Source organism: Pseudomonas paraeruginosa, assembly GCF_003025345.2.
Classification (GTDB): domain Bacteria; phylum Pseudomonadota; class Gammaproteobacteria; order Pseudomonadales; family Pseudomonadaceae; genus Pseudomonas; species Pseudomonas paraeruginosa.
Genome location: NZ_CP020560.1, coordinates 3,539,045 through 3,761,837, shown reverse-complemented (window position 1 = coordinate 3,761,837; position 222,793 = coordinate 3,539,045). Strand labels below are relative to the sequence as shown.

The window sequence follows — 222,793 nt, the reverse complement described above, 5'->3', positions numbered from 1 at the left end:
GCGTCACCCTTGCGGTAGAAGCGGGTGGTTTCCCCGGCGTGGCTGAAACGCACGTCGGAGAAGTCGCCGAGGACGCTCCCGGGGCTGGCCGGCTGCATCGCCAACTGGTGGTGCGAGCCGCGCCACTGTTCGCCCTGCCGGGCGTGGCAGGCCTGGCAGGTGCCTTCGTCGACCAGGCCGGCGGTCGCGCCGGCCGCGATCGCCGGGGTCCATGCCAGCGCCGCGCTCCAGAGCAGGCCCGCGCAGTAGCTGGCGCGGCGGCGGGGAAGGGGTGGGCGGGCGTCTCGCCGGTCGGGCACGAAGGGCATGCGCATGGGCTTCCGAAGTCGTTCTGCGCGGACCCTACCCAGCTTCCCCGGAAGCGTCCATCCCCGGTCTCGCGCACACTGCCGGCGCCCTGACGGCGAGCGCTCTGGCACGCGCCCGGAAGAGATTGTTCGAGTTCCGCGAACGCTCAGTTTGCCGCTGCGCTTATTGTTGCGCGGCCGCGGCGCGGTCTAGTTTGCGCTTGCCGCTTCCGCCCGGCGGAGGGTCGGCAGCCACCGTACAAGTCCAAGAAGAAGGTAGCTTCATGAGCGCAATTTCCCGCAAGGCCCTGGGCCTGTTGTTCCCCTTGCTGTGCTGCGTGGCCCAGAGCCAGGCTGCGGCACCGTCGCGTCCGAACGTCCTGCTGATCGTCGCCGACGACCTCGGCTTCTCCGATACCTCGCCCTTCGGCGGGGAAATCTCCACGCCCAGCCTGCAGGGGCTGGCCGACGAGGGCGTGCGCCTGACCAACTTCTATGCCGGTCCGACCTGCTCGGTGAGCCGTTCGATGCTGCTCACCGGGGTCGACAATCACCAGGCCGGTCTCGGCACCATGGCCGAATACCTGCAACCGGAACAGAAGGGCAAGCCGGGCTACGAAGGGCAGCTGAATCGCCGCGTGGCGACGCTCGCCGAGCTGCTCCGCGACGTCGGCTACAACACCTTCATGAGCGGCAAGTGGCACCTCGGCGCGACCCCGCAGAGCAACGCCGCGGCGCGTGGCTTCGAGCGCTCCTATACCCTGATGCCTGGGGGCGCCAGCCACATGGACAAGACCCAGATGTTCCCCGGCAACTACAAGGCGCGCTACCTGGAGGACGGCAAGGACGTCTCGATCCCCGACGATTTCTACTCCAGCGACTTCTACACCGACCGCCTGCTCGGCTACCTGGAGCGCGACCGCCAGCCGGGCAAGCCGTTCTTCGCCTACCTGGCGTTCACCGCGCCACACTGGCCGCTGCAGGCGCCGGACGAGTACCTGGACAGGTATCGCGGCAACTACGCGGACGGCTACGAAGCGCTGCGCCGCAAGCGCCTGGCGCGGATGATCGAACTGGGGATACTGCCGGCCGGGACCCGGCCCAACGATCCGCTGGCGGACAAGCTGCCGACCTGGGAGCAGTTGACCGAGGCACAGCGCCAGGAACAGACGCGGATCATGCAGATCTATGCGGCGATGGTCGACAACATGGACCACAACATCGGGCGCGTGCTCGAGCACCTGCGCAAGCGCGGCGAGCTGGACAATACCTTCGTCCTGTTCATGTCCGACAACGGCCCGGAGTCGGCCAGCCCAGAATCGCTGGGCACTACCGCAGACCGCAACGGCATCCGCGAATGGGTCGATGCGACCTTCGACAACAGCCCGCGGAACATGGGCCGCAAGGGCTCGTACGTGACCCTCGGACCGGGCTGGGCGCAGGTCGGCGCCACGCCGTTCCCGTACTTCAAGAGCTTCACCGCGAAAGGCGGGATCCAGGTACCGGCGATCGTGCGCTATCCCGCGGCGACCCCGAAGGGGGCGATCAGTGGCGAGGTCCTGCACGTGAAGGACTTCGTGCCGACCATCCTCGCCCTGGCCGGGGCGAACTATCCCGCACGGTACCGGGGAGAGGCGCTGTTGCCGCTGCAGGGACGCTCCATGCTCCCGGCCCTGCGGGGCCGGGAGCAGCCGGCGCGGGTGCTGGGCTGGGAGTTCAACGGTCGCCGGGCCCTGTACAAGGGCCAATGGGCCGCGCAGATGCAGAAGCCGCCTTATGGCAGCGGCCGCTGGGAGCTGTATGACCTGGTGCGCGATCCGGCCTTCAACCGCGATCTCTCCGCGAGCGAGCCGGGCAAGGTCGCCGAGCTTGCCGCTGACTGGAATGACTACGCCAGGGACAATGGCGTGGTGCCGGCGCCGATCCGCTACAAATACGGGCAGATGACCTGCCTGTACAGCCACTGCATCCAGTAGCGCGGCAGGGCCCCGCCGCGCGCCGGGGCCGCCGTTCCCTTCGCCTTCATCCGTAGCGCCTGTCTCCCGCCGTTCCGTGCAGCGAGCGGTGGGATGGCCGCGCGCGGGGAAAACCACAAGAGACCCGACGATGACCGGATATCCGATCCCACTCTCGTTGCGCGGCCTGTTCGGCGGCGTCCTGGTCGGCCTGCTGGCGCCGCTGGTCGACGTCGTCGCGGCCGATGGGCTGGAACAGCAACGACCACTGCGCCCCGGCCTGCCACGCTGGCTGGAGGACTACCGTTTTCTCGACGACCCGCGCCAGCGCAACGATCCGTTCGATGAATTGCGCTATCGACGTCTCTCCGAATCAGCCTGGTTGCAGCTTGGCGGCGAGTTGCGCTATCGCGCGGACGCCGTCGGGGAACCGTACTTCGGCATGCGTGGCGACGCCGACGATTCCTATCTGATGCAGCGCCTGCAGGCGCACGCCGACCTGCACCTGCTGGACGGCCGGCTGCGCCTGTTCACCCAGGTGCAGAACACCCGGGCCTGGGGCAAGGACACGCTGGCGCCGCCGGACGAGAGCCGCACGGACGTCCAGCAGGCGTTCGTCGATGCGCGCTTCGAGGTCGCCGGGGCCGATCTGACGACGCGCGTGGGCCGCCAGGAGATGGCCTACGGCGCCCAGGTGCTGGTGACCTACCGCGACGTGCCCAACGTTCGCCAGGCCTTCGATGGCGTGCGCCTGAGCGCGAGCTGGTCGGCGGACACCCGCCTCGATGCCTTCGCCATGCGCCCGGTCCGGCTCGGTCGCGATGCCTTCGACGATGGTTCCAGCAATCAGGTGAAGTTCTACGGCCTCTACGCCAGCCTGGCGCTATGGCGGGCCTGGCATGTCGATCTGTACGCCTTCGGCCTGGATACCCGTCAACGGAGCCTGGCCGGGCTGAGCGGCGCGGAGAAGCGCTATACCCTGGGTAGCCGGTTGTTCGGCAAGCAGGGCGCGCTGGACTGGAGCTGGGACCTGGCCGGTCAGTTCGGCCGGCTGGCCGGTGCCGACATCCGTGCCTGGGCGCTTTCCAGCGATAGCGGCTATAGCTTTGCCGCGCCCTGGAAGCCGCGCCTGGGCCTGCGCATCGACGCCGCCAGCGGCGACCGCAAGGCCGGCGACGGACGGGTACAGACCTTCGACCCGTTGTTCCCGCGTAACGGCGTCTACGGCGAAGCGGCGCTGATCACTCTCTCCAACGTGATTGTCGTCGGTCCGGTGCTGGGCTTCTCGCCCTGGTCGCAGGTACGTATCGAGCCCGGTCTGTTCAAGGTCTGGAAGCAGCAGGCCGGCGACGCCATCTACTATCCGGGCATGGGCGTCGCGGCGAGCGCGCAACAGAGCGCTGGACGCGAGGTCGGCAATATCCTCCGGGCGAACCTGAAATGGTTCGCCTCGCGGAACCTGACCGTCGACCTCGACTACAAGTACTACAAGGTCGGCGGCGCATTGCGCAGCGCCGGCGCCGACGATAGCCAGTTCGTCTCCCTGCGCGGGACCTATCGCTTCTGAGCCCGGACCGTTCCCCGCGCTGTCTTTTTTCTTTAGGATGGCGCTCCCTTCCTTTCTCGCCGCCGCCGCTGTGCACCGTCCATGCGTTGATTCGCGCCACGGGCATCCAGGCGCCGAACCTCAGCGCGGCGCCCGGTCGAGCGGCCGTCGGCGCCGTTCCGTTCCTCCTGGAAACTTTCAAGGAGTCCGGCATGCACATTCGCAAGCGAGTCGCCGCCGACAACACGGCATTGGTCGACCTGTGGGAGCGTTCCGTCCGCGCGACCCACGACTTTCTCAGTGAAGCGGACATCGTCGAGCTCTACCCGCAGGTCCGTGATCTTTACCTGCCGGCTGTCGAGGTCTGGGTGCTGGTCGATGACGAAGGCATGGCCCAGGGCTTCATCGGCCTGAACCAGACGCACGTCGAGATGCTCTTCGTCGAGCCGGGGCAACGCGGCCGGGGTATCGGCCGACGCCTGCTCGACCATGCGCGGAGCCTGCATCCGCGCCTGAGCGTCGATGTCAACGAACAGAACCCGCGGGCCTGCGGGTTCTACCGCCACTATGGGTTCCGCCAGACCGGCCGTTCGTCGACCGACTCGGCGGGACGGCCCTTCCCGCTGCTGCACATGAGCCTGTGACGGTGCCGCGCCTCGTTCTGCCGGGCGAGGCGCGGCGCAACATCCGGAAAACTTTTCCCGGCCCGATAGTTTCAACTGCAAGCATCCGCTTGAGACAGGTCAAGCGTTGCCTGGGAGGCCTGCCCGATAGTCCTGCTCATCGGAACGAGGCGCAGGAATCCCATGAACGACTTCCCCTACCTGTCTTCCCGCGACGCCCATGCCAGCCCGCCGCAACAGGTGCTGGAAAGATTCCACAGCAGCGCTGCCGGCCTCGACGCCGGCGAAGCCGCCCGGCGCCTGGCGGCGCACGGCCACAACCGGTTGCCCGCGCCGAAACGCCAGGGACCGCTGCTGCGCCTGCTACGGCAGTTCCACAACGTTCTCCTGTACATGATGCTGTTCGCCTCGCTGGTCACCGCGCTGCTCGGTTTCTGGGTGGACAGTGCGGTGATCCTCCTGGCGGTGGTGGTCAACGCGCTGATCGGCTTCGTCCAGGAAGGCAAGGCGGCCAACGCGCTGGATGCGATCCGCGGCATGCTGTCGCTGCACGCCATGGTCCTGCGCGACGGCCAGCGCCAGGCGCTGGACGCCGAGTGCCTGGTGCCGGGCGATGTGGTCCTGCTGGCTTCCGGCGACCGGGTGCCGGCCGACCTGCGCCTGTTCGAGGTGAAGAACCTGCATGTCGACGAATCGGCATTGACCGGCGAATCGCTGCCGGTGGAGAAGGGCATCGCCGCGGTGGCGATCGACGCGTTGCTCGGCGATCGCCGCTGCATGGCCTATTCCGGCACGCTGGTGACCAGCGGCCAGGCGCGCGGGGTGGTGGTGGGCACCGCCGCGAATACCGAGCTGGGCCGGATCGGCACGCTGCTGCGCGAGGTGCGCAGCCTGGCCACGCCCTTGCTGCGGCAGATCGCCCGCTTCAGCCGCTGGCTGGCCCTGGCGATCCTGCTGCTGGCCGGCGCGACCTTCGTCCTCGGCACCCTCTGGCAGGGCCAGCCGGCGGTGGACATGTTCATGCTGGTGGTGGCGTTGACCGCCTCGGCGATTCCCGAGGGCCTGCCGGCGATCATGACGGTGATCCTCGCCCTCGGCGTGCAGCGCATGGCGCGCCGCAACGCCATCGTCAGCCGCCTGCCGGCGGTGGAGACGCTGGGCGCGGTGACGGTGATCTGCTCGGACAAGACCGGCACCCTGACGCGCAACGAGATGACCGTGCAGCGGATCGTCACCGCCGGCCAGGTGATCGAGGTCAGCGGCGCCGGCTACGCGCCGCTCGGCGGCTTCTTCCATAATGGCGAGAGCCTTGCTCCGGAAGGTCGCGACGACCTGCTGGAAATCGGCCGCGCGGCGCTGCTGTGCAACGAGGCGCGGCTGCACCAGGAGGAGGACTGCTGGCGGCTCGAGGGCGATCCGACCGAAGGCGCGCTGCTCAGCCTCGGTCTCAAGCTCGGTCTCGATGCGCAGGCGCTGGCTGCGGAGCGGCCGCGCAGCGACGCGATTCCCTTCGAGTCCGAGCACCGCTTCATGGCCACCCTGCACCACGATCACGCGGGGCAGGCGATGGTCTACCTGAAGGGCGCGCCGGAGCGCATTCTCGAGATGTGCGAGGCGGAGCGCATCGGCGATTCGGTGCGGCCCGTGGATCCCGACTACTGGCGGCGCCTGGCCACCGACACCGCCGCCCGCGGCCTGCGCCTGCTGGCCATCGCCCGCCGGGCGATGCCGGCGGAACAGCGCACGCTGGATTTCGCCGACGTGGAACACGGTTTCACCCTGCTGGCGCTGGTGGGCATCATCGACCCGCCGCGCGAGGAAGCCGTGGCCGCGGTCGCCGAATGCCAGGCGGCGGGTATCGCGGTGAAGATGATCACCGGCGACCATGTCGACACCGCGCGGGCGATCGGCGCCATGCTCGGGATCGGCATCGACCGGCCGGCGCTGACCGGCGCGGAGATCGAACTGCTCGATGACCGGCGCCTGCGCGAAGTGCTGCCGGGCGTCGATGTGTTCGCCCGCGCCAGCCCCGAGCACAAGCTGCGCCTGGTGCAGGCGCTGCAGGCCAGCGGCGAGGTGGTGGCGATGACCGGCGACGGGGTCAACGACGCGCCGGCGCTGAAGCGCGCCGATGTCGGCGTGGCGATGGGCAACAAGGGCACCGAGGCGGCCAAGGAGGCGGCCGAGGTGGTTCTCGCCGACGACAACTTCGCCACCATCGCCAACGCCGTGCGCGAGGGCAGGGCGGTCTACGACAACCTGAAGAAGTTCATCCTCTTCATGTTGCCGACCAACGGCGGCGAGGCGCTGATCGTGATCGCCGCGGTGCTGTTCCAGCTGACCCTGCCGATGACCCCGGCGCAGATCCTCTGGATCAACATGGTCACCTCCAGCACCCTTGGCCTGGCGCTGGCCTTCGAACCGGCCGAGCGCGGCCTCATGCAGCGGCCGCCGCGTCCGCCGGCGGAGCCGCTGCTGTCGCTGTTCTTCGTCTGGCGGGTGCTGCTGGTCTCGCTGCTGATGATGGCCGCAGCGCTGGGTCTGTTCCTCTGGGAGCTGGAGCATGGCACCGGCCTGGAGCGCGCACGGACCATGGCGGTGAACAGCGTGGTGGCGTGCGAGATGTTCTACCTGCTCAACAGCCGGCATATCCGGGACTCGGTGCTCAGCCGCGAAGGCCTTTCCGGCAACCGCCAGGTCCTGCTGGCGATCGCCGCCTGCTTGGTGTTGCAGCTGCTCTACACCTATGCACCGCCATTGCAGGCGCTGTTCGGTTCGGTCGGCCTGGCGCCGGGCGAATGGGCGCGGGTACTGCTGGCCGGGCTTGGCCTGTTCTGCGTCGCCGAACTGGAGAAGTGGGCCTGTCGCCGGCTGCGCGTCGCACGGGCCGGATGGCGGCCGCTTCGCCTCGCTCCGGGCGCTCGGAAATGGGGGCCGGACCCGGGAGTGGGAGGCGGACCCGTCGGGAGACTGTGACCGGGTATTCAGTTCGCATAAAATGTGATGCAGATCACATTTAAACGTTTGCTTGGCCTCTAGGACGGGTATCGTACTAGGTGCATCAAACGGCGCGGTCTATTGTTAAGTGGGACTGAAATGTGCCTTTCCGGCACATCGCCAACTCTATAGAGTGGGCTGACTGGACATCTTCAGGGGTCATCGGGCACGGGCGCATGCGCCTCGGCAGGAAGCCGGTCTCTCGGACTGCCGCACAACGTGCCGGATATCGGGTGCCGAATCCATATTTGGCTGATTGTTAATAGTTTAAGAAGAACGTAGCGCTATGGCCTTGGTTGACGGTTTTCTTGAGCTGGAACGCTCAAGTGGGAAATTGGAATGGAGCGCCATCCTGCAGAAGATGGCGAGCGACCTGGGGTTTTCGAAAATCCTGTTCGGCCTGCTACCGAAGGACAGCCAGGACTACGAGAACGCCTTCATCGTCGGCAACTACCCGGCCGCCTGGCGCGAGCATTACGACAAGGCCGGCTATGCGCGGGTCGACCCGACGGTCAGCCATTGTACCCAGAGCGTCCTGCCGATCTTCTGGGAACCCTCCATCTACCAGACACGCAAGCAGCACGAGTTCTTCGAGGAAGCCTCGGCCGCCGGCCTGGTGTACGGGCTGACCATGCCGTTGCACGGTGCGCGCGGCGAACTCGGCGCCCTGAGTCTGAGCGTGGAGGCGGAGAGCCGGGTCGAGGCGAATCGCTTCATGGAGTCGGTGCTGCCGACCCTTTGGATGCTCAAGGACTACGCACTGCAAAGCGGCGCCGGACTGGCCTTCGAACATCCGGTGAACAAGCCGGTGGTATTGACCAGCCGGGAGAAGGAAGTCCTGCAGTGGTGCGCCATCGGCAAGACCAGTTGGGAGATATCGGTCATCTGCAACTGCTCGGAAGCCAACGTGAATTTCCATATGGGAAATATCCGGCGGAAGTTTGGTTTCACCTCCCGCCGTGTGGCTGCCATTATGGCTGTTAATTTGGGTCTTATTACTCTCTGATCTTGCCTCTCAAGTCGGCGAGCTGGCGATCGGTAATTTGCCCTTCTATATAGAAATGCAGTAGCAGGTATATAGGGAAGGGCAGGTTCTCGCCATTCTCGAAACGACTGCCGCAGGATTGGCTTATCCCGAAGCGGCTCCAGAAAGTTTCCTGGCTTTCCCGTCGGGCGGTGCGGGTGGCCTTTGCCCGGAAGGCCATGTTTTGGGGCTGTGTTCTCTCGTGTGAAGCCATTGCTCTGATCTTTTCGGACGTTTCTTCGAGCCTAGCAAGGGACCGGGACGACCGAAATCTATCTCATTTGCTAGTTATAAATTTATGAAATTTGCATAAATTCTTCAGCTTCCTATTTGGAGGAAGTGAAGATGATCGTACAAATTGGTCGGCGTGAAGAGTTCGATAAAAAACTGCTGGGCGAGATGCACAAGTTGCGTGCGCAAGTGTTCAAGGAGCGCAAGGGTTGGGACGTTAGTGTCATCGACGAGATGGAGATCGATGGTTATGACGCGCTAAGTCCTTATTACATGTTGATCCAGGAAGACACTCCCGAAGCCCAGGTTTTCGGTTGCTGGCGAATTCTCGATACCACCGGCCCCTACATGCTCAAGAACACCTTCCCGGAGCTGCTGCATGGCAAGGAAGCACCATGTTCGCCGCATATCTGGGAGCTGAGCCGCTTCGCCATCAACTCCGGGCAGAAAGGTTCGTTGGGCTTTTCCGACTGTACCCTGGAGGCGATGCGCGCGCTGGCCCGCTACAGCCTGCAGAACGACATCCAGACCCTGGTGACCGTGACCACCGTAGGCGTGGAGAAGATGATGATCCGTGCCGGCCTGGACGTCTCGCGCTTCGGCCCGCATCTGAAGATCGGCATCGAGCGCGCCGTGGCCCTGCGTATCGAGCTCAACGCCAAGACCCAGATAGCGCTGTACGGAGGGGTGCTGGTGGAACAGCAACTGGCGGTTTCATGACGGTGGAGCATCGGTCCGCGGCGGGGCGTTCTCTGTCGGAGAGGGGGCGCCTGGCGTCGATGCCGTGAAGCGAGTCCGACCCGCTCCGGACTCGCTATCAGGTATCCCCGGACCAGGGTGCCGGGCTACCGAACAGGCGTCCCATGGCGCCACGCAAGCCCATTTCCCGCAGCACCTCGAGTTCACCGGGGGTTTCCACCTGCTCCGCGATCAGCGGCAGGTCGATGCTGTGGGTGGTGCGATATACCGCCTCGATGAACAGGCGCTTGTCGCTTTCCCGATCGACGGCACGCAGATAGCAGCCGTCCAGTTTCAGATAGGCCAGCCCCAGGTGGGTGAGGTTGCCGATCAGGCTGAAACGCCCACCGAAATGCTGCAGGCCAAGGCCGCAACCGACCTCGCGCAGGGCCTGGCTCAGGCGTTCCAGCTCGGCCGCCGGCGGCAGGTGCCGCTCGTCCAGTTCCAGGGTCAGCAGGCGCGCCTGTTGCGGGTGCGCCTCGAGCAGCGCCAGCAGCGGGGCGAACGCCTGGGCGTTGCGCACGCTGCTGGCCGACAGGCTGAGCGCCAGCGGGTGCGGATGCCGCTGCAAGTGTTCCAGGCTCTGTCCGAGCATCGCCAGGTCGAGCCGCGACGCCCAGCCGAAGCGCTCGATCCAGGGCAGGAAGCGTCCGGCGGCGATGGCTTCGCCTTGAGGGGCGAGCAAACGCGCCAGGACTTTGTGATGGAGGATGCGCTGGGTATCGAGGCATTCCACCACCGGCTGGAAGTGGAGCAGCAGCCGGCGTTCGGCCAGCGCCAGGTCGATCCAGTCGTGCCAGTCCTGGCTGTCGTTGAGCGCCGCGCGCGCACTGCCGTCCTGGCTTGCCCAGGGCTGGCCGGGCTGGCTTTCGGCCTGGGCCAGGGCCTGGTCGGCGCGGGCCAGGACGTCCGCCGCCGAGTCGCCTTCGGCGAACGCGCTGATGCCGAGGTGGGCGACCGGCGAGCGGTCGCTGGCACCGGTGCGGGCGAGGCTCTCCAGGTCCGCGCAGAGTTCGCCGGCCAGTTGCTCGGCCTGTTCGCGGGAGCAACCGGGGGCGAGCAGGGCGAATTCCCCGCCGCGGCTGCGGGCCAGCAGCCAGTCGGCGCGGCCATGCTGGCGACAGGCCTCGGCCAGCGATCCGGCCACCGCCTGGATCAGGCCGTCGGTGCGTTGCCCGCCGAGCCGCTGGTTGAGGCCGTTCAGGTCGTTCAGGCGCACCACCAGCAACTGGCCGGCATGCGCGTGCTCGCCGGTGCCGAGCTGTTCGTTGAGGCGTGCGTCGAACAGGCGCCGGTTGGGCAGGCCGGTAAGGCTGTCCTGGTAGGCCTGGGCACGCAGCTTCTCGCTGCGCGCGGCTTCTTCGGCGAACAGCGCACGGAGCTTCTCCACCATCTGGTTCATCGCCTGTACGACCCGGCGCAGTTCCGGCGTGCGTGGCAGCTTCGGCAGGCTGAGGAACTCCCGCCGGCTGATCGCATGGGCCTGGAACACCATCTGGTCGAGCGGGCGCAGCTGGCGACGCAGCAGCCAGCCACCGAGCAGCAGGCTGATCGCGCCACAGGCCAGCAGCCAGTAGAGACTGCCCAGGGCGCTGTCCCACAGGCGCGCCAGGGCGAACTGCGGGTGGCTGACCACCTCGACCCGCGCCGCCTGTTCCCAGCCGCGCATGATCAGCGCGTCGCCACCTTGCGCCTGGATGTCCACCAGGCGCGCGAACCAGCCTGGCACCGTGCGCTCGGCATGTGCCTGCACGCGCTCGACCAGCGGTTTGCCGCTCCGGATGTCGATCACCCGGATGCTGGCGAAGTAACCGCTGTCGAAGATCGAGCTGACCATCAGTTGCACCATCGCCGGGTCGTCCACGTGCGGCGTCAGCGACAGGCCGAGGGCGGTGGCGGCGTCCTGCGCGTGGGAGCGCAACTGGCCGCGCAACTGCTCGCGGGAGTTCTCCACGCTGCTGACGAAGCTGCCGCTGAAGGCGACCACGAGGAACAGGCAGATGGCGAGGAACAATTGCTTGAGCAGTGACATTCAGTCCTCCTTGGGTGCGTCGAGGTCCAGGCCCTCGGCGCGCATCTTGGTCAGCAGGTCCTGCCAGCGCGACAGCTTCTTGCTGTCGCCGGTCCGACGCCCGCCGTCGGGGCCGGGCAGCCACAGGCCCTCGGCGTTGAAGGCGTACACCGGGAGCAGGTCGTCGCGTTGCGAGGCGGGGCGGATCTCGCCGATCAGGTTGTCCAGCACCAGCGGGTCGGCAGCCGGGCTGGCGTACCAGGTCAGCACCATGTGCGCCTGGTTCAGGCGCAGGGCCTTGACGTAGGTGATGCGCAGCCTGTCGCTGGCGACGCCGAGACGGCGCAGGGTCACGTACTTGGCGATGGCGTAGTCCTCGCAGTCGGCGGCGCCCTTGACCAGCGCCTCGACGGGCGTCGCCCAGTAGTCTTCCTGTTGCCAGATCCCGATGTCGTCGGTGAAGCGTAGCGACCGGTTGAAGAAGTCGTTGACCGCGCGCAGCTTGGCGGCCTCGTCGAGCGTACCGCCCTGTTCGAGCAGGCTGCCCCAGTCGCTCAGTCGCGACTTCGCCGCGCCCAGCTCGCCGTAGCGCTGCTCGGCCCGGCTCAGGATCGACTCCAGGTCCCACTGCGCCAGGGCTGCGCCGACCGCCAGGAGCAGGATCGCGGCCAGCGGCGGCAGCCAGGGGGCGTATGCCCTGGAGCAGGGCCGGCGGGCGGCTGGGGGTGGCGACATCGAGCGGGCTCCGGAGATGGTCGGGGAAGTCTACGAGAGCGCCGTGCGGCCCGCCAGCGCGGGGTACGCGGCGAAACTGACAGGATTGTCATGCGCGGGTCAGGGTGGGGTCCCGCTGCGCTGCTTATAAAGAAGCCTGAAGCCGGCCGCGCGGGACCGGATACCTGGGGATGGATGGCAGATGCAGGCGTTGCGCAGTGGTGGGGGGCGGATTCTGGTGGCTGTGCTGGCCGCCGGTCTGGTCGGGGTCGGCGCCTGGGCGCTGTTGCGCGGCGACGGCGCGCCGAACGCGGCGCCGGCACCGGCCAAGGTGCCGGTGAGCGTGGCGGCGGTGGAACGCCGTGACGTCGAGCAGCGGGTCAGTGGCATCGGCACGGTGACCTCGTTGCACAATGTGGTGATCCGCACCCAGATCGACGGCCAGCTGACCCGCCTGCTGGTGAGCGAAGGGCAGATGGTCGAGGCGGGCGAGTTGCTGGCGACCATCGACGACCGCGCCATCGTCGCCGCCCTGGAGCAGGCGCAGGCCGCCAAGGCGAGCAACCAGGCGCAATTGAAGTCGGCCGAGCAGGACCTGCGGCGCTACCGCAGCCTGTACGCCGAGCGCGCGGTGTCGCGCCAGCTGTTCGAGCAGCAGCAGGCCACGGTCGCCCAGCTGCGCGCGACGCTCAAGGCCAACGACGCCACCATCAACGCCGAGCGGGTCCGCCTGTCCTATACCCGGATCACCTCGCCAGTGGGCGGCAAGGTCGGCATCCGTAACGTCGACGTCGGCAACCTGGTACGGGTCGGCGATAGCGTCGGGCTGTTCAGTGTGACCCAGATCGCGCCGATCTCCGTGGTGTTTTCCCTGCAACAGGAGCAGTTGCCGCAGCTCCAGGCGCTGCTTGGCAGCGAGGCGGCGGTGCGGGCCTTCAGCCGCGACGGCGGCAGCACCCTGGGCGAGGGGCGCCTGCAGACCATCGACAACCAGATCGACAGTTCCACCGGTACCATCCGCGTGCGCGCCACTTTCGACAATCGCCAGGCGCGGCTCTGGCCCGGCCAGTTCGTCGCGGTGAGCCTGCATACCGGCGTGCAGCGGGACCAGCTGGTGCTTTCCAGCAAGGCGGTGCGCCGCGGCCTGGAAGGCAACTTCGTGTATCGGGTGGCCGCCGACCGGGTTGAGGCGGTTCCGGTGCGGGTGCTGCGCGATGTCGACGGCATCAGCGTGGTGGAAGGCCTGGCCGCGGGCGACCAGGTGGTGGTGGACGGCCACTCGCGGCTGATGCCCGGCGCCCTGGTGGATGTCCAGGCGCCGCGTCCAAGCGTGGCGCAGGCGACGGGGGCACGGCCGTGACGCCGCGCGCCGGGATTTCCGGCTGGTGCGTCCGCCATCCGATCGCCACCGTGTTGCTGACCCTGGCATCCTTGCTGCTGGGCCTGCTGGCGTTCCTCCGGCTGGGAGTGGCGCCGTTGCCGGAGGCCGACTTCCCGACCATCCAGATCAATGCCCTGCTGCCCGGCGGCAGCCCGGAAACCATGGCTTCGTCGGTGGCCACCCCGCTGGAGGTGCAGTTCAGCGCGATCCCGGGAATCACCGAGATGACGTCCAGCAGCGCCCTGGGCACGACCACCCTGACCCTGCAGTTCAACCTCGACAAGAGCATCGACGTTGCCGCCCAGGAGGTCCAGGCGGCGATCAACGCCGCGGCCGGGCGGCTGCCGGTGGACATGCCGAACCTGCCGACCTGGCGCAAGGTCAACCCGGCCGACAGCCCGATCATGATCCTGCGGGTCAATTCGAACATGATGCCGCTGATCGAGCTCAGCGATTACGCCGAGACCATCCTCGCCCGCCAGCTCAGCCAGGTGAACGGGGTGGGGCAGATCTTCGTGGTCGGCCAGCAGCGCCCGGCGATCCGCATCCAGGCCCAGCCGGAAAAGCTCGCCGCCTACCAGCTGACCCTGGCCGACCTGCGCCAGTCGCTGCAGTCGGCCAGCGTCAACCTGGCCAAGGGCGCGCTCTACGGCGAGGGCCGGGTATCGACCTTGGCGGCCAACGACCAGTTGTTCAACGCCAGCGACTACGACGACCTGGTGGTCGCCTACCGCCAGGGCGCGCCGGTGTTCCTCAAGGACGTGGCGCGCATCGTCTCCGCCCCGAGGACGACTACGTGCAGGCCTGGCCGAATGGCGAGCCGGGGGTGGCACTGGTGATCCTGCGCCAGCCGGGGGCGAACATCGTCGACACCGCCGATGCGATCCAGGCCGCGCTGCCGCGCCTGCGCGAGATGTTGCCGGCGACCATCGAGGTCGACGTGCTCAACGACCGTACCCGGACCATCCGTTCGTCGCTGCACGAGGTCGAGCTGACCCTGCTGCTGACCATCGGCCTGGTGGTGCTGGTGATGGGCCTGTTCCTCCGCCAGCTGTCGGCCACCCTGATCGTCGCCACGGTGCTGGCGGTGTCCCTGAGCGCCAGCTTCGCGGCGATGTACGTGCTCGGCTTCACCCTCAACAACCTGACCCTGGTGGCACTGATCATCGCCGTCGGCTTCATCGTCGACGACGCCATCGTGGTGGTGGAGAACATCCACCGGCACCTGGAGGCGGGCGCCTCGAAGGTCGAGGCGGCGCTCAAGGGCGCGGCGGAGATCGGCTTTACCGTGATTTCCATCAGCTTCTCGCTGATCGCCGCGTTCATCCCGTTGCTGTTCATGGGCGGGATCGTCGGCCGGCTGTTCCGCGAATTCGCGGTCAGCGTCACGGTGGCGATCCTGATCTCGGTGGTCGCTTCGCTGACCCTGGCGCCGATGCTGGCCTCGCGCTTCATGCCGGCGCTGCGGCATGCCGAGGCGCCGAGAAAGGGCTTCGCCGAATGGCTGACCGCTGGCTATGACCGTGGCCTGCGCTGGGCGCTCGGGCACCAGCGGCTGATGCTGGTCGGCTTCGCCTTCACCGTCCTGGTGGCGGTGGCCGGCTATGTCGGGATTCCCAAGGGCTTCTTCCCGTTGCAGGACACCGCGTTCGTGTTCGGCACCACCCAGGCGGCCGAGGATATTTCCTACGACGACATGATCGCCAAACACAGGCAACTGGCTGGGATCATCGCCCGGGACCCGGCGGTACAGAGCTACAACCACGCGGTGGGCGTCACCGGCGGCAGCCAGAGCCTGGCCAACGGGCGCTTCTGGATCGTCCTCAAGGACCGCGGCGAGCGCGACGTCTCGGTCGGCGAGTTCATCGACCGGTTGCGCCCACAGCTGGCCAAGGTGCCGGGGATCATGCTCTACCTGCGCGCGGCGCAGGACATCAACCTCAGTTCCGGCCCCTCGCGGACCCAGTACCAGTACGCCCTGCGCAGCAGCGACAGCACCCAGCTGGCGCTCTGGGCGCAGCGCCTCACCGAGCGCCTGAAGCAGGTGCCGGGACTGATGGATGTGTCCAACGACCTGCAGGTCGGCGCCAGCGTCACCGCGCTGGACATCGACCGGGTGGCGGCGGCGCGCTTCGGCCTCAGCGCCGAGGACGTCAGCCAGACTCTCTACGACGCCTTCGGCCAGCGCCAGGTCGGCGAGTACCAGACCGAGGTCAACCAGTACAAGGTGGTCCTCGAGCTCGATGCGCGCCAGCGCGGCCGCGCGGAAAGCCTGGACTGGTTCTACCTGCGCTCGCCGCTGAGCGGAGAGATGGTCCCGCTGTCGGCCATCGCCACGGTCGCGCCGCCGCGCTCCGGGCCGTTGCAGATCAACCACAACGGCATGTTCCCGGCGGTCAACCTGTCGTTCAACCTGGCCGCCGGGGTCTCGCTCGGCGAGGCGGTACAGGCGGTGCAGCGGGCGCAGGAGGAGATCGGCATGCCCTCGACCATCATCGGTGTGTTCCAGGGCGCGGCGCAGGCCTTCCAGAGTTCGCTGGCCTCGCAACCGTTGCTGATCCTCGCCGCGCTGATCGCGGTGTACATCATCCTCGGCGTGCTCTACGAGAGTTTCGTGCATCCGCTGACGATCCTCTCGACCCTGCCCTCGGCGGGGATCGGCGCGGTGTTCCTGCTCTGGGCCTGGGGCCAGGACTTCTCGATCATGGCGCTGATCGGCATCGTGCTGCTGATCGGCATCGTCAAGAAGAACGGCATCCTCATGGTCGATTTCGCCATCGCCGCCCAGCGCGAGCAGGGCCTGAGCGCCGAGCGGGCGATCTACCAGGCCTGCCTGACCCGTTTCCGGCCGATCATGATGACCACCCTGGCCGCGCTGCTCGGCGCCGTCCCGCTGATGATCGGCTTCGGCACCGGCTCCGAGTTGCGCCAGCCGCTGGGCATCGCGGTGGTCGGCGGGCTGCTGGTGAGCCAGGTGTTGACCCTGTTCAGCACGCCGGTGGTCTACCTGGCCCTGGACCGGCTGTTCCACCGTCGCGAGGCGATGTCGGCGGGCGAGTCCGGCCAGACGGCGGCGACATGAAGGGATACCAACGGAACTTTCCCCGGACCTGCCGCATGACTAGGATGCAGGCAGGCGCGCGGGGCGCCGGAGCGAGTGGAGGAGCGGGCGACAGATGCGGGTACTGATAGTCGAGGACGAGGCGAAGACGGCGGACTACCTGAACCGCGGCCTGACCGAGCAGGGTTTCACCGTGGACCTGGCGGACAATGGCATCGATGGCCGCCACCTGGCGCTCAACGGCGAGTACGACGTGATCGTGCTCGACGTGATGCTGCCCGGGATCGACGGCTACGGCGTGCTGCGGGCGCTGCGCGAGCAGCGGCAGACACCGGTGATCATGCTCACCGCGCGCGAGCGGGTGGAGGACCGCGTGCGGGGCCTGCGCGAGGGCGCCGACGACTATCTGATCAAGCCGTTTTCCTTCCTCGAACTGGTCGCTCGCCTGCAGGCCCTGACCCGACGCGGCGGCAACCACGAAAGCGCGTCGCAGATGCGCGTCGCCGACCTGTCCATCGACCTGCTCAGCCGCAAGGTGTTCCGCGGCGGCAGCCGCCTGGAACTGACCGCCAAGGAATACGCGCTGCTCTGCGTGCTGGCCCAGCGCAGCGGCGAGATCCTGTCGAAGACGGCGATCGCCGAGCTGGTCTGGGACATCAATTTCGACACCGACACGAATGTCGTCGAGGTCGCGATCAAGCGCCTGCGAGCCAAGCTCGACGGGCCCTTCGAGAACAAGCTGCTGCATACCATCCGGGGCATGGGCTATGTGCTGGAGAACCGCGCGCTGGCGGAGCCGGGCTGAGATGGGCATGTCCTTGTCGACCCGCCTGGCGGGCATGTTCGCCGGCGCCGCGCTGGTGATCTTCGCCCTGATCGGCAGCATGCTCTACTGCATCCTCGACCGGCAGACCGAGCGCTTGCAGCAGGGCGAGGTGGACGTGCGCTTCAATATGGTCTCGCGGATGCTCGACCACCCCGACCTGGCCGAGCGCTGGCCCTACCTGCAGGGCAAGCTGGACAACCTGAGCCAGGAGTACGAACTGATTCGCTTCTGGATCGACAGTGACGATCCGCGCTACCGCTACGGCCGCTTCAGCGAGCCGGTGCAGCGCCTGATCGCCAGCGGCGCCGGGCGCTACGAGTTGCAGTTGCCGGAACACCGGTACGCGCTGACCGCGCGGGTCGGCGTGTTGCCGGCGCGCGAGGGCCGGCCGCGGCTGACCTACGTCACCGCCATCGACAGCGCGGCGTTCCACGAGGCGCGGACTTCCACCGTGAAATGGCTGCTCGGCCTGTCCGCCCTCGGCGTGCTGCTGGCCTCGCTGCTCGGCCACTGGATCGCCCGCCTGGGCCTGTGGCCGGTGCACCGGCTGTCCGAGGAAACCCGGCGGATCAGTCCGCGACAATTGTCGCTGCGGCTGCAGATGTCGCCCTTGCCGGCCGAACTGCGCGAGCTGGTGGGGGCGTTCAACGGCGCGCTGGACCGCCTGGAACAGGCCTATGTGCGCCTGGAATCGTTCAACGCCGACGTCGCCCACGAGCTGCGCACGCCGCTGACCAACCTGATCGGCCAGACCCAGGTGGCGTTGTCCCGCGAGCGCAGCGGCGAACACTACGAGGAAGTCCTGCAATCCAACCTCGAGGAACTGGAGCGGCTGCGAGCGATCGTCAACGACATGCTGTTCCTCGCCCGCGCCGACCAGGGTCGCCTGGCCTGCGAGCGCGAGGACACCTGGCTGGCCGGCGAGATCGCGACCACGGTGGAGTTCCTCGAGGTGATCTTCGACGAGGCCGGGGTGAGCCCCCAGGTACAGGGCGACGCCCGGGCGATGGTCGAGCGCGCGCTGTTCCAGCGGGCGGTGACCAACCTGCTGTACAACGCCGCCCAGCACACCGCGGCCGGTGGCGAGGTGCGGGTCGCGGTGGAGCGGCGCGGCGACGAGGTGCGGGTGGCGGTGAGCAACCCCGGCGCGCCGATCGCCGTGGAGCACCGCGTGCACCTGTTCGAGCGCTTCTACCGGGTCGACGCGGCGCGCAGCAACAGCGAGGCCAACCACGGCCTCGGCCTGTCCATCGTCAAGGCGGTGGCGAGCATGCACGGCGGTTCGGTGTTCGTCGACAGCGCGGGCGGCTGGAACACCTTCGGCTTCAGCGTGCTGAGCCCCGAGCGACGCGGGCCCGGTGACCGCCTGCCGCTGGGCGAGGGCGATCCGGCGCTGTCCTGAGCGGGCCCTTCAGGCGCCGCGCGGCGGCCGGGTCTTCTGGCGGAGGATATAGATGCTGACCAGTACCGCGCTGGTCAGCATGAAGCCCTGGGCCCAGGGCCGACGGACCAGGTAGCAGGAGAGGGCGATGCTGGCCCACATCAGGCCGATGGCATAGACCTTGCCCTTCAGCGGGATGCCCTCGCCGTCCAGGTAGTCGCGGATCCACGGGCCGAGCCGTGGGTGGTTGACCAGCCAATGGTAGAAGCGTGGCGAACTGCGCATGAAGCAGGCCGCCGCGAGCAGCAGGAACGGCGTGGTCGGCAGTACCGGCAGGAAGATGCCGATCACGCCGAGGGCGACGCTGAGGAAACCCACTCCCTGGAGGCTGTAGCGCACCCAGGCGCGAGCGCTCGGGCGAATCTCCCGCTGCGCCACCGCGGGGCTCCTCAGTGCGGGCGTGGCTTGAGCAGGGCGGGCTTTTCTTCCGGCGCCTGGCAGAGCAGGAACAGGTTGGTCAGCAGGTCGGGAATCTGCGCGACCATGTCGTCCACCAGGTGGCGGTCGCGGGCGATCTCGTCGAACTCGGGCTGCTCGTCGAACAGGCCGGAGCCGACCATGATCGGCAGCAGCAGCTCGCTGACTTCCTCCTCGGCCTGCTCGAACCAGACTTCCTCGCGGAGGAACACGCCTTCCATGAAGCCGATGCACCAGCCGCGCAGGTCGGAATCGTCCGGCTCGTCGCCGAGGTCGAGGTCGCAGGGCAGCTCGAGATCCTCATCGCTGGCGAGCATGCGGGTGATGTGCGCCTTGAGCTGTTCGAGGGAACCCTCGATCTCCTGGCGCTCCTCGTCGCTGCGGTAATGCGGCGGCTCGGCGAACAGCGCGTCGATCCACTCCCGCTCCGGCACCTGCTCCGGGCAGATGGACAGGGCGGTCAGGTAGCCGTGGGTCGCCACGTAGTCCAGCGCTTCTTCATGCAGGTCATCGGCATCGAGGAAGGCTTGCAGACGGGACAGTTTTTCGGCGAAGGACATCAGGGTACTACCTCGGGAGGGATGCGGCTCTGGATTGTAGTCCAGACGGGCCCTGCGGGCAAAGCGGGCGTGCCCGGCACAGGGCCTGGCGCAGGCCTCGCGGAGGGGACCGGCGAAGTTGGCCCGGACCTTGCTGAGTCCCCTGCGCAAGCCACGATGCTATCCCTTCGCAGATGGAGAATTCCCATGGCCGTCGCCCCTGGTGTGTTGTTGCCGCCGACGCCTGATGTAAAGCCCAAGTCTGCCGCGCCGAAGAGCCCGCAGAAAACGCCTGAGCCCAGTAACGACAAGACTTCCAGCTTCTCCGATGTCTACGCCAAGGAGACCGCGAGGAAGCCGGCCGAGCGCACCGATGGCCCGTCGAAAGGTTCGCGGGACAAGCCGCGGGACGCCGGTAAGGACGCAGCCGAGGCACCGCCGGCGGATGCCGCCAGGCAGCCGGCCGTTGCCGAAGACGGCAAGTCTTTGCCGGCAGACGGCCAGGCCAGCGCCGATGACGGGGAAAAAACCGAAACCCCCGCCGATCCGCTGCAACTGCTCGGCTTGGGCGGCGCCGTGCCGCTGCTCGACGAATCGACCCAGGCGGCCCTGCTGCCGCCCGCCGTGCCGTCGGCCAGCAGTGCGCCGGCCAGTCTTACCGAAGCCAGCAGCGACCCGACCCTGGTCAAGCTCAACGGCGTGCCGGCGGTGAGCATGGCCCTGGAGCAGGGCGCCCAGGACGCCGCGCAGGCGGCGAAAGGCGGGCCGGCGAAGAGCACCGATCCACGCCAGGCGGACCTCGGCGATGCCCTTGCCAGCCTGACCTCCGATTCCTTGACCAGGGCCGTCGACGGCAAGGCGCTCGAGGCCCAGTTGCAGCAGACCGCCGAGCCGGCCCTCGCCAGCGCCGCCAGCGAGAGCCTGCTGGAGAGCAAGGCGGAGCCGCGCGGCGAGCCCTTCGCCGCCAAGCTCAACGGCCTGACCCAGGCCATGGCGCAGCAGGCCCTGACCAACCGCCCGGTGAACGGCACGGTGCCCGGCCAGCCGGTGGCGATGCAGCAGAACGGCTGGAGCGAGGCGGTGGTGGACCGGGTGATGTGGATGTCCAGCCAGAACCTCAAGTCGGCGGAGATCCAGCTCGATCCGGCCGAGCTCGGGCGCCTGGATGTGCGCATCCACATGACCGCGGACCAGACCCAGGTGACCTTCGCCAGTCCCAACGCCGGCGTCCGCGACGCCCTGGAAAGCCAGATGCACCGGCTGCGCGACATGTTCAGCCAGCAAGGCATGAACCAGCTCGACGTGAACGTCTCCGACCAGTCGCTGGCGCGCGGCTGGCAGGGCCAGCAGCAGGGCGGTGAGGGCGGCTCGGCGCGTGGCCGCGGCTTCGCAGGCGAGGCGGCGGGCGACGAGGAGACCCTGGTTGGAGTCAGCGAGATCCGCGGCCGGCCCGGTTCGGCGGCGGCCCGTGGGTTGGTCGACTACTACGCCTGAGACTGGCGTCCGTGCTTCCCCTTTGGGCCTCCTATGAGAGGCCTTTCTTTTGCTTTTTTCGCGCAGCCGTAAGGTCGGGCTGGATGGCTTGCGTCAAAATACCCCGCCCTTGTAAGAAACGTCTGCTTCACCAGGGTGGTACTGCCCTCTGATCTACCTGCGCCGGCAATATGATGGCCCTCGCATTCGGCACAGGTGGAACCATGAAGCGCTACCACATCACCCTGGGCGCCCGCACCACGGCGGGCGGCACCGTCACCGGCGCCTGGGAGCACGCCAGCATCGAAGGCAAGCCCATGGCCCGCGAGGGTGACAGTGTGTTCTGCCCCGCCTGCGGCAGTGCCGGGGTCATCGTCTGCGTCGGCCCGCGCCTGGACGAGCGGCTGGAAACGCGCAGCACCGCCCTGGACGGCGATCTCTGCATGTGCCGCTGCGATCCGCCGCCACGCCTGCTCGCCGACCAGACGTTGCGTTGCCAGGTACTCTCATCCGAGGAGTCGGCGGCCAGGTCTTTCGCCTCCCGCGTGCCCTCTCCAGGCCGTTCGACGGCGCGACCTCCGACCAATGCCTGGCGCTCGCCAACAGTCTCAGCCCCCGGTGCGGGTCTGGAAGAAGAGGAAGAGGAGGAGGAACAGACCGGCATCACCCTGCGCCTGGGGTTGTTCTTCGACGGCACCGGCAACAACCAGGCCAACAGCGCCGCCGCCGCTGGCTGCCATCCCCTGGCAGTGGGCCTGAGCGACACCGCCGCCGAGGACATCCGCCAGCACTGCGCCGCCTATGGCTACGATGGCGAGGGACGGGTGCCGGACAACAGCTATGGCAACGATGTGACCAATGTGGCGCGGTTGTACGAGTTGTATCCAGATCAGACGGGCGAGCCGTTAACTTCGCACGTTGAAGAGGTGTACCTCAAGGTCTATCTGGAGGGCGTCGGCACCCGCAGCGGCGGCGAGGACTCCCTCTACAGCCAGGGAACGGGCCAGGGCCCGACCGGGGTGCTGGCGCGGATCAGGCAGATGCCTGCTCTGGTACTGGAGCAGTTGCGTCTGTTGCAGGATAACAATCCCAATCTCCTGATCGAGCGCATCGAAATCGACCTGTTCGGCTTCAGCCGCGGCGCGGCGGCCGCGCGGCACTGCGCCAACGAACTGCTCAAGGGCCCGGACAGCCCGCTGGCCCGGGCCCTGCCCGGCGGGTCGCCATTGTTCGCCCGGCGCTTCGCCTGGCGCCGCGGAACCGACTTCGCGCTGAACTTCATCGGCCTGTTCGACACCGTGGCCGGCATCGTCGCGCCGCTGCGCGGCGATTTCAGTCCGCACGACGGGCGCAACGCCGACCTCGCCCTGGGCCTGGCCCCCGGCTGCGCGCGGCGGGTGGTGCAACTGGTGGCGGGCAACGAGTACCGCCACAACTTCTCCCTGGTCCGCAGCGACCACGACATCCGCTTGCCCGGCGCCCACTCGGACATCGGCGGCGGCTACCTGCCCGAAGCGGTGGAGAAGGTTCTGCTCAGCCGGCCGGACAGCAACCTGGTCAGCCAGGGCCAGGCCGACGAGCATACCGAGGCCTACTGGCGCACCCGCCAACGCCTGGAGCGCGAGTTGCCGCACTGGCGGCCCTATGTGCAGCGCCTGGGCATCGCCACCTGGTCGGTGGCGCAGCCCCAGCGCCGCGGCGAACCGCCGGAGAAGCGGGTCTACGCGGCGCTCAGCAGCGAGCGGCGGGTGCGCGGCGAGCTGTCGCGGGTCTACCTGCGGATCATGCGTGAACTGGCGGTGCGGGCCGGGGTAGCCTTCAAGGCGATCGAAGAGCGCGACCCCGCGTTAGCCCTCCCGGACGAACTACGGCCCATCGCCGCCAAGTTGCAGGCCTATGCCCTGGGCGAGCCCTTCGCCGGCCTCAGCGAGGAGGAAATCGCCCTGCTGTGTCGCCGCTACATCCACCTGTCCGCCCATTGGAATGCCGCCAAGGGCAAGCACAATAGCGTGCTGGCGGTGATGTTCATCAACCGCCCCGCGGAGGGCGGCAAGCGCAAGGAGTATCCCAATGCCTAGGTTCATGCTCGCCCTGCTGCTGGCCCTGGTCTGGTTGCCGGCGGGCTGCGCCCGCGGCGGCAATGGCCTGCCCTACGACGCCTGGCGCCTGGGCTTTCTCGCGCCCAGCTACATGGAGGTGTGGATCGAGACCGCCGATGCGGTGGATATCCACGACCGGGTGTTTCGCCGCGCCATGAGCGGCGTCGCGGCGATCCAGACGCCGAAGAACTTCAAGGGGAATCCGCGAGGCTGGCCTAAACGCCCCGGTTGGGGGGCCGGCAAGCATGTCCGTGGAGCGGCCCTGCCGCGACTGATCTACGTGCGCTGGCAGTCGCTGGTGGAACCGCAGACCTACCAGGCCTATATCGTCATTCCCGAGGCCATCCGGCAGGCCATGGTCAAGGGGGAGAAGGCTTACTGCCGGGCCGATGACAAGTGGATCACCGGCTACCGCGAAGGCCTGGCCATCGGCCTGGCCCCCGGCGGCATCGCCAAGGCCTGGATCATGGGGCCGTGCCTGAGTCCCATCGAGGTCACCCGAGTGCAGGGAGAAGTGGTGAAGAAGGGGCCCTATGGCGGTGGGTCAGGCGGACATCACTATCCCTTGAGCGATATTTCCAAAGCCTACATTGAAAGAAATGGCATTCCGTATGGTTCCTGGTGACGTCACGACGGTGGGCTGAGGTCCTGAAGGCCGGGCACACTTTTTAGCTGGCATGTTGCCCATTCTGCGATGATTCCGGTTGGGCGGCGTTTCACAGGCCGTTGAGCCGAAGATACTTTTCGTTTCCAGGGATGACTTCCGCCGGCCAGCCTGTAATATCCGCGCCGTCTATCCTCAGGGCGGGGCCGGGACGACGCTGAAAAATGGCACAACCCTTGCTCTCACCCCCTGAAACACTTCATTTGACGCTATAGCGACGGATTTTTGGCATGGCTAAGAAAGAGGCGACACCCGCCGAGGCGGGGGCTCCGGGCGGCGGCAAGAGCAAGCTGAAGCTGATCCTGCTGATCGTGGTCGGCCTGCTGCTGGCGATCGGCCTGTCGGTGGGCGGCACCTGGTTCTTCCTCAGCAAGTCGCTGAAGGCCGAGAAGACCGAGGAAGTCGCCAGCGAGGCGGCGAAGCCGGGCAAGCAGCCGGCGTTGTACGAGATCCTGGCGCCGGCCTTCGTCGTCAACTTCAACCAGAACGGCCGCCAGCGCTACATGCAGGTGGGCGTCGCGCTGATGGGGCGCGACAAGGCGCAGATGGACGCATTGCGCGAGCACATGCCGCTGGTTCGCAATAAACTGGTGATGCTGTTCTCGAGTCAGAATTTCGACTCGCTGGTGACCCCGGTGGGCAAGGAGATGCTCCGCCAGCAGGCGACCGCCGGGTTGCAGGAGCTGGCCAAGAAGCAAACCGGCCAGTTGGCCGTCGAGCAAGTGTTGTTCACCAATTTCGTGTTGCAGTAGGTATCCCATGGCCGTGCAAGATCTGCTTTCCCAGGATGAAATCGACGCGCTGCTGCACGGCGTCGACGATGGCCTGGTGGAAACCGAAGTCGAGGCGACGCCAGGTTCGGTCAAGTCCTACGACCTTACCAGCCAGGACCGCATCGTCCGGGGGCGGATGCCGACCCTGGAGATGATCAACGAGCGTTTCGCCCGCTACACCCGCATCAGCATGTTCAACCTGCTGCGCCGCTCCGCGGATGTCGCCGTGGGTGGCGTGCAGGTGATGAAGTTCGGCGAGTACGTGCACTCGCTGTACGTCCCCACCAGCCTCAACCTGGTGAAGATGAAGCCGCTGCGCGGCACCGCGCTGTTCATCCTCGACGCCAAGCTGGTGTTCAAGCTGGTGGACAACTTCTTCGGCGGCGACGGCCGCCACGCCAAGATCGAGGGCCGCGAGTTCACCCCGACCGAGCTGCGGGTGGTGCGGATGGTGCTGGAGCAGGCCTTCGTCGACCTCAAGGAGGCCTGGCAGGCGGTGTTGGAGATGAACTTCGAGTACGTCAACTCGGAGGTCAACCCGGCGATGGCCAACATCGTCAGCCCCAGCGAAGTGGTGGTGGTCTCCACCTTCCACATCGAGCTGGACGGTGGCGGCGGCGACCTGCACATCACCATGCCCTATTCGATGATCGAGCCGATCCGCGAGATGCTCGACGCCGGCTTCCAGTCCGACCACGACGACCAGGACGAGCGCTGGATCAAGGCCCTGCGCGAGGACGTGCTGGACGTCCAGGTGCCGCTCGGCGCTACCGTGGTCCGCCGCCAGCTCAAGCTGCGCGACATCCTGCACATGCAGCCGGGCGACGTGATCCCGGTGGAGATGCCGGAACACATGGTGATGCGCGCCAACGGCGTGCCCGCCTTCAAGGTCAAGCTGGGGGCCCACAAGGGCAACCTGGCGCTACAGATTGTCGAGGCGGTCGAGCGCTCGCGCTGACCGCTTCCCCCGGAGGAAAGACGAACCATGGCAGACGAAGAAAAAGTGACCACCGAGGAACAGGCCCTGGCCGACGAATGGGCGGCGGCGCTGGCCGAGGCGGGCGACGCCAGCCAGGACGACATAGACGCGCTGATGGCCCAGGGTGGCGCCACCCCGGTGGCGGAGCCGAGCACTCCGCGGGCGCCGATGGAAGAGTTCGGCGCGGCGCCCAAGGCACCGACCATTTCCGGCCTGGAGGGGCCGAACTTGGACGTGATCCTGGACATCCCGGTGACCATTTCCATGGAGGTCGGGCATACCGATATCAGCATCCGCAACCTGCTGCAGCTCAACCAGGGCTCGGTGATCGAACTCGACCGCCTGGCCGGCGAGCCGCTGGACGTGCTGGTCAACGGTACGCTGATCGCCCACGGCGAGGTGGTGGTGGTGAACGAGAAGTTCGGCATCCGCCTGACCGACGTGATCAGTCCCAGCGAACGCATCAAGAAGCTGCGCTGACATGCGTCGCCGCCTGTTCGCCGGGATACTGCTGCCGGGGCTCGCCGCGCTCGGTGCGCCGCTGTACGCCGCGGAGGGTCCGGCCGGTGTCGCCGCGCCGGCGGTGGGTGGCGCCTCCGGCGCAGCCGCCCAGCTGGCGCAGCTGGTGCTTGGCCTCGGCCTGGTGATCGGCCTGATCTTCCTGCTCGCCTGGCTGGTGCGCCGGGTGCAGCAGGTCGGTCCGCGCAGCAACCGCCTGATCCGCACCCTGGCCAGTCAGCCGCTGGGGCCGCGCGACCGGCTGGTGCTGGTGCAGGTCGGCGAGGAGCAGATCCTGCTTGGCATCACGCCCGGTCGGATCACGCCGCTGCACGTGCTCAAGGAGCCGGTGCACCTGCCGGACGGCGAGCCGGCCACCCCGGAATTCGCCCAGCGCCTGCTGGAGCTGCTGAACAAGGACCCCAAGGGCAAGCCATGACCCCGCGCATTTCCCTGGCCGGCGCCTGTGCCGCGCTCTGTCTACTGCTGCTGGCGCCGTGGCCGGCGCTGGCCGCCGACCCGACCTCGATCTCGGCGATCACCGTGACCACCAATGGCCAGGGCCAGCAGGAATACTCGGTGAGCCTGCAGATCCTGCTGATCATGACCGCGCTGAGCTTCATCCCGGCGTTCGTCATGCTGATGACCAGTTTCACCCGGATCATCATCGTCTTCTCCATCCTGCGCCAGGCGCTGGGCCTGCAGTCGACCCCGTCGAACCAGGTGCTGGTGGGGCTGGCGCTGTTCCTGACCATGTTCGTCATGGCCCCGGTGTTCGACAGGATCAACAGCCAGGCCCTGCAGCCCTACCTGAACGAGCAGATACCCGCCCAGGAGGCGCTGCAGCGGGCCGAGGTGCCGCTGAAGGCGTTCATGCTGGCGCAGACCCGCACCTCCGACCTGGAGCTGTTCGTGCGTCTCTCCAAGCGCACCGACATCAGCGGCCCGGAAGCCACCCCGCTGACCATCCTGGTCCCGGCCTTCGTCACCTCCGAGCTGAAGACCGCGTTCCAGATCGGCTTCATGATCTTCATCCCGTTCCTGATCATCGACCTGGTGGTGTCCAGCGTGCTGATGGCGATGGGCATGATGATGCTGTCGCCGCTGATCATTTCCCTGCCGTTCAAGATCATGCTGTTCGTCCTGGTGGATGGCTGGGCGCTGATCATCGGGACGCTGGCGGGCAGTTTCGGCACCGTCTAGCGGAGCCGCCGGCTTGACGCGCCATGGGCGCGCTGGAGAGAGACATGACCCCTGAAGTGGCGCTGGACCTGTTTCGCGAGGCGTTGTGGCTGACCGCGATGATCGTCGCCGTCCTGGTGGTTCCGAGCCTGCTGGTCGGTCTGGTGGTGGCGATGTTCCAGGCCGCCACCCAGATCAACGAGCAGACCCTGAGCTTCCTGCCGCGCCTGCTGGTGATCCTGCTCACCCTGATCGTGCTGGGCCCCTGGCTGCTGCGGCAGTTGATGGAGTACACCCAGGCGCTGATCGGCAACATCCCGCTGTTGATCGGCTGATGCTGGAACTGAGCAACGCGCAGATCGGCGGCTGGATCGCCAGCTTCGTGCTGCCGCTGTTCCGGGTCGCGGCGCTGCTGATGACCATGCCGGTGATCGGCACCCAACTGGTGCCGGTGCGGGTGCGCCTGTACCTGGCGCTGGGGATCTGCGTGGTGCTGGTGCCGAACCTGCCGCCGATGCCGCAGGTGGACGCGCTGAGCGTGAAATCCATGCTGCTGATCGGCGAGCAGATCCTGGTCGGTGCCTTGCTCGGCTTCTCCCTGCAGTTGCTGTTCCACGCCTTCGTGATCGCCGGACAGATCATTTCCATGCAGATGGGCCTGGGCTTCGCCTCCATGGTCGACCCGGCCAACGGCGTCTCGGTGCCGGTGCTCGGGCAGTTCTTCACCATGCTGGTGACCCTGCTGTTCCTGGCGATGAACGGTCACCTGGTGGTGTTCGAGGTGATCGCCGAGAGCTTCGTCACCCTGCCGGTGGGCGAGGGCCTGAGCGGCAACCACTTCTGGGTCATCGCCGGCAAGCTCGGCTGGGTGATGGGCGCGGCGCTGCTGCTGGCGCTGCCGGCGATCACCGCGCTGCTGGTGGTTAACCTGGCGTTCGGCGCGATGACCCGCGCGGCGCCGCAGCTGAACATTTTCTCCATCGGCTTCCCGCTTACCCTGGTGCTGGGCCTGGGGATCCTCTGGATCGGCACCGCCGACCTGCTCGGCCAGTACCAGGTGCTGGCCGGCGAAGCCCTGCAATTCCTCCGTGAACTGGTGCGGGCGAGGTAGCCATGGCCGAGAGCGAGAGCGGGCAGGACAAGACAGAGGAACCCACGGAGAAACGCCGCCGCGAGGCGCGCGAGAAAGGGCAGTTGCCGCGTTCGCGGGAGCTGAACACCCTGGCGATCCTGATGGCCGGCGCCAGTGGTCTGCTGATCTACGGCGCCGACCTGGCGGCGGCCATGCTGCGCCTGATGCGCAGCAGTTTCGAGCTGTCCCGGGAAACCGTGCTGAACACCGAAAGCATGCTGCAGTTGCTCGGCGCCTCGGGCTACCTGGCGGCACAGGGCCTGTGGCCGATCCTGCTGATGCTGCTGGTGGCGGCGATCGTCGGGCCGATCGCCCTCGGCGGCTGGCTGTTCTCGATGGACGCCCTGCAACCCAAGTTCAGCCGTCTCAACCCGCTGTCGGGGCTGAAACGGATGTTTTCCGCCAAGTCGCTGCTCGAGCTGAGCAAGGCGCTGATCAAGTTCCTGGTGGTGCTGGCGGTGGCCCTGCTGGTGCTCTCCGCCGACCGCGATGCGCTGCTGGCGCTGGCCCACCAGCCGCTCGAGCAGGCGATCCTGCACAGCGCCCAGGTGGTCGGCTGGAGCGCCTTCTGGATGGCCTGCAGCCTGTTGCTGATCGCCGCGGTGGATGTGCCGTACCAGATCTGGGACAACCGCCAGAAGCTGATGATGACCAAGCAGGAAGTCCGCGACGAGTACAAGGACTCCGAGGGCAAGCCCGAGGTGAAGTCGAAGATCCGCCAGATGCAGCGCGAGATGGCGCAGCGACGGATGATGGCGGCGGTGCCGGAGGCCGACGTGGTGATCACCAACCCGACCCACTTCGCCGTGGCCCTGAAATACGACCCGGCGGGCGGCGGGGCGCCGCTGCTGCTGGCCAAGGGCAACGACTTCCTGGCCCTGAAGATCCGCGAGGTGGCCCGCGAGCACAAGGTCATGGTCATGGAGTCGCCGGCGCTGGCGCGGGCGGTGTACTACTCCACCGAGCTCGACCAGGAGATTCCCGCCGGCCTCTACCTGGCTGTCGCCCAGGTGCTGGCCTACGTCTACCAGCTCAAGCAGTACCAGGCCGGCAAGGGCAAGCGCCCGAGCCCCCTGAAGGACCTGCCGATCCCGCCGGACCTGCGCCGCGACGAATGACCGGGCTGGAGCTGCGCGCCGCGCTGTGGCAGCCTTGGCCGCTACTCGCTCGGGATGAGAGCTCTGCCGTTCATGGATCGAACCCTGTCTGATCGTATTTTCCCACGCTTGCTCCTGTTGCTCGCCCTGGCCTGGCTGGTGCCCTGGATGCCCGCGCACGCCGAAGCGCCGGCGGAATGGGTCGCCTTGCCCCTGTCGGAGCGGGTGGTGGATACCACCAACACCCTGGACGAGGCGACGCGCCTGCGCCTGGTGGAACGGCTCGAGGCGCTGGAGCGCCGCCGCAGCGCGCAGATCGCGGTGGTGATGCTGGCGACTACCGGCAGCCTGGACATCGAGACCTTCGCCGACAAGCTGTTCCAGGCCTGGAAGCTCGGGCGCAAGACGGTCGACGACGGATTGCTGCTGGTGGTGGCGAAGGACGACCGACGGATGCGCATCGAGGTCGGCTACGGCCTGGAGGGCGCGGTGCCCGACGTGGTCGCCGGACGGATCATTCGCGAGCGGATGGCCCCGGCGTTCCGCCAGGGTGACTACGCCGGCGGGGTCGAGGCCGCGGTGGCCGAACTGATCCGCCTGGTCGACGGCGAATCGCTGCCGGTTGCCGTGGCGGCGTCGGATGCGTCGGATGCGCCGGGAGTCTCGCTGGGACAAGTGCCGGCGGAAGCCTGGGCGCTGCTGGTCGCCTTCGTCTACGGGGCGCTCGCCGGGGTGCTGTTGACTGCCCGGCCGGCGCGCTGGCCCTGGCTGCTCGGCGGTGCGCTGTGCTGCTGGGCGCTGGGTACGCTGGCCGGCGCCTCCGGCGAATGGCTGAGCGTGCTGCTGGTCGCTCCGCTGTGCATGCTGGTCGGCGGCGCGACCTTCGGCGCGTTGTGGACGGTGCGCCCGGTGTTCCATCTGGTGATCGGCGTACTGGTCTATATAGCCCTGCTCGGGCTGGCGGCGCATTTCTTCAGCGCGGTGTCTTTCATCTACGGCCTGCTGTGGCCGGCCGGGGTGCTGATGCTGGCGACGCTCGGCTGGCTGAACTACCGCCTGATGCGTTCCCTGTGGCGCGAGCGGCGGAAGGGTTTCCAGCGCCGGCTGTGGGCGTGGCTGGCGGCCTACCCGCTGCTCGGATTGCTGTCCGGTGGGCTGGACGCGCCGCTGGCCTGGCTGGCTCTGATACCGTTCCAGCTCATGCTGGGATTGCTGGTATTCGGCCGGGTGCGCCTGGGCGGGAGTGGCGGAGGTTCGTCGGGAGGTTCCGGCGGCGGTTCGTCTTCTTCCTCTTCGTCGTCCGGCGGATTTTCCGGGGGTGGCGGCTCCAGCGGTGGAGGCGGTGCCTCCGGCAGCTGGTAGTGGCTTCCCGTTCATTGCATTCGGAGACAAGGATGTCTGCAATCATGCGTTATCTCGTCATGTTTCGCCTGTTCGGCGCGCTGCTCTGTGCCGTTGCCGTTAACGTTCCGTCCGTTTCCGCCGTGGCGGCACCGGTCAGCGCCGCCGCGCCGGCGTCCGCTGCCGCCGAGGACGCTGTCGACGGGATGGAGGGGGCGGCCGATGCGACATACGAACCCGCCGAGGTCCCCGTGTTGACCCGGCGGGTCACCGACCTTACCGCGACCCTCGACTCCAGCGAGCGCGCCCGCCTGGAGGCGTCCCTGGCGACGCTCGAGACGCGCAAGGGCGCGCAGGTGGCGATCCTGATGGTTTCCAGTACCTATCCGGACAGCATCGAGGCCTATGCGGTGCGAGTCTTCGAGGCCTGGAAGCTGGGACGCAAGGGCGTCGACGATGGCGTCCTGGTGCTGGTGGCGAAGAATGACCGGCGCATGCGCATCGAAGTCGGCTATGGCCTGGAGGGGGCGATCACCGACGTCGATGCCGGGCGGATCATTCGTGAATACATGACCCCGGCGTTCCGCCAGCAGGACTACGCCGGCGGCCTGGAAGCGGCGGCGCAGCGCCTGGTCCGCCTGATCGACGGCGAGGCGTTGCCGCCGCCGCCGCGCGACCCGATCGATCCCGACAGGGTGCAGCGAACCCTGGGCATCGTCTTCCTGCTCGGCGCCTTCGGTGGCGTGCTGTTGCTGGTGCGCCCGCGATCCTGGTACTGGATCCTCGGGACGCTGGTGGCGCTCGGCGCGGCGCTGGCGCTGGGGCGCCACTGGCCGGTGTGGGCGATGGTGCCGGTGGCGCAGCTGGTGGCGTTCCTCGGGGTCGGCTTCGGCGCCCTGCTCAAGTATTCGCGCGGCGCGCGCTGGTTCTTCGCCGTTCTCACGCTCTATGCGCTGGGGTTGTTCTGGGCCTATGGCCGCTACGGCGTGGCGGTGCTCCACTACGGGCTGGCCGTTCCGCTGTCGCTGGGGTTGACGCTGCTGATGCTGGCCGGGGCCTGGCAGGGGTTGCGCAAGGGGCGCCGCCGGGCCTGCCTGCCGGGTCTGCTGGGACTGCTGCTGACCCTGGCCCTGGAGTGCCTGCTGTTGCTGGTGGACGACCCCCTGAACAGCATCGAGGCGCTGATCATCCTGCCCGCCGCCTGCCTGCCGCTGTTCATCGGCTGCAACGTCGGTTCCGGCGGTCCGGGCGGACGGCGCAGGCGGGGCGGCGGATACCAGGGGGCGTCGAGTTTCTCTTCTTCGTCGTCATCGTCGAGTTCGTCGTCCGACTCCTTCTCCGGCGGCGGCGGCTCGAGCGGCGGTGGTGGCGCCTCCGGCAGCTGGTGATAGGGAAAAGCCTTTTTCAATCAAGCAATTGAAAAGTTGGAACGGTTCCTGCACTGACCCGCTCGACGCGCATTCCGGCGTCAAAAGTTTGTACGGCGCCTGTCTTCGGGCGCCACACGCAGGGCAGGGGAGTCGAGAGTGGACCGCACGCAACTGATCAGCAATGTGCGCAGCAACCTGGCGGGACTGGGCCGTGGCAGCCTGGGCGTGCCGGTCCTGTTGCTGGCCATGCTGGCGATGATGACCCTGCCGATCCCGCCGTTCCTGCTTGACGTGCTGTTCACCTTCAACATCGCCCTGTCCATCGTGGTCCTGCTGGTCTGCGTGTACGCCCTGCGGCCGCTGGACTTCGCCGTGTTCCCGACCATCCTGCTGGTGGCGACCCTGCTGCGCCTGGCGCTGAACGTCGCCTCGACCCGCGTGGTGCTGCTCCACGGCCACGACGGCCACGGCGCCGCGGGCAAGGTGATCCAGGCCTTCGGCGAGGTGGTGATCGGCGGCAACTACGTGGTCGGCGTGGTGGTCTTCGCGATCCTGATGATCATCAACTTCGTGGTGGTGACCAAGGGCGCCGGGCGGATTTCCGAAGTCAGCGCGCGTTTCACCCTGGATGCCATGCCCGGCAAGCAGATGGCCATCGATGCCGACCTCAACGCCGGCCTGATCGAGCAGGAGGAAGCCAAGAAGCGCCGTAGCGAGGTGGCCCAGGAGGCCGACTTCTACGGTTCGATGGACGGCGCCAGCAAATTCGTCCGCGGCGACGCCATCGCCGGCCTGCTGATCCTCTTCATCAACCTGATCGGTGGCATCGCCATCGGCATGATCCAGCACTCGATGTCCTTCGGCGACGCCGGCAAGGTCTACGCCCTGCTGACCATCGGCGACGGCCTGGTGGCGCAACTGCCGTCGCTGCTGCTGTCGACCGCCGCGGCGATCATGGTGACCCGGGTGTCCAGCTCCGAGGACATGGGCCAGCAGGTCAACCGGCAGATGTTCGCCTCGCCCAAGGCGCTGGCGATCTCCGCGGCGATCCTGATCGCCATGGGCGTCGTCCCCGGCATGCCGCACGTCTCCTTCATCGGTCTCGGCGCCCTGGCCGGCGGCGCCGCGTACTGGATCTGGCACCGCCAGAACAAGGCCAGGCAGGCCGCCGAGCAGGAGGTCCAGCGCCAGCAGGAGCTGCTGCCGGCGCAGCGCGCCCAGGAGGTCAAGGAACTGGGTTGGGACGACGTCACCCCGGTGGACATGGTCGGCCTGGAGGTCGGCTACCGGCTGATCCCGCTGGTCGACCGCAACCAGGGCGGGCAACTGCTGGCGCGGATCAAGGGCGTACGCAAGAAGCTGTCCCAGGAGCTGGGCTTCCTGATGCCCTCGGTGCATATCCGCGACAACCTCGACCTGCTGCCCAACGCCTACCGCCTGACCCTGATGGGCGTCAGCGTGGCCGAAGCGGAGATCTATCCGGATCGCGAGCTGGCGATCAACCCCGGGCAGGTGTTCGGCAGCCTCAACGGCATCGCCGGCAAGGACCCGGCCTTCGGCCTGGAGGCGGTATGGATCGAGCCCGGCCAGCGCGACCAGGCGCAGTCGCTGGGCTACACCGTGGTGGACGCCAGCACCGTGGTCGCCACCCACCTGAACCAGGTGCTGCACAAGCACGCCCACGAGCTGCTCGGCCATGAGGAAGTGCAACAGCTCCTGCAACTGCTCGCCCGCAGTTCGCCGAAGCTGGCGGAGGAGCTGGTGCCGGGGCTGATTTCCCTGTCCACCCTGCTCAAGGTCCTGCAGGCACTGCTTCAGGAGCAGGTGCCGGTGCGCGACATCCGGACCATCGCCGAGGCCATCGCCAACGTCGCTCCGCGGAGTCAAGATCCCGGCGCGATGGTCGCGGCGGTACGCGTCGCGTTGTCCCGCGCCATCGTGCAAAGCATTGTCGGGCTTGAGCCGGAGCTGCCCGTGATCACGCTCGAGCCGAGGTTGGAACAGATCTTGCTGAACAGCATGCAGAAGGCCGGGCAAGGCTCCGAGGACGGCATGTTGCTGGAGCCGGGGATGGCCGAGAAGCTGCAACGCTCGCTGATCGAGAGCGCGCAACGCCAGGAGATGCTCGGCAAGCCGGCGATCCTGCTGGTTGCCGGGCCGATCCGTTCGATGATGTCGCGCTTCGCGCGAATGGCGGTGCCCAGCATGCATGTGCTGGCCTACCAGGAAATCCCGGACAACAAGCAGGTCACCATCGTCGCGACGGTGGGACAGAACTGAACGAGGGCTGCGCCGGCTCCAGGGCCGGCACACCGGGCAACCAGAGGTTGCCGGCAAGACTACTGAACTGAGGGGTTCGGGCAATGCAAGTCAAACGCTTCTTCGCCGCCGATATGCGTCAGGCCATGAAACTGGTCCGCGACGAACTGGGTCCGGACGCCGCGATCCTCGGCAACCGCCGGGTCGCCGGCGGCATCGAGCTGACCGCGGCGCTGGATTACCAGGCCCCGCCGGCGCCGAGCAAGCCCAATCCGGCGCTGGAAGTGGAACTGCGCAAGACCCAGGCGCGGATCGCCGAGGCACGCGCCGAATTGACGGCCCGGCCGGCGGAAAGCCAGCGCAAGGATCGTCAATTGTTCGCCGAGCAGAAGCCGGCGCGGCCGACCCTCGCCGAGTCCATGGCGGCGCCGCAGGCCAAGGCCGCGGCGGGCGGACAGACCCTGGAGGCGATGCGCTTCGAGCTGAACGGCCTGCGCGAACTGATCGAGGTGCAGCTGGGTTCGATCGCCTGGGGCCAGTTGCAGCATCAGCGCCCGCAGCAGGCCAATCTTTGGCGCCGCCTGCAACGCATGGGCCTGCCGGCGGAGCTGAGCAAGCCGCTGCTGGAGCGAGTCGCCGCGGTGGGCGATACCCGCCAGGCCTGGCGCATGCTCCTGGCACACCTGTCGCGCGCCGTGCCGACGCCGGACCAGGACCCGCTCGACGCCGGTGGCGTGCTGGCCCTGGTCGGCCCGGCCGGTGCCGGCAAGACCACCACACTGGCGAAGATGGCCGCGCGCTACGTCCTCAAGTACGGCGCGCAGAGTCTGGCGCTGGTGAGCATGGACAGCTACCGGATCGGCGCCCAGGAGCAGATCAAGACCCTCGGGCGGATCCTCAACGTGCCGGTGACCCTGGTCGACCCCGGCCAGTCGCTGATCCAGGCCCTGGCGCCGCTGGCGCGCAAGCGCATGCTGCTGATCGACACCGCCGGCCTGCCGGCCAGCGATCCGGCCCTGCGCATGCAGCTCGAGGCCCTGGCGTCGCCGAGCCTGAACGTGAAGAATTACCTGGTGATGGCCACCACCAGCCAGAGCCAGGTGCTCAGGTCGGCCTACCAGACCTATCGGCACTGCGGGCTGGCGGGCTGCATCATGACTAAGCTGGACGAGGCGGGCAGCCTCGGTGAATCGATGGCGCTGGCTATCGCCCAGCGACTCCCGGTAGCCTATCTGGCGGACGGGCCGCGGATTCCGGACGATCTGCAGGTGGCGCGCAGCCACCAGCTGGTCAGCCGGGCGGTCAGCCTGCAGGCGCCGGAAGAACCCAGCGAGGACGCCATGGCCGAGATGTTCGCCGGGCTCTATCAGCAACCGGCGCGGCGTGTCGGCTGAGATCGGTGAGTGCCGCGCGTGGCGCGGGTGACGGAAGCGAAGGTGGCTTCCGCCGGGCCGGGACCGATGGTGCATCGGCCCCGCCAATACCGGAAGACCCTGGAAGGGTTTCCCGGGAAGACGACAACACAAGGTATGAAGCAGATGGGTAGCATGCATCCCGTACAGGTGATCGCAGTAACTGGCGGCAAGGGCGGCGTCGGCAAGACCAATGTGTCGGTGAACCTGGCACTGGCTCTGGCCGATCTCGGTCGTCGCGTCATGCTGCTGGATGCCGACCTCGGCCTGGCCAACGTCGACGTCCTGCTGGGGCTCACGCCCAAGCGCACCCTCGCCGACGTGATCGAAGGACGCTGCGAGCTGCGCGACGTCCTCCTGCTCGGTCCCGGCGGCGTGCGTATCGTTCCCGCGGCCTCCGGCACGCAGAGCATGGTGCATCTCTCGCCCATGCAGCACGCCGGCCTGATCCAGGCGTTCAGCGATATCAGCGACAACCTCGACGTGCTGGTGGTGGACACCGCCGCCGGGATCGGCGATTCGGTGGTCAGCTTCGTCCGCGCGGCGCAGGAGGTGCTGCTGGTGGTCTGCGACGAGCCGACCTCGATCACCGATGCCTACGCCCTGATCAAGCTGCTCAACCGCGACCACGGCATGACCCGCTTCCGGGTCCTGGCGAACATGGCCCACAGTCCGCAGGAAGGGCGCAACCTGTTCGCCAAACTGACCAAGGTCACGGACCGTTTCCTCGACGTCGCACTACAGTATGTAGGTGTCATCCCCTACGACGAGTCGGTACGCAAGGCCGTGCAGAAACAGCGAGCCGTATACGAGGCATTCCCCCGCTCGAAGGCGTCACTGGCCTTCAAGGCGGTCGCGCAGAAGGTCGACAGCTGGCCGCTGCCGGCCAACCCGCGCGGGCACCTGGAGTTCTTCGTCGAACGACTGGTCCAACATCCCGCGACAGGCTCGGCCGTATGACAGCGGCCTCTGGAGTGCGTATGTACAGCAAGGCGCAAGCGCAGAACTCCCAGGAGCAACTGATCCAGCGTTACGCACCACTGGTCAAGCGCATCGCCTACCACCTGCTCGGCCGCCTGCCGGCCAGCGTGCAGGTGGAGGACCTCATGCAGGCCGGCATGATCGGCCTGCTCGAGGCAGCGAAGAAATACGATGCCGGCAAGGGCGCCAGCTTCGAGACCTATGCCGGCATCCGCATCCGCGGCGCCATGCTCGACGAAGTCCGCAAGGGCGACTGGGCGCCGCGCTCGGTGCACCGCAACACCCGCATGGTGACCGACGCGATCCGCGCGATCGAGGCGAGAACCGGCCGCGACGCTAAAGATCACGAGGTTGCTGCCGAACTCCAATTGAGCCTCGAAGATTACTACGGCATCCTCAGCGACACGCAGGGCAGCCGCCTGTACAGCTTCGACGACCTGTTGCAGGACGGCGAACATGGATTGCCCGAAGATACCAGCCTCAGTCACAACGAGCCGATCCACGGCCTGCTCGACGAACGTTTCCAGGCGGCCCTGGCGGATGCCATCGCCAAGCTGCCGGAACGCGAGCGCCTGGTCCTGGCGTTGTATTACGACGAGGAGCTCAATCTCAAGGAGATCGGCGAGGTGCTGGGCGTCAGCGAATCGCGGGTCAGCCAGTTGCACAGCCAGTGCGCCGCGCGGTTGCGCGCGCGCCTGGCGGATTGGCGGTCGGCCTGAAGCGGCCTCGACCGCGGCTTGTAAACGTTAACGCAAAAGAATGTATGGCGCGTCCCGCTGGGACGCGTCCTGGTCTGTACGGAGGTCTACTTGGACAAGAACATGAAAATTCTCATCGTGGACGACTTTTCCACGATGAGACGCATCATCAAGAACCTCTTGCGGGACTTGGGCTTCACCAATACCGCCGAGGCCGACGACGGCACCACGGCGCTGCCGATGCTGCACAGCGGCAACTTCGATTTCCTCGTCACCGACTGGAACATGCCGGGCATGACCGGCATCGACCTGCTTCGCGCGGTGCGCGCCGACGAGCGCCTCAAGCACCTGCCGGTACTCATGGTCACCGCCGAGGCCAAGCGCGACCAGATCATCGAAGCGGCCCAGGCCGGGGTCAACGGCTATGTGGTCAAACCCTTCACCGCCCAGGTCCTGAAGGAAAAGATCGAGAAGATTTTCGAGCGGGTCAACGGCTGAAGCCGGCCAAGAGGGTGTCATGGTGCTTGGTAACGATTCCACGGGCGATGAATTCGAATCGACCCTGAAAAAACACGCGCGCGAACTGGTGGACTGCCTCGAACGGGGACATTTCCAGCAGGCGGTGCAACTGATCCAGGAGCTCAGCCAGGCCAGGGACCGCGGTCTGTACCAGGAAGTGGGCAAGCTGACCCGCGAACTGCACAACGCCATCGTCGATTTCCAGATCGACCCGCATTCCCCGCACGCGCAGGAAATGTCGCAGATCGCCGACGCCACCGATCGTCTTTCCTACGTGGTGGAGATGACCGAGAAGGCCGCCAACCGGACCATGGACCTCGTGGAGCAGAGCGCCCCGCTGGTCAACCAGATGGGTGACGATGCACGGGCACTGCAGCAGGACTGGCAACGCTTCATGCGCCGGGAAATCGACGCCGACGGTTTCCGCGAGCTGGCCAAGCGCATCGATCAGTTCCTCGTGCGTAGCGGCGAGCACGCCGGGCAGTTGTCTTCCCAGCTCAACGACATCCTGCTGGCTCAGGATTACCAGGACCTGACCGGCCAGGTGATCAAGCGCGTCACCAAGCTGGTCACCGAGGTCGAGAGCAACCTGGTGAAGCTGGTCTGGATGGCCGGGCAGGTGGACCGCTACGCCGGCATCGAGCACGACCACGTGAGCATGCGCCACCAGGCCGCGCTGGAGCGCTCGGCCAAGGGCGAAGGGCCGCAGGTCGCCGCGAGCAAGCGCGAAGACGTGGTGTCCGGGCAGGACGACGTGGACGATCTGCTGTCCAGCCTGGGTTTCTGACCCGCCCGGCTCAAGACTGCGGCGTAGCTGCCGTTAAGTATGCATTGAACGCTGGCGTCGACGGGACGCCGGCACAGCCTTCGTCATGCCGGTGATCCCGGCGCGGACGAAGGTCGGTCCGCAAGGCGCGGACCGGTATTTCCGGCAGGACCGCGGTCTTGCCGACCCTTTCGAGTAACACGTCTCTGGGAGCAGCCGAATGAGCTTCGACGCCGATGAAGAAATCCTCCAGGACTTCCTGGTTGAGGCCGGCGAGATTCTCGAGCAATTGTCCGAACAACTGGTCGAGCTGGAGAGCCGGCCGGACGACATGGACCTGCTCAATGCCATTTTCCGCGGGTTCCATACGGTCAAGGGCGGTGCCGGCTTCCTCCAGCTGAACGCGCTGGTGGAATGCTGCCACATCGCGGAAAACGTCTTCGACATCCTGCGCAAGGGCGAGCGGCGCGTCAGCTCCGAACTGATGGACGTGGTGCTGCAGGCGCTGGACACGGTCAACGCGATGTTCGACCAGGTGCGCGAGCAGTCCGAGCCGACTCCCGCCACCCCCGAACTGCTGGCGGCGCTGGCGCGCCTGGCCGAACCTGAGGGCGCTGCGCCCGCGCAAGCGCCGGCTGTCGCGGAACCGGAGCCCGAACCCGAACCGGCGCCGGCAAGTGCGCAGGCCGGCTCCAGCGATATCACCGACGACGAGTTCGAACAGTTGCTCGACGCCCTCCAGGGTGGCGAGGTGCAGGCGGCGCCCGCCGAAGCAGCCGTCGAGGCGCCGGGCGGCGACGAGATCAGCGACGCCGAGTTCGAGGCACTGCTCGACCAGTTGCATGGCAAGGGCAAGTTCGTTCCGCCGGCGGCATCCGCCGCGCCGGAGCAGGCCCCGGCGGAGCCCGTGGCAGCCGCCGCGGCTGGCGGCGATGACATCAGCGACGATGAGTTCGAAGCGCTGCTCGACGAACTGCATGGCAAGGGCAAGTTCGGCGAGGCACCGGAAGCTGCGGCTGGGCCCGTCGCGACACCCCCCGCCAGCGCTCCCGCCGAGACGGCAGGAGCGGGCACGGCGCCAGCCGCCGCGACTGGCGAGGATATCAGCGAAGACGAATTCGAGGCGCTGCTCGACGAGCTGCACGGCAAGGGCAAGTTCAATGGCGCTTCCGAAGCTGTCGCGGCCGCCGCCGCGGTAGTCAAGAACATCGCGGCGAAGAGTCCCGCGGCGAAACCGGCGACGCCCGCCAAGGCCGCCGCGCCCAGGCCGGCGGCGAGCGAGCGGCCGGCGGCCAGCGAAGCGGAGACCACCGTGCGCGTGGATACCGCGCGCCTCGACGAGATCATGAACATGGTCGGCGAGCTGGTGCTGGTGCGCAATCGCCTGGTACGCCTGGGCCTGAACAGCGGCGACGAAGCCATGGCCAAGGCCGTGGCCAACCTCGACGTGGTCACCGGCGACCTGCAGATGTCGGTGATGAAGACCCGCATGCAGCCGATCAAGAAGGTCTTCGGCCGCTTCCCGCGCCTGGTCCGCGACCTGGCGCGGAACATGAAGAAAGAGATCAATCTGGAACTGGTGGGCGAGGAGACCGACCTCGACAAGAACCTGGTCGAGGCCCTGGCCGACCCGCTGGTGCACCTGGTGCGCAACGCCGTCGACCACGGCATCGAGAGCCCGGAGGAGCGCGAGGCCGCCGGCAAGCCGCGGGTCGGCCAGGTGGTGCTGTCGGCGGAGCAGGAGGGCGATCACATCCTCCTGATGATCACCGACGACGGCAAGGGCATGGACGCCGAGGTGCTGCGCAACAAGGCGGTGGAGAAGGGCCTGCTGGAGCGCGATGCGGCGGACCGCCTGACCGACCTGGAATGCTACAACCTGATCTTCGCCCCGGGTTTCTCGACCAAGACCGAGATTTCCGACGTGTCCGGCCGCGGCGTCGGCATGGACGTGGTGAAGACCAAGATTTCCCAGCTCAACGGCACGGTCAACGTGTTCTCGCAAAAGGGATCCGGCTCGAAGATCGTCATCAAGGTGCCGCTGACCTTGGCGATCATGCCTACCCTTATGGTGATGCTGGGCAGCCAGGCGTTCGCCTTCCCGCTGGTCAACGTCAACGAGATCTTCCATCTCGACCTGTCGCGCACCAACGTGGTGGATGGCCAGGAAGTGGTGATCGTCCGCGACAAGGCGCTGCCGCTGTTCTACCTCAAGCGCTGGCTGGTGCCGAGCGCGGCCCACGAGGAGCAGGGCGAGGGACATGTGGTGATCCTGTCGGTCGGCACCCAGCGTATCGGGTTCGTCGTCGACCAGTTGGTAGGACAAGAAGAAGTGGTGATCAAGCCACTCGGCAAGATGTTGCAGGGCACCCCCGGCATGGCGGGCGCCACGATCACCGGGGACGGGCGCATCGCGCTGATCCTCGATGTGCCGAGCATGCTCAAGCGTTACGCACGGCGTATCTGACGCCGCGTATGGATTTCCGGCGACGCGGGAGCGTCGCCTTCTGAGGAGTAGCTATGGCAGTCAAAGTCCTGGTGGTGGACGATTCGGGGTTCTTCCGCCGCCGTGTCTCGGAGATTCTCTCGGCCGATGGGCAGATCCAGGTGGTCGGCACCGCCACCAATGGCCGCGAGGCCATCGAGCAGGCGCTGGCCCTGAAACCCGATGTGATCACCATGGATTACGAGATGCCGCTGATGGACGGCATCACCGCGGTGCGCAACATCATGCAGCGCTGCCCGACCCCGGTCCTGATGTTCTCCTCGCTGACCCACGAGGGCGCGCGGGTGACGCTGGACGCGCTGGACGCCGGGGCGGTGGACTACCTGCCGAAGAATTTCGAGGACATCTCGCGCAACCCCGACAAGGTTCGCCAACTGCTTTGCGAGAAGGTCCTGACCATCGCCCGCAGCAACCGCCGCTCGATCAGCCTGCCGCCGTTGCCGTCGAGCCCGGCGGCCAGCCATGCGCCGAGCGCCTCCGCCGGCCTCGGGACGAGCGCCCGGACCGCGGGCTCGGCACCGGCAGCCGCATCGGCGGGCTCCGCCGCGCCGAAGCGCAAGGCCTACCGCCTGGTGGCGATCGGCACTTCCACCGGCGGGCCGGTCGCCCTGCAGCGCGTGCTGACCCAGTTGCCAGCCAATTTCCCGGCGCCGCTGGTGCTGGTCCAGCACATGCCGGCGGCCTTCACCAGGGCCTTTGCCGAGCGCCTCGACAAGCTCTGCCGGATCAACGTCAAGGAGGCCGAGGACGGCGATGTCCTGCGCCCCGGCCTGGCCCTGCTGGCGCCGGGCGGCAAGCAGATGATGATCGACGGTCGCGGCACGGTGCGCATCCTGCCCGGCGATGAGCGCCTGAACTACAAGCCCTGTGTCGACGTGACCTTCGGTTCGGCGGCCAAGGCCTACAACGACAAGGTGCTGGCGGTGGTCCTCACCGGCATGGGCGCCGACGGCCGCGAGGGCGCGCGCCTGCTCAAGCAGGGCGGCAGCCAGGTGTGGGCGCAGGACGAGGCCAGCTGCGTGATCTACGGGATGCCGATGGCCGTGGTCAAGGCCAACCTGGCCGACGCGGTGTACAGCCTCGATGACATCGGCCGGCACCTGGTCGAGGCGTGCCAGTAAGGCGTGGATAGGGGAATGAAGAGAATGCCGTCGATGGCCAGCCGCATGCCGAACAGCGAACGCTCCCGCCAGCCCGGAGGGGCGCGCTGATGGATGTGCTCAGCCTGGTCGGGATCATCCTGGCGTTCGTCGCCATCGTCGGCGGCAACTTCCTCGAGGGTGGCCATGCCGGCGCCCTGCTGAACGGGCCGGCGGCGCTGATCGTGATCGGCGGCACCCTTGCCGCGGCGTTGCTGCAGACCCCGGTGAACGTGCTCAAGCGCGGCCTGGGCATGCTCGGCTGGGTGTTCTTCCCGCCGCGCGAGGATCTCGCCGGCGGCATCGACCGGATCGTCGCCTGGAGCATGACCGCGCGCAAGGAAGGCCTGCTGGGCCTGGAAAGCATCGCCGATGCCGAGGCCGATCCCTACGCGCGCAAGGGCCTGCAATTGCTGGTGGACGGCGCCGAGCCGGAGGTCATCCGCAGCATCCTCGAAGTCGATCTGTTCACCCAGGAGGGCCGCGACCTGCAGGCCGCCAAGGTGTTCGAGAGCATGGGCGGCTATGCGCCGACCATCGGCATCATCGGCGCGGTGATGGGCCTGATCCACGTGATGGGCAACCTGGCCAACCCGGCGCAACTGGGTAGCGGCATCGCCGTGGCCTTCGTCGCCACCATCTATGGCGTCGGCTTCGCCAACCTGCTGCTGTTGCCGATCGGCAACAAGCTGAAGACCCTGGTCCTGCGCCAGTCGCGCTACCGCGAAATGCTCCTGGAGGGCCTGCTGTCCATCGCCGAGGGCGAGAACCCGCGCTCCATCGAGCTGAAGCTGCAAGGCTTCATGGACTGAGCGGAGCCGATCATGCCGCGTCGCCGTCGCCACCATGAAGAACACGAGAACCACGAACGCTGGCTGGTTTCCTATGCCGACTTCATCACCCTGCTGTTCGCCTTCTTCGTGGTGATGTACTCGATTTCCTCGATCAACGAGGGCAAATACAAGATCCTCTCGGAAACCCTCACCGGGGTGTTCAACCAGCCCGATCGCTCGCTGAAGCCGATCCCCATCGGCGAGGAACGCCCGCGCACCACCGAACCGGAACGTACCAGCGTCGAGGAGCAGCCCAGCGACAACGCGGCCAGCGCCGATTCGCTGCAGCAGATCGCCGACAGCGTGCGCGGCGCCTTCGGCGACCTGATCGCCTCCGACCAGTTGAGCGTGCGCGGCAACGAACTGTGGATCGAGATCACCCTCAACTCCAGCCTGCTGTTCCCCAGCGGCGACGCACTGCCCAACGATGCGGCGTTCGGTATCGTCGAGAAGGTCGCCAAGATCCTGGCGCCCTACAAGAACCCCATCCATGTCGAGGGCTTTACCGACGATGTACCGATCCACAGCCAGCGCTATCCCACCAACTGGGAGCTGTCGGCGGCGCGGGCGGCGAGCATCGTCCGCCTGCTCGGCAACGATGGCGTCGAACCGTCGCGGATGGCCGCGGTGGGCTATGGTGAATTCCAGCCGGTGGCGGATAACGCCAGCGCCGCTGGACGGGCGAAGAACCGCCGGGTGGTGCTGGTGATCTCGCGCAACCTGGAGGTGCGGCGCAGCGTCAGCGGTGTCGGCAGCGGCAAGGCGCAGCCGGATTCGGCGTTGCGCCATGCGGGTTCGGCGGCTGGCACGCAAGCTGCAAATACTGGCGGTACGCCGGCGCCCGCGCCGGCAACCGTCAATTCCCCGTCGCCTTCGCCATGAGTGGGCGAAACGTGGTTTCCGTCCGGGCGCCGGGGCCGAACCGGCCAGTAGCGCGGCCCCAACCGGGTAGTCCCATGCCAGGAAGAGTAGAGCAATGAAAGTCTGGGCAGTCGCCAATCAGAAAGGAGGGGTCGGCAAGACCACCTCGTCCATCGCCCTGGCCGGCCTGCTGGCGGATGCCGGCAAGCGCGTGGTCGTGGTCGACCTGGACCCCCACGGCTCGATGACCAGCTATTTCGGCTATGACCCGGACACCCTCGAGCACAGCGCCTTCGACCTGTTCCTGCACCAGGGCAACGTTCCCGAGGGGCTGCCGGCCTCGCTGCTGCGCAGCACCAGCAGCGAACGCATCTCGCTGCTGCCCTCGAGCACCGCGCTGGCGACCCTGGAACGCCAGTCGCCAGGCAAGAGCGGGCTCGGCCTGGTGGTCTCGAAGAGCCTGGCGCAGCTCTGGCAGGACTTCGACCACGCGATCATCGACAGCCCGCCGCTGCTCGGCGTGCTGATGGTCAACGCGCTGGCCGCCAGCCAGCACCTGGTGATCCCGGTGCAGACAGAGTTCCTCGCGGTGAAGGGGCTGGAGCGGATGGTCAACACCCTGGCGATGATCAACCGGTCGCGCAAGCAGGCGTTGCCCTATACCATCGTGCCGACCCTGTTCGACCGGCGGACGCAGGCATCCTTGAGTACCCTGCGGATACTCAACGAGAACTACCCGGACAACCTGTGGCAGGCATTCATTCCCATCGATACCCGCCTGCGCGATGCCAGCCGGGCGGGTGTCACGCCGTCGCAGCATGACGGCAAGAGCCGCGGGGTGATCGCCTATCGCGCCCTGCTCAAGCACCTGCTGGCGCAGCAGCCGGCCACCCGGGTGGCCTGATGACGCGCCGGCGAGCGCGCCGACAGGCGCATTCAAGCCGCACCGGGGTGCGGCCGATAACCGTTGTAGACCCTTGTCGCGGAATACCCACATGAGCGCCGCTACCGCCACCCGTTCGCAACTGGCCTTGCAGTCCTACCTGGACGCGCTGCTCCAGGAGGCCACTTTCGAAGAACTGGAAACGCCCGTCGAGGCGCCGCTCGCGCTCGCGCCGGCACCGGTGACGCCGCTTGCCGTTCCGGTCGTCCCGGTCGAGGCGCCGATCCCGGCGGACCAGACGGTGACAGCGGCGATCGATGAGCATTTCGACGAATTCGAGGCCGCGGTGCTCGAGGAGCAGGTCCGCGATGCGCGCCTGGCGCCACCGGTAGCGCTGCGCGAGGTGCCGGCCCCGGCAGACGGGCTGCCGGTCGAGACCGGCAACCACGAAATCATCGAGCTGCGCGTGCCGAACGCCCCGGCGAGCATGGGCGAAACGCCGTTGCTCGATCTGCCGTTGCTCGACGACGGCCGTCCGGCCTGGGCGGCGGAACCCTTCGAGTGCCTGCTGTTCGACGTCGCCGGGCTGACCCTGGCGGTGCCGCTGGTGTGCCTGGGTTCGATCTATCCGCTGGAGAACCAGGAGCTGACCCCGCTGTTCGGCCAGCCCGACTGGTTCCTCGGCATCCTGCCGTCGCAGGCGGGTAACCTGAAGGTGCTGGACACCGCGCGCTGGGTGATGCCCGAACGCTACCGCGACGATTATCGCGACGGCCTCAAGTACGTTATCTCGGTCCAGGGCTACGAATGGGGTCTGGCGGTGCACCAGGTGAGCCGCTCGATCCGCCTCGACCCGGCCGAGGTGAAATGGCGCAGCCAGCGCAGCCAGAGACCCTGGCTGGCCGGTACGGTCATCGAACACATGTGCGCGCTGCTGGACGTGGCGGCGCTCGCCGAGCTGATCGCCAGCGGCGCCGTCAAGCGCCTGCATGGCGACCGTTGATAGACAGTTTCCGCCGGTTGCGGCGGGTTTCGAGAGGTTAGGGGAATGAGCAAAGCCACCGCGCAAAGTGCCGAAGATCCGATCCTGCAGTGGGTCACCTTCCGCCTGGACAACGAGAGCTACGGCATCAACGTGATGCAGGTCCAGGAGGTGCTGCGCTACACCGAAATCGCCCCGGTGCCGGGGGCGCCGAGCTACGTGCTGGGTATCATCAACCTGCGCGGCAACGTGGTCACGGTGATCGACACCCGCCAGCGCTTCGGCCTGGACCCGGCGCCGATCAGCGACAACACCCGGATCGTGATCATCGAGGCGGACAAGCAGGTGGTCGGCATCCTGGTCGACAGCGTCGCCGAGGTGGTCTACCTGAAGCAGTCGGAGATCGAGACCGCGCCGAACGTCGGCAACGAGGAATCGGCCAAGTTCATCCAGGGCGTCTGCAACAAGAACGGCGAACTGCTGATCCTGGTCGAGCTGGACAAGATGATGACCGAGGAAGAGTGGTCGGAGCTGGGCAGCATCTGATGCGTCCGATCGCTACGAGGGCTCGCTGAGATGGAGATCGTCGCGCTGGCACTGGCGGCCGTCGCCTGCCTCGGCCTGGCGGCGGCGTGCCTGTGGTTGCGCCGCGAGCTGCGCCGGCTGGAAGCCCTGCTGGCGCAGCAGGCGGAACAGGGCGTCGCCCGCGACAGGCGTCTCAAGGAGTTGAGCAAGCGCATCGAGTCCTACCAGCAGGTCAACATCCGCATGGGCGAGGCCTTGCAGGACCTGGGCAAGCAGCTGGCGCCGCTGCCCGACCGGGTCGCCCGCCTGGAGCAGCGCGATCCCACCACGCTGTCGTTCAGCCAGGCCGCGCGCCTGGTCGGGCTAGGCGCCAGCGCCGAGGACCTGACCCAGGCCTGCGGTCTCTCGCAGGCCGAAGCCGAACTGGTGGCGCGCCTGCACGAAGCCAGGGACAAGTGAAGGCCATCCGGCCTTCATCGCGCCGTTTCAGGCGAGCAGCCGGCTCGCCACGTCTTCCAGCGCAACCTCACCCCTGAACTCTCCGCTGCTTTGCGCAGGCAGCCCGTCCTCGATGGCATGGGCGAAGCGTACGGCGGGGTCCTGCTCCAGTTTCTCCAGGTGCCGGTGCAGCCGCGGGAAGTCGCTTGCCAGGTCGAAGTAGCCCAGTTCCCGGCCCCAGCGCGCGGTACCGGCCAGGTAGGCGTCGGCGACGCTCGGTCCTTCGCCGGCCAGCCACTTGCGTTCGCCGAGCAGGCTTTCGACCCGCCCGTAGGCCCGCGCGGCGCGAGCCAGCGCGCCGGCCTGGGCGGTCTGCCCGGCGCCGGCGAGGTAGAACAGCGCGCCCCAGGCCGAATGGCATTCGGTATGCAGCAGGGCGAGGACGAAGTTCAACTCGTCGAACTCGGCGCTGCCCTGCGGATAGCCCAGCTTCCTGCACAGGTCGCGCGCCGCCAGGTGCTGGAGAATCGCCAGGCTCTCGTTGAGTACGCGGCCGTCCTCCAGCAGCAGCGCCGGTGTCTGTCGCGCCGGGTTCAGGCGCACGTAGGTGCGCTCTTCGGCATCCACCGGCATCTCGATCCGGCACAGGCGGTAGGGTCGCCCCAGCCATTCGAGGGCGACGATCGAACCAAAGGAGCAGCCGTGGGGTACGCCATAAAACAGTACAGGTTCCATTTTCCATCTCCGTTCAGGTAACGCACGGCGCGTATCGCGACCGTCCTGAACACAGGGTAGGGGCTATATAGGCTATATTCGGTCCTGATTTATTCGACGGAAGAAAAAAATGTCCAGGCCCACCGTGCGCGTGCTCGCCCTGCTCGAACTGCTGCAGAGCCATGGCCAGCTCAGCGGCAGCGAGCTGGCCCGACGCCTGGAGGTGGATGGCCGGACTCTGCGGCGCTACATCGTCGCCCTGGAAGAACTGGGCATCCCGATCGCCAGCGAGCGCGGACGCCATGGCGGCTACCGGCTGGTGGCGGGTTTCAAGCTGCCACCGTTGATGTTCAGTGCCGAAGAAACCCTGGCCGTCTCCCTCGGCTTGCTGGCGGTGCGCGGCCTCGGCCTGGGGGAGAGCGAACTCGCCCTGGAAAGCGCCCAGGCCAAGCTGCGCCGGGTGATGCCCGACGCCTTGCGACGGCGCCTGGGCGCGCTCAGCGAAACGGCCAGCCTGGACATCGCCCGCAGCCGCGGGGTCGCCAGCGTGTCGGCGCTGGCAACCCTGGCCGAGGCTGCCCAGACCCGCTCGCGGGTCGAGTTCCGTTACCAGGGACCGCAGGCTGGCGCGACTTTCCGCCAGCTCGATCCCTATGGCCTGGCCTATCGCAATGGTTGCTGGTACGTGAGCGGTTTCTGCCATCTGCGCCAGGAGCTGCGCTCGTTCCGCCTCGACCGGCTGGACCGCCTGCGCCTGCTGGCGGAGCGCTTCGAGCGTCCGGCGGACTTCGATACCCTTCGCCATCTGCGGGAAAGCCTCGCCCGGGTGCCACGTGCCTATCCCCTGGAAATCATCCTGCGGGCCGATCCGGAGCGGGTCATAACGGCGTTCGGCGAGCCGCTCGGCCTGCTTTCGGAGGAGGAGGACGGCGCCACGCTGTTGCGTGCCCGCACCGACGACCTGGACTGGTTCGCCCGCCGCCTGTGCGGCCTGCCCTTCGGGTTCGAGATCAGGCAGCCGGTGGAGCTGCGCGAGGCGCTGCGGCGGCACCTCGAGCGGCTCCTGCAGGAACTGGCAGGGGCAGCTTCGGATCACAGGTAGGCATTTAGAGGAAAAATCCTATTAATTGTGCGCCACCCGCTTCCTAGAATCGATGCCGGTCAATGAGCACGTTTCCAGGAGGCCACACGGATGCCTGCAATACCCCGGCGCGCCATGGTGCTGTGCGCCAACCCCGGCCGTCTGCTCAGGTACGGAGCGCTGTTCAACTGCTGCGGCTATTTCCACCTGAGCCTGTGCCTGGACCAGCAGGAGCTGCGCCGCTCGCTGGATCAGGGTTTTCCATACGACTACTTTCTCCATGACGGTTTCCGTCTCGACCCGGCCTGCAAGAGCACCCTGGCGATGCTTGGGCGCAGTGGCAAGGTCGAACGCTTCCTGCTGGTGGGGGAACTCGACTGCCGGGAGAAGCGCCTGCTGTTCGAGTGGTCCACCGGGCATAACCTGAGCATCCGCTCCCTGTCCGACCGGCCCCTGGGTCATGCCGCGCTGGCGGCGCTGATGGCCCGCGATCGCAGTGGCCTGGACCTGCGCGGCATCGCGTGAGCGCTGTAGGTGGGAAGGTGACGCTCATTGCGCTATGGTCGAGGCCCAACCTTCCGCAGCGAGGCGTCGCATGTCCGTCCAGGCCCGGATCCTCAAGTCGATCGACACCATCGACCATGCCTTCCTGCCGGCGGGCGAGGCGCTTTCCGAGCGGGTGTTCCGGTGCCGGCAGGTGCATGGCGCCGGCATCGTCGAGGCGCGTTCGCTGGAGGAGTCGGGACGGCATGCCGCCGATGGCGTGTTCAGCGAGGGACCGCTGGCGGTCGCGGTGGTGACCGCGGACTGCCTGCCGATCCTCATGAGCAGCGCCGATGGGCGCCTGGTCGCGGCCCTGCATGGTGGCTGGCAAGGCCTGGTCGCCGGCATCGTCGGCGCGGCGGTGGCCCGCTTCAACGCCCGGGGTGTGGCCAGCGCGGACCTCCGGGTCGCCATCGGTCCCGGTATCAGGGCCTGCTGCTACGAGGTGGGTTCCGACTTCACCGAGGCGTTGCAGGTGCGTCACGGCGGACTCTGGATCGACGCGCAGCGGCCCTGGAGCCATTCTCGCCCGCTTCCCGAAAGGGCGCCCCGGTTCGACCCGCCCGAGCCAAGACAGGCGGGGCGGGGCGCCTGGTTCGACCTGGCGATGTTCTGTCGCCAGTTGTTCCGGGCCGCTGGCGTCGATCCGGCACAGATCGAGGCCAGCACCTTCTGTACCTACTGCTCCGGGGATACCTTCGCCAGCCACCGTCGACGCCAGCGCCTGGGCGAGGAGAAATGCCAGCAGTACGCCTGGATCGGGCGCAAGAGCGACGCTGGCTGATGGCGATATTGTTCGTGGTTCCTGGATGGTCATGGCGCAACGATGCGGTTTATCCGGCCTGGACCTGCTTCTAGACTGTTGCCAACGATTCGTGGCCGTCGCCGCGTGCATTCCAGGAGAGTCCCGCCATGCCTGACATCATCCAAGCCGCCGTCGTCACCGGCGCCTCCCGCGGCATCGGTCGCGCCATCGCCCGGCGGCTGGCCGCCGACGGCTTCGCGGTCGCGGTCAACTATGCCGGCAACCAGGCCAAGGCCGACGAGGTCGTGGCCGAAATCGTCGCCGCCGGCGGCGCGGCCATCGCCGTGCAGGGCGACGTGGCCAGCCCGGAGGACATGGACAAGCTGTTCGAAGCCACCAGGGGCGCCTTCGGCCGCATCGACGTGGTGGTCAACAGCGCCGGCGTGATGCCCTACCTGAAGATCGCCGATGGCGACCTGGAGGGCTTCGACCGGGTGATCCGCACCAACCTGCGCGGCGCCTTCATCGTCCTCGGGCTGGCTGCCCGGCATGTCGAGCGCGGCGGGCGGATCATCGCCCTGTCCACCAGCGTGATCGCCCGGGCTCTGCCCAGCTACGGTCCGTACATCGCTTCCAAGTCCGCCGTCGAGGGTCTGGTGCACGTGCTGGCCAACGAGTTGCGTGGCCAGGACATCAGGGTGAACGCGGTGGCGCCCGGCCCGGTGGCCACCGAGCTGTTCTTCGACGGCAAGAGCGCCGAGCAGATCGACCAGATCGCCCGGCTGGCGCCACTGGAGCGCCTCGGCGAACCGGACGAGATCGCCGCGGCGGTGTCGTTCCTGGCCGGGCCGGATGGCGCCTGGGTCAATTCCCAGGTGGTCAGGGTCAATGGCGGGTTCGCCTGAGTCTCGGGCTGCCGGTCGAAGGTTTCAGTCTTGACGTCTAGCGGCTCTTCTCGCCGCTGTCCGCCTGACGCGAGTCGGCGTCGCGCCTGCGCCAATAGTCGTCCTCATCGGTCTGGCGCTCGCTCAGGCGTTTCCCGCTGCGTGCGTCGAACTCCAAGATCCAGAAGGTGGCAGGCTCGTTCTGGTCGTCGCGAAGGTAGCTTCGGTAGGTGAAGCGGTTCCCATCCCGAATCAGGACTACCCGGTCGATAGCCCCCTCGTGATGGCGTACCTTGGCTTGCCGATTGACGCGGAATTCCGGGGTCAGGCGGTGCCGATCGATGACCGCATCCTTTTCCCCGTCGCCGAGAATGGCCGGGCTGGCCTGGGCATGGCTGATAAGCAGCAGGGCGGCGGTGGAGAGGGTTCTTGGCGAGCGCATGGGAAGGCCTGCGAAGTGTGGACGGGTTGTGCTGGGACAGCTCCCGTGATGTCTGGTTCCGGCATTTCGGCTCCGACCTGTAGCGGGCTTCGTTCAGTCGTCCGGACCTGCCAGCAGCAACGGCATGGACTGCGTCGTGGCGGATGGGTCGGGTTCCGTCGGGCACTTGCCCTTGAGGTGCCAGGCGAACGCGATGATCTCGGCGATGGTGCGATACAGCGCTTCCGGAATGGCGTCGCCGAGCTCCAGGCGGGCGAGCAGGCGGACCAGTTCGGCGTTCTCGTAGATCGGCACCTCGTAGTCGCGGGCGATGGCCAGGATCGCCTCGGCCAGTTCGGCGTCGCCCTTGGCGGAAAGGGTCGGCGCGGCCTGGCCGTCGTAGCTCAGGGCGATGGCCTGGCGCGGGGCGGGCGGCTGTTTTCTGCTCATGCGGTTTCGTCTACCCAGCGTTGTTCGATGGTCGCCCGCGGCCCCTGGGGCGGGCGGCCGCGCTGGCAGGTGATCTCGCCAACGGTCAGGCCGGCATCGCGCAGGCGCTGGCGCAGATGGCCGAGTTCATGCTCGACCAGCCGGGCGGTCGCGTCGCGCTCGGCCCACAGCTGGCTGGACAGGCTGCCGCGCAGCAGGGTGGCCTGGGCGTGCAGCGGTCCCAGTGGCTCGAGGTCGAAGGCCAGTTCGACGCGCCAGAGGCTTTCGCGGGCTTCTTCGCCGGTCTTGCGCTGTTCTTCCTGGAACTTCACCTGCAATGGCACCACCGAATGTTGGTGGCGCATCGGCACCTCCATCTGCCAGGTGGCCAACTGGGTGCCGTCGGGCAGTGTGCTGGTCTGCGCCAGGCTCGACAGCTGGTGGGTCTGCAGGCGGGAAATCGCCGCGGCGGCAAGGCGCAGCAGCGACTCCAGCTCCATGTCCTCGTCGAATAGCTGGAGAACCTTGCTCGGCAGGGGAAAGTTCAGCGCCTGGGTCTTGTTGGCGCTTTGTCCCAGGTTGCCCAGGGCGTTGCGGACGAAGGCCGGCAGCGCCTGGGCCAGGTTCGGCGTGTTGCCGGCGAACATGCCCGGCGCCTGTGCGGCGGCCTGCGGCAGCGGCGCGAGCTGGGCGAACAGGCGCAGCAGGTTGGCCTTCAGGTCCTGGCCGAGATGGTCGGTGGCGCCCTGCATCAGGCGCGCCTCGAGGAACAGTCCGCTCTGCTGCAGGGCCTGGCCGAGCAGCTTGGCGTCGCCCATTTTCTGCGCGTCCGGCAGGCCGGCGAAGAGGCGCTCCACGGCCTGGCGCAGATTGTCCGGCAAATCGTTGCGACCGGCCAGTCCGTGCAGGCCGGCGAACAGGCCTTCCAGGGAAGCCTGGCGGACATTCTGCCCGGCCAGTTGCTGGCCCAGCGCGAGTTGGTCGAGGCGTCCGCTGAGCGGCAGGAAGTCGATCTGCTGGCTGTTCCGCACCAGCGCCGTGAGCAGGCTGCCGACCGGCAGCGCCTGGGGCGAGTCGAGGCTCAGCTTGCTGCCGGCGAGCGGGGTGTTGAGCAGGTTCAGCAGGACCCGGTAGACCACCTGCTGGGCCTTGTCAGGCGGCAGCGCGGTACTGGACAGGACCTTGCCCTGGAGCAGGGTGCCGGGCGGCAGTTGCTCCAGATCGAGGCTGGTCAGCGGGCCGGCGCCGGCCATGCTGTCGAGCAGGGTGGCGACCACGCTGGCATTGCTGGTGGCGCTGACGTTGAGCAGGTTGCCCGGCACCAGCGGCCGGTTGCTCTGCACTTCCACCAGGCTCTGCCCGCTGTTCGCCAGGGTGAGCTTGAGCAGGACCTGGAAATTGTTCGCCAGGCCTTCCTTGACCGCCAGCACCTCGGCCTTGCCCGAATCGCCTTCGCCCAGCAGGCCGGCCAGGGTCTGCACCAGCTTCAGGGTCATCTCGGCGTCGGCCTGGGCGCTGCCCTGCGATTGCGCCGGCGGCAGAGGGCGCGGGGCGGAAACCGGGGGTAGTGGCGGGGAGGCGCCTATCTCGGCTGGCATGGGTAACAACCTGTCTTAAACGACCCTGCGGAGGCTGGGGAAGGGCGTGTATAATGCCGCGCCTGTCAAACAGGCTGGCCGCGTCGTCACCAGTATAGCGGCCGTGTTTATCCCGACTTTAGGGTCTGTTCCGTGAAGGCCTCCGGCGCCGCGACGAGGAGAGACGCTTGGCGATGTTGTTCGATGTCCGATCCTGCTGAAGTCCCCACTGCCAGCCCCTTGCTGGAAACCCTCGGGCTCGCCTGCGAGCGCGACTGGCGCATGCTGTTCGAGCGCCTCGACCTGCGCCTGGCGGCCGGCGAGATGCTACAGGTGGTCGGACCGAACGGCAGCGGCAAGACCAGCCTGCTGCGCCTGCTGTCCGGGCTGATGCAGCCGACCGCCGGGGAAGTCCGCCTGAACGGCCGGCCGCTTGCCGAACAGCGCGGCGAACTGGCCCGCAGCCTGCTGTGGATCGGCCATGCGGCGGGCATCAAGGGCCTGCTCAGCGCCGAGGAGAACCTCACCTGGCTCTGTGCGCTGCACCAGCCGGCCAGCCGCGAGGCGATCTGGCGGGCCCTGGCCGACGTCGGCCTGCGCGGCTTCGAGGACGTCCCCTGCCACACCCTTTCCGCCGGCCAGCAACGTCGCGTGGCGCTGGCCCGCCTGTACCTGGACGCACCGCCCTTGTGGATCCTCGATGAACCCTTCACCGCCCTCGACAAGCAGGGCGTGGCGCAACTCGAAGCGCACCTGGCCGGGCACTGCCAGCGCGGCGGGATGGTGGTGCTGACCACCCACCACAGCTTGCAGCAGGTGCCCGCCGGCTATCGCGAACTGGACCTCGGCGCGCTCAAGGCGGCCGGCGGTGCGACGGGCGAGCCGGTGCTGGCGGGCGATCCGGCATGAGCAACGTCTTCAGCCTGCTCCTGGCGCGCGAGGCGCGCCTGCTGTTCCGCCGTCCGGCGGAGCTGGCCAACCCGCTGGTGTTCTTCGCCATCGTCATCGCCCTGTTCCCCCTGGCGGTCGGGCCGGAGAGCCAATTGCTACAAACCTTGTCGCCCGGCCTGGTCTGGGTGGCGGCGCTATTGGCCGTGCTGCTCTCGCTGGAAGGGCTGTTCCGCAGCGATTTCGAGGACGGATCTCTGGAGCAGTGGGTCCTTTCGCCGCACCCCCTGGCTCTTCTGGTGCTGGCCAAGGTACTGGCACACTGGCTGTTCTCCGGGCTGGCCCTGGTCCTGATGTCGCCGCTGTTCGCGCTGATGCTGGGCCTGCCGGCCCGTTGCATACCGGTGCTGCTGCTCTCCCTGCTGCTCGGTACGCCGGTGCTGAGCCTGCTCGGCGCCGTCGGCGCGGCCTTGACCGTGGGCCTCAAGCGCGGCGGCCTGTTGCTGGCGCTGTTGATCCTGCCGCTGTACATCCCGGTGTTGATCCTCGGCAGCGGGGCGCTGCAGGCCTCCCTCCAGGGCCTGCCCGGCAGCGGACATTTGTTGTGGCTGGCGAGCCTGGCGGCGCTAGCATTGACACTCACGCCATTCGCCATCGCTGCCGGCCTGAAGATCAGCGTAGGCGAATGAGTCCACCCGCCAAGGCATCGGCGGGGGTGCGGTACCGGGCGGCTGCGTCGCCCGCGCTTGACCCGGGTTGGCAGCGCAAGGCCTTCCCGGTATTTCCAAAGAGCCCTGTAAACAGAGCCTGATGATGAATTGGACATGGTTTCACAAGCTTGGGTCGCCCAAGTGGTTCTACGAGATCAGCGGCCGCTGGCTGCCCTGGTTCGCCGTGGCGGCGGCGCTGCTGATCGTCACCGGCTGCGTCTGGGGGCTGGCCTTCGCGCCGCCGGACTACCAGCAGGGCAACAGCTTCCGCATCATCTATATCCATGTGCCGGCGGCGTTCCTCGCCCAGTCCTGCTACGTCATGCTGGCCGTGGCCGGTGCCGTCGGGCTGATCTGGAAGATGAAGATCGCCGACGTGGCGGTGCAGTGCGCCGCGCCGATCGGCGCCTGGATGACCTTCGTCGCGCTGCTCACCGGGGCCGTCTGGGGCAAGCCGACCTGGGGCGCCTGGTGGGTCTGGGACGCGCGCCTGACGGCGATGCTGATCCTGCTTTTCCTCTATTTCGGCATCATCGCCCTCGGCCAGGCGATCAGTAACCGCGACAGCGCGGCCAAGGCCTGCGCGGTGCTGGCCATCGTCGGCGTGGTGAACATCCCGATCATCAAATACTCGGTGGAGTGGTGGAACACCCTGCACCAGCCGGCCACCTTCACCATCACCGAGAAGCCGGCGATGCCGGTGGAGATGTGGCTGCCGCTGCTGATCATGGTCCTCGGCTTCTACTGCTTCTTCGCCGCCATGCTGCTGGTGCGCATGCGCCTGGAAGTGCTCAAGCGCGAATCCCGCACCGCCTGGGCGAAGGCCGAGGTGAAGGCCCTGGTGGAGAAGGCAAGATGAGTTTCGAATCGTTCGGCGACTTCCTCGCCATGGGCCACCACGGCCCCTACGTCTGGTCGGCCTATGGCATCAGCCTCTTGGTGCTGGCGATCAATGTCGCCGAGCCGCTGCTGGCCCGGCGTCGCTACCTGCAAGAAGAGGCGCGTCGCCTGCGCCGGGAGGCCCAGCAGTGAATCCGGTGCGCAAGAAACGTCTGATCATAGTCCTCGCCATCCTGGTGGGCGTCGGTGCCGCGGTGGGCCTGGCGCTGTCGGCCCTGCAGCAGAACATCAACCTGTTCTACACCCCGACCCAGATCGCCAACGGCGAGGCGCCGACCGACACCCGCATCCGCGCCGGCGGCCTGGTGGAGAAGGGCTCGCTGCAACGCAGCGCGGACTCGCTGAACGTGCGCTTCGTGGTCACCGACGGCGCGAAGGAAGTGACCATCGCCTACCATGGCATCCTTCCCGACCTGTTCCGCGAAGGGCAGGGCATCGTCGCCCTCGGCAAGCTGGGCGGCGACGGCGTGCTGGTGGCCGACGAAGTGCTGGCCAAGCACGACGAGAACTACATGCCGCCGGAAGTCACCAAGGCGCTCAAGGACAGCGGCCAACTGAAGCACTACGAGAATGGCAAGGCCGCCGGCGAGACCTCGTACAACCAGGAGGGCAAATAGATGATTCCCGAACTCGGCCACCTGGCCCTGATCCTCGCCCTCTGCCTGGCCCTGGTGCAGTCCAGCCTGCCGCTGGTCGGCGCCTGGCGCGGCGATCGCCAGTGGATGAGCCTGGCGCGCCCGGCGGCCTGGGGGCAGTTCGCCTTCCTCGCCTTCGCCTTCGGCTGCCTGACCTGGGCCTTCCTGCGCGATGACTTCTCGGTGGCCTACGTCGCCGGCAACTCCAACAGCGCGCTGCCCTGGTACTACAAGTTCAGCGCCGTCTGGGGCGCCCACGAAGGCTCGCTGCTGCTCTGGGCACTGATCCTCGGCGGCTGGACCTTCGCCGTGTCGATCTTCTCCCGGCAACTGCCGGAGGTGATGCTGGCCCGCGTGCTGGCGGTGATGGGGATGATCAGCACCGGCTTCCTGCTGTTCCTGATCGTCACCTCCAACCCCTTCAGCCGCCTGCTGCCGCAGACGCCGATGGACGGCAACGACCTCAACCCGCTGCTGCAGGACGTCGGCCTGATCGTCCATCCGCCGATGCTCTACATGGGCTACGTCGGCTTCTCGGTCGCCTTCGCCTTCGCCATCGCCGCGCTGCTCGGCGGCCGCCTCGACGCCGCCTGGGCGCGCTGGTCGCGGCCCTGGACCCTGGTGGCCTGGGCCTTCCTCGGCGTCGGCATCGTGCTCGGTTCCTGGTGGGCCTACTACGAACTGGGCTGGGGCGGCTGGTGGTTCTGGGATCCGGTGGAGAACGCCTCGTTCATGCCCTGGCTGGTCGGCACCGCGCTGATCCACTCGCTGGCGGTGACCGAGAAGCGCGGCGTGTTCAAGAGCTGGACCGTGCTGCTGGCGATCGCCGCCTTCTCCCTGAGCCTGCTGGGCACCTTCCTGGTCCGCTCCGGGGTGCTCACCTCGGTGCACGCCTTCGCCTCCGACCCGGAGCGCGGGGTGTTCATCCTGGCCTTCCTGCTGCTGGTGGTCGGCGGCTCGCTGACCCTGTTCGCCCTGCGCGCGCCGGTGGTCAAGAGCCAGGTCGGCTTCGCCCTGTGGTCGCGCGAGACCCTGCTGCTGCTGAACAACCTGGTGCTGGTGGTGGCGGCCTCGATGATCCTCCTCGGGACCCTCTACCCGCTGCTGCTCGACGCACTCAGCGGCGCCAAGCTGTCGGTCGGCCCGCCGTACTTCAACGCCATGTTCCTGCCGCTGATGGCTGCGCTGATGGCGGCCCTGGCGGTCGGTGTGCTGGTGCGCTGGAAGGACACCCCGAGCCGCTGGCTGCTCGGCATGCTGACCCCGGTGCTGGTGGCCAGCGCGGTACTCGCGGCGGCCGGCTCGATGCTTTTCGGCGACTTCAACTGGGCGGTGCTGGCGGTGTTCCTGCTGTCCGCCTGGGTGGTCCTGGCCGGCTTCCGCGACTTCCTCGACAAGACCCGCCACAAGGGCGTGCTGGCCGGTGCCCGCAGCCTGACCCGCAGCTACTGGGGCATGCAGCTGGCGCACCTGGGCATCGCCGTGTGCGCCATCGGCATCGTCCTCAGCAGCCAGTACAGCGCCCAGCGTGACCTGCGCATGTCGCCCGGCGACACCGTCGAACTGGGCGGCTACCACTTCCTCTTCGACGGCGCGAAGCACCACGAAGGGCCGAACTACACCTCGGACAAGGGCAGCATCCACGTCAGCCGCGACGGCAAGGAGATCGCCACCCTGCATCCGGAGAAGCGCCTGTACACCGTGCAGAGCTCGATGATGACCGAGGCCGGGATCGACGCCGGCTTCACCCGCGACCTCTACGTGGCGCTCGGCGAGCCGCTGGAGAACGGCGCCTGGGCGGTGCGCGTGCACGTCAAGCCGTTCGTCCGCTGGATCTGGTTCGGTGGCCTGCTGATGGGCCTGGGCGGCGCCCTGGCGGCGCTCGACCGGCGCTACCGGGTGAAGGTGAAAACACGTGTGCGCGAGGCCCTGGGCCTCGCCGGTCAGGGAGCCTGAGTCTTGAAACGAGCGATTCTGCTGCTGCCGCTGGGGATCTTCCTGATCGTCGCGGTGTTCCTCTTCCGCGGCCTCTGGCTGGACCCCAGCGAGCTGCCTTCGGCGCTGATCGGCAAGCCGTTCCCGGCCTTCGACCTGCCCAGCGTGCAGGACCCGGCCCGGCGCCTGACCGAGGCCGACCTCAAGGGCAAGCCGGCGCTGGTCAACGTCTGGGGCACCTGGTGCCCGTCGTGCCGGGTCGAGCACCCGGAACTGACCCGACTGGCCGAGCAGGGCGTGGTGATCTACGGGATCAACTACAAGGACGACAACGCCGCCGCCATCAAGTGGCTGAACGAACTGCACAATCCCTACCTGCTGAGCATCAGCGACGCCGACGGCACCCTGGGCCTGGACCTGGGCGTCTACGGCGCGCCGGAAACCTACCTGATCGACAGGCAGGGCATCATCCGCCACAAGATCGTCGGGGTGGTCGACCAGAAGGTCTGGCGCGAGCAACTGGCGCCGCTGTACCAGCAACTGCTGGACGAGCCGGAGGCCCGATGAAGCGTCTTCTCGCCGCCGCGCTGCTCGGTCTCGCCCTCTGCGGCGTGGCTCGGGCCGCCATCGACACCTACGAGTTCGCCAGCGACGCCGAGCGCGAGCGCTTCCGCAACCTGACCCAGGAACTGCGCTGCCCGAAGTGCCAGAACCAGGACATCGCCGACTCCAACGCACCGATCGCCGCCGACCTGCGCAAGCAGATCTACGGCCAGCTGCAGCAGGGCAAGAGCGACGGCGAGATCGTCGACTACATGGTCGCCCGCTACGGTGACTTCGTTCGCTACAAGCCGCCGGTCAACGAGCGTACCTGGCTGCTCTGGTTCGGTCCGGGCGCCTTGCTGCTGTTCGGCGTGCTGGTGATCGGCGTGATCGTCCTGCGCCGCCGGCGCCCCGCCGCCAAGGCGCAAACCACCCTGTCCGCCGAGGAGCAAGCGCGCCTCGCCAACCTGTTGAAGAACGACAAATGATCGATTTCTGGCTCGCCGCCGGCCTGCTGCTGCTGGCGGCCCTGGCATTCCTGCTGATTCCGCTGCTGCGTGGCCGTCGCGCCCAGGCCGAGGAAGACCGTACCGCCCTCAACGTCGCGCTCTACCAGGAGCGGATCGCCGAGCTGGCCGGCCAGCAGGCCGCCGGCACGCTGACCGCCGAGCAGCTGGAGAGCGGCCGCGCTGAGGCCGCCCGCGAACTGCTCGCCGATACCGAAGGCAGCGGCGAGGAGCGCAACTCGCGCCTGGGCCGGGCGCTGCCAATGGTTGCGGCGCTGCTGGTGCCGCTGGTCGCACTCGGCCTCTACCTGCACTGGGGGGCCAGCGACAAGGTCGAGCTGGCCCGCGAGTTCGCCCAGGCCCCGCATTCGATGGAAGAGATGACCAGGCGCCTGGAGCGCGCAGTCGAGGCCCAGCCGGACTCTGCCCAGGGCTGGTACTTCCTCGGTCGCACCTACATGACCCAGGAGCGCGGCGCCGACGCGGCGCGTGCCTTCGAGCGCGCCGCCGAACTCAGTGGACGGCAGCCGGAAGTGCTCGGCCAGTGGGCGCAGGCGCTGTATTTCTCCGGCGGCAAGAAAATGACCGCGCAGATCAAGGCCCTGGCCGACGAGGCGCTGAAGGGCGACCCGGCCGAAGTGACCACCCTCGGCCTGCTCGGCATCGCCGCCTTCGAAGAGCAGCGCTACGCCGACGCCATCGGTTTCTGGGAGCGCCTGGTGTCGGTGTTGCCGAACGAGGACCCGGCGCGCTCGGCGATCCAGGGCGGCATCCAGCGTGCCCGCGAGCGCATGACCGAGGCCGGGCAGACCCCGCCGGCGCCGGCCGCGCCCGCCGCCCAGGTGACCCTGACGGTGAAGGTGGATATCAGCGACGCGGTGAAGGGCCAGGTCAAGGCCGACGACAGCGTGTTCGTCTTCGCCCGTGCCGTCGGCGGTCCGCCGATGCCGTTGGCGGTGAAGCGCCTGACCGTCGCCGACCTGCCGGCCGAGGTCAGCCTGAGCGATGCCGACGCCATGATGCCGCAGCTCAAGCTCAGTGGTTTCCCGCAAGTCGAGCTGGTGGCGCGGGTATCCCGCGCCGGCAACGCCATCTCCGGCGAGTGGATCGGACGCGGCAAACCGTTGTCTACTGCGCAGTCGTCGGCGCAAGCGCTGACCATCGACGGCCCGGACCAGCCTCAGGCGGCCCGGCCATAACGACAACCGGTTGGGGGAGGTGCGGTGGTGAAGGCGAAGTATCTGGGTCTGGCGATTCTCCTCGGTGGGCTTGGCGGCTGCGTGGTCCATCCGCCGCAGACCAGCGAACCGGCGCCACCGCTGCCGCCGCAGAGCCAGCCTGGTCCGAGCACCGCCCCGGGCCCGACGCCGCCGCGCATCATCCCGCAACCGCAGACTCCGGCGCAGCCCAGCCGCTCGCGTCCGCAGTTCGCCCCGCCGCCAGGCGGCAAGGGCGTCTGGGACGGCAGCCTGGGGGTCTACGTGATCCGCGGCGAGCGCGATCTCTACTACCGCCAGCGCACCTACTACCGCTGGGACGGCGGCTGGTTCTGGTCCACCAGCCCGCAGGGGCCCTGGACCGAGACCGACGCCCGCGGCATCCCGCCCGGTCTCAGCCGGCGCTACGCTAATCCATGACCCCTAGGGGTTCTCCGGGTCGTGCCCGAGCGACTGGATGAACAGCGAGAACAGCTCCGGTTGCGAGGAAATGTCCAGCTTGGCGTACAGGTGGCGCCGATGGACCTTGATGGTCTCCGGCGAGATCGCCAGGCGCTCGGCCATGGCCTTCGACGAGTAGCCGCGGAGGATCAGGCGGGCGATCTCCAGTTCCCGTTCCGACAGTACGCTGGCGCCGAAGTGGCTGAGGGCGTCGCGGATCTGCGTGGCCATCTCTTCCTGCGGCGCGGCCGGCAACAGGCGCTGGCTGCGCTGTTGCCAGTGCTGCTGCATCAGCGCCAGGACCCAGCTCGCGAGCAGCCCGAGCATCCCGCATTCCTCGTCGGCGAACATCCGCTGCATGCCCAGCGACAGCGACAGCGCGCCCTGGCCGGGCACCTGGAGGATGAACTGCACCTCGTCCTCCAGCACGTTGTCGTGGAAGTAGCTGAGGTAATACTCGCTCTGCCGGAAGTGGTCCGGGGCGATTTCCTCCAGGCGGTACAGGCCGCTCGGCAGCCCCTCGCGGCAGGCCTGGTAGAAGGGGTCGAGCAGGTACAGGCCGTTCAGGTAGGCAAGCATCGAGGCCGGCCCGGCGTGCGGCTCGGCATCGTATTCCTCCAGCGCCACCGGCAGCCCGCTGGCCGGGTAGAAGATCGCCAGGGCGTTGTCGAACGGCAGGTGCTGGTGCAGCAGCAGGACCAGTTGCTTCCAGAAGCGGTTGCCGCCGATCTGCTCGATGGCGCGACCCAGGCTGGCGTGCATGCCGATGTCCCGGAACAGGGTGTGCATCCGTATTCGCTCCTCGGTGGTTTTTCGCAGGCACCGGTTTGCGGCTTTTCCACTCGCCGCGTCAAGGGGCGTAACCCCAAAGGGTGATTGGCCCGCCAGCACCGCGCTCCTAAAGTCGCCGCATAACCAGCGCCCCGGCAAAGGACCGCCGCGAGTCTCCGTTACTGCCTCAACTTCAATAACAATCAGAGGACAACGACATGAGCTCTTCCCCGCGCCCGAGGGCGCGCTGAAACCCACCCTGGGCGTGTTCGACGTGGTCGCCATCACCGTATCCGCGGTCACCCCCGCCAGTTCGGTGTTCGTCATCGCTCCCTTCGCCATCCAGCAGGCCGGTACCGGCGCGTTCTGGGCCTTCGCCCTGGCCGCAGCGCTGGCGCTGATGTTCGCCTGCTGCTACGCCGAACTGGGCCGGGCGCATAGCACCGCCGGCGGCGAGTACGTCTACGCCAAGCGGGTATTCGGCGGGTTGGCCGGCTACGCCACCTTCCTCACCGTGCTGGCGATGCTGCTGTTCATTCCGCCGGTGCTTGCCACCGGCGCGGCGACCTACCTGAACGCCGCTCTCGGCACCCGCTTCGACGCGCAGACCGTGGCTCTGGCGATCGTCGCCTTCAGCTACCTGCTGGGCATCCTCAACATCCGCGTCAACGCCTGGGTCACGGGCACCTGCCTGCTGCTGGAAGTGGCGGCGCTGCTGGTGATCGTCGGCCTCGGCTTCGGCCATGCGCAGCAGCCGGCGAGCGTCCTGCTGCAGCCCCAGGTGGTCGGCGACGACGGCATGCTGGCGGTCGCGCCCTGGGCATTGGTGATCGGAGCGGTCGGCACCGCGCTGTTCTCCTACAACGGTTTCGGTGGCGCGGTGCTGCTCGCCGAGGACATGAAGGACGGCGGCCACAGCGTGCACCGCGCGGTGCTCTGGTCGCTGGCGCTGGTGGTGCTGATCGAGATCGTCCCGCTCGCCGCGCTGCTGATCGGCGCGCCGTCGCTCCCGGCGATGCTCGCCAGCCCCGACCCGATCGGCTACCTGTTGAACAGCCACGGCAACGAGACGCTGTCGCGCCTGGTCAGCGCCGGGATCTTCCTCTCGGTGTTCAACGCCATCGTCGCCATCGTCATCCAAAGCGCCCGGGTGATCTTCAGCAGCGGTCGCGACGCGCTCTGGATGCCGGCGCTGAACCGTGCCTTCACCCGTATCCACCCGCGCTGGGAATCGCCCTGGCTGGCCACGCTGTTCCTCGCCATTCCCTCGGCGGCGCTGAGCTTCAGTTCCAACCTGGCCGAACTGACCTCGTTCACCGTGCTGCTGATCGTCATGGTCTACCTGATCGTCGCCCTCTGCGCGCTGTTCAGCCGGGTGCTGCGGCGCGACCGCGAACATCCCTACCGGATGCCGCTGTGGCCGCTGCCGGCATTGCTGGCGGCGAGCGGCGCGGGGTACCTGCTGCTCAACCTGTTCCTGGCGGCATCGGCCAGGGACGTGATGATCATCGTCGGATTGCTGGCGGTGTCGGTGATCCTCTACTGCACCTACGGCAAGCTCAGTCCGGCATTCCAGAAGCTTTGACACAGGAGTCCGCATGCGCGCTCGACAACTTGGCATCACCCTCGGCCTGGGCACTCCCGGCCCGTTCAACGCGATCACCGACGTTCCCGGCGTGCGCGTCGGCCACAGCACCCTGAACCAGCGGAGCGACGGCAGGCAGGTTCGCACCGGCGTCACCCTGGTCCAGCCGCGCGCCGGTGCGGCGCGCCTGCAACCCTGCTTCGCCGGCTGCCATGTGCTCAACGGCAACGGTGACGCCACCGGCCTGGAGTGGATCCGCGAGGCCGGCCTGCTGACCACCCCGATCGCCATCACCAATACCCACAGCGTCGGCGCGGTGCGCGACGCGCTGATCGCCGAGGAGCGCGCCGAACTCGGCGACAGCGGGCTGTACTGGTGCATGCCGGTGGTGATGGAAACCTTCGATGGCCTGCTCAACGACATCTGGGGCCAGCACGTCGGCGCCCGCCAGGTCGGTGAGGCGCTGGCCTGCGCCGAGTCCGGACCGGTCCGCGAAGGTTCGGTGGGCGGCGGCACCGGGATGATCTGCCACGAGTTCAAGGGCGGCATCGGCAGCGCCTCGCGGCGACTGCCGGCGGAGCAGGGCGGCTGGACGGTGGGTGCGCTGGTCCAGGCCAACCACGGCCAGCGCCGCGAGCTACGGGTCGATGGCTACCCGGTCGGCCGCCGACTGGGCGAGATCCCCTCGCCGTTCCGCGAGGAAGGCACCCCGGGCATGGGCTCCATCGTGGTGATCCTGGCCACCGACGCGCCGCTGCTGCCGCACCAGTGCCAGCGCCTGGCGCAGCGCGCCTCGATCGGCATCGCTCGCACCGGTGGCGGCACCGAGGACTCCAGCGGCGACGTGTTCCTCGCCTTCGCCACCGGCAACCAGGATCTGCCGCCAGCCGACTATGCGCGCAAGGAACTGCCGCAGAGCACGCCGCTGCGGATGCTCAACAACGACCACATCTCGCCGCTGTTCGCCGCGGCGGCGGAGGCGGTGGAAGAAGCCATCGTCAACGTGCTGTTGGCCGGCGAGGACATGCGCACCGAGGACGGCCGGCTGGTCCCCGCGCTGAAGGGGGAGACGCTCCTGGCGGCGCTGCGCGAGACCGGCTGGCCAGGGCGCTGAAAAGACTCTGCGGCCAGGGGCACGAATGACAAAAGCCGGAAACGCGCGAGCGCTTCCGGCTTTTTTCGTCGAGCGGCCAGGAATCAGTCGGGACTGTAGATCTGGTCGAACACGCCGCCGTCGATGAAGTGGGCCTTCTGCACGCTGCGCCAGTCGCCGAAGGTCTTCTCCACCGAGAAGAAGTCGACTTTCGGGAAGCGGTCGGCGAATCTGGCGAGGATCTCCGGGTTGCGCGGGCGCAGGTAGTTGTTGGCGGCGATGGTCTGGCCCTCGTCCGACCACAGGTACTTCAGGTAGGCCTCGGCCTGGGCGCGGCTGCCTTTCTTCTCGACCACCTTGTCGACCACCGCCACGGGAGGCTCGGCTTCGGCGGACACGCTCGGGTAGACCACCTCGAAGCCGCCGCGGCCGAATTCGCGGGCGATCATCTCGGCTTCGTTCTCGAAGGTCACCAGCACATCGCCGATCTGGTTCTGCATGAAGGTGGTGGTGGCGGCGCGGCCGCCGGTGTCGAGCACCGGAACCTGCTTGAACAGCTTGCCGACGAACTCCTTGGCCTTGTTCTCGTCACCGCCGTGCTTCAGCACGTAGCCCCAGGCGGAGAGATAGGTGTAGCGGCCGTTGCCGGAGGTCTTGGGGTTCGGTACCACTACCTGGACGCCGTCCTTGAGCAGGTCCGGCCAGTCCTTCAGGGCCTTGGGGTTGCCCTTGCGGACGATGAACACGGTGGCCGAGGTGAACGGCGCGCTGTTGTTCGGCAGGCGGGTCGCCCAGTCCTTCGGCAGTAAGCCGCCGTTGTCGGCGAGGGCATCGATGTCGGTGGCCTGGTTCATGGTGATGACGTCGGCGGGCAGGCCGTCGATCACCGAGCGCGCCTGCTTGCTGGAACCGCCATGGGACATCTGGATGGTGATGTTCTCGCCTTTCTCCGCTTTCCAGTATTTCTGGAAGGCCGGGTTGTATTCCTTGTAGAAGTCGCGCATCACGTCGTAGGAGACGTTGAGCAGGGGCTGGGCGGCGTGAGCGGCGCCGCCGAGCGCCAGGCCGGCGGCCAGCAGGGAGGCGCTGAACAGTCGTTTCACAGGGCAGTTCCTTTGAGCATGTTGTAATGGCTCGACTATAACGTCGGGTTATAATCAGGGTAAATATCAAAAACTGCTTTGCTTATTACCCACTCGCGCCTATGCCGCGGCCGGCGCTAGTCGAGGCCGCTGACCGCCAGGTCCCTGGGATACTCCACGCTGAACTTGAGGGTGGCGCTGCGTTTCTCGCCGGGTTGCAGGGACCAGTCCCACTTCAGCTTGCCGTCGTCCTCGCGCTTGACTTCCTGCGCCTTGGGTTCCAGCAGGGTGACCTGGATCTGCTCGTTGCGCGAGACCGGCAACTGGTCCTCGAACTGCACGCGTTCGGCGTTCTTGTGGTTGTTGCGCACTTCGATGCGGAATTCGTAGTTGACCCGCGTGCGGTTGCCGATCAGGCCACTGCTGTCGGTGTAGCGCTTGACCAGCTTGCGTTCGATGCCGATGCCCTCGTCGGCGCCCAGCGCCAGTTCGAAGCTTTCCCCGGGCATCACCCCGCGCAGATGGCCACTGGCGACGAAGCTGTTGCCGAGAAAGGTATTCAGGGTTCCGGGAAGCAGCGGGTAATCGCTGTCGTTGCGGGTCTCGGCTTCCAGGTAGGCGGTCTCGCGCAAGGCCGGGGCCGCCAGGTAGCGCAGCCTGGCCGGCATTTCCAGGCGGGCGATGGTGACCTTCTGCGCGCTGCCGTCGCTGTTCAGGGTCGCCGGCACGGGGATGTGGAACGACGCGCTGGCGGCGCCGCTGCTGACTTCCGCGGTGGCGAGCCGTGCCTCGGCCAGCTTCGGTGCCGGGGCCGGCATGGCCATCTTCGCCGAGGTCCTGGCGATGGGCGCGGCTTGCGGCATGGGCGCCGGAGCGTCCTGCATGGCCATTTCGGCGCCGTAGTAGGCGTTGGGCGCGTCGATGTCGACGATCCAGGGATTCAGCCGCGGTACGTTGCCGCCCAGGGCCGGACGGGCGGTGGAGAGCGTCAGGTCGACGTCGGTCCAGTCCTCGCCGCTGCTCTGCCGGACCAGGCCCTGGTAGGTCAGTTCGATGGTTTTCGCGCCGTCGCGCAGGCGCGCGTCGTAGGTCGGCTGCCAGGAGGCGTCGCGCAGGGTGTAGTCGAGCTTCACCTCGACCTGCGCCGGTTGCTCCAGGGCGACCCGCAGGATCGCGCGCTTGAAGCGCTTGCCATCGCCGTTGAGGGTGCCGCGCTGCTCCTGCAACTGCTGCTTGCGCTGCTCCAGTTCGGTGGCGCGGTCGTCCAGCTGGCGCTGTTCGGCGAGCAGGCGTTCGAGATTGCCTTCGGTCAGCTGCAGCAGGTTCTTCAGCTCGTCGATGCCGGGCAGGGGCCGATCCTTGCCCGGCTGGGTGCTGCCGCTCTGGATGTCGGCGAGGAACTTCTTCTGCGCTTCGAGCACGCTGCCGCGATCATGGATTTCCCGCAGTTGCCGGTCGATCTCGTGCAGTTGCTGGTCGAGTTGCTGCACACGGTTGTCGTTCGGGCGCTCGACCCGTTGCGCGGCGCTGCTGACGTCGAGCAGGGTGGCGGCGGCGCTGGCTTCGAGAGAGGCGCGCAGGCTGGCGTCGTCAAGCTGGAAGGGCAGTTGCTCGAGGGCGATCTCGTGCTGGCCCTTGGGCAGTTGCAGGCGTGCGGTGCGGGTGACCACGGCACGGTCGGCGTAGACGGTGACCGCGCTGATGCGGCTGTCGACCGCTTGCGGCGCGGCCAGCAGCGGAGCGCTGGCGAGCAGGCCGGCGAACAGGAACGGAGAGGCGGCGAGTCGATTCACGATATCTCTTCCTTGGGCGAATGGAGGGCGAGGGACGCGTGCGTGCGGTCCCTTCCTGCTGCCTGAGACGCAAGAGCGGTGAAAGACGGGTTAGGCGTCGCGAAGAAATTTTCCCCGTGGCCGTCAGCCCGGGCGTTCCAGGCGCTCCAGGGCGCTGCGCAGGTTGGCGCGGGCAGTGGCTTCCCAGCGTTGCCGCAGCGGCTCGCAGTGGTACAGCGCCGGTTGCTCCAGCAACTGGCGCAGCAGCTTGCCGCGCCCGGCGCGGAACAGCGGCTCAGGCACCCAGGCGTATTCGGCGCGGATGTCCGCCTCGTAGCGCGCGTAGACCGGCGCCGGCGCGGCGAGGATGGCGAGGTCGAGGTCCACCAGCAGGGCCGCGTCGGCGTCTCCCGGCGGCGCCTGGTGACAGGTGGCCATGATCAGTTCGCGCAGGGCCGGCCCCAGCGCCGCCAGCCCGGCCTGGTCGAGCCAGCGCTCGGTGCGGGTGGCGCTGGCGGCCTCGTTGTCCTGACGATGGGTGTCATAGACCAGGTCGTGGGTCCACAAGGCCAGTTCCACCAGGTCCGGCCGGCGCGCCAGGTGTCGCCAGCGGTCGAAGTGCTCCAGGCAGGCGAGGATGTGGCGATCGCTGTGGTAGTGCCGGTCGGCGCCGGTATAGGCCGCCAGCAGGGCGTCGAAGGCGTCCGCCGGCGGGCTGCCGCCGAAGCGTTGCCAGAGGGCGTCCCAGCGCTGTCTATCAAGTGTCCGCATGGGCGCTTTCCTCGCGGGGGAACAAGGGGTTGCCGCAGCGGCAGCAGAACGCCGCCTGCGTCTCGTGGGTCGCCTTGCCGCATACCGGGCAGTCCCGGTGCAGCAGGCTGGCCGGGTCCTGGCGCATGGCGGTGGCGAGTTCGGCGGTGAAGATCCCGGTGGGCACGGCGATGATCGAGTAGCCGGTGATCATCACCAGGCTGGCGATGGCCTGGCCGAGCGGGGTCTTCGGTGTGATGTCGCCGAAGCCGACCGTGGTCAGGGTGACGATCGCCCAGTAGATGCCGCGGGGGATGCTGGTGAAGCCGTGTTCCGGGCCTTCGACCACGTACATCAGCGCGCCGAACACGGTGACCAGGGTCATCACGGTGAGGAAGAACACGATGATCTTCTGCTTGCTGCCGCGCAGGGCGGTGAGCAGGAAGTTGGCCTGGCTCAGGTACTGGCGCAGCTTGAGCACGCGGAAGATCCGCAGCATGCGTATGACCCGGACGATCAGCAGGTACTGGGCGTCGGGATAGAGCAGGGCGAGGAAGCCGGGGAGTATCGCCAGCAGGTCGACCAGCCCGTAGAAGCTGAAGGCATAGCGCAGCGGCTTGGGCGAGCAGTACAGGCGCAGCAGGTATTCCACCAGGAAGATACCGGTGAAGCCCCATTCGATATAGGCCAGCAGGTCGCCGTAGTCCTGGTGGATCTCGTCGATGCTGTCGATCATCACCACCAGCAGGCTGGCCAGGATCACCAGCAGCAGCGCGCTGTCGAAGCGCCGGCCGTCGCGGGTATCGGTCTGGAAGATGATGACGTAGAGGCGTTCGCGCCAGCTGTCGGGTGCGCTCATCGTGGCTCCTGATGATGGATGCGGCACCTTACCAGACTAGCTGGCCGGCGCCAGCGTTCCCCGCCTCAGGAACGCCGACGGCCGAGGCGCGCGCCGAGGCCGCCGGCCAGGCGCAGGTACAGGCGCTCGCCGCCGATGCAGAGCAGGCAGGCGAGGATGAACGGCGCGGTCAGCGCCGGCAGGCCGAGGAGCCCGAACAGCGGCTGCAGCGCCACCGCCAGGCCGATGCCGAGCAGCGCTGGCCATGGCGTGCGGTAGCGCAGCGCCAGGGCCAGTCCGGCGAGGGCGGCGTTCAGGCCGTAGAGCCCGGCCAGGGCGCTCGGCCAGTCGTAGCCGAGCAGCCAGGCCAGCGGCAGGCTGGCCGCGGCGCCGGCCAGCGCCCAGGCGGCGGAGGGTCGCGAGACCAGCAGCAGGCCGAGCCAGACGAGCAGGCCGGCGAGTGGTTCGCCGAGGAAGATGATCTCGCCGATCCCCAGCGGCAGCGCCGCCAGCTCCGCCGTGCCGCTCCAGGCGCAGCTGAAGCAGCCGCCAGGAACCGCCGGGGCCAGGCCGAGCCAGGTGCCGAGGGGCACCAGCCACCAGCCGTTGAGGACGAAGCCCAGGGTATAGGGCGGTAGCCAGCGGCGTTGGCGCAGCCCATGCAGGAACAGCCATTGCAGCGCCACGCTGGCCAGGCAGCCGAGCGCCACCAGCGCCAGCAGGCCCGGCGACCAGGCGAAGCGGAATGCCAGCAGCATGCCGATCAGCACCGCGTTGTAGCCGTACAGCCCGGCCGCGATGTCGCTGTCGGGGCAGCGCAACAGGCGCGCCAGGAGCGGGCCGAGGGCGCCGCCAAGGAGGGCGCCGGCGAGCAGCGGCGGCGCGCCGACGGCGATCGCCAGCAGGCAGGCCAGGCCCAGGCGTGGGTCGCCCTGGAGGAACACCTGGCTGATGCCGCGCAGGAGGATTCGGGATGCATTGAGGACAGGTTGCAGGTGCATGGCGGTCAGCGCGGCAAGGGCCGCTCGGCAGGCACGGAGATGCCGGGCCTGCGCGAGAGGCGGGGTTGATCATTGTACGGCCGGGAGCGGAGTCGACGCATCCCGCGCGACGTTGCCGGGCGAGGAGCATGCAAGCAGGGCGTCCCGGGAAGAAAAAAAGACCTCCGGCAGGAGTTGAACCGGAGGCCTTGAATGTCCATGGCCTGCATGGGAGTGCGCGAGGGAGGCCATGGTCCGACAAGAAGGTCTTTCCCGGATGGATGGAGACGCGGCCCCGTATTTCCGGCCCCATCCATCCGAGAGAGACAAGGGTGGCCCGACCCGCATGCCCGGGGGACGGCGCGGGCCGGACCGAACTCGTTTGCTTCAGAGACCTCCCAGCGGCGGCGCCACGGTCTCGATGCGCAGCATGTTGGTCGATCCGGGGCGACCGAACGGCACGCCGGCGGTGACCACCACGGTGTCGCCGCGGCGCGCCATGCGCTGGGCCAGGGCGATGTCGAGGGCGGTGGAGCAGATCTCGTCGACGTGCGCCAGTTGCTCGTTGACCACCGAATACACGCCCCAGGCCACGGTCAGGCGCCGCGCGGTGCGCAGGTTCGGGGTCAGGCTGAGGATCGGCGCCTTGGGCCGCTCGCGGGCGGCGCGCAGGGTCGAGTTGCCCGATTCGGTGTAGTTCACCAGCACCGCCACCGGGAGGATCCGGCTGACCCGGCGGATCGCGCAGCTGATCGCGTCGGAGACGGTGGCGTCGGGCTGCGGGCGGTTGACTTCGAGCTGGACGTGGTAGTCCGGCTCGGCCTCCACCTGGCGGACGATCTTCGCCATCATCTCCACCGCCTCGCGCGGGTATTGCCCGGAGGCGGTTTCCGCCGAGAGCATCACCGCGTCGGCGCCGGCGCCCACCGCGGTGGCCACGTCGGTCACCTCGGCGCGGGTCGGGGCGGGGGAGAAACGCATCGACTCGAGCATCTGGGTGGCCACCACCACCGGCTTGCCGAGCTGGCGGCAGACCTGGACGATGCGCTTCTGGATGCCCGGCACGCTCTCCGCCGGCACTTCCACGCCGAGGTCGCCGCGCGCCACCATGATCGCATCGGCGCGCTCGGCGATCGCCTCGATGGCGCTCACCGCGCTGGGCTTCTCGATCTTGGCCATGAGGAACGCCTTGTCGCCGATCAGTCCACGAGCCTCGTCGATGTCCTCCGGGCGCTGCACGAAGGACAGCGCCACCCAGTCGACCCCCAGTTCCAGGCCGAAGGCCAGGTCGCGGCGGTCCTTGTCGGTCAGCGGGCTGAGCTGCAGCACCGCTTCCGGCACGTTGACGCCCTTGCGATCGGACAGCTCGCCGCCCACCGCGACGCGGGTTTCGATGGCGTCGCTGTGGCAGTTGACCACTTCCAGGCGGATCTTGCCGTCGTCCAGCAGCAGGCTCATGCCCGGCTCCAGGGCATGGATGATCTCCGGGTGCGGCAGGTTGACCCGCCGCTCGTCACCGGGGGCGTCGCTGAGGTCGAGGGTGAAGGTCTGCCCGCGCTGCAATTGCACGGCGCCGGCGGCGAAGCGGCCGACCCGCAGCTTCGGACCCTGCAGGTCCATGAGCACGCCGATCGGGTAGTTCAGTTCCGCTTCCACCTCGCGTACCCAGGCGAAGCGCTGCGCGTGATCGGCATAGTCGCCGTGGCTGAAGTTCAGGCGGAACAGGTTGGCGCCGGCCTCCACCAGGGCGCGGATATCGTCGCGGCTGCGGGTGGCCGGGCCGAGGGTGGCGAGGATCTTGGCTTTCTTGTCGGCTGTCATGTCAGGACTCGAGGATGAGAATGGCGCGGAAGTCGTTCACGTTGGTCCGGGTCGGTCCGGTCACCAGCAGGTCGCCGAGGGCCTGGAAATAGCCGTAGCCGTTGTTGTCATCGAGCTCGTCGCGGATCTTCAGCCCGGCCTTCTCGCCGCGGGCATGGGAGCAGGGCGTCATCAGCGCGCCGGCGTTGTCTTCCGAGCCGTCGATGCCGTCGGTGTCGCCGGCCAGGGCCCAGATGTTCGGTTCGCCCTTGAGCTCGGCGGTGAGGCTGAGGAGGAACTCGGCGTTGCGTCCGCCGCGGCCGTTGCCGCGCACGGTGACGGTGGTCTCGCCGCCGGAGAGGATCACGCAGGGCGCCGCCAGCGGCTGGCCGTGCTTGCGGATCTGCCGGGCGATGCCGGCGTGGACCTTGGCGACTTCCCGCGCTTCGCCCTCGAGGTCGCCGAGGATCAGCGTCGAGAAACCGGCCGCGCGGCACTTCACCGCTGCCGCGTCGAGGGCGTTCTGCGGCGTGGCGATCAACTGGAAGTGGCTGCGCGCCAGGCACGGGTCGCCGGGCTTGACGGTTTCCGAGCGCGGGTCGGCGAGCCAGTCGAGGACGTTCCGCGGCACGTCGATGGCGTAGCGCTTGAGGATCGCCAGGGCGTCGGCGGAGGTGGTCGGATCGCCGACGCTGGGACCGGAGGCGATCACCGTGGCCTCGTCGCCGGGAACATCGGAAATCGCGTAGGTATGGACGCTGGCCGGCCAGCAGGCCTTGGCCAGGCGGCCGCCCTTGATCGCCGAGAGGTGCTTGCGCACGCAGTTCATCTCGCCGATGGCGGCGCCGGACTTGAGCAGCGCCTTGTTCACCGCCTGCTTGTCCGCCAGGGCGATGCCTTCGGCCGGCAGCGAAAGCAGCGCGGAGCCGCCGCCGGAGAGAAGGAAGATCACCCGGTCGTTCTCGTTCAGGTCGCTGATCAGTTCCAGCACGCGACGGGCGACGCGCTCGCCGGCGTCGTCGGGCACCGGATGGGAGGCTTCCACCACCTCGATGCGACTGCATTGCGCGCCGTAGCGGTAAGGCGCCACTACCAGGCCCCGGATCTCGCCCTGCCAGTGCTTCTCCACCACTTCGGCCATGGCCCCGGCGGCCTTGCCGGCACCGATGACGATGGCGCGCCCGCTGCGATCTTCCGGCAGGTGGTCGGCCAGCACCTGGTAGGGGTGGCCGGCCGCCACCGCGGTATTGAACAGCTCGGTGAGAAAGGCGCGTGGGTCGGTACTCATGACAGGCTCCGAATTTCTTGTTGTCGTGCCGCCGGTCGGGCCGGCGGTCGCAGCGTGGTCGACGCTTCCATTGCGCAGCACCCGCACCGGCGGGAACTGTGCAATGGAAGCGAGGCGCCCGGACGCAGAGGCCGTGAATCTCCCGGCCGGGCGTTCGCTTCCTTTACCCCGCCTTGTGGGCGGGGAAGGAAGAGGGCGGCGGCGAACACCGGAGTTCGTCGACCGTTCCTCTCCCCGATCCCTTCGAGAAGGGTTTCGTCGCTCCGCGCGGGGTGACGGGCCCGCGCGGACTGCGGATCACTCGTCGCGGATCGAGAAGTTGGCCATGTGTTCCAGGCCCTTGATCAGCGCCGAGTGGTCCCAGTTGCTGCCGCCGATGGCCGCGCAGGTGCTGAACACCTGCTGGGCGTTGGCGGTGTTGGGCAGGTTCAGGTTCAGCTCGCGGGCGCCGGCCAGGGCCAGGTTGAGGTCCTTCTGGTGCAGGCTGATGCGGAAGCCCGGGTCGAAGGTGCCCTTGACCATGCGCTCGCCGTGCACCTCGAGGATCCGCGAGGAGGCGAAGCCACCCATCAGCGCCTCGCGCACCTTGGCCGGGTCGGCGCCGTTGCGGGCGGCGAACAGCAGGGCCTCGGCGACCGCCTGGATGTTCAGCGCGACGATGATCTGGTTGGCCACCTTGGCGGTCTGGCCGTCGCCGTTGCCGCCGACGCGGGTGATGTTCTTGCCCATCGCCTGGAACAGCGGCAGGGCGCGTTCGAAGGTGTTCGGGCAGCCGCCGACCATGATGCTCAGGGTCGCCGCCTTGGCGCCGACCTCGCCGCCGGAGACCGGGGCGTCCAGGTACTGCGCGCCGGTGGCCTTGATCTTCTCGGCGAAGCCCTTGGTGGCGGTGGGGGAGATCGAACTCATGTCGATCACTACCTTGTTCGGGCCGACGCCTTCGGCGATGCCGTCCTTGCGGAACAGCACGTCCTCGACCTGCGGGGTGTCCGGCACCATGACGATGATGAACTCGGCTTCCTGGGCCACTTCCTTCGGGTTGGCCAGGGCAATGGCGCCGGCCTCCAGCAGGTCGGCCGGAGCGGCGTCGTGGTGGGTGGAAAGGAACAGGCTGTGGCCGGCCTTCTGCAGGTTCTGCGCCATGGGCTTGCCCATGATTCCGGTGCCGATGAATCCGATCTTGGCCATGCGGGTGTCTCCTGGTTCTGTCTGTCGAGTGGCTCCGCGCAGAGAGGCGGGAGCGTCTTGTTCGTAGGGGCGGGTCAGACGACGTTGTGCGTCTTCATCCAGCCGAGACCTGCTTCGGTGGTGGTGGCCGGCTTGTACTCGCAGCCGATCCAGCCCTGGTAGCCGATGCGGTCCAGATGCTCGAAGAGGAAGCGGTAGTTGATCTCGCCGGTGCCCGGTTCGTGGCGGCCTGGGTTGTCGGCCAGCTGCACGTGGTTGATCGCCGCCAGCTGGTTTTCCAGGGTGCGCGCCAGATCGCCTTCCATGATCTGCATGTGATAGATGTCGTATTGCAGGAACAGGTTGGCGCTGCCGACCTTGTCGCGGATCTCCAGGGCCTGGCGGGTGTTCTGCAGGTAGAAGCCGGGGATGTCGAGGGTGTTGATCATCTCCATGACCAGGCGGATGCCAGCGGCTTCCAGCTTGTCGGCGGCGTAGCGCAGGTTGTCGACGAAGGTCTGCTCGACACTGGCGCAGTCGTGCCCCTGCGGCCGGATCCCGGCGAGGCAGTTCACCTGGCGGTTGCCCAGCACCTTGGCATAGGCGATGGCCTTGTCGACCCCCTCGCGGAACTCCTGGACCCGGTCCGGGTGGCAGGCGATGCCGCGCTCGCCCTTGGCCCAGTCGCCGGCCGGCAGGTTGAACAGCACCTGCTCCAGGCCGTTGGCCTGCAGGCGGGCCTTGATCGTCTCGGCCTCGACGTCATAGGGGAAGAGGTATTCCACGCCGGCGAAGCCGGCCTTGGCGGCGGCGTCGAAGCGGTCGAGGAAGTCCACCTCGGTGAACAGCATGGACAGGTTGGCGCAGAAACGGGGCATGTCTTGCTCCTATCGTTCGGTCAAACGTTCGGGAGGCCTTTCGCCAGGGGTGGGGTGCCGCACGCACCGTCCGCGCCCCCGGGAAAGGCCGACGATCAATCGAGCAGGGAGATGGCGGTCGGCGCGTCGGCGCCTTTCTCGGCCAGTTCCTCGAACTCGTTGATGGCGTTGATCTCGGTGCCCATGGAGATGTTGGTGACGCGCTCCAGGATCACCTCGACCACCACCGGCACCTGGTGTTGCTGCATCAGTTCGCGGGCCTTGGCCAGGGCGGCGCCGATCTCGTTCGGGTCGAACACCCGGATCGCCTTGCAGCCCAGGCCCTCGACCACCGCCACGTGGTCGACGCCGTAGCCTTCCAGCTCGGGGGCGTTGATGTTGTCGAAGGCCAGCTGCACGCAATAGTCCATGTCGAAGCCGCGCTGCGCCTGGCGGATCAGGCCCAGGTAGGAGTTGTTCACCAGTACGTGGATATAGGGCAGCTTGAACTGCGCGCCGACCGCCAGTTCCTCGATCATGAACTGGAAGTCGTAGTCGCCGGAGAGCGCCACCACCTGGCGGCTCGGGTCGGCCTTGACCACCCCCAGCGCGGCGGGAATGGTCCAGCCCAGCGGGCCGGCCTGGCCGCAGTTGATCCAGTGGCGCGGCTGGTAGACGTGGAGGAACTGCGCGCCGGCGATCTGCGACAGGCCGATGGTGCTGACGTAGCAGGCATCCTTGCCGAAGAACTCGTTCATCTCTTCGTAGACGCGCTGCGGTTTCACCGGCACGTTGTCGAAGTGGGTCTTGCGCTGCAGCGTGCGCTTGCGCTGCTGGCAGCTTTCCAGCCAGGCGGCGCGCGACTTCAGCTTGCCGGCCGCCTTCCACTCGCGGGCCACTTCGAGGAACGCGTCGAGGGCGGCGCCGGCGTCGGAGACGATACCCAGGTCGGGCATGAACACCCGGCCGATCTGGGTCGGCTCGATGTCCACGTGGATGAAGCGACGGCCCTCGGTGTAGACCTCGACGCTACCGGTGTGGCGGTTGGCCCAGCGGTTGCCGATGCCGAGCACCAGGTCGGATTCCAGCAGAGTGGCGTTGCCGTAGCGGTGCGAAGTCTGCAGGCCGACCATGCCGGCCATCTGCGGGTGGTCGTCGGGGATCACGCCCCAGCCCATCAGGGTCGGGATTACCGGGATGCCGGTCAGTTCGGCGAACTCGCGGAAGCGCTCGGCGGCGTCGGCGTTGAAGATGCCGCCACCGGCCACCAGCAGCGGGCGCTCGGCTTCGTCGAGCATGGCCAGGACCTTCTCGGCCTGGACCCGGGTGGCCTTCGGCTTGCTCACCGGGAGCGGTTCGTAGGCGTCGATGTCGAACTCGATCTCGGCCATCTGTACGTCGAACGGCAGGTCGATCAGCACCGGGCCGGGCCGGTCGCTGCGCATCAACTGGAAGGCCTTCTGGAACACGTAGGGGACCTGGGCCGGTTCCAGCACGGTGGTCGCCCACTTGGCCACCGGCGCGGCGATGCTGGAGATGTCGACCGCCTGGAAGTCTTCCTTGTGCAGGCGGGCGCGCGGTGCCTGGCCGGTGATGCAGAGAATCGGGATGGAGTCGGCGGAGGCGGAGTAGAGGCCGGTGATCATGTCGGTGCCGGCCGGGCCGGAGGTGCCGATGCAGACGCCGATGTTGCCGGCCTTGGTGCGGGTATAGCCCTCGGCCATGTGCGAGGCGCCTTCGACGTGACGGGCCAGGACATGGTCGATGCCGCCGATCTTCTTCAGCGCGGCGTACATGGGGTTGATCGCGGCACCGGGGACGCCGAACGCGGTATCCACGCCTTCGCGGCGCATCACCAGGACGGCGGCTTCGATTGCTCTCATTCTGGCCATCGTTTTGTTCCTCGTTCTTATACTAATTGTGTACAAAAGTTGGAGCGATTCTAGGCAGAGGGTGAGCGCAAGGTCAAGATGGGTTGTATACGCTGGGAAAAGCCGCTGAAATTCATTTTTATCTAATTAAAACAATAACTTAGTCTCTACGTTAGCAGGCTTATAAAACCATCGTTTGAAAAAATGTATACAAAAATATGTTCAGATTGTTCTGATGTGTTGCTTTCGGAAAGCCGGTCGGCTACTAGATTGGGTACAAATTTTCGAACGCACCCGCCTTGCGGGTGGCTTCCCGATTTCTACCCTTATCAACTCGAGAGGAACGACCATGACCACCATCAGTCTGGAAACCGCGCTGGGCATCACCCGCCAGGCGCTGGCGCTGGGGCGCGAACTGTCCACCGCGCCCCTGACCATCGCGGTGCTGGACGCCGGCGGCCACCTGGTGGCGCTGCAGCGTGAGGACGGGGCGAGCATGCTGCGACCGCAGATCGCCATCGGCAAGGCGTGGGGCGCGGTGGCCCTGGGCAAGTCGTCGCGAGTGCTGGCGGCGGACGCGCAGCAGCGACCCTCCTTTATTTCGGCGGTGAATACCCTGGCCCATGGCAACCTGGTACCGGCCCCGGGTGGAGTGCTGATTCGCAACGATAAGGCCGAGGTGGTCGGCGCGGTGGGCATCAGCGGCGACACCTCGGACATCGACGAGCAGTGTGCGATCCAGGGCGTGCTGGCGGTCGGGCTGGTGCCCGACGCCGGCTGATCGCCAGGCCCGGCCATGGCGGCCGGGCCTTTCCTCGCTTCTTCAGCTGGCGTGTGTCGCCGTCCGCCAGGGGCTGGGTGCCGTGCCGGAAGCAGGATTCCTCGGCGTGGCAGCGATGCTTGGCAACGGTTCCCAGCAGGCATCCCGGCGGCTCGGCCGCCACCGGCGTACCAGCGGTACGGGGCCAGCCTGATCCCGGCTGTTGCCAGGGCTCGACAGGCGCGCCCTGAGCGGGTCAGAGCGGCAGCGGCCGCAACCGGCCGGCGCTCTTGCCGGATTGGCCGTCGGGCGTACAGCCTTTCAGGACCAGGCGGGTGATGGTTTCCACCGCCGCGTCGTAATCGGCGTCGCTGAGCTGTTCCTTGCCGGTGACGATGGAGATCTGCCAGTCGAAATCGGCATAGGTCTGGGTCGCCGCCCAGATGGCGAACAGCAGGTGATGCGGGTCCACCGGGGCGAGCTGACCACGGTCGATCCAGGTCTGCAGGCAGGTGACGTTGCGCTGGGCCTGGGCGTTCAGTTCGTCGAGGTATTCCTTCGGCAGGTGCGGCGCGCCGTGCATGATTTCGCTGGCGAAGACCTTGGAGGCATGCGGCAGCTCGCGGGAGATGCGGATCTTCGAGCGGATGTAGGCGGGCAGGGCGAGCAGCGGGTCGTCTTCCACGCGGAACGGCGCCGATGCCTGCAGCAACGGCTCGACGATGCTCTCCAGCACGCAGCGGTAGAGGTTTTCCTTGGACTGGAAGTAGTAGTAGACGTTGGGCTTGGGCAGGCCGGCGCGGGCGGCGATGTCGCTGGTCTTGGTCGCCGCGAAGCCCTTGTCGGCGAACTCCTCGCTGGCGGCGCGGAGGATCAGGCGCTTGTTGCGCTCGCGGATGCTGGTCATCAGTCCTTGTTCTTCATTGCTGCAACGGCGGCAGGAAGCCGAAGATGGTAGCACCCGCCCGGAGCGCCCCTCAAGCAAGGTGCGAACGAGACGGAGCCCTGGAAAATCCTGACCCGCTGGTTCATTTGCGCTATACATTTTCCGCTATTTGGAGTATTCGTTGAGGGTATCGAGTCGCCCGCTCGCACTCACCCACCGAGCGCCGGGCGAGCCCCCGGAACAGAACGAGTCACCATGTCCGATTCCCGCCTGGTCGATCCCTTCGGCCGCCGCATCACCTACCTGCGCCTGTCGGTGACGGATCGCTGCGATTTCCGCTGCACCTACTGCATGAGCGAAGACATGCAGTTCCTGCCGCGCGACCAGGTCCTCAGCCTGGAAGAGCTGTACGCGGTGGCCGACGCTTTCATCGGCCTCGGCGTGCGGCGCATCCGCATCACCGGCGGCGAGCCGCTGGTGCGCAAGGGCATCGCCGGGCTGCTGGCGCGCCTCGGCCAGCGCCCCGAACTGGAAGACCTGGCGATCACCACCAACGGTTCGCAACTGCGCGAGCGTGCCGGGGAGCTGAAGGCTGCCGGCGTGCGCCGCCTGAACGTCAGTCTCGACTCGTTGCGCCGCGAGCGCTTCGCCGCCTTCACCCGCAGCGATCGCCTGGAGCAGGTGCTGGATGGCATCCAGGCCGCGCGCGAAGCCGGTTTCGAGCGGATCAAGCTGAACTGCGTGGTACAGAAGGGCCGCAACGACGACGAGATCCTCGACCTGGTCGAGTACGCCCTGGCCAACCAACTGGACATCAGCTTCATCGAGGAAATGCCGCTGGGCAGCATCACCAGCCACCGTCGCGAGCTGACCCTCTGCACCAGCGACGAAGTCCGCGCGATCATCGAGCAGCGCTGGCCGCTGACGCCGAGCCTGGCGCGCAGTGGCGGACCGTCGCGCTACTATCAGATCGGTGACGAACCCAGCCGTATCGGCTTCATCTCTCCCCACAGCAACAATTTCTGCGGCGACTGCAACCGCGTGCGGGTCACCGCCGAGGGCAAGCTGGTGCTGTGCCTCGGCCACGAAGGCGCGCTCGACCTGCGCCAACTGCTGCGCAGCCATCCCGGCGACCGCGAGCGCCTGAGCGCGGCGCTGGTGGCGGCGCTGAACCTGAAGCCGGAGCGGCATCACTTCGACGCCCAGGAGCAGGTCCAGGTGCTGCGTTTCATGAGCATGACCGGCGGCTGACGACACCTCGTAGGGCGATCACGCCAATGGCGCGATTCGCCGCCTCTTCCGCATGCCGTCCAGGCGGCCGTCTTCCGGCGGCTGGCCGGTCTCGGAAAGCGCGATGCAGCGCAGCGCCGAAGCGCAGCGAAGAGGTCATGCTGTCTGCCATGCCAGCAAAGGAAGACTTCCATGCACCGGGTCCTGTTCATCTGCAGTCGCAACCGCCTGCGCAGTCCCAGCGCCGAGCGGCTGTTCGCCGACTGGCCGGGCGTCGAGACCGATTCCGCCGGGCTGGCGGTGGACGCCGAGACGCCCCTGGAGCGGGAGCAACTGGAATGGGCGACGCTGGTCGTCGTCATGGAACGCCGTCACCGGCAGGCTCTGCTGCGCCGGCACGCCGTGGCGATGAGAGGCAAGCGCCTGGTCTGCCTGGATATTCCGGACGACTACGCCTACATGCAGGCGGAATTGCTGCAACTGCTGGAACGCAAGGCAGGGCCTTTCCTTCGGCGGGACTGAGCGGCGCGGACAACGCGCAGGAAAAAAGAAGCCGGACGAGGTCCGGCCCGAGGGAAGGGCGGGCCGTGAGTGTCGCCGGCCCGCCAGGGAGTCAGGAATGCTTGGGCGCCGGCGCGTGGCTGCCGCACAGGTGGCTGCGATCGTTGCGGCTGAGGATGTTGAACAGCAGGTTCAGCACCACTGCCCAGATCGCGGTCATGGCGATGCCGCTATGGGTGATCGGCTCCATCCACACCGGCAGGCGGGCGAAGAAGTCCGGACGTACCACCGGGACCATGCCCATGCCGATGCTCACCGCCACCAGCAACTGGTTGCGGCGGTCGGTGATGTTGGCCTCGTGGAGGATCTGGATGCCGCTGGCGGCGACCATCCCGAACATCGCTATGCCGGCGCCGCCGAGCACCGCGGGCGGGATCGAGGCGACCAGGAAGGCGGCCTTGGGCAGCATGCTGAGAAGGATCAGGAAGCCGGCGGCGGCGACCGTCACGTAGCGGCTGCGCACCCCGGTCATCTGTACCAGGCCGATGTTCTGGGCGAACGAGGAATGGGTGAAGGTGTTCATGAAACCGGCGAAGAACGAGGCGCCGGCGTCGCAGAGCAGCCCGCGGCGCAGTTCGGTCGAGGTGATCTCGCGGCCGGTGATCTTGCCCAGGGCGAGGAACATGCCGGTGGACTCGACGAAGATGATCACCACCACCAGGCACATCGAGAGGATCGGTGCCAGGTCGAAGGTCGGCGCGCCGAAATGCAGCGGGGTGACGATGTCGAACCAGGGCCGCTCGGCCAGCCCACCGAGGTCGACCATGCCCATGCCGCCGGCGATCGCATAGCCCAGGCCCATGCCCATCAGCACCGAGATATTGACCCAGAAACCGCGCATGAAGCGGTTGATCAGCAGGATGGTGCAAAGCACCAGGCTGGAGAGGAACAGGAAGTGCAGCGAGCCGAAGTCCTCCGCGCCCTTGCCGCCGCCGGCCCAGTTGATCGCCACCGGAAACAGGCACATGCCGATCGAGGTGATCACCGTGCCGGTGACCAGGGGCGGGAAGAAGCGCACGATGCGCGACATGAACGGCGCGATGAGCATGCCGAAGAAGCCGGCGGCGATGGTCGCGCCGAAGATCCCGGTGATGCCCACGCCGGGCATCCCGGCCATCGCCACCATGCTGCCGACAGCGGCGAAGCTGGCGCCCATCATCACCGGCATGCGGATACCCATCGGGCCGATGCCCAGCGACTGGACCAGGGTGGCGATGCCGGCGACCAGCAGGTCGGCGTTGATCAGGAAGGCGATTTCCTCGCGGGAGAGGCCGGCCGCCTGGCCGACGATCAGCGGTACGGCGACGGCGCCGCCGTACATCAGCAACACGTGCTGGAAGCCCACCAGCAGCAGCTGCGTCAGCGGCAGGCGCTGGTCTACGGGCGAGTCGGGGATGCGGCGATCAGTTACCACGGACATGCAACACCTCAGGCGTTTTTATTGTTGTCAGTCGCAGGCGGACACCGGAAAAGGCGGGTTCCGGCGGCCGGGTATTTCTGGCCGAACATCCACCCCAGACTTCAGGGCGGTGCGGTGGGGTGTTTTATATCGCCGTTGTGTGCTCGATTCAATCGATTTTTTGTATACAAAGTAATTTTTTGTAGTTGACCAATCGGTCGACTACAGGCTTTCCAGAGCTGCTCCCACTGTATCCACAGGAATGGCGCAGCTTGCAGGCGGAACGCCGAACGGTGTTCGACATTGGTCGGATGCCCCAGCTTCAGGCGAAAAAAAACCGCACCCGGAGGTGCGGTTCCTTTGCCTCGAGGCCAGGGCTCAGTTGATCTGGGCGCCCTTGGCGATCCAGTTGCCGATCAGGTTGCGCTCTTCCTGGGTCATCTGGGTGATGTTGCCCAGCGGCATGATCTGCGAAGCCACGGCCTGGGCCTGGATCTTCGGCGCCAGTTGCTGGATCTGCTGCGGGGTGTCGAGCATGATCCCGCCCGGCGCGGTGCTGAACAGCTGGCTGGTCGGCTTGGCCGAGTGACAGACGGTGCAGCGCTCCTGGATCACGTGGTGGACCTTGTCGAAGTCCTGGCTGCCTGCCGCCCCGGCGCTGGACGCCTGGCTGGCTGCCGGCGCTGCTTCGCCGCCGGCCGCCGCTTGCGCTGGAGCCGCCGCCGGGGCGCTGGCCAGCGGCGCGGAAGCCTGCTGGTAGTTCGGCGTGGTGACGAAGGCCAGGGCGATCATGCCCAGTGCGCCGGCGGGCAGGGCCCAGGCGAAGCGGTTGCTCTCGTGGCGGGTGTTGAAGTAGTGGCGCACCAGTACCGCGAGCACCGCGATGGCGGCCAGGATCAGCCAGTTGTACTGGCTGCCGTAGGTGCTCGGGAAGTGGTTGCTGATCATGATGAACAGCACCGGCAGGGTGAAGTAGTTGTTGTGCCGGGAGCGCAGCAGGCCCTTGGCCGGCAGCACCGGATCGGGTTCGCGGTTTTCCTCGATGGCTTTCACCAGCGCGCGCTGGGCCGGCATGATCACCCTGAACACGTTGCCGACCATGATGGTGCCGATGATCGCGCCGACGTGCAGGTAGGCGCCGCGGCCGCTGAACACCTGGGTCAGGCCGTAGGCGGCGGCGACCAGCAGGACGAACAGGACCAGGCCGAGCAGGGCGGGAGTCTTGCCCAGCGCCGAGTCGCAGAGGATGGTGTAGACGAACCAGCCGCAGATCAGCGAGCCGATGCCGATGGCGATCGCCGCCGCCGGCGCCAGGTCGCTGCCGGGAGCGATCAGGTAGAGGCTCGGGTTCAGGTAGAACACGATGGTCAGCAGGACCACTCCGGACATCCAGGTGGAATAGGCTTCCCATTTGAACCAGTGCAGGTTCTCCGGCATTTTCGGCGGGGCCAGCTTGTATTTCTCCAGGTGGTAGATGCCGCCACCGTGGATTGCCCAGAGGTCTCCGGACAGGCCTTCACGCGGGTTGCTGCGGTTGAGGTTGTTCTCCAGCCAGACGAAATAGAACGACGCGCCGATCCACGCGATCCCGACGATCATGTGAATCCAGCGCACCAGCAGGTTCAGCCATTCGATGAGATGTGCTTCCACAGTCTTGTACCTCTTGCCCTGGCCGGCGGACCGGCGGCAGGACCTCTCTTATTGGTTTGATTGGGGGTCGAGGAGGAGCTGTTCGTCCTCGGTGAAGAAATGCTCGTCGCAGTTGTTCCCTGAACCGCTGCGATCGACCACCAGGAAGTCATCCCGCTTTTCGATCGTCAGCACCGGATGGTGCCAGACGCCGCGGTGGTAATTGACGCCCTGCCTTCCGTTGGTCAGGAAGGCGCGGACGAGGCCCGGTACAGGTACATCGCCAAGTGGCGCGACCACGACCAGAAAGGGGTTGCCGAGCAGCGGGATGAAGGCCTGGCTGCCCAGCGGATGGCGTTCCAGCATGCGGATGCGCAATGGCATCTCCAGCTTCTCGGCGCTGAAGATGCTGATGATCGCGTTATCCTCCGGCTGCGCGGTCTCGACCGTGGCCAGCTTGTGATAACGGCGGGTGGAGCCGTTGTTGATCATGAAATAGTCGCTGCCTTCGGTTTCGATCACATCACCGAACGGGGCGAAGGCTTCCTTGGTCAACGGCTCGATCTTGAGAGTGCGCATACTGGTCCTGTCGATTCTGTTTGTTGTCTTCCGGGCGCACGCGGGGCCCGGGCCTCACGGTAGTTGCGGCCTGCCGAACAGGCGCAGGCGGCTGACGCCGCCGTCGGGAAAGATGTTCAGGCGTACATGGCTGACCGGGCCGAGGGCGTTGAGCTGCCGTTCGAACCGGTGTTCGTGGTGCATTTCCAGCTTCTGCGCTGGCAGCAGTTCGCGCCAGAAGAGGCTCTGCGCCTCGATCCGGGCCTCGTTTCCGCCTTCCACGAAGGCGGCCTGGATGCTGCAGCTTTCCGGATAGTTGCCCTTGAAGTGCAGGGTATCGACGACCGCCGCCTCGATACTGCCGGGATGACCGAGGGCGATGATCGCCCAGTCGTGGCCCGGTGTGCGGCGGCGGCCGGTTTCCCAGCCGTCGCCCATATTGAGCGCGCGACCGGGCTTGAGCAGGTTGACCATTGGCCCGAAGTGCTGGTCGGAGCACGCCAGCGCCCGGCCGCCGTTGATCGCCGCGGCCAGGTCGAGCGCCGTTCCCGGCGTCTGGCTGCGCCAGTCGCGGTAGGGCACGCCGTACACGCGCAGGCGGGCGATGCCGCCGTCCGGGTAGATGTTCAGGCGCAGGTGGGTCCAGGGACGCTCGTCATCTATCGCGTGGTAGTGGTGGCGATCGCCTTGCAGCTCCACGCTCGGCAGCACTTCGCTCCAGGACGTGCCGTCATCCGGATCGCCTTCGGCGCAGAAGCAGCCATCCAGGGAAGCCGCCGGCGGATGGTTGCCGGTAAAGAAGCGGGTGTCGATGTCGACGCCCTTCAGCACACCCGACACACCCAGGCGGATCACCGCCTGGTCATGGCCCTCGAAGCGCTTGCGGCGGGTTTCCCAGCCGTCCATCCACTTGCCGCTGTCGTCGAACACGCCTTCCTTCCACACCGGCTCGCCGGCCTGCAGCATGCGGCTGGCCGGGGCGAACCACTCGTCGCTGACAGCGACCACCTGGCTGCCCAGGCGCGCGTCGGCGAGGTCGAGGTAGTGGCGGAAGGGCGCGTGGTCGGCGTTCATGTTCGTCTCCGCAGGCCTCAGAGCTGCTGCAGGCGGAACAGGGCGATCTTGTTGATCTCGGCCAGCGCGGTAGCGAATTCCTCTTCGGCGGAGTGCTGGATGCGTTCCTCGAAGGCCGCCAGGATCTGGTGGCGGTTGCTGCCCTTCACCGCCTTGATGAAGGGGAAGCCGAACCTGGCCTTGTAGGCGTCGTTGAGTTCGGTGAAGCGGGCGAACTCCTCGGCGCTGCATTCGTGGATGCCGGCGCCAGCCTGCTCGGAGGTGCTGGAGGCGGTCAGTTCGCCACGGATCGCCGCCTTGCCGGCGAGGTCCGGGTGGGCATTGATCAGCGCCAGCTGGGCCTCGCGGCTGGCCGAGAGGAGAATGTCGGCCATGCGCTGGTGCAGGCCGTCGATATCGTTGAGGCTGTCGTCGACGCCCAGGTCATAGGCCTGCTCGGCGACCCAGGGGGAGTGTTCGTAGATATCGGCGAAGGCTTCGACGAAGGCCTCGCGGGACAGCGAGGCGGGAGTCAGGGTCTGGAAACGGCTCATGCCTTGCTCTCCTGGAAGGGGTGTTCACGGTGCCAATGGCGGGCGATGTCTTCGCGGCGGGCGAACCAGACCTTGTCGTGGCCCTGCGCATACTCGATGAAGCGCTCCAGGGCGGCCATCCGCGCCGGGCGGCCGATCAGCCGGCAGTGCAGGCCGATGGAGAGCATCTTCGGCGCCGTCGCACCTTCCTCGTAGAGCACGTCGAAGGCGTCCTTCAGGTACTGGAAGAACTGCTCGCCGTTGTTGAAGCCCTGCACCTGGGTGAAGCGCATGTCGTTGGTGTCCAGGGTATAGGGGATCACCAGGTGCGGTTTCGCCGCGGTGCTGGCCGGATCCCAGTAGGGCAGGTCGTCGTCGTAGGTATCGGAGTCATAGAGGAAGCCGCCTTCCTCCATCACCAGGCGCCGGGTGTTCGGGCCGGTGCGTCCGGTGTACCAGCCCACCGGACGCTGGCCGGTGAGCTCGGTGAGGATGCGGATGGCTTCGAGCATGTGCTCGCGCTCCTGGGCCTCGTCCATGTACTGGTAGTCGATCCAGCGGTAGCCGTGGCTGCAGATTTCGTGGCCGTCGGCGACCATCGCCCTGATCACCTCGGGGTTGCGCTGCGCCGCCATGGCCACGGCGAACACCGTGAGCGGCACGTTGCGTCGCTTGAACAGCCTGAGCAGGCGCCAGACCCCGGCGCGGCTGCCGTATTCGTAAAGCGATTCCATGCTCATGTGGCGCACGCCCTGCAAGGGCTGGGCGGCCACCATCTCGGAAAGGAACGCCTCGGACTCCTTGTCGCCATGCAGGACGCAGCGCTCGCCACCTTCTTCGTAGTTGAGCACGAAGGACAGGGCGATACGTGCATCGCCGGGCCAGTGAGGATGGGGAGGGTTGTTGCCGTATCCGATCAGGTCGCGTGGGTAGTCAGCGCTCACAGCCGTGTTCCTTGTTGTGGAGGGGCGGCGTACCGGGCAGGCCGGTGGGTGCCGTGATGGATTTATTGTATACAAGTTTGCCGGTGGTCTGTAAATACAATCCTTGCAGCGCCAGCATGCCACTCATCCATCGGCAAACCTGTCCATATGGTCAACTCTCGATGAGTCGAGCCCCTTCGGGTGCGGCTTGTGGAACGAATGCACGATTTCGGGGCAGGCAGCGCATTTTGTGATCGTATCGGTATTTTTGTATACAATCATTCGGAAAATAACTTATATTGCCTCGCAGGCGGCCTCCCAGCAGGCTGCAGCGAGCGGCACCGGGCCGGCCCCGGAGCGACCCCTAGAACAACGGCAAGAGGAGGAGTGGTGTCCGCCAGCGGGCGCCCGCAACCCATGGGACGTTTGACCACGCATGTACTGGATTCCGCGCACGGCTGCCCCGGCCATGGCATCAAGATCGAGCTGTACCGGGTCGAAGGCCAGCAACTGGAGCTGATCGCCACCACCCTGACCAACCATGACGGCCGCTGCGACCAGCCGGTGCTGCAGGGCGAGGATTTCCGCCCGGGGGTCTACCAGTTGGTCTTCAATGCCGGCGACTACTACCGCGCCCGCGGTGTACAGCTGCCGGAGCCGGCGTTCCTCGACCAGGTGGTGCTGCGCTTCGGCATCGCCTGCGCCGACGATCACTACCACGTGCCGCTGCTGATCTCGCCCTACAGCTATTCGACCTATCGCGGCAGCTAGGTGCGTGCCACGAAACATTGACTCCCTGAGTCCTTTTCCCTGGCCCGCCATCGAGCGGGCTTTTTTTCGTTCGCGGGAAGTGTGCCGAGGGTCGGTCATCGGCGATCTGCGGGGAACGAGGAGAGAGGCACGGTGCGGCCGGGTGGTGGATGACGCTGCGCGTCGTGCGCCCCGGGGACAACGACGGGTTCGGGGCGGATAGCCGCTTGCGGCTACCCGCCATCCGCGGGGGTCAGAGGAAGATGAACTTGGCGACGAAGATCACGAACAAGGCATAGAGGCTGGCCGAGACCTGGCGATGCTTGCCGGTGAGGACCTTCATCGCGACGTAGGTGATGAAGCCCAGGGCGATGCCGTCGGCCACCGAGAAGGTCAGCGGCATCATGATCACCGTGACGATCGCCGGGATGGTCTCGGTGTGCTCGTCCCAGTCGATGTGCGCCATCCCGCCCATCATCAGCATGGCCACGTAGATCAGCGCGCCGGCGGTGGCGAAGGCGGGAATCATCCCGGCCAGCGGGGCGAAGAACATCGCGGCGACGAACAGCGCACCGACCACCACCGCGGTGAGCCCGGTACGTCCGCCGGCGGCCACGCCCGCGGCGCTTTCCACGTAGCTGGTCACCGGCGGCACGCCGAGCGCACCGCCGAACACGCTGGAGGCGCTGTCGGCCTTCATCGCCTTCGACAGGTTCTCGATGCGCCCGTCTTCCTTCACCAGGTGCGCGCGCTGGGCGACCCCCATGAGAGTGCCTGCGGTATCGAACATGTGCACGAAGAGGAAGGCCAGGATCACGCTGATCATGCTCACGTTGAAGGCCCCGGCGATGTCCATGGCCAGGAAGGTCGGCGCCAGGCTCGGCGGCGCCGAGAACACCCCGCCGTACTCGACCAGGCCGAGGGCCCAGCCGACCAGGGTGACGCCGAGGATGCTGATCAGGATGCCGCCGAACACCCGGCGGTACTCGAGCACGGCGATCATCAGGAAGCACAGCGCCGCCAGCAGCGGGCCCGGCGAGGTGAGGTGGCCGAGCTTGATCAGGGTCGCCGGGCTGGCCACCACGATGCCGGCGGTCTTCAGGCCGATCAGGCCGAGGAACAGGCCGACCCCCGCGCCCATGGCGAACCTGAGGCTGCGGGGAATGCTGTTGAGCAGCCATTCGCGGACCCGCGAGAAGGTCAGCAGCATGAACATCACCCCGGAGATGAACACCGCGCCGAGGGCGATCTGCCAGCTGTAGCCCATGGTGCCGACCACGGTATAGGTGAAGAAGGCGTTCAATCCCATTCCCGGCGCCAGGCCCACCGGCCAGTTGGCGTACAGGCCCATCAGGAAGCAGCCGAGGGCGGCTGCCAGGCAGGTGGCGACGAATGCTGCGCCGTGGTCGATGCCGGCGTCGGCCATGATGTTGGGATTGACGAAGATGATATAGGCCATGGTGATGAAGGTGGTCAGCCCGGCCGCCAGCTCGGTCCTGACCGTCGTACCGTGCTGGCGCAGCTTGAACAGGCGTTCGAGCAGGCCGGTGGCGGGCGGTGTCGCAGCGTAGATCCCTTGTTCTTCTTGTTTGGTGCTTTCCACAGCAGGTACTCCTCATCGCTCTTGTTGTTAGGTCCTGCGGGCCGGTTGGTTACCAGGTCCCTGACGCGGCTCGAAGGTGATGTGAGGGCACGATTTTCTGACCTTTGGGTCAAGAACTCGTGCGAGCGATTATGCCTTTGTATACAAAAAGGTCAAAGAATGTTTGAGGGCGTTTCCCCACATTTTTATCAGCTTTCCGTCGCGGGTCTTCGCCCGGGGCGGCGCAGCGGCGGAAACGGGGAGGGAAAGGGGTGATGCGCCGGGTGCCGCTGCTTGTGTACACTATTTCGCTATCAGCCGCCGGCGCGCCTCACTCGCGCCCGCGAGCGAGGATCAGCCCAGGCCACAAGCCGGACGCACAAGGTTCGAGACCGATGACCGATCAGTTGCAACACATCAGGAAGCCGCCGCGCACCGGCAAGGCTGCCCGCAGCGGTACCCAGGACGAGATCGTCTACGCCCACATCTTCGACGCCATCCTCGAACAACGCCTGGCCCCCGGCACCAAGCTGAGCGAGGAAGCGCTCGGCGAGATCTTCGGCGTCAGCCGCACCATCATTCGCCGCGCCCTGTCGCGCCTGGCCCACGAGCAGGTGGTGCTGCTGCGGCCGAACCGCGGCGCGGTGGTCGCCAGCCCGAGCATCGACGAGGCCCGGCAGATCCTCTTCGCCCGCCGCACCGTCGAGCGCGCCATCACCGAACTGGCCACCGACAACGCCACCGCCGAGCGCCTGGCCGAATTGCGCGAGATGGTGGTGCAGGAACAGTCCAGCTTCGCCCGTGGCGACCGTGGCGCCGGCATCCGCCTGTCCGGCGAGTTCCACCTGAAGCTCGCCGAGATGGCGCGCAATGCTCCTCTGGTGAGCTTCCAGCGCAGCCTGGTTTCGCAGACCTCGCTGATCATCGCCCAGTACGAAAGCGGCGGCCGCTCGCACTGCTCGTTCGACGAGCACAACGAGATCCTCGACGCCATCGAGAGAGGCGACAAGGAGCGCGCGGTGACCCTGATGATGCATCACATGGAGCACATCGACAGCAAGCTCAACCTGGAGAGCGACAACGCGTCCGGCGACCTGCACGCGGTGTTCTCGCATCTGCTCGGGAGCAAGAAGAAGCCGCGCCGGGCCAAGGCCGACAGCGACTCGGCGGCCTGATCCGAAGCATGAAAAAGCCCCGCGTCGCGGGGCTTTTTCGTTACCGCCGGGAGTCAGTCGCGACGATGCACCGAGCGACCGGCGGCGAAGGTTTCCTTCACCGTGCGGTCTTCGCCGAGGATGGTCAGCGCGAACAGCCGTTCGGCCAGACTGCCGGCCTGGCTCAGGCGGTAGGAGAGCAGCGGGGTGGCGTGGTAGTCGAGGACCACGAAGTCCGCCTCGTTGCCGGCGGCGAAGCTGCCGATCCGCTCGTCCAGCTCCAGCGCACGGGCGCCGCCGAGGGTGGCGAGGTAGAGCGACTTGAACGGATCGAGCCGGGCGCCCTGCAACTGCATGACCTTGTACGCCTCGTTCAGCGACTGCAGCTGGGAGAAGCTGGTGCCGGCGCCGACATCGGTGCCGAGGCCGACCTTGACCTTGTAGCGCTCCAGCTTCGGCAGGTCGAACAGGCCGCTGCCGAGGAACAGGTTGGAGGTCGGGCAGAACGCCACCGCCGAGCCGGTCTCCGCCAGGCGCTGGCATTCGCCGTCGCACAGGTGCACGCCATGGGCGAACACCGAACGCGGCCCGAGCAGGCCGTGGTGGTCGTAGACGTCCAGGTAGCCGCTGCGCTCGGGGAACAGCTCCTTCACCCATTCGATTTCCTTGAGGTTCTCCGACAGGTGGGTATGCAGGTACACCCCCGGATGCTCGCGCAGCAGCCGCGCCGCCATGTCCAGCTGTTCCGCGCTGCTGGTCGGGGCGAAGCGCGGGGTCACCGCGTAGAGCAGGCGACCCTGGCCGTGCCAGCGTTCGATCAGCGCCTTGCTGTCGCGGTAGCTGCTCTCGGCGGTGTCGGTCAGGTAGTCCGGCGCGTTGCGGTCCATCATCACCTTGCCGGCGATCAGGCGCAGGTCCAGGCGCCGGGCGGCCTCGAACAGCGAGTCCACCGATTGCCGGTGCACGCTGCCGAAGACCAGCGCGGTGGTGGTGCCGTTGCGCAGCAGTTCCTGCAGGAAGATGGCGGCGACCTGGTCGGCGTGGGCCTTGTCGCCGAATTGGCGCTCGGTGGGGAAGGTATAGGTGTTCAGCCAGTCCAGCAGTTGTTCGCCGTAGGAGGCGATCATCCCGGTTTGCGGGAAATGGATATGGGTATCGATGAAGCCGGGGGTGATCAGCGCGTCGCGGTACTCGACGACCTCGACGTCGCCGATCTCGCCGAGCAGGGCTTCGGCGTCACCGAGGCGGGCGACCTTGCCGTCCTCCACCAGCAGCAGGCCGTCCTCGAAGTATTCGTAGGAGCGTTCGACGCCGACCTCCGCGGGATCGGCGATGCTGTGCAGGATGGCGGCGCGGTAGGCTTTGGCGTTGCGGGTCATGGCAGTCTCGAAAAAAGGTTCGTGGGAGGTCCGCCGCCGGACGGCGGACGCGGGGAGGGGCGCTCAGGATTCCTGGGCGCGGCGTGACTCCGGGGTCAGCCGGGTGACGCTCGACGGACCCTGCTTGCGCTCCAGGCCGAAGGCGGCGTTGTAGGTGGCGATCACCTCGCCGGCGATGGAAATGGCGATCTCCACCGGCAGCTTGCCTTTCACCTGCTCCAGGCCCATCGGGCAGCGCATCCGTTGCAGGCGTTCGGCGTCGACACCACGTTCGCGCAGGCGGTGCTCGAACTTGACGCGCTTGGTCTTCGAGCCGATCAGGCCGAAGTAGGCGAAGTCGTTGCGCGCCAGGATCGCCGCGGTGAGCTCTAGGTCCAGCGGGTGGTTGTGGGTCATGACGATGAAGTGGCTGCCGGGCGGCATCCGCTCGACCTCGTCGAGCACTTCGTCGTTCACCACTTTCTCCACGCCGTCGGGCAGGTCCGCGGGAAATTCGTTCTCCCGCGAGTCGATCCAGCGCACCCGGCAGGGCAGGCCGGCGAGCAAGGGTACCAGGGCGCGGCCGACATGGCCCGCGCCGAATACGGCGATGTGCGCCTGCGGCTGGCCCATCGGTTCGAACAGCAGCACCGTGGCGCCGCCGCAGCACTGGCCCAGGCTGGCGCCCAGGCTGAAGCGTTCCAGGCGGCTGTCCTGGCTGCGCGCGGCAAGCATTTCCCGGGCGATGGCCTGGGCCTTGTATTCCAGGTGGCCGCCGCCGATGGTGTCGTAGAGCCGCTCGGCGCTGACCACCATCTTCGAGCCGGCGTTGCGCGGGGTCGAGCCGCGCTCCTCGATGATGGTCACCAGGACGCAGGGTTCGCCGTTGCGCTGCAGTTCGGCCAGGGCGCTGATCCAGTTCATCTCGTCATCCTCCCGATCGCGGTGGTTCAGGCCGGTTCCACGGCGGCGTCCGCCGCTTGCGCCTGTACGGTCTTCAGCCGGCGCATCTGTTCCACGCCCCAGAGCACCCGCTCGGGCGTCGCCGGCGCGTCGATGGCGGGTTGCGCACGGTAGTCGGCGAGGCTGGCCACGGCGTCCTTGATCGCGCACCAGACCGAGATGCCGAGCATGAACGGCGGCTCGCCGACGGCCTTGGAATGGAACACGGTCTGCTCCGGATTCTTGCGGTTCTCCACCAGTTTCACCCGCAGGTCCAGCGGCATGTCGGCGACGGCGGGAATCTTGTAGCTGGCCGGGCCGCTGGTCATCAGCTTGCCGTTGGCGTTCCAGACCAGCTCCTCCATGGTCAGCCAGCCCATGCCCTGGACGAAGCCGCCTTCCACCTGGCCGATGTCGATGGCCGGGTTCAGCGAGTCACCGACGTCATGCAGGATGTCGGTGCGCAGCATGCGGTACTCGCCGGTGAGGGTGTCGACTATCACCTCCGAGCAGGCGGCGCCGTAGGCGAAATAATAGAAGGGCCGGCCACGGGCCTGCTCGCGGTCGTAGAAGATCTTCGGCGTGCGGTAGAAACCGGTGCTGGACAGCGAGACCTGACCGAAGTAGGCCTGCTGGACCAGGTCCTCGAATGGCAGGATCAGCTCGCGGATGCGTACCTGGTTGTTGCGGAACTCGATGTCCTCCTCGCTGACCTTCCAGTGTCGCGCGGCGAACTCCACCAGGCGCCGCTTGATGGTTTCGGCGGCGTTCTGCGCGGCCTTGCCGTTCAGGTCGGTGCCCGAGGAGGCGGCGGTGGGCGAGGTATTGGGCACCTTGTCGGTATTGGTGGCGGTGATCTGGATGCGGTCGATGTCGACCTGGAACACTTCGGCGACCACCTGGGCGACCTTGGTGTTGAGGCCCTGGCCCATCTCGGTGCCGCCATGGTTCAGGTGGATGCTGCCGTCGGTATAGATGTGGATCAGCGCGCCTGCCTGGTTGAGGAAGGTCGCGGTGAACGAAATGCCGAACTTCACCGGGGTCAGCGCCAGGCCTTTCTTCAGGACCGGGCTGGCGGCATTGAACGCACGGATTTCCTCGCGGCGGCGGGCGTACTCGCTGCTCGCTTCCAGCTCGGCGGTCATCTCCGCCAGCAGGTTGTGCTCGACGGTCTGGTGGTAATGGGTGACGTTGCGCTCGTCCTTGCCGTAGTAGTTGAGCTTGCGCACCTCCAGCGGGTCCTTGCCCAGGCTGCGGGCCACGGCGTCCATGATCTCCTCGATGGCGACCATTCCCTGGGGCCCGCCGAAGCCGCGGTAGGCGGTGTTCGAGGCGGTATTGGTCTTGCAGCGGTGGCCGTTGATGGTGGCGTTGCCGAGGAAGTAGGCGTTGTCCGAATGGAACATGGCGCGGTCGACGATCGAGCCGGAGAGGTCCGGCGAATAGCCGCAGTTGCCGGCCAGGTCGATCTGGATGCCGTGCAGGCGGCCATCGTCGTCGAAGCCGACGTCGTATTCGACGTAGAACGGGTGGCGCTTGCCGGTGATCTGCATGTCTTCCATGCGCGGCAGGCGCATCTTCGCCGGACGCCCGGTGTGATAGGCGACCACCGCGCACAGGCAGGCCGGCGCCGCGGCCTGGGTTTCCTTGCCGCCGAAGCCGCCGCCCATGCGGCGCATGTCGATGACGATGCGGTTGAAGGAAACCCCGAGAACCTCGGCCACCAGCTTCTGCACTTCGGTGGGGTTCTGCGTCGAGCAATAGACGAGCATGCCGCCGTCTTCGGTGGGCATGACCGAGGAAATCTGCGTCTCCAGGTAGAAATGCTCCTGGCCGCCGATGTGCAGCGTGCCTTGCAGGCGATGCGGGGCGCCGGCCAGCGCGGCGGCGGAGTCGCCGATGCGGTGCTGGTGGCTGTCGAGGACGAAATGGCGCTTGCGCAGGGCCTCGACCACGTCGAGCACCGGCTCCAGGTCTTCGTACTCGACGATCGCCGCCATGGCCGCCTTGCGCGCGGTCTCCAGGCTGTCGGCGGCGACCGCCAGGACCATCTGTCCGACATATTCCACCTTGCCGTCGGCGAGCAGCGGGTCGCCGGCCACCACCGGGCCGATGTCCAACTGGCCGGGAACGTCGGCGGCGGTGAGGGCGATGGCGACGCCGGGGAACTGGTAGCAGGGCGTCACGTCGAGGCGGGTGATGCGGGCGTGGGCGCGCTCGCTCAGGCGCGCATAGACGTGCAACTGGTTGGGAAACTCCAGGCGATCGTCGATATAGAGCGCCTCGCCGCTGACGTGCTTGGGTGCGCTTTCGTGCTTGACGCTGCGGCCGACCCCGGTGGTCAGCTCGGCGCGGAACAGGGCGGCCAGCTCTTCCTGGCTCTTGTGCGGCTTGCGATGGTTAGACATAGGCGGTCACCCGGGTTTCGACGGCGGGAGCGTGCAGCTCCAGGAAGCATTTGCGCAGCAGGTTCTGCGCGGTCAGCAGGCGATATTCCTTGCTCGCGCGGAAGTCGCTGAGCGGGGTGAAGTCGTTCGCCAGGGCGGCGGCGGCGCGTTCGAAGCTGGCGGCTTCCAGGCGCGCGCCTTGCAACGCCGCTTCGCAGGCGGCGGCGCGCTTGGGGATCGCCGCCATGCCGCCGAAGGCGACCCTGGCGCGGGCGATCCGGCCGTCTTCCTGGTCGAGGCTGATGGCGGCGCAGACCGCGGAAATATCGTCGTCGATGCGCTTGGAGACCTTGTACGCCTTGAACGCCTGGCCGGGCCGGGCGCGCGGGACGAGGATCTTCTCGATGAACTCGCCTTCTTCGCGGGCGGTGACCTTGTAGTCGAGGAAGTAGTCCTCCAGCGGCAGCTCGCGGCGCCGTTCGCCGCGGCGCAGGACGATCTTCGCGCCGAGGGCGATCAGCAGCGGCGGGGCATCGCCGATCGGCGAGGCGTTGCCGATGTTGCCGCCGAGGGTGCCCTGGTTGCGGATCTGCAAGGACGCGAAGCGTTGCAGCAACTCGCCGAAGTCCGGGTAGTCGGCGGCCAGCGCCTGGCAGCAGTCGGTCAGCGCGGTGGCGGCGCCGATCTCCAGGCAGTTCGCGCCGACTTCGATGCGTTTCATTTCCTCGATGTGGCCGACGTAGATCATCACCGGCAGTTCACGATGGAACTGGGTGACCTCCAGCGCCAGGTCGGTGCCGCCGGCCAGCAGGCGCGCCTGCGGGTTGGCGCCGTAGAGATCGGCGAGGTCGGCGACGGTCAGTGGCAGCAGGCAACGCTTGTCGCCGCTGTTCAGCTCGGCGGTCTCGCGCGGGGCGATGCTGCGCAACTGTTCGAGGATGGCGGCTTCGCCGGCGTCGAACTGGTCCGCGCGCCTGTGGCGGCAGGCCTGCTCGGCGGCCTCGAGGATAGGCCGGTAGCCGGTGCAGCGGCAGAGGTTGCCGGCGAGCGCCTCGTGGGCCTTGGCCGGATCGGCGCCGGCGCTGTTCTTCTGCAGGGCGAACAGCGACATGACGAAGCCCGGCGTGCAGAACCCGCACTGCGAGCCATGGCAGTCGACCATCGCCTGCTGCACGTCGTGCAGGCGGTGCTGCTGCCTGAGGTCCTCGACGGTGATCAATTGTTTGCCGTGAAGGGCGGAAACGAAGGTCAGGCAGGCGTTCAGGCTGCGATAGCGGATGCGTTCGGCACCGTCCTCGCCGGTGACCCGTTCGCCGACCACCACGGTGCAGGCGCCGCAGTCGCCGGAGGCGCAGCCTTCCTTGGTGCCGGTCTTGCCGAGGTGTCGGCGCAGGTAGTCGAGGACGGTGAGGTTGGGGTCCAGGCGTTCTTCGACGCGGATCTCCCGGTTGAGCAGGAACCTGATCAAGGCGTGCCTCCAGGCGGGTTCTTGTTATTGAATTCTAGGCCTTGCAGGAGAACCGGCCGGAGTGGGGCGGTTTCCGCACAGGGCTCCACGGTAGGAGCATGGAGGCGAATCTAGAAAAAACTGACTTTTGAGTCAAATAATTTTTTGACCTGTAGGTCAGTCACTTTCCCCATAAACGAAAACGGCACCCGAAGGTGCCGTTTCCCAGGGCGGGACGCTCAGGCGCGCTGGCTGTCGGTGAGCTGGTATTCCTCGCCGGCATAATAGGCACGCACCTTCGGATCCATCACCGCGCGCCAGAGCGGCGGGAACAGGGCGAGGACGATCATCCCGGCGTAGCCGTTGGGCAGTTGCGGGCTGCTGTCGTAGTGGCGCAGCACCTGGTAACGGCGCTTGGCGTAGGCGTGGTGGTCGGAATGCCGTTGCAGGTGGAAAAGGAACAGGTTGGTCAGGAGGAAATTGCTGTTCCACGAATGTTCCGGCGTGGTGCGCTCGTAGCGGCCGTTGTCCAGGCGTCGCCGATGCAGGCCGTAGTGCTCGACGTAGTTGACGATCTCCAGCAGGGTGAAGGCCATCACCGACTGGCCGAGGAAGAAGAGCGCTCCCAGCCAGCCGAAGGCCAGGCTGAAGCCGAGCAGGAAGAGGGCGCTGATGGCGTACCACCAGATCAGCTCGTTGCGCCAGTGCAGGGCCGGCAGGCCCTTGCGCTTCAGGCGCTCGGCCTCCAGGCGCCAGGCGTTGAGGAAGTTGTGCTTGTAGGCGTGCGGGAGGAACGAGTAGAGGCTCTGGCCGTAGCGCGAGGACGAGGCGTCTTCCGGGGTCGAGACGTGTACATGGTGGCCGCGCACGTGTTCGACCTTGAAGCCGGCGTAGCACACCGCCGCCAGCAGCAGGCCGCCGGCGTTCTGTTCCAGTTGCGGGTCCTTGTGGACCAGTTCGTGGGACACGGTGATGCCGATGGCGCCCATCACGGTCCCCACCGAGAGGATCCAGCCCAGTTGCCCGACCCAGTCCCAGCGGGTCTCGTGGGCGAGGATCCAGCCGGACCAGACGAGCATGCCCAGCAACAGCGGCACGGTGGCCAGGGACAGCACGCGGTAGTAGCCCTGCGCTTCCATCTCCGGCACTTCGCTGGCTTCCTCGGGGTTGGCTGGGTCGCGGCCGACGATGGCATCGAGGATCGGGATCAGCCCGAACACCACGCTGATCACCAGCCAGGGCCAGGCGTTGGGGTAGGCGCTACCGAGCGACCACCAGTAGCTGAGCGGGATGCCGAACACCGCGATCAGCCAGATCCAGTAGCCGTACTTTTTCAGACGCAGCATCCAGGCAGAGGAAAGCGAGGCAAACATGGGGAGTCCTCGTATTTGTCTTGTTAGATTGTCTGACAATTGTCCCCCCTTGGCCGGGCTGCCCCATCCCAACCTTCGTTCTGTCCGCCGTTTCGCCGGGAAGCCGGCGGGGTAACGCCCTGTGTTACACTTCCCATCCACATACCCCCGGAAAACGTGCCCCTGGATAAAAGGATCACCATGACGTTCAAGGCCCCGGACAGCCTGGCAGAGCAGATCGCCCACCACCTCGCGGAACGCATCATCCGGGGAGAACTCAAGGAACGGGAACGTATCCAGGAGCAGAAGGTCACCCAGACCCTCAACGTCAGCCGTGGCTCGGTCCGCGAGGCGTTGCTGATCCTCGAGCGGCGGCACCTGGTGAACATCCTGCCGCGGCGCGGCGCACAGGTGTCCGAATTGTCCCCGCAGCATGTCGAAAGCCTCTACGCGCTGATCGTGCAGCTCTACATCATGCTGGCGGAAAGCGTCGCCCGGCGCTGGCGCAGCGAAGCCGAGCTGGCGCCGTTCCTGGGCATCCAGCAGCGTCTGCTGGGCAACCTGGCGCAGAGCGATATCGACGGTTTCGTCGAGGCCAGCTTCGACATCATGCGCGCGGCCTTCCCCTTCGCCAACAATCCGTACCTGCAAGAGACCGTGGAAAACCTCCTGCCAGCGGTGAGCCGCGCGTATCACCTGGCGCTGGAGCGGCGCAAGGCGGAAATGAACCAGTTCCTCGGCAGTTTCGCCCAGCTCCTGCAAGCGGTGATCGCCCGCGACGAGGCGAGGATCCGCGAGGTCCTGCTGGAATACGGCCGCCACAACTGCCAGCTGGTGCTGGCAGCGCTCGCCGAACGCTGATGGCGATCCTGGCGGGAGCGCACGCATGCGCCTGAAGAGCATCAAGCTGGCGGGGTTCAAGTCCTTCGTCGATCCGACCACGGTGAACTTCCCCAGCAACATGGCGGCAGTGGTCGGACCGAACGGCTGCGGCAAGTCGAACATCATCGACGCGGTGCGCTGGGTGATGGGTGAGAGTTCAGCGAAGAACCTGCGCGGCGAGTCGATGACCGACGTCATCTTCAATGGCTCGAACACCCGCAAACCGGTGAGCCAGGCGAGCATCGAGCTGATCTTCGACAACGCCGAGACCACGCTGGTCGGCGAATACGCCCGGTACGCCGAGATATCCATTCGCCGACGGGTCTCGCGGGACGGGCAGAACACCTATTTCCTCAACGGCACCAAGTGCCGGCGGCGCGATATCACCGACATCTTCCTCGGCACCGGCCTGGGGCCGCGCAGCTACTCGATCATCGAACAGGGCATGATCTCCAAGCTGATCGAGGCGCGTCCGGAAGACCTGCGCAACTTCATCGAGGAAGCCGCAGGCATTTCCAAATACAAGGAGCGCCGCCGCGAAACCGAAAGCCGCATCCGTCGGACCCAGGAAAACCTGGCACGCCTCACCGACCTGCGCGAAGAGCTGGGGCGGCAACTGGAGCGCCTGCACCGCCAGGCCCAGTCGGCGGAAAAATACCAGGAACACAAGGCCGAGGAGCGCCAGCTCAAGGCCCAGCTGGGCGCTGTGCGCTGGCGCGACCTGAACGAGCAGGTCGGTCAGCGCGAGCGGGTGATCGGCGACCAGGAGATCGCCTTCGAGGCCCTGGTGGCCGAGCAGCGTGGCGCCGATGCCGGCATCGAACGGCTGCGCGACGGCCATCACGAGTTGTCCGAACGCTTCAACCAGGTGCAGGCGCGTTTCTATTCGGTCGGCGGCGACATCGCCCGGGTCGAGCAGAGTATCCAGCATGGCCAGCAGCGCCAGCGTCAGTTGCAGGACGACCTGCGCGAAGCCGAACGGACCCGCCAGGAAACCGAGTCGCACCTCGGGCACGACCGCACCCTGCTGGCGACCCTGGCAGAGGAAATGGCCATGCTCGCGCCGGAGCAGGAGCTCAGCGCGGCCGCCGCGGAAGAGGCGGGCATCGCCCTGGAACAGGCCGAGCAGGACATGCAGGCCTGGCAGCAGCAGTGGGACGCCTTCAACCAGCAGAGCGCCGAGCCCCGCCGCCAGGCCGAGGTGCAGCAGTCGCGCATCCAGCATCTGGAACAGAGTCTGGAGCGCCTGCAGGACCGCGAGCGACGCCTGCAGGACGAGCGTGGCCAGTTGGCGGCCGATCCCGAGGACGCGGCGATCCTCGAACTCAACGAACAGGTGGCGATCGCCGAGCTGGCCCTGGAAGAACTGCAATTGCAGGAACAGGGCCAGGCCGAGCGGCTCGAACAATTGCGCCGGGAATTGCAGCAACTGGCGGCCGAACAGAACCTGGCGCAGGGCGAGTTGCAGCGCCTGAACGGGCGTATCGCTTCGCTGGAGGCCTTGCAGCAGGCGGCTCTCGATCCCGGCCAGGGCGCGTTGGAGTGGTTGCGCGAACAGGGCCTGGAACAACGTCCGCGCCTCGCCGAAGGCCTGCGCGTCGAGCCGGGCTGGGAGCTGGCGGTGGAGACCGTGCTCGGCGCGGATCTGCAGGCGGTCTTGCTGGACGGCTTCGACGGGCTCGACCTGGGCGGCTTCGGCAAGGGCGAACTGCGCCTGCTCAGCCCCGCTCGCGGAGCCACGAAGGCGTCCGGTTCGCTGCTGGACAAGGTTCGTGCCGACGCCGACCTGAGTCCCTGGCTGGCCCGGGTGACACCGGTGGAGACCCTGGAGCAGGCGCTCGCCCAGCGCGGCGCCCTGGACGACGGCGAGAGCCTGATCAGTCGCGATGGCTATTGGGTCGGCCGGCACTTCCTGCGGGTCCGGCGCAGCGACGAGGCCCAGGGCGGCATGCTCGCCCGCGCCCAGGAACTGGAGGCGTTGCAGGAGCAGCGCGAGACCCTGGAAACCCGCGTCGCCGAAGGCGAGGAGCGCCTGGCCGCGGCCCGCGACGAGCAGCGCGAGCTGGAAGGCGCGCGCGAGCAGGTGCGCCGGCAGGTCCAGGAGGAGGGTCGCCGGCACGGCGAGCTGAAGGCGCAGTTGTCCGCGCAGCAGGCCAAGGTCGAGCAACTGGTGCTGCGTCGCCGCCGTCTCGACGAAGAAGTGGCGGAACTGGCCGAGCAGCGCGCGCTGGAACAGGAACAACTGAGCGAGGCGCGCCTGACCCTGCAGGAAGCACTGGATAGCATGGCGCTGGACACCGAGCGGCGGGAAACCCTGCTGGCCGAGCGTGACGCCCTGCGCGAACGGCTCGACCGGATTCGCCAGGATGCCCGTACCCACAAGGACCATGCGCATCAACTGGCGGTGCGGGTCGGCTCGCTCAAGGCGCAGCACAATTCCACCCAGCAGGCCCTGGAGCGCCTCGACCAGCAGTCGGCTCGCCTCAACGAGCGTTGCGAGCAGCTCAACCTCAACCTGGAGGAGGGCGCCGCGCCGCTGGAAGAGCTGCGCATGAAGCTCGAGGAGTTGCTGGAGCGACGGATGGCCGTCGAGGACGAGCTGAAGCAGGCGCGGCTGGCCCTGGAAGACGCAGACCGCGACTTGCGCGATGTGGAGAAGCGCCGCAGCCAGGCCGAGCAGCAGTCGCAGCTGCTGCGCGGGCAGCTGGAGCAGCAGCGCCTGGAATGGCAGGGGCTGGTGGTTCGGCGCAAGGCCCTGCAGGAGCAGCTCGCCGAGGACGGCTACGAATTGCACACGGTGCTGGCCAACCTGCCGCTGGATGCCAGCGAGCGCGAATGGGAGGAGCGTCTGGAAAGTCTCGCGGCGCGTATCCAGCGGCTCGGTCCGATCAACCTGGCGGCGATCGAGGAGTACCAGCAGCAGTCCGAGCGCAAGCGCTACCTGGACTCGCAGAACGACGACCTGGCCGAGGCGCTGGAAACCCTGGAGAACGTCATCCGCAAGATCGACCGGGAAACCCGCAATCGTTTCAAGGAAACCTTCGACCAGATCAATGGTGGCCTTCAGGCATTGTTCCCGAAGGTCTTCGGCGGCGGCACGGCCTATCTGGAACTTACCGGCGAAGATCTACTCGATACCGGGGTGGCGATCATGGCTCGTCCGCCGGGCAAGAAGAACAGCACCATCCACTTGTTGTCCGGCGGGGAAAAGGCATTGACCGCACTGGCGCTGGTATTCGCCATCTTCCAGTTGAATCCGGCGCCGTTCTGCATGCTCGACGAAGTCGATGCGCCATTGGATGACGCCAACGTCGGACGTTATGCGCGATTGGTGAAGGAGATGTCGGAGAAAGTGCAGTTCATCTATATCACCCACAACAAGATCGCCATGGAGATGGCCGATCAGTTGATGGGCGTGACCATGCATGAGCCGGGCTGTTCACGGCTTGTTGCAGTTGATGTGGAAGAGGCCGTCGCATTGGCTGAAGCCTGAGGATCAGGCAGTGTAAACTTGGGCATGGGCATGTTAGTTTAATGGCCACTTTTTTGTATCGCGTGGGAAAGGACTGTCAGAACAAGGTTGGCTCCACGTTTCAAGGGATAGGATGTCCTTTTTTCATTTTTTTTATTCACCATTTTCACTAGGGGCTACGGAATTACATGGATATCGGTCTGCGCGAATGGCTTATCGTTATCGGGCTTATCGTGATCGCCGGCATTCTCTTCGACGGTTGGCGGCGGATGCGGGGCGGCAAGGGCAAGTTGAAGTTCAAGCTCGACCGCAGTTTCGCCAACCTGCCGGACGACGACGGCGATTCGGCTGAATTGCTCGGCCCGGCGCGGGTGGTCGAACATCGCGAGCCGTCCTTCGACGAACAGGACCTGCCCAGCGTCAGCGCGCGGGAAGGCAAGGAACGCAAGGGCGGCAAGCGCCAGGACGAGCCGCGCCAGGGCGACCTGGATCTCGACGAGGGCATGGCCCTGGAGGCCGATCCGAGCGATGCCGCCGAGCCGCTGGAACCGCGCAAGGGCAAGTCGAAGGGGCGCAAGGAGAAAGAGCGGGAAAAGGCCCCGAGCGTGGCCGCCGCCGAGCCGGCGCCGGTCGACGAGGTGCTGATCATCAACGTCATCGCCCGCGACGAGAGCGGCTTCAAGGGACCGGCACTGCTGCAGAACATCCTCGAGAGCGGCCTGCGCTTCGGCGACATGGACATCTTCCACCGCCACGAAAGCATGGCCGGCAATGGCGAGATCCTGTTCTCCATGGCCAACGCAGTGAAGCCGGGTACCTTCGACCTGGACGACATCGACAACTTCAGCACCCGTGCCGTGAGCTTCTTCCTCGGCCTGCCGGGGCCGCGCCATCCGAAGCAGGCCTTCGACGTGATGGTCGCCGCCGCGCGCAAGCTGGCTCACGAGCTGAACGGCGAACTGAAGGACGAGCAGCGCAGCGTGCTGACCGCCCAGACTATCGAGCACTACCGCCAGCGCATCATCGACCATGAGCGTCGCAGCCTGATGCAGAAGCGCTGAGCCGGCCATACCCCTCTCCTTCTTGCGGGAGAGGGGGCGAACTACTCTATAGAGCAGCCGAGGCTGCTCTTTTCGTTTCACGGACTCCCACACCATGACCGACACCCAGGCCGCCGCCGAACGTATCGCGCAACTGCGAACCGAGCTGGACACCCACAACTACCGTTACTACGTGCTCGACGAGCCGAGCATTCCGGACGCCGAGTACGACCGCCTGTTCCGCGAACTGCAGGCGCTGGAGGCGGAGCACCCGCAACTGCTGACGCCCGATTCGCCGACCCAGCGGGTCAGCGGCACCCCGGCCTCGGCTTTCGGCGAAGTGCGCCATGAAATCCCCATGCTCAGCCTCGGCAATGCCTTCGAGGAGCAGGACCTGCTGGACTTCGACCGTCGGGTGCGCGAGGGCCTGGCCGATCTGCTGCCGGGCGGCGACCTGCTCGGTGGTGGGGCGGAGGTGGAATACAGCTGCGAGCCGAAGCTGGACGGCCTGGCCGTCAGCCTGCTCTACGAGAACGGTCAACTGGTGCGCGGCGCCACCCGCGGCGATGGCAGCACCGGCGAGGACATCACCAGCAACGTGCGCACCATTCGCAACGTACCGCTGAAGTTGCACGGCGAAGGCTGGCCGGACATCCTCGAAGTGCGCGGCGAGGTGTTCATGTCCAGGGCCGGTTTCGAGGCGCTCAATGCCAAGGCCGTGGAAAGCGGCGGCAAGACCTTCGCCAACCCGCGCAACGCGGCAGCCGGCAGCCTGCGCCAGCTGGACTCGAAGATCACCGCCAGCCGCCCGCTGGAGTTCTGTGCCTACGGTTTCGGCCGGGTCAGCGGAACGCTGCCGGATACCCAGGTGGGCATCCTGGAGGCGTTCCGCGGCTGGGGCATTCCGATCAGCCGCGAGCTGCGCCTGGTGAAGGGCGCCCAGGCCTGCCGCGATTACTACGACGATATCGGCCGCCGGCGCGATGCGCTGGCCTACGAGATCGACGGGGTGGTGTTCAAGGTCAATCGCATCGCCTTCCAGCGTGAGCTGGGTTTCCGCGCCCGCGAGCCACGCTGGGCGATCGCCCACAAGTTTCCCGCCCGCGAGGAACTGACCGAGCTGCTCGGCGTGGAGTTCCAGGTCGGCCGTACCGGCGCGGTGACTCCAGTGGCGCGTCTCAAGCCGGTGCAGGTGGCCGGCGTCACGGTGTCCAACGCGACCCTGCACAATATGGACGAGGTTGCCCGCCTGGGTCTGCGCATCGGCGACACGGTGGTGATCCGCCGCGCCGGCGACGTGATTCCGCAGGTCATGCAGGTGGTGCTCGAGCGCCGCCCGGCGGATGCGCAGCCGATCGAGGTGCCCGAGCACTGCCCGGTCTGCGGCTCGGCCGTGGAGCGGACCCAACTGGTCAGGCGCAGCAAGGGCAGGGAGTCGCTCAGCGAGGGCGCGATCTACCGTTGTGTCGGCCGGCTGTCCTGCCAGGCGCAACTGAAGCAGGCGATCATCCATTTCGTCTCGCGCCGGGCAATGGACATCGACGGCCTTGGCGACAAGATCGTCGAGCAACTGGTGGATCGCGGGCTGGTCGCCTCGCCGGCGGATCTCTATACCCTGACCTATGACCAGGTGTTCGAGCTGGAAGGGTTCGCCGAGCTGTCCACCAACAACCTGCTGGCGGCCATCGCCGACAGCCGCACGCCTTCGCTGGCGCGCTTCATCTTCGCCCTCGGGATTCCCGACGTCGGCGAGGAGACCGCCAAGCTGCTGGCGCGCTCGCTGGGTTCGCTGGAGCGGATCGGCAAGGCGCTGCCGGAAGTGCTGACCTACCTGCCGGACGTCGGCGCCGAGGTGGCATACGAGATCCACAACTTCTTCGCCGACGAGCACAACCGCCAGGTGATCGCCCAGTTGCGCGATGCCGAACATGGCGTGCAGTTGCAGGAAGAGGGCGAGGTCGCCGCGGAGTTCGCCGCCTGTGCCTCGCTGGCCGGTTTCATCGACAAGCTGAACATTCCCTTCATCGCCGCCACCGGCGCGGAAAAGCTGGCCAGCCGCTTCGGTTCGCTCGACGGCATCATCCGCGCCGACTGGCTCGATCTACGCCAGGTGGAGCGTCTGCCCGAGCGAGCGGCGAAAAGCCTGCGCGATTTCTTCGACGAGCCAGCCAACGTGCAGCGTGCCCTGGCCATCGAGGCGCAGTTGCGTGAGTTCGGCATGCATTGGCAAAGCGAGCGCAAGGCGGTCGAAGGCCTGCCTCTGGCCGGGCAGACCTGGGTGCTGACCGGCACCCTGGAGGCGATGAGTCGCGACGTGGCCAAGGAGAAGCTGGAAGGGCTCGGCGCCAAGGTCGCCGGCTCGGTCTCGGCCAGGACCCACTGCGTGGTCGCCGGGCCCGGCGCCGGCTCGAAGCTGGCCAAGGCCAACGAACTGGGGCTGAAGGTCCTCGACGAGGACGGCCTGCTGAAACTCTTGGACGAATACGGCGTCGCCCACTGAGCCGGCGGTGCCGTCGCTACGAACGATTTCCGAAGACTGGAGTGAACGATGGACAAGGCAAGAAAGCAGCGGTTGCTGGGGGTCTTGGCGCTGGTGGTGCTGTTCGGCGCCTATGTCGGCTGGAGCGAGCGGCCGCGCATCCTGCTGCATTACAGCGGCCAGGCGCCCGCGCCGATCGCCTACAGCTACAGGGAGAAGGGCGTGGAGACCTTCTCCGGGGAGATCCGCCCCGGCCAGGTGCGCGAATTCCCGGTGAAATTGTTCGGCGGCAGCGATTATCGCATCGCCTTTTCCTTCCACCGGGGCGAGGAGAAGTATGCCTCGTTCAGCACCAAGCCGGGTTGGGGCACCCTGGACCTGTACGTCGACAGCGAACTGAGCGTATCCACCCAGCCGCCGCCGGAGGGCCTGATCCAGCAGCATTGAGCGGCTTCTGCGAAGCCGATTGCAAACGTAAGTGCTTGAAGTGGTTGTAACTTACGCGCAAGCCGGTAGAATGGCGCGGCCTACCCCAGGGTAGGCTGCAATGGTGGCCCTGTCGGTCCCCCCGCAACGATTACCCGTCAACCTGGTCAGGTCCGGAAGGAAGCAGCCACAGCGGGAACATCGTGTGCCGGGGTGTGGCTGGCGGGGCCGCCTCCATTTCTAAGCCCTTGATTCTAAAGGGCTTCCTCGCTCGAAAATCTTGAAGTGTGACAGCGTTTAGGTACACCTAAGTGGTGCACCGTAGGCGGCATGTTAGCTCGTCTCTGGCTTTTCTCCAATTCTCCGGCTCAATCCCATTGTTCTTAGCTGTTGCTGAGTGGCATTCTGCTGTCTACTGTATATGTGTACATGCGAGGGGCTTGCGTGTTGTAACACACGACCGGCGAAACCAGTCAGGAGGGTGGAATGAGTTGGGAGCGAGACGTGGTCGAGGCAGTGAATGGCATGGCCGAAGAGATTGCGGAGATTAGAAAGTTTCAAGAGGCCTGTGAGAGAGATAGGGATATTGGGACACTAATGCAGCTCAACGAAAAGCTGATGACTCAGGCCTCAAACTACACGAACCTAATTATGGTGGCAGGGTATGCGGGGCTCTTTGGACTATGGTCAACCTTGGTTGGGCGTCTGCCTCAATGGCTGTATGCTTTGTGCGGTCTGCTGGCATTGCTATCTCTTCTCCTTTTCGTCTCTTGGGAAATTATCAAGATGGTGTGGGGAAGCCTGTACGTTAAACGCACCAACCGGATAATAACAACGGTGGCTAGAGGGAAAAAACCGATGGATATGTATCAGGCGGCAATGTCCCTCTATAACGTCAAGATGCATAAGGTTTGGTTGTGGTTTTTCGTTCCAACCGTAGTGTTGGGAGTAGGGGCTGGGCTTTTGCTTGTCGGTTACTTCAGTCTTGAGGTGTGGTGCTCGATCAGCTGAGATTGCTTCGTCTGCGCCGCCTAAGGGGCTGGAACGGAGTGAAGTTGTGGTCAGCTCAACTGCTGATCCGAGGTGAGAGCTAAAAGCCTGCTTTAAAAACTGTACGTGATTGTCAATTGAGATCGAGATGAAAATACCTACCGATTTGATGATCCTCAGACTTATATACAAGCTCTACTACGAAGAATTCAAGAATTTCTCAAAGGAAGGTGATGTTGATAATGGGCGAAAGACCAAGATTTTCGTGCCAATTGATTGCAATCTGATAGCCGATGAGTTGAATGTCGATGCTGATATCGTCTTCGGGAGGCTCTACTACTACATGCAAGAGAGGTACGGCTACACGCGAGACGATGGCAGCAAAGTCGCCTTCTACGCACCGATAGCGGGAGAGTCCAATCGCTGTATCAATTTTCCTATGCTCGCATCAGTGCTCGCGGGATTAGAGGAGGAGAACAGTAAAGCTCAAGGAGCCATCTACCTATCCCTTTTTGCTACAGCGATTGCAATTGTCTCTGTCATCGTCACATGGCTGACAAAAGGATGAGTGTCGTCATGGCACGGCTTCTTGCTATCTTAGCCTTCATTAGTTCCCCCATTGCAGCCGCCACTAGCTACACCGAGGAGCGCGATCCCATATACGAGAGAGCTAGTATCGCCCTCTTTTGCATGAATCATTTTTATAACCGTACGACGGGCTACCTCGGCATGCAGGCAGGAATGTCAGCTCAGGCGGATCTAGCTAAACGATTACCGCTCCTCCCGGACGGCGAGAAGCTTGCTGGAGAGATGCGACTAGCTTTGAACGCAATGACTAAGAATCAAGGCAACAAGGCTGTACCTACACATTGTTGGCAATACATCCCAAAGGATCACGGCCTGACGTCCGACGAGATCCTGCGCTTTCTGAAGCGAAGCTCCTTGGACTGATCTAACCTGTCCCGCCGTGGGAAGGAGCGCAGTGACCAGATATTTTTTTGTGTCGGTGATTGTTGTGACCGTGGTTCTGTTCTTCCTGCTGAAGTAGTCTTAGGACGGTGGCTTCCGTCTCGCCCGGCGTCCATTTTCAGATGGAGTGCTTGAAATACGATCTTCGGGCCGCCATGTAGAGTTGTTGTCTAATACGCCAAGCGCGATGGAGATGCGATGTCTGAGATGGAAAAACTAGCAGCCATGCTGTCACAAAAGAAACTTCAGCAAGAACAGGTCAAGGAGGATGCTGAGAATCAATACCAACAATGGGTTGAGTCGCTTAAGAGGCTGTATAGGGATATGGAGGAGTGGCTTCAGCCGCTTGTCAGCTCTGGCGTCGCTAGTGTAGCGATTACTACTGTTCAGAAGTCGGAGCGCCCCAGTGATGATCTGGCCGGTAGCTACGACGCGCCAATACTCGTTGTGACGATCAATGGTAAGCGGCTGAGCGTCGACTCCGTCGGTCGGTACGTGCTTGGTTGCCAAGGTGCGGTGATTGTAAAGGGGGTTAGTAAAGAGGTTGGGCTTGTTCGATTTGTCGAGGACGGTTTTGATCGGTGGAAAATTCGTTCGACTACAAATGGAGGACGGTCCATCAAGCTTCATGAACTGAATTCAGACAATTTCGCTAAACTCCTTCAGGACTTTCTCCACTAGCTGCTGAGGGCTTGTATTCACCCCGTAGTGCTGTCTGGTTCCTTTCAGTGGGGTTGTGCCGACGCCTCGTTGATGCTAATGGCCTATTGGATAGTCTATCTTTTAGAGTATATGCATAAAGGGCGCCCACTTGGGCGCCCTTTGTTCTATTGGGTTTAGATGACTTGGTTGGTTACTCGCACATGGTGTTCGTCGGTTGCTGAAGTTTCTCGCTGGTACTGGCTGCACTCTGACTAACGATTGCTGTTAACATGAGTGACTATGATATGCACTGTACAGGGTTACAGTGAAATGGCTTGCAGTGGCGATTCGGCAAGGTAGAATTCTGTTGTCCCCATTCGTGGGGAAATAGAAAGCCCCAGCCCCTTTCGAGGCTGAGGCTGGTGCAAAGTCGTCTTTGGGGAAGAGTGCTTGGCGGCTTCCTAACCCCGAAAACGACGAAACCTCACGACATGCGGGAGGCTTTAGCAAATGGAGTATAGGAATACCCTTGGGGTAATTACAACCTCTGGTTGTGGGAGTCCGACTGTTGGCGTCAGTTTGTCGGCAGTGAGTCTCGTGCGTCGTGTCCGTCAAAGTTGTTCAACATGGAGAGAGTTCCATGGCAGCACGCGGTACCCGACGCCCCAGGCGTCAACGTCGTAGCACCCCGATGTGGCTCAGGACTGTCCACGTAAACCAATACGCTCGCTGGCGATATGAGCGGTGGGAAAGCGTACGGCAGCACTGGCGTAGTCCGCCGGGGACTCAACTAACATTCGACTTCTAACCCGAAGGAAGGGCGCCAGTAATGTCGCCCTTTTGTTTACCGGAGACTGGGTGCGATTTGGTGTGATCTACATGCGAGGCTCTTAGCCATGTACGATCCCGGTCGAGCTGAAGCTAAATAAGTCGAAAATAAGTCTGCATACCCTCGGTCAGGTTCTTGCAATCACAATAGTCATGGGTTCCAGCGACGTTTGACAGTGGCAAGGCTGATGCCGAGCTTTGCGGCAGCTTGAGACTGGCTGAGTCCTTGTGTCTTGAGTGACTGCACTTCGTCAGTAGAAGCAGCGGCAGGACGACCAAGAGCTTTGCCTTGAGCCTTTGCACGTTGGAGTCCAGATTGGGTGCGTTCGATCAGCAGATCACGCTCAAACTCAGCTACTGCGGACAGCACTTGCATAGTCATCTTGCCTGCCGCGCTGGTGAGGTCTACGCCGCCTAAGGCGAGACAGTGAACGCGGATGCCACGACTGGCCAGCAGTTCCACTGTAGAGCGCACATCCATCGCATTACGGCCCAGACGATCCAGTTTTGTCACTAGCAGCACATCCCCATCTTCCATCCGCTCCAGAAGCTTCTGGAAGCCTTGTCGCTCACTTGCTGCAATGGAGCCAGACACCGTTTCAGTAACTACTCGCTGGGGAAGCACATCGAATCCTGCTGCCTTCACCTCAAGCACTTGATTGTCGGTGGTCTGATCACTGGTGCTGACTCTGGCATACAAGAATGTGCGACTCATCAGTGGTACTCACTTGGTCTCATTAAGGTGGTGTCATTATTGTTTTTGGTTTCAGAAATGTAAAGGCTATTTTTTGACACCTCTTTCAAGAGGGAGGATAGCTGGTGTCAGAATCGTCCGTTTAATGAGCGGTAGCTCTGCCCCATCTGGTGTCGGACATGATGAGCTACCTCGATCTCACTGCCGCGCTGTCGTGATTGCGTTCTCAAGCTCCTGTGCCAGCTCTGGAAGGCTGATCCCAAGCACTAGGCATAAGTCTCGAAGCTGCACGATGTCCAGCCGGCGTGTCCCGTTCTCGACGTCACTAATGAACGACTGAGGGCGGTTTAGCGCTTTTGAGCACTCCACTTGTGTTAGTCCTGAGGCTTTCCTGTGCTTCTTGAGCAGGTCCAGAAGGGCCATGTGTTCTGGTCGATAGATCGTCTTGGGCATGGTCGGTAGCTACGTGAGGGTAGCTGCTCAACCTATATCTGGTTTTCAGATATCTGAATTTGGGATAAATTCACCTTGGCTCTGTTCGACCCAGCAAAAGATGGAGATGACCGTGAACGAAAAGCTGTTTCTGCTGACCAGCCGTAAAAAGAAGACAAATCACATCCTGCACTTGATCCTGACCGTTTTGACCGGAGGCCTATGGTTGGTCGTATGGGTGATCACGCTATGTAGCAACGATAGCCAGAACAAGAAGATTGATAGGGAGATCGACCAGATCATGCACTATAAGTCTCAGGGCTTGAGTGATGCTGCCACACACCAAAAGATGAAGATGGACAAGCTGAACACTGACGTGCTTCAGGGGAGAGTGATTTTCGGGGCTTTGGTTGTGGTGTTCCTGTACTTCTACCTGCGGTAGAGGTTGCGCACCTCTAGCGGAGCGTCAAAGCAGATGCCTTGATCAGCTTCAGCTCCGCTGGGGCACTAAAAGCGATATGCTTTTAGCTGGCTGCACTGTAATGAAGAACCATTACGGAACGGACCTATCGGTGCGAGTAGAGCACCGACCAAAACTAACGCCAGTCCAGTTCTTGCCTTTGATCTTGGTTGTTGGTGCATTGGGGTTGGCGACAGTTGACTGTGATATCCCGTACAAGCACCGCTTGGTTGGTAGCATCTCAATGGAATTATAGGTGAAGGGATTGTATTGAATTCTATCTGGAGGATAGGGCTAGATCGGTTTGGGTGATAGCCTTGAAGAGGCAGCTCACTTATGCTGCCGCATGTGTGTAACCCAAATCAGAGCTGTCGCTCTGGTGTGTCTAACGTTTGCGGTAGCAGGTAGTTGATTCCTTATAATATAAGGAAGTTTGCATCCCCCTTGACTCCAGTGGCCTGCAGGTGGTTTCTTGCGTAACTTTTTTGGAAAAGCTACGCAGCCATATTCGCGTGTTGACGTTTTTCTACTGTAAAATGTAGGGTGCCCGTCGGGCGATACCAGTTCTCAATATACCGTTCGCGTATCTTATCTGCCCCCCTGAACACTAGTCGTGGATTGATGGCGAGTTTTATCTCACCACGGCGAATGTTTCCGTTATTACATGTGGTGATACGAAGCATTTTTGCATCTTCGAGAACTTTCAGCTTCTTCATCAGGTTCGATTTTACAGTGTTGAGCGCCTGTGCTAGATCGACTTGCGTCATGAAGATGACGTTGTGGTACTGAACGAGTCCTTGTAGCTGCGTCAATAGTCGTTGCTGGGGCTTAGTGATGCGGCAGTCAGTCTCGCCTCGCCGCCAAACACCATGGGCGTAGTCCACTTCGTCATTTAGCGAGTGCAGGCTATGGGGCGGAAGTTTTCGTCGATCAACAAATCTCAAGTAATTCTCGAAATCGTCTACGCTACGGCAATCTCTAAGGCTCGATTGATAATCTAGTGGGCCGGAAAGAATCGATGGCCTATCATCGAGACCATGAATCTCACCGGTGAGCTTGTCTACGACAATGCCGTTAATGGCGAGCAGGTTGGTGCTGCTGGTGGGGATGGTGGTGTAAGGGACAGCTTGACTCATTAAAAATCTCCTTTTTCAGTTCATTGCATAGGCATTCCTCTCGGGTTGTGCCGGTGTGGGGTTGGTAAATCGCAGGCGTTAAAAAGCCCCCTAGCAAGGCACCATGTCGGTGGTCGCAGTGGAGGCTTCTCGGCTGTCTGTCTACCTACTGGGTAGGGAGCGAATAATACACTTTGGCAGGTCACCTGTCAATTAATACTTGACAGGTTGAATTTTTCCAGAAACCAATCTCAGGGAGAGAAACGCCTTTTGCTTAGTGCAAATTGCCAGCCAGCTCGTAAACATTGGGTTTGGCTTGAAAGGCGGCTGGAATCAGTCCCACTGAAGGCAAGGTTTTACCGAGGTTTTCGGTAGGTTATTTGATGTGCTTCATGGCCTCGACCATCGCTTTGATTGGCGTCCTGCTGCCGTAGATGCCAAAGGTCACGGAGCTATCTTCATGACCCACCATTCGCTTGATCAGTGAGTCCTGCACGCCAGCATCACGCAGGTCATCAATGAAGGTGTGGCGGAAGCTGTGGAAGGTTTTGCGTGGATCAGTGATTCCGAGCTTCGTCTTGTAGCGACTGAACCACTTTGAGGGAGCATGGCCCAGCTTCCCCCGCACAGCTTCCAGTTCGGGGAACAGGCGGTCAGTCCCATTTGCCCTGACTGACTCAGCGTACTGCAACAAGCCCTGTTCGATCAGGGAGGGATGTAGGGGAATAACACGACGGCTGTTGGCATTTTTTAGGCTCTGGTCTTCACGGCTATCATCAATGCGAATGCACGGGATGCCCTGTTGCTCAGTGAGGTCATCGACACGCAGTTGGCACAGTTCTTCCAGTCTTGCCCCAGTAACTCGTCCGAGGAGTGGTAGCCAGTAGCGCCATGGCTGTTTGCGTGCTTCTTTCCGTAAAGACTCATGGTCGAGCAGGGCGACTAGATCATGACGATCAAAGGACAGCCGCGCTTCCTTAGCAGAGCCGGTCATTACCTTCATCCCAGCCAAGGGATTGTCAGTGACGTAGCTATTTGCTTTGCACCAGTTCATGAAGGCTGTGAGCTTTCGCAGACGGTTGTTCACCGTGACGGCAGTGATTGTCTTATAGGTGGTACCCGAGTCGACCACTTCCCTCAGAGTCTTCCCCTTGAACTCTGGCCGTAAACCGAAGTACTGGGGGCAGCGGCTGATCCGTTCTTTTAGCAGGCGAGCCTGCTGAGCATCAAAAGCTAACGCAGGCATATCTCCTATCAGCTCGAACATATCCGCTAGGGCACGTTCAATCTCATCGGCGCTGCTCTGTCGCCATGTACCACCACGCTTCCCTTCTTCTATATAGAGCTTGGAGAGCATGGCTAATGTGGGGGCTTCACCTTTCGGCTTCGCTGTGGCCACTGGAACCGTCTTTGATGCAGCCGTAATAGATTGCTGGGGTGTCGTTACGCGCCACTGCTCACACAACGCACGTAGTCTCTCAGGGGCTGTTAACGGGTGCTTGCTCAGGTGGGTATTCACTTTCTGAACTAAAGAGCAGGCAAGAAAGAGGGCTGCCTGACGCTCACGTACTCGCAGGGACATCCGAAGCGTGTACCGGCTGGGGAACAGGTGCTTCGGCAGTCGAAGGTTGAGGTAGTAAACGGATTGGCGGCGGACGATGTAGGCCATGGGAAATCCCAGAGTGGACCAATAAAGTGGACCAATTGAGTGGAACAATTCTGGTCACACCTCATTTTCTGAGCGCCCATGCAGAGTGACCGCACGGGTAGATAGCTTGCTACCTTGTCAGCCTGAAACCCTTGCATCACAAGGTCTCAATGACTCCCGAGCATGCTCGCACGTAACATGCTCAGGTCCGGAAGGAAGCAGCCACAGCGGGAACATCGTGTGCCGGGGTGTGGCTGGCGGGGCCGCCTCCATTTCAGGCCCGTCATTTCTCCATGGGCCGCCGGTGCTCAGCGGTAGCGCCGCAATATCTCCTCGATCTCTCCGTTTCGCTTCATCTCCTCGAACGTCTTCAGGATCGCTTCCACCGGTACCTCCGCGGCATCCCGCACCAGGCAGCTCACCGGGGTTTCCTCGAGCTGGGCGGCTTCCTGGAGTGGTGCCTGCCCCGGCGTCTGGCGGTTGTTCCAGCGCAGGGCCAGTTGATGGCTCACGGCGTAGCGATAGCGCCCGGCACGCAGTTTTTCCAGCACCAGGTCCTGGGTGCGCGCGTCGTCGCGGCGCAGCCGGCCGATGTCGAACAGCGCCTGCAGGCGTGGATAGCTGTAGCCGAGGACGGTACCGATACGCTGGGCCGGCAGCGCCTCGGGAATCGGCGCGAAGCCTTCGCGGGCGGCCAGGATGTCGCGTTGCACCAGCAGCGGCACGCTCCAGCGGTAGCCGGGGAAGTCCCGGCTGAGCCAGGCGGGGCTGATGTAGCAGCGGACGTCGATTTCGCCGCCGTCCATCGCCTGTTCGATACGTGCGCGCGGATAGGGGTGGTAGAGCGCTTCGCGGCCGACCTGGCGGGCCAGGGAACGGGTGATATCGTGGACGATGCCAGCGGTCGGCTGGCTTTCTTCCAGGCGGATCAGCGGCATGCCCCAGCTTTCCATTACCGCGAAGCGCAGCGGCGGTGCGGCGCTGTCGCCAGCCGTGGCAGGCTGGGCCGCGGCGAACTGGAGCAGGAGCAGCGCCGGGGCGACGAAACGGGCTGCGAATACGGACGGGAAAGGTCGAGTCATTGCCACGGGCGAGGGCTCATGGAGGGTAGGGCGAATTCTTAGCACGCAGTTTGCCAAGTCAGCGAGCGCAGAGGGGGCAAATTGCGCTAGCATTGGCCGACTTGTGCTTCCCTTCAGCGACGGTTTTCGATGAGTTATCAAGTTCTTGCGCGTAAATGGCGTCCCCGTTCCTTCCGTGAAATGGTCGGCCAGACCCATGTGCTCAAGGCTCTGATCAACGCCCTGGACAACCAGCGGCTGCACCACGCCTATCTGTTCACCGGTACCCGTGGGGTCGGCAAGACCACCATTGCGCGGATCCTGGCCAAGTGCCTGAACTGCGAGACCGGGGTCAGTTCCACGCCGTGCGGCGAATGTTCGGTGTGCCGGGAGATCGACGAGGGGCGTTTCGTCGACCTGATCGAGGTGGATGCCGCGAGCCGGACCAAGGTCGAGGACACCCGCGAACTGCTCGACAACGTGCAGTACTCGCCGACCCGTGGTCGCTACAAGGTCTACCTGATCGACGAAGTGCACATGCTCTCGTCGCACAGTTTCAATGCGCTGCTCAAGACCCTTGAGGAGCCGCCGCCGCACGTCAAGTTCCTGCTCGCCACCACCGACCCGCAGAAGCTGCCGGTGACCATCCTCTCGCGCTGCCTGCAGTTCTCCCTGAAGAACATGCCGCCGGAGCGGGTGGTCGAACACCTGACCCACGTTCTCGGCGCCGAAAACGTGCCGTTCGAGGACGATGCCCTGTGGCTGCTCGGTCGCGCCGCCGACGGTTCGATGCGCGACGCCATGAGCCTGACCGACCAGGCCATCGCCTTCGGCGAGGGCAAGGTGCTGGCCGCCGACGTGCGGGCGATGCTCGGCACCCTCGACCACGGCCAGGTCTACGGCGTGCTCCAGGCCCTGCTGGATGGCGACGCGCGGGCCCTGCTCGAAGCGGTGCGCCATCTCGCCGAACAGGGCCCGGATTGGGGCGGCGTGCTCGCCGAGATGCTCAACGTGCTGCACCGCGTGGCGATCGCCCAGGCCCTGCCGGAGGCCATCGACAACGGCCAGGGCGACCGCGAGCGAGTCCTGGCGCTGGCCCAGGCGCTGCCGGCGGAAGATGTGCAGTTCTATTACCAGATGGGCCTGATCGGTCGCCGCGACCTCCCGCTGGCGCCCGATCCGCGCAGCGGTTTCGAGATGGTGCTGCTGCGGATGCTGGCGTTCCGCCCGGCGGATGCCGACGGCGCGCCGAGGACGCCACTAAAGAACCTGGGGATCAGCAAGGCCACGGCTGATCCCGCCAACAACCCCGTGGCCGGCGCGGCCTCGCCTGCGCCGGTCGCTGCCATTGCTGCCATGCCGGTCGTCGCTGCGCCCGCCGAAGCGCCGCTCGCCGTACCGGCTGCGCCATCCGCGCCGGCGGCGGTCGAGGCACGCGTCGCGGAAGTGGCTGTCGAAGCAGCGCCCGCCGCGGCTGAGGTCGTCGACTTGCCCTGGGAAGAGCCGGCGCCGAGCATCGTTGCCGAGCCCGAGCCCGAGCCCGAGCCCGAGCCCGAGCCCGAGCCCGAGCCCGAGCCCGAGCCCGAGCCCGAGCCCGAGCCCGCAGCCGTGGAGGCACCGCCGGCAGCGGTGGTCGAGGCGGTGGTGGAAAGCGTTCTGGAGGCGCTGCCCGTGGCGCTGCCCGTGGTGGCCGACGAGCAGGACGACGCGGATGACGAGCCGCCACCGGCGGACGACTACTACGAAGTCGACATGGATACCCTGGCTTACCTGGACGCCGCTCCCGAGCCCGAGGCGGCCCCGGTGGAGGAGCCGCTGCCCGCGGCGAAGCCGGCCACCGGCCTGGCCGCCGAGTGGCTGGAGCTGTTCCCGCGCCTCGGCCTCGGCGGCCTGACCGCCAGCATCGGCGCCAACTGCACCCTGGTGGCCGCCGGCGAGGAACACTGGCACCTGCACCTGGATCCGGGCCAGAGCGCGCTGTTCAACGCCACCCAGCAGCGGCGGCTGAACGATGCGCTGAACCAGCACCTGGGGCGCACCCTCAAACTGGAGGTGACCCTGCAGAAGCCTGAGCAGGAGACCCCGGCCCAGGCGGCGGCACGCCGGCGCGCCGAGCGCCAGCGGGCGGCCGAGGCATCGATCGATGCCGACCCGTTGGTCCGGCAGTTGCGCGAGCAGTTCGCCGCGGTGGTCCGTGACGGTACCATCGAACCTTTGGAAGCCAAGGCCTGACCGGCGCTTGGCGCACGCAACAAGACGACATTCGAGGTGAAGAACATGATGAAAGGTGGCATGGCCGGCCTGATGAAGCAGGCGCAGCAGATGCAGGAAAAGATGCAGAAGATGCAGGAAGAGCTGGCCAACGCCGAAGTGACCGGGCAATCCGGCGCCGGTCTGGTCAGCGTGGTGATGACCGGGCGCCACGACGTCAAGCGTGTCAGCCTGGACGACAGCCTCATGCAGGAAGACAAGGAGATCCTCGAGGACCTGATCGCCGCCGCGGTCAACGATGCGGTGCGCAAGATCGAGCAGAACAACCAGGAAAAGATGTCCGGCTTCACCTCGGGCATGCAACTGCCGCCCGGCTTCAAGATGCCCTTCTGATCCCGCGTTCGTGCCGGGCTCGCCATCCGCGGATGGCGCCCGGCAGCCATTCCCCCTCCCTCTATCCGACGAGTCCCGCATGAGTTTCAGCCCGCTGATCCGCCAACTGATCGAGTCCCTGCGCATTCTTCCCGGTGTCGGGCAGAAGTCGGCCCAGCGCATGGCGCTGATGCTGCTGGAGCGCGATCGCAGCGGCGGCCTGAAGCTGGCCCAGGCGTTGACCGCCGCGATGGAGGGCGTCGGTCACTGCCGGCAATGCCGTACCCTCAGCGAAGAGGAACTGTGCCCGCAGTGCGCGGATCCGCGACGCGACGACTCGCTGCTCTGCGTGGTGGAGGGGCCGCTGGATGTGTTCGCCGTGGAACAGACCGGTTACCGTGGCCGCTATTTCGTGCTCAAGGGTCATCTGTCGCCGCTCGACGGGCTGGGGCCGGAAGCGATCGGCATTCCCGAGCTGGACGCGAGGATCAGGGACGGCGCCTTCAGCGAAGTGATCCTCGCCACCAACCCGACCGTGGAAGGCGAGGCCACCGCCCACTACATCGCGCAACTGCTGGCCGATCGCGGCCTGACCCTGTCGCGCATCGCCCACGGCGTGCCGCTGGGCGGCGAGTTGGAGCTGGTCGATGGCGGCACCCTGGCCCATGCCCTGGCCGGCCGTCGGCCGATCTCCTGAAGACCGCCCCTTCCGCGCCTGCCGTATTGCCCGCGGCGAGGCGGCCTATACACCCTGGCCGATGGCTATTTTCCCGTATTGAAAACCAAGCAAGCGCTAGGTAAGTTCTGAGGCTCCCATCAGGAGCCCGGCCATGACTGACTTCCAGCAGTACTTCGACGAGTCCCATCAACTGATCCGGGATTCGGTGCGTCGTTTCGTCGAGCGCGAGGTGTTGCCGCACATCGATGAATGGGAGGAGGCCGAGGAATTTCCCCGCGAACTCTATCTCAAGGCCGGCGCAGCCGGGATCCTCGGCATCGGCTACCCGGAAGCCTATGGCGGCAGTTGCGAAGGTGATCTGTTCGCCAAGGTGGCGGCCAGCGAAGAGCTCATGCGCTGCGGTTCCGGCGGCCTGGTCGCCGGGCTGGGATCGCTGGATATCGGCTTGCCTCCGGTGGTCAAGTGGGCCCGTCCCGAGGTGCGTGAGCGGGTGGTCCCGGCGGTGCTGCGCGGCGAAAAGATCATGGCCCTGGCGGTCACCGAGCCGTCCGGCGGTTCCGACGTGGCCAACCTGAAGACCCGCGCGGTGCGCGATGGCGATCACTATCGCGTCAGCGGCAGCAAGACCTTCATCACCAGCGGCGTGCGTGCCGACTACTACACGGTGGCGGTGCGTACCGGCGGGGAAGGCTTCGGCGGCGTCAGCCTGCTGCTGGTGGAGAAGGGCACGCCGGGCTTCAGCGTCGGGCGCAAGCTGAAGAAGATGGGCTGGTGGGCCTCGGATACCGCCGAACTGTTCTTCGACGACTGCCGGGTTCCGGTGGAGAACCTGATCGGCGTGGAGAACGCCGGCTTCGCCTGCATCATGGCCAACTTCCAGAGCGAGCGCCTGGCCCTGGCGGTGATGGCCAACATGACCGCGCAACTGGCCCTGGAGGAGTCGCTGCGCTGGGCGCGCGAGCGGGAGGCCTTCGGCAAGCCGATCGGCAAGTTCCAGGTGCTGCGCCACCGCCTCGCGGAAATGGCCACGCAGTTGGAGGTGTCGCGCGAATTCACCTATCGCCAGGCGGCGAAGATGTCCGCCGGCAAGAGCGTGATCAAGGAAATATCGATGGCCAAGAACTTCGCCACCGATGTCGCCGATCGCCTGACCTACGATGCCGTGCAGATGCTCGGCGGCATGGGCTACATGCGCGAAAGCCTGGTGGAGCGGCTGTACCGGGACAACCGGATCCTCTCCATCGGCGGCGGTTCGCGGGAAATCATGAACGAGATCATCGGCAAGCAGATGGGCTTGTAGTGCCGCGGCCCATCAGGTGAAGTCCAGGTCGTAATGCGCCTGGCCGCAATGCAGGCAGTCGAAGCGATAGATGGCCGGGTTGCCGCCGGGCGCATAGGCGTCGACGAGGCGTTTCCAGGTAATAGCCGGCCAGGCGAAATCGACGAAGCGCTGCGCCAGGCCCTCGGCTCCCAGTCGTCCGATTTCCTCGCGCCCCGCGTCGCCGCGAAAAGCGCAGGCATCCTCGCAGCAACTCAACCAGCGTTCCTGCTGCCAGGAGGCGTAGCCGGGCGTGCGCTCGCAGACTTCGGCGACGATCTCCGCGGCGATTCCGGCTTCGAGCAACGGATGGTCGTCGCAAAAGCTCGCTTCGTAGCGCGCGGCCGCGCTGCCGTCGGCAATGCACCACGGGCAGAGGCTGCCGGGCGGCAGTTCGTGACGGGAATAGGGCGATACGGTGTAGGCGTAGCCGCGGGCCTTGCCACAGCACCGGCAGGTTGCCGCGGAAGCCTCGATGCTGCCGCTGGCGAGCGGCTCGGGATGGTAGCGGAAGTACGGAAGGGGAGGATTCATGACGGCCGTTCCCTGGAGGTCGGCCGTCGAGTATGCCGGCCGGGCCGCCTTGCGGCTACCCGGTCCCGCTGACTCATTCGCTGGCTTCGCGGGCGCCCTGGCCGCTCTTCGGGCGCGGCGCGAAACGCGCGGCCAGGCGCATGCTGGCGGTGACCACACGCTGGTAGAGCACCGGCGCCAGGCGCAGCATCACGTCGATCGCATGGGCGTCGGCGCCGATCAGGATGCGCCGGCTGTCGCGCTGCACGCCGCGCAGGATGACCTGGGCGGCCTTTTCCGGAGTGGTCCGCAGCAGTTGGTCGTTGAACTGCTGGCGGGCCTTGTCGGGGGTCTGGCCGGTTACCTTGGCCATGCTTTCGTTCATCCGTGCGGTCTTGGCGATGTTGGTCTTGATCCCGCCGGGGTGCACGCAACTGGCGGAAACCCCTGAATCCTCCATGTCCAGCTCCTGCCGCAGCGACTCGGTGAAACCGCGCACCGCGTATTTGGTCGCGTTGTAGGCGCTCATGCCTGGCTGGGCGAACAGCCCGAAGACGCTGGAAACGTTGACCACATGGCCATTGCCGGAGGCCTTCAGGTGCGGCAGGAAGGCCTTGGTGCCGTTCACCACGCCCCAGAAGTTGATGTTCATGATCCACTCGTATTCCGAGTGGTCGCTGCCTTCCACGGTGCCGGCATGGGCGACCCCGGCGTTGTTGAAGATCAGGTTGACCCGGCCGTGCTCGGCGGCCGCCTTGTCGGCCCAGGCCTGCACCTGCTCGCGCTCGGCCACGTTGACGATGTCGATGGAAACCCGTACGCCGCTGCTGGCGAGGATCTGGCGGGTTTCCTCGAGACCGGCGGCGTTGACGTCGGCCAACGCCAGGTGGCAACCCTGGCGGGCCAGCTCCACCGCGAGAGCGCGGCCGATGCCCGAACCCGCTCCGGTAATGGCGGCGACTTTGTTTTCGAACGATTTCATGCAGGGACCCCTTCGGCCGGTTGACGGGTTTCGTTGCTCAGGCTGGCGAGCTGTGTGGTGCTGAGGTGGTAGGCGGAGGCATCGAACTGCCGGGTCAGGGCGCGGAAGCGCCAGGTGAAGCCCGGCCACAGGGTGCAGTTGCGGCCGCTGACCGGATGCAGGTACCAGCTCTTGCAACCGCCCACGCTCCAGACGCTGCGGTCGAGCTTGCGCTGCAGATATTCATTGTAGCGTTCCTGCACCGGCGCCTTGACCTCCAGGCTGAGCAGTTCGCGACGCTGCATCAGCTTCAGCGCGCCGAGGACATAGGCGATCTGCGACTCGATCATGTAGACCATCGAGTTGTGGCCCAGGCCGGTATTCGGCCCCATCAGGAAGAACAGGTTGGGGAAGCCGGCGGTGGTGGTGCCCTTGTAGGCTTCCGGTCCCTTGGTCCAGCTGTCCAGCAGGTCACGGCCGTCGCGACCGAAGACCATGCCACGGGGAATCGGATCGTTGGCGGTGAAGCCGGTGCCGAAGATGATCGCGTCGACCTCGCGCTCCTGGCCGCTGGCGTCGACGATCCCGTGGGCGGTGACCTCGCGGATACCTTCGGTGATCACCGTGGCGTTGGCCGCGGCCAGCGCCGGGTAGTAATTGTGCGACATCAGGATGCGCTTGCAGCCGATGGTGTAGTCCGGCGTGAGCTTGCGGCGCAGTTCCGGGTCCTTGATCTGCTTGTGGATGTAGCGGACCGCCAGGCGCTGTACCAGCTTCATCACCTGCGGGGCGAAGGTGAAGCCCAGCACCCGTCCTTCGAGCAGGCTGTAGAGGCCGCCACGCCAGAGCTTCTGCAGCAGCGGGAAGCGACGGAAGCGCTGCCGCTCGGCCTCGCTGATGGCGCGGTCGGGCTTGGGCAGAATCCACGGCGGGGTGCGCTGGTAGAGATCCAGCGCGGCCACCTGTGGCTGGATCTCCGGGACGAACTGGATGGCCGAGGCGCCGGTGCCGATCACCGCCACGCGCTTGCCCTTGAGATCGTAGTCGTGGTCCCACTGCTGGGAATGGAAGACCTTGCCCTGGAAGTCCTCCAGGCCCTTGAGGTCCGGATAGGCCGGGGTCGACAGGCCGCCCATCCCGGAGACCACGGCGTTGGCGGTGTAGTGGTTGCCCTGGCTGTCGTGCAGATGCCAGAGGTTCTGCCGGTCGTCCCAGGCCAGCCTGTCGATGGCGGTATTTAGCAGTGTCCGTTCCGGCAGGCGGTATTTCTGCCAGCAGTTCTCCAGATAGGCGCGGATTTCCGGCTGGCGGGCGAACATGCGCGTCCATTCCGGATTCTGTTCGAAGGAGAAGGAGTAGACATGGGATTGCACGTCGCAGGCGCAGCCCGGGTAGTTGTTGACCCGCCAGGTGCCGCCGACGCCGGCGTCCTTCTCGAAGATCAGGAAGTCGTCCTCGCCCTCCTGGCGGAGGCGGATCGCCATCCCCAGCCCGGAGAAACCGGTGCCTATGATGGCGACCTTGCAGTGCCGGGGGGTGACAGGGACAGGTTGGGTACTCATGGCCAAGCTCCTGTTATCATTGTTGCTGGCGTATACACTCGTCTACCTGCGAATGTAGACATCTGTATACTTCAGGGTCAAGCCAACCTTAGGTAGGGTCCGGCCGAGGCAATGGCCAGTCCTGTGGCGCATGGAAACAACCAGGTGGAACATGAGTGACATGAGCGAGACGAAGGACAGGATCACCGACGCTCCCGGCAAGCGCGCCCTGCTGGAGGCGGCCCTGCGCCTGGGCAGCAGCAGCCGCAGCCTGGGCGCCATAGGCCTGCGCGAACTGGCGCGCGAGGCGGGTCTGAACCCGAATACCTTCTACCGGCATTTCCGCGACATCGACGATCTTGGCCTGACCATGATCCGCGATATTTCCACCCAGCTGCGCCAGCCGCTGCGGCAGCTCCGTCGCGAGGCCGCGAATCGCGCGGCGCCAGGCGCTCGGCCGGAGGCGATGCCATTCGGCCTGGACCTGGAGAGGGGGCGACGGGTCTGCCGGGAAACGGTGCGGCTGTTCTTCGATTTCGTCGAGAGCAACCCCGCCGCCTTCATCGTCGGCGTGCGCGAACTGCATGGCGCCTCGCCGGTTCTGCGCGGCGCCCTGCGTCAGATCATGGACGAGTTCGCCGAGGACATGTCGGAAGACATTATCGAATTCAGGCTGTTGCCGTCGGTGAGCGAGGCGACCATTCGCCGCCTTTCCAGCCTGATCGGTCGCCAGCTGTTCCAGCTGTCGCTGGACTACATCGGCCAGCCGGAGCGGCGCCGGGAAATCTGCGCCCTGGGCGAGGAGCAGATCCTGCTGCTGTTCACCGGCGCCACCGTCCTGCAGATGATGGGTGTGTCGCTCGACGCCGAGGCATCAGGCGAGCTTCAGCAGGCTCATGCCGGCCAGCAACAGCAGCAGGCCGAGCCAGCCGCGCCAGGCCAGGCGCTGGCCGAACAGGGCCCAGCCCATGGCGACGGTGGCGAGGATGCCGAAGCCGCCCCAGATCGCATAGGCCAGTGACAGCTCGATGTCCTTGACCGCCTGCGCCAGCGCGGTGAAGGCGGCCAGCACGCAAAGGATCGAGGCGGCGCCGAAGCCGCGCTTGCGGAAGCCGTCCGAGTACTTCAGCAGCAGGTTGGCGCCGACTTCCAGGACGATCGCCAGGCCGAGCCAGGCGAAGGGGAGCCAGTTCAGGGTCAGCATGTCGCAGCCTCCCCCGGCGCCTTCGTCCGCGACGCTTCGCCGTTGCGGGTGCCGGACTTGATCAGCAGGATCCCGGCGATCATCACGCCGAGGCCGACGGCCTTGTAGAGACCGATGCTTTCACCCAGCCAGGCGACACTGACAGCGGTGATCAGGACGATGCCGATGCCTTCCCAGAGGGCATAGGCGACGCCGACGGGGACGCGTTTGACCGCCAGGGCGAGGAAGAAATACGACAGGCCGATCATCCCGTACATCAGCAGCAGACCGGCGACCGGGGCGTGGGTGGCGGCGAGTTTCATCGAGGTGGTGCCGATCACCTCGGCACCGATAGCCAGCAACAGATAGATCCAGGAACGCATGTTGCCCTCCCATGGGCACCGCGGAATGGAGGCCGCGGCCAAAGACGACGAAGAACGGCGGCGGGGTGCGGGCGGGCCGCGGACCGCCATGGGCGGTCGCCACCGACAAGGGGTGTCGAGGGGAGGGGCTAGAGGTCGCCGGTCCAGTGACGCTCGCGGGAGACCAGACGGGAGGTGGGAAGAGGTAATGCCTTGGTGTTCAACATAATGAACATGATATTACCTCAGGGCATCGAAAAAATCCAATTGATAGGATTTGACTAATTATTTCCTCGTGTCTACGGCTCTTTCAGGAGGTCTTGCTGAGAGTGAAGGCTTTACCTGTGCAATATCCTGTTCTTTACACCATGCAAAACGCCAGGCAGGGCCTGGCGTCGATAGGAGGGGCAATGACGTGACGAGGCTTCAATCGGCGAAGGCCAGCTTGTCCTTCCAGTATTTTTCCAGCCTGGCGGTATCGTGGTCGCTCGGGTGGAAGCCCGGGCGGTAGTAGTCCAGGTAGGGCAACAGCAATTGCGTGAAGAAGCCTCTGCGCAGGCCGAAGAGAGTGCCCAGGCCGTGCTTCCAGGAGCGCCAGTTGGACAACTGGCGATCCTTGCGCAGCAGGTCGAGCTGGAACCAGCCGATGACACCGAAGAACATCAGGGTGGTCAGCATCATCACCAGGATGCGGGTGAAGTAGCCGCCGTAGACCGTCTGGTAGACGTCGTACGCGACGTTCTTGTGCTCGTTCTCCTCGATGGCGTGCCACATCCACAGCTTGTACATCTTCGGCGACTGCATCTGCACGGTCAGGTCCTCGCGCTTGAGCAATTGCGCGGCCATGGTCGCGGTGAAATGTTCCAGGGCGCAGGTGATCGCCAACTGGTGTTTCTTCGTGGTGACCTTGCTGACGTTTTCCAGCAGCACCTTGATCCGCAGTTCGAGGCACTCCAGGTCGACCCCGTGTTCCTCGGCGTATTCGTTGTAGGCGGCATGTTCCTTGGAATGCATGGCTTCCTGGCCGATGAAGGCGCTGACGTCCTTCTTCAGTTGCGGGTCCTCCAGGCGGTCGCGCACGGCGCGCACGCTATCGACGAAGAACTTTTCGCCGTAGGGGAACAGTGAGGACAGGTTGTTCATGAACTGGGTCATGAACGGCTGCCCGTCCCACCAGTACTTCGGAGTTTCGCTGAAGCTGAAATCCATCCGTCGCACGGGAAAATTGGCGCGAACCGTAGAGGTGGTGCTGCTGGCAGTCATGGCTAACTCCTTTGTTGTTCTGGGGAGCGAGCGCCGGGTTTCCGGGCCTCCCTATGGCGAGTTCGCTATAACACCTCTGAATGTGTCATTAGCTGATGTAATTATTTGCAGGACTGTCCAACAAGGGGAGGTCATTCACGGCCATTTCCAGGTCGAAAATGGCCAAGGCGCTGGGCGCCAGACGGAAGATAGGGTCTGGGCGAGGCGGGGCGCGGACGCGCCCCGCAGGCTCATCGTTCGTCGAGGGCGAACGCGGTGAGGCTGAAGGTGGCGATGCCGGCGTCTTGCAGGCGGGTGGAACCGCCGAGTTCCGGCAGGTCGATGATGGCGGCGGCTTCGAAGACCCTGGCGCCCAGGCGGCGTACCAGGCTGGCGGCCGCCAGCAGGGTGCCGCCGGTGGCGATGAGATCGTCGAAGATCAGCACGCTGTCGCCTTCGCAGAGACTGTCGGCGTGCACTTCGAGGAAGGCCTCGCCGTATTCAGTCTGGTAGGCCTCGGCGAGCACGTCGGCGGGTAGCTTGCCCTGCTTGCGGAACAGGATCAGCGGCTTGTTCAGGGCATAGGCAACGGCCGAACCGATCAGGAAGCCGCGGGCGTCCATGGCGCCGATATGGCTGAAGTCTGCTTCGATGTAGCGCTGGACGAAGCTGTCCACGGTCATGCGCAGCGCGCGTGGCGACTGGAACAGCGGGGTGATGTCGCGGAACACCACGCCGGCCTTGGGAAAGTCCGGCACGGCGCGAATCTGCGACTTGAGGGTGAACTCGTCGAAAATCATGGCGGATCCTGGGGTGGGGCTCTTTCAGGCTCCATCATACAACGGGCCCGCACCGAGGCGGGCCCGTCGCGAGATCGGGCGGGGCTCAGCCTTCCAGCTGGCCACCGGCGAGGGCGCACAGTTCGATGGAGTCGAGGATGTGCACTTCCTTGCCTTCCGCGCTGATCAGGCCGTTCTGCTGGAAGCGGGTGAAGACCCGCGACACGGTTTCCACGGCCAGGCCGAGGTAGTTGCCGATCTCGTTGCGCGACATGGCCAGGCGGAACTGCTGGGCGGAGAAACCGCGGGCGCGGAAACGCGCCGACAGGTTGACCAGGAAGGTAGCGATGCGCTCGTCGGCGGTCTTCTTCGACAGCAGCAGCATCATCTGCTGGTCGTCGCGAATCTCCCGGCTCATCAGACGCATCAGCTGGCGACGCAACTGCGGCAGTTGCTCGGAGAGTTCGTCCAGGCGCTCGAAGGGAATCTCGCAGACCGAGGTGGTTTCCAGTGCCTGCGCCGATACCGGGTAGGTCTCGGTATCCATGCCGGACAGGCCGACCAGTTCGCTGGGCAGGTGGAAGCCGGTGATCTGTTCTTCGCCGGCATCGGTGATGCTGAAGGTTTTCAGGGCGCCGGAGCGCACGGCAAAGACCGAACCGAAAGGATCGCCCTGGCGGAACAGGAATTCGCCTTTCTTGAGGGGACGACCGCGCTTGACGATCTCGTCCAGCGAATCCATGTCTTCCACGGTCAGCGACAGAGGGAGGCACAGCGGGGCCAGACTGCAATCCTTGCAGTGTGCTTGGGGCAGTGCGCGCACCTTGATGGTTTCGGCCATTGAGGGGTCCTTGCTAGGTTAAAGGCACAACAGGAGTAAGGGTAACGCAGGTGCGATGCGGGTGCCAGCCGTAGGGCTGGCAACGACCATTTCTGACAGGGCTGGGGCTTTTCCAATCAGTGACTTGCGGCATATCTCTGCGACTACCGGCCGCACTCTGTCAAGAACGGGTGAAGGAGCGCTCAAGTTCAGGTCGCGAAGGCCGATTTAACGGAAGAGTTGTGTTTTTCTCGGAGGGACAGCAATGCTCACGCTCAGCGGATGGCTCACCACACAGGTACCCCCGGCGTCGCGGCCGGCGACGGAGGGCAGGCTGGCGCGCGCGGAAGGCGCTGCTGGTGAGCCGCCGGAAAGCCAGGCGTCCGCCGAGGGCGCGTCCGAGCGGCATGTACGGATTTCCCAGGCCGGGCGGGAACTGGCCGCCACCCGGGGCGTCCCGCCGGAGGATGACGACGAGGATATTCCGCAGGAACTGCGGCCGATGGTGAAAATGATCCGCGAGCTGAAGCAGAAGATCGAGGAGAAGCTCAAGGAGTTGCAGGAGGCCATGGGCTCGTCCGATCCGGACGTCAGGCAGAATCGCCTGCCGGCCCTGCAGAAGGAGCTGCAGCAGCTCAACTCGGCCCTGCAGACGGCCACCGCCGCGCTGGCCAAGGCCATCAAGGAAATGGGCCTCAGCGATCCGGCGCTGATCATGAAGATGTTGGGGGGGCGCTAGAAGGGCTGGGGATTCGCCGCCCTGCCGTGCGGGCGGGGCGGCGTGCTGTCAGATCACCCGGGAGAAGCGCTGGCGGTTGACGTTGGGCAGGTAGCGGTCGAACAGCATGCAGATCGAGCGCACCAGCAGGCGGCCGGAGGAGGTGATGTCGATACCCTTGGCGTCCAGGCGGATCAGGCCGTCGGCGGCGAAGCGCTCGAGGTCCGGCCAGAGTTCGGCGAAGTAGCTGCGGAAATCGATGCCGAACTCCATCTCGATGTCGGCGAAGGCCAGCTCGAAATGGCAGATCAGCTGCTGGATCACCGCGCGCCGCACCCGGTCGTCGCTGTTGCAGTGCAAGCCGCGACGAATCGCCAGCTGACCGTTGTCGAGGCTGGCCTGGTAGTCGTTGATGTCACTGCTGTTCTGGCTGTAGAGATCGCCGATCTGGCTGATCGCCGAGACTCCCAGCCCCACCAGGTCGCAATGGCCGTGGGTGGTGTAGCCCTGGAAGTTGCGCTGCAGGGTGCCGTCCTCCTGGGCGCTGGCCAGTTCGTCGTCAGGCAGGGCGAAGTGGTCCATGCCGATGTAGCGGTAGCCCGCCGCGGTGAGCTGCTCGGTGGTGCGCTGGAGCATCTCCAGCTTGTGCCCCGGGCTCGGCAGCTCGTCGGCGTTGATCCGTCGCTGCGGCATGAAGCGTTCGGGCAGGTGCGCGTAGTTGAACACCGAGAGGCGGTCCGGTTGCAGGGCGAGCACTTCGTCGACGGTACGGGCGAAGCTGTCCGGGGTCTGCTTCGGCAGGCCGTAGATCAGGTCCAGGTTGATCGAGCGGTATTGCAGGGTGCGCGCGGCCTCGACGATGGTGCGTGTCTCCTCCGGGGTCTGCATGCGGTTGACCGCCTTCTGCACTTCCATGTCGAAGTCCTGCACGCCGAGGCTGACGCGGTTGAAACCGAGCTCGCGGAGCAGGCCCATGGTCGACCAGTCGGCCTCGCGCGGGTCGATCTCGATGCCGTAGTCGCCCGAGTCGTCGTCCAGCAGGTTGAGGTGCGTGCGCAGCTGCGACATGAGTTCGCGCAACTGGCCGGGGCTGAGGAAGGTCGGGGTGCCGCCGCCGAAGTGCAGTTGTTCGACCACCTGCTCGCGGGAGAGGTGGCGGCTGACGATCTCGATCTCGCGGACCAGGCGCGCGAGATACGGCGCGCTGCGCCCGCGATCCTTGGTGATCACCTTGTTGCAGGCGCAGTAGTAGCAGATGTTGGCGCAGAACGGGATGTGCACGTAGAGCGACAGGGGGTGTCCGGCCTTCCGGCTGTCGCGCAGGGCGTGCAACTGGTCGAACGGGCCGATGCCTTCGTGGAACTGCACGGCGGTCGGGTAGGAGGTGTAACGCGGGCCGGAAAGGTCGTAGCGCCGAATCAGGTCAGCGTCCCAGCGAATGGTGTCGAGCATGCCAGAGATCCCCAGTTGGCGAGCTTTAGTCGGGAAGTCTAGGGATTGCGCCGGGAAAGCCTGTTGATTTGTATCAAGCGGGTGAATGTGTACAGGATGTGTCGCCGCATGTTGGGACTTGCGTCCATCAATGCCCCATCAGCCAGGCCTGGTGCGGGCCGGGCAGGGTCCAGAGGCCGAAGAGAATGACCATCAGGCCGCCCACGATGCGTACGCCTCGACGGCGCAGCAGGGCGGTCAGGCGCTCGGCGGCCATGCCGGTGGCCAGCAGCACCGGCCAGGTGCCGAGGCCGAACGCCAGCATCAGCAGCGCGCTGTCCAGCGCCGAGCCCTGGCTGGTGGCCCAGAGCAGCGTGCTGTAGACCAGCCCGCAGGGCAACCAGCCCCAGATCGCGCCGAGCAGCAGGGCTCGCGGCAGGCTCGAGACCGGCAGCAGGCGGCGGGCGAAGGGTTCCAGATGGCGCCAGAGGCCGCGACCGAGCGCCTCGACGCGGGTCAGTCCGCTCCACCAGCCGGCCAGGTAGAGGCCCATGGCGACCAGCAGCAACCCGGCGACGACCCGTAGCGCGCCGGCGAACGGGGTTCGCGTCACGGCCCAGCCGGCCAGGCCGAGCAGCAGGCCGGCGCAGGCATAGCTGAGGATGCGACCGAGGTTGTAGGCCAGCAGCAGGCGCAGCCGACGGCCGCGCTGTTCGGCGGGAATGGCCAGGGTCAGGGCGCCCATCAGGCCGCCGCACATGCCCAGGCAGTGGCCTCCGCCGAGCAGGCCGAGGATCAGCGCGGAAACCAGCAGTGGCGCCAGTTCAGCCACGCGGTTGGTCCTCGGGTTTCGATGGCTTCTCCGCCTCGTCGACGCCGGCCTGGTGCTTCGGGTCCTCGTCGTCGAAGAGGATGCTGTGGGCGGGGCCGTCGAGATCGTCGTACTGGCCGCTGTCCACCGCCCAGAAGAACACGTAGATGGCGATGGCGACGATGACGATCGCGACGGGGATCAGGATGTAGAGCGCGGCCATACGGACCTCGGCGAAGGGGTTCGGGTCAGGCGCAGGGCGTTGACCACCACCAGCAGCGAACTGACCGACATGCCGATCGCCGCCCAGCCCGGGGTGATCCAGCCGAGCGCGGCGAAGGGCAGCACCAGGCCATTGTACAGGCTGGCCCAGGCCAGGTTCTCGATGATGATGTGACGGGTGCGGCGCGCCAGCCGGAAGGCCTGTACCAGGCTGTCCAGGCGATTGGACAGGAGTACCGCGTCGGCACTGGTCTTGGCCAGGTCGGTGGCGCTGCCCATGGCGACGCTGATGTCGGCGCCGGCGAGCACCGGTACGTCGTTGACGCCATCGCCCAGCATCAGGACCCGGCGGCCTTCCTCGTGCAGGCGTCTGAGCATCGCCAGCTTGTCGTCCGGGGTCAGGCCGCCATGGGCTTCGTCGATGCCCAACTCGGCGGCGACGCTGGCGACCATCGGCGAAGCGTCGCCGGATAGCAGCAAGGTGCGCCAGCCGCGGGCCTTGCAGGCGGCGAGCAGGGCGGGGGCGTCGCCGCGCAGGCGGTCGTCGAGACCGAACCAGGCCAGCGGACCCTGTTCGTCGCCGAGCAGCAGCCACTGCCCGGAGTCGCCGGGCATCGCCGGTATGGCGCCGGCGCTGAGCTCGCTGACGAACGCGGCCTGGCCGATGCGCAGGCGGCGGCCTTCGACCAGGCCTTCGAGGCCCAGCCCAGGGTGGCTCTCGACGCTCTCGGCAGCCTCCGGGGCGCGGCCGAAGGCGCGGGCGATGGGGTGTTCGGAACGGTTCTCGAGGGCGGCGGCGAGCGCCAGGCAGCGATCCGCATCGAGATCGCGCAGGGGTTGCACCTGCTTGAGCGTCAGGCGGCCTTCGGTGAGGGTGCCGGTCTTGTCGAAGATCACCGTGTCGATGTGGTTCAACCCTTCCAGCACATGCCCGCGGGTGATCAGCAGGCCGAGCTTGTGCAGGCTGCCGGTAGCGGCGGTGAGAGCGGTGGGCGTGGCCAGGGACAGCGCGCACGGGCAGGTGGCGACCAGCAGCGAAAGCACCACCCAGAAGGCGCGCTGGTGGTCGACCTGCCACCACAGCGCGCCGACGATGGCCGCCACCAGCAGGACGATCAGCAGGAACCACTGCGCCACCTTGTCGGCCAGTTCCGCCAGGCGCGGCTTGTCCGCCTGGGCGCGTTCCAGCAGGCGGACGATGGCGGACAGGCGGCTGTCGTCGCCGAGGGCGGCGACCTCGACGGTCAGCGGGCCTTCGACATTGAGAGTGCCGCCGGTGACCGTGTCGCCGGCCTGGCGCGGGCGGGGCAGGTACTCGCCGGTGAGCAGCGATTCGTCGACGCTGGACTGGCCGTCGAGGATCACCCCGTCGGCCGGCAGCACGGCGCCCGGTGGCACCAGGATGCGATCGCCGATGCGCAGCTCGCGGAGCAGGATGCGTTCGCTCTGGTTGGCGGCGTCCAGGCGCAGGCAGGACGCCGGCAGCAAGTTGACCAGTTGCGCGGTGGAGGCGGCGGTGCGTTCCCGCGCGCGGCGTTCGAGGTAGCGCCCGGCGAGCAGGAACAGGGCGAACATGCCGACCGCGTCGAAATACAGTTCGCCCTGGCCGGTGACCGTCGACCAGATACCGGCGACATAGGCGCCGCCGATGGCCAGGGACACCGAGACGTCCATGGTCAGGTGGCGGGTGCGCAGGTCGCGCAGGGCGCCGCGGAAGAACTGTCCGCAGCAGTAGAAGACGATCGGCGTGGTGAGGATCAGGCTGACCCAGCGCAGGATGCGGTCCATGCCGGCGGAAAGGTCGAGGTTGAATTCCGGCCAGGTCGCCATCACCGCCATCATCACCTGGATCCACAGCAGCCCGGCGACCCCGAGCTGGCGCAGGGCGCGACGGTTCTCCACGGCCAGTTGCTCGGCCGCGCGATCCGGCTGGTAGGGATGGCCGGCGTAGCCGATCTGGCGCAGTTCGCCAAGCAACTGGCTGAGCGGCAGCTGGCTGTCCTGCCAGCGCACGTGCAGGCGATGGTTGGACAGGTTGAGCCGCGCTTCGGCGACGGCGGGTAACTGGCGCAGGTGCTTTTCGATCAGCCAGCCACAGGCGGCGCAACTGATGCCCTCGATGATCAGGCTGGTTTCGGCCAGCTCGCCCGCGTGCTGGACGAAGCCGCCCTGGACGTCCGGACGGTCGTAGAGCTGCAACTCCTCGCTGAGCGCCTTGGGCAGCGCCTCGGGGTTGGCGGCATTCTCGCTGCGGTGCCGGTAGTAGCCTTCCAGGCCGCCGGCGACGATGGCCTCGGCCACCGCCTGGCAGCCCGGACAGCACATGGCCCGCGTCTCGCCGAGCACGCGGGCCTCGAAGCGGCTGCCGGCGGGAACCGGCAGGCCGCAGTGGTAGCAGGGCAGGGGGGCGCTCATGGGCGCTTCGCTTCTGCTCCCTGGAGCGGCTCGTCGCCCAGCTCCATGACCACGGTCGGCGATACCACCTCTTCCTCGAACAGGCGCCACTGGCCGCTGCCTTCCTGGCCGAGCAGCTCGACGAAGCGGCGACCCTCGACGGCGTCGGTCAGCTGGCCGACGTAGCGGTCGCGCTCGGAAGCGCTGCGCAGCAGTTCGACGCGGCGGTCCTTCTCCGGCTGGGTCGGCGAGATCAGGTTGAGGGTGAGCTGCTCCGGGCGGCTGTTGCCGGTCAGGCGCACTTCGACTTCGCCGGTCAGGTCGTCGACCTTGACCTTGGCGTGCACCTGCAGGCGCACGGCCAGGTTCTCGCGTTCGAGGGAGCGGTTGATGCCCTTGCCGGCCTCGTAGTAGTTGTCGGTGACCAGGGTGTCCTGGTTGCGCACCGCGATGGTGACCAGGCTCAGCCCGAGCACCACCGAGGTCGCCAGGAGGGCCACGATGAACCAGGCCCAGAAGTGTTTGTACCAGGGTTGAGGGTGGGTCTCGGACTGCATGCTCAAGTTACTCAACGGGTGCGTGGGCCAATGAAGCGACTCTTCGCTTCTTTATGGATGCTCGGGTCGTCGGCCGACTCGATGGTGAAGACGATCTCGTTGGTGGTGGAAGGCAGCCTCTCCGGGTCGATGGACAGTTCCATCGGCAGGTTGAGGATGTCGCCCGCCGCCACCTTCAGCTCGCGCCGGCCCTCCAGGGTCAGGCCTTCGAGGCCCTTGGCGCCGAGGATGTAGGTGTGGTCCTGCTGATCCTTGTTCATGATCTTCAGGCTGTACACATTCTCGATGCGGCCGAGTTCGTTCTCGCGGTAGAGCACGCGGTCCTTGCTGACGTCGAAGCCGACCAGCGGACGCAGGATCACCGCGGTGATCAGGGCGGAGATCATCAGCACCAGGGCGATGGCGTAGCCGATCAGGCGCGGCCGGGCCAGGTGGGTCTTCTGGCCATTGAGGTTGTGCTCGGTGGTGTAGCTGATCAGCCCTTTCGGGTAGTTCATCTTCTCCATGATGCTGTCGCAGGCGTCGATGCACGCGGCGCAGCCGATGCATTCGATCTGCAGGCCGTCGCGGATGTCGATGCCGGTCGGGCAGACCTGCACGCACATGGTGCAGTCGATGCAGTCGCCCAGGCCCTGGGCCTTGTAATCCAGCGACTTCTTGCGCGGGCCGCGTTTCTCGCCGCGACGCGGGTCATAGGAGACGATCAGGGTGTCCTTGTCGAACATCACGCTCTGGAAGCGCGCGTAGGGGCACATGTAGATGCACACCTGCTCGCGCAGCCAGCCGGCGTTGCCGTAGGTGGCGAGCGTGAAGAAGCCGACCCAGAAGTAGGCCCAGCCGTCGGCCTGGCCGGTCAGCAGCTCGGGGATCAGCTCGCGGATCGGCGAGAAGTAGCCGACGAAGGTCAGGCCGGTGACCAGGCCGATCAGCAGCCACAGGCTGTGCTTGGCGGTCTTGCGCAGCAGCTTGTTGCCGCTCATCGGGGCCTTGTCCAGCTTGATGCGCTGGTTGCGGTCGCCTTCGGTGACCTTCTCGCACCACATGAAGATCCAGGTCCACACGCTCTGCGGGCAGGTGTAGCCGCACCAGACGCGGCCGGCGAAGACGGTGATGAAGAACAGGCCGAAGGCGCAGACGATCAGCAGCCAGGACAGCAGCATGAAGTCCTGCGGCCAGAAAGTGGCGCCGAAGATGTAGAACTTGCGCTCGGGAAGGTCCCACCAGACGGCCTGGCGGCCGCTCCAGTTGAGCCAGACGGTACCGAAGTAGAGGAGGAAGAGCGCCGCACCACCCACCATGCGCAGTCGGCGGAAGATACCGGTGAAGGCTCGGGTGTAGATCTTCTCGCGCTTGGCGTAGAGATCGTTGTCATTGGTGTCGCCCTTGGCAGGCGGGGTGACGTCTTGAACGGGAATCTGTTTGCTCATCAGTGCGTACCACGGCAGTGGGGGGCGCCCGGCCGGTACATGCCGACAGGGTCAGAAAATAGTTGCACGCCTACTGATTATACGCCTGATCTAGCAGGCTTTTTGCGGTAACTGTGCGACTTTTGGTCGCGTATTGTCCCATCCGCACTGTTCTTTTGCACAAAATAAAACGGCGCCGGGGTTGCCGGCGCCGTTTCGGATCGCGGGGGGAGGGGAACGCTTACTCGGCGCTCTTCTCGCCATGCGACAGGCTGTACACGTAGGCGGCCAGCAGATGCACCTTGTCGTTGCCCAGATGCTCCTGCTGCGCCGGCATCACGCCCTGGCGACCGTAGCGGATGGTCTGCTGCAGTTGCGCGAAGCTGGAGCCGTAGATGAACGCGCCCGGGTGGGTCAGGTCGGGAGCGCCCATCGCCGCGGTGCCCTTGCCTTCCGGCCCGTGGCAGGCGACGCAGGTGGTGGCGAAGACCTGCTTGCCGGCCTCGATGTCGGCCTTGGCGCCTTCCGGCAGCTTGCGGCCGTCCATCTGGGTGAGGACGTAGGCGGCGACGTTCTTCACGCCTTCCTCGCCGATCACCTCGCCCCAGGCCGGCATGGCGGCGTGGCGGCCGGCCATGATGGTGGTCTTGATGGTTTCCGGCTCGCCGCCCCAGCGCCAGTCGGCGTCGGTCAGGTTGGGGAAGCCGTAGGCGCCCTTGGCATCGGAGCCATGGCAGATCGAGCAGTTGGAGGCGAACAGGCGACCGCCCATTTTCACCGCCTGCGGATCCTTGGCGACTTCCTCGATGGGCATCGCGGCAAACTTGGCGAAGATCGGGCCGTACTTCTCGTCGGCCTTGGCCATTTCCTTTTCCCACTGGTGGACGCCGGTCCAGCCTTTTTCCTTGTCGGCGAACTCGTCGGCGGACTGGTAGCCCGGCATCAGGCCTTTCCAGGTGCCCAGGCCCGGGTACAGGGCCAGGTAGCCGACGGCGAATACCAGGGTGCCGACGAACAGCATGAACCACCACTTCGGCAGCGGGTTGTCGTACTCCTCGATGCCGTCGTAGGAGTGGCCCACGGTCTCGTCGGTGGTGCTGCTGCGCTGGCCCTTGCGGGTGGCGAAGATCAGCCAGGTCAGCGCCAGCAGGGTGCCGAGGGTAAGAGCTGTAATGTACAGACTCCAGAAGGTCGTCATTCTTTGTTACTCCTAGAAGCTTGCTCGACGTGCTTTTTGGCTTCGGGGTCGTCTGCGAAGGGCAGCATCGTCGCTTCGTCGAAGCTCTTCTTGCGCTTGCCGCTGTAGGCCCAGATCACCAGGCCGATGAAGGCGACCATGATCACCACGGTGCCCAGTCCACGCAGAGTCCCGATATCCATCACACTCACCGTTTGCTCTTGATAGAGGTTCCCAGGCCTTGAAGGAACGCCACCAGGGCGTCCATCTCGGTCTTGCCCTTCACGGCTTCACGTGCACCGGCGATGTCCTCGTCGGTGTAAGGCACGCCCAGCTTGCGCAGGACTTCCATCTTGGTGGCGGTGTCCTTGCCATCAAGCTTGTTCTCTACCAGCCACGGGTAGGCAGGCATCTTCGACTCGGGCACCACGTTGCGCGGGTTGTACAGGTGCGCGCGGTGCCAGTCGTCGGAGTAACGGCCGCCGACGCGGGCCAGGTCCGGGCCGGTACGCTTGGAACCCCACAGGAACGGGTGGTCCCAGACGCTCTCACCGGCGACCGAGTAGTGGCCGTAGCGTTCGGTTTCGGCACGGAACGGACGGACCATCTGCGAGTGGCAGCCGACGCAGCCTTCGCGGATGTAGATGTCGCGGCCTTCCAGTTCCAGGGCGGTGCGCGGCTTCATGCCTTCGACCGGGGTATTGGTCACGTCCTGGAAGAACAGCGGCACGATCTGGGTCAGGCCGCCGATGCTGACGGCGATCACCATGAAGATGGCCAGCAGGCCGACGTTCTTCTCGAGTATTTCGTGGTTCTTCATTTACGTCGGGCTCCTCAGGCGATCTGCGCGGCGGCTTCGTATTCGGCCGGCTTGGCCGCACGCACGGTGCGCCAGGTGTTGTAGGCCATCAGCAGCATGCCGGTGAGGAAGAAGCCACCGCCGATCATGCGCACGATGAAGCCCGGGTGGCTTGCGACCAGTGCTTCAACGAAGGAGTAGGTCAGCGTGCCGTCCTCGTTGACCGCACGCCACATCAGGCCCTGGGTGATGCCGTTGACCCACATCGAGGCGATGTACAGCACGGTGCCGATGGTGGCCAGCCAGAAGTGCGCGTTGATCAGGCCGATGCTGTGCATCTGCGGACGGCCGAAGACTTTCGGGATCAGGTGGTAGAGCGAGCCGATGGAGATCATCGCCACCCAGCCGAGGGCGCCGGCATGGACGTGGCCGATGGTCCAGTCGGTGTAGTGGGAGAGGGCGTTGACGGTCTTGATCGCCATCATCGGGCCTTCGAAGGTGGACATGCCGTAGAAGGCCAGGGACACCACCAGGAAGCGCAGGATCGGGTCGGTACGCAGCTTATGCCAGGCGCCGGAGAGGGTCATCATGCCGTTGATCATGCCGCCCCAGCTCGGCGCCAGGAGGATCAGCGACATCACCATGCCCAGCGACTGCGCCCAGTCCGGCAGCGCGGTGTAGTGCAGGTGGTGCGGGCCGGCCCAGATGTACAGGGAGATCAGCGCCCAGAAGTGGACGATGGACAGCCGGTAGGAATAGACCGGACGCTCGGCCTGCTTGGGCACGAAGTAGTACATCATGCCGAGGAAGCCGGTGGTCAGGAAGAAGCCCACGGCGTTGTGGCCGTACCACCACTGGACCATGGCATCGGTGGCGCCGGAGTAGGCCGAGTAGGACTTGAACCAGCTGACCGGCAGCGACATGTGGTTGACGATGTGCAGCATCGCCGTCACCAGGATGAAGGCACCGTAGAACCAGTTGCCCACATAGATGTGCTTGACCTTGCGCTTGACGATGGTGCCGAAGAACACGATCGCGTAGGTGATCCAGACGATCGCCAGGAGGATGGCCAGCGGCCATTCCAGTTCGGCGTATTCCTTGGAGGTGGTGAAACCCTGCGGCAGGGTCAGCACGGCGCCCACGATCACGGCCTGCCAACCCCAGAAGGTGAAGGACGCCAGCGTGTCTGAAATCAGTCGGGCTTGCGAGGTACGTTGCACCACGTAGTACGACGTGGCGAAGAGGGCACACCCACCGAAGGCGAAGATCACCGCGTTGGTGTGCAGGGGGCGAAGGCGGCCGAAGCTCGTCCACGGCAGGTCGAAGTTCAATTCGGGCCATACCAGTTGGGCGGCGATCAGGACACCGAGACCCATTCCAATGACCCCCCAGACCACCGTCATAACGGCGAACTGGCGGACCACCTTATAGTTATAAGCAGTCTGACTGATTGCTGTGCTCATGCTAGGGGTTCCACGGTTAATGGACTTTTTTAGGGACAAAAAATCGGCGGCAAGTATGGAGAAAGCGGGTGGGCATTGCAACGCGCCAGGCCAGGGGCGGCGCCAGTTTGATGCCTGCTTCGAAGCGCTTTCCAAGGCGGCCGGATGGCTTTTTGGCGCTATCCGGTCGAGTGGGTTCGACCGGTGAAGTTAGGTGTCCCGTCGCTCTGCCGGAGAGAGACGAATGCAGAGCAGCTTAGACGCGATTGAAATGGATGGGTAGGAAAGGCGCCCGCTGCTGCGACACTTCGTCGCGCCGCCTGGGACTAAGGTCTGAGACCGGAGGAGGGACCCGCGCCCGGAAGGGCGCGGGTGGGGGGAGGGGTCAGTTGGCGCCCTGGTTGTGCGACAGGTTGTAGATGTAGGCGGCCAGGATGTGCACCTTTTCCTTGCCCAGGTAGGGTTCCTGGGCCGGCATCTGGCCCTGGCGGCCGTGGCGGATGGTCTGTTGCAGCTGGGCGTAGCTGGAGCCGTAGATGAACGCGCCGGGGTTGGTCAGGTTCGGCGCGCCGACCAGGGCGGTACCCTTGCCTTCCGGGCCGTGGCAGGCGACGCAGTTGACCGAGAAGATCTGCCTGCCGGCCTCGACGTCGGCCTTGGTGCCTTCCGGCAGCTTCAGTCCGGCGAGCTCGGTGCGGACGTAGGCGGCGACGTTCTTCACCCCGTCCTCGCCGAGGATATCGCCCCAGGCCGCCATGATCGCGTGGCGACCGCCGAGGATGGTGGTCTCGATGCTCTGCGGGTCACCGCCCCAGCGCCACTCGTTGTCGGCCAGGTTGGGGAAGCCGAGGGCGCCCTTGGCGTCGGAACCGTGGCAGATCGAGCAGTAGGTGGCGAACATGCGGCTGCCCATCTTCATGGCGTGCTCGTCCTTGGCCACTTCCTCGATGGGCATGGCGGCGTACTTGGCGAAGATCGGCCCGTATTTCTCCTGGGCGATGTTCATCTCGCGTTCCCACTGCTTGTCCTGGGTCCAGCCGCCCTCGTAGCCCGGCAGCACGCCTTTCCAGTTGCCCAGGCCCGGGTACAGGACCAGGTAGCCGACGGAGAAGACGATGGTGCCGATGTACAGCATGAACCACCACTTCGGCAGCGGGTTGTCGTACTCCTCGATGCCATCGTAGGAGTGGCCCATGGTTTTTTCGGTGGTTCCCTTGGCCTCGCCCTTGCGGGTGGCGAAGACCAGCCAGAGCAGGGCGATCAAGGTACCGACGGTAAGAGCTGTGATGTACAGACTCCAGAAGGTGGTCATTCTTTGTTACTCCTAGAAGCTTGCTCGACGTGCTTTTTGGCTTCGGGATCGTCTGCGAAGGGCAGCATCGTCGCTTCGTCGAAGCTCTTCTTGCGTTTGCCGCTGTAGGCCCAGATCACCAGACCGATGAAGGCGACCATGATCAGCAGCGTGCCGAGTCCTCGCAGCGTCCCGATATCCATTGCCGTCACCGTTTGTTCTTGATCGAGGTGCCGAGCACCTGCAGGTAGGCGACCACGGCGTCCATCTCGGTCTTGCCTTTCAGCGAGTCCTTGGCGCCCTTGATGTCTTCGTCGGTATAGGGCACGCCGAGGGTGCGCATCACTTCGAGCTTCTTCTCGATGTCCTTGCCGTCGAGCTTGTTCTCCACCAGCCACGGGTAGGCCGGCATCTTCGACTCGGGCACCACGTTGCGCGGGTTGAACAGGTGCGCGCGGTGCCAGTCGTCGGAGTAGCGGCTACCGACGCGGGCCAGGTCCGGGCCGGTCCGCTTGGAACCCCACAGGAACGGGTGGTCCCAGACGCTCTCGCCGGCCACCGAGTAGTGGCCGTAGCGCTCGGTCTCGGCGCGGAACGGACGGATCATCTGCGAGTGGCAGCCGACGCAGCCTTCGCGGATGTAGATGTCGCGGCCTTCCAGTTGCAGCGCGGTATAGGGCTTCATGCCTTCGACCGGGGTGTTGGTCACGTCCTGGAAGAACAGGGGCACGATCTGGGTCAGGCCGCCGATGCTCACGGCCACGGCCATGCACAGCGCCAGCAGGCCGACATTCTTCTCGAGTATTTCGTGTTTCATGCTCGGCTCCTCAGGCGATCTGTGCGGCGGCTTCGTATTCGGCCGGCTTGGCGGCACTTACGGTGCGCCAGGTGTTGTAGGCCATCAGGAACATGCCGAGCAGGAAGATGAAGCCGCCGAGCATGCGCACGATGAAGCCGGGGTGGCCGGCGGCCAGCGCTTCGACGAAGGAATAGGTCAGCGTGCCGTCCTCGTTGACCGCACGCCACATCAGGCCCTGGGTGATGCCGTTGACCCACATCGAGGCGATGTACAGCACGGTGCCGATGGTGGCCAGCCAGAAGTGCGCGTTGATCAGGCCCAGGCTGTACATCTTCTCGCGGCCGAAGACCTTCGGGATCAGGTGGTAGAGCGAGCCGATGGAAACCATGGCGACCCAGCCGAGGGCGCCGGCGTGAACGTGGCCGATGGTCCAGTCGGTGTAGTGGGAGAGGGCGTTGACGGTCTTGATCGCCATCATCGGGCCTTCGAAGGTGGACATGCCGTAGAAGGCCAGGGAGACCACCAGGAAGCGCAGGATCGGATCGCTGCGCAGCTTATGCCAGGCGCCGGAGAGGGTCATCATGCCGTTGATCATGCCGCCCCAGCTCGGCGCCAGGAGGATCAGCGACATCACCATGCCCAGCGACTGCGCCCAGTCCGGCAGCGCGGTGTAGTGCAGGTGGTGCGGGCCGGCCCAGATGTACACGGCGATCAGCGCCCAGAAGTGGACGATGGACAGGCGGTAGGAGTAGACCGGACGCTCGGCTTGCTTGGGCACGAAGTAGTACATCATGCCGAGGAAGCCGGCGGTGAGGAAGAAGCCCACCGCGTTGTGGCCGTACCACCACTGGACCATGGCATCGGTGGCGCCGGCGTACAGCGAGTAGGATTTGGTGAAGGTCACCGGCAGCTCGAGGTTGTTCACCACATGGAGCATGGCGACGGTGAGGATGAACCCGCCGAAGAACCAGTTGCCCACATAGATGTGCTTGACCTTGCGCTTGACCAGGGTGCCGAAGAACACCACCGCGTAGGCGACCCAGACCACGGTGATGAGGATGTCGATCGGCCATTCCAGCTCGGCGTACTCCTTGGAGGAGGTGTAGCCCAGCGGCAGGCTGATGGCGGCCAGCAGGATCACCAGTTGCCAGCCCCAGAAGGTGAAGGAGGCGAGGGTGTCGGAGAACAGCCGCACCTGGCAGGTGCGCTGCACCGCGTAGTAGCTGGTGGCGAACAGTGCGCAACCGCCGAAGGCGAAGATCACCGCGTTGGTGTGCAGCGGGCGCAGGCGGCCGAAGCTCGTCCACGGCAAGCCGAAGTTCAGGTCGGGCCACACCAGCTGGGCGGCGATCAGGACACCGACGGTCATGCCGACGATGCCCCAGACCACGGTCATGATGGCGAATTGGCGGACCACCTTGTAGTTATAGGCGGACTCTGGGTTAGTGGTGCTCATGCTATGGGCTTCCATCCACGGTTATACGCTATGGCTTTTCCGGCAGTTGGGATGCCGGGCGTCCCCCCATTGGGGCTGGTCTAATTGGCGTAATTAGCGAGAGGAAGCATGGATAATGGGCCGTTATGAAATATTGATCGGGATCAATTGGCTTCCCGGCCCCGACTGGATAGGAGGTGTGGCAAGTTGTCGCTGAAATGGAACCGTCCGGCCGACGCGCTGTCGGCCACCCTGATTCTCGCCCATGGCGCCGGCGCGCCGATGGACAGCCCGTTCATGGAGCGCATCGCCGAACTGCTCGCCGGGCAGGGCATCGCCGTGGCGCGCTTCGAGTTTCCCTACATGGCCCAGCGCCGCGAGGACGGTCGCAAGCGTCCGCCGAACCCGCAGGCGCAGTTGCTCGACTGCTGGCGGCGGGTCCATGCGCAGGTCCGCGAGGCGGTGGAGGGGCCGCTGGCCCTGGGCGGCAAGTCGATGGGCGGGCGCATGGCCAGCCTGCTGGCCGACGAGTTGGGCGCGGATGCCCTGGTCTGCCTCGGCTACCCGTTCTACGCCGCCGGCAAGCCGGAGAAGCCGCGGGTCGCGCACCTCGCCGGGCTGCGCACGCCGACCCTGATCGTCCAGGGCGAGCGCGACGCCCTGGGCAACCGCGAGGCGGTGGCGGGCTACGCGCTGGCGCCGGCGATCCGCCTGCACTGGCTGGCCGCGGCGGACCACGACCTCAAGCCGCTGAAGGCCTCCGGCCTTACCCACGAGCAGCACCTGGCGGCAACGGCGCGGGAGGTGGCCGGCTTCCTTCGCGGGCTCCAGGGCCATTAACGGTTCCTTAAGGCATCCCCTCATAAGCTGCGGCGCAACCACCCTCGCATCGAGGGTGGGCGATCCGGACTTCTCTGAGGGGGGAAGATATGAACATGCATGCCGACGGTGAGCAGATCACCGCTACCGATACCCGCGAACGCATCCTGCTGACCGGCGCCACCGGCTTCCTCGGCGGCTCGGTCGCCGCCCGGCTGATCGCCGACGGACACGGTGCCAACCTGTCCTTCCTGGTTCGTGCCGAGTCCCGCCAGCAGGGGCTCGAACGCCTGCGCGGCAACCTGCTGATGCATGGCGTCGCCGAGGTCGACTACATGGCCCTGGGCACGGACCAGATCATCTGCGGCGATTTCCTCGACACTTCCTGGCTGGCCCGCGAGACCCTGCGCCTGATGCAGGTCGAACGGGTGATCAATTGTGCCGCGGTGGCCTCGTTCTCGAAGAACCCGACCATCTGGCCGGTCAATGTCGACGGTACTTTCGCTTTCGCCGAGGTTCTCAGCCGCTCCAAGCGGCTGAAACGTTTCCTCCATGTCGGCACCGCGATGTGCTGCGGACCGCAGCGGCAGTCGCCGATCAGCGAGTCCTGGGAGTTCCCGGCGGCCGAGCAGCAACTGGTGGACTACACCGCGTCGAAGGCGGAGATCGAGCGGCGCATGCGCGAGGAGTTGCCGGGCCTGCCGCTGGTGGTGGCGCGACCGTCAATCGTGGTGGGCCATCGCACCCTCGGCTGCCAGGCTTCCGGCAGCATCTTCTGGGTGTTCCGCATGGGCTTCGCCCTGGAAAGCTTCACTTGCGGGCTCGAGGAACAGATCGACGTGATTCCGGTGGACTATTGCGCCGAAGCGCTGATCGGCCTGGCGCTGAAGCCGCGCCTGGGGCACAGCCTCTACCATATCTCCGCCGGCCATCACGCGGCCTGCACCTTCGGCGAGATCGACGAGGCCTTCGCCCGCGCCAACGGGGCGGCGCCGGTAGGCGAGCGCTATCGCAAGGTCGACGTGGACGACCTGAAGGAACTGGCGAAGAGCTTCGAGTCGCGCATCGGTCCGGCCAATCCGCGCCTGGTACTGCGCGCGCTGCGCCTGTACAGCGGCTTCGCCGACCTGAACTATCTGTTCGACAACAGTCGTCTGCTGGAGGAGGGGATCGCCCCGCCGCCCCGCTTTACCGACTATCTGGATGTCTGCGTGCAGTCGTCCAGCGCGGTGAGCATCCCGGCGCAGATGCAGTGGGACTTCAAGTGACGGCGAGCGCGGGGAGGCGCCTCCCCGCGCCCTGATCTCAGCGGTTGAAGCGCTCGACCAGGGAGTACTGGCTCTGCGCGGTGGTGGTCAGCTCCTCGCTCAGCTTCGCCGTGCGCAGCGCCTCGTCGGAGGTCTGCTCGGCCAGCGCGGCGATGGTGCTGATGTTGCGGTTGATCTCCTCGGCCACCGCGCTCTGCTCTTCCGCGGCGGCGGCGATCTGGGTGGTCATCTCGGTGATGTTGCCGACCGCTTCGCTGATCCCGACCAGCGCATGGTCGGCTTCCAGTACCCGCTGGACCCCGGCCTCGGCCTGCTGCAGGCCGTTTTCCATGGTATGCACCGCATCGTTGGCGGTGTTCTGCAGCTTGGCGATCAACTGGTGGATCTGCTCGGTGGAGGCAGCGGTGCGCTGCGCCAGCGAGCGCACCTCGTCGGCCACCACGGCGAAGCCGCGCCCCTGCTCTCCGGCCCGCGCGGCTTCGATGGCGGCATTGAGGGCGAGCAGGTTGGTCTGGTCGGCGATGCCCTTGATCACGTCGACCACGCCGCCGATCTCGTTGCTGTCCTGGGCCAGGCGGCTGACCGCGGCGCCGGTCTCGCCCACCGACTCCGACAGGCGCTGGATGGCGTTGCGCGTCTCCGCGGTGATGTCGCGGCCGCGCGAGGTCAGTTCGTTGGCCTTCTGCGTGGCGTCGGCGGTGAGCTGGACGTTGTTCGCCACTTCCTGGGTGGTGGCGGCCATCTCGTTGACCGCGGTGGCTACCTGCTCGGTCTCGGCGCGCTGCTGTTCCAGGCCGGCGGAACTGTGGTGAGCCAGGGTATCGGCCTGGCGCGCCTGCTCGGTCAGGTATTCGGCGGTGTCCTGCAGGCGCGTCAGGCAGGTCTTCAGGCGTGCGTCCTGGCTGAGGATGGCCATCTCCAGGCGCGCCTGGTCGCCGCGGCTGTCGGTGTACATCTGCGCGATCAGCGGGTCGGAGGTGGTCTGCTCGGCCAGCCGCATCAGGCGCTTCAGCCCGCGCTTCTGCCAGCGCAGTCCGGCCAGGCCGAGCGGAACGGCGAGCAGGCCGGCGAGGATGAAGCCCCACCAGGAGTTCAGCCGGATACCGATGAGGAAGCCGATCTGACTGATCAGGATGAACGGCAGCCAGTCGAGCAGTACCGGCAGCCAGCGGTCGCGCCGGGGGATCGCCGGCTTGCCCGCGCCGAGCCGGCGGTAGAGCGCCTCGGCGCGCTGGATCTGCTCGGCAGTCGGTTTCACCCGCACCGATTCGTAGCCGACGATCGCGCCACGCTCATAGATGGGCGTGACGTAGGCGCTGACCCAGTAGTGGTCGCCGTTCTTGCAGCGGTTCTTGACGATCCCCATCCATGGCCGTCCGGCCTTCAGGGTGTTCCACATGTGGGCGAACACCGCCGGCGGCACGTCGGGGTGACGGATCAGGTTGTGCGGCGAGGACATCAGCTCCTCGCGGCTGAAGCCGCTGATGTCGATGAAGGCTTCGTTGCAATAGGTGATGATGCCTTTGAGATTGGTCGTGGTGATCAGGCGCTGTTCCGCCGGATAGACGCGCTCGTGCTGGGTGATGGGCTGATTGTTGCGCATGGGCCTTCCAAACAAGTGAAGCATTTACCTCTGCATCGGCGAAAATGCCTTTCACATGAGGGATTTGTGAATGCTTTCACGCGGAAAAACAGATAGCTATTGACCCAAGGCATGAGACGCGACCGATCGGTCGGATAGGCGGCGGATTTGCTGATCGAGGTCAATGCGCTACGGCCTGGTGTCGTTGCCGGCGGCGCGCACGGGTCGGGGAGGGCCCGGGACGAACCGCCGCTGGGCGGTTCCGGTCCACCGGGGGCGGCGGATCGCGCCCGGGGCGCTATCCGTCCTTCGAAGGGCCGCGGCTGCCGGCGCGGGCAGGAAAAAGGGTGGCCGAAGCCACCCTTCTGTTCGCGCGGGTCGTCGTTGCCTCAGAGCATGCTGCGCAGCACGTAGTGGAGGATGCCGCCGGCCTTGAAGTACTCGACCTCGTTGAGGGTATCGATGCGGCAGAGGACCTTGAAGCTGTCCTGGCTGCCGTCCTCACGGGTCACTTCCACGCTGAGCGGCATGTGCGGCTTGAGTTCGCCGCCGAGGCCGCGGATGTTCAGCACTTCCTTGCCGGTCAGTTTCAGGTTCCTGCGGTCCTGGCCATCCTCGAACTGCAGCGGCAGCACGCCCATGCCCACCAGGTTGGAGCGGTGGATACGCTCGAAGCTCTCCGCGATCACCGCCTTGACCCCCAGCAAGTTGGTGCCCTTGGCCGCCCAGTCGCGCGACGACCCGGTGCCATACTCCTTGCCGGCGATGATCACCAGCGGGGTGCCGTCCTCCTGGTAACGCATGGCGGCGTCGTAGATCGCCAGTTTCTCGCCGCTGGGCACGTACAGGGTGTTGCCGCCTTCCTCGCCACCGAGCATCTCGTTCTTGATGCGGATGTTGGCGAAGGTGCCGCGCATCATCACCTCATGGTTGCCGCGACGGGAGCCGTAGGAATTGAAGTCCTTCGGTTCCACCCCGTGCTCGCGCAGGTAGCGGCCGGCCGGACTGTCGGCCTTGATGTTGCCGGCGGGGGAGATGTGGTCGGTGGTCACCGAGTCGCCCAGCACCGCCAGCACCCGGGCCTTCTCGATGTCGGCGATGGCCGGCGGCGCGTCTGCGATGTGCTCGAAGAACGGCGGATGCTGGATGTAGGTGGAGTCGGCCTGCCACTCGTAGGTGTCCGACTGCGGCACCTGGATCGCCTGCCATTTCTCGTCGCCGGCGAAGACCTCCGCGTATTCCTTGTGGAACATCTCGGTGTCGACCTTCCGGATCGCCTCGGCGATTTCCTTCTGGCTCGGCCAGATGTCCTTCAGGTACACCGGCTGGCCGTCCTTGCCGGTGCCCAGCGGCTCCTCGCCGAGGTTGATGCGCACGCTGCCGGCCAGGGCATAGGCCACCACCAGCGGCGGCGAGGCCAGCCAGTTGGTCTTCACCAGCGGGTGCACGCGGCCTTCGAAGTTGCGGTTGCCGGAGAGTACCGAGGCGACGGTCAGGTCGGCCTGCTGGATGGCCTTCTCGATCGGCTCCAGCAGCGGGCCGGAGTTGCCGATGCAGGTGGTGCAGCCGTAGCCGACCAGGTCGAAGCCGAGTTCGTCGAGGTAGCGGGTCAGGCCGGCGGCCTTGAAGTAGTCGGTGACCACCTTGGAACCCGGCGCCAGCGAGCTCTTCACCCAGGGCTTGCGTTGCAGGCCTTTCTCCACCGCCTTCTTCGCCAGCAGGCCGGCGGCCATCATCACGCTGGGGTTGGAGGTGTTGGTGCAGGAAGTGATGGCGGCGATCACCACCGCGCCGTTCTTCAGCCGGTGGGTCTGGCCTTCATGCTGGTAGTCGATCTCGCCGAAGGCGGCGTTGGCGCCGACCGCGGTGCCGCCGCCGCCCTCGCTGAGCAGTCGGCCTTCCTCGGTGCTGGACGGATGCAGCTGCAGGCCGAGGAACTCGTTGAAGGCGCTGGCGACGTTCTGCAGGGCCACGCGGTCCTGCGGGCGCTTCGGTCCGGCCAGGCTGGCCTCGACTTCGCCCATGTCCAGGTGCAGGGTGTCGGTGAACACCGGCTCGTGGCCCTTCTCGCGCCACAGGCCCTGTTCCTTGCTGTAGGCCTCGACCAGCTTGACCGTGCTTTCCGGGCGGCCGGACAGGCGCAGGTAGCCGAGGGTGATCTCGTCCACCGGGAAGAAACCGCAGGTGGCGCCGTATTCCGGGGCCATGTTGGCGATGGTGGCGCGGTCCGCCAGGGGCAGGTCGGCCAGGCCGTCGCCGTAGAACTCGACGAATTTCCCCACCACGCCTTTCTTGCGCAGCATCTGCGTGACCGTCAGCACCAGGTCGGTGGCGGTGATGCCCTCGCGCAGCTTGCCGGTGAGCTTGAAGCCGATGACCTCGGGGATCAGCATCGATACCGGCTGGCCGAGCATGGCGGCCTCCGCCTCGATGCCGCCGACACCCCAGCCGAGCACGCCGAGGCCGTTGATCATGGTGGTGTGGGAGTCGGTGCCGACCAGAGTGTCGGGGAAGGCGTAGGTCCTGCCATCCTCTTCCCGGGTCCAGACGGTGCGGCCCAGGTACTCCAGGTTGACCTGGTGGCAGATGCCGGTACCCGGCGGCACCACGCTGAAGTTGTCGAAGGCGTTCTGGCCCCAGCGCAGGAAAGCGTAGCGTTCGCCGTTGCGCTGCATCTCGATCTCGACGTTCTGTTCGAAGGCCGATTCGCTGGCGAACTTGTCGACCATCACCGAGTGGTCGATGACCAGGTCCACCGGCGACAGCGGGTTGATCTTCTGTGGGTCGCCGCCGGCCTTGGCCATGGCTGCACGCATGGCGGCCAGGTCGACCACCGCGGGAACCCCGGTGAAGTCCTGCATCAGGACCCGTGCCGGGCGGTACTGGATCTCGCGGTCGGAACGGCGCTCCTGGAGCCAGCCGGCGAGGGCCTTGAGGTCGTCGCCGGTGACGGTGCTGCCGTCCTCCCAGCGCAGGAGGTTTTCCAGCAGGACCTTCAGCGACATCGGCAGTTTGCCGAGATCGCCCAGGGTCCGGGCGGCTTCCGGGAGGCTGTAGTAGTGGTAGGTCTTGCCGTCCACAGCGAGACTGCGAAGGGTTTTCAGGCTGTCCAAAGCAGGCATTTCTGATTTCCTCACGGCGGGCCCGGGGGCGGCGGGCCTGGCCTCGTCCTGACGCCAGGCCCGTCGTCGAGCCGATAGTGCCTGGCTTCGCCCGGGACCCGCGGCGTCCGCGGACGCGAGGGTGCCGTTACCTCGGTAATGCGCGGTGGCCCGATCCCATCGGTACCGGCCGCTGGCGAGAGTCAGACTTTGGGATAGCGTTGTTCGAAACCTTCAAGCTAGACCGGCTCGAGGGCTCCTGCCATATACACTGGACCGACGAACGGTCGCAGCAGTTCCCTTGAGGCATGCCCGGCACTATAGTGCGCGGCCAAGGAGACAACCCCATGAATACCCTGTTGATGCACTGCCGGCCAGGCTTCGAAGGTGAAGTCTGCGCCGAAATCGCCGAGCATGCAGCCACTCTCGAGATTCCCGGCTACGCCAGGAGCAAGCCAGCCAGCGCCCATGTCGAGTTCGTCTGTCAGGACGTCGATGGCGCCGAGCGCCTGATGCGCCGCCTGCGCTTCGCCGAGCTGATCTTCCCGCGCCAGTGGGCGCGCGGCCCGGGCTTCATCGAATTGCCGGAAAGCCAGCGCATCGAGGTGCTGCTGGAGGAGCTGGCGAGCTATCCGGTCTGCGGCAGCCTCTGGCTGGAGGTGCTGGACACCAACGCCGGCAAGGAGGTCTCGACCTTCTGCCGCAAGTTCGAGAAACCGCTGCGCGCTGCGCTGGTCAAGGCCGGCCGGCTGCAGGAGGATCCGGCGCTGCCGCGCCTGCTGCTGACCTTCCGCTCCGGCCGGGAGGTCTTCGTCGGCCTCGCCGAGCCGCGCAACAGCGCGCTCTGGCCGATGGGCATCCCGCGCCTGAAGTTTCCCCGCGAGGCGCCGAGCCGTTCGACGCTGAAGCTGGAGGAAGCCTGGCACCAGTTCATCCCGCGCCAGGAATGGGACAAGCGCCTGGCGCCGGACATGCTCGCCGTCGACCTCGGCGCGGCGCCCGGCGGCTGGACCTGGCAACTGGTGAACCGGGAGATGCGGGTGACCGCCGTGGACAACGGACCGATGGCGGAAAACCTGATGTACTCCGGGCTGGTCGATCACCAGAAGGTCGACGGCTACCAGTACCGGCCGCGCCAGCGGGTCGACTGGATGGTCTGCGACATCGTCGAGAAGCCGGCGCGCACCGGCGCGCTGATCGAAACCTGGATCGGCGAGGGCCTGTGCCGCGAGGCGGTGGTCAATCTCAAGCTGCCGATGAAGCAGCGCTACGCCGAGGTGCGCAAGATCCTCCAGCGCCTGCGCGAGAGCTTCGACGCGCGCGGCCTGAAGGTGGCGATCGGCTGCAGGCAGCTGTATCACGACCGCGAGGAAGTGACCTGCCACCTGCGTCGCCTCGAACGCTGAGGGGCGGCCTTCCGGCCGGGGACAGGTGACCGGCCGCGCCGCATGCGCGACAATGCGCGGATTCTGTTGCGGAGTTTCCCGATGACCCACCCTGTCGACGCCATTCTCGACGCCACCGGCCTGAACTGCCCCGAACCGGTGATGATGCTGCACAACAAGGTCCGCGACCTGGCCCCCGGCGGCCTGCTCAAGGTGATCGCCACCGATCCCTCGACCCGTCGCGACATCCCCAAGTTCTGCGTATTCCTCGGCCACGAGCTGGTCGAGCAGCAGGAAGAGGCGGGCACCTATCTCTACTGGATCCGCAAGAAGGCCGACTAGGCCTTCCGCGGGCTCCACCCTTCCTTGCGCTTCAGCGCAGCTTCTCCATGAGCTGGTAGTACCACATCCCGGCGGCCAGCATCGGGTTGCCGAAGAGGTCGCCCAGCGGCACCCTGAGGTGCTTGCAGCGGGCGAAGGTGTCGAACTGCTCCAGGCTCCCGCTCATCGCCTTGGCCATGATCTCGCCCATGATATGGCTGGTGGCCACGCCATGCCCCGAGTAGCCCTGGCAGTACCAGACGTTGTCGGAGAGCTTGCCGAGCTGGGGGATCCGGTTCATCACGATGCCCATGGCGCAACTCCACTGGAACTCGATCTCCACGCCCTTCAGGCGCGGGAAGGTGCGCTCGATGCACGGCCGCAGCTCGGCGGCGATGTCCCGCGAGTCGCGCCCCGAGTAGTTGGCGCCGCCACCGAACAGCAGGCGGCCGTCGGCGGTGGGGCGGTAGTAATCGAGGACGAAGCGGCAGTCGTAGACCGCCAGTCCTTGCGGGTTGATCTCCCGTGCCAGCTCGCCGAGCGGCCGGGTGGTGACGATTCCGCCCATGGCCGGGAAGATCATGCCCTTGAGCTTCTCTCGTTCGAGCTTGTGATAGACGTCGCCGGCAAGCAGGATCTGCTGCGCCTCGATCCGTCCCTCGCGGGTGACCACCGCCGGGCGCGGGCCGTGGACGATATCCAGCACCTCGGAATGTTCGAAGATCAGCGCGCCGAGGCCGGCCGCCGCCCTGGCCTCGCCGATGCACAGGTTGAGCGGGTGCAGGTGCATGTTGCGGGTGTTCTTCAGCGCGCCGCAGTACAGCCCGGTCTCCAGGTGAGCCTGGACGCCGGCCTTGTCCAGCAGGCTTACCTGGTCGCCCATGCCGCGGCGCACCGCCTCCTCGTAGGAGGCCTGCAACTCGCCCATGTGGCTGGCCTTCATCGCCGCGTGCAGGTGGCCGTGGCGAAGGTCGCAGGCGATGCCGTATTTCTCCACCCGCTGGCGGATGATCTCGTGGCCGCGCCAGCGCAGGTGCCAGATGAAGTCCTCGACCTCGGCGCCCAGCCACTGGCGCATCTGCTTGTGCATCGCGGCGTCGCCGGACAGGCTGCCGGTGACCTGGCCGCCGTTGCGCCCGCTGGCGCCCCAGCCGATGCGATGGGTTTCGACCAGGGCCACCTTGTAGCCGCGTTCGGCCAGCTCCACCGCGCTGGCGACGCCGGTGAAGCCGCCGCCGATGATGGCGATGTCGACCGCCACCGTGCCCTGCAGGGTCGGATAGTCGGTTTCCTCGTTGAGGGTGGCGGCGTAGTAGGACGGCGCGCGTTCCGCGGCCGGGCGGGGATGGATTGCTGCGTTCATCGGGTATTCCTTGTTCCAGTGCGGCGCGTCCTGGCGGCGCGCCGCCATATGCGGGCGGATCCGGGATGGCTCAGGCCTGGGTCAGGTACCAGCGCCAGTCCTGCTCGCCGACCTCGCCCATGAATTGCCGGTATTCCGCGCGCTTGACCGCCAGGTAGACGCCGAGGAACGGCTCGCCGAAGGCTTGCCGCGCCCACTCGGAACCTTGCAGGGCGTCGAGGGCGGTCAGCCAGTCGGTGGGCAGGCGCTTGCCCGCCTGCGCATAGCCATTGCCCTCCACCGGCGCGCCCGGATCGATGCCTTCGCGGATGCCGCGGTGGACCCCGGCGAGGAGCGCCGCGGCGGCCAGGTAGGGGTTGGCATCGGCGCCGCAGATGCGATGCTCGATATGCCGGCTGGAGGCCGGGCCGCCCGGCACGCGCAGGCTCACGGTGCGGTTGTCGACGCCCCAGGTCTGCGCCAGCGGCGCGTAGCTGTTGGCCTGGAAGCGCCGGTAGGAGTTGGCGTTGGGGCAGAACAGCAGGAGCGAGTCGAGCAGGCTGGCGAGCATGCCGCCGACCGCCTGGCGCAGCAGAGGCGTGCCGGCGGGGTCGTCGCTGGCGAACAGGTTGTTGCCTTGTTCGTCGGCCAGGCTGACGTGCAGGTGCATGCCGGTGCCGGCCAGGTCGTCGAAGGGCTTGGCCATGAAGCAGGCGAGCATCCCATGCCTGTGCGCGACGCCCTTGACCAGGCGCTTGTAGCGGATCGCCTGGTCCATGGCGACTAGGGCGTCGCCGTGGTCGAGGGTGATTTCCACCTGGCCCGGGGCGTATTCCGAGATCGCCGTGCGCGCCGGCAGGCCCTGCGCCTTGCAGGCGGCGTAGAGGTCGGCGAGGAACGGCTCGATCTGCTCCAGTTCGCGCAGGCCGTAGACCTGGGTCGCCCGCGGGCGGCCGCCATCGGCGTCGCGAGCCGGTTGCGGGCGGCCGTTGGCGTCGCGCTCACGGTCGAGCAGGTAGAACTCCAGCTCGGCGGCCATTACCGGGTGATAGCCCTCGCTCTTCAGCGCCTCGATGGTTCGCATCAGGAGATGGCGCGGATCGGCGACGCTGGCCGGCAGGCCTTCGCTCGGGTGCATGCTGACCTGCACCGCCGCCGTCGGGATCTGTCGCCAGGGCAGGCGTACCAGGCTGCCGGACAGGGGGTAGGCGCGGCAGTCGATGTCGCCGACGTCCCACACCAGCCCGGAGTCCTCGACGTCCTCGCCGTTCATCGTCAGCCCGAGGATGGTGCTCGGCAGCGGCCGGCCGCCGCGGTAGACGGCCAGCAGCTCGTCGCGGTGCAGCAGCTTGCCGCGCGGTACGCCGTTGGCATCGAGGATGAACAGTTCGAAGAGTTCGATGTCGGGGTTGGCGGCCAGGAAGTCCTGGGCTTCTTGTTCGGTGGCGAAGTTCATGGGGCTCTCTTGTCGGTCTTGTCCGGTAGTGTCGCGGCGCTCGCAGCGACGCTCCGGCGACAGCGTCGTCGCGGAGCGGCATGCAAGCGGCAGGCCGGCCCCGCCGTCGTGCGGGGCCGGAGGGCAATCAGGCGTGACGAGCGTCCGGCGGGCGCGCGTGGCGGCAATGCCAGAGCGCCCAGAAGGCCAGTTCGAGAGGGAGGGCGAGCGGTTCCAGTTCCAGCCAGCGGCTGTGCTTGCGGGGCAGGCGCGCGGGCGTTCCGGCCGGGTTGGCGGAAGGCTGGTAGGGCAGGGAGCGCGTCGTCGGCAGATGCATGAACGAAAGTGAGGACAAGGGTCGGAGCAGACTCGCACAGACGGACGGGTGAATTAAATGCGCTTTTTCCGACCTTTGCTTGAGCGAAATCGAAACCGAAGGAAAAAGAAGGGCGCCCCCGAATGGGCTGGCGGGGCGCCCGGAAACGCTCTCAGCCCTTGTCGGCCTTGCCCGCGGCGGCAGCCAGCCTGGCCAGGCGCACGTCGAGATGGCGTGGGCGCCGGCCGCCGTCTTCGGCGCGTTCCTTGCGGCGGATCGCGTTGCGCACCAGCAGCGAACCGACGTAGCGGATCGGTTCCGGCGGGAAGTGGCCGAGCGGTCCCCGGGTCAGCGGCGAACGGGTCCATGGATTGTCCAGGCCGAGCGCCAGCGACGAGAGGATCTGCCCACCCATGTGACAGGGGCCGACGCCGCTGCCGGAGTAGCCGAAGCCGTAGAACACGTTGTCGCGACCGTCGAGCCGGCCGAAGAACGGCAGGCCGGTCACCGAGCGGTCCGATGGACCGTTCCAGCTGGCCTCGATGGCCACGTCGGCGAGGGCGGGGAAGAACTCCCGCAGGCTGCCGCGCAGCTGTTCCAGGTACGGCGAGGGGCGGTCGAATACCGGTAGCATGCGGCCGCCGTAGGCGAAGGTGTTGCCGCCCTTGCCGAGCATCAGCCGGCCGTCCGGGGTGTTGTGGTAGTAGTGCACGAAGATCCGCGAGTCGAGCACGCTGACCCCGCTGGTCAGGCCGATCTCCTGCAACAGGTCCGGTCGTGGCTCGGTGATGAGCATGTCGCTGGAGACGATCGCCACGCTGCGTTCGAACTGCGGGAAGGCCCGCGCCATCCAGGCGTTCAACGCCAGCACCACGCGGTCGGCGACGACCCGCCCGTAGGGGGTGACCACTTCCGCCGGACGGCCGTGCTCCAGTCCCCGCATCGGCGTGCCTTCGTACAGGCGTACCCCCAGTTGCAGGGCGACCCGGCGCAGGCCGCGGACCAGCTTGCCCGGCTGCACCGTCGCGGCGGCCGGCGAGAACCAGCCCTCCAGGTGCCTGCGCGAGCCGGCCAGGCGCTGTACGTCGGCCAGCGGGCGCTTGACGAAGGAGTTGATGCCGTGGCGTTCCAGCGCGGCGATGACGGCGTCGGTGCCACCGACCTGGGCCTGGTTGGTGGCGGTATAGAGGGTGCCGTCGAGGCGGTATTCGGCGTCCACGGCGTAGCGCTGGCAGAAGGCGCCGATGGCCCGGATGCTGTCCTCGGAGGCCTTGACCAGGCGGATCGCCTCGGTGAGGCCGAACAGCCGTTCCAGGGTGAAGAACTTGGCCGACCAGGACAGCGCGCAGCCGCCGTTGCGGCCGCTGGCGCCGGCGCCGCAGAGGTCGGCCTCGACCAGCACCACGTCGAGTGCGGGATCCTGTTCCTTGAGCATGATGGCGGTCCACAGCCCGGTGTAGCCACCGCCGACGATGCACACGTCGGCGCGGCTGTCGCCGGCCAGCGGCGGGCAGGGGGCCGCGTGTTCGGAGCGCAGGGCCTGGTCCAGCCAGAAGGGGCGGAAGGTCATTGTGGGTGTCCTCGTCATTGCGGGCGGGCGGCGACGACGATCATCTCCACCCGCCACTGCGGGTCGATCAGCTCGGCCAGGCTGCAGGCGCGGGTCGGCGCCCGGCCTTCGGGGAACCACTGGTCCCAGACCTGGTTGAGCCCGGCGTAGTCCTCCCGGTGGGCGAGCAGGATGCGTACCGAGAGCACCTGGCCGCGGTCGCTGCCGACGCTCTGGAGCAGCCGGTCGATGTTCTCCAGCACCTGGCGGGTCTGGTCCCGGATATCGCCGCTGGGGTCGTCGGCGACCTGGCCGCCGATGTAGATCGTGTTGCCGTGCAGGGCCATCTCGGCCCGGCGCTTGACCACTTCGAAGCGTTCGATGTGCATTGTGGATTTCCCTGGTTCGAGGAGAAGGGCGCGGCGGGCGTCCCGCCGCGGACGGTCAGGAGCGGATCGGGCGGAAGTCCCCCAGGCTGGGGATCTTGCACAGGCTTTCGCGGGCGCCGTCGGGCCGGCTGTTCCAGTGTGGAACGAGCACCGCGGTGGCGATCAGGGCGGCGACAGTGAAGCCGATGAACACCGTGTAGGTGTCGAAGTAGCCGGGCAGCAGGCCACCGAGGATCGCACCCACCGAACCGCAGCCGTTGACGAAACCGGAGGCGGTGCCGGCGGCCTCGCCGGTGCCGAAGTCGATGGCGGCGGAGCCACAGATCATCGAGTCCGGGCCGTACAGGGTCAGTCCCATCATGAACAGCAGGCCGACCACCACCGGAATGCTGCCGGTGGCCATCGCCGGGACGAACAGCGCCAGGCAGACGGTCAGCGCCAGCAGGCTGAGCACGCAGGCGGGCATGCGCCGGGCGCCGAACAGCTTGTCCGAGGCGAAGCCGATCAGGATCGGACCGAGCAGACCGGCCACCTCGAAGGCGGTGGGGACGATGGCGGCACCGACCTTGCCGAGCGCCGGCATGCGTTCATAGACGATCACCGGCCCCCACAGGAGGATCGCGTAGCGCGCCGGCTTGAGCAGGAAGTAGGCCAGCCCGAGGCAGAGCACCGTGCGGTTGCGCACCACCTTGGCGAGCATCTGCAGACTGCCGCCGTTGCTGCCTTGCGGCCTGAAGCCGGCATAGCGCACGGCTTCGCTCGCGAGCTGCGGTTCGACGGGAGGATGGCCGACGTCTTCCGGGCGGTTGCGCTGCAACAACAGGAACAGCAGGGCCACGCCGCCGACCACCGCGGCACTGGAATAGAACGCCGCGTGCCAGGTACCGAACACGCTGTAGGCCCACCAGCCGGCGAACGGCGAGGCGACCAGGCCGCCGAAGGCGTAGCAGGTGCTCCACAGGCCAAGCACCCGGCCGCGTTCGTGGGTGGCGAAGAAGCTGCCGATGTTCTTGCACAGCCCCGACCAGCCGGTGGACTGCGCCAGTCCCTGGACCACCATGCAGGTGGCGAAGATCGGCAGGGTGGCGAAGGTGCCCATGACCAACGCGGCCAGGGCGGAGATCAGCAGGCCGCCGGACACCACGATGCGCGGGCCGAAGCGGTCGGCCAGCACGCCCCAGGCGAACTGCCCGACGGCATAGGCGGCGAGGTAGATGGCGTCGAGATCGGCCATCGCCATCTTGTCCAGCTGGAAACCCGGATCTTCGGCGATGCCGAGCTTGGCGACGGAAAAGGCCTTGCGGGTGAAGTAGAAGGCGGCATAGGCCAGCCAGGTGATCGCGAATATCTGCAGGCGCCAGCGCTGGAAACTGGACGCGGGGGAGGATGGCAGCGCCATCCCGGGACGTTGGTTCATGGTTCTGACCTCGATCTTGTTATCGGTGCCGGCAGGTGTGAGGGGGACACGCCTTGTTGTTGTTCTGATGAGCACTTCTGCACCGCTGTGCCGCGGTGCCTGGTCAGAGGGGTCTGGGATTGCTTCACCTCCTGGGGCTAGGCCGGGAGACGGCGCAAGGGGCTGCTTGCAACGCCTCGGTACGGGTGGTGAGGCGATGGAATCAATTTCGGATAAATAAATGAAATCGATTTATCAAATTTCGAATATAAGTTTTACTTGTTTGTCAGGGCGGGCGCCGTGGCGCCTGCCGGGGAAGCTGACCGATCGGTCATCCCCTGTGTCGCGAGGTTTCCTTGTCCTGTCTCTGGAGCGGTGAGCATCGATGTCGGTTTCCCATGCGCAGTTGAAGGCATTTCACGCGGTCGCGGTGCACGGCAGCTTCACCCGCGCCGCCGAGCGCCTGTTCCTCACCCAGCCGGCGGTTTCCGACCAGGTGCGCAAGCTGGAGGAGCGTTACGGTGTTCTGCTGTTCCACCGCAACAAGCGCTCGGTGCGCCTGAGCGAGCTGGGCGAACGCCTGCTTGCGGTGACTCAGCGGCTGTTCGTGATCGAGGCCGAGGCCGAGGACCTGCTGTCCGCCTCCAGTGCCTTGCGGACTGGCACCCTGACCCTGGCCGTGGATGCGCCGGTGCACGTGCTGCCGCAGATCGCGCGGTTCTGCGAGCGCTATCCGGGCATCGCGGTAAGGGTGGAGACCGGCAATACCGACGAGTCGCTGCAGCGACTGTTCGACTACCAGGCCGACCTCGCCCTCCTGGGGCGCGATGTCAGCGATGAGCGGTTGCTCTCGGTGACCCTGCGCAACGATCCGATCGTGGCTTTCGTTTCGCTGAACCATCCCTGGGCCGGGCGCGAGTCGATCCGCCTCGCCGATCTCGACGACATGCCGCTGGTGCTGCGCGAGCAGGGCTCGGTGACCCGCCAGACCCTGGAGGAGGAAATGAGCCGAGCCGGCCTGCGGATCCGCCCGGCGATCCAGGTCGAGGGCCGCGAGGCCTCGCGTGAGGCGGTGGTCGCGGGGATCGGCGTGGGGGTGGTGTCGGCCGCGGAGTTCGGTGCCGACACGCGGGTCCATGCGTTACCCATCGTCGATTGCCAGCGGCGCCTGACCGAGACCCTGGTGTGCCTGCGCGAACAACGTTCGCGGCGGATCGTCGAGACCTTCCTCGAACTGGTCAACGAAGAACTGGCGGCGGATCGCTAGGGCGAAGCCTGCCGGAGGCGAAAAAAAGCCCGGCGGATGCCGGGCCTGGCAATACCTGGAAAGGGCGCTCAGGCCTGCTTCTGTTCCTGCTCCAGGGACCTGTCCAGTTCGCGGCAGGCGCGCTGGATCATCACTTCGGTGATCGGGATTTCCCGGCCCTGCGCGTCGATGATGGCGCCACCGCTGTGTTGCTGCGCGTTGAAGGGGATCACGCGGCGCTTGGCGGTATCGGTGTGTTGCGAATTCATTGCCCGTCTCCTCATCAGGTTTATCGGCAGTCTAGGGAGCGCAGATGAAACCGCCGTGACAAGCGGCGGATGTCCTCGCTCCAGTGCGAAAGCCATGGACCATAGCAATCTTGCAGCCCGCGTGCCAGCTTGCCGGCCGCCGCTGCGTTTTTCTGGTTATAGTGGTCCGACCGGCAGGGGCGCCCTGGAGTTCGCCCGAGGATGAGTATGGACGTGTTTCGCCTGGGATTGGTGGTCAATCCCCTGGCCGGGCTGGGTGGCTCGGTCGCGTTGAAGGGCAGCGACGGAGTCGCTGCCGAGGCCTTGGCCAGAGGCGCCGAACCGCGGGCGCTGGAGCGCACCAGGATCGCCCTGGAGTGCCTGTTGCCGCTGGTCGAGAAGATCGAGTTCCTGACCTTTCCCGGTGCCATGGGGGCCGAGCTGCTGGCGCGCATGGGGTTTCGTCACCGCGTGCTGGGGGAATTGCAGGGCGCGCTCAGCAGCGCGGCGGACACTCGCCGCGCAGTCGAGCGCCTGCAGGAAGCCGGTGTCGCGCTGATCCTGTTCGCCGGTGGTGACGGCACGGCACGGGATGTTGCCGGGGTGGTGCGCGAGCAGCAGCCGGTGCTGGGCATTCCGGCCGGGGTGAAGATTCATTCGGGAGTCTACGCCATCAGTCCACGCGCTGCCGGCGAGCTGGCCCGGCGCCTGGTCGAGGGCGGCCTGGTGCGGCTGGCCAGCGGCGAGGTGCGCGACCTCGACGAGGACGCCCTGCGCGCCGGTCGCGTCGCCGCCCGCTGGTATGGCGAAATGACGGTTCCCGAGGAAGGGCACTTCATGCAGCACGTCAAGCAGGCGGGGGTGGAGTCGGAAGAGCTGGTCCTGGTGGATCTCGCCGACTGGCTGGCGGAAAACTGGGAGGAGGGCGTGCGCTACGTGCTGGGGCCGGGCTCGACCCTCCACGGCCTGGCGCGCAACCTCGGCCTGGAAACCACCCTGCTGGGCGTGGATGTGCTGGAAAACGGGGCGGTGATCGCCCACGACGTCGACGAAGCCCAACTGTTCGGCCTGGTGGACGGCCATCCGGCGTTCCTGCTGGTCACCGCCATCGGAGGCCAGGGCCATGTCATCGGTCGCGGCAACCAGCAGATCAGCCCGCGAGTGTTGCGCGCGATCGGCCTGGAGCGCATGCGCGTGGTCGCCACCAAGCGCAAGCTGGGTACCCTCGAGGGTCGTCCGTTGTTGGTGGACAGCGGCGACCCGACACTGGACGACAGCTTCCCGGCTGCCATCCGGGTCTGGGCCGGCTACAAGGAAGAACTGCTGTATCCGCTGGGGTACGCGAAGGATCGGGACGCGCCCGCAGGCGCATGAAAAGAAGGAGACGAGGATGTACATGGACGTATCCGGCGCGCTGCGCCGCCTGTTGCTGCTCGCTATGCTCGGATTGCCGCTGGCGTCGGCCGCTGCGGTCGAGCCGCAGCGGTTGGTAGAGGCGGCGCGCGCCCAGGTCGGCGTGACGCTGGGCTACGACCCCGCCTACCGGAAGCTGGACTATCCGGGCGGCGACGTGCCACTGCAGACCGGGGTCTGCACCGACGTGGTCATCCGTGCGCTGCGCGGGCAGGGACTGGACCTACAGAAGGCGGTGCACGAGGACATGCGCCGCCATTTCGCGGCCTACCCGCAGCAGTGGGGGATGAAAGGTGCCGATCGCAACATCGATCACCGCCGCGTACCGAACCTGATGACCTGGTTCAGTCGCCAGGGATTGTCGCTGGTGCCGAGCCGCGATGCCGCCGCCTACCGAGCAGGGGACATCGTCGCCTGGCGCCTGGACAACGGCCTGCTGCATATCGGCGTGCTTTCCGATCGCGCGCTGGATGGCAGGCCGCTGGTGTTGCACAACATCGGTGCCGGCGTGCGGGAAGACGATCTGCTGTTCCGCTACCAGGTGATCGGGCACTACCGCTTCCCGCAGGGAGAGTGAGCCGGGCAAGCCCGCTGTAGCGGCGGATGAGCGCACCGCGGTCGTTCGGCCTGCACCGCTTCCTCCGCTGTAGGCGCTGACGGTGGGCGAAAAAAAACCGGCCTGCGGCCGGTTTTCCTGTCTGCCCGGGCTCAGCGGTATTCGCAGAGGTAGGCGGTGTCCTGGGCGACCTTGAGCTGGAACTTGCTGTTCGCCGGGACGGTGAACTGGCTGCCGCTGGCGAAGTTCTGCCACTCGTCGCTGCCCGGCAGCCTGACCGTCAGCGCGCCGGCGATCACGTGCATGACTTCCAGCTGGCTGGTGCCGAACTCGTATTCGCCTGCCGCCATCACGCCGATGGTGGCCGGGCCGGCGGTCATGTCGAAGGCGATGGATTTGACGGTGCCGTCGAAGTATTCGTTGACCTTGAACATGGGCTTCTCCTGAAGGGGTGAACAGGCGGGGTTGAAAAGGCCCGCCAGTATGCCCAAGCCTCGGAAAGGCGTCACTAGGCGGCGCGGGCCTCGCTCAACGCTCCACCGGCAATACCAGCGGCAGCAGCCGTGCGGTATTGCGCGCGTCCTCCAGGGCGCGGTGCTGCTGGCCCTGGAAACTCATCCCGGCCAGTTGCAGGGCGGCATTCAGGCCGACCGGGCGGGGTAGCTGGCGGACTTCGCCGAAGCGCTGCTTGAGATTGACGTGCGGCACTTCGCTGAGCTGGCTGCTCAGCCGGTGCTGGCGCCATTCCTGCTCCAGCTGGCGGCGGTCGTAGTCGCCCCAGCTGGCCCAGCCAGCCAGTCGCGGACGATGCTGGGCGAGCCAGCGCTCGAAGGCTTCCCACACCGCATCGAACTGGGCGGCGCCATCGACGCTGGCCTGGCTGATGTGCGTGAGGTCGCGGCAGAAGTGGGTCAGCAGCGGCCGCCTGAGCGGCCGCACGAAACGCTGGAAGTGGTCCAGTTCGCGGGCGTCGGCGGCAGCGACCAGGGTCGCGCCGATCTCGATGATTTCCATTTCCTCCAGGGGCCAGCCGCCTTCCGCGGTGGTGGCCTCCAGATCGATTACCAGCCAGTGAGGCATCGGAGCTATCCATTCCAGGGTCCGCCGTGAGTATGGCGGGGCTTCCGGACCTCGGCAAACCGCTGTGCTAGGCTGCCTGGTCGGACTTGGAGGAGATCACCGAATGACTGCAGTCGCATTTCTCGGCCTGGGCACCATGGGTTATCCGATGGCCGGGCATCTGCGCCGCGAAGGCCACGATGTCTGCGTCTACAACCGCACGCAGGCCAAGGCCTCGCGCTGGGTCGAGGAGTACGCCGGACGGCGCGCCGACACGCCCCGCGAGGCCTGTGTCGGTGCCGAACTGGTGTTTTGCTGCGTGGGCAACGACGATGACCTGCGCGCCGTGGCATTGGGCGAACAGGGTGCCTTCGCGGGGATGGCGCCGGGCAGCCTGTTCGTCGACCACACCACCGCTTCGGCGGAAATCGCCCGCGAGCTGTCGCTGTTGGCTGCCGAGCGTGAGCTGGGCTTTCTCGACGCGCCGGTCTCCGGTGGCCAGGCGGGCGCCATCAACGGCGCGCTGACGGTGATGGTCGGTGGCGAGGAGGCATTCTACCGGCGTGCCGAGCCCCTGCTGTGCAGCTACGCGCGGATGGTCCGGCGGATGGGCGAGGTGGGCAGCGGGCAACTGACCAAGATGGTCAACCAGATCTGCGTCGCCGGCCTGCTCCAGGGGTTGGCCGAGGCGCTGCACTTCGCCCAGCGCGCCGGCCTTGACGGCGAGGCGGCGATGGCGGTGATCGGCAAGGGCGCGGCGCAATCCTGGCAGTTGGAGAACCGCCACCAGAGCATGCTGGCCGGGGAGTTCGACTTCGGCTTCGCCGTGGACTGGATGCGCAAGGACCTGTCGATCCTGCTCGCCGAGGCTCGCCGCAACGGCGCGCAGCTGCCGGTCACGGCGCTGGTCGATCAGTTCTACGCCGAGGTGCAGGCGATGGGTGGCGGGCGCTGGGACACCTCCAGCCTGATCGCCCGGTTGCGTTCCTCGTGAGGCGTTTCAGGCGCGGAAGATGAAATACACCGCACCGAGCAGGCACAGGCCGGCCCACAGGTAGTCCAGCTTCAACGGTTGTTGCATGAAATAGACGCTGAACGGGACGAAGACCGCCAGGGTGATGACTTCCTGCATGATCTTCAGCTGGCCGACCGAGAGTTCGGTGTAGCCGATGCGGTTGGCCGGCACCTGCAGCAGGTATTCGAACAGCGCGATGCCCCAGCTGATCAGGGCGGCGATGATCCAGGGCTTGCTGTTGAGGGTCTTCAGGTGACCATACCAGGCGAAGGTCATGAACAGGTTGGAACAGGCCAGCAGCAGCGCGGTTTGCAGCCAGACGGGCATGATGGATAGGCTCCGGAGGGCGGGGACGGCGCAGCCTAATCGGCGGCGCCGACAAAACCAAGAGGGCGAGCCCCGCTCGGAAGGGTTGGCCATCGAAAAAGGACGGAAGGTATGTGGTTGCGCAAGCGTTCATGGGCCTGGCGCGTCGCGCTGGGAGGGATGGCCGTTGTGTTGGTGGGGGGCTGGTGGGCTGTCCGGGCGTTGCGTGAGCCGGCGCTGTGGAGCGAGCTGTACGTTCCGCCAGCCTTCACCATGCCAAGGGACTTCGACCTGGGCGCCTATCGCCTGAGCTGGCGCGGCAACGGCTTCGACCTGTATGCCGCCGGCGCCGCCCGCGCACCGCTCTGGCGAAGCGAAGGCGGCTTCCTCGGTGCGGGCCGGGAGCGCGACGGAAGCCTGTTGTTGCGCTGCCAGGAGCAGAGCCTGGAAAGTTTCGAGCTGATCGGCCGGCGGCTGGCCCTCAAAGGCCATCTACGCTGCGAAGATGGCCGCCTGAGCGCCTACGAAATGTCCTTCGAGCCGGTCCAGGACGCGGTGGCGGTGCGTATCGTCCTGGCCGACGCGGAACTGAACCGGGTTGCTCTGTCCTGGCGGCGGGAGGAGGGGGAGCGGCTTTCCGGCATCGTCGACGACGACGCGGAGGGCAGTTCCCGGACCTTGCCGGCTGGTGTCGCGGGCTATTGGAGTTCCACCGGTAACGCCTTCCTCGGCGCTTCGACGGCGCCGCAGTCCATCGACCTGCGCGAGCCGGGTCGGGTGCAGTGGCGGGCCGCGGCGCAGTCGGCGAGAGCCTGGTTGTTCGTCGCCGCTAACCGCGAGCAATGGCAATTGCGGCACACCCGCCTCGAGGCGGAAACGCGCCGCTGATCCGCCGGGCTTGGCGGCGGCCGGGTGGATCCGTATTCTTTGCGCCCGTTTCGACCGGCGTTCCTTGCCGGTCCGTTCCCAACCCCCGGGCGAGACCCTTCCCATGCAATGTCGAGCCGGCTGCGGCGCCTGCTGCATAGCCCCGTCGATCTCCTCCGCGTTGCCCGGCATGCCGGGCGGCAAGCCTGCCGGCGTGCGTTGCGTGCACCTGGACGAGGCCAATCTCTGCGGGCTCTTCGGCCGGCCCGAGCGCCCCGCGGTGTGCGGACGTTTCGACGCCGATCCGGAGCTCTGCGGCGACAGCCGCGAACAGGCGCTGGCGTTGATCGCACAATGGGAAATCATCACCGCCGCGTGAACGGGTTGGAAGTCCGGCCGTCTCGCGCCATACTGCTGCCCATCCCGCGCCGAAGGCTCAGGATCGCGGATTGCAGGGCGTCGACCGCCCGGCCGACGAACCGAAAATAACCATAATGAGAGGAACAGGAACGATGCGTGGCATTTTGCGTATGACCGTGCTGGCTGCCGCAGTGTTCGGTGTGGCCGGCAACGCCCTGGCCGAAGACTGGAAACTGGCCAAGGACGAGGATGGCGTGAAGGTCTATCTGAGCAGTGTCCAGGGCTCCAAGTACAAGGCTTATCGCGGCGTTACCGACATCAAGGCCGACGTGGCGACCATCGAGGCGCTGCAGGAGGACGTCAAGGGGTCCTGCAAGTGGATCCATGCCTGCGCCGAGATGAAGCTGCTGAAGCAGGAGGGTGCCGACGCCTGGACCTACTCGAGGATCGATATGCCCTGGCCGGTCACCGGGCGCGACGTGGTCATCCATGTCACCACCGAGAAGACCGCCGATGGCACCGTGATCCGTCATCTGAAGGCCGATCCGACCTACATTCCCGAGGAGAAGGGGCAGATCCGCGTGCCCAAGCTGGTCGGCGAGTGGAAGCTGCAGCCGAAGGGGCAGGGCGTGACCGAGGTCACCTACCAGGTGGAAACCGAGCCGGGTGGCAGCATTCCGTCCTGGCTGGCCAACAGCTTCGTGGTCGATGCACCGCTGAACACCCTCAAGGGCTTGCGTAGCGCCGCCGAGAAGCGCTGAGCGCATCGCCTTCGCGAAAAAAACCGCCTTCGAGGCGGTTTTTTGTGCCCGTCGGAGGCTTTCTCCGGGGCAATGAAAAGGCTGCCGAAGCAGCCTTTTTCGTCGGGGTCCGGGTTCAGCCACGATCCTTGAGGGCGGTGAAGTCGCGCTGGGTATGGCCAGTGTAGAGCTGGCGCGGACGGCCGATCTTGTAGGGGCCGGAGAGCATTTCCTGCCAGTGCGAGATCCAGCCGACGGTGCGCGCCAGGGCGAAGATCACGGTGAACATGCTGGTCGGGATGCCGATTGCCTTGAGGATGATTCCCGAATAGAAGTCGACGTTCGGGTACAGGTTGCGTTCCACGAAGTAGGGGTCGTGGCGGGCGATTTCTTCCAGCTTCATCGCCAGTTCCAGCTGCGGGTCGTTGATGCCCAGCTCCTGGAGAACTTCGTCGCAGGTCTGCTTCATGACCTTGGCGCGCGGGTCGAAGTTCTTGTAGACGCGGTGGCCGAAGCCCATGAGCTTGAACGGATCGTTCTTGTCCTTGGCCTTGTCGACGAATTTCTCGATGTTGGAGACATCGCCGATCTCGTCGAGCATGCGCAGTACCGCTTCGTTCGCCCCACCGTGGGCCGGGCCCCAGAGGGCGGCGATGCCGGAGGCGATGCAGGCGAACGGGTTGGCGCCGGAGGAACCGGCCAGGCGCACCGTGGAAGTGGAGGCGTTCTGCTCGTGGTCGGCATGGAGGATGAAGATGCGGTCCATGGCCTTGGCCAGCACCGGGCTGATCGGCTTGGTCTCGCAGGGGGTGTTGAACATCATGTGGAGGAAGTTTTCCGCGTAGTTCAGGTCGTTACGCGGATACATCATCGGCTCGCCCTTGGAGTACTTGTAGACCATGGCGGCGATGGTCGGCATCTTGGCGATCAGGCGATGCGCGGAGACTTCCCGATGCTTCGGGTTATTGATGTCCAGGGAGTCGTGGTAGAAGGCGGAGAGGGCGCCGATCACGCCGCACATCACGGCCATCGGGTGGGCGTCGCGGCGGAAGCCGTTGAAGAAGGTCTTCAGTTGCTCGTGAACCATGGTGTGGTTCTTGATGGTGCCGACGAACTGTTCCTTCTGCGCGGCGGTGGGCAGTTCGCCGTTCAGCAGCAGGTAGCAGGTTTCCAGGTAGTCGGACTTCTCGGCCAGTTGCTCGATGGGGTAGCCGCGATGGAGGAGGACGCCTTTGTCGCCGTCGATATAGGTGATCTTCGACTCGCAGGAGGCGGTCGACATGAAGCCAGGATCGAAGGTGAAGTGGCCCGTGGCGGTGAGGCCCCGTACATCCACTACATCGGGACCCATGGTACCGGATAGGACGGGCAGTTCGACGGGGGCTGAGCCCTCGATGATCAACTGCGCTTTTTTGTCAGCCATGATGGCCTCCTATTTATGCTTGAAATCATCAGTACCCCCCACGCAGGGCCCGCACCACTATAGAGGGATAAATTCGAAAGTCAATTTGCGCGAATCCATGCCGTAGAGCCTTTCGTTGCGGGGTTTTCGCAGAAAAAGGGGGCTATTTACGCCTTTTATAAAAGGCCCGCAATCAACCATTTGGCGATGGGTGTTTTCGTTGTCATTAGTAGCCTAACTGTCTATACTCGGCGTCCGACCGCAAGGGGTATTCCTGGCCCGCTTTCATAGACGGTCGCCACTCCCTGGTGATGGGTACCTGACAAGTGCACTTCCCGACAACTAGCCCTGTTCGTTAGGGCTCTCAGTGTGAAAAAAGCCGTGAATAGCAAACGACCTGTAAACCTAGACCTAAGGACCATCAAACTCCCTGTCACCGCTTACACGTCCATTCTCCACCGTATCTCTGGCGTCATCCTGTTCCTCGGTATTGCCGTGCTGCTGTTCGCGCTCGACAAGTCGCTGAGGTCGGAAGAAGGCTTCGAGCAGGTGAAGGCGTGCCTGACCAGTCCTCTGGCCAAGCTGGTGATCTGGGGCCTGCTGTCTGCGCTGCTGTACCACCTGGTGGCCGGTATTCGCCACCTGGTCATGGACGCTGGCGTCGGTGAGACGCTGGAAGGCGGTAAGCGTGGCTCCAAAATCGTCATCGCCATCGCGATGGTGCTGATCGTTCTGGCGGGGGTATGGGTATGGTAACTAACGTCACAAACTTCTCGCGCTCGGGCCTCTACGACTGGATGGCACAGCGCGTTTCCGCGGTCGTTCTCGCGGCTTATGTCATTTTCCTGCTGGGCTACCTCATTGCTCACCCGAACATTTCCTACGCGGACTGGCACGGCCTGTTCTCGCAGGGCTGGATGCGCATCTTCAGCCTGTTGACCCTGGTTGCCCTGAGCGTCCATGCGTGGGTCGGTATGTGGACCATCTCCACCGACTACCTGACTCCGATGGCTCTCGGCAAGGCGGCGACAGTCGTGCGTTTCCTCTTCCAGGCGGTCTGCGGCATGGCGATGTTCGCATTCTTCGTCTGGGGTGTGCAGATTCTTTGGGGTATGTGATCCATGGCTAGCATTCGTACACTTTCCTTTGACGCCATCATCGTCGGTGGCGGTGGCGCCGGCATGCGCGCCGCGCTGCAACTGGCCCAGGGTGGCCACAAGACCGCCGTGGTGACCAAGGTCTTCCCGACCCGTTCCCACACCGTATCCGCACAGGGCGGCATCACCTGCGCCATCGCCTCGGCCGACCCGAACGACGATTGGCGCTGGCACATGTACGACACCGTCAAGGGCTCCGACTACATCGGTGACCAGGACGCCATCGAATACATGTGTTCCGTCGGCCCCGAGGCCGTGTTCGAACTCGAGCACATGGGCCTGCCGTTCTCCCGTACCGAAACCGGCCGCATCTACCAGCGTCCGTTCGGCGGCCAGTCCAAGGACTTCGGCAAGGGTGGCCAGGCCGCCCGTACCTGCGCCGCCGCCGACCGTACCGGTCACGCGCTGCTGCACACCCTGTACCAGGCCAACCTGAAGAACGGCACCTCGTTCCTCAACGAGTGGTACGCGGTCGACCTGGTGAAGAACCAGGACGGCGCGGTGGTCGGCATCATCGCCATCTGCATCGAGACCGGCGAGACCGTCTACATCCGTTCCAAGGCCGTGGTCCTGGCCACCGGCGGCGCCGGCCGCATCTACGCCTCTACCACCAACGCCCTGATCAACACCGGTGACGGCGTGGGCATGGCCCTGCGCGCCGGCGTACCGGTGCAGGACATCGAGATGTGGCAGTTCCACCCGACCGGCATCGCCGGCGCCGGTGTGCTGGTCACCGAGGGCTGCCGCGGCGAGGGTGGCTACCTGATCAACGCCCACGGCGAGCGCTTCATGGAGCGCTACGCGCCGAACGCGAAGGACCTGGCCGGTCGCGACGTGGTCGCCCGTTCCATGGTCAAGGAAGTCCTGGCCGGCAACGGCGTGGGCCCGAACAAGGACCACGTGCTGCTGAAGCTCGACCACCTCGGCGAGGAAGTCCTGCACAGCCGCCTGCCCGGCATCTGCGAACTGTCCAAGACCTTCGCTCACGTCGACCCGGTCGTCGCGCCGATCCCGGTGATCCCGACCTGCCACTACATGATGGGCGGCGTTGCCACCAACATCCATGGCCAGGCCATCACCCAGGACGCCAACGGCAACGACCAGATCGTCGAAGGCCTGTTCGCCGTGGGCGAAGTGGCCTGCGTATCGGTGCACGGCGCCAACCGTCTGGGCGGCAACTCGCTGCTCGACCTGGTGGTGTTCGGCCGTGCCGCCGGTCTGCACCTGGAGAAAGCGCTGAAAGAGGGCATCGACGCCCGTGGCGCCTCCGAGAGCGACCTGGAGGCCTCCTTCAAGCGCCTGAACGGCGTGAACGAGCGCACCAGCGGCGAAGAAGTCGCTCCGCTCAAGCGCGAGCTGCAAAGCTGCATGCAGAACTACTTCGGTGTGTTCCGCACCGGCGAGTACATGCAGAAGGGCATTGCCCAGCTGGCCGACCTGCGCGAGCGTATCGCCAACGTCAAGATCAACGACAAGAGCCAGGCATTCAACACCGCGCGCATCGAAGCGCTGGAACTGCAAAACCTCCTCGAGGTGGCCGAGGCCACCGCGATCGCGGCCGAGCACCGCAAGGAGTCCCGTGGCGCCCACGCCCGTGAAGACTTCGAGGAGCGCGACGACGAGAACTGGCTGTGCCACACCCTGTACTTCCCGGGTGAGAAGCGCGTATCCAAGCGTTCCGTCAACTTCGCGCCGAAGACCGTTCCGGCATTCGAACCCAAGGTTCGGACTTACTAAGGGTGCCCGCCATGTTGCAAGTGAGTGTTTACCGTTACAACCCCGACAAAGATGCTGCGCCGTACATGCAGGATTTCCAGGTCGACACCAACGGCAAGGACGTGATGGTCCTCGACGTGCTGGCGCTGATCAAGGAACAGGACGAGGGCTTCTCCTACCGTCGCTCCTGCCGTGAAGGCGTCTGCGGCTCCGATGGCATGAACATCAACGGCAAGAACGGCCTGGCCTGCATCACCCCGCTGTCGGCCGCCGGCCTGAAGGGCGGCAAGCTGGTGATCCGTCCGCTGCCCGGCCTGCCGGTGATCCGTGACCTGGTCGTGGACATGAGCATCTTCTACAAGCAATACGAGAAGGTGAAGCCGTTCCTGCAGAACGACACCCCGGCTCCGGCCATCGAGCGTCTGCAGTCCCCGGAAGAGCGCGAGAAACTGGACGGTCTGTACGAGTGCATCCTGTGCGCCTGCTGCTCGACCTCCTGCCCGTCCTTCTGGTGGAACCCCGACAAGTTCCTCGGCCCGGCCGCGCTGCTGCAAGCCTATCGTTTCCTGGCCGACAGCCGTGATACCAAGACCGAGGAACGTCTGGCTTCGCTGGACGACCCGTTCAGTGTGTTCCGCTGCCGCGGAATCATGAACTGCGTGAACGTTTGCCCGAAGGGTCTGAACCCGACCAAGGCGATCGGCCACGTGCGTAATATGCTGCTGCAGAGCGGAACCTGATCCCCTCGCAGTTGTTATATGAGTTGTACCTAGCGACACCTGTGGCGCCGGAGTTCTTCCGGCGTCGCAGCAACTAAGCGGGCCAAGCTCACAAAGCCATGGCCCAGATTTGAAAAATATGACCAGCAGGGGCATCCGGGCTGGTACCCGGACTATCTGCGGGATCTGTAGTGGCCATACCGATGTCGCTGCCTGAGGACTTCGGAGCCTTCAAGGTTTCGCCAGGTGGTTGTCCCCTTACCGAGGGTGACCTAGCATGCACGAAAGCGTAATGCAGCGGATGTGGAACAGTGCCCATCTATCCGGTGGTAACGCTGCCTACGTCGAAGAGCTCTACGAGCTCTACCTGCACGACCCTAACGCTGTGCCAGAAGAGTGGCGCACGTATTTCCAGAAGCTTCCCGCCGATGGCAATCCCGCCCCCGACGTTTCGCACTCCACGGTGCGCGACCATTTCGTCCTGCTGGCCAAGAACCAGCGCCGTGCCCAGCCGGTTTCCGCCGGCAGCGTGAGCAGCGAGCACGAGAAGAAACAGGTCGAAGTCCTTCGTCTCATTCACGCTTACCGTCTGCGCGGCCACCAGGCCTCCACCCTCGACCCGCTCGGCCTGTGGCAGCGTCCCGCGCCTGCCGACCTGTCGATCGACCACTATGGTCTGACGGGTGCCGACCTGGATACGACTTTCCGCACCGGTGAGCTCTATATCGGCAAGGAAGAAGCGACCCTGCGTGAAATCGTCGACAGCCTGAAGAGCACCTACTGCGGTACCTTCGGCGCCGAGTTCATGCACATCGTCGATTCCGAGCAGCGCAAGTGGTTCCTCCAGCGCCTGGAAAGCGTGCGCGGCCGTCCCGGCTTCTCCGCCGAGGCGCGAGCGCACCTGCTCGAGCGCCTGACCGCCGCCGAGGGCCTGGAGAAGTACCTGGGCACCAAGTACCCGGGCACCAAGCGTTTCGGCCTGGAAGGCGGCGAGAGCCTGATCCCGATGGTCGACGAGATCATCCAGCGCTGCGGTTCCTACGGCGCCAAGGAAATCGTCATCGGCATGGCCCACCGCGGCCGCCTGAACGTCCTGGTCAACACCCTGGGCAAGAACCCGCGCGACCTGTTCGACGAGTTCGAAGGCAAGAAGATCGTCGAGCTCGGCTCCGGTGACGTGAAATACCACCAGGGCTTCTCCTCGAACGTGATGACCAGCGGTGGCGAAGTCCACCTGGCGCTGGCGTTCAACCCGTCCCACCTGGAGATCGTTTCCCCGGTGGTCGAGGGTTCCGTTCGCGCTCGCCAGGATCGCCGCAAGGACGGTTCCGGCGACAAGGTGGTACCGATTTCCATCCACGGCGATGCCGCCTTCGCGGGGCAGGGCGTGGTCATGGAAACCTTCCAGATGTCGCAGACCCGCGCCTACAAGACCGGTGGCACCATCCACCTGGTGATCAACAACCAGGTCGGTTTCACCACCAGCCGCCAGGACGATGCGCGCTCCACCGAGTACGCCACCGACGTGGCGAAGATGATTCAGGCGCCGATCTTCCACGTCAACGGCGACGATCCGGAAGCCGTGCTGTTCGTCACCCAGCTGGCCGTCGACTACCGCATGCAGTTCAAGCGCGACGTGGTCATCGACCTGGTCTGCTACCGTCGTCGTGGCCACAACGAGGCCGACGAGCCGAGCGGCACCCAGCCGCTGATGTACCAGCAGATCGCCAAGCAGCGCACCACCCGCGAGCTGTACGCCGACACCCTGGTGAACGCCGGCGTGCTCAGCGCCGAGCAGGTCCAGTCGAAGATCGACGACTACCGCGACGCGCTGGACAACGGCCTGCACGTGGTGAAGAGCCTGGTCAAGGAGCCCAACAAGGAACTGTTCGTCGACTGGCGTCCGTACCTGGGTCATGCCTGGACCGCGCGTCACGACACCCGCTTCGACCTGAAGACCCTGCAGGAACTGTCCAGCAAGATGCTGGAAGTGCCGGAAGGCTTCGTGGTTCAGCGCCAGGTTTCGAAGATCTACGAAGATCGCCAGAAGATGGCGGCCGGTGGCCTGCCGATCAACTGGGGCTTCGCCGAGACCCTGGCCTACGCGACCCTGCTGTTCGAAGGCCATCCGGTGCGGATGACCGGCCAGGACGTCGGCCGTGGCACCTTCTCGCACCGTCACGCGGTGCTGCACAACCAGAAGGACGACTCGGTCTACGTACCGCTGGCCAATCTGTTCGACGGCCAGCCGCGCCTGGATATCTACGATTCCTTCCTTTCGGAAGAGGCCGTGCTGGCGTTCGAATACGGTTTCGCCACCACCACGCCGAACTCGCTGGTGATCTGGGAAGCCCAGTTCGGCGACTTCGCCAACGGCGCCCAGGTGGTCATCGACCAGTTCATCACCAGTGGCGAAAGCAAGTGGGGCCGACTCTGCGGCCTGACCATGCTGCTGCCGCACGGCTATGAAGGGCAGGGCCCGGAGCACTCCTCCGCGCGTCTGGAGCGCTACCTGCAGCTCTGCGCCGAGCAGAACGTTCAGGTCTGCGTGCCGACCACCCCGGCCCAGGTCTACCACATGCTCCGCCGTCAGGTGATCCGCCCGCTGCGCAAGCCGCTGATCGTGATGACGCCGAAGTCCCTGCTGCGTCACAAGCTCGCCATCTCGACCCTGGAAGATCTGGCCAACGGTTCCTTCCAGACCGTGATCCCGGAAATCGACAGCCTGGATCCGAAGAAGGTCGACCGCGTCGTGCTGTGCAGCGGCAAGGTGTACTACGACCTGCTGGAGAAGCGTCGCGCGGAAGGCCGCGAAGACACCGCGATCGTCCGTATCGAGCAGCTGTATCCGTTCCCGGAAGACGACCTGGCGGAGGTTCTGGCTCCCTACAAGAACCTCAAGCACATCGTCTGGTGCCAGGAAGAGCCGATGAACCAGGGTGCCTGGTTCTGCAGCCAGCATCACATGCGCCGTGTCATCGCCGCGCACAAGAAGGGTCTCAACCTCGAGTACGCCGGTCGCGAAGGCTCCGCTGCTCCGGCTTGCGGCTACGCCTCGATGCACGCCGAGCAGCAGGAAAAACTGCTGCAAGACGCCTTTACTGTTTAACGCCTACGCGCTGAAGAAACCGAATTTAAGGAAACGCACATAATGGCTATCGAAATCAAAGCCCCAACCTTCCCGGAATCGGTCGCCGACGGCACCGTCGCCACCTGGCACAAGAAGCCGGGCGAAGCGGTCAAGCGTGACGAACTGATCGTCGACATCGAGACCGACAAGGTCGTCATCGAGGTTCTCGCCGAGGCTGATGGCGTGCTGGCCGAGATCATCAAGAACGAAGGCGACACCGTTCTGAGCAACGAGCTGCTCGGCAAGCTGAACGAAGGCGGTGCCGCCGCTCCGGCCGCTCCGGCTGCCGCTGCGCCCGCCGCCGCTCCGGCTGCCCAGGCCGCTGCCGCTCCGGCTGCCGCTGGCGGCGACGATGCCATCCTGTCCCCGGCCGCGCGCAAGCTGGCCGAGGAAGCCGGCATCGACCCGAACAGCATCGCCGGCACCGGCAAGGGCGGTCGCGTGACCAAGGAAGACGTGGTCGCCGCCGTCGAAGCGAAGAAGAACGCCCCGGCCGCTCCGGCCAAGCCTGCCGCTCCGGCCGCCGAGGCGCCGATCTTCGCCGCTGGCGATCGTGTCGAGAAGCGCGTGCCGATGACCCGCCTGCGCGCCAAGGTCGCCGAGCGCCTGGTCGAGGCGCAGTCCGCCATGGCCATGCTGACCACCTTCAACGAGGTCAACATGAAGCCGATCATGGACCTGCGTTCGAAGTACAAGGACCTCTTCGAGAAGAAGCACAACGGTGTTCGCCTGGGCTTCATGTCCTTCTTCGTCAAGGCCGCCACCGAGGCGCTGAAGCGCTTCCCGGGGGTCAACGCCTCCATCGACGGCAACGACATCGTCTACCACGGCTACCAGGACATCGGCGTTGCCGTTTCCAGCGATCGTGGCTTGGTGGTCCCGGTCCTGCGTAACGCCGAGTTCATGAGCCTGGCCGAAATCGAAGGCGGCATCGCCAACTTCGGCAAGAAGGCGAAGGAAGGCAAGCTGACCATCGAGGACATGACCGGCGGTACCTTCACCATCTCCAATGGTGGCGTGTTCGGTTCCCTGCTCTCGACCCCGATCGTCAACCCGCCGCAGACCGCCATCCTCGGCATGCACAAGATCCAGGAGCGCCCGATGGCCGTGAACGGCCAGGTGGTGATCCTGCCGATGATGTACCTGGCGCTGTCCTACGACCACCGTCTGATCGACGGCAAGGAAGCGGTGAGCTTCCTGGTGGCGATCAAGGACCTGCTGGAAGATCCGGCTCGCCTGCTGCTGGACGTCTGATTTAGCGTTTCTCTTCACGGCGGCCCCCTCGTGGGGCCGTCCGGTTTCACCCGAATAAGGATTGAGATATGAGCCAGAAATTCGACGTGGTAGTGATTGGTGCCGGCCCCGGCGGTTACGTTGCCGCCATCCGCGCTGCCCAGCTGGGCCTGAAGACCGCCTGCATCGAGAAGTACATCGGCAAGGAAGGCAAGGTGGCGCTCGGCGGTACCTGCCTGAACGTTGGCTGCATCCCGTCCAAGGCGCTGCTGGACAGCTCCTACAAGTACCACGAGGCCAAAGAGGCCTTCAAAGTCCATGGCATCGAAGCCAAGGGCGTCACCATCGACGTTCCGGCGATGGTTGCGCGCAAGGCCAACATCGTCAAGAACCTGACCGGCGGCATCGCCACTCTGTTCAAGGCCAACGGCGTGACTTCCTTCGAAGGCCACGGCAAGCTACTGGCCAACAAGCAGGTGGAAGTGACCGGCCTGGACGGCAAGACCCAGGTCCTGGAAGCCGAGAACGTGATCATCGCCTCCGGCTCCCGTCCGGTGGAGATCCCGCCGGCCCCGCTGACCGACGACATCATCGTCGACTCCACCGGCGCCCTGGAATTCCAGGCCGTGCCGAAGAAGCTGGGCGTGATCGGCGCCGGCGTCATCGGTCTGGAGCTGGGTTCGGTATGGGCCCGCCTGGGTGCCGAGGTGACCGTCCTGGAAGCCCTGGACAAGTTCCTCCCGGCCGCCGACGAGCAGATCGCCAAGGAAGCCCTGAAGGTCCTGACCAAGCAAGGCCTGAACATCCGTCTGGGCGCCCGCGTGACCGCTTCGGAAGTGAAGAAGAAGCAGGTCACCGTGACCTTCACCGACGCCAACGGCGAGCAGAAGGAAACCTTCGACAAGCTGATCGTCGCGGTCGGCCGCCGCCCGGTGACCACCGACCTGCTGGCCGCCGACAGCGGCGTGACCCTCGACGAGCGTGGTTTCATCTACGTCGACGACCACTGCAAGACCAGCGTGCCGGGCGTCTTCGCCATCGGTGACGTGGTCCGCGGCGCGATGCTCGCGCACAAGGCCTCGGAAGAGGGCGTGATGGTCGCCGAGCGCATCGCCGGCCACAAGGCGCAGATGAACTACGACCTGATCCCGTCGGTCATCTACACCCACCCGGAAATCGCCTGGGTCGGCAAGACCGAGCAGACCCTCAAGGCCGAGGGCGTCGAAGTCAACGTCGGCACCTTCCCGTTCGCCGCCAGCGGTCGTGCGATGGCCGCCAACGACACCACCGGCCTGGTCAAGGTCATCGCCGATGCGAAGACCGACCGCGTGCTGGGCGTCCACGTGATCGGCCCGAGCGCCGCCGAGCTGGTGCAGCAGGGCGCGATCGGCATGGAGTTCGGCACCAGCGCCGAGGACCTGGGCATGATGGTCTTCTCCCACCCGACCCTGTCCGAAGCCCTGCACGAAGCCGCCCTGGCGGTGAATGGCCATGCCATCCATATCGCCAACCGCAAGAAGCGCTGAGTGAACCGACGCCCCGGTTCACGCCAGGGGCGTCACAACGACGCGGGACGCGTCGTCCGTCAGGCCAGGACAGGTTCCTGGCCTTGTCGGGTCCGGGTTCTGTAGAATCCACGGTTTGCCGCCTGCGTCGGGATGACGCAGCGGCAGACTTTCAGAAGAACCACGGTGGGTGAGCGCCGGCGACCGTTGCGAGGTGGCCGCGGGCGCATACCGCCGGACTGTTTTCTCGCGAGCCGGGCGGTTCGCGAAGTGACGGTCACAGGTGGTGGGGCGCCACGAGTGCTCCACCGAAATGCGCAATACCTAGACGAATAACGGTAGACAAGCATGAATCTCCACGAATATCAGGGTAAGCAGCTGTTCGCTGAATACGGCCTGCCTGTATCCAAGGGCTTTGCCGTAGACACCCCGAAGAGGCCGCAGAAGCCTGCGACAAGATCGGCGGCAGCGAGTGGGTCGTCAAAGCTCAGGTGCACGCCGGTGGCCGCGGTAAAGCGGGCGGTGTGAAGCTGGTGAAGAGCAAAGAGGACGCCAAGGCGTTCGCCCAGCAGTGGCTGGGCAAGAACCTGGTGACCTACCAGACCGACGCCAACGGCCAGCCGGTCAGCAAGATCCTGGTGGAGTCCTGCACCGACATCGACAAGGAGCTGTATCTCGGCGCCGTCGTCGATCGTTCCAGCCGCCGCATCGTGTTCATGGCTTCCACCGAGGGTGGCGTGGACATCGAGAAGGTCGCCCACGACACTCCCGAGAAGATCCTCAAGGCCACCATCGACCCGCTGGTCGGCGCGCAGCCGTACCAGGGCCGCGAGCTGGCCTTCCAGCTGGGCCTGAAGGGCGACCAGATCAAGCAGTTCACCCATATCTTCGTCGGCCTGGCGAAGCTGTTCCAGGACTACGACCTGGCCCTGCTGGAAGTGAACCCGCTGGTGATCAAGAAGGACGGCAACCTGCACTGCCTGGACGCCAAGATCAACATCGACAGCAACGCCCTGTACCGCCAGCCGAAGCTACGCGCCATGCACGACCCGTCCCAGGACGACGCCCGTGAAGCCCATGCGCAGAAGTGGGAGCTGAACTACGTCGCGCTGGAAGGCAACATCGGCTGCATGGTCAACGGCGCCGGCCTGGCCATGGGTACCATGGACATCGTCAACCTGCACGGCGGCAAGCCGGCCAACTTCCTCGACGTTGGCGGCGGTGCGACCAAGGAGCGCGTCACCGAAGCGTTCAAGATCATCCTGTCCGACAGCAACGTGAAGGCCGTTCTGGTGAACATCTTCGGCGGCATCGTGCGTTGCGACATGATCGCCGAAGGCATCATCGGCGCCGTCAAAGAAGTCGGCGTGAAGGTTCCGGTCGTCGTCCGCCTGGAAGGCAACAACGCTGAACTGGGTGCCAAGGTCCTGGCCGAGAGCGGCCTGAACATCATCGCGGCAACCAGCCTGACCGACGCTGCCCAGCAAGTCGTCAAGGCCGCGGAGGGTAAGTAATGAGCGTCCTGATCAACAAAGACACCAAAGTCATCTGCCAAGGCTTCACCGGTAGCCAGGGCACCTTCCACTCCGAGCAGGCCATCGCCTACGGCACCAAGATGGTCGGCGGCGTGACCCCCGGCAAGGGCGGCACCACCCACCTCGGCCTGCCGGTGTTCAACACCGTCAAGGAAGCCGTGGAAGCCACTGGCGCCGAAGCCTCGGTCATCTACGTTCCGGCTCCGTTCTGCAAGGACTCGATCCTGGAAGCGGCGTTCGGCGGCATCAAGCTGATCGTCTGCATCACCGAAGGCATCCCGACCCTCGACATGCTGGACGCCAAGGTCAAGTGCGACGAGCTGGGCGTACGCCTGATCGGCCCGAACTGCCCGGGCGTGATCACTCCCGGCGAGTGCAAGATCGGCATCATGCCGGGTCACATCCACCTGCCGGGCAAGGTCGGCATCGTGTCGCGTTCCGGCACCCTGACCTACGAAGCCGTGAAGCAGACCACCGACGCCGGCTTCGGCCAGTCCACCTGCGTGGGCATCGGCGGCGACCCGATCCCGGGCTCCAACTTCATCGACATCCTGAAGCTGTTCCAGGAAGACCCGCAGACCGAAGCCATCGTCATGATCGGCGAGATCGGCGGCTCCGCTGAAGAAGAGGCCGCGGCCTTCATCAAGGCCAACGTGACCAAGCCGGTGGTGTCCTACATCGCTGGCGTGACCGCCCCTCCGGGCAAGCGCATGGGCCACGCCGGCGCCATCATCTCCGGTGGCAAGGGCACCGCGGACGAGAAGTTCGCCGCCCTGCAGGACGCCGGGGTGAAGACCGTGCGTTCCCTGGCCGACATCGGCAAGGCCCTGGCCGAGCTGACCGGTTGGGAAGTGAAGAAGGCCTGATTTCCCGGGTTTTCTGACTTCCAGAACGAAGGCCACCGCCTCACAGCGGTGGCCTTCGTCGTTTTATCGTGTCCGTCGAACGGATGTCGTCGCGATGCGCTATCATTGCCAGCGGTTCTTGTCCGACAAAACCGTCGGACGCGCCATGCAATGCCCCGCAGGTCATCGCACCTGCAGCGATAACGCCACATGGCCCTCAAAAGGGGTCGGGCGGCTTGACCGGTCCTCCCCATCCGGAAGGACGATGTTTCCTAACACCCCCAAAGGGAAACCCCGAACAACCGAGACTTCTGCCAGTGGTACATCCTCCTATGACTCATTTGAAAGGGTTCGACCTGCTCGCCCTTGGCTTCATGACGTTCGCGCTTTTTCTTGGCGCGGGTAACATCATCTTTCCTCCGAGCGCCGGTATGGCGGCGGGCGAACATGTGTGGAGCGCGGCCTTCGGCTTCCTCCTCACCGGTGTCGGCCTGCCGTTGCTGACGGTGGTCGCTCTGGCTCGCGTCGGCGGCGGTATCGGCCGGCTGACCCAGCCGATCGGGCGGCGTGCGGGGGTGGCGTTCGCCATCGCCGTCTATCTCGCCATCGGTCCGCTGTTCGCCACGCCGCGTACGGCCGTGGTGTCCTTCGAGATGGGCGTCGCGCCCTTCACCGGGGACGGAGGCGCGCCGCTGCTCGTCTACACCGTCGCCTATTTCGCCGTGGTGCTGTTCCTCGTGCTGAACCCGGGCCGCCTCGTCGACCGGGTCGGCAAGGTCATCACGCCGGTGCTGCTGTCGGCCCTGCTGGTCCTTGGCGGCGCGGCGATCTTCGCGCCCGCGGGCGAGATCGGCAGCAGTTCGGGGGAATACCGGAGCGCGCCGCTGGTGCAGGGCTTCCTGCAAGGCTATCTGACCATGGATACGCTGGGCGCGCTGGTCTTCGGCATCGTCATCGCCACCGCCATCCGTGACCGTGGTATCAGCGACAGTCGCCTGGTCACCCGCTATTCGATGATCGCCGGCATGATCGCTGCGACCGGCCTGTCGCTGGTCTACCTTGCGCTCTTCTATCTCGGCGCCACCAGCCAGGGCATCGCCGGCGATGCGCAGAACGGCGTGCAGATACTCACCGCCTACGTACACCAGACCTTCGGCATTTCCGGCAGCCTGCTGCTGGCGGTGGTCATCACCCTGGCGTGCCTGACCACGGCGGTGGGGCTGATCACCGCCTGCGGCGAGTTCTTCAGCGAGCTGTTGCCGGTTTCCTACAAGGTGGTGGTGATCGTGTTCTCGCTGTTCAGCCTGCTGGTCGCCAACCAGGGGCTGACCCAGTTGATCAGCCTTTCGGTACCGGTGCTGGTGGGACTCTACCCGCTCGCCATCGTGCTGATCGCCCTGAGCCTGTTCGACCGTCTCTGGGTATCGGCTCCGCGGGTATTCGTGCCGGTGATGATCGTGGCATTGATCTTCGGCATCGTCGACGGGCTGGGGGCGGCCAAGCTGAACGGATGGGTGCCGGAGGTCTTCGCCAAGCTCCCGCTGGCCGGCCAGAGCCTGGGATGGTTGCTGCCGGTATCCATTGCGCTCGTCCTGGCGGTCATCTGCGATCGACTGCTGGGCAAGCCACGCGAAGCGGTTGCCTGAGACCTCAGGCGTACGCGCCAAGGCCGCCTGCGGGCGGCCTTTTTCATGAGCCGACGAAAGTCGTGTCCTGGCCGGGGCGGGCGACGTCCCAACGGCGCGAAACAACGGCGGGGCGATTCCCGGCCGGCTCACGGGGGAAGTTTTCATGACTGCCGAACTCGGCATCTTCAACGGGCACCTGCTGCAACACCTGCTGGCGGCGCTCTGGTTCCTGGTCTGCTGGGTGGGCTACACCCGCTATGCGACCTGGAAGGGGCGCGACACCGCCTGCCTGGCCAGCGTCCTGCATCTCTACCGGGAGGACTGGATGCGCCGGCTGCTGCTGCGCGACAACCGCATCGCCGATGCCAGCGTGATCGGCAACCTGGAGCGCAACGCATCCTTCTTCGCCTCCAGCACCCTGATCATCCTCGCCGGCATTCTCACCCTGCTGGGTTCCACCGACCGCGCGGTCTCGGTTCTGGCCGACCTGCCGTTCGTCGAGGAGGCCAGTCGCGGCTTGTCCGAGCTGAAGCTGCTGTGCCTGGCGGTGGTCTTCGTCTACGCCTTCTTCACCTTCAGCTGGTGCATGCGCCAGTACAACTTCGCGGCGATCCTGGTCGGTTCGGCGCCGATGATCGGTGAGCGCAACGTCGGCGAGCTGGAGCGCAAGTCCTTCGCCGAGCGCGCGGCACGGGTGATCTCGCTGGCCGCCAACCAGTTCAACTTCGGCCTGCGTTCGTATTATTTCGGCCTGGCCATGCTCGCCTGGTTCATCAATTCCTGGTTCTTCATGCTGGTGACGACCGGCGTGGTGCTGGTTCTCTATCGCCGAGAATTCCATTCGGACGTGCTGGAAGTGATGGTCTACACCGCGACCGCCATTTCCGAAAGCCCACGGGAAGGCGAGGGCGAGGTGCCCAGGGGCTGAATCCCGGGCATGAAAAAGCCCGCTTGCGCGGGCTCTTTCAGGGTACGTCAACAAGAACTCATTGCTGGTTCTGTTGCGGTTGCTCCGGAGTCGGGGCCGGAGTCTGCGGGGTGGCCGGAGTGTCGCTCGACGGCGCCGGGGTGCTGGGCTCGGCAGGCGGAGTAGCCGGAGCGCTGGGCTGCTGCTCGGTAGCCGGAGCTGCCGGGGCGGCTGCCTTGTCTTCCTCTTTCTTGTCGCAGGCGGCCAGGCCAAGGCTGGCGGCGAGCAGCAGGGCAAGAGTTACGGTCTTTTTCATCGTTTAGCCTCCATGTGCGGCTTTCCTCGTTGTAGCCCTTTGAACATGGGCCGGGGCGTGAAGTTCCACACACTTCGATTATTTCGATCGATATGGCCGAAACCCCGGCTGCCGGGGCTTTGGTCGCAGGGTATGATTCGCCTTCGGAAAATTCCTAGCAAGGTTGCCGTCATGTCGGAAAACCCCCTCCTCGAGCGCGCCCGCCGCTTTCTCTCGGCCCTGCGCCACTGCCAGGTGCTGGGCGTGACGGTGGAGGCCGCGGATGAAAAAGGCCTGACCCTGCGCCTGCCGTACAGCCAGGCGATCATCGGCAATCCGGAAAGCGGGGTGATCCATGGCGGCGCTATCACCACCCTGATGGACACCACCTGTGGAATCTCCACGGTGTGCGTGCTGCCGGAATTCGAGATCTGCCCGACCCTCGACCTGCGCATCGACTACATGCACCCCGCCGAGCCGAACAAGGATGTCTATGGCTTCGCCGAGTGCTACCGGGTCACGCCGAATGTGATCTTCACCCGTGGCTTCGCCTACCAGGACGATCCCGGTCAGCCGATCGCCCATGTCGTCGGCGCGTTCATGCGCATGGGCGGCGTCGCCCGCGCCGGTAGCGCCAGGCCGGGTGCGCAGGGAGGTGCGGCATGAGCCCGGCCAGCCTCGAACAACTGGTCCGCGAAGCGCGGCAGAACAACGACTACAGCCTGCTGCTGGAGCTCATCCCCTACGCCAGGCTGATCGGCATCGAATGCCTGCGCCTGGGTGACGACATGGTCTTCCGCCTGCCGGCGAGCAAGGACAACATCGGCAACCCGACCCTGCCGGCGATCCATGGCGGGGTCATCGCCGGTTTCATGGAGCACGCGGCGATGCTGCACCTGCTGACTTTCATGAGCATGCCGCACCTGCCGAAGATCATCGACTTTTCCATCGATTACCTGCGCGCCGGGCACTTCCGCGATACCTACGCGCAATGCCAGGTCTGGCGCCAGGGGCGGCGGGTGGCGAATGTCGCGATCACTGCCTGGCAGAGCACCCAGAGCGAGCCGATCGCCACTGCGCGGGCGCACTTCAAGGTGGACGAGCCGTGAGCGGCGCGTCGCGCCGCCGGGCCTGAGGAAATCGCGATGGATGCTTTGCTGATACTGGGCGGCCTGCTGCTGATGGTCGCCGGCTATATCTGGGTCATCGTCCTGGCCTTCGGCACCGGCCTGCTGTGGGGCTACGGCAGCCTGCTGCCGCCGGTGGCGCTGGTCTACATCGGTGTGCACTGGCGCACCGCGCGCAAGGGCGTGGGGCTCGCCGCGCTGGGCTGTATCCCGCTGGTGGTCGGCCTGGCCCTGCTGGCCAACCACGACGCCGCGCGGCTGGAGGCTATCCTCAGCCTGCGCTGGCTGAAGCCGGAAGCCAAGCCGCCGGCGGAACTGGCCATAGTCCTGCGCGGCGAGTTCAACGGGCGACCGTTCATGCCGCAGAGCGGCGAACTGATCGATGGCGTGCTCAGCCTGCGCCAGGGCCATGACTTCTATGCCCAGCGCGAGTTGCAGATCCGCCTGCCGGCCCAGCCGACCGGTCCGCTGCGCCTGGATGTGCTGCCGGAGGACGGCGGGGCGCTACCGGAAATCGAACTGAGCTGGCTGCTGCCGGAACAGGACCTGCCCGAAGCCCGTCGCCTCGCCCGGGGCTACACCTTGCACCTGGACCTCGAGCCAAAGGCGCCGAACCGCCTGGCGGGGGAGTTCCACCTGAGCCTGCCGAGCGACTACCGCACCACCCTCAGCGGTCATCTCGAACTGTATACCGACCGCCTGCGCTACCGTTACGGCAAGGTCGACCTCGGCTACGACTCCGACGATACCGTGGCGCTGGTCCTGCGCGATTACCTGCAACGACGCTTCGCCAATCGCGATGTCAGCCTCGTCCGGGCCCCCTCCTGGCGCGCGGCCAGCCGTGCCCGTCCGCTGCGCGTCGAGGCGCTGGTGGGCGGCCGGAGCGAGGTCCTGGAGCTGACGCTGGAGCGGAACGCCCGTCGGGAATGGGCGGTACGCGGCGACGACTTCGCCGAACTGCCGGCGGAGCAGGCGCCAGCGCTCCTGGTCGCTGCGCCCGAACCGCAGGTGCCGCCGGCGCCGCGCAACGCGGAGCTGGACCTGGAGACGGTGCAGGTCGAGCCCGAGCGCTATCGCCAGCGCCTGGTCAAGGCCACCACCTTGCGCGGACGAATCGCCGAGGGCCGCTTCACCGGCCTCGACGGCGAGGGACGGCTGGTGATCCGCCGGGAAATGCCCGGGGCGGGGGAGGCGAGCTACCTGTTGCGTCCGGCGGAGATCGCCCGTCTCGAGCTGCTCGAGCGCTAGGGGCGGCAGGCGCGAACGGTTTTTTTGCATAAGCGCTTGAAAATCCGGGAGAAGGCCCCACCTAGGGGACATCCGCCGTGGTACGCGGCTTATGTCATTGATGGAGCTTGGAGCGATGAGCGTGGAAACCCAAAAAGAGACACTGGGCTTTCAGACTGAAGTGAAGCAGCTGCTTCACCTGATGATTCATTCTCTCTATTCGAACAAGGAAATCTTCCTCCGCGAGCTGATTTCCAACGCTTCGGACGCCGCCGACAAGTTGCGTTTCGAAGCCCTGGCCAATCCCGAGCTGCTCGAGGGTGGCGCCGAGCTGAAGATCCGCGTCAGCTTCGACAAGGAGGCCAATACCGTCACCCTGGAAGACAACGGCATCGGCATGAGCCGCGAGGATGTGGTGACCCACCTGGGCACCATCGCCAAGTCCGGGACCGCCGACTTCCTGAAGAACCTCTCCGGCGACCAGAAGAAGGACTCGCACCTGATCGGCCAGTTCGGCGTCGGCTTCTACAGCGCCTTCATCGTCGCCGACAAGGTCGATGTCTACTCCCGTCGCGCCGGCCAGCCGGCCAGCGAAGGCGTGCACTGGTCGTCCAAGGGCGAGGGCGAGTTCGACGTCGCCACCATCGACAAGCCTGAGCGGGGCACCCGTATCGTCCTCCACCTGAAGAAGGGCGAGGAGGAGTTCGCCGATGGCTGGCGCCTGCGCAACGTGATCAAGAAATACTCCGATCACATCGCCCTGCCGATCGAGCTGCCCAAGGAGTTCCATGGCGAAGAGGCCGAAAAGCCCGCCGAGCCGGAATGGGAAACGGTCAACCGTGCCAGCGCGCTGTGGACCCGTCCGCGCGCCGAGGTGAAGGACGAGGAATACCAGGAGTTCTACAAGCATGTCGCCCATGACTTCGAGAACCCGCTGAGCTGGAGCCACAACAAGGTCGAAGGCAAGCTGGAATACACCTCGCTGCTCTACGTGCCGGGCCGCGCGCCGTTCGACCTGTACCATCGCGAAGCGCCGCGTGGCCTGAAGCTGTACGTGCAGCGGGTGTTCATCATGGACCAGGCCGACGAGTTCCTGCCGCTGTACCTGCGCTTCATCAAGGGCGTGGTCGATTCCAATGACCTGTCGCTGAACGTCTCCCGGGAAATCCTGCAGAAGGATCCGGTGATCGACTCGATGAAGTCGGCGCTGACCAAGCGCGTGCTGGACATGCTGGAGAAGCTGGCGAAGAACGAGCCGGAGCAGTACAAGACCTTCTGGAAGAACTTCGGCCAGGTCCTCAAGGAAGGCCCGGCGGAAGACTTCGGCAACAAGGAGAAGATCGCCGGCCTGTTGCGCTTCGCCTCCACCGGCGGCGACTCGGGCGAGCAGAGCGTAGCGCTGGCCGACTACATCGGCCGGATGAAGGAAGGCCAGGACAAGATCTACTACCTCACCGGCGAGAGCTATTCGCAGGTGAAGAACAGCCCGCACCTGGAAGTGTTCCGCAAGAAAGGCATCGAAGTGCTGCTGCTCACCGATCGCATCGACGAATGGCTGATGAGCTACCTGCCGGACTTCGATGGCAAGTCGTTTGTCGATGTCGCACGCGGTGACCTGGACCTCGGCAGCCTGGACTCGGAAGAGGACAAGAAGGCCCAGGAAGAGGTCGCCAAGAGCAAGGAAGGCCTGATCGAACGCCTGAAGAAGGTGCTCGACGAGCAGGTCAGCGAAGTGCGCGTGTCCCATCGCCTGACCGACTCGCCGGCGATCCTCGCCATCGGCGAGCAGGACCTCGGCCTGCAGATGCGGCAGATCCTCGAGGCCAGCGGGCAGAAGGTGCCGGAGTCGAAGCCGATCTTCGAGATCAACCCGCAGCATCCGCTGATCGAGAAGCTGGATGCGGAGCCCGACGAGGACCGCTTCGGCGAGCTGTCGCATATCCTCTTCGACCAGGCCGCCCTGGCCGCGGGAGACAGCCTCAAGGACCCGGGCGCCTATGTACGCCGACTGAACAAGCTGCTGGTGGAGCTGTCCGCTTAAGCAGTAGCCCCGACAAAGCCCGCTTCGGCGGGCTTTGTCTTTTCCAACTCTCGCAGGGAGCAGTAGCCATGAGTGAGATTCGTGTAGAGCCGGTCGCCTACGACATCGATGGGCAGCCGTACGAAGGTCAACTGGTATACGACGCCAGCCACGCGGGGCCGCGTCCGGGCCTGCTGATGGCGCCGAACTGGATGGGCGTGAGCGCCGGCGCGCTGGAGATTGCCCGGCAGGTCGCCGGGCGAGGCCGCGTGGTGCTGGTGGCGGACCTCTACGGCAGGGACGTGCGTCCGCAGAACGGCGACGAGGCGGGCGCGGCGATGATGCCGCTGAAGAACGACCGCGCCTTGCTGCGCAAGCGCATGCAGGCGGCGCTGGCAGCCCTGCGCGGACAGAAGCTCGCGGCTGTCGATGCGACCCTCCAGGCCGCCTTCGGTTTCTGCTTCGGCGGTTGCTGCGCGCTGGAGCTGGCGCGCGACGGCGCCGAGCTGAAGGCCTTCGTCTCCTTCCATGGCACCCTGGACACGCCGGACCCGGCGGATGCCAGGAACATCAAGGGCGCGGTCCTGGTGCTCGACGGCGCCTCCGATCCGCTGGTGCCGCGCGAGCAGTTGCCGGCCTTCGCCAGGGAGATGTCCGATGCCGGCGTCGACTGGCAGCTCACCAGCTATGGTGGCGCGGTGCATTCCTTCACCGACCCGCATGCCAAGGTGCCGGGCAAGATGCACTATGACGCCAGGACCTCCCGCCGTGCCTTCCAGGCGATGGACGACCTGCTGGCGGAAGTCTTCGCCTGAGACCGACGACCTACTCGCGCATGGCGAAGCAGTGCCGGGCCTCGGGGAAGCGCCGTTCGCGCACGTCCTCGGCGAAGCGCCGGGCCGCTTCGGCGATTTCCCGGTCGAGCCGCGCGTAGCGTTCGACGAAGCGCGGTACCTGCTCGCCGCTGAGCCCGAGCAGGTCCTCGCTGACCAGCACCTGGCCATCGCAGGCCGGCGAGGCGCCGATGCCGATGCAGGGAATCGCCAGTTCCTCGCTCAGGCGGCGTGCCAGCGGTTCGCCGACGCCTTCGATGACCACCGCGAAAGCGCCGCCGCGTTGCATGGCGAGGCCGTCGCGGCGCACCCGTTCGGCGCTTTCCGGATCGCGGCCCTGGGCCTTGAAGCCGCCCATGGCGTTGATCCGCTGCGGCATCAGGCCGATGTGGGCGAGCACCGGTACGCCGCGGCGTACGAGAAAGTCCACGGTTTCCTCCAGCTCTTCGCCACCTTCCAGCTTCACCGCCTGGGCGCCGCTCTCCGCCAGCAGGCGTGCGGCGTTGCGAAAGGCCTGGCGGGGCGACTCCTGGTAGCTGGCGAAGGGCATGTCGGCCACCACGCAAGCCCGCTGGCTGCCGCGCACGACCGCCAGGGTGTGGGCGATCATCATCTCCAGGCTCACGCCCAGCGTGCTGGGCATGCCGTAGAGCACCATGCCCAGCGAATCGCCGACCAGCAGCAGGTCGGCATGCGGGTCGAGCAGGCGCGCCATGGGCGTGCTGTAGGCGGTCAAGACGACCAGGCTGCCAGCGCCCTTGCGGTGCTGCAGGTCGGGGACGGACAGGCGGTGTTGTGGGCGATGGCTGCTCATGCGGCGGCTCCGGTTTGTCTGCGGGGAGCGACACGCTACCATCGACGGCGCACCGCTCACTCGACGGATGGGGACAACCGATGCCGCAAATGGGACAAGAACGCGACCTGCCGGGGTTCCGCAGCCTGCCATGCGCGGTCTATCTGCGCGCCTTCGAGATGCCCGCCGGCCATCGGGTAGCGATGCACGAGCATCCCTGGGGCCAGTTGATGTACGCCGCCAGCGGTATCTTGCGCGCCAGTACCGAGCGCCGCAGCTACCTGGTGCCGACGCAGCACGCGCTATGGATCCCTGCGGGCGTCCGGCATGCCGCAGAAGCCTGCAACACCGTGTTGTTCCGCAGCCTGTACCTGGACCACGCGTTGCCCGGCGCCTGCCGGGTGCTGGAGGTCTCCGGCCTGCTGCGCGAATTGCTGACGCGGGCGGCGGGGTTTCCCCGCGAGTATCCGCCGGGTGGCGAGGCGGAGCGGCTGATGCAGGTGGTCGCCGACGAGATCGGTCGCCTGCGCGAGGCGCCGCTGACCCTGCCGCTGCCCGTCGATCCGCGCTTGCGTCGGATCACCGACGCACTGCAGGCGGACCCGGCCGATTCGCGCGGCATCGAGGATTGGGCGGGACTGGTGGGGGCTTCCCGACGGACCCTGGCGCGGCTGTTCCGCGAGCAGACCCAGTTGTCGTTTCGCGAGTGGCGCCAGCGCCTGCGTCTGCTCAACGCGGTCGCCGCGCTGGAGGAGGGTGCCAGCGTGACGCGGGTGGCCAGCGACCTTGGCTACGACTCCACCTCGGCGTTCATCAGCCTGTTCCAGCGTCATTTCGGCCAGACCCCTGGTTGCTTCGCCCGCTCCTTGCGCTTGCCCGGCTGAGCCGCATGCTTCAGGGTGCCGCCTGTTGGCGCAGGCTTGCCGTCTTGGCAGCGAGGTCCGGCCAGGCGGGCTTGCCGGCGAAGCGCTCGCGCAGGTAGTTGGCCAGCGTGGCGACCTGCTGGTCGTCGAGGCTGTGGCGGAAACCGGGCATGTAGCCGAGGTCGCCGGTGGCCGGGCTGTGGATGCCGTCGAGGATGATCCGCAGCAGGTTGTCCGGGCTGTCCGCGTGCACGTTGCTGTTCAGCGCGAGGGATGGCCGTACGCCGAAGAAGCGCGGACTGTCGCCGTCGTGGTGGCAGGCCAGGCAGGCGCCGGCGAACAGCCGTGCGCCGTTGCCGCTGGGCGGTTGCAGGCGGCCGTAACTCTGCTGGTTGAGGCGCAGGGCCTGCTGCTGGTCGGTTTCCCGGGCTGGCGCCGCGGCGTAGGACGCCAGGTAGTGGGCGAGGGCGCGCAGGTCTTCGTCCGACTGCCGCGCCAGGCCTTCGCCGACCACCGGCGCCATCGGCCCGCTGGCGACTCCGTGATAGGCCGAATAGCCATGGCGGAAGTACGCATGGAGGGCTGCTTCGCTCCAGGCGATGGGCGCCGGCGAGCTGGCGTTCAACGCGGGTGCCGTCCAGCCCTCCGCCTCGCCGCCGGCGAAGTGCTCGCTGCCGCTCCTTTCCGCGCCCAGCGCGTTGCGCGGCGAGTGGCAGGCGCCGCAGTGGCCGAGCCCTTCCGCCAGGTAGGCGCCACGGTTCCACTGCTGGTTGCGCATCGGCTCGTCGCGATAGGCGCCGGGCTCGAGGAACAGCAGGTTCCAGCCGGCCATCAGCAGGCGCTGGTCGAAGGGGAACGGCATCTGGTTGGCGGGCGTTTCGCTGTACACCGCCGGCTGGCTCATCAGGTAGGCGTACAGGGCCTTCAGGTCTTCGTCGCGAGTCCTGGTGAAGGCGGTGTAAGGGAACGCCGGGTACAGGTAGCTGCCATCGCGGGCCACGCCATGCCGCATGGCCCGCTCGAAGGCGGGATAGGACCAGCCGCCGATGCCGCTCGCGCGATCCGGCGTGAGATTGCTGCTGTAGATCGTCCCGAACGGCGTCGGCAAGGCCCGTCCACCGGCGTTGCGCGGACCGCCTTCGCGGGTATGGCAGACCGCGCAGTCGCCGAGGGTGGCGAGGCGTTCGCCGCGGGCGATCTGCTCGGTGCTGAACGGGCCGGGCGCGCCGTCCAGCGGTGCGATGGCCGGTTGCCAGGCGTAGCCGAGGGCGATGGCGGCGAGCACGACGAGGCTGCCGGTGGCCCAGAGGCCGATACGTGTTGCCTTCTTCATCTGTCAGTCATCCACTGCGCGGGGCGCCGTGGCGCCCCGGGGAAAAGGATCAGGCCTGCGTCCTGCGCAGCGCCGCGAGTACGCGTTCCGGCGTGAACGGCACCTGTCGCAGGCGCGCCCCGGTAGCGTCGAAGATCGCATTGGCGATGGCCGCGGCGCTGGGTACCGAGGCCGACTCGCCAGCGCCCATCGGCGGTTGTTCGGGACGGTCGAGCAACAGCACGTCGATTTCCGGCAGTTCGGGGAAGCCGAGGATCGGGTAGCCGCCCCATTCCAGACTGGTGACGCCGCGCCGGTCGAAGGTGGCGAACTCCTTGAGCACCCGGCTGGTGGACTGGATCACGTTGCCATGGACCTGGTGCCTGACCCCCTCGGGATTGACCATCTGCCCGCAGTCGTGGGCCACCCAGACCTTGGCGACGCGCACCGCGCCGTTCTCCGGGTTCACCTCGACGTCGGCGATCCAGGCGGCCCAGGCGGCACCGAAACCGGGGAACTTGCTGTGGAAGTAGCGTGCGTAGGCGAAGCCGCGACCTTTCAGTACATCGCCCTCGCGAGGCGCCGGATTGGGCGAGGTGCGCGGTTGCCAGCCGGCGCGCGCGACCAGGGCGTCGATCAGCGCCAGGGCGCGCTCGTCGTCCAGGTAGCGACGGCGGAAGGCGATCGGGTCGACGCCGGCCAGGTGCGCCAGTTCGTCGGCGTAGGACTCGTGGGCGAACACGTTCGGCAGCGCCGAAACGCCGCGCATCCAGGAAGCGCGGACGATGGGGGCCGCGTCGTTGGCCACCACCCGCATCCGCGGGTAGCGGTATTGCGGTATTGCGGTGCGGTCACCCATGTCGGCCACCTGTGGCGTGGCCGGGATCCGCCCGGTGAGGAGCAGGGCCAGGGTCGGCGCGCCGTTGGAGGGATAGCAGGTGGCGAAGTTGTAGGCCGCCACCTGGCCCTGTTCGTCGAGCCCGCCGCGAACCTCGATCAGTTGCGCGGTGCCCTTGGGTTCCCAGCCATGCTCCTGCTCGCGCATCAGTTGCACCCGTACCGGCCGTCCCACCGCCTGCGCCAGCAGCACGGCGTCGGCGCTGACGTCGTCGGCGCCGTTGCGTCCGTAGCAGCCGGCGGCCTCCATGCGGATCACTTCGATTTCCCCGGCATCGCGCCGGAGCAGCCTGGCCAGGTCGGTGCGCAGGTCGTGTGGATTCTGCGTGCCGGACCAGACGCGAACGCGTCGCGCATCGGCCTCGGCGAGGGCGCAGGACGGACCGATGGAGGCATGCAACTGGTAGGGCCAGACATAGGTGGCCGACAGCGGCCGGGCGACGCCCGCGAGATGTTGGTCGAGACCGGGCGAGTCTTGCAGCGTGCGTGGTTTCTTCGGGTGCTGGCGAAGGGACTCCTCGAGCCGGTCGGGGTCAAGCGGCGGCAGCCCCTGCCAGTCCTTCCAGCGCACCTCGAGCTGGCGCGCGGCGCGGATCGCCTGCTCCTCGCGCTCGCAGACCACGCCGACGAAGTCACCGATCACGACCACCTTGACCAGTCCCGGCAGTCCGGCGAGCGAGCTTTCGTCCACCGCCAGCAGGCCGCTGCCGAGCGGGGCGCCGACATCCGCGCCGGTATAGGGCGGACGCACCACTCGCCCATGCAGCATGCCGGGCAGGCGCATGTCGTGGACATAGGTCAGTTGGCCGGTCAGCTTCGCCGGGATATCCACCCGGCGCACCGGCTTGCCGACCAGGCGGTATTCGCTGCGCGGCTTGAGCGGCGCCTTGCCGTCGATGTTCAGGTTGAAGCGCTGGCCTTGCAGCAACTCGCCGTAGCCGATCCGTCGCTGCGGATCGGCGGCGGCGAAGACCTGGCCGTTTTCGCTGCGCAGGCTGTCCGGATGCACCGGGAAATGGCTTCCGGCCTGGCGCAGGAGGAAGCGCCGGGCTTCGGCGGCGGCCTGGCGCAGCGGCACGGCGCTGACCTGGATGCTGGCGCTGGCGATGGTCGGTCCCTGATTCGGCGTGCGACTGGTATCGCCGAGGATCATCTCGACCTGGTCGAACGCGACGTCCAGTTCCTCGGCGACGATCTGCGCCAGTGCCGTGCGGATACCGGTACCGAGGTCGACGTGACCGCAGAAGGCGCTGACCTTGCCGTCCGCGGCGATGGCGATGAACGAGTCGACCTGGTCCAGCGGCAGGTCGGTGGCGCCCTGCTCGGCGAGGGCGAGCAGCGGGGCGGGCAGGTTGACGGTGACCAGCAGCAGGCCGCCGGCCTTGAGGAAGCCGCGTCGCGAAGGATTGGCCAGGCTCATGCCGGGTGCTCCTCCTGGCGGTCCTTCAGGCGTTCGGCGGCACGCCGCACGGCCTTGAGAATCTCCACATGGGTGCCGCAGCGACACAGGTTGTAGGCCAATTCCTGGCGGATCTCGCCGTCGCTGGGATCCGGGTTGCGATCCAGCAACGCCTTGGCGGTCATCAGCATGCCGTTGATGCAGTAGCCGCACTGGGCGGCCTGTTCGTCGATGAAGGCCTGTTGCAGCGGATGGGGATGGGCGGCGTCGCCGAGTCCCTCGAGGGTAACCACCCGGCGGCCGACGGCGGCCTCCACCGGGGTGATGCAGGAGCGGGTGGCGACGCCGTCCATCAGCACGGTGCAGGCGCCACACTCGCCGAGGCCGCAGCCGAACTTGGGACCGTTCAGTTGCAGGTCGTTGCGCAGGACATAGAGCAGGGGGGTATCGGGGGCGACATCGAGGCGCAGGGACTGACCGTTGACGGTCAGGGCAAGGGCATCGCTCATGGCGGTTTCTCCCCATGCCGGGGGCATGGCTGTTCATCAGGCGGATATCCCGTCGGCCGTGCCTGGTAGCGTGCGGCTATGCGGGAATTTGTTTGTATACAAACATGTTATGGACGCCCGCGGCGAACTGTCAATGGCAGGCGGCTACGACGAAAGGCGCAGGTTCGAGCGGCGAAGCGCGGAGAAAAGACAGGCCGGAATGGCGTCAGAGCAGGCGAGCGAGCAAGGCGCGCAGGGTTTCCTGTTCTTGCGGGGAAAGAGGCGCCAGGGCCTGCCGGTTGATCTCGCGGGCGGCCGCCAGGCCGGCCTCGAGTTCGGCGCGCCCGGCAGGACTGAGACTGACCAGCAGGCGGCGACCGTCGTCCGGATCGGCGCTGCGCAGAATCAGCCCGCGCTTGTCCAGGCGCTCGACGACGCCCTTGATGGTCGCGGCATCCATGGCGGTGAGCCGGCCCAACTGGTTCTGCGGACAGGGGCCGGTCTCGCCGAGGCGAACCAGGGCGGCCCACTGGGTCGGCGTCAGACCGTTGCCGATGCCGCTGGCGAACAGGGCCGCATAGCGCTGGTTGGCCTGGCGCAGGATGAAGCCGAACTGGTCGTCGAGGCGGTATGGCGCGGTACGGGACATGCTGGGCGTCGGTGGTGAGGTGAGGCCTATTCTAGCTCATGGACGGTACCAGAGTTCCTTGCGCTGAAAGGGAGTTTTCTTAGGAAGATAAGGATTTTCCAGTTCGATGATTCTTCGATTCTGTAAGGCAAGCTTGCCCAGCAATGTCTTGAAATGGCGCTCGAACAAGCGCTCGAAGCTGCCGTCATCGATGGCTTTCTCCAGCCCCTGACGGATGGCGTCGGCCAGTTCCGGGCGCTGGCGGGACACGAAGAAATAGAAGGCGGCGGGATAGTGCAGGACCACATGCTCGTCGATCGCCAGGTGCAGCCCGGCGCGGGAAGCGTCTTCCAGCTCGCCGTCGACCACCACCACCTCGCGGGGGAATACCTCGAAACGGCCGGCGTCGAGCATGCGGAACAGGCTCTCGTAGTTCTGGCTGGTCTTCACCTCCAGGCCGTTGGCGCGCAGGATCGCGGTGTCGGCCCAGTCCTGGCGCTGGCCGAAGCGGAAACGACGGAGATCATCCAGGCTTCGCACGGGCGCCAGGAGTTCCTTGTGGGCGGTGCTGACCAGGGGGAGGCGCCAGCCGATCAGGCCGCGATAGATCGGAATCCTGACCGGCAGGAGGGCGTCTTCCAGGTCGTCGCGGGTCTGCGCCCACATCACCTGCAGGCTCGGGTCGTCCTGCTCCAGGCGCAGTTGCGCGCGCGATTGCGGCATGGGTTGCGGGCTGGGCTCCAGACGGTAGTCGCCGCCGCTCCTGGCCAGGGCCAGCTGCAGCAGTTCGACGACATAGGGTTCGGGATTGCGTCCTTCGGAGTGACGCGGATAGACCAGCCGTTCACCGGCCCCGGCGTGCCACGCCAGCAAGGCGAGCAACAGGACGAACCAGCGTTGCGGCGAACCCCGGCCGAGCGGCGACGGTCTATGTTCACTCAGGCCTATCAGGAGGAATGCCATGGCTGGCTCCCGTTCGCGTGCCCTGTTCTCGACATTGTTCGCCCTGTCCCTGGTGGCGTCCACGACCCTTGCCAGGGATTATCGCTACAGCGACGCCCATGTGCACTATGTGGATTTCTTCCAGGAAAGCGAAGGCATGCCGCGCTTGCTGGCGGCGATGGACAAGGGCCGGGTCGAACACGTCATGCTCAGTGGCATCGCGGTCGCCAAGAAATGGCACGAGGACGAGCCGAAGCGACCGCGCTACTACGCTGGCGACGATGCCGGTGCCTACTGGTACAGCGCCACCGACGTGATCGTGGCGGCGGCGGTGAAGTCCTTGCCTGCCGAGCAACGGCGGCGCGTGCATCCGTTCCTGACCGGTTTCAATCCGACCGACAAGAACGCCGACGCCCACATTCGCCGCATGCTGGAGCTGGACCCGGGGCTCTGGCAGGGCATCGGCGAGATCTTCACCCGCCACGACGACCTCACCGCGCTCACCTATGGCGATGTCCCGCGGGCCAACAACGAGGCTCTGGCGCGGGTCTACCACCTGGCCGCGGAGTTCGACCTGCCGGTCCTGCTGCATGCCAACGTGACCTCCAAGCGCGAGCGCAACCCGCTGTACCTGGCGGAAATCGAGGAGCCCCTGCGCAACCATCCACATGTACGCTTCATCTGGGCCCACGCCGGGACCAGCATGGAGATCCATCGCCACCAGAAGAAACTGGATTTCCTCCTGCCGACCCTGGGCCGCTTGCTGGAGCGCTACCCGAACCTGTACATCGACCTGTCCTGGTCGGTGTTGCGCCCGTACCTGCTGGACAAGCAGGGCAAGCCCGACCCGCAGTGGCTGGCGCTGGTCGAGCGGTTCCCGCAGCGCTTCATGCTCGGCTCCGACGTGGTCGGCCAGTTCGACAGCCTGCCCGGGCTGATGACGAGCTTCGACCCGTTCCTCGACGCCTTGCCCGAGTCGGTCGCCCGCCAGGTGGCGCGGGACAATTTCCTCGCGGTGCTGCCGCGCCAGCCGGCCGATCCGCGAGGCGAATAACCCGGATCGGTCATCAGTCTGTCATGCCGGTGTCATAGGCTCGCGGCCAGTCCCATCCAGGAGTGAGTCATGTCCTTCATGCGTTCTTGCATCAGTCGTTCCGTCTTCCTGCTCGGCGCCGGCGTCGCCGCGGCGGCGCAGGCCGAGGTGCGTATCGACGGCCCCATCGAGTACGGCGTGTTCGAAAGCCGCTACCAGGATTTCCAGCCCGGCGAGCGGGTGCTGACCCGCAGCGAGCAGAACATCCAGCGGACCACCGAAGTCCCGGCCAAGCTTGGCACCAAGTTCGGCATGCGTTATCAGCTCAGCGGCAAGCAGGAAGGCGATACGCCTTTGACGCTGCTCTACCTCACCCCGGGCGTGGTCACTCCGGATGGCCAGCGGCATGACAGGTTCGAAGTGGTGCAGAAGCTGGTGCCGGGCGCGCCGACCGATGTCATGGCCTACGAATTCACCGAGCCGCACGAGGTGGTGAAGGGCGAGTGGCGACTGATGGTGTTCCAGGGCGACCGCCTGCTGGCGGAAAAGACCTTCGACGTGCGCTGAGCGCGCGCCGGGCGAAGTGTTCGTTTTCTTGCGCTGACTGCGCTGTAGTGTGGAGTATCGGCGGATGACACCGGCAACGTTGTGCGCCCTGACCGACAGGCGCCAGCGGCCGGTTACCAGCTTGCCCCGGGGCGAATGACCGCCCGCGTTGTCCGCCGTTTTCGACGGAGTGCTCGCGGATGCCGAAGGTAGCCTGTTCGTCCGTCGATCAGTCCCTGCTGACTCGGGTATCTTCCGCGGCGAGCGGACTGCCGTCGCCGGCGCGTACCTGCAGGCGCGGCACCGGCTGGCCGCCGTCGCGCTCGACGAGGCGGACGTGGGATTCGTCCGGGGCGAAGAAGTAATCCTCGCCCCATTGTCGAATCGCCACCAGCAGGGGGAAGAGCGCGCGTCCCTTGTCGGTCAGTAGGTATTCCTGGTGACTGCCGCTTTCGGCCGGGACCGCCACCATCACGCCGTGTTCCACCAGGTTGCGCAGGCGCGCCGCGAGGATGTTCCGGGCCAGGCCGAGGCTTTTCTGGAATTCGCCGAAGCGCGTCAGACCTTCGAAGGCATCGCGCACGATGAGCATCGACCAGCCGTCACCGATCACGTCCAGCGGACGGGCGACTGGACAACTGGCTTGCTTGTGGCTGGTGCGCTTGACCATCTTGGCGGCTCCGGTGGGGATCGGGTTCCATGGTAAAACCCGGGCTCCACGGCGGGCAACCGGAGGAAAAGCGCCGCCGTGAGGCGGCGCACCATGCCGTTCAGACGACGAAGCGGGTGACCATGTTGTTCAGGTCGATGGCCAGTTGCGACAGTTCCTGGCTGGCGGCGGCGGTCTGGTTGGAGCCGGCGGAAGTCTGCAGCGAGATGTCGCGAATGTTCACCAGGTTGCGGTCGACCTCGCGGGCAACCTGGGCCTGTTGCTCGGAAGCGCTGGCGATCACCAGGGTGCGTTCGTTGATCTGGCCGACCCGTTCGGCGATCTCGTTCAGCGCCAGGCCGGCGGCCTCGGCGATCTCCAGCATGTTGCGGGCGCGCACGCTGCTGCTGTCCATGGCGCCCACCGCGGCACCGGTGCCGTCCTGGATATTGGCGATCATCTGCTCGATCTCGCGGGTCGACTCCTGGGTCCGGTGGGCGAGGGCGCGGACCTCGTCGGCGACCACGGCGAAACCGCGGCCCTGCTCGCCGGCGCGTGCCGCCTCGATGGCGGCGTTGAGCGCCAGGAGGTTGGTCTGCTCGGCGATGCCGCGGATCACGTCGAGAACCTTGGAGATGTCCTGGGCCTTCTCCGCCAGGCCGCCGACCAGTGCCGAGGTGTTGTCGACCTCCTCGCTCATCAGGCGGATCGCCTGGACGGTCTCCAGTACGCGCTGGCGGCCGTTCTGCGCCGACTGCTCGGAGGCGGACGAGGCGTCCGAGGTGGAGCTGGCGTTGCGCGCGACCTCCTCGACCGCGGCGGTCATCTCGTTGACCGCGGTGGCGGCCATCTGGATTTCGTCGTTCTGCTGGGTCAGCGAGCGATTGCCCTGCTCGGTGACCGCGCTCAGTTCCTCGGCGGCGGAGGCCAGCTGGGTCGCCGAGCTGCCGATCTGCTGGATGGTCTGGCGCAGTTGCGCCTGCATGCCCTGCAGGGCGACCAGCAGCTTGGCCGGCTCGTCGCGACCGCTGGTGTCGATACGGCTGGTGAGGTCGCCCGAGGCGATCACTTCGGCGACCCGCAGCGCTTCGCCGAGCGGACGGGTGATGCTGCGGGTGAACAACCAGGCCAGCAGCACGGTGCCCAGGCCGGCGACCAGCAACACGCCGATCACCGCCGCGAAGGCGTTGTCGTAGACCTCGTCCGAGGTCTTGCTGGCCTGGCTGGCGCCCTTGGCGTTGAAGTCGATCAGCGCCTGCAGTTGCTGTTGGGTGGCGCGGTACTGGTCGAGCAGGGTGGTTTCGGTGTACTGGCGGGTTTCTTCCAGCGGTTTGCCGCGCGACATCTGCACCAGTGTCTGCTGGCTCTGCAACAGTGTCTGCCGGGCGGCCAGGTAGCGCTCGTAGATCGAGCGTTCCTCGGCGCCGGTGATCAGGCGCTGGTAGGCGCCTTCCCGATCGGCCAGTTCCTTGCCGATCTCCGTCATGCGGCTCTCCAGGAAGCGCTTGGCGCTATCGTCCGCCGCCAGCACATGGGCCAGCTGAACCTGCCGCAGTTCGGCCAGCAGGACGTTGATCTCGCCGCTCTCGCGCACGCTTGGCAGCCAGCTGTCGCTGATGTCGGAGGAAGCTTCGTTGAGCGAGCCCATTCGGTTCAGGGAAAAGATCCCGGTGATGACCAGCAATAGGGTGATGAGGGCGAAACTCAGGGCGGCACGGGTCGCGATGGGCATACTGCGCAAAGACATGGTGGCGTGTTCCAGGGGGCAGGGGGGGACAGGGCTGTTCAGGCTATCGGCAGGCAAGACGGGAGGTTTAGGCCGTTCATGCGATTTGGCAGGCGAAACGCCGGGCACAAAAAAGCGCCCCGGAGGGCGCTTCATGCGGCGATGGCGGGATCAGCCCTGCCAGCGCTTGAGGACCAGGGTGGCATTGGTGCCGCCGAAGCCGAAGCTGTTGCTCATGACGGTATCCAGCCTGGCGTTCTCGCGGGTCTCGCGGAGGATCGGTAGGTCGGCCACTTCCGGATCGAGTTCGTCGATGTTGGCGGAGCCGGCGATGAAGCCGCCTTCCATCATCAGCAGGCAGTAGATCGCCTCGTGAACGCCGGCGGCGCCCAGCGAGTGGCCGGACAGGCTCTTGGTCGAACTGATGGCCGGGGCCTTGTCGCCGAACACTTCGCGTACGCCGCGGATTTCGGCGACGTCGCCGACCGGGGTGGAGGTGCCGTGGGTGTTCAGGTAGTCGATCGGCGCGTCGACGGTGGCCAGTGCCTGCTGCATGCAGCGGATCGCGCCTTCGCCGCTCGGGGCGACCATGTCGTAGCCATCGGAGGTGGCGCCGTAGCCGACGATCTCGGCGTAGATCTTGGCGCCGCGCTTGAGCGCGTGCTCCAGTTCCTCGACCACCACCATGCCGCCACCGCCGGCGATGACGAAGCCGTCACGCTTGGCGTCATAGGCGCGCGAGGCCTTTTCCGGGGTGTCGTTGTACTGGGTGGAAAGCGCCCCCATGGCGTCGAACAGGCAGCTCTGGCTCCAGTGTTCCTCTTCGCCGCCGCCGGCGAAGACCACGTCCTGCTTGCCCAGCTGGATCTGTTCCATGGCCTGGCCGATGCAGTGCGCGCTGGTGGCGCAGGCGGAGGAAATCGAGTAGTTGACGCCCTTGATCTGGAACGGGGTGGCCAGGCAGGCCGATACGGTGCTGCCCATGGTGCGGGTCACGCGGTATGGGCCGATGCGCTTGACGCCCTTTTCGCGCAGGGTGTCGATGGCTTCCATCTGGTTCAGGGTGGAAGCGCCGCCGGAGCCGGCGATCAGGCCGGTACGGGGGTTGGAAATCTGTTCCGGAGTCAGGCCGGAGTCCTTGATCGCCTGTTCCATCGCCAGGTAGGCGTAGGCGGCGGCATCGCCCATGAAGCGGAATACCTTGCGATCGATCAGTTCTTCGAGGTTCAGGTCGACCGAGCCGGAAACATGGCTGCGCAGGCCCATCTCGGCATAGGACGGATTGAAGCGAATGCCGGGCCGACCCGCACGGAGGTTGGCGGAAACGGTGTCTTTGTCATTGCCGAGGCAGGAAACGATGCCCAGACCGGTGATAACGACGCGACGCATGCGGATAACCCTTAGAAGCTGTCAGTGGAGGTGAACAGGCCGACGCGAAGGCCTTCGGCACTGTAGATTTCGCGGCCATCGACGCTGACGGTGCCGTCGGCGATGGCCAGGACCAGCGAACGATTGATCGTGCGCTTGATATGAATGTTATACGTGACCTTCTTCGCTGTCGGCAGAACCTGACCGAAGAACTTCACTTCGCCCGACCCCAGGGCGCGACCGCGGCCCGGATTGCCCTGCCAACCCAGGTAGAAGCCGACCAACTGCCACATGGCGTCCAGGCCCAGGCAGCCGGGCATGACCGGATCGCCTTCGAAGTGGCAGGCGAAGAACCACAGGTCGGGGTTGATATCCAGCTCGGCGACCAGTTCGCCCTTGCCATACTTGCCGCCGACATCGCTGATGTGGACGATGCGATCGATCATCAGCATGTTGGGGGCGGGAAGTTGCGCGTTACCCGGGCCGAACAGCTCGCCGCGACTGCAGCGCAGCAGGTCTTCTCGGGTGAAGGCGTGTTGTTTGGTCATGCGAGCTCCTCAAAAATCCCTGAACTGCAGGGTTGTGGCGGTTCGTCCAGCGGCCGTCGCGCCGGGTTATTGTATCGGCGTCGGGGCGGCAGCCTAGTCATAGACTGTTGCGTTGCGGTGAAAGTCACAGTGTCCGGCGAACAGATGTTCACTTTATTCCCGCGTCCGCTTGCCGCCCTTGTCGCAGATCAGTCCGGCTCCGCCCCTCCGCTGGCGTTCGATGCCCTGGAGAGGTCCGGCTGCGAGCCGATCCAGCGTTGCAGTATGCGTTGCAATTCCGCCCGTTTGAATGGTTTGGCCAGGTAATCGTTCATTCCCGCCTGCAGGCAGTTCTCCCGGTCGCCCTGCAGGGCGTTGGCGGTCAACGCGATGATCGGTACCTGGCGGCCGTTTTCCTGGGCCCTGATCTCGCGCGTCGCCGCATAGCCATCCAGCACCGGCAGGCGGCAGTCCATCAGGATCGCGTCGTACTGCTGGCGTTCGGCGTGGCGCACCGCCTGGATGCCGTCGGCGACCAGGGTGACGCGATAGCCGAGGCTGCGCAACATGGCTTCTATGACTGTCTGATTCACCGGATTGTCCTCCACCAGGAGGATTTCCTGACCGGCGGCGACCGGGCTGGCGCCACCGCTGGCCTGCTGCGGGTGCGGCAGGGACTGCTGGAAGGGCAACGGGATCTCCAGGGTGAAGGTCGAGCCGCAGCCTTCCTTGCTTTGCGCCTGCAGGGTGCCGCCCATCCGCTCCGCCAGGGTCCGGGCGATGGCCAGGCCGAGGCCGGTGCCGCCGTAGCGGCGGGAGATCGAGGAGTCGGCCTGCTGGAACGCGTCGAACATGTGTTCCAGGCGTTCCGGCGAAATGCCGATGCCGCTGTCGTGCACCGCGCAGGTCAGCCACAGCACCTCGTGATCCAGAGCCTGCCATTCCAGACTGAGGTGGATGGAGCCTTCCTCGGTGAATTTCAGCGCATTGCCCAGCAGGTTCACCAGGATCTGTCGGATCCGGGTCGGGTCGCCGCGCACCTCCAGATGCTCCAGGCCGGCCTGGATCTGCAGCTCCAGGGCCAGGCCTCGTTGCTGGGCGCTGTGCTGGAACACCAGGGCCGAGCCCTGCACCAGTTCCAGCAGGTTGAAGGGGATGCATTCCAGTTCCAGGGCGCCGCGTTCGATACGGGAAAAATCGAGGATGTCGTTGATGACCTTCAGCAGATGCTCGGTGGACTCGGTGGCCAGCGCGGTGTATTCCGCCTGTTCGCGGGTCTGCTCGGTGGTTTCCAGCAGTTGCAGCATGCCCAGCACGCCGTTCATCGGGGTGCGCAGTTCATGGCTCATCATCGCCAGGAAGTCGGATTTCGCCCGGTTCGCCTGCTCCGCCTCCTCGCGGGCGCTGATCAACTGGCCGATCGCCTGCTCCTGCTCCCGGCTGGCGCGGTCCAGCCCGCTGGCGAGGTTGTTGATGTGGCGCGCCAGGTCGCCGATCTCGCCGTCGTCGAGGATCGGCAGGCTGGTCTTGTAGTCGCCGCTCTGGATCGCCTCCACCGCCTGGCCCATGGTGCTGATCGGCGCCGACAGACGCTGCGCCAGGCGACGGGCGACGAGGAAGGTGAGGATCAGGGCGAAGGCGGCGAGCAGGCCGGCCTTGAGAAGGATTTCCTGCTGGCGCTGGCTGAAGGCGTCGTTGGACATCCCGACCACCACCCGGCCCAGGTAGTCCTCGCCCGGCAGGCCGTCACCGTCGTTGGCGCTGTCCAGCAGCGGATCGCTGGCCAGGGCGATGCGCTGGCGCTGGATGGTCGAATGGAAGATGTCGATCGGCGCGGCGTTCTGCAGTGCGCCGGGCAACTGCTCGACATACACGAGGATGTTGTCGTTGCGGTCGCGCACCTCGATGAAGCGCACGTGCGGGGTGTCGAGGGTAGCCTGCAGGAGCTTCTGCAGGACCGGTGTGTTGCCGGCGATCACGCCGTACTCGGCGGCAGGCGCCAGCTGGTCGGCGATCAACTGGCCGGTATGGGTCAGTTCCTGGCGCAGGTCCTGCAGGCGCGAGTAGGTGAAGTAGGCGGTGAGCAACAGGGTCAGCAGCAGTGCCGGCCCCAGGCTGATCGCCAGCATGCGGGTACGGATGTCCCAGCCGTGGCGCTGGCTCATGGTTCTTCTCCTTCGGCGAGGCGCCGGCCCAGTTCGGCGTCGCTGGCCAGATCGATGCCCAGGGAGCGGGCGACCTGCCGATTGCCGAGCACCTTGAAGTGCCCGGGGTAGAGGCTGGGAGGCCAGCGTCGGGGGGGCTGGCCGAGCAGTTCGTCGAGGGTGTCCAGCCAGTCCTCCTGGTCGCTGTAGCTGCTCGCCAGGCTGCCGGCCTTGACGAACGCGGCCGTGGGGCCGAGCAGCGCGCGATTCTTGGCATAGCTGCCGAGCAGCAGGCTCTTGATGCTCTGCGAGTTGTACAGCTGTTTGTCGTCGATGCCGAGCAGCAGGTCACTATTGCCGAGGAGGAACTGCAGCGGGCGAGGGTCGTCGTTGCCGCTGCTGCTGGCGACGAACAGTTGCAGGCCCTGGCTGCGCGCCTCGCGCCTGAGCTCTTCGAGAAGAAACTCGCTGTCCTTGCCGTAGAGCACGCCGATGCGCTGTATGCCCGGCAGGATCAGGCGCGCCAGGCGCAGCTGGCGCGCCGCCGGCGGATCGCTCCAGAGTACGCAGAGGCCCTCCACGCTGTGCCCGCGACGGTCGTTGGCTGCGGGCAGCAGGCGTTGGCCGTCGACCCGGCTGAGCAGCAAGGCCAGGGTCGGCGGCGCCTGCCGCTGGCGCAGGCGCCAGGCCAGCGCTTCCGGGCCGAGCAGGAGCAGGCGGGTGTCGCTGGCGAAGGTGCTGCCGTCCGGCAAGGCGGCCGGCGTGCGCAGTTCGACCCGGTCCTGCGGCCGGCGCTGCGCCAGGGCGTCGCGAAAGGCGCCCAGCGCGGCACCCTGGTTGGCGCTGACGAGGATCAGCTGTGCCGCCTCGCTGGCGTGGGTGAAAGCGCAGAGCAGGAGCACGAGCAGAATCGAGAGCAGCCGGCGGGGATGACGGAGGCGCCGCATCTAGAACGTCACCTCGGCGCTGAAATAGAGCAGGTGGCGGCTGTCGTAGCGGTTGTCGGGGAGGGTCAGCGGTTCGTCGTCGAGGCGCTGCTGCAGCACTCCGGACAGTTCCAGGGCAGCCTTGCCCAGGGGGATGCGCTTGGCCAGGCGCAGGTCGATGCGTTCGAAGCGGTGACCGTTCAACGAGTCGTCGCCGTAGTAGAAAAGGGCGCTGGACCAGCCCCGTCCCCAATCGCGCATCCAGCCGGCAGAGCCGCCGTGGCGTGCGGTCAGGCGTCGGTCGTAGCGGCTGGTGGCGTCGTAGTCGAGGTAGGCATAGGTGGCGCGCAGGCGGTCGCGCAGGCCCAGGCGCCAGTCCAGCTGGCCTTCGGCGCCGGCGAAGCGGATGCGGTCGCCGTTGTCCGGGCTGAAGTCGACCACGCTCAGCGGATCGCTGATGAGACCGGTGATCTCCTCGTGGAACAGGCGTACGTCCACGGCCACCCCGGCTTCGCGGAAGAAGCCGTTGTAGCCCAGCTCCCGCGAGCGGGTATGCTCCTTGCCCAGGTCGCCGGGGCCGTGCGCACTGGCGAAATAGTAGGCTTCGCTCTGTCCGTAGGGGGCGGGGGTCAGGTGGCGGACCCGGTAGCGCCAGTCGACGTCGTTCTCGTACATCCCCGGCGAACGCACCGCCTCCGAGTACACCGCGCGCAGGCTGTGCTGCGGGTTGATCAGGTAGTTGACGGCCAGCCTGGGGCTGAACGAGCTGCCGGAGCCCTGGACGTCCTCGAGCATGCCGCCGCCCTGCAGCAGCCAGTGCTCGCCGGCGTGCCACTCGACCTGACTGAACAGGCGCCAGATCTGGCTGCTGACCTTGCCGCCATAAAAGGTCTCGGAGCGCGCCTGGTCGTAGCGGTAGCTCAGGCCGTTGAGCAGGCGCAGGTTGTCGCCGAGGCTGAGGGTGTCCTGCAGCTCCAGGTCATAGCGGCTCTCGCGGATGTTCCGGTCGACGCGGCCGCAGACCGGTTGCAGACCGCCACTGTTCAACTGCTCGAGGACTTTCGTCGCCAGTCGCTGCTCCTCGGCGCTGCCGGGCGGCAGTCGCGAGGGGTCGTCGCCGAACTGCCGCAGGTAGCCCGGATTCAGTTCCCAGAGCCGGGCCAGTTCGGGGCTGAAGGCGATGGCCGCCTCGCAGGCGTTCCACTCCTGCTGGCGTTCCCAGTGCTGCGCGTAGCCTTGTATATAGAAGCTGTGGCGCGGGTCGAGATCGACGTTCCAGCGCAGCGAGCCGGCGTAGTCGTGGGCCAGGGTGTCGGAGTTGTCGACGTTGTCGGGAACCCGGGGGAACGGCGAGTGGTAGGCATAGGGATGCTGGTTCGAACCTTCCTTGGCCGCCAGTTGCCACTCCAGGCTCTGGTTCGGTGCCAGGCTGTGGCTGGCGTTGAGGTTGAAGCGGCTGAGCCGGCGGCCGTCGCGCAGGGACTGGCCGTCGTGGGCGTGATCGAAGCCGTCGTCTTCCTGGCCGGACAGCGACAGGCGGAAATCGCTGTCCTCCAGGGCGATGCTCTGGCTGGCGTACCAGTCGCGGATGCCGCGCTGGCCGGCGGTGTACTTCAGGCGCGTGCCGGGCGACTCGCCGGGCGCGCGGGTGATGATGTTGATCACTCCCATCAGCGCGTTGGCGCCGTAGCTGACGGTGTTCGGCCCGCGGAACACCTCGATCCGCTCGATATCCTCCAGCGCCACCGGCAAGTCGCTCCAGTCGACGCTGGCCAGGCCCGGACGGTACACCGAGCGGCCGTCGATCAAAACCTGCAGGCGGCGGGCGCCGGACATGCTGGTACCGTGGTAGTTGACCGTCGGCTGGTTGCCCGACAGGTAGCCGACCATCATGCCCGGCACCAGGCGCATCAGCTCCGGGATGTCGCGGGCGCCGCTGGCGACGATCAGCTCGCGGTCGAGCACGCTGATGCTGCCGGGTACTTCCGCCGGGGACTGTTTCAGCCGCGTCGCGGTCAATACTTCGGGAACGCCGCTGGGGTCGTTGAACAGGTCGGCGGCCAGCGCCTTGCCGCCGAACAGCAAGGCGACCAGGGTCAGGGGAACGGGAGCACGCGAAGCGATGGGCACGGAACGACCTTGTTCTCGGTAGGTATTGTCGGCCCGGGCATGGTAAACGAGGCGCGGGCTTTTGCCAGCGCCGGCGTCAAGACTGGTCGGCTGGCTGGCCGACCGTATAATGGCGTGATTGCCGCGTGGCGGCCAGAAATGGATGAATCATGACAGAGCAGCAACCGATTGCCGTGCTCGGCGGCGGCAGTTTCGGCACCGCCATCGCCAACCTGCTGGCCGAGAACGGCCAGGCCGTGCGCCAGTGGATGCGCGACCCGGAGCAGGCCGAGGCGATCCGCAGCCGGCGCGAGAATCCGCGGTACCTGAAAGGGGTCAAGGTGCATCCCGGCGTGGAGCCGGTGACCGACCTGGAACGCACCCTGGCCGACTGCCAGCTGATCTTCGTCGCCTTGCCTTCCAGTGCCTTGCGCAAAGTCCTGCAGCCACATCAGCTGGCGCTGACGGACAAACTGCTGGTGAGCCTGACCAAAGGCATCGAGGCGCACACCTTCAAGCTGATGAGCGAGATTCTCGAGGAAATCGCCCCGCAGGCGCGGATCGGGGTGATATCCGGGCCGAACCTGGCGCGCGAGATCGCCGAGCACGAGCTGACCGCCACGGTGGTCGCCAGCGAGGACGACGAGCTCTGTGCCCGCGTGCAGGCGGCCCTGCACGGCCGCACCTTCCGCGTCTACGCCAGCCGCGACCGTTTCGGCGTCGAGCTGGGCGGCGCGTTGAAGAACGTCTACGCGATCATGGCCGGCCTGGCCGCGGCGATGGACATGGGCGAGAACACCCGCAGCATGCTGATCACCCGCGCCCTGGCGGAAATGACCCGGTTCGCCGTCAAGCTCGGCGCCAACCCGATGACCTTCCTCGGCCTGGCCGGCGTCGGCGACCTGATCGTCACCTGTTCCTCGCCGAAGAGCCGCAACTATCAGGTCGGCCACGCCCTCGGCGAGGGGCTCAGTCTGGAGCAGGCGGTATCGCGCCTGGGCGAGACTGCCGAAGGGGTGAACACGCTCAGGGTTCTCAAGGAAAAGTCCGACGAGATGCAGGTGTACATGCCGCTGGTCGCCGGTCTCCATGCGATCCTCTTCGAGGGGCGCACCCTGGCGCAGGTCATCCAGCTGCTGATGCGCGGCGAGCCGAAGACCGACGTCGACTTCATTCCCACCACCGGCTTCTGACGAGGAGACCGCCATGTCCGCAGATCCGCAAGCGCGCGAGTCCATCGCCATCCGCATCCTCTGGATGCTGCTGTTCGTCCTGATCTGGCAGGTCGCCGAACTGCTCCTCGGGGCTGTGGTAGTGATCCAGCTGGTCTATCGCCTGATCTACGGCGCACCCAACGGCAGCCTGATGGCCTTCGGCGACAGCCTCAGCCAGTACCTGGCGCAGATCGGCCGTTTCGGTACCTTCCATAGCGACGAGAAGCCCTGGCCGTTCGCCGACTGGCCGGCCGCGCACCCGGCCGAAGGCGAGGCCGCCCATAGCGTGCCGCCCGCAGCCCATCCGGCGCGTGACGAAGAGCCGAAACTGTGAGGCTCTGGCTGCTGCGCCATGGCGAGGCCGAGCCGCACGCCAGCCGCGATGCCGAGCGGCGGCTCACCGCCCAGGGACGCAAGGAGGTGCTGCAGAGCGCCGCGCGGCTGGCCGGCGTGGCGCTCGACGGGATCCTCGCCAGCCCCTATGTGCGCGCCCAGCAGACCGCCGAGCTGGTGCGCGAGGCGCTGGGCCTGGTCGAACCGGCGGGCACCGCGCCCTGGCTGACTCCCGACGACGATCCGCGCGAGGTGCTCGGTTTCCTCGACGAGCGCAGCGAGCGCAATCTCCTGCTGGTCAGCCACCAGCCCCTGGTCGGGGCGCTGGGCGGCCTGCTGGTGCATGGCAACCGGCGCGACCCGTTGCCGATGAGCACCGCCTCGCTGGCCGAGCTGGAAGGCGACTTCGCCGCCGCCGGGCTGATGAGCCTGGTCTCGCTGCATCACCCGCGGCACGGCTAGGAAGCGCCTGGCGCAACGACTACAAACCGAAACATTTCCCGGCTTGCCTACGGTTGGCTGTGATGGAATATTCGACCAAGCAAGTGCTTGGTCGATCTCCCAGAACAACAACAACGGAGGCGGTACGTGGTCACTGCAAATCGTCTGCCGCTCGAAGTCTTCTTCGAGCGCGAAAAGCGTCACCCGCAACGGCGTTACCTGGTGCAGCCCATCGGCGGCGGCCGGGTCGAGGAGCTGAGCTGGGGCGAAGTGGGCGACCAGGCGCGGCGTGCAGCCGCCTGGTTGCGCAGCCTGGATCTCCCCGCCGGGAGCCGTATCGCGATCATCTCGAAGAACTGCGCGCACTGGATCGTCACCGATCTGGCGATCTGGATGGCCGGTCACGTTTCCGTCCCTCTCTATCCCAATCTCACCGCCGAGTCGGCGCGCCAGGTGCTGGAGCATTCCGAGTCGGCGGTGGTCTTCGTCGGCAAGCTCGACGACTGGCCGGCGATGGCGCCCGGGATCCCGAGGGCATACCGACCGTGGCCATGCCGTTGCACCCGGAGGGGCGTTTCGATCGCCAGTGGAGCGACCTGCAGGCCTGCGCGCCGCTCGAAGGCGACACGCCGACCGCCGCCGACCAGCTCGCCACCCTGATCTACACCTCCGGTACCACCGGCGTGCCCAAGGGGGTGATGCACAACTTCAGCAGCTTCGCCTTCGCCGCCAGCCGCGGCGTGGAGCTGTTCGGCACGCGCGAAGACGACCGCATGCTCTCGTACCTGCCGCTGTGCCATGTGGCGGAACGGATGTTCGTCGAGATGGGCTCGCTCTACGGCGGTACCACGGTATTCTTCGCCGACAGCCTGGATACCTTCCTCGAGGACATGAAGCGTGCGCGGCCGACCTTGCTGTTCGGCGTGCCGCGCATCTGGACCAAGTTCCAGATGGGGGTGTATTCGAAGATGCCGGCGCAGAAGCTCGACCGCCTGCTGAAGCTGCCGATCCTCGGCCGCATCGTCGGCCGCAAGGTGCTCGCCGGGCTGGGGCTGGATGCGGTGCGCTATGCGCTGTGCGGCGCGGCTCCGGTACCCGAGGCACTGCTGCTCTGGTATCGCCGCCTGGGCCTGGACGTGCTCGAGGTCTACGGGATGACCGAGAACAGCGGCTACTCCCATGTCTGCCGGCCCGGCAGGCAGAAGACCGGCTGGATCGGCCAGAACAGCCCCGGCGTCGAGGTGCGCATCAGCGACGAGGGCGAGGTGCAGGTGCGCAGCGGCGCGACCATGGTCGGCTACTACAAGGAACCGGAAAAGACCGCCGAAGTGCTCACCGCCGATGGCTTCCTGCGCACCGGCGACAAGGGCGAGCAGGACGCAGAGGGCAACCTGCGCCTGACCGGGCGGATGAAGGAAATCTTCAAGACCAGCAAGGGCAAGTACGTGGCGCCGGCGCCGATCGAGAACCGCCTGGCGGTGCATGACCGTATCGAGCAGGTCTGCGTGGTCGGCGAGGGACTCAGCGCGCCGCTGGGGCTTTGCGTGCTTTCCGAGGTCGGCCGGCGCGAGGCCCTCAACGGCACCCGCGGGGTCCTGGAAAACAGCCTGCGGGCGCACCTGGAACAGGTCAACGGCGCGCTGGACAAGCACGAGCGGCTGGTCGGCCTGGTACTGGTCAAGGAAACCTGGGCGGTGGACAACGGTTTCCTCACGCCGACCTTGAAGATCAAGCGCAATATGGTGGAAGGTGCCTATGGCTCGCGCTTCCACGAATGGGTGGAACGCCGCGAGGCCGTGCTCTGGCACGAATGACTCCCACCGACGGGAAGCCCCTCCGGGCTTCCCCCTTGCGCAAGGAATTCCCATGAGCCTCTGGCGACAAACGCCCGACCTGGAGCAACTGAACGCCTCGCAGAAGAACAGCATCGGCGACCTGCTCGGCATCCGCTTCGAAGCCTTCGACGACGAGTCGCTGACCGCCAGCATGCCGGTCGACTCGCGTACCCACCAGCCGTTCGGCCTGCTGCATGGCGGCGCCTCGGTGGTCCTCGCGGAAAGCCTGGGCTCGATGGCCAGCTACCTGTGCGTCGACACCAGCCAGTACTATTGCGTCGGCCTGGAAGTGAACGCCAACCACCTGCGCGGCCTGCGCAGCGGCCGGGTCACCGCGGTGGCCAGGGCGATCCACCTGGGGCGTACCACCCATGTCTGGGACATCCGCCTCAGTGGCGACGACGGCAAACCGAGCTGCATCGCCCGCCTGACCATGGCGGTGGTGCCGCTGGCGGGCAGGGCGGGCTGAGCGCGGTCCGCAATTTTATCCAAGATCGTTCCGTCCCGTTGGCGGTAGAGTAGCGGGATGGAGCAGATCACCCATCTCAGCAGCGGGATTCCCGGCGTACGCCTGATCGACGCCGTGCACAACCGCTTTTCCTTTCCCCGGCACTTCCACCTGGAGTACCACATCGGCTTGCTGCTGCAGGGCCGGCATCGCTATGTCGCCGGCGGCGAACGGCGCCTGGCCGGGGCCGGCGATGCCTTGCTGATGGCGCCGGAAAGCATCCACGACGGCAGCAGCGCCGGCGAGGAAGGCTATCGGATTCGCGTCCTGGCGCTCGATGCCGACTGGCTGGAGCGCGCCGGCCGCGACTTCAGCGACGGCCGCCGCGGCGCGCCGCGCCTGACCGGCAGCCTGGTTCGCGACGAGCGCCTGCAGCAGCGCCTGCGCCAGCTGCACCTGGGCATGCTCGGCGGAGCGGCGGCGCTGGAGAACCGCCTGGCCCTGGAAGAACATCTCTGGCAGGCGCTGGCCTGCCTGCTCAGCCTGGGCAGCAGCCTGCACGTGGAGGAGGGCGACCGGGAAGGATTCGGCCGGCGCGATTGGAGGCGGCTGCGCGAATGGCTCGAGTCGCGCCTGGAATACCCGCCGAGCCTGGAGGAACTGGCCGCTTTCTGCGGATTGAGTCCGTGGCAGGCGCTGCGGCGCTTCCGCCGACATTGCGGCCTGCCGCCCCACCAGTGGCTGACCCAGTTGCGCCTGGAGCGCGCCTTGCCGCTGGTGCTGCGCGGCGAGCAGCCGCTGAGCCAGGTGGCCCAGCAGTTCGGTTTCTACGACCAGGCGCACTTCAGTCGTCTGTTCCGCCGTACCTACGGTTTGCCGCCAGCCCGTCTGCGCCAGCGCTGAGCCGCCATTTCCCTTGATCCAATTCCTTTTCGCGGAGTAGCCATGCAGGAACTGTCTGTCTTGCTGACCCTGGCGGCGGTGTTCGCCGTGGCCCTGTTCAGCCCCGGCCCGGATGTCGCCCTGGTGGTACGCACCTCGCTGCACCAGGGACGGCGCGCCGGCCTGGCCAGTGCCCTGGGGCTGGCGTGCGGGATCCTCCTGCATACCACCCTGGTGCTGACCGGCGTGTCGCTGCTGCTCAGCCGCACGCCAGTGCTGTTCGCCGCCCTGCAGGCGGTTGGCGCGTTGTACCTGGCCTGGCTCGGCGTCGGCGCCCTGCGCGCCTGGTGGCGACGTGGCGAGGGCCGGCCGGGCCGGCTCGACGGGGCGTTGCCGCCATCGCCCCTGGGGCCCTGGCTGCGCGGGGTGGCGACCAATCTGTTCAACCCCAAGGCGCTGGTGTTCTTCATCGCCTTGCTCGGCAGCCTGATTCCGCCGCAGATGTCGCTGGGCGGCAAGCTGGGAGTGGCGGCGCTGCTGTTCGGCATGGGCGCCTGCTGGTTCGGCCTGCTCAGCCTGACTCTCACCCGGCCGGGCCTGCAGGCCCGCCTGCTGCGCGCGGTGCCCTGGCTGGACGGCGCCTGTGGAGTGGTGTTCCTGCTGGTGGCGTTGGCGATCGTCGAGCACCTCGTCCGCTCTGCCTGAGGGTTTGGCCGCTTCGCCGTGTGTGGCAGCCGGCAAAGCCATTGCCGCCCCGGCGAGGCTGCCGGAGAATCCCAGGCAACAGCCCTGTCGAGACGTCGCGCATGTCGCAATCGGTTTTCTTCGCCCACGCCAATGGCTTCCCTTCGGCCACCTACGCCAAGCTGTTCGAGGCCCTGGCCCCGGAGTACCGGGTGGATCACCTGGAGATGCACGGGCACGACCCGCGCTTCCCGGTGAACGACAACTGGGACAACCTGGTGGACGAGCTGCTGCATCATCTCGCCAGCCTGGAACAGCCGGTCTGGGGCGTCGGCCATTCCCTCGGCGGCGTGCTGCACTACCACGCGGCGCTGCGCCGGCCGGAGTTCTATCGTGGCGTGGTGATGCTCGATTCGCCGGTGCTGACCCTCGCCGACCGCCTGGTGATCCGCGCCGCCAAGCGTTTCGGCTTCATCGACCGGATCACTCCGGCCGGACGCACCCTGGGGCGCCGCGAGGCGTTCCCGGACCTGGAGGAGGCGCGGGCGTACTTCTCCGGCAAGACGCTGTTCCGCCGTTTCGACCCGGATTGCCTGGAGGCCTATGTGCGCCATGGCCTGGCCGACGGCGGTGGCGGTTCCGGCCTGCGCCTGCGCTTCGACCCGGCCACCGAGATCAGCATCTACCGCAGCGTGCCGCACAGCAGCCCGGGGCGTCCGCGCCAGTTGCAGGTGCCGCTGGCGATGGTGCGCGGGCGGCACAGCAAGGTGGTGTTGCCGCACCACACCCGGCTGATCCGGGCGATGCCGCGCGGCGAGTTCATGTCGCTGCCCGGCGGCCACATGTTCCCGCTGGAGCGTCCGCGGGAGACCGCCGACCTGTTGCGGGGCGTGTTCGAGCGCTGGTCGCGGCTGGCCGAGGAGCGTTCGGCATGAGCCTGCAGGTCGAGGAAGTCCGCATCAGCCTGCCGCACATCGAACTGGCCGCGCACCTGTTCGGTCCGCCGGATGGCAGGCCGGTGATCGCCCTGCATGGCTGGCTGGACAACGCCATGAGCTTCTCGCGCCTGGCGCCGAAGCTCGCCGGCCTGCGTATCGTCGCCCTGGACTTCGCCGGCCACGGGCATTCCGCGCATCGCGCCGAGGGCGCCAGCTACCTGCTCTGGGACTATGCCCTGGACGTGCTGATGGTGGCCGAGCAACTGGGCTGGGAGCGTTTCTCCCTGCTGGGACACTCGATGGGCGCGATCGTCTCGGTGCTGCTCGCCGGCGCCCTGCCCGAGCGCGTCGAGCGCCTGGCGCTGATCGACGGGCTGATTCCCTACACCGGCGAAGCCGACAAGGCGCCGCAGAAACTCGGCGAAGCGCTGAAGGCGCAGCTGGCCCTGCGCCACAAGCGCAAGCCGGTCTATGCCGAACTGGAAAAAGCCGTGGAAGCGCGGATGCGCGGGGTTGGCGAGATATCCCGGGAGGCCGCCGAGCTGCTCGCCCAGCGTGGCCTGGAGCCGGTGCCTGGCGGCTATACCTGGCGCACCGATGCGCGCCTGACCCTACCGTCGCCGCTGCGCCTGACCCAGGCCCATGCGCTGAACTTCGTGCGCAGCGTGGAATGCCCGGTCAGCCTGGTGCTGGCCGAGCAGGGCATGCTGGCGGTGGAGCCGCGCATGCGCGCGCTGCTGGAAACCCTGCCGTTCGAGCGGCACCACCTGCCCGGCGGGCATCACCTGCACCTCGATGACGAAGCCGGGGCCCAGGCGGTGGCCGAGGTCTTCGCGAAGTTCTTCGCCCGCTGAAACACCGGCTTGCCGTTGTTTCCTTGACTATTCCGGGTCCAGCCGTAAGGCTGGACGGATCGCTACGGAGAGTCACCCCATGATCGATCTCTACACCGCCGCCACGCCGAACGGCCACAAGGTATCCATCGCCCTGGAGGAAATGGGCCTGCCCTACACGGTGCACGCGCTGTCGTTCGACAGGAAGGAGCAGAAGGCTCCGGAATTCCTCAGGATCAACCCCAACGGCCGGATCCCGGCCATCGTCGACCGCAGCAACGACGACTTCGCCGTCTTCGAGTCGGGCGCGATCCTCATCTACCTCGCCGAGAAGACCGGCCAGCTGATGCCCACCGACGTCAAGGGCCGCTCGCGGGTGATCCAGTGGCTGATGTTCCAGATGGGCGGGGTCGGTCCGATGCAGGGACAGGCCAACGTATTCTTCCGCTATTTCCCGGAGAAGCTGCAGGGCGCCATCGATCGCTACCAGCATGAGACCCGGCGCCTCTACGAGGTCCTCGACGGGCGCCTGGGCGAGGCCGAGTTCCTCGCTGGCGACTACAGCATCGCCGACATCGCCACCTATCCCTGGGTGCGCATCCACGACTGGTCCGGCGTCGCCGTCGACGGCCTGGACAATCTGCAGCGCTGGATCGCCGCCCTCGAGGCGCGTCCCGCGATGCAGCGCGGACTGCTGGTGCCGCGGCGGGAGAAGGAGGGCGACGACGCCATCCGTACCGCCCAGTCGATGCTGACCCGTTGAGGGCCGGTATGCGAGGGTTCCTGTTGCTTTCCCTGGGGGCGTTGAGCCTGCCGGCGCTGGCCGCCGACGTGCCCGACAGCCATGACCTGGACGTGCTGCCGCGTTTCCCGCGTGCCGAGATCGTCGACTTCCGCCAGGCGCCAAGCGAGGAGCGGGTCTACCCGCTCGGCGCGATCAGCCGCATCAGCGGGCGCCTGCGCATGGAGGGCGAGGTGCGCGCCGAAGGCGAGCTGACCGCGCTGACCTACCGCCTGCCGCCCGAGCACAGCAGCCAGGAGGCGTTCGCCGCGGCGCGCACCGCGCTGCTCAAGGCCGACGCCACGCCGCTGTTCTGGTGCGAGCGGCGCGACTGCGGCTCCAGCAGCCTGCTGGCCAACGCGGTGTTCGGCAATGCCAAGCTGTACGGCCCGGACGAGCAGCAGGCCTACCTGCTGGTGCGCCTGGCGGCGCCGCGGGAGAACAGCCTGGTGGCGGTCTACTCGATCACCCGTGGCAATCGCCGCGCCTACCTGCAGGCCGAGGAACTGGAAGCGGCCGCGCCGCTGGGCGAACTGCAGCCGAGCCCGTCGACCCTGCTGCGCCTGCTCAAGGCCAATGGCGAGCTGACCCTCAGCCACGTGCCGGCCGAGCCCGCCGGTTCCTGGCTGGACCTGCTGGTGCGAACCCTGCGCCTGGACACCGGGGTGCGCGTCGAGTTGTCCGGCAGGCATGCCCAGGAGTGGCGCGACGCCCTGCGTGACCAGGGCGTGCTGAACAGCCGCATGGAACTGGGCCAGTCGGAGACCGACGGCCTGCACCTGAACTGGCTGCGCTGATCGACTCGCCCGGGCGCGCGGCCCGGGCGGCTTCGCCAGGGTTGTCGACCTGTTCCCCTGGAGGGGTAGACTGCCTGTCCCGCGCCCCATGCTTCGGCTGGAAACGGCGCACGCCGAGCGCTGTCTATCGGTGTATTCCCCCTCTTAGGAAGGCTTGCCTTGATGTTCGATAACGATCGGCTGTTGCTCCGCGTGCTGCTGTTCGGCCTGCTCGCTGCCAGTCTCTGGGTGCTGGCGCCATTCTGGTCGGCATTGTTCTGGGCCGCGGTACTGGCCTTCGCCAGTTGGCCGCTGATGCGCATGCTCACGCGCCTGCTCGGTGGCCGCGAGTCGCTGGCGGCGGGGCTGCTGACCCTGGGCTGGATCGTCCTGGTGGCGTTGCCGCTGGTCTGGCTCGGCTTCGGGCTGGCGGACAACGTCCGCTCGCTGATGGAGCTGCTGAAGAACCTCCAGGTGGAAGGCCTGCCGCCGCCGCCTTCGTGGATGGCCGGGGTGCCGCTGGTCGGCGACCGCCTGATCGGCTGGTGGGATTCCATCGACCAGCAGGGCGTGGCGTTCTTCTATGTACTCAAGCCCTACGTCGGCGAGGTCGGCAACTGGCTGCTGGCGCGCAGCGCGAAGATCGGCGGCGGGATCCTGGAGCTGGTGCTCAGTCTGGTGCTGATCTTCTTCTTCTACCGCGACGGGCCGCGCCTGGAGTCCATCGTCCACCGTGCCCTGGAGCGACTGATCGGCAACCGCGCGGAGCATTATCGCGACCTTGTCGCCGGCACCGTGCAGCGGGTGGTCAACGGGGTGATCGGCACCGCCGCGGCGCAGGCGCTGCTGGCCTGGATCGGCTTCACGATCGCCGGCGTGCCGGGGGCCATGCTGCTCGGCCTGCTGACCTTCGTCTTCAGCCTGCTGATGGTCCCGCCGCTGGTCTGGGGTCCGGCCACCGCCTGGTTGTTCTTCCAGGGCGACTACGGCCACGGGATATTCCTCGGCCTGTGGGGCTTCTTCATCATCAGCGGGGTGGACAACATCCTCAAGCCCTACCTGATCAGCCGTGGCGGCAACCTGCCGCTGGTGGTGGTGCTGCTCGGGGTATTCGGCGGGCTGCTGGCGTTCGGCTTCATGGGCCTGTTCCTCGGTCCGATCCTGCTGGCGGTGGCCTACAACCTGGTCAGCGACTGGATCGCCAGCACGCCACGACCGCCCGGCGATGGGCGCGGTCCGGATGCCTGATTGACGAAGGAGAGGAAGCCCCGCGATGCGGGGCTTTTTGCATCTGCGGGGCTACAGGTGTTCGCTGCGGGCTCCCACGTACTGGCTGCGACCGGCGCCGAGGCCGAACAGGGTGGCGGCGATGGCGACGCCAACGAAGATGTAGCCGACCGCGTTCCAGCCGCCGCTCAGGTCGTGGACCACGCCGACCATGAACGGTCCCATGGCCGCCAGGGTGTAGCCGACGCCCTGGGCCATGCCCGACAGGTGCGAGGCGACGTGGGCGTCGCGCGAGCGCAGGACGATCAGCGCCAGGGCGATGCTGAAGGTGCCGCCCTGGCCGAGGCCGAGCAGCAGCGCCCAGCACCAGATGGTCTGCAGCGGCGCATAGAGGAAGCCGAGCAGGCCGGCCAGGGTGGTGGCCATCACCAGGACCACCGCCAGGCGCTGGTCCTTGGCGCGGGCGGCCAGCCAGGGCGCGAGCAGGGCGGTGATCAGTTGCAGCATCACCGAGCCGGACAGCACCAGGCCGGCTTCCACCGGGGTCAGGCCGCGGTCGATCAGGATCGACGGCAGCCAGCCGAAGACGATGTAGGCCAGGGACGATTGCAGGCCCATGTACAGCGTGACCTGCCAGGCCAGCGGGTCGCGCCACAAACCGACGACACGGAAGGCCTGGCGGTGGGCGTGCCGGCCCTGGCGGGTCTGCGGCAGCCAGAACGCGGCGGCGAGGATCGCCGGCAGCGACCAGAACGCCAGCGCCAGTTCCCAGTTGCCGAAGAGCTTCTCCAGCGGCGCGGTGGCGCCAGCGGCCAGCGCCGCGCCGAGGCACAGGGCCATGGTGTAGACCCCGGTCATCACTCCGGCCTGGCGCGGGAAGTCACGCTTGACGATGCCCGGCAGGAGCACGCCGATGATGCCGATGCTGGCGCCGGCCAGGACGCTGCCGGCGAACAGGCCGAACACCGGGAACAGGCTGCGCAGGACGATGCCGCCGGCCAGGCAGAAGAGAATCAGCAGTACGCTGCGCTCGGCTCCGATATGGCGGGCCAGGCGCGGCGCCAGCGGCGCGAACAGGCCCAGGCAGAGCACCGGCGCGGTGGTCAGCAGGCCGGCGGCGGCTGCCGACAGGCCGGTGTCGTCGCGCACCTGGTTGAGCAGCGGGGCGAGACTGGACAGCGCCGGCCGCAGGTTCAGCGCGACCAGCACCAGGCCCAGCAGGAGCAGCCAGGGGCGCAGCGGCGGCGCCGGCGGGGCTGGTTCGTCGTCGACTTCGGCATCGATCAGCAATTCTTCCGGAGGATGGCCGGGGTGCGCTCCCGGCCGGGCATTCAAGGCGTGAGTCATGGGTATGTCCCGGGTTCAGATCAGCAGTGCGCGGTTGGCCGCGGCGGCAGCGTCCGGGTCTCCGCGTTCTATGGCGTCGAGCAGTCGCTGGTGCAGCTCGAAGCAGGGCTGGGCCCTTTGTGGGTCGGCCATGGTGCGTTCCAGCGAGGTCCGGATGACCTGCGAGAAGTAGCGATAGAGTTCGCTGAGCACCGGATTGTGGGCAGCGTCGACCATCCGCTGGTGGAACCGGATGTCGTGCTCGATGTAGTCCTGCAGGTCGTCGCTGCCGTGGCGCTGGCGCGAAGCGTCGAGATGTTCGCGCAAAGCGGCCAGGTCGCTATCGTCGCGGCGCGTGGCAGCCAGGCGCGCCGCTTCGATCTCGATCATCCCGCGCGCTTCCAGGGCGTGCTGCACCGCGCTGCGCGCCAGCACCAGCATGGTTTCCAGCGGATCGGCGCAGGCACGCACATAGGTGCCGTCGCCCTGGCGGACTTCCAGCACGCCGGAGAAGGTCAGCACGCGCACCGCTTCGCGCACGGTGTTGCGGCTCATGCCGAGCAGTTCGGCGAGCTCCGGCTCCGCTGGCAGGCGCTGGCCGAGCGGCCAGTGGCCGGCATCGATGCGCTGGCGGATCTGCTCCAGGGCGATATCGACCAGGGAGCGCTTGAGGGGAATGTTCACGGAAGAAACATCCAATCATCGGATGAATTTGCGCGCAGGATACCTCGGCGCCTGCAAGCCCGAAAAGCGTCGCTTGAGAAAAAAGCGCTGGCCTGGCGGCCGGTCGCATAGCGCTGCGCCGCCAGCTCGCCGATGCGTCAGCCTACGATGGCGGTTTCCCCGGCACGCAGGGACATGCCCAGTTGCGCTCGCCGGCGCAGCCAGGGACTGGGGCGGTAGCGGGGGTCGCCGGTGAGCGCCTGCAGGCGCTGGAGAATGCTCAGCAGGCGCCGCGGGTCGAGACGGTCGCCCCATTCCAGCGGGCCGTGGGGATAGCCGAGACCGAGGTGCACCGCCTGGTCGATGTCTTCGACACTGGCAATACCTTGCTGGGCGATATCGCAGGCGAGGTTGACGATCATCGCCAGGACCCGCTGGACGACGAAGCCGGGACTGTCGCGCAGCACCGTGACCCCGACGCCGTCGCTGGCCAGCAGGGCGTGGGCGGCGTCGCGCATGGCCGGGGCGGTCAGTGGCGAAAGCATCAGGCAGCGCCGGCGCTCGAGATCGCAGAGCAGGTCGATGCCGACGCTGCGCTCGGCCGGACAGGCGAAGCGCTGCACGGCGCTGCTCAGGTCCTCGCCCCAGGCGGCCAACAGGCAGAGCGCTGCGGCGGAAGGACGCTCGCCGGTTTCCGGTTCGGCGCCGAGGCGGCGCAGCAGTTCGGCGAGCGTACGGCGGTCGGCCTCGCTTTCGCAGCCCAGCCACACCGGAGGCAGGGCGGCGACCCTCGGCACCGGCTGCGGGCCGGGCTTGTCCTGCGGCTGGCCATCGACGTAGCGATAGAAGCCCTGGCCGCTCTTGCGCCCGAGATGGCCGGCGGCGAGCAGCTGGCGGGTCAGCGGGTGCGGGCGGTAGCGCGGTTCCTGGTAGTACTGCTGGTAGATCGACTCCATTACCGGGTGCGACACGTCGAGGCCGGTGAGATCGAGCAGTTCGAACGGCCCCATGCGGAAGCCGGCGCCCTCGCGCAGCACGCGGTCGATCTCGGCGCACTCCGCGACGCCTTCGCCGAGGATGCGCAGGGCCTCGGTGCCATAGGCGCGGCCGGCGTGGTTGACGATGAAGCCGGGGGTATCCTTGGCCCGCACGCCACGGTGACCCAGGCGCGTGGCGAGGGCGAGCAGGGCGTCGCCGACTTCCGGTGCGCCGGCCAGGCCGTCGACCACCTCGACCACCCGCATCAGCGGCACGGGGTTGAAGAAGTGCAGGCCGGCGACCCGTTGCGGCCGCTCGCAGGCGGCGGCGATGGCGGTGATCGACAGCGACGAGGTGTTGCTGGCGAGAATGGTCTCCGGCGCGACTATGGCTTCCAGCCGGCGCAGCAGGTCCTGCTTGGCCTCCAGGCGCTCGATGATGGCCTCCACCACCAGTTCGCAGTCGGCCAGTTGTTCCAGGCGTTCCGCCACCCGCAACCGGTCTTGCGCGGCCTCGGCGTCGGCGGCGCCCAGCTTGCCTTTGCCGCACAGGCTCTGGAAGGTCTGCCGCAGGCGCTGGCGGGCTTCGGCGGCGGCCTCGGCGCGGCTGTCGAACAGCCACACGGTCAGGCCGGCCTGGGCGGCGATCTGGGCGATCCCGGTGCCCATCGCACCGGTACCGACCACGGCGATACAGCGAATATCGGGCATCGTCTATTTCCCCTGGTAGTTCGGCGGGCGTTTCTCCAGGAAGGCCTGCATGCCTTCCTTCTGGTCCTGTGAGTCGAACAGCAGCTGGAACGCCTTGCGTTCCAGGGCCAGTGCACTGTCCAGCGGCAGGTCGGCGCCGGCCAGGACCACTTCCTTGATCTGCGCCAGCGCCAGGGGCGGCAGGCGGGCGATCTCCGTGGCCAGTTCCAGGGCGCGCGGCAGCGTCGACTCGTCCGCCACCACTTCGCTGACCAAGCCCATGGCCAGCGCTTGCGGAGCCTTCACCAGGCAGCCGGTGAACAGCATGCGCAGCGCCTGGAACTTGCCCACCGCCCGGACCAGGCGCTGGGTACCACCGGCGCCGGGCATCACTCCGACCTTGATCTCCGGTTGGGCGAACTGCGCCGATTCGCCGGCGACGATCAGGTCGCAATGCATCGCCAGCTCGCAGCCGCCGCCCAGGGCGAAGCCGTTGACCGCGGCGATCACCGGTTTCGGGCAGCGCGCGATGGCTTCCCAGTAGCGCTCGCTGTGGCCGCTGTACAGGCCGATCGCCGTGCGCGTGGAAAGATCGCGGAGGTCGGCGCCAGCGGCGAAGCAGCCTGGGTCGCCGGTGAGCACGATGACGCGGATCGCCGGGTCCGCGCCAAGCGTCTGGAAGTGGGCGGCGAGATGCTGGCGCATTTCGTCGTTCAATGCGTTCCTGGCTTGCGGACGATTGAGACGAAGCAGGGCGATATCGGCTGCGGGAAATTCGAGCAGGACCACGGACGAAGGATCGGCGAACATGGAAGCTCCGGAAGAAGAATGTTTCGCTATGCGAAATATGGTTTCATGATTTATCGAAAATAATCAGCGGCAGCCGTGGCGTTGTAAACACCCTCGTCGATCATGAGGCGATGAAGCGGTGCAATTCGCTGTTTTTGAAGAGTTTTATCTTACTTGTTGAACGTTGATCGGTTCTTCCACTAGTTTCGCTATGCGAAACTCAATTTTGTTTTATTGATTTTTTGAAAGAGAGATCCCTACTATGCGCGGCAACGACGAGCGCCGGAGTCCGGCCGAAGGAACGGAGGCGTCCGCCTTCGAGCGTGTGCTGATCGACCCGATGCAGGAGGAAGACGAGGAACTCAAGGACCGCCAGTTCGTCACCGCACTGGCCCGGGGGCTGGAGTTGCTGCGCTGTTTCACGCCGCGGGAAAGCCTGTTGGGCAACCAGGAGTTGGCGAGGAAGACCGGACTGCCGAAGCCGACGGTGTCGCGTCTGACCCACACCCTGACCCGGCTGGGCTACCTGCGTCACTTGCCGCAGAGCGGCAAATACCAGCTGGAGGCGGGGGTGATGTCGTTCGGCTACGCGATGCTGTCGAACCTGTCGATTCGCGCGGTCGCCCGTCCGCTGATGGAGGAGATGGCCGGCTACGCCAAGGCGGCGGTGGCGATGGCGGCCCGCGACCGGCTGAGCATGGTCTACCTCGACGTGGTGCACGGCGAGGCCAACCTGACCATGCGCCGGCAGGTCGGCAGCCATCTCTCGCTGTACCGCAGCGCCATCGGCCGGGCCTGCCTGGCGGCGCTGCCGGAGGACGAGCGGGAGTTTCTCCTCGGGCATATCCGCAAGCGCCACCCGGACGACTGGCCGGAGGTGCGCAAGGGGCTGGAGCGGGCGTTCCGCGACTACGCCGACTACGGTTTCTGCCTCTCGCTCGGCGAATGGCAGCGCGACGTCAATGCGGTGGGCGTGGCCTTGCGCCATGAGAGCCATGGGTTGCTGGCGTTCAACTGCGGCGGGCCGAGTTTCCACCTCAAGCGCGAGAAGCTGGAGGACGACATCGGCCCGCGCCTGCTGCACATGGTGCACAACATCGAGGCCGCCACCCGCTGACCGAGGCCGGTGACGGAATCATGGCAACCGGCCTGCGGGCCTGAAGGAGTGAGCATGATTCGTGATCCGGAAACCCTGAACCTGCTGCTGGACAGCATCCGCCAGTTCGTCCGCGAGAACCTGGTGCCGCACGAGCAGGAGGTGGCGGAAACCGACCGCATCCCCGAGGCGATCATCGCCCGCATGCGCGAGATGGGCCTGTTCGGCCTGTCGATCCCCGAGGCCTACGGCGGCCTCGGGGTGACCATGGAGGAAGAGGTGCGCATCGCCTTCGAACTGGGGCGGACCTCGCCGGCGTTCCGTTCGCTGCTGGGCACCAACAACGGCATCGGCTCCCAGGGCATCGTCATCGACGGCACCGAGGAACAGAAGCGGCGCTACCTGCCGCGCCTGGCGTCGGGCGAACTGCTCAGTTCGTTCTGCCTCACCGAACCGGACTCCGGTTCCGACGCCGCCTCGCTGAAGACCACGGCACTGCGCGACGGCGAGCACTATGTGCTCAACGGCACCAAGCGCTTCATCACCAACGCCCCGCAGGCCGGCATCTACACCGTGATGGCGCGCACCGACCCGGCGATCCGTGGCGCCGGCGGGATCTCCGCCTTCGTCGTCGAGCGCGGTACGCCCGGGCTGTCTCTGGGCAAGCCGGATCGCAAGATGGGACAGAAGGGCGCGCATACCTGTGACGTGATCTTCGACGACTGCCGGGTGCCGGCCAGCCAGTTGATCGGCGGGGTCGAGGGGATCGGCTTCAAGACCGCGATGAAGGTGCTCGACAAGGGCCGCCTGCACATCGCCGCGGTCTGCGTGGGGGTCGCCGAGCGGATGCTCGAGGATGCGTTGCGCTATGCCCTGGAGCGCAAGCAGTTCGGCCAGCCGATCGCCGAGTTCCAGCTGATCCAGGCGATGCTCGCCGACAGCAAGGCCGAAGCCTATGCGGCGCGCTGCATGGTCATCGACGCCGCGCGGCAGCGCGACGAGGGCCGCGATGTCGGTACCGAGGCGTCCTGCGCCAAGCTGTTCGCCTCGGAAATGTGCGGCCGGGTCGCCGACCGCGCGGTGCAGATCTTCGGCGGCGCCGGCTATATCGGCGACTACGGGATCGAGCGCTTCTACCGCGACGTGCGACTGTTCCGCATCTACGAAGGCACCACGCAGATCCAGCAACTGCTGATCGCCCGCAACATGATTCGCGCCGCCCAGGGCTAGCGCCGAGCCTTCGCCTTGCCGGCCGTGGCGCAGTCCCGGCCGGCTCCGGCTCCCCGGCGCCGGCCGTGCGCCACTCTTTACGCTTTCTTTATGCCGTCCGGCGTGGCCCGGAATCGCTTCTTTACGCCCCCTTTGCGGAGACTTTCCCTCAAGCGGCAGAGGCCGCTCGAAGGAGAGATCGCACACATGACCGTTCTGGATTGGTTGTCCCTGGCACTGGCCGCGGGACTGTTCGTCTATTTGCTGGTGGCGCTGCTACGCGCCGACCGTGCCTAGGGGAGGGCACATGAACAGCCACGAGATTCTCTTGATCCTGGCCTTCTTCGCCCTGGTCCTGGTGCCCGCACCGTTCCTCGGGCGCTATTGCTTCAAGGTGATGGAAGGCCAGCGCAATCTCCTCAGCGCGCCGCTGGCGCCACTGGAGCGCGCCTGCTATCGCCTGTTCGGCGTCGATCCGGCGAGCGAGCAGGACTGGAAGACCTACACCCTGGCGCTGCTGGCATTCAACCTGGCCGGCCTGGTCCTGCTGTTCGCGATCCTCGTGCTGCAGGGCAGCCTGCCGCTGAACCCGCAGCACCTTCCCGGCCTGGAGTGGACCCTGGCGTTCAACACCGCGGTCAGCTTCGTCACCAACACCAACTGGCAGGCCTACAGCGGCGAGGCTTCGCTGAGCTACTTCAGCCAGATGCTCGGCCTCACGGTGCAGAACTTCGTCAGCGCGGCGGTCGGTCTCTGCGTGCTGGTGGCCCTGGCGCGCGGCATCAGCCGCCGCTCCACACGACAGCTGGGCAACTTCTGGGTCGACCTGACCCGCGCCACCCTCTACGTGCTGCTGCCGCTGTGCCTGCCGCTGGCGCTGCTGCTGGTCTGGCAGGGCGTGCCGCAGACCTTCTTCGACTATGTCCACGCCACCACCTTGCAAGGCGCCGAGCAGACCATCCCGCTCGGCCCGGCGGCCAGCCAGATTGCCATCAAGCAGCTGGGCACCAACGGCGGCGGCTTCTTCGGCGTCAACTCGACCCATCCGTTCGAGAACCCGAGCGCCTGGAGCAACCTGTTCGAAGTGGCCTCGATCATCCTGATCCCGGCGGCGCTGGTATTCACCTTCGGCCATTACGTGAAGGACCTGCGCCAGAGCCGCGCGATCCTCGGCTGCATGCTGCTGCTGTTCTGCCTCGGCCTGGGCCTGTCGCTGTGGGCCGAATACCAGCCGAACCCGGCGCTGGCGCAGTTGCCGGTCGAACAGGGCGCACCGATGGAGGGCAAGGAGAGTCGCTTCGGCACCGCCGCCAGCATGCTCTGGGCGATCACCACCACCGCTGCCTCGAACGGCTCGGTGAACGCCATGCACGACAGCCTGAGCCCGCTGGGCGGCATGCTGCCGCTGCTGAACATGATGCTCGGCGAGGTGATCTTCGGCGGCGTCGGCGCCGGCCTCTACGGCATGCTGCTGTTCGTCCTCATCGCGGTGTTCCTCGCCGGCCTGATGGTCGGGCGGACGCCGGAGTACCTGGGCAAGAAGCTCGAGGCGAAGGAGGTCCGCCTGCTGGTCTTCACCCTGCTGGTGATGCCGGTCGGCGTGCTGGTGCTCGGCGCCATCGCCGCCAGCCTGCCGGGACCGGCCTCGGCGGTGACCAACCCCGGCCCGCACGGCTTCAGCCAACTGCTCTACGCCTATACCTCGGGGACCGCCAACAACGGCTCGGCGTTCGCCGGCTTCGGCGCCAACACGCCGTTCCACAACCTGATGATCGGCCTGGCCATGCTCATCGGCCGCTTCGGCTACATCCTGCCGATCCTCGCCATCGCCGGCAGCCTGGCGGCGAAGAAGGCCAGCCCGGTGGGGCCGAACAGCTTCCCGACCCACGGCCCGCTGTTCGTCAGCCTGCTCACCGTGACCATCCTGCTGGTCGGTGGCCTGACCTTCCTGCCGACCCTGGCCCTCGGCCCGATCGCTGA

General features: G+C 66.3%; 208 protein-coding genes, 1 other RNA gene and 5 pseudogenes (2 of these 214 cut by a window edge). 121 read left to right on the top strand and 93 right to left on the bottom strand.

Going from position 1 to position 222,793, the window contains the following annotated elements; translation table 11 throughout:
- Positions 1–314 carry the 5' end (the start) of a tetratricopeptide repeat protein gene (locus B7D75_RS17770; protein WP_079741143.1) on the bottom strand. Its footprint begins 1,954 nt before the window's first position, so only the first 314 of its 2,268 coding nucleotides appear in the window; it begins with the start codon at positions 312–314; its stop codon lies off the left edge, out of view.
- Between the two features lie 257 nt (positions 315–571).
- On the opposite strand from B7D75_RS17770, the gene B7D75_RS17765 reads away from it, so the two are divergent.
- The 5 genes and pseudogenes from B7D75_RS17765 to lasR all read left to right on the top strand — a co-directional run bounded on the left by B7D75_RS17765 (position 572) and on the right by lasR (position 8,414).
- The gene (locus tag B7D75_RS17765; protein ID WP_053814185.1) at positions 572–2,263 is read left to right on the top strand and encodes an arylsulfatase; all 1,692 of its coding nucleotides are present in this window, start codon (positions 572–574) and stop codon (positions 2,261–2,263) included.
- Between the two features lie 130 nt (positions 2,264–2,393).
- On the top strand, positions 2,394–3,809 hold the full coding sequence (locus B7D75_RS17760; RefSeq protein WP_003157885.1) for an alginate export family protein: 1,416 nt from the start codon (positions 2,394–2,396) through the stop codon (positions 3,807–3,809).
- A 191-nt stretch (positions 3,810–4,000) separates the two neighbouring features.
- Complete coding sequence (locus B7D75_RS17755) at positions 4,001–4,432, top strand: acetyltransferase (protein ID WP_043098678.1); 432 nt, start codon at positions 4,001–4,003, stop codon at positions 4,430–4,432.
- Between the two features lie 162 nt (positions 4,433–4,594).
- Positions 4,595–7,300: pseudogene (locus B7D75_RS17750) on the top strand (cation-transporting P-type ATPase); the annotation flags it as partial.
- Positions 7,301–7,694: 394 nt separating this feature from the next.
- Positions 7,695–8,414 carry a transcriptional regulator LasR gene (gene lasR, locus B7D75_RS17745; protein ID WP_107114269.1) on the top strand — a complete coding sequence of 240 codons (720 nt, stop codon included), beginning with the start codon at positions 7,695–7,697 and terminating at the stop codon, positions 8,412–8,414.
- Here lasR and rsaL read toward each other — a convergent pair.
- Positions 8,404–8,646: a quorum-sensing transcriptional regulator RsaL gene (gene rsaL, locus B7D75_RS29805; protein ID WP_003083010.1), complete on the bottom strand. Its 243-nt coding sequence runs from the start codon at positions 8,644–8,646 to the stop codon at positions 8,404–8,406. The genes lasR and rsaL overlap by 11 nt on opposite strands.
- A 131-nt stretch (positions 8,647–8,777) precedes the next feature.
- Here rsaL and lasI point away from each other — a divergent pair, with 131 nt between their 5' ends.
- On the top strand, positions 8,778–9,383 hold the full coding sequence (lasI, locus tag B7D75_RS17735) for an acyl-homoserine-lactone synthase LasI (protein ID WP_003151020.1): 606 nt from the start codon (positions 8,778–8,780) through the stop codon (positions 9,381–9,383).
- Positions 9,384–9,480: 97 nt separating this feature from the next.
- Here lasI and lapD read toward each other — a convergent pair whose 3' ends face one another.
- Entirely contained in the window at positions 9,481–11,433 is a 1,953-nt protein-coding gene (gene lapD, locus B7D75_RS17730) for a cyclic di-GMP receptor LapD (RefSeq protein WP_034082882.1), read from the bottom strand.
- The gene (gene lapG, locus B7D75_RS17725) at positions 11,434–12,147 is read right to left on the bottom strand and encodes a cysteine protease LapG (protein ID WP_012076420.1); all 714 of its coding nucleotides are present in this window, start codon (positions 12,145–12,147) and stop codon (positions 11,434–11,436) included.
- Between the two features lie 181 nt (positions 12,148–12,328).
- Here lapG and B7D75_RS17720 point away from each other — a divergent pair, with 181 nt between their 5' ends.
- The 4 genes and pseudogenes from B7D75_RS17720 (at position 12,329) to B7D75_RS17705 (ending at position 18,796) form a co-directional block, all read left to right on the top strand.
- Positions 12,329–13,486 carry an efflux RND transporter periplasmic adaptor subunit gene (locus tag B7D75_RS17720; RefSeq protein WP_033999378.1) on the top strand — a complete coding sequence of 386 codons (1,158 nt, stop codon included), beginning with the start codon at positions 12,329–12,331 and terminating at the stop codon, positions 13,484–13,486.
- Positions 13,483–16,589, top strand: a pseudogene (gene mexN / locus B7D75_RS17715) (multidrug efflux RND transporter permease subunit MexN). The gene B7D75_RS17720 and the pseudogene mexN overlap by 4 nt, the downstream one beginning before the upstream one ends.
- Before the next feature lie 94 nt (positions 16,590–16,683).
- The gene (locus tag B7D75_RS17710) at positions 16,684–17,373 is read left to right on the top strand and encodes a heavy metal response regulator transcription factor (RefSeq protein ID WP_012076417.1); all 690 of its coding nucleotides are present in this window, start codon (positions 16,684–16,686) and stop codon (positions 17,371–17,373) included.
- A complete protein-coding gene (locus B7D75_RS17705; protein WP_079262189.1) occupies positions 17,336–18,796 on the top strand; it encodes a sensor histidine kinase in 1,461 nt (486 codons plus the stop codon). Before B7D75_RS17710 ends, B7D75_RS17705 begins: the two co-directional genes overlap by 38 nt.
- 9 nt (positions 18,797–18,805) lie before the next feature.
- Here the strand turns inward: B7D75_RS17705 and B7D75_RS17700 are convergent, their stop codons facing one another.
- Both B7D75_RS17700 and B7D75_RS17695 read right to left on the bottom strand, forming a co-directional pair.
- On the bottom strand, positions 18,806–19,213 hold the full coding sequence (locus B7D75_RS17700; RefSeq protein ID WP_034082874.1) for a YbaN family protein: 408 nt from the start codon (positions 19,211–19,213) through the stop codon (positions 18,806–18,808).
- Between the two features lie 11 nt (positions 19,214–19,224).
- Positions 19,225–19,812 (bottom strand): UPF0149 family protein, encoded by a 588-nt coding sequence (locus B7D75_RS17695; protein WP_003156650.1) that lies wholly within the window; start codon positions 19,810–19,812, stop codon positions 19,225–19,227.
- Positions 19,813–19,998: 186 nt separating this feature from the next.
- Between B7D75_RS17695 and B7D75_RS17690 the strand changes: the two genes are divergently transcribed.
- From B7D75_RS17690 to B7D75_RS17560, 27 genes are all read left to right on the top strand, one after another.
- Positions 19,999–21,285 (top strand): flagellar hook-length control protein FliK, encoded by a 1,287-nt coding sequence (locus B7D75_RS17690; protein ID WP_034082872.1) that lies wholly within the window; start codon positions 19,999–20,001, stop codon positions 21,283–21,285.
- Between the two features lie 203 nt (positions 21,286–21,488).
- Positions 21,489–23,342: a PAAR domain-containing protein gene (locus B7D75_RS17685; protein WP_107114268.1), complete on the top strand. Its 1,854-nt coding sequence runs from the start codon at positions 21,489–21,491 to the stop codon at positions 23,340–23,342.
- A complete protein-coding gene (locus B7D75_RS17680; protein WP_107114267.1) occupies positions 23,335–23,988 on the top strand; it encodes a DUF2931 family protein in 654 nt (217 codons plus the stop codon). Before B7D75_RS17685 ends, B7D75_RS17680 begins: the two co-directional genes overlap by 8 nt.
- A 269-nt stretch (positions 23,989–24,257) precedes the next feature.
- Positions 24,258–24,779 (top strand): flagellar basal body-associated protein FliL, encoded by a 522-nt coding sequence (fliL, locus tag B7D75_RS17675; protein ID WP_034082865.1) that lies wholly within the window; start codon positions 24,258–24,260, stop codon positions 24,777–24,779.
- A gap of 7 nt (positions 24,780–24,786) precedes the next feature.
- A complete protein-coding gene (fliM, locus tag B7D75_RS17670; RefSeq protein WP_012076412.1) occupies positions 24,787–25,758 on the top strand; it encodes a flagellar motor switch protein FliM in 972 nt (323 codons plus the stop codon).
- A 27-nt stretch (positions 25,759–25,785) separates the two neighbouring features.
- Positions 25,786–26,259, top strand: coding sequence for a flagellar motor switch protein FliN (gene fliN, locus B7D75_RS17665; RefSeq protein ID WP_012076411.1), 474 nt, complete (start codon positions 25,786–25,788; stop codon positions 26,257–26,259).
- Between the two features lies 1 nt (position 26,260).
- On the top strand, positions 26,261–26,716 hold the full coding sequence (fliO, locus tag B7D75_RS17660; RefSeq protein WP_012076410.1) for a flagellar biosynthetic protein FliO: 456 nt from the start codon (positions 26,261–26,263) through the stop codon (positions 26,714–26,716).
- Positions 26,713–27,480: a flagellar type III secretion system pore protein FliP gene (gene fliP, locus B7D75_RS17655; protein ID WP_003155632.1), complete on the top strand. Its 768-nt coding sequence runs from the start codon at positions 26,713–26,715 to the stop codon at positions 27,478–27,480. The genes fliO and fliP overlap by 4 nt, the downstream gene beginning before the upstream one ends.
- 44 nt (positions 27,481–27,524) lie before the next feature.
- Positions 27,525–27,794: a flagellar biosynthesis protein FliQ gene (gene fliQ / locus B7D75_RS17650; protein ID WP_003155633.1), complete on the top strand. Its 270-nt coding sequence runs from the start codon at positions 27,525–27,527 to the stop codon at positions 27,792–27,794.
- Positions 27,794–28,570, top strand: coding sequence for a flagellar biosynthetic protein FliR (gene fliR, locus B7D75_RS17645; protein ID WP_012076409.1), 777 nt, complete (start codon positions 27,794–27,796; stop codon positions 28,568–28,570). The genes fliQ and fliR overlap by 1 nt, the downstream gene beginning before the upstream one ends.
- Before the next feature lie 2 nt (positions 28,571–28,572).
- Positions 28,573–29,709 carry a flagellar biosynthesis protein FlhB gene (gene flhB / locus B7D75_RS17640; RefSeq protein ID WP_107114266.1) on the top strand — a complete coding sequence of 379 codons (1,137 nt, stop codon included), beginning with the start codon at positions 28,573–28,575 and terminating at the stop codon, positions 29,707–29,709.
- Between the two features lie 72 nt (positions 29,710–29,781).
- A complete protein-coding gene (locus B7D75_RS17635) occupies positions 29,782–31,050 on the top strand; it encodes a TPM domain-containing protein (RefSeq protein ID WP_107114265.1) in 1,269 nt (422 codons plus the stop codon).
- A 32-nt stretch (positions 31,051–31,082) separates the two neighbouring features.
- Positions 31,083–32,417: a TPM domain-containing protein gene (locus B7D75_RS17630; protein WP_107114264.1), complete on the top strand. Its 1,335-nt coding sequence runs from the start codon at positions 31,083–31,085 to the stop codon at positions 32,415–32,417.
- A gap of 138 nt (positions 32,418–32,555) precedes the next feature.
- Entirely contained in the window at positions 32,556–34,679 is a 2,124-nt protein-coding gene (flhA, locus tag B7D75_RS17625; RefSeq protein ID WP_043098668.1) for a flagellar biosynthesis protein FlhA, read from the top strand.
- Positions 34,680–34,762: 83 nt separating this feature from the next.
- A complete protein-coding gene (flhF, locus tag B7D75_RS17620) occupies positions 34,763–36,052 on the top strand; it encodes a flagellar biosynthesis protein FlhF (RefSeq protein WP_012076406.1) in 1,290 nt (429 codons plus the stop codon).
- 135 nt (positions 36,053–36,187) lie between these two features.
- On the top strand, positions 36,188–37,030 hold the full coding sequence (fleN, locus tag B7D75_RS17615; RefSeq protein WP_003083064.1) for a flagellar synthesis regulator FleN: 843 nt from the start codon (positions 36,188–36,190) through the stop codon (positions 37,028–37,030).
- Positions 37,027–37,770 carry an RNA polymerase sigma factor FliA gene (gene fliA / locus B7D75_RS17610; RefSeq protein WP_003083070.1) on the top strand — a complete coding sequence of 248 codons (744 nt, stop codon included), beginning with the start codon at positions 37,027–37,029 and terminating at the stop codon, positions 37,768–37,770. The genes fleN and fliA overlap by 4 nt, the downstream gene beginning before the upstream one ends.
- Before the next feature lie 102 nt (positions 37,771–37,872).
- Positions 37,873–38,247 carry a chemotaxis response regulator CheY gene (locus B7D75_RS17605; protein ID WP_003083073.1) on the top strand — a complete coding sequence of 125 codons (375 nt, stop codon included), beginning with the start codon at positions 37,873–37,875 and terminating at the stop codon, positions 38,245–38,247.
- Between the two features lie 19 nt (positions 38,248–38,266).
- Complete coding sequence (locus B7D75_RS17600; protein WP_003155640.1) at positions 38,267–39,055, top strand: protein phosphatase CheZ; 789 nt, start codon at positions 38,267–38,269, stop codon at positions 39,053–39,055.
- 199 nt (positions 39,056–39,254) lie between these two features.
- Positions 39,255–41,501: a chemotaxis protein CheA gene (locus B7D75_RS17595; RefSeq protein ID WP_107114263.1), complete on the top strand. Its 2,247-nt coding sequence runs from the start codon at positions 39,255–39,257 to the stop codon at positions 41,499–41,501.
- A gap of 53 nt (positions 41,502–41,554) precedes the next feature.
- On the top strand, positions 41,555–42,661 hold the full coding sequence (locus B7D75_RS17590; RefSeq protein WP_012076403.1) for a protein-glutamate methylesterase/protein-glutamine glutaminase: 1,107 nt from the start codon (positions 41,555–41,557) through the stop codon (positions 42,659–42,661).
- An 89-nt stretch (positions 42,662–42,750) separates the two neighbouring features.
- Positions 42,751–43,491: a flagellar motor protein gene (locus B7D75_RS17585; RefSeq protein WP_003153718.1), complete on the top strand. Its 741-nt coding sequence runs from the start codon at positions 42,751–42,753 to the stop codon at positions 43,489–43,491.
- A gap of 12 nt (positions 43,492–43,503) precedes the next feature.
- A complete protein-coding gene (gene motD, locus B7D75_RS17580; protein WP_034083073.1) occupies positions 43,504–44,394 on the top strand; it encodes a flagellar motor protein MotD in 891 nt (296 codons plus the stop codon).
- Between the two features lie 94 nt (positions 44,395–44,488).
- A complete protein-coding gene (locus B7D75_RS17575; protein WP_012076402.1) occupies positions 44,489–45,277 on the top strand; it encodes a ParA family protein in 789 nt (262 codons plus the stop codon).
- A 91-nt stretch (positions 45,278–45,368) separates the two neighbouring features.
- A complete protein-coding gene (locus B7D75_RS17570; RefSeq protein WP_012076401.1) occupies positions 45,369–46,259 on the top strand; it encodes a CheW domain-containing protein in 891 nt (296 codons plus the stop codon).
- Between the two features lie 45 nt (positions 46,260–46,304).
- Positions 46,305–46,784, top strand: a complete 480-nt coding sequence (locus B7D75_RS17565) for a chemotaxis protein CheW (RefSeq protein ID WP_003153723.1) — start codon at positions 46,305–46,307, stop codon at positions 46,782–46,784.
- 30 nt (positions 46,785–46,814) lie between these two features.
- Positions 46,815–47,222 carry a DUF2802 domain-containing protein gene (locus B7D75_RS17560; protein ID WP_034083072.1) on the top strand — a complete coding sequence of 136 codons (408 nt, stop codon included), beginning with the start codon at positions 46,815–46,817 and terminating at the stop codon, positions 47,220–47,222.
- A gap of 27 nt (positions 47,223–47,249) precedes the next feature.
- Here the strand turns inward: B7D75_RS17560 and B7D75_RS17555 are convergent, their stop codons facing one another.
- Positions 47,250–47,936 carry a glutathione S-transferase family protein gene (locus B7D75_RS17555; protein ID WP_034083070.1) on the bottom strand — a complete coding sequence of 229 codons (687 nt, stop codon included), beginning with the start codon at positions 47,934–47,936 and terminating at the stop codon, positions 47,250–47,252.
- Positions 47,937–48,045: 109 nt separating this feature from the next.
- Here B7D75_RS17555 and B7D75_RS17550 point away from each other — a divergent pair, with 109 nt between their 5' ends.
- The 4 genes from B7D75_RS17550 (at position 48,046) to B7D75_RS17535 (ending at position 51,189) form a co-directional block, all read left to right on the top strand.
- Complete coding sequence (locus B7D75_RS17550) at positions 48,046–49,017, top strand: helix-turn-helix transcriptional regulator (RefSeq protein ID WP_034083068.1); 972 nt, start codon at positions 48,046–48,048, stop codon at positions 49,015–49,017.
- A gap of 90 nt (positions 49,018–49,107) precedes the next feature.
- Positions 49,108–49,521: a hypothetical protein gene (locus B7D75_RS17545; RefSeq protein ID WP_012076398.1), complete on the top strand. Its 414-nt coding sequence runs from the start codon at positions 49,108–49,110 to the stop codon at positions 49,519–49,521.
- A 70-nt stretch (positions 49,522–49,591) separates the two neighbouring features.
- The gene (locus B7D75_RS17540; RefSeq protein WP_107114262.1) at positions 49,592–50,323 is read left to right on the top strand and encodes a polyphenol oxidase family protein; all 732 of its coding nucleotides are present in this window, start codon (positions 49,592–49,594) and stop codon (positions 50,321–50,323) included.
- Between the two features lie 128 nt (positions 50,324–50,451).
- Positions 50,452–51,189 carry an SDR family oxidoreductase gene (locus B7D75_RS17535; RefSeq protein ID WP_043100620.1) on the top strand — a complete coding sequence of 246 codons (738 nt, stop codon included), beginning with the start codon at positions 50,452–50,454 and terminating at the stop codon, positions 51,187–51,189.
- A gap of 37 nt (positions 51,190–51,226) precedes the next feature.
- Here B7D75_RS17535 and B7D75_RS17530 read toward each other — a convergent pair whose 3' ends face one another.
- The 3 genes from B7D75_RS17530 to fliK form a co-directional block, all read right to left on the bottom strand.
- Positions 51,227–51,610, bottom strand: coding sequence for a hypothetical protein (locus tag B7D75_RS17530; RefSeq protein WP_053814172.1), 384 nt, complete (start codon positions 51,608–51,610; stop codon positions 51,227–51,229).
- 93 nt (positions 51,611–51,703) lie between these two features.
- Positions 51,704–52,039, bottom strand: a complete 336-nt coding sequence (locus B7D75_RS17525; RefSeq protein ID WP_034082377.1) for an EscU/YscU/HrcU family type III secretion system export apparatus switch protein — start codon at positions 52,037–52,039, stop codon at positions 51,704–51,706.
- Positions 52,036–53,514 carry a flagellar hook-length control protein FliK gene (fliK, locus tag B7D75_RS17520; protein WP_079384990.1) on the bottom strand — a complete coding sequence of 493 codons (1,479 nt, stop codon included), beginning with the start codon at positions 53,512–53,514 and terminating at the stop codon, positions 52,036–52,038. The genes B7D75_RS17525 and fliK overlap by 4 nt, the downstream gene beginning before the upstream one ends.
- A 285-nt stretch (positions 53,515–53,799) precedes the next feature.
- Between fliK and ccmA the strand changes: the two genes are divergently transcribed.
- From ccmA to B7D75_RS17470, 10 genes are all read left to right on the top strand, one after another.
- On the top strand, positions 53,800–54,504 hold the full coding sequence (gene ccmA, locus B7D75_RS17515; RefSeq protein ID WP_034082375.1) for a cytochrome c biogenesis heme-transporting ATPase CcmA: 705 nt from the start codon (positions 53,800–53,802) through the stop codon (positions 54,502–54,504).
- The gene (gene ccmB / locus B7D75_RS17510; RefSeq protein WP_003153734.1) at positions 54,501–55,172 is read left to right on the top strand and encodes a heme exporter protein CcmB; all 672 of its coding nucleotides are present in this window, start codon (positions 54,501–54,503) and stop codon (positions 55,170–55,172) included. Before ccmA ends, ccmB begins: the two co-directional genes overlap by 4 nt.
- 121 nt (positions 55,173–55,293) lie before the next feature.
- On the top strand, positions 55,294–56,052 hold the full coding sequence (locus tag B7D75_RS17505) for a heme ABC transporter permease (protein ID WP_003083135.1): 759 nt from the start codon (positions 55,294–55,296) through the stop codon (positions 56,050–56,052).
- A complete protein-coding gene (ccmD, locus tag B7D75_RS17500) occupies positions 56,049–56,225 on the top strand; it encodes a heme exporter protein CcmD (RefSeq protein ID WP_003083136.1) in 177 nt (58 codons plus the stop codon). Before B7D75_RS17505 ends, ccmD begins: the two co-directional genes overlap by 4 nt.
- Positions 56,222–56,710: a cytochrome c maturation protein CcmE gene (ccmE, locus tag B7D75_RS17495; protein ID WP_012076391.1), complete on the top strand. Its 489-nt coding sequence runs from the start codon at positions 56,222–56,224 to the stop codon at positions 56,708–56,710. The genes ccmD and ccmE overlap by 4 nt, the downstream gene beginning before the upstream one ends.
- Positions 56,711–58,684 (top strand): heme lyase CcmF/NrfE family subunit, encoded by a 1,974-nt coding sequence (locus tag B7D75_RS17490; RefSeq protein ID WP_034082372.1) that lies wholly within the window; start codon positions 56,711–56,713, stop codon positions 58,682–58,684.
- Positions 58,685–58,687: 3 nt separating this feature from the next.
- Positions 58,688–59,230 carry a thiol:disulfide interchange protein DsbE gene (dsbE, locus tag B7D75_RS17485; protein WP_012076389.1) on the top strand — a complete coding sequence of 181 codons (543 nt, stop codon included), beginning with the start codon at positions 58,688–58,690 and terminating at the stop codon, positions 59,228–59,230.
- Entirely contained in the window at positions 59,227–59,694 is a 468-nt protein-coding gene (gene ccmH / locus B7D75_RS17480) for a cytochrome c maturation protein CcmH (protein ID WP_003153739.1), read from the top strand. Before dsbE ends, ccmH begins: the two co-directional genes overlap by 4 nt.
- Positions 59,691–60,911, top strand: a complete 1,221-nt coding sequence (gene ccmI / locus B7D75_RS17475; protein WP_034082370.1) for a c-type cytochrome biogenesis protein CcmI — start codon at positions 59,691–59,693, stop codon at positions 60,909–60,911. The genes ccmH and ccmI overlap by 4 nt, the downstream gene beginning before the upstream one ends.
- A 27-nt stretch (positions 60,912–60,938) precedes the next feature.
- Positions 60,939–61,349, top strand: a complete 411-nt coding sequence (locus tag B7D75_RS17470) for a lipoprotein (RefSeq protein WP_033999429.1) — start codon at positions 60,939–60,941, stop codon at positions 61,347–61,349.
- 3 nt (positions 61,350–61,352) lie between these two features.
- On the opposite strand, the gene B7D75_RS17465 is transcribed toward B7D75_RS17470, so the two are convergent.
- Positions 61,353–62,159: a helix-turn-helix transcriptional regulator gene (locus B7D75_RS17465; RefSeq protein ID WP_034082368.1), complete on the bottom strand. Its 807-nt coding sequence runs from the start codon at positions 62,157–62,159 to the stop codon at positions 61,353–61,355.
- Positions 62,160–62,343: 184 nt separating this feature from the next.
- On the opposite strand from B7D75_RS17465, the gene B7D75_RS17460 reads away from it, so the two are divergent.
- Positions 62,344–63,726: an APC family permease gene (locus tag B7D75_RS17460; RefSeq protein WP_107114677.1), complete on the top strand. Its 1,383-nt coding sequence runs from the start codon at positions 62,344–62,346 to the stop codon at positions 63,724–63,726.
- A gap of 13 nt (positions 63,727–63,739) precedes the next feature.
- Positions 63,740–64,840 (top strand): DmpA family aminopeptidase, encoded by a 1,101-nt coding sequence (locus B7D75_RS17455; protein ID WP_003151864.1) that lies wholly within the window; start codon positions 63,740–63,742, stop codon positions 64,838–64,840.
- Between the two features lie 83 nt (positions 64,841–64,923).
- On the opposite strand, the gene B7D75_RS17450 is transcribed toward B7D75_RS17455, so the two are convergent.
- From B7D75_RS17450 to gcl, 10 genes are all read right to left on the bottom strand, one after another.
- Complete coding sequence (locus tag B7D75_RS17450; RefSeq protein WP_034082363.1) at positions 64,924–65,922, bottom strand: sulfate ABC transporter substrate-binding protein; 999 nt, start codon at positions 65,920–65,922, stop codon at positions 64,924–64,926.
- A gap of 116 nt (positions 65,923–66,038) precedes the next feature.
- Positions 66,039–67,694: a mucoidy inhibitor MuiA gene (muiA, locus tag B7D75_RS17445; RefSeq protein ID WP_107114261.1), complete on the bottom strand. Its 1,656-nt coding sequence runs from the start codon at positions 67,692–67,694 to the stop codon at positions 66,039–66,041.
- 123 nt (positions 67,695–67,817) lie between these two features.
- Positions 67,818–68,444: an HD domain-containing protein gene (locus tag B7D75_RS17440; protein WP_107114260.1), complete on the bottom strand. Its 627-nt coding sequence runs from the start codon at positions 68,442–68,444 to the stop codon at positions 67,818–67,820.
- On the bottom strand, positions 68,431–69,282 hold the full coding sequence (locus tag B7D75_RS17435; protein ID WP_003157995.1) for an ion transporter: 852 nt from the start codon (positions 69,280–69,282) through the stop codon (positions 68,431–68,433). Before B7D75_RS17435 ends, B7D75_RS17440 begins: the two co-directional genes overlap by 14 nt.
- A gap of 65 nt (positions 69,283–69,347) precedes the next feature.
- Positions 69,348–70,262 carry an urea transporter gene (locus tag B7D75_RS17430; RefSeq protein WP_107114259.1) on the bottom strand — a complete coding sequence of 305 codons (915 nt, stop codon included), beginning with the start codon at positions 70,260–70,262 and terminating at the stop codon, positions 69,348–69,350.
- Positions 70,263–70,628: 366 nt separating this feature from the next.
- The gene (gene pyk, locus B7D75_RS17425; RefSeq protein ID WP_019485650.1) at positions 70,629–72,062 is read right to left on the bottom strand and encodes a pyruvate kinase; all 1,434 of its coding nucleotides are present in this window, start codon (positions 72,060–72,062) and stop codon (positions 70,629–70,631) included.
- 1 nt (position 72,063) lies between these two features.
- Positions 72,064–73,329 (bottom strand): glycerate kinase type-2 family protein, encoded by a 1,266-nt coding sequence (locus B7D75_RS17420; protein ID WP_034082360.1) that lies wholly within the window; start codon positions 73,327–73,329, stop codon positions 72,064–72,066.
- 297 nt (positions 73,330–73,626) lie between these two features.
- Entirely contained in the window at positions 73,627–74,517 is an 891-nt protein-coding gene (locus B7D75_RS17415) for a 2-hydroxy-3-oxopropionate reductase (RefSeq protein ID WP_003087180.1), read from the bottom strand.
- A 74-nt stretch (positions 74,518–74,591) separates the two neighbouring features.
- Positions 74,592–75,374 carry a hydroxypyruvate isomerase gene (hyi, locus tag B7D75_RS17410; protein WP_034082359.1) on the bottom strand — a complete coding sequence of 261 codons (783 nt, stop codon included), beginning with the start codon at positions 75,372–75,374 and terminating at the stop codon, positions 74,592–74,594.
- 95 nt (positions 75,375–75,469) lie between these two features.
- Positions 75,470–77,245: a glyoxylate carboligase gene (gene gcl, locus B7D75_RS17405; RefSeq protein WP_003087182.1), complete on the bottom strand. Its 1,776-nt coding sequence runs from the start codon at positions 77,243–77,245 to the stop codon at positions 75,470–75,472.
- Positions 77,246–77,573: 328 nt separating this feature from the next.
- Here gcl and B7D75_RS17400 point away from each other — a divergent pair, with 328 nt between their 5' ends.
- On the top strand, positions 77,574–78,005 hold the full coding sequence (locus B7D75_RS17400; RefSeq protein ID WP_012076377.1) for a GlcG/HbpS family heme-binding protein: 432 nt from the start codon (positions 77,574–77,576) through the stop codon (positions 78,003–78,005).
- 235 nt (positions 78,006–78,240) lie between these two features.
- On the opposite strand, the gene B7D75_RS17395 is transcribed toward B7D75_RS17400, so the two are convergent.
- Positions 78,241–78,891 (bottom strand): TetR/AcrR family transcriptional regulator, encoded by a 651-nt coding sequence (locus B7D75_RS17395; RefSeq protein ID WP_003087183.1) that lies wholly within the window; start codon positions 78,889–78,891, stop codon positions 78,241–78,243.
- A gap of 234 nt (positions 78,892–79,125) precedes the next feature.
- Between B7D75_RS17395 and moaA the strand changes: the two genes are divergently transcribed.
- Both moaA and B7D75_RS17385 read left to right on the top strand, forming a co-directional pair.
- Positions 79,126–80,121: a GTP 3',8-cyclase MoaA gene (moaA, locus tag B7D75_RS17390; protein WP_012076376.1), complete on the top strand. Its 996-nt coding sequence runs from the start codon at positions 79,126–79,128 to the stop codon at positions 80,119–80,121.
- A 171-nt stretch (positions 80,122–80,292) separates the two neighbouring features.
- A complete protein-coding gene (locus B7D75_RS17385) occupies positions 80,293–80,622 on the top strand; it encodes a low molecular weight protein tyrosine phosphatase family protein (RefSeq protein ID WP_003153128.1) in 330 nt (109 codons plus the stop codon).
- A 91-nt stretch (positions 80,623–80,713) separates the two neighbouring features.
- Here the strand turns inward: B7D75_RS17385 and B7D75_RS17380 are convergent, their stop codons facing one another.
- The 7 genes from B7D75_RS17380 to B7D75_RS29955 form a co-directional block, all read right to left on the bottom strand.
- Positions 80,714–82,081 (bottom strand): nucleobase:cation symporter-2 family protein, encoded by a 1,368-nt coding sequence (locus B7D75_RS17380; protein ID WP_043100598.1) that lies wholly within the window; start codon positions 82,079–82,081, stop codon positions 80,714–80,716.
- Between the two features lie 357 nt (positions 82,082–82,438).
- The gene (locus B7D75_RS17375) at positions 82,439–83,710 is read right to left on the bottom strand and encodes a urate hydroxylase PuuD (protein WP_012076373.1); all 1,272 of its coding nucleotides are present in this window, start codon (positions 83,708–83,710) and stop codon (positions 82,439–82,441) included.
- 48 nt (positions 83,711–83,758) lie between these two features.
- Positions 83,759–84,268, bottom strand: a complete 510-nt coding sequence (locus B7D75_RS17370) for an ureidoglycolate lyase (protein WP_003150460.1) — start codon at positions 84,266–84,268, stop codon at positions 83,759–83,761.
- A gap of 54 nt (positions 84,269–84,322) precedes the next feature.
- Positions 84,323–85,321 carry an allantoicase gene (gene alc / locus B7D75_RS17365; protein ID WP_034082352.1) on the bottom strand — a complete coding sequence of 333 codons (999 nt, stop codon included), beginning with the start codon at positions 85,319–85,321 and terminating at the stop codon, positions 84,323–84,325.
- A gap of 17 nt (positions 85,322–85,338) precedes the next feature.
- A complete protein-coding gene (gene uraD / locus B7D75_RS17360) occupies positions 85,339–85,854 on the bottom strand; it encodes a 2-oxo-4-hydroxy-4-carboxy-5-ureidoimidazoline decarboxylase (protein WP_003150457.1) in 516 nt (171 codons plus the stop codon).
- Entirely contained in the window at positions 85,851–86,777 is a 927-nt protein-coding gene (gene puuE / locus B7D75_RS17355) for an allantoinase PuuE (RefSeq protein WP_012076371.1), read from the bottom strand. Before puuE ends, uraD begins: the two co-directional genes overlap by 4 nt.
- Positions 86,767–86,895, bottom strand: coding sequence for a hypothetical protein (locus B7D75_RS29955; protein WP_012076370.1), 129 nt, complete (start codon positions 86,893–86,895; stop codon positions 86,767–86,769). Before B7D75_RS29955 ends, puuE begins: the two co-directional genes overlap by 11 nt.
- 251 nt (positions 86,896–87,146) lie before the next feature.
- On the opposite strand from B7D75_RS29955, the gene uraH reads away from it, so the two are divergent.
- A complete protein-coding gene (gene uraH, locus B7D75_RS17350; RefSeq protein WP_023442822.1) occupies positions 87,147–87,527 on the top strand; it encodes a hydroxyisourate hydrolase in 381 nt (126 codons plus the stop codon).
- Positions 87,528–87,759: 232 nt separating this feature from the next.
- Here uraH and B7D75_RS17345 read toward each other — a convergent pair whose 3' ends face one another.
- A complete protein-coding gene (locus B7D75_RS17345; protein ID WP_003150452.1) occupies positions 87,760–89,109 on the bottom strand; it encodes an NCS2 family permease in 1,350 nt (449 codons plus the stop codon).
- Positions 89,110–89,483: 374 nt separating this feature from the next.
- On the opposite strand from B7D75_RS17345, the gene B7D75_RS17335 reads away from it, so the two are divergent.
- Positions 89,484–90,263 (top strand): GntR family transcriptional regulator, encoded by a 780-nt coding sequence (locus tag B7D75_RS17335; protein WP_034082349.1) that lies wholly within the window; start codon positions 89,484–89,486, stop codon positions 90,261–90,263.
- A 53-nt stretch (positions 90,264–90,316) separates the two neighbouring features.
- Here B7D75_RS17335 and guaD read toward each other — a convergent pair whose 3' ends face one another.
- The 5 genes from guaD to alkB2 all read right to left on the bottom strand — a co-directional run bounded on the left by guaD (position 90,317) and on the right by alkB2 (position 97,749).
- Positions 90,317–91,621: a guanine deaminase gene (guaD, locus tag B7D75_RS17330; protein ID WP_107114258.1), complete on the bottom strand. Its 1,305-nt coding sequence runs from the start codon at positions 91,619–91,621 to the stop codon at positions 90,317–90,319.
- A gap of 63 nt (positions 91,622–91,684) precedes the next feature.
- Entirely contained in the window at positions 91,685–92,524 is an 840-nt protein-coding gene (xdhC, locus tag B7D75_RS17325) for a xanthine dehydrogenase accessory protein XdhC (RefSeq protein WP_034082347.1), read from the bottom strand.
- 26 nt (positions 92,525–92,550) lie between these two features.
- Positions 92,551–94,950, bottom strand: a complete 2,400-nt coding sequence (gene xdhB / locus B7D75_RS17320; RefSeq protein ID WP_003150448.1) for a xanthine dehydrogenase molybdopterin binding subunit — start codon at positions 94,948–94,950, stop codon at positions 92,551–92,553.
- Positions 94,943–96,397, bottom strand: a complete 1,455-nt coding sequence (gene xdhA, locus B7D75_RS17315; RefSeq protein ID WP_043100590.1) for a xanthine dehydrogenase small subunit — start codon at positions 96,395–96,397, stop codon at positions 94,943–94,945. Before xdhA ends, xdhB begins: the two co-directional genes overlap by 8 nt.
- A gap of 218 nt (positions 96,398–96,615) precedes the next feature.
- The gene (gene alkB2, locus B7D75_RS17310; RefSeq protein WP_107114257.1) at positions 96,616–97,749 is read right to left on the bottom strand and encodes an alkane 1-monooxygenase AlkB2; all 1,134 of its coding nucleotides are present in this window, start codon (positions 97,747–97,749) and stop codon (positions 96,616–96,618) included.
- A 180-nt stretch (positions 97,750–97,929) separates the two neighbouring features.
- On the opposite strand from alkB2, the gene B7D75_RS17305 reads away from it, so the two are divergent.
- The 10 genes from B7D75_RS17305 to B7D75_RS17260 all read left to right on the top strand — a co-directional run bounded on the left by B7D75_RS17305 (position 97,930) and on the right by B7D75_RS17260 (position 108,667).
- Entirely contained in the window at positions 97,930–98,589 is a 660-nt protein-coding gene (locus B7D75_RS17305; protein WP_003150446.1) for a GntR family transcriptional regulator, read from the top strand.
- Positions 98,590–98,614: 25 nt separating this feature from the next.
- Positions 98,615–102,103, top strand: coding sequence for a chromosome segregation protein SMC (gene smc, locus B7D75_RS17300; RefSeq protein WP_058136084.1), 3,489 nt, complete (start codon positions 98,615–98,617; stop codon positions 102,101–102,103).
- Between the two features lie 167 nt (positions 102,104–102,270).
- Positions 102,271–103,143, top strand: a complete 873-nt coding sequence (gene zipA / locus B7D75_RS17295; RefSeq protein ID WP_003150445.1) for a cell division protein ZipA — start codon at positions 102,271–102,273, stop codon at positions 103,141–103,143.
- Positions 103,144–103,237: 94 nt separating this feature from the next.
- On the top strand, positions 103,238–105,622 hold the full coding sequence (gene ligA / locus B7D75_RS17290) for an NAD-dependent DNA ligase LigA (protein ID WP_034082343.1): 2,385 nt from the start codon (positions 103,238–103,240) through the stop codon (positions 105,620–105,622).
- Positions 105,623–105,670: 48 nt separating this feature from the next.
- Positions 105,671–106,048 carry a hypothetical protein gene (locus B7D75_RS17285; protein ID WP_003150443.1) on the top strand — a complete coding sequence of 126 codons (378 nt, stop codon included), beginning with the start codon at positions 105,671–105,673 and terminating at the stop codon, positions 106,046–106,048.
- 110 nt (positions 106,049–106,158) lie between these two features.
- Positions 106,159–106,255: signal recognition particle sRNA small type (gene ffs / locus B7D75_RS17280), an RNA gene on the top strand.
- A gap of 258 nt (positions 106,256–106,513) precedes the next feature.
- Positions 106,514–107,038 (top strand): hypothetical protein, encoded by a 525-nt coding sequence (locus B7D75_RS29595; protein WP_025297344.1) that lies wholly within the window; start codon positions 106,514–106,516, stop codon positions 107,036–107,038.
- A gap of 127 nt (positions 107,039–107,165) precedes the next feature.
- Complete coding sequence (locus B7D75_RS17270) at positions 107,166–107,585, top strand: hypothetical protein (RefSeq protein WP_025297345.1); 420 nt, start codon at positions 107,166–107,168, stop codon at positions 107,583–107,585.
- Between the two features lie 8 nt (positions 107,586–107,593).
- Positions 107,594–107,968 carry a hypothetical protein gene (locus B7D75_RS17265; RefSeq protein ID WP_107114256.1) on the top strand — a complete coding sequence of 125 codons (375 nt, stop codon included), beginning with the start codon at positions 107,594–107,596 and terminating at the stop codon, positions 107,966–107,968.
- A 216-nt stretch (positions 107,969–108,184) separates the two neighbouring features.
- Positions 108,185–108,667: a BAR domain-containing protein gene (locus tag B7D75_RS17260; RefSeq protein WP_025297347.1), complete on the top strand. Its 483-nt coding sequence runs from the start codon at positions 108,185–108,187 to the stop codon at positions 108,665–108,667.
- Between the two features lie 940 nt (positions 108,668–109,607).
- Here B7D75_RS17260 and B7D75_RS17255 read toward each other — a convergent pair.
- Both B7D75_RS17255 and B7D75_RS17250 read right to left on the bottom strand, forming a co-directional pair.
- The gene (locus B7D75_RS17255; RefSeq protein WP_071534671.1) at positions 109,608–110,171 is read right to left on the bottom strand and encodes a recombinase family protein; all 564 of its coding nucleotides are present in this window, start codon (positions 110,169–110,171) and stop codon (positions 109,608–109,610) included.
- A gap of 177 nt (positions 110,172–110,348) precedes the next feature.
- Positions 110,349–110,603: a helix-turn-helix domain-containing protein gene (locus B7D75_RS17250; RefSeq protein ID WP_025297348.1), complete on the bottom strand. Its 255-nt coding sequence runs from the start codon at positions 110,601–110,603 to the stop codon at positions 110,349–110,351.
- 112 nt (positions 110,604–110,715) lie between these two features.
- On the opposite strand from B7D75_RS17250, the gene B7D75_RS17245 reads away from it, so the two are divergent.
- The gene (locus B7D75_RS17245) at positions 110,716–111,024 is read left to right on the top strand and encodes a hypothetical protein (protein ID WP_025297349.1); all 309 of its coding nucleotides are present in this window, start codon (positions 110,716–110,718) and stop codon (positions 111,022–111,024) included.
- Positions 111,025–111,536: 512 nt separating this feature from the next.
- Here the strand turns inward: B7D75_RS17245 and B7D75_RS17240 are convergent.
- The 3 genes from B7D75_RS17240 to B7D75_RS17230 form a co-directional block, all read right to left on the bottom strand.
- Positions 111,537–112,178 carry a helix-turn-helix domain-containing protein gene (locus B7D75_RS17240; RefSeq protein ID WP_079752046.1) on the bottom strand — a complete coding sequence of 214 codons (642 nt, stop codon included), beginning with the start codon at positions 112,176–112,178 and terminating at the stop codon, positions 111,537–111,539.
- A gap of 355 nt (positions 112,179–112,533) precedes the next feature.
- Positions 112,534–113,826 carry a site-specific integrase gene (locus tag B7D75_RS17235; RefSeq protein ID WP_107114255.1) on the bottom strand — a complete coding sequence of 431 codons (1,293 nt, stop codon included), beginning with the start codon at positions 113,824–113,826 and terminating at the stop codon, positions 112,534–112,536.
- A 287-nt stretch (positions 113,827–114,113) separates the two neighbouring features.
- Entirely contained in the window at positions 114,114–114,980 is an 867-nt protein-coding gene (locus tag B7D75_RS17230) for a substrate-binding periplasmic protein (RefSeq protein ID WP_033999418.1), read from the bottom strand.
- 36 nt (positions 114,981–115,016) lie between these two features.
- Here B7D75_RS17230 and dnaX point away from each other — a divergent pair, with 36 nt between their 5' ends.
- The 4 genes from dnaX (at position 115,017) to B7D75_RS17210 (ending at position 119,428) form a co-directional block, all read left to right on the top strand.
- Positions 115,017–117,098 carry a DNA polymerase III subunit gamma/tau gene (dnaX, locus tag B7D75_RS17225; protein WP_107114254.1) on the top strand — a complete coding sequence of 694 codons (2,082 nt, stop codon included), beginning with the start codon at positions 115,017–115,019 and terminating at the stop codon, positions 117,096–117,098.
- A 45-nt stretch (positions 117,099–117,143) separates the two neighbouring features.
- Positions 117,144–117,470, top strand: coding sequence for a YbaB/EbfC family nucleoid-associated protein (locus B7D75_RS17220; protein WP_003087236.1), 327 nt, complete (start codon positions 117,144–117,146; stop codon positions 117,468–117,470).
- A gap of 79 nt (positions 117,471–117,549) precedes the next feature.
- On the top strand, positions 117,550–118,146 hold the full coding sequence (recR, locus tag B7D75_RS17215; RefSeq protein WP_003153697.1) for a recombination mediator RecR: 597 nt from the start codon (positions 117,550–117,552) through the stop codon (positions 118,144–118,146).
- 133 nt (positions 118,147–118,279) lie between these two features.
- On the top strand, positions 118,280–119,428 hold the full coding sequence (locus B7D75_RS17210) for an acyl-CoA dehydrogenase family protein (RefSeq protein WP_058145482.1): 1,149 nt from the start codon (positions 118,280–118,282) through the stop codon (positions 119,426–119,428).
- 12 nt (positions 119,429–119,440) lie between these two features.
- On the opposite strand, the gene B7D75_RS17205 is transcribed toward B7D75_RS17210, so the two are convergent.
- The 3 genes from B7D75_RS17205 to B7D75_RS17195 all read right to left on the bottom strand — a co-directional run bounded on the left by B7D75_RS17205 (position 119,441) and on the right by B7D75_RS17195 (position 122,482).
- Positions 119,441–119,980, bottom strand: coding sequence for a CbrC family protein (locus B7D75_RS17205; RefSeq protein WP_012076359.1), 540 nt, complete (start codon positions 119,978–119,980; stop codon positions 119,441–119,443).
- 73 nt (positions 119,981–120,053) lie between these two features.
- Positions 120,054–120,941, bottom strand: a complete 888-nt coding sequence (locus B7D75_RS17200; RefSeq protein WP_034078738.1) for an SDR family NAD(P)-dependent oxidoreductase — start codon at positions 120,939–120,941, stop codon at positions 120,054–120,056.
- Positions 120,938–122,482 (bottom strand): flavin-containing monooxygenase, encoded by a 1,545-nt coding sequence (locus tag B7D75_RS17195; protein ID WP_058136079.1) that lies wholly within the window; start codon positions 122,480–122,482, stop codon positions 120,938–120,940. The genes B7D75_RS17200 and B7D75_RS17195 overlap by 4 nt, the downstream gene beginning before the upstream one ends.
- A gap of 151 nt (positions 122,483–122,633) precedes the next feature.
- On the opposite strand from B7D75_RS17195, the gene B7D75_RS30030 reads away from it, so the two are divergent.
- The gene (locus B7D75_RS30030; protein ID WP_033998666.1) at positions 122,634–123,482 is read left to right on the top strand and encodes a TetR family transcriptional regulator; all 849 of its coding nucleotides are present in this window, start codon (positions 122,634–122,636) and stop codon (positions 123,480–123,482) included.
- On the opposite strand, the pseudogene mdtI reads toward B7D75_RS30030, so the two are convergent.
- From mdtI to anr, 5 genes and pseudogenes are all read right to left on the bottom strand, one after another.
- Positions 123,399–123,665: pseudogene (mdtI, locus tag B7D75_RS17180) on the bottom strand (multidrug/spermidine efflux SMR transporter subunit MdtI); the annotation flags it as partial. The gene B7D75_RS30030 and the pseudogene mdtI sit on opposite strands and share 84 nt — an antisense overlap.
- Entirely contained in the window at positions 123,659–124,027 is a 369-nt protein-coding gene (locus tag B7D75_RS17175) for a multidrug/spermidine efflux SMR transporter subunit MdtJ (protein WP_012076354.1), read from the bottom strand. The pseudogene mdtI and the gene B7D75_RS17175, both read right to left, overlap by 7 nt.
- A gap of 405 nt (positions 124,028–124,432) precedes the next feature.
- Positions 124,433–125,269: a metal-dependent hydrolase gene (locus B7D75_RS17170; RefSeq protein WP_003153687.1), complete on the bottom strand. Its 837-nt coding sequence runs from the start codon at positions 125,267–125,269 to the stop codon at positions 124,433–124,435.
- Positions 125,270–125,499: 230 nt separating this feature from the next.
- The gene (locus B7D75_RS17165; protein WP_003153685.1) at positions 125,500–126,048 is read right to left on the bottom strand and encodes an adenine phosphoribosyltransferase; all 549 of its coding nucleotides are present in this window, start codon (positions 126,046–126,048) and stop codon (positions 125,500–125,502) included.
- A gap of 85 nt (positions 126,049–126,133) precedes the next feature.
- Positions 126,134–126,868, bottom strand: coding sequence for a transcriptional regulator Anr (gene anr / locus B7D75_RS17160; protein ID WP_003087262.1), 735 nt, complete (start codon positions 126,866–126,868; stop codon positions 126,134–126,136).
- A 244-nt stretch (positions 126,869–127,112) separates the two neighbouring features.
- Between anr and B7D75_RS17155 the strand changes: the two genes are divergently transcribed.
- On the top strand, positions 127,113–127,586 hold the full coding sequence (locus B7D75_RS17155; protein ID WP_053817400.1) for a hypothetical protein: 474 nt from the start codon (positions 127,113–127,115) through the stop codon (positions 127,584–127,586).
- A 48-nt stretch (positions 127,587–127,634) separates the two neighbouring features.
- Here the strand turns inward: B7D75_RS17155 and hemN are convergent, their stop codons facing one another.
- The 14 genes from hemN to ccoN (B7D75_RS17080) all read right to left on the bottom strand — a co-directional run bounded on the left by hemN (position 127,635) and on the right by ccoN (B7D75_RS17080) (position 141,350).
- A complete protein-coding gene (hemN, locus tag B7D75_RS17150; protein WP_003153682.1) occupies positions 127,635–129,017 on the bottom strand; it encodes an oxygen-independent coproporphyrinogen III oxidase in 1,383 nt (460 codons plus the stop codon).
- 127 nt (positions 129,018–129,144) lie between these two features.
- On the bottom strand, positions 129,145–129,828 hold the full coding sequence (locus B7D75_RS17145; protein WP_012076353.1) for a sulfite exporter TauE/SafE family protein: 684 nt from the start codon (positions 129,826–129,828) through the stop codon (positions 129,145–129,147).
- Positions 129,821–130,030 carry a cbb3-type cytochrome oxidase assembly protein CcoS gene (ccoS, locus tag B7D75_RS17140; RefSeq protein ID WP_003153678.1) on the bottom strand — a complete coding sequence of 70 codons (210 nt, stop codon included), beginning with the start codon at positions 130,028–130,030 and terminating at the stop codon, positions 129,821–129,823. Before ccoS ends, B7D75_RS17145 begins: the two co-directional genes overlap by 8 nt.
- On the bottom strand, positions 130,009–132,444 hold the full coding sequence (locus tag B7D75_RS17135; protein ID WP_053814148.1) for a heavy metal translocating P-type ATPase: 2,436 nt from the start codon (positions 132,442–132,444) through the stop codon (positions 130,009–130,011). The genes ccoS and B7D75_RS17135 overlap by 22 nt, the downstream gene beginning before the upstream one ends.
- Positions 132,441–132,980: a FixH family protein gene (locus B7D75_RS17130; protein ID WP_003153676.1), complete on the bottom strand. Its 540-nt coding sequence runs from the start codon at positions 132,978–132,980 to the stop codon at positions 132,441–132,443. Before B7D75_RS17130 ends, B7D75_RS17135 begins: the two co-directional genes overlap by 4 nt.
- Positions 132,981–132,991: 11 nt before the next feature.
- Positions 132,992–134,407 (bottom strand): cytochrome c oxidase accessory protein CcoG, encoded by a 1,416-nt coding sequence (gene ccoG / locus B7D75_RS17125; RefSeq protein ID WP_107114253.1) that lies wholly within the window; start codon positions 134,405–134,407, stop codon positions 132,992–132,994.
- Positions 134,408–134,627: 220 nt separating this feature from the next.
- Positions 134,628–135,584, bottom strand: coding sequence for a cytochrome-c oxidase, cbb3-type subunit III (gene ccoP, locus B7D75_RS17115; protein WP_034078749.1), 957 nt, complete (start codon positions 135,582–135,584; stop codon positions 134,628–134,630).
- Positions 135,581–135,766 (bottom strand): CcoQ/FixQ family Cbb3-type cytochrome c oxidase assembly chaperone, encoded by a 186-nt coding sequence (locus tag B7D75_RS17110; protein WP_003087298.1) that lies wholly within the window; start codon positions 135,764–135,766, stop codon positions 135,581–135,583. The genes ccoP (B7D75_RS17115) and B7D75_RS17110 overlap by 4 nt, the downstream gene beginning before the upstream one ends.
- Before the next feature lie 5 nt (positions 135,767–135,771).
- A complete protein-coding gene (ccoO, locus tag B7D75_RS17105; protein WP_003087303.1) occupies positions 135,772–136,383 on the bottom strand; it encodes a cytochrome-c oxidase, cbb3-type subunit II in 612 nt (203 codons plus the stop codon).
- Positions 136,384–136,397: 14 nt separating this feature from the next.
- Positions 136,398–137,825 carry a cytochrome-c oxidase, cbb3-type subunit I gene (gene ccoN / locus B7D75_RS17100; protein ID WP_012076350.1) on the bottom strand — a complete coding sequence of 476 codons (1,428 nt, stop codon included), beginning with the start codon at positions 137,823–137,825 and terminating at the stop codon, positions 136,398–136,400.
- A gap of 364 nt (positions 137,826–138,189) precedes the next feature.
- Positions 138,190–139,116, bottom strand: a complete 927-nt coding sequence (gene ccoP, locus B7D75_RS17095) for a cytochrome-c oxidase, cbb3-type subunit III (protein WP_012076349.1) — start codon at positions 139,114–139,116, stop codon at positions 138,190–138,192.
- The gene (locus tag B7D75_RS17090; protein WP_003087314.1) at positions 139,113–139,298 is read right to left on the bottom strand and encodes a CcoQ/FixQ family Cbb3-type cytochrome c oxidase assembly chaperone; all 186 of its coding nucleotides are present in this window, start codon (positions 139,296–139,298) and stop codon (positions 139,113–139,115) included. Before B7D75_RS17090 ends, ccoP (B7D75_RS17095) begins: the two co-directional genes overlap by 4 nt.
- Positions 139,299–139,303: 5 nt before the next feature.
- On the bottom strand, positions 139,304–139,912 hold the full coding sequence (ccoO, locus tag B7D75_RS17085; protein ID WP_003087318.1) for a cytochrome-c oxidase, cbb3-type subunit II: 609 nt from the start codon (positions 139,910–139,912) through the stop codon (positions 139,304–139,306).
- A 10-nt stretch (positions 139,913–139,922) separates the two neighbouring features.
- The gene (ccoN, locus tag B7D75_RS17080) at positions 139,923–141,350 is read right to left on the bottom strand and encodes a cytochrome-c oxidase, cbb3-type subunit I (RefSeq protein WP_003087322.1); all 1,428 of its coding nucleotides are present in this window, start codon (positions 141,348–141,350) and stop codon (positions 139,923–139,925) included.
- A 186-nt stretch (positions 141,351–141,536) separates the two neighbouring features.
- On the opposite strand from ccoN (B7D75_RS17080), the gene B7D75_RS17075 reads away from it, so the two are divergent.
- Both B7D75_RS17075 and cprA read left to right on the top strand, forming a co-directional pair.
- A complete protein-coding gene (locus B7D75_RS17075; protein WP_034078751.1) occupies positions 141,537–142,169 on the top strand; it encodes an alpha/beta hydrolase family protein in 633 nt (210 codons plus the stop codon).
- An 89-nt stretch (positions 142,170–142,258) separates the two neighbouring features.
- Complete coding sequence (gene cprA / locus B7D75_RS17070) at positions 142,259–143,416, top strand: cationic peptide resistance protein CprA (protein WP_107114252.1); 1,158 nt, start codon at positions 142,259–142,261, stop codon at positions 143,414–143,416.
- A 37-nt stretch (positions 143,417–143,453) separates the two neighbouring features.
- Here cprA and B7D75_RS17065 read toward each other — a convergent pair whose 3' ends face one another.
- Together B7D75_RS17065 and acnA are read right to left on the bottom strand one after the other, a co-directional pair.
- On the bottom strand, positions 143,454–145,019 hold the full coding sequence (locus B7D75_RS17065) for a methyl-accepting chemotaxis protein (protein WP_034078752.1): 1,566 nt from the start codon (positions 145,017–145,019) through the stop codon (positions 143,454–143,456).
- Between the two features lie 368 nt (positions 145,020–145,387).
- Positions 145,388–148,120 (bottom strand): aconitate hydratase AcnA, encoded by a 2,733-nt coding sequence (gene acnA / locus B7D75_RS17060; RefSeq protein ID WP_034078753.1) that lies wholly within the window; start codon positions 148,118–148,120, stop codon positions 145,388–145,390.
- A gap of 326 nt (positions 148,121–148,446) precedes the next feature.
- On the opposite strand from acnA, the gene rlmM reads away from it, so the two are divergent.
- Together rlmM and tusA are read left to right on the top strand one after the other, a co-directional pair.
- Positions 148,447–149,505 carry a 23S rRNA (cytidine(2498)-2'-O)-methyltransferase RlmM gene (gene rlmM, locus B7D75_RS17055; protein ID WP_034078754.1) on the top strand — a complete coding sequence of 353 codons (1,059 nt, stop codon included), beginning with the start codon at positions 148,447–148,449 and terminating at the stop codon, positions 149,503–149,505.
- Positions 149,506–149,586: 81 nt separating this feature from the next.
- Entirely contained in the window at positions 149,587–149,826 is a 240-nt protein-coding gene (gene tusA / locus B7D75_RS17050) for a sulfurtransferase TusA (protein WP_003157379.1), read from the top strand.
- 31 nt (positions 149,827–149,857) lie between these two features.
- On the opposite strand, the gene B7D75_RS17045 is transcribed toward tusA, so the two are convergent.
- The 6 genes from B7D75_RS17045 to B7D75_RS17020 all read right to left on the bottom strand — a co-directional run bounded on the left by B7D75_RS17045 (position 149,858) and on the right by B7D75_RS17020 (position 156,253).
- Positions 149,858–151,168: an NAD(P)/FAD-dependent oxidoreductase gene (locus B7D75_RS17045; protein ID WP_033998672.1), complete on the bottom strand. Its 1,311-nt coding sequence runs from the start codon at positions 151,166–151,168 to the stop codon at positions 149,858–149,860.
- A gap of 70 nt (positions 151,169–151,238) precedes the next feature.
- Positions 151,239–152,603, bottom strand: coding sequence for a glutamine synthetase family protein (locus B7D75_RS17040; protein ID WP_058129322.1), 1,365 nt, complete (start codon positions 152,601–152,603; stop codon positions 151,239–151,241).
- A 127-nt stretch (positions 152,604–152,730) separates the two neighbouring features.
- Positions 152,731–152,919, bottom strand: a complete 189-nt coding sequence (locus tag B7D75_RS17035; protein ID WP_003154653.1) for a hypothetical protein — start codon at positions 152,917–152,919, stop codon at positions 152,731–152,733.
- A 151-nt stretch (positions 152,920–153,070) separates the two neighbouring features.
- Positions 153,071–154,468: an FAD-dependent oxidoreductase gene (locus tag B7D75_RS17030; RefSeq protein WP_107114251.1), complete on the bottom strand. Its 1,398-nt coding sequence runs from the start codon at positions 154,466–154,468 to the stop codon at positions 153,071–153,073.
- Between the two features lie 14 nt (positions 154,469–154,482).
- Positions 154,483–154,836: a RidA family protein gene (locus B7D75_RS17025; RefSeq protein WP_012076338.1), complete on the bottom strand. Its 354-nt coding sequence runs from the start codon at positions 154,834–154,836 to the stop codon at positions 154,483–154,485.
- 55 nt (positions 154,837–154,891) lie between these two features.
- Positions 154,892–156,253 (bottom strand): MFS transporter, encoded by a 1,362-nt coding sequence (locus B7D75_RS17020; protein ID WP_033998650.1) that lies wholly within the window; start codon positions 156,251–156,253, stop codon positions 154,892–154,894.
- A 364-nt stretch (positions 156,254–156,617) separates the two neighbouring features.
- On the opposite strand from B7D75_RS17020, the gene B7D75_RS17015 reads away from it, so the two are divergent.
- Positions 156,618–157,499 (top strand): LysR substrate-binding domain-containing protein, encoded by an 882-nt coding sequence (locus tag B7D75_RS17015; protein WP_033998648.1) that lies wholly within the window; start codon positions 156,618–156,620, stop codon positions 157,497–157,499.
- Positions 157,500–157,567: 68 nt separating this feature from the next.
- On the opposite strand, the gene B7D75_RS17010 is transcribed toward B7D75_RS17015, so the two are convergent.
- A complete protein-coding gene (locus B7D75_RS17010; RefSeq protein WP_003154649.1) occupies positions 157,568–157,747 on the bottom strand; it encodes a PA1571 family protein in 180 nt (59 codons plus the stop codon).
- Between the two features lie 207 nt (positions 157,748–157,954).
- Between B7D75_RS17010 and B7D75_RS17005 the strand changes: the two genes are divergently transcribed.
- Entirely contained in the window at positions 157,955–159,100 is a 1,146-nt protein-coding gene (locus tag B7D75_RS17005) for an ATP-NAD kinase family protein (protein WP_034078761.1), read from the top strand.
- A 16-nt stretch (positions 159,101–159,116) separates the two neighbouring features.
- Positions 159,117–159,716, top strand: coding sequence for a DUF1287 domain-containing protein (locus tag B7D75_RS17000; RefSeq protein ID WP_053817395.1), 600 nt, complete (start codon positions 159,117–159,119; stop codon positions 159,714–159,716).
- Between the two features lie 131 nt (positions 159,717–159,847).
- Here B7D75_RS17000 and ppnP read toward each other — a convergent pair whose 3' ends face one another.
- The gene (gene ppnP, locus B7D75_RS16995; protein ID WP_003154643.1) at positions 159,848–160,129 is read right to left on the bottom strand and encodes a pyrimidine/purine nucleoside phosphorylase; all 282 of its coding nucleotides are present in this window, start codon (positions 160,127–160,129) and stop codon (positions 159,848–159,850) included.
- A 94-nt stretch (positions 160,130–160,223) separates the two neighbouring features.
- Positions 160,224–160,775: an exonuclease domain-containing protein gene (locus B7D75_RS16990; protein WP_003154641.1), complete on the bottom strand. Its 552-nt coding sequence runs from the start codon at positions 160,773–160,775 to the stop codon at positions 160,224–160,226.
- A gap of 103 nt (positions 160,776–160,878) precedes the next feature.
- Between B7D75_RS16990 and B7D75_RS16985 the strand changes: the two genes are divergently transcribed.
- The gene (locus B7D75_RS16985) at positions 160,879–161,748 is read left to right on the top strand and encodes an NAD(P)-dependent oxidoreductase (protein WP_053814145.1); all 870 of its coding nucleotides are present in this window, start codon (positions 160,879–160,881) and stop codon (positions 161,746–161,748) included.
- Positions 161,749–161,754: 6 nt separating this feature from the next.
- Here B7D75_RS16985 and B7D75_RS16980 read toward each other — a convergent pair whose 3' ends face one another.
- Positions 161,755–162,096: a DMT family protein gene (locus tag B7D75_RS16980; RefSeq protein WP_003087393.1), complete on the bottom strand. Its 342-nt coding sequence runs from the start codon at positions 162,094–162,096 to the stop codon at positions 161,755–161,757.
- A 111-nt stretch (positions 162,097–162,207) separates the two neighbouring features.
- On the opposite strand from B7D75_RS16980, the gene B7D75_RS16975 reads away from it, so the two are divergent.
- From B7D75_RS16975 to B7D75_RS16965, 3 genes are all read left to right on the top strand, one after another.
- Positions 162,208–162,963 (top strand): hypothetical protein, encoded by a 756-nt coding sequence (locus B7D75_RS16975; RefSeq protein ID WP_107114250.1) that lies wholly within the window; start codon positions 162,208–162,210, stop codon positions 162,961–162,963.
- Between the two features lie 103 nt (positions 162,964–163,066).
- On the top strand, positions 163,067–163,321 hold the full coding sequence (locus B7D75_RS16970; RefSeq protein ID WP_003154636.1) for a YkgJ family cysteine cluster protein: 255 nt from the start codon (positions 163,067–163,069) through the stop codon (positions 163,319–163,321).
- Positions 163,322–163,454: 133 nt separating this feature from the next.
- The gene (locus tag B7D75_RS16965; protein ID WP_003154634.1) at positions 163,455–164,063 is read left to right on the top strand and encodes an START domain-containing protein; all 609 of its coding nucleotides are present in this window, start codon (positions 163,455–163,457) and stop codon (positions 164,061–164,063) included.
- A 115-nt stretch (positions 164,064–164,178) separates the two neighbouring features.
- Here B7D75_RS16965 and gltA read toward each other — a convergent pair whose 3' ends face one another.
- Positions 164,179–165,465 carry a citrate synthase gene (gltA, locus tag B7D75_RS16960; RefSeq protein WP_003154631.1) on the bottom strand — a complete coding sequence of 429 codons (1,287 nt, stop codon included), beginning with the start codon at positions 165,463–165,465 and terminating at the stop codon, positions 164,179–164,181.
- A 348-nt stretch (positions 165,466–165,813) separates the two neighbouring features.
- Between gltA and sdhC the strand changes: the two genes are divergently transcribed.
- The 11 genes and pseudogenes from sdhC (at position 165,814) to B7D75_RS16905 (ending at position 179,840) form a co-directional block, all read left to right on the top strand.
- Positions 165,814–166,200 (top strand): succinate dehydrogenase, cytochrome b556 subunit, encoded by a 387-nt coding sequence (gene sdhC, locus B7D75_RS16955; RefSeq protein ID WP_162600467.1) that lies wholly within the window; start codon positions 165,814–165,816, stop codon positions 166,198–166,200.
- Complete coding sequence (gene sdhD / locus B7D75_RS16950; RefSeq protein ID WP_024915987.1) at positions 166,194–166,562, top strand: succinate dehydrogenase, hydrophobic membrane anchor protein; 369 nt, start codon at positions 166,194–166,196, stop codon at positions 166,560–166,562. Before sdhC ends, sdhD begins: the two co-directional genes overlap by 7 nt.
- A gap of 3 nt (positions 166,563–166,565) precedes the next feature.
- Positions 166,566–168,338, top strand: coding sequence for a succinate dehydrogenase flavoprotein subunit (gene sdhA / locus B7D75_RS16945; protein ID WP_003087407.1), 1,773 nt, complete (start codon positions 166,566–166,568; stop codon positions 168,336–168,338).
- A gap of 11 nt (positions 168,339–168,349) precedes the next feature.
- Positions 168,350–169,057, top strand: coding sequence for a succinate dehydrogenase iron-sulfur subunit (locus B7D75_RS16940; RefSeq protein WP_003154624.1), 708 nt, complete (start codon positions 168,350–168,352; stop codon positions 169,055–169,057).
- 256 nt (positions 169,058–169,313) lie between these two features.
- Positions 169,314–172,145, top strand: coding sequence for a 2-oxoglutarate dehydrogenase E1 component (locus tag B7D75_RS16935; protein WP_033998642.1), 2,832 nt, complete (start codon positions 169,314–169,316; stop codon positions 172,143–172,145).
- Between the two features lie 42 nt (positions 172,146–172,187).
- Positions 172,188–173,420, top strand: a complete 1,233-nt coding sequence (gene odhB / locus B7D75_RS16930; RefSeq protein ID WP_024915985.1) for a 2-oxoglutarate dehydrogenase complex dihydrolipoyllysine-residue succinyltransferase — start codon at positions 172,188–172,190, stop codon at positions 173,418–173,420.
- A gap of 68 nt (positions 173,421–173,488) precedes the next feature.
- Positions 173,489–174,925 (top strand): dihydrolipoyl dehydrogenase, encoded by a 1,437-nt coding sequence (gene lpdA, locus B7D75_RS16925; protein WP_003087422.1) that lies wholly within the window; start codon positions 173,489–173,491, stop codon positions 174,923–174,925.
- A gap of 327 nt (positions 174,926–175,252) precedes the next feature.
- Positions 175,253–176,418, top strand: a pseudogene (gene sucC / locus B7D75_RS16920) (ADP-forming succinate--CoA ligase subunit beta).
- Positions 176,418–177,305, top strand: a complete 888-nt coding sequence (sucD, locus tag B7D75_RS16915) for a succinate--CoA ligase subunit alpha (protein ID WP_003087428.1) — start codon at positions 176,418–176,420, stop codon at positions 177,303–177,305. Before sucC ends, sucD begins: the two are co-directional and overlap by 1 nt.
- Before the next feature lie 311 nt (positions 177,306–177,616).
- Positions 177,617–178,930, top strand: a complete 1,314-nt coding sequence (gene brnQ / locus B7D75_RS16910) for a branched-chain amino acid transport system II carrier protein (RefSeq protein ID WP_033998640.1) — start codon at positions 177,617–177,619, stop codon at positions 178,928–178,930.
- Positions 178,931–179,075: 145 nt separating this feature from the next.
- Positions 179,076–179,840, top strand: coding sequence for a DUF599 domain-containing protein (locus tag B7D75_RS16905; protein WP_003149383.1), 765 nt, complete (start codon positions 179,076–179,078; stop codon positions 179,838–179,840).
- Between the two features lie 58 nt (positions 179,841–179,898).
- Here B7D75_RS16905 and B7D75_RS16900 read toward each other — a convergent pair whose 3' ends face one another.
- Complete coding sequence (locus B7D75_RS16900; protein WP_003149385.1) at positions 179,899–180,135, bottom strand: hypothetical protein; 237 nt, start codon at positions 180,133–180,135, stop codon at positions 179,899–179,901.
- 171 nt (positions 180,136–180,306) lie between these two features.
- Here B7D75_RS16900 and B7D75_RS16895 point away from each other — a divergent pair, with 171 nt between their 5' ends.
- From B7D75_RS16895 to B7D75_RS16875, 5 genes are all read left to right on the top strand, one after another.
- Positions 180,307–180,780, top strand: a complete 474-nt coding sequence (locus B7D75_RS16895) for a PaaI family thioesterase (protein WP_012076291.1) — start codon at positions 180,307–180,309, stop codon at positions 180,778–180,780.
- Entirely contained in the window at positions 180,777–181,223 is a 447-nt protein-coding gene (locus B7D75_RS16890; RefSeq protein ID WP_107114248.1) for a PaaI family thioesterase, read from the top strand. The genes B7D75_RS16895 and B7D75_RS16890 overlap by 4 nt, the downstream gene beginning before the upstream one ends.
- Before the next feature lie 36 nt (positions 181,224–181,259).
- Positions 181,260–182,489 (top strand): MFS transporter, encoded by a 1,230-nt coding sequence (locus tag B7D75_RS16885; RefSeq protein ID WP_107114247.1) that lies wholly within the window; start codon positions 181,260–181,262, stop codon positions 182,487–182,489.
- A gap of 115 nt (positions 182,490–182,604) precedes the next feature.
- Complete coding sequence (htpG, locus tag B7D75_RS16880; protein WP_033998636.1) at positions 182,605–184,509, top strand: molecular chaperone HtpG; 1,905 nt, start codon at positions 182,605–182,607, stop codon at positions 184,507–184,509.
- Between the two features lie 68 nt (positions 184,510–184,577).
- The gene (locus B7D75_RS16875) at positions 184,578–185,303 is read left to right on the top strand and encodes a dienelactone hydrolase family protein (RefSeq protein ID WP_107114246.1); all 726 of its coding nucleotides are present in this window, start codon (positions 184,578–184,580) and stop codon (positions 185,301–185,303) included.
- Positions 185,304–185,313: 10 nt separating this feature from the next.
- Here the strand turns inward: B7D75_RS16875 and panB are convergent, their stop codons facing one another.
- Entirely contained in the window at positions 185,314–186,135 is an 822-nt protein-coding gene (panB, locus tag B7D75_RS16870; RefSeq protein WP_003149396.1) for a 3-methyl-2-oxobutanoate hydroxymethyltransferase, read from the bottom strand.
- 80 nt (positions 186,136–186,215) lie between these two features.
- Between panB and B7D75_RS16865 the strand changes: the two genes are divergently transcribed.
- Entirely contained in the window at positions 186,216–186,998 is a 783-nt protein-coding gene (locus tag B7D75_RS16865; RefSeq protein ID WP_107114245.1) for an AraC family transcriptional regulator, read from the top strand.
- 10 nt (positions 186,999–187,008) lie between these two features.
- Here B7D75_RS16865 and B7D75_RS16860 read toward each other — a convergent pair whose 3' ends face one another.
- The 5 genes from B7D75_RS16860 to B7D75_RS16840 all read right to left on the bottom strand — a co-directional run bounded on the left by B7D75_RS16860 (position 187,009) and on the right by B7D75_RS16840 (position 192,664).
- Positions 187,009–188,310, bottom strand: a complete 1,302-nt coding sequence (locus B7D75_RS16860; RefSeq protein ID WP_107114244.1) for a cytochrome c — start codon at positions 188,308–188,310, stop codon at positions 187,009–187,011.
- Positions 188,311–188,359: 49 nt separating this feature from the next.
- Complete coding sequence (locus B7D75_RS16855; RefSeq protein WP_107114243.1) at positions 188,360–190,606, bottom strand: xanthine dehydrogenase family protein molybdopterin-binding subunit; 2,247 nt, start codon at positions 190,604–190,606, stop codon at positions 188,360–188,362.
- On the bottom strand, positions 190,603–191,094 hold the full coding sequence (locus B7D75_RS16850) for a (2Fe-2S)-binding protein (protein WP_003149402.1): 492 nt from the start codon (positions 191,092–191,094) through the stop codon (positions 190,603–190,605). The genes B7D75_RS16855 and B7D75_RS16850 overlap by 4 nt, the downstream gene beginning before the upstream one ends.
- A gap of 205 nt (positions 191,095–191,299) precedes the next feature.
- Positions 191,300–191,722, bottom strand: coding sequence for a MarR family winged helix-turn-helix transcriptional regulator (locus B7D75_RS16845; protein ID WP_012076284.1), 423 nt, complete (start codon positions 191,720–191,722; stop codon positions 191,300–191,302).
- Positions 191,723–191,758: 36 nt separating this feature from the next.
- Positions 191,759–192,664, bottom strand: coding sequence for a substrate-binding periplasmic protein (locus B7D75_RS16840; protein ID WP_012076283.1), 906 nt, complete (start codon positions 192,662–192,664; stop codon positions 191,759–191,761).
- Between B7D75_RS16840 and B7D75_RS16835 the strand changes: the two genes are divergently transcribed.
- On the top strand, positions 192,663–193,697 hold the full coding sequence (locus tag B7D75_RS16835; RefSeq protein WP_034078780.1) for an amidohydrolase family protein: 1,035 nt from the start codon (positions 192,663–192,665) through the stop codon (positions 193,695–193,697). The genes B7D75_RS16840 and B7D75_RS16835 overlap by 2 nt on opposite strands.
- Before the next feature lie 69 nt (positions 193,698–193,766).
- Positions 193,767–194,243: a DUF3859 domain-containing protein gene (locus B7D75_RS16830; protein ID WP_003149408.1), complete on the top strand. Its 477-nt coding sequence runs from the start codon at positions 193,767–193,769 to the stop codon at positions 194,241–194,243.
- Between the two features lie 208 nt (positions 194,244–194,451).
- On the opposite strand, the gene B7D75_RS16825 is transcribed toward B7D75_RS16830, so the two are convergent.
- The 7 genes from B7D75_RS16825 to B7D75_RS16795 all read right to left on the bottom strand — a co-directional run bounded on the left by B7D75_RS16825 (position 194,452) and on the right by B7D75_RS16795 (position 203,692).
- Complete coding sequence (locus B7D75_RS16825; protein ID WP_012076281.1) at positions 194,452–194,892, bottom strand: winged helix-turn-helix transcriptional regulator; 441 nt, start codon at positions 194,890–194,892, stop codon at positions 194,452–194,454.
- A gap of 100 nt (positions 194,893–194,992) precedes the next feature.
- Positions 194,993–196,618 carry a methyl-accepting chemotaxis protein gene (locus B7D75_RS16820; RefSeq protein WP_012076280.1) on the bottom strand — a complete coding sequence of 542 codons (1,626 nt, stop codon included), beginning with the start codon at positions 196,616–196,618 and terminating at the stop codon, positions 194,993–194,995.
- 150 nt (positions 196,619–196,768) lie between these two features.
- Positions 196,769–197,986 (bottom strand): beta-ketoacyl-ACP synthase I, encoded by a 1,218-nt coding sequence (gene fabB, locus B7D75_RS16815; protein WP_012076279.1) that lies wholly within the window; start codon positions 197,984–197,986, stop codon positions 196,769–196,771.
- Between the two features lie 11 nt (positions 197,987–197,997).
- On the bottom strand, positions 197,998–198,513 hold the full coding sequence (fabA, locus tag B7D75_RS16810; protein ID WP_003087475.1) for a 3-hydroxyacyl-[acyl-carrier-protein] dehydratase FabA: 516 nt from the start codon (positions 198,511–198,513) through the stop codon (positions 197,998–198,000).
- A gap of 188 nt (positions 198,514–198,701) precedes the next feature.
- Positions 198,702–200,657, bottom strand: a complete 1,956-nt coding sequence (locus B7D75_RS16805) for an ATP-binding protein (protein WP_043103979.1) — start codon at positions 200,655–200,657, stop codon at positions 198,702–198,704.
- Positions 200,654–201,583 (bottom strand): hypothetical protein, encoded by a 930-nt coding sequence (locus tag B7D75_RS16800; protein WP_058163411.1) that lies wholly within the window; start codon positions 201,581–201,583, stop codon positions 200,654–200,656. The genes B7D75_RS16805 and B7D75_RS16800 overlap by 4 nt, the downstream gene beginning before the upstream one ends.
- A complete protein-coding gene (locus tag B7D75_RS16795) occupies positions 201,584–203,692 on the bottom strand; it encodes a TonB-dependent receptor plug domain-containing protein (protein WP_012076276.1) in 2,109 nt (702 codons plus the stop codon).
- 149 nt (positions 203,693–203,841) lie between these two features.
- On the opposite strand from B7D75_RS16795, the gene B7D75_RS16790 reads away from it, so the two are divergent.
- From B7D75_RS16790 to B7D75_RS16735, 12 genes and pseudogenes are all read left to right on the top strand, one after another.
- Complete coding sequence (locus B7D75_RS16790; protein ID WP_012076274.1) at positions 203,842–204,864, top strand: NAD(P)H-dependent glycerol-3-phosphate dehydrogenase; 1,023 nt, start codon at positions 203,842–203,844, stop codon at positions 204,862–204,864.
- A gap of 13 nt (positions 204,865–204,877) precedes the next feature.
- Positions 204,878–205,219, top strand: coding sequence for a DUF4389 domain-containing protein (locus tag B7D75_RS16785; RefSeq protein WP_043103977.1), 342 nt, complete (start codon positions 204,878–204,880; stop codon positions 205,217–205,219).
- Positions 205,216–205,680 carry a phosphohistidine phosphatase SixA gene (gene sixA, locus B7D75_RS16780; protein ID WP_107114242.1) on the top strand — a complete coding sequence of 155 codons (465 nt, stop codon included), beginning with the start codon at positions 205,216–205,218 and terminating at the stop codon, positions 205,678–205,680. Before B7D75_RS16785 ends, sixA begins: the two co-directional genes overlap by 4 nt.
- Positions 205,681–205,806: 126 nt before the next feature.
- Positions 205,807–207,473 (top strand): annotated as a pseudogene (locus B7D75_RS16775) (AMP-binding protein).
- A 52-nt stretch (positions 207,474–207,525) separates the two neighbouring features.
- The gene (locus B7D75_RS16770; RefSeq protein WP_003087490.1) at positions 207,526–207,963 is read left to right on the top strand and encodes a hotdog fold thioesterase; all 438 of its coding nucleotides are present in this window, start codon (positions 207,526–207,528) and stop codon (positions 207,961–207,963) included.
- Between the two features lie 57 nt (positions 207,964–208,020).
- Positions 208,021–208,845, top strand: a complete 825-nt coding sequence (locus tag B7D75_RS16765; RefSeq protein ID WP_043103973.1) for an AraC family transcriptional regulator — start codon at positions 208,021–208,023, stop codon at positions 208,843–208,845.
- Positions 208,846–208,887: 42 nt separating this feature from the next.
- Entirely contained in the window at positions 208,888–209,529 is a 642-nt protein-coding gene (locus B7D75_RS16760; RefSeq protein WP_012076271.1) for a LysE family translocator, read from the top strand.
- 101 nt (positions 209,530–209,630) lie between these two features.
- Complete coding sequence (locus B7D75_RS16755; RefSeq protein WP_034078793.1) at positions 209,631–210,443, top strand: alpha/beta fold hydrolase; 813 nt, start codon at positions 209,631–209,633, stop codon at positions 210,441–210,443.
- A complete protein-coding gene (locus tag B7D75_RS16750; protein WP_012076270.1) occupies positions 210,440–211,300 on the top strand; it encodes an alpha/beta fold hydrolase in 861 nt (286 codons plus the stop codon). Before B7D75_RS16755 ends, B7D75_RS16750 begins: the two co-directional genes overlap by 4 nt.
- 79 nt (positions 211,301–211,379) lie before the next feature.
- A complete protein-coding gene (locus B7D75_RS16745) occupies positions 211,380–212,042 on the top strand; it encodes a glutathione S-transferase family protein (protein ID WP_107114241.1) in 663 nt (220 codons plus the stop codon).
- Between the two features lie 8 nt (positions 212,043–212,050).
- Positions 212,051–212,857, top strand: coding sequence for a DUF4892 domain-containing protein (locus tag B7D75_RS16740; RefSeq protein ID WP_043103971.1), 807 nt, complete (start codon positions 212,051–212,053; stop codon positions 212,855–212,857).
- A gap of 162 nt (positions 212,858–213,019) precedes the next feature.
- The gene (locus tag B7D75_RS16735; protein ID WP_107114240.1) at positions 213,020–214,084 is read left to right on the top strand and encodes an AI-2E family transporter; all 1,065 of its coding nucleotides are present in this window, start codon (positions 213,020–213,022) and stop codon (positions 214,082–214,084) included.
- Between the two features lie 51 nt (positions 214,085–214,135).
- Here B7D75_RS16735 and B7D75_RS16730 read toward each other — a convergent pair whose 3' ends face one another.
- The 4 genes from B7D75_RS16730 to B7D75_RS16715 all read right to left on the bottom strand — a co-directional run bounded on the left by B7D75_RS16730 (position 214,136) and on the right by B7D75_RS16715 (position 218,529).
- Positions 214,136–215,410 (bottom strand): CynX/NimT family MFS transporter, encoded by a 1,275-nt coding sequence (locus B7D75_RS16730; protein WP_012076267.1) that lies wholly within the window; start codon positions 215,408–215,410, stop codon positions 214,136–214,138.
- A 15-nt stretch (positions 215,411–215,425) separates the two neighbouring features.
- Positions 215,426–216,073 carry a FadR/GntR family transcriptional regulator gene (locus B7D75_RS16725; protein WP_107114239.1) on the bottom strand — a complete coding sequence of 216 codons (648 nt, stop codon included), beginning with the start codon at positions 216,071–216,073 and terminating at the stop codon, positions 215,426–215,428.
- Between the two features lie 137 nt (positions 216,074–216,210).
- Positions 216,211–217,740 (bottom strand): 3-hydroxyacyl-CoA dehydrogenase, encoded by a 1,530-nt coding sequence (locus B7D75_RS16720; protein ID WP_034078796.1) that lies wholly within the window; start codon positions 217,738–217,740, stop codon positions 216,211–216,213.
- Between the two features lie 3 nt (positions 217,741–217,743).
- The gene (locus B7D75_RS16715) at positions 217,744–218,529 is read right to left on the bottom strand and encodes an enoyl-CoA hydratase (RefSeq protein WP_107114238.1); all 786 of its coding nucleotides are present in this window, start codon (positions 218,527–218,529) and stop codon (positions 217,744–217,746) included.
- A gap of 241 nt (positions 218,530–218,770) precedes the next feature.
- Here B7D75_RS16715 and B7D75_RS16710 point away from each other — a divergent pair, with 241 nt between their 5' ends.
- The 4 genes from B7D75_RS16710 to kdpA form a co-directional block, all read left to right on the top strand.
- Positions 218,771–219,625, top strand: a complete 855-nt coding sequence (locus B7D75_RS16710; RefSeq protein ID WP_043103969.1) for an IclR family transcriptional regulator — start codon at positions 218,771–218,773, stop codon at positions 219,623–219,625.
- A 54-nt stretch (positions 219,626–219,679) separates the two neighbouring features.
- Complete coding sequence (locus tag B7D75_RS16705) at positions 219,680–220,834, top strand: acyl-CoA dehydrogenase family protein (protein WP_107114237.1); 1,155 nt, start codon at positions 219,680–219,682, stop codon at positions 220,832–220,834.
- A 186-nt stretch (positions 220,835–221,020) separates the two neighbouring features.
- Complete coding sequence (locus tag B7D75_RS16700; protein WP_003154964.1) at positions 221,021–221,110, top strand: K(+)-transporting ATPase subunit F; 90 nt, start codon at positions 221,021–221,023, stop codon at positions 221,108–221,110.
- 10 nt (positions 221,111–221,120) lie between these two features.
- Positions 221,121–222,793, top strand: the 5' portion of a protein-coding gene (gene kdpA, locus B7D75_RS16695) for a potassium-transporting ATPase subunit KdpA (protein ID WP_033998610.1). It continues 22 nt past the right edge of the window; only the first 1,673 of its 1,695 coding nucleotides appear in the window; its start codon is at positions 221,121–221,123; the stop codon falls past the right edge of the window.

Excerpts from the sequence above, each read along its gene's own strand:
- B7D75_RS17765 (WP_053814185.1), top strand. The coding sequence starts at position 572 with ATGAGCGCAATTTCCCGCAAGGCCCTGGGCCTGTTGTTCCCCTTGCTG.
- B7D75_RS17760 (WP_003157885.1), top strand. The coding sequence starts at position 2,394 with ATGACCGGATATCCGATCCCACTCTCGTTGCGCGGCCTGTTCGGCGGC.
- B7D75_RS17755 (WP_043098678.1), top strand. The coding sequence starts at position 4,001 with ATGCACATTCGCAAGCGAGTCGCCGCCGACAACACGGCATTGGTCGAC.
- lasR (WP_107114269.1), top strand. The coding sequence starts at position 7,695 with ATGGCCTTGGTTGACGGTTTTCTTGAGCTGGAACGCTCAAGTGGGAAA.
- rsaL (WP_003083010.1), bottom strand. The coding sequence starts at position 8,646 with ATGGCTTCACACGAGAGAACACAGCCCCAAAACATGGCCTTCCGGGCA.
- lasI (WP_003151020.1), top strand. The coding sequence starts at position 8,778 with ATGATCGTACAAATTGGTCGGCGTGAAGAGTTCGATAAAAAACTGCTG.
- lapD (WP_034082882.1), bottom strand. The coding sequence starts at position 11,433 with ATGTCACTGCTCAAGCAATTGTTCCTCGCCATCTGCCTGTTCCTCGTG.
- lapG (WP_012076420.1), bottom strand. The coding sequence starts at position 12,147 with ATGTCGCCACCCCCAGCCGCCCGCCGGCCCTGCTCCAGGGCATACGCC.
- B7D75_RS17720 (WP_033999378.1), top strand. The coding sequence starts at position 12,329 with ATGCAGGCGTTGCGCAGTGGTGGGGGGCGGATTCTGGTGGCTGTGCTG.
- B7D75_RS17710 (WP_012076417.1), top strand. The coding sequence starts at position 16,684 with ATGCGGGTACTGATAGTCGAGGACGAGGCGAAGACGGCGGACTACCTG.
- B7D75_RS17705 (WP_079262189.1), top strand. The coding sequence starts at position 17,336 with ATGTGCTGGAGAACCGCGCGCTGGCGGAGCCGGGCTGAGATGGGCATG.
- B7D75_RS17695 (WP_003156650.1), bottom strand. The coding sequence starts at position 19,812 with ATGTCCTTCGCCGAAAAACTGTCCCGTCTGCAAGCCTTCCTCGATGCC.
- B7D75_RS17690 (WP_034082872.1), top strand. The coding sequence starts at position 19,999 with ATGGCCGTCGCCCCTGGTGTGTTGTTGCCGCCGACGCCTGATGTAAAG.
- B7D75_RS17685 (WP_107114268.1), top strand. The coding sequence starts at position 21,489 with ATGAAGCGCTACCACATCACCCTGGGCGCCCGCACCACGGCGGGCGGC.
- B7D75_RS17680 (WP_107114267.1), top strand. The coding sequence starts at position 23,335 with ATGCCTAGGTTCATGCTCGCCCTGCTGCTGGCCCTGGTCTGGTTGCCG.
- fliL (WP_034082865.1), top strand. The coding sequence starts at position 24,258 with ATGGCTAAGAAAGAGGCGACACCCGCCGAGGCGGGGGCTCCGGGCGGC.
- fliM (WP_012076412.1), top strand. The coding sequence starts at position 24,787 with ATGGCCGTGCAAGATCTGCTTTCCCAGGATGAAATCGACGCGCTGCTG.
- fliN (WP_012076411.1), top strand. The coding sequence starts at position 25,786 with ATGGCAGACGAAGAAAAAGTGACCACCGAGGAACAGGCCCTGGCCGAC.
- fliO (WP_012076410.1), top strand. The coding sequence starts at position 26,261 with ATGCGTCGCCGCCTGTTCGCCGGGATACTGCTGCCGGGGCTCGCCGCG.
- fliP (WP_003155632.1), top strand. The coding sequence starts at position 26,713 with ATGACCCCGCGCATTTCCCTGGCCGGCGCCTGTGCCGCGCTCTGTCTA.
- fliQ (WP_003155633.1), top strand. The coding sequence starts at position 27,525 with ATGACCCCTGAAGTGGCGCTGGACCTGTTTCGCGAGGCGTTGTGGCTG.
- fliR (WP_012076409.1), top strand. The coding sequence starts at position 27,794 with ATGCTGGAACTGAGCAACGCGCAGATCGGCGGCTGGATCGCCAGCTTC.
- flhB (WP_107114266.1), top strand. The coding sequence starts at position 28,573 with ATGGCCGAGAGCGAGAGCGGGCAGGACAAGACAGAGGAACCCACGGAG.
- B7D75_RS17635 (WP_107114265.1), top strand. The coding sequence starts at position 29,782 with ATGGATCGAACCCTGTCTGATCGTATTTTCCCACGCTTGCTCCTGTTG.
- B7D75_RS17630 (WP_107114264.1), top strand. The coding sequence starts at position 31,083 with ATGTCTGCAATCATGCGTTATCTCGTCATGTTTCGCCTGTTCGGCGCG.
- flhF (WP_012076406.1), top strand. The coding sequence starts at position 34,763 with ATGCAAGTCAAACGCTTCTTCGCCGCCGATATGCGTCAGGCCATGAAA.
- fleN (WP_003083064.1), top strand. The coding sequence starts at position 36,188 with ATGAAGCAGATGGGTAGCATGCATCCCGTACAGGTGATCGCAGTAACT.
- fliA (WP_003083070.1), top strand. The coding sequence starts at position 37,027 with ATGACAGCGGCCTCTGGAGTGCGTATGTACAGCAAGGCGCAAGCGCAG.
- B7D75_RS17605 (WP_003083073.1), top strand. The coding sequence starts at position 37,873 with ATGAAAATTCTCATCGTGGACGACTTTTCCACGATGAGACGCATCATC.
- B7D75_RS17600 (WP_003155640.1), top strand. The coding sequence starts at position 38,267 with ATGGTGCTTGGTAACGATTCCACGGGCGATGAATTCGAATCGACCCTG.
- B7D75_RS17595 (WP_107114263.1), top strand. The coding sequence starts at position 39,255 with ATGAGCTTCGACGCCGATGAAGAAATCCTCCAGGACTTCCTGGTTGAG.
- B7D75_RS17590 (WP_012076403.1), top strand. The coding sequence starts at position 41,555 with ATGGCAGTCAAAGTCCTGGTGGTGGACGATTCGGGGTTCTTCCGCCGC.
- B7D75_RS17585 (WP_003153718.1), top strand. The coding sequence starts at position 42,751 with ATGGATGTGCTCAGCCTGGTCGGGATCATCCTGGCGTTCGTCGCCATC.
- motD (WP_034083073.1), top strand. The coding sequence starts at position 43,504 with ATGCCGCGTCGCCGTCGCCACCATGAAGAACACGAGAACCACGAACGC.
- B7D75_RS17575 (WP_012076402.1), top strand. The coding sequence starts at position 44,489 with ATGAAAGTCTGGGCAGTCGCCAATCAGAAAGGAGGGGTCGGCAAGACC.
- B7D75_RS17570 (WP_012076401.1), top strand. The coding sequence starts at position 45,369 with ATGAGCGCCGCTACCGCCACCCGTTCGCAACTGGCCTTGCAGTCCTAC.
- B7D75_RS17565 (WP_003153723.1), top strand. The coding sequence starts at position 46,305 with ATGAGCAAAGCCACCGCGCAAAGTGCCGAAGATCCGATCCTGCAGTGG.
- B7D75_RS17560 (WP_034083072.1), top strand. The coding sequence starts at position 46,815 with ATGGAGATCGTCGCGCTGGCACTGGCGGCCGTCGCCTGCCTCGGCCTG.
- B7D75_RS17555 (WP_034083070.1), bottom strand. The coding sequence starts at position 47,936 with ATGGAACCTGTACTGTTTTATGGCGTACCCCACGGCTGCTCCTTTGGT.
- B7D75_RS17550 (WP_034083068.1), top strand. The coding sequence starts at position 48,046 with ATGTCCAGGCCCACCGTGCGCGTGCTCGCCCTGCTCGAACTGCTGCAG.
- B7D75_RS17545 (WP_012076398.1), top strand. The coding sequence starts at position 49,108 with ATGCCTGCAATACCCCGGCGCGCCATGGTGCTGTGCGCCAACCCCGGC.
- B7D75_RS17540 (WP_107114262.1), top strand. The coding sequence starts at position 49,592 with ATGTCCGTCCAGGCCCGGATCCTCAAGTCGATCGACACCATCGACCAT.
- B7D75_RS17535 (WP_043100620.1), top strand. The coding sequence starts at position 50,452 with ATGCCTGACATCATCCAAGCCGCCGTCGTCACCGGCGCCTCCCGCGGC.
- B7D75_RS17530 (WP_053814172.1), bottom strand. The coding sequence starts at position 51,610 with ATGCGCTCGCCAAGAACCCTCTCCACCGCCGCCCTGCTGCTTATCAGC.
- B7D75_RS17525 (WP_034082377.1), bottom strand. The coding sequence starts at position 52,039 with ATGAGCAGAAAACAGCCGCCCGCCCCGCGCCAGGCCATCGCCCTGAGC.
- fliK (WP_079384990.1), bottom strand. The coding sequence starts at position 53,514 with ATGACCCTGAAGCTGGTGCAGACCCTGGCCGGCCTGCTGGGCGAAGGC.
- ccmA (WP_034082375.1), top strand. The coding sequence starts at position 53,800 with ATGTCCGATCCTGCTGAAGTCCCCACTGCCAGCCCCTTGCTGGAAACC.
- ccmB (WP_003153734.1), top strand. The coding sequence starts at position 54,501 with ATGAGCAACGTCTTCAGCCTGCTCCTGGCGCGCGAGGCGCGCCTGCTG.
- B7D75_RS17505 (WP_003083135.1), top strand. The coding sequence starts at position 55,294 with ATGATGAATTGGACATGGTTTCACAAGCTTGGGTCGCCCAAGTGGTTC.
- ccmD (WP_003083136.1), top strand. The coding sequence starts at position 56,049 with ATGAGTTTCGAATCGTTCGGCGACTTCCTCGCCATGGGCCACCACGGC.
- B7D75_RS17490 (WP_034082372.1), top strand. The coding sequence starts at position 56,711 with ATGATTCCCGAACTCGGCCACCTGGCCCTGATCCTCGCCCTCTGCCTG.
- ccmH (WP_003153739.1), top strand. The coding sequence starts at position 59,227 with ATGAAGCGTCTTCTCGCCGCCGCGCTGCTCGGTCTCGCCCTCTGCGGC.
- ccmI (WP_034082370.1), top strand. The coding sequence starts at position 59,691 with ATGATCGATTTCTGGCTCGCCGCCGGCCTGCTGCTGCTGGCGGCCCTG.
- B7D75_RS17465 (WP_034082368.1), bottom strand. The coding sequence starts at position 62,159 with ATGCACACCCTGTTCCGGGACATCGGCATGCACGCCAGCCTGGGTCGC.
- B7D75_RS17455 (WP_003151864.1), top strand. The coding sequence starts at position 63,740 with ATGCGCGCTCGACAACTTGGCATCACCCTCGGCCTGGGCACTCCCGGC.
- B7D75_RS17440 (WP_107114260.1), bottom strand. The coding sequence starts at position 68,444 with ATGCGGACACTTGATAGACAGCGCTGGGACGCCCTCTGGCAACGCTTC.
- B7D75_RS17435 (WP_003157995.1), bottom strand. The coding sequence starts at position 69,282 with ATGAGCGCACCCGACAGCTGGCGCGAACGCCTCTACGTCATCATCTTC.
- B7D75_RS17430 (WP_107114259.1), bottom strand. The coding sequence starts at position 70,262 with ATGCACCTGCAACCTGTCCTCAATGCATCCCGAATCCTCCTGCGCGGC.
- pyk (WP_019485650.1), bottom strand. The coding sequence starts at position 72,062 with ATGACAGCCGACAAGAAAGCCAAGATCCTCGCCACCCTCGGCCCGGCC.
- B7D75_RS17420 (WP_034082360.1), bottom strand. The coding sequence starts at position 73,329 with ATGAGTACCGACCCACGCGCCTTTCTCACCGAGCTGTTCAATACCGCG.
- B7D75_RS17415 (WP_003087180.1), bottom strand. The coding sequence starts at position 74,517 with ATGGCCAAGATCGGATTCATCGGCACCGGAATCATGGGCAAGCCCATG.
- hyi (WP_034082359.1), bottom strand. The coding sequence starts at position 75,374 with ATGCCCCGTTTCTGCGCCAACCTGTCCATGCTGTTCACCGAGGTGGAC.
- gcl (WP_003087182.1), bottom strand. The coding sequence starts at position 77,245 with ATGGCCAGAATGAGAGCAATCGAAGCCGCCGTCCTGGTGATGCGCCGC.
- B7D75_RS17400 (WP_012076377.1), top strand. The coding sequence starts at position 77,574 with ATGACCACCATCAGTCTGGAAACCGCGCTGGGCATCACCCGCCAGGCG.
- B7D75_RS17395 (WP_003087183.1), bottom strand. The coding sequence starts at position 78,891 with ATGACCAGCATCCGCGAGCGCAACAAGCGCCTGATCCTCCGCGCCGCC.
- moaA (WP_012076376.1), top strand. The coding sequence starts at position 79,126 with ATGTCCGATTCCCGCCTGGTCGATCCCTTCGGCCGCCGCATCACCTAC.
- B7D75_RS17385 (WP_003153128.1), top strand. The coding sequence starts at position 80,293 with ATGCACCGGGTCCTGTTCATCTGCAGTCGCAACCGCCTGCGCAGTCCC.
- B7D75_RS17380 (WP_043100598.1), bottom strand. The coding sequence starts at position 82,081 with ATGTCCGTGGTAACTGATCGCCGCATCCCCGACTCGCCCGTAGACCAG.
- B7D75_RS17370 (WP_003150460.1), bottom strand. The coding sequence starts at position 84,268 with ATGCGCACTCTCAAGATCGAGCCGTTGACCAAGGAAGCCTTCGCCCCG.
- alc (WP_034082352.1), bottom strand. The coding sequence starts at position 85,321 with ATGAACGCCGACCACGCGCCCTTCCGCCACTACCTCGACCTCGCCGAC.
- uraD (WP_003150457.1), bottom strand. The coding sequence starts at position 85,854 with ATGAGCCGTTTCCAGACCCTGACTCCCGCCTCGCTGTCCCGCGAGGCC.
- B7D75_RS29955 (WP_012076370.1), bottom strand. The coding sequence starts at position 86,895 with ATGCTGGCGCTGCAAGGATTGTATTTACAGACCACCGGCAAACTTGTA.
- B7D75_RS17335 (WP_034082349.1), top strand. The coding sequence starts at position 89,484 with ATGACCGATCAGTTGCAACACATCAGGAAGCCGCCGCGCACCGGCAAG.
- guaD (WP_107114258.1), bottom strand. The coding sequence starts at position 91,621 with ATGACCCGCAACGCCAAAGCCTACCGCGCCGCCATCCTGCACAGCATC.
- xdhC (WP_034082347.1), bottom strand. The coding sequence starts at position 92,524 with ATGAACTGGATCAGCGCCCTGGCCGAACTGCAGCGCAACGGCGAACCC.
- xdhB (WP_003150448.1), bottom strand. The coding sequence starts at position 94,950 with ATGTCTAACCATCGCAAGCCGCACAAGAGCCAGGAAGAGCTGGCCGCC.
- alkB2 (WP_107114257.1), bottom strand. The coding sequence starts at position 97,749 with ATGTTTGCCTCGCTTTCCTCTGCCTGGATGCTGCGTCTGAAAAAGTAC.
- B7D75_RS17305 (WP_003150446.1), top strand. The coding sequence starts at position 97,930 with ATGACGTTCAAGGCCCCGGACAGCCTGGCAGAGCAGATCGCCCACCAC.
- smc (WP_058136084.1), top strand. The coding sequence starts at position 98,615 with ATGCGCCTGAAGAGCATCAAGCTGGCGGGGTTCAAGTCCTTCGTCGAT.
- zipA (WP_003150445.1), top strand. The coding sequence starts at position 102,271 with ATGGATATCGGTCTGCGCGAATGGCTTATCGTTATCGGGCTTATCGTG.
- ligA (WP_034082343.1), top strand. The coding sequence starts at position 103,238 with ATGACCGACACCCAGGCCGCCGCCGAACGTATCGCGCAACTGCGAACC.
- B7D75_RS17285 (WP_003150443.1), top strand. The coding sequence starts at position 105,671 with ATGGACAAGGCAAGAAAGCAGCGGTTGCTGGGGGTCTTGGCGCTGGTG.
- B7D75_RS29595 (WP_025297344.1), top strand. The coding sequence starts at position 106,514 with ATGAGTTGGGAGCGAGACGTGGTCGAGGCAGTGAATGGCATGGCCGAA.
- B7D75_RS17270 (WP_025297345.1), top strand. The coding sequence starts at position 107,166 with ATGAAAATACCTACCGATTTGATGATCCTCAGACTTATATACAAGCTC.
- B7D75_RS17265 (WP_107114256.1), top strand. The coding sequence starts at position 107,594 with ATGGCACGGCTTCTTGCTATCTTAGCCTTCATTAGTTCCCCCATTGCA.
- B7D75_RS17260 (WP_025297347.1), top strand. The coding sequence starts at position 108,185 with ATGTCTGAGATGGAAAAACTAGCAGCCATGCTGTCACAAAAGAAACTT.
- B7D75_RS17255 (WP_071534671.1), bottom strand. The coding sequence starts at position 110,171 with ATGAGTCGCACATTCTTGTATGCCAGAGTCAGCACCAGTGATCAGACC.
- B7D75_RS17250 (WP_025297348.1), bottom strand. The coding sequence starts at position 110,603 with ATGCCCAAGACGATCTATCGACCAGAACACATGGCCCTTCTGGACCTG.
- B7D75_RS17240 (WP_079752046.1), bottom strand. The coding sequence starts at position 112,178 with ATGAGTCAAGCTGTCCCTTACACCACCATCCCCACCAGCAGCACCAAC.
- B7D75_RS17235 (WP_107114255.1), bottom strand. The coding sequence starts at position 113,826 with ATGGCCTACATCGTCCGCCGCCAATCCGTTTACTACCTCAACCTTCGA.
- B7D75_RS17230 (WP_033999418.1), bottom strand. The coding sequence starts at position 114,980 with ATGCTAGCGCAATTTGCCCCCTCTGCGCTCGCTGACTTGGCAAACTGC.
- dnaX (WP_107114254.1), top strand. The coding sequence starts at position 115,017 with ATGAGTTATCAAGTTCTTGCGCGTAAATGGCGTCCCCGTTCCTTCCGT.
- B7D75_RS17220 (WP_003087236.1), top strand. The coding sequence starts at position 117,144 with ATGATGAAAGGTGGCATGGCCGGCCTGATGAAGCAGGCGCAGCAGATG.
- recR (WP_003153697.1), top strand. The coding sequence starts at position 117,550 with ATGAGTTTCAGCCCGCTGATCCGCCAACTGATCGAGTCCCTGCGCATT.
- B7D75_RS17210 (WP_058145482.1), top strand. The coding sequence starts at position 118,280 with ATGACTGACTTCCAGCAGTACTTCGACGAGTCCCATCAACTGATCCGG.
- B7D75_RS17205 (WP_012076359.1), bottom strand. The coding sequence starts at position 119,980 with ATGAATCCTCCCCTTCCGTACTTCCGCTACCATCCCGAGCCGCTCGCC.
- B7D75_RS17200 (WP_034078738.1), bottom strand. The coding sequence starts at position 120,941 with ATGAAATCGTTCGAAAACAAAGTCGCCGCCATTACCGGAGCGGGTTCG.
- B7D75_RS17195 (WP_058136079.1), bottom strand. The coding sequence starts at position 122,482 with ATGAGTACCCAACCTGTCCCTGTCACCCCCCGGCACTGCAAGGTCGCC.
- B7D75_RS30030 (WP_033998666.1), top strand. The coding sequence starts at position 122,634 with ATGAGTGACATGAGCGAGACGAAGGACAGGATCACCGACGCTCCCGGC.
- B7D75_RS17175 (WP_012076354.1), bottom strand. The coding sequence starts at position 124,027 with ATGCGTTCCTGGATCTATCTGTTGCTGGCTATCGGTGCCGAGGTGATC.
- B7D75_RS17170 (WP_003153687.1), bottom strand. The coding sequence starts at position 125,269 with ATGACTGCCAGCAGCACCACCTCTACGGTTCGCGCCAATTTTCCCGTG.
- B7D75_RS17165 (WP_003153685.1), bottom strand. The coding sequence starts at position 126,048 with ATGATTTTCGACGAGTTCACCCTCAAGTCGCAGATTCGCGCCGTGCCG.
- anr (WP_003087262.1), bottom strand. The coding sequence starts at position 126,868 with ATGGCCGAAACCATCAAGGTGCGCGCACTGCCCCAAGCACACTGCAAG.
- B7D75_RS17155 (WP_053817400.1), top strand. The coding sequence starts at position 127,113 with ATGCTCACGCTCAGCGGATGGCTCACCACACAGGTACCCCCGGCGTCG.
- hemN (WP_003153682.1), bottom strand. The coding sequence starts at position 129,017 with ATGCTCGACACCATTCGCTGGGACGCTGACCTGATTCGGCGCTACGAC.
- ccoS (WP_003153678.1), bottom strand. The coding sequence starts at position 130,030 with ATGGCCGCGCTCTACATCCTGATCCCCGTCGCGATCGTCATCGTCGCC.
- B7D75_RS17135 (WP_053814148.1), bottom strand. The coding sequence starts at position 132,444 with ATGAGCGCCCCCCTGCCCTGCTACCACTGCGGCCTGCCGGTTCCCGCC.
- B7D75_RS17130 (WP_003153676.1), bottom strand. The coding sequence starts at position 132,980 with ATGCAGTCCGAGACCCACCCTCAACCCTGGTACAAACACTTCTGGGCC.
- ccoG (WP_107114253.1), bottom strand. The coding sequence starts at position 134,407 with ATGAGCAAACAGATTCCCGTTCAAGACGTCACCCCGCCTGCCAAGGGC.
- ccoP (WP_034078749.1), bottom strand. The coding sequence starts at position 135,584 with ATGACGACCTTCTGGAGTCTGTACATTACAGCTCTTACCCTCGGCACC.
- B7D75_RS17110 (WP_003087298.1), bottom strand. The coding sequence starts at position 135,766 with ATGGATATCGGGACTCTGCGTGGACTGGGCACCGTGGTGATCATGGTC.
- ccoO (WP_003087303.1), bottom strand. The coding sequence starts at position 136,383 with ATGAAGAACCACGAAATACTCGAGAAGAACGTCGGCCTGCTGGCCATC.
- ccoN (WP_012076350.1), bottom strand. The coding sequence starts at position 137,825 with ATGAGCACAGCAATCAGTCAGACTGCTTATAACTATAAGGTGGTCCGC.
- ccoP (WP_012076349.1), bottom strand. The coding sequence starts at position 139,116 with ATGACCACCTTCTGGAGTCTGTACATCACAGCTCTTACCGTCGGTACC.
- B7D75_RS17090 (WP_003087314.1), bottom strand. The coding sequence starts at position 139,298 with ATGGATATCGGGACGCTGCGAGGACTCGGCACGCTGCTGATCATGGTC.
- ccoO (WP_003087318.1), bottom strand. The coding sequence starts at position 139,912 with ATGAAACACGAAATACTCGAGAAGAATGTCGGCCTGCTGGCGCTGTGC.
- ccoN (WP_003087322.1), bottom strand. The coding sequence starts at position 141,350 with ATGAGCACCACTAACCCAGAGTCCGCCTATAACTACAAGGTGGTCCGC.
- cprA (WP_107114252.1), top strand. The coding sequence starts at position 142,259 with ATGAACATGCATGCCGACGGTGAGCAGATCACCGCTACCGATACCCGC.
- B7D75_RS17065 (WP_034078752.1), bottom strand. The coding sequence starts at position 145,019 with ATGCGCAACAATCAGCCCATCACCCAGCACGAGCGCGTCTATCCGGCG.
- acnA (WP_034078753.1), bottom strand. The coding sequence starts at position 148,120 with ATGCCTGCTTTGGACAGCCTGAAAACCCTTCGCAGTCTCGCTGTGGAC.
- rlmM (WP_034078754.1), top strand. The coding sequence starts at position 148,447 with ATGAATACCCTGTTGATGCACTGCCGGCCAGGCTTCGAAGGTGAAGTC.
- tusA (WP_003157379.1), top strand. The coding sequence starts at position 149,587 with ATGACCCACCCTGTCGACGCCATTCTCGACGCCACCGGCCTGAACTGC.
- B7D75_RS17045 (WP_033998672.1), bottom strand. The coding sequence starts at position 151,168 with ATGAACGCAGCAATCCATCCCCGCCCGGCCGCGGAACGCGCGCCGTCC.
- B7D75_RS17040 (WP_058129322.1), bottom strand. The coding sequence starts at position 152,603 with ATGAACTTCGCCACCGAACAAGAAGCCCAGGACTTCCTGGCCGCCAAC.
- B7D75_RS17035 (WP_003154653.1), bottom strand. The coding sequence starts at position 152,919 with ATGCATCTGCCGACGACGCGCTCCCTGCCCTACCAGCCTTCCGCCAAC.
- B7D75_RS17030 (WP_107114251.1), bottom strand. The coding sequence starts at position 154,468 with ATGACCTTCCGCCCCTTCTGGCTGGACCAGGCCCTGCGCTCCGAACAC.
- B7D75_RS17025 (WP_012076338.1), bottom strand. The coding sequence starts at position 154,836 with ATGCACATCGAACGCTTCGAAGTGGTCAAGCGCCGGGCCGAGATGGCC.
- B7D75_RS17020 (WP_033998650.1), bottom strand. The coding sequence starts at position 156,253 with ATGAACCAACGTCCCGGGATGGCGCTGCCATCCTCCCCCGCGTCCAGT.
- B7D75_RS17015 (WP_033998648.1), top strand. The coding sequence starts at position 156,618 with ATGTCGGTTTCCCATGCGCAGTTGAAGGCATTTCACGCGGTCGCGGTG.
- B7D75_RS17010 (WP_003154649.1), bottom strand. The coding sequence starts at position 157,747 with ATGAATTCGCAACACACCGATACCGCCAAGCGCCGCGTGATCCCCTTC.
- B7D75_RS17005 (WP_034078761.1), top strand. The coding sequence starts at position 157,955 with ATGGACGTGTTTCGCCTGGGATTGGTGGTCAATCCCCTGGCCGGGCTG.
- B7D75_RS17000 (WP_053817395.1), top strand. The coding sequence starts at position 159,117 with ATGTACATGGACGTATCCGGCGCGCTGCGCCGCCTGTTGCTGCTCGCT.
- ppnP (WP_003154643.1), bottom strand. The coding sequence starts at position 160,129 with ATGTTCAAGGTCAACGAATACTTCGACGGCACCGTCAAATCCATCGCC.
- B7D75_RS16990 (WP_003154641.1), bottom strand. The coding sequence starts at position 160,775 with ATGCCTCACTGGCTGGTAATCGATCTGGAGGCCACCACCGCGGAAGGC.
- B7D75_RS16985 (WP_053814145.1), top strand. The coding sequence starts at position 160,879 with ATGACTGCAGTCGCATTTCTCGGCCTGGGCACCATGGGTTATCCGATG.
- B7D75_RS16980 (WP_003087393.1), bottom strand. The coding sequence starts at position 162,096 with ATGCCCGTCTGGCTGCAAACCGCGCTGCTGCTGGCCTGTTCCAACCTG.
- B7D75_RS16975 (WP_107114250.1), top strand. The coding sequence starts at position 162,208 with ATGTGGTTGCGCAAGCGTTCATGGGCCTGGCGCGTCGCGCTGGGAGGG.
- B7D75_RS16970 (WP_003154636.1), top strand. The coding sequence starts at position 163,067 with ATGCAATGTCGAGCCGGCTGCGGCGCCTGCTGCATAGCCCCGTCGATC.
- B7D75_RS16965 (WP_003154634.1), top strand. The coding sequence starts at position 163,455 with ATGCGTGGCATTTTGCGTATGACCGTGCTGGCTGCCGCAGTGTTCGGT.
- gltA (WP_003154631.1), bottom strand. The coding sequence starts at position 165,465 with ATGGCTGACAAAAAAGCGCAGTTGATCATCGAGGGCTCAGCCCCCGTC.
- sdhD (WP_024915987.1), top strand. The coding sequence starts at position 166,194 with ATGGTAACTAACGTCACAAACTTCTCGCGCTCGGGCCTCTACGACTGG.
- sdhA (WP_003087407.1), top strand. The coding sequence starts at position 166,566 with ATGGCTAGCATTCGTACACTTTCCTTTGACGCCATCATCGTCGGTGGC.
- B7D75_RS16940 (WP_003154624.1), top strand. The coding sequence starts at position 168,350 with ATGTTGCAAGTGAGTGTTTACCGTTACAACCCCGACAAAGATGCTGCG.
- B7D75_RS16935 (WP_033998642.1), top strand. The coding sequence starts at position 169,314 with ATGCACGAAAGCGTAATGCAGCGGATGTGGAACAGTGCCCATCTATCC.
- odhB (WP_024915985.1), top strand. The coding sequence starts at position 172,188 with ATGGCTATCGAAATCAAAGCCCCAACCTTCCCGGAATCGGTCGCCGAC.
- lpdA (WP_003087422.1), top strand. The coding sequence starts at position 173,489 with ATGAGCCAGAAATTCGACGTGGTAGTGATTGGTGCCGGCCCCGGCGGT.
- sucD (WP_003087428.1), top strand. The coding sequence starts at position 176,418 with ATGAGCGTCCTGATCAACAAAGACACCAAAGTCATCTGCCAAGGCTTC.
- brnQ (WP_033998640.1), top strand. The coding sequence starts at position 177,617 with ATGACTCATTTGAAAGGGTTCGACCTGCTCGCCCTTGGCTTCATGACG.
- B7D75_RS16905 (WP_003149383.1), top strand. The coding sequence starts at position 179,076 with ATGACTGCCGAACTCGGCATCTTCAACGGGCACCTGCTGCAACACCTG.
- B7D75_RS16900 (WP_003149385.1), bottom strand. The coding sequence starts at position 180,135 with ATGAAAAAGACCGTAACTCTTGCCCTGCTGCTCGCCGCCAGCCTTGGC.
- B7D75_RS16895 (WP_012076291.1), top strand. The coding sequence starts at position 180,307 with ATGTCGGAAAACCCCCTCCTCGAGCGCGCCCGCCGCTTTCTCTCGGCC.
- B7D75_RS16890 (WP_107114248.1), top strand. The coding sequence starts at position 180,777 with ATGAGCCCGGCCAGCCTCGAACAACTGGTCCGCGAAGCGCGGCAGAAC.
- B7D75_RS16885 (WP_107114247.1), top strand. The coding sequence starts at position 181,260 with ATGGATGCTTTGCTGATACTGGGCGGCCTGCTGCTGATGGTCGCCGGC.
- htpG (WP_033998636.1), top strand. The coding sequence starts at position 182,605 with ATGAGCGTGGAAACCCAAAAAGAGACACTGGGCTTTCAGACTGAAGTG.
- B7D75_RS16875 (WP_107114246.1), top strand. The coding sequence starts at position 184,578 with ATGAGTGAGATTCGTGTAGAGCCGGTCGCCTACGACATCGATGGGCAG.
- panB (WP_003149396.1), bottom strand. The coding sequence starts at position 186,135 with ATGAGCAGCCATCGCCCACAACACCGCCTGTCCGTCCCCGACCTGCAG.
- B7D75_RS16865 (WP_107114245.1), top strand. The coding sequence starts at position 186,216 with ATGCCGCAAATGGGACAAGAACGCGACCTGCCGGGGTTCCGCAGCCTG.
- B7D75_RS16860 (WP_107114244.1), bottom strand. The coding sequence starts at position 188,310 with ATGAAGAAGGCAACACGTATCGGCCTCTGGGCCACCGGCAGCCTCGTC.
- B7D75_RS16855 (WP_107114243.1), bottom strand. The coding sequence starts at position 190,606 with ATGAGCCTGGCCAATCCTTCGCGACGCGGCTTCCTCAAGGCCGGCGGC.
- B7D75_RS16850 (WP_003149402.1), bottom strand. The coding sequence starts at position 191,094 with ATGAGCGATGCCCTTGCCCTGACCGTCAACGGTCAGTCCCTGCGCCTC.
- B7D75_RS16845 (WP_012076284.1), bottom strand. The coding sequence starts at position 191,722 with ATGTCCCGTACCGCGCCATACCGCCTCGACGACCAGTTCGGCTTCATC.
- B7D75_RS16835 (WP_034078780.1), top strand. The coding sequence starts at position 192,663 with ATGGCTGGCTCCCGTTCGCGTGCCCTGTTCTCGACATTGTTCGCCCTG.
- B7D75_RS16840 (WP_012076283.1), bottom strand. The coding sequence starts at position 192,664 with ATGGCATTCCTCCTGATAGGCCTGAGTGAACATAGACCGTCGCCGCTC.
- B7D75_RS16830 (WP_003149408.1), top strand. The coding sequence starts at position 193,767 with ATGTCCTTCATGCGTTCTTGCATCAGTCGTTCCGTCTTCCTGCTCGGC.
- B7D75_RS16825 (WP_012076281.1), bottom strand. The coding sequence starts at position 194,892 with ATGGTCAAGCGCACCAGCCACAAGCAAGCCAGTTGTCCAGTCGCCCGT.
- B7D75_RS16820 (WP_012076280.1), bottom strand. The coding sequence starts at position 196,618 with ATGTCTTTGCGCAGTATGCCCATCGCGACCCGTGCCGCCCTGAGTTTC.
- fabB (WP_012076279.1), bottom strand. The coding sequence starts at position 197,986 with ATGCGTCGCGTCGTTATCACCGGTCTGGGCATCGTTTCCTGCCTCGGC.
- fabA (WP_003087475.1), bottom strand. The coding sequence starts at position 198,513 with ATGACCAAACAACACGCCTTCACCCGAGAAGACCTGCTGCGCTGCAGT.
- B7D75_RS16805 (WP_043103979.1), bottom strand. The coding sequence starts at position 200,657 with ATGAGCCAGCGCCACGGCTGGGACATCCGTACCCGCATGCTGGCGATC.
- B7D75_RS16800 (WP_058163411.1), bottom strand. The coding sequence starts at position 201,583 with ATGCGGCGCCTCCGTCATCCCCGCCGGCTGCTCTCGATTCTGCTCGTG.
- B7D75_RS16790 (WP_012076274.1), top strand. The coding sequence starts at position 203,842 with ATGACAGAGCAGCAACCGATTGCCGTGCTCGGCGGCGGCAGTTTCGGC.
- B7D75_RS16785 (WP_043103977.1), top strand. The coding sequence starts at position 204,878 with ATGTCCGCAGATCCGCAAGCGCGCGAGTCCATCGCCATCCGCATCCTC.
- B7D75_RS16770 (WP_003087490.1), top strand. The coding sequence starts at position 207,526 with ATGAGCCTCTGGCGACAAACGCCCGACCTGGAGCAACTGAACGCCTCG.
- B7D75_RS16765 (WP_043103973.1), top strand. The coding sequence starts at position 208,021 with ATGGAGCAGATCACCCATCTCAGCAGCGGGATTCCCGGCGTACGCCTG.
- B7D75_RS16760 (WP_012076271.1), top strand. The coding sequence starts at position 208,888 with ATGCAGGAACTGTCTGTCTTGCTGACCCTGGCGGCGGTGTTCGCCGTG.
- B7D75_RS16755 (WP_034078793.1), top strand. The coding sequence starts at position 209,631 with ATGTCGCAATCGGTTTTCTTCGCCCACGCCAATGGCTTCCCTTCGGCC.
- B7D75_RS16750 (WP_012076270.1), top strand. The coding sequence starts at position 210,440 with ATGAGCCTGCAGGTCGAGGAAGTCCGCATCAGCCTGCCGCACATCGAA.
- B7D75_RS16745 (WP_107114241.1), top strand. The coding sequence starts at position 211,380 with ATGATCGATCTCTACACCGCCGCCACGCCGAACGGCCACAAGGTATCC.
- B7D75_RS16740 (WP_043103971.1), top strand. The coding sequence starts at position 212,051 with ATGCGAGGGTTCCTGTTGCTTTCCCTGGGGGCGTTGAGCCTGCCGGCG.
- B7D75_RS16735 (WP_107114240.1), top strand. The coding sequence starts at position 213,020 with ATGTTCGATAACGATCGGCTGTTGCTCCGCGTGCTGCTGTTCGGCCTG.
- B7D75_RS16730 (WP_012076267.1), bottom strand. The coding sequence starts at position 215,410 with ATGACTCACGCCTTGAATGCCCGGCCGGGAGCGCACCCCGGCCATCCT.
- B7D75_RS16720 (WP_034078796.1), bottom strand. The coding sequence starts at position 217,740 with ATGCCCGATATTCGCTGTATCGCCGTGGTCGGTACCGGTGCGATGGGC.
- B7D75_RS16715 (WP_107114238.1), bottom strand. The coding sequence starts at position 218,529 with ATGTTCGCCGATCCTTCGTCCGTGGTCCTGCTCGAATTTCCCGCAGCC.
- B7D75_RS16710 (WP_043103969.1), top strand. The coding sequence starts at position 218,771 with ATGCGCGGCAACGACGAGCGCCGGAGTCCGGCCGAAGGAACGGAGGCG.
- B7D75_RS16705 (WP_107114237.1), top strand. The coding sequence starts at position 219,680 with ATGATTCGTGATCCGGAAACCCTGAACCTGCTGCTGGACAGCATCCGC.
- B7D75_RS16700 (WP_003154964.1), top strand. The coding sequence starts at position 221,021 with ATGACCGTTCTGGATTGGTTGTCCCTGGCACTGGCCGCGGGACTGTTC.